The sequence below is a fragment of the Kitasatospora sp. CB02891 genome (assembly GCF_002803145.1).
GTDB classification, from domain to species: domain Bacteria; phylum Actinomycetota; class Actinomycetes; order Streptomycetales; family Streptomycetaceae; genus Kitasatospora; species Kitasatospora griseola.
On record NZ_NNBO01000004.1, the window covers coordinates 346,028 to 526,013 of the forward strand.

General features: G+C 73.8%; 162 protein-coding genes and 2 pseudogenes (1 of these 164 only partly in view). 90 read left to right on the forward strand and 74 right to left on the reverse strand.

The features are described 5' to 3' along the window. The 7 genes from CG736_RS12425 to CG736_RS12450 form a co-directional block, all read right to left on the reverse strand. Positions 1–488, reverse strand: the 5' end (the start) of a protein-coding gene (locus CG736_RS12425; RefSeq protein WP_100586245.1) for an ABC transporter permease. The gene continues 862 nt to the left of window position 1, outside the view; 488 of the gene's 1,350 nt are visible here — the first part of the coding sequence; it begins with the start codon at positions 486–488; its stop codon lies off the left edge, out of view. Then, complete coding sequence (locus CG736_RS12430; protein WP_100586246.1) at positions 485–1,405, reverse strand: ABC transporter ATP-binding protein; 921 nt, start codon at positions 1,403–1,405, stop codon at positions 485–487. Before CG736_RS12430 ends, CG736_RS12425 begins: the two co-directional genes overlap by 4 nt. Before the next feature lie 266 nt (positions 1,406–1,671). Continuing rightward, positions 1,672–1,818, reverse strand: coding sequence for a hypothetical protein (locus tag CG736_RS36135; RefSeq protein ID WP_157815545.1), 147 nt, complete (start codon positions 1,816–1,818; stop codon positions 1,672–1,674). A gap of 123 nt (positions 1,819–1,941) precedes the next feature. Next, positions 1,942–2,532 carry an RNA 2',3'-cyclic phosphodiesterase gene (gene thpR / locus CG736_RS12435; RefSeq protein WP_100586247.1) on the reverse strand — a complete coding sequence of 197 codons (591 nt, stop codon included), beginning with the start codon at positions 2,530–2,532 and terminating at the stop codon, positions 1,942–1,944. 38 nt (positions 2,533–2,570) lie between these two features. Beyond that, positions 2,571–2,798, reverse strand: a complete 228-nt coding sequence (locus CG736_RS12440; RefSeq protein ID WP_100586248.1) for a hypothetical protein — start codon at positions 2,796–2,798, stop codon at positions 2,571–2,573. Between the two features lie 23 nt (positions 2,799–2,821). Further along, positions 2,822–5,935 (reverse strand): hypothetical protein, encoded by a 3,114-nt coding sequence (locus CG736_RS38580; protein WP_100586249.1) that lies wholly within the window; start codon positions 5,933–5,935, stop codon positions 2,822–2,824. Positions 5,936–6,204: 269 nt separating this feature from the next. Continuing rightward, positions 6,205–6,930, reverse strand: coding sequence for a Crp/Fnr family transcriptional regulator (locus tag CG736_RS12450; RefSeq protein WP_100586250.1), 726 nt, complete (start codon positions 6,928–6,930; stop codon positions 6,205–6,207). 224 nt (positions 6,931–7,154) lie between these two features. Between CG736_RS12450 and CG736_RS12455 the strand changes: the two genes are divergently transcribed. The 5 genes from CG736_RS12455 to CG736_RS12475 all read left to right on the forward strand — a co-directional run bounded on the left by CG736_RS12455 (position 7,155) and on the right by CG736_RS12475 (position 14,203). Then, complete coding sequence (locus CG736_RS12455; protein ID WP_232733951.1) at positions 7,155–7,883, forward strand: hypothetical protein; 729 nt, start codon at positions 7,155–7,157, stop codon at positions 7,881–7,883. A 14-nt stretch (positions 7,884–7,897) separates the two neighbouring features. Further along, positions 7,898–8,311 carry a hypothetical protein gene (locus tag CG736_RS12460; RefSeq protein WP_100586252.1) on the forward strand — a complete coding sequence of 138 codons (414 nt, stop codon included), beginning with the start codon at positions 7,898–7,900 and terminating at the stop codon, positions 8,309–8,311. Positions 8,312–8,507: 196 nt separating this feature from the next. Further along, a complete protein-coding gene (locus CG736_RS12465) occupies positions 8,508–11,150 on the forward strand; it encodes a glycosyl hydrolase (protein WP_100586253.1) in 2,643 nt (880 codons plus the stop codon). A 157-nt stretch (positions 11,151–11,307) separates the two neighbouring features. Then, a complete protein-coding gene (locus tag CG736_RS12470) occupies positions 11,308–13,149 on the forward strand; it encodes a glycoside hydrolase family 15 protein (protein WP_100586254.1) in 1,842 nt (613 codons plus the stop codon). 28 nt (positions 13,150–13,177) lie between these two features. Further along, positions 13,178–14,203 carry an alcohol dehydrogenase catalytic domain-containing protein gene (locus tag CG736_RS12475; protein WP_100586255.1) on the forward strand — a complete coding sequence of 342 codons (1,026 nt, stop codon included), beginning with the start codon at positions 13,178–13,180 and terminating at the stop codon, positions 14,201–14,203. A 7-nt stretch (positions 14,204–14,210) separates the two neighbouring features. On the opposite strand, the gene CG736_RS12480 is transcribed toward CG736_RS12475, so the two are convergent. Together CG736_RS12480 and CG736_RS12485 are read right to left on the reverse strand one after the other, a co-directional pair. Next, positions 14,211–16,226: an HAD-IIB family hydrolase gene (locus CG736_RS12480; RefSeq protein WP_100586256.1), complete on the reverse strand. Its 2,016-nt coding sequence runs from the start codon at positions 16,224–16,226 to the stop codon at positions 14,211–14,213. A gap of 370 nt (positions 16,227–16,596) precedes the next feature. Continuing rightward, positions 16,597–17,520, reverse strand: a complete 924-nt coding sequence (locus CG736_RS12485; protein WP_232733952.1) for a carbohydrate kinase family protein — start codon at positions 17,518–17,520, stop codon at positions 16,597–16,599. 141 nt (positions 17,521–17,661) lie between these two features. Here CG736_RS12485 and CG736_RS12490 point away from each other — a divergent pair, with 141 nt between their 5' ends. From CG736_RS12490 to CG736_RS12505, 4 genes are all read left to right on the forward strand, one after another. Then, entirely contained in the window at positions 17,662–18,396 is a 735-nt protein-coding gene (locus tag CG736_RS12490; RefSeq protein ID WP_100586257.1) for an SDR family NAD(P)-dependent oxidoreductase, read from the forward strand. Positions 18,397–18,623: 227 nt separating this feature from the next. After that, positions 18,624–19,787, forward strand: coding sequence for a UDP-N-acetylglucosamine 2-epimerase (locus CG736_RS12495; RefSeq protein ID WP_100586258.1), 1,164 nt, complete (start codon positions 18,624–18,626; stop codon positions 19,785–19,787). Between the two features lie 3 nt (positions 19,788–19,790). Continuing rightward, positions 19,791–20,912 carry a DegT/DnrJ/EryC1/StrS aminotransferase family protein gene (locus CG736_RS12500; RefSeq protein ID WP_100586259.1) on the forward strand — a complete coding sequence of 374 codons (1,122 nt, stop codon included), beginning with the start codon at positions 19,791–19,793 and terminating at the stop codon, positions 20,910–20,912. A gap of 16 nt (positions 20,913–20,928) precedes the next feature. Further along, positions 20,929–22,023 (forward strand): Gfo/Idh/MocA family protein, encoded by a 1,095-nt coding sequence (locus CG736_RS12505; RefSeq protein ID WP_100586260.1) that lies wholly within the window; start codon positions 20,929–20,931, stop codon positions 22,021–22,023. 63 nt (positions 22,024–22,086) lie between these two features. On the opposite strand, the gene CG736_RS12510 is transcribed toward CG736_RS12505, so the two are convergent. Together CG736_RS12510 and CG736_RS12515 are read right to left on the reverse strand one after the other, a co-directional pair. Continuing rightward, the gene (locus tag CG736_RS12510) at positions 22,087–23,376 is read right to left on the reverse strand and encodes a cytochrome P450 (protein ID WP_100586261.1); all 1,290 of its coding nucleotides are present in this window, start codon (positions 23,374–23,376) and stop codon (positions 22,087–22,089) included. 16 nt (positions 23,377–23,392) lie between these two features. Continuing rightward, entirely contained in the window at positions 23,393–24,748 is a 1,356-nt protein-coding gene (locus CG736_RS12515) for a glutamine synthetase family protein (protein WP_100586262.1), read from the reverse strand. 332 nt (positions 24,749–25,080) lie between these two features. Between CG736_RS12515 and CG736_RS12520 the strand changes: the two genes are divergently transcribed. From CG736_RS12520 to CG736_RS12565, 10 genes are all read left to right on the forward strand, one after another. Continuing rightward, complete coding sequence (locus tag CG736_RS12520) at positions 25,081–25,269, forward strand: ferredoxin (protein WP_043910603.1); 189 nt, start codon at positions 25,081–25,083, stop codon at positions 25,267–25,269. 4 nt (positions 25,270–25,273) lie between these two features. Further along, positions 25,274–26,485, forward strand: coding sequence for an NAD(P)/FAD-dependent oxidoreductase (locus tag CG736_RS12525; RefSeq protein ID WP_304528210.1), 1,212 nt, complete (start codon positions 25,274–25,276; stop codon positions 26,483–26,485). A 9-nt stretch (positions 26,486–26,494) separates the two neighbouring features. Further along, a complete protein-coding gene (locus CG736_RS12530; protein WP_100586263.1) occupies positions 26,495–27,304 on the forward strand; it encodes an acetoacetate decarboxylase family protein in 810 nt (269 codons plus the stop codon). Positions 27,305–27,334: 30 nt separating this feature from the next. Further along, positions 27,335–28,798, forward strand: a complete 1,464-nt coding sequence (locus tag CG736_RS12535; RefSeq protein WP_100586264.1) for an aldehyde dehydrogenase — start codon at positions 27,335–27,337, stop codon at positions 28,796–28,798. After that, on the forward strand, positions 28,791–29,726 hold the full coding sequence (locus tag CG736_RS12540; protein WP_100586265.1) for a 3,4-dihydroxyphenylacetate 2,3-dioxygenase: 936 nt from the start codon (positions 28,791–28,793) through the stop codon (positions 29,724–29,726). The genes CG736_RS12535 and CG736_RS12540 overlap by 8 nt, the downstream gene beginning before the upstream one ends. Before the next feature lie 12 nt (positions 29,727–29,738). Further along, complete coding sequence (locus CG736_RS12545; RefSeq protein ID WP_100586266.1) at positions 29,739–30,584, forward strand: fumarylacetoacetate hydrolase family protein; 846 nt, start codon at positions 29,739–29,741, stop codon at positions 30,582–30,584. A gap of 28 nt (positions 30,585–30,612) precedes the next feature. Continuing rightward, positions 30,613–31,224, forward strand: coding sequence for a TetR/AcrR family transcriptional regulator (locus tag CG736_RS12550; protein ID WP_100586267.1), 612 nt, complete (start codon positions 30,613–30,615; stop codon positions 31,222–31,224). A gap of 134 nt (positions 31,225–31,358) precedes the next feature. Beyond that, positions 31,359–32,810 (forward strand): APC family permease, encoded by a 1,452-nt coding sequence (locus CG736_RS12555; protein ID WP_100586268.1) that lies wholly within the window; start codon positions 31,359–31,361, stop codon positions 32,808–32,810. A 59-nt stretch (positions 32,811–32,869) separates the two neighbouring features. Next, positions 32,870–34,351, forward strand: a complete 1,482-nt coding sequence (locus CG736_RS12560; RefSeq protein WP_232733953.1) for an aldehyde dehydrogenase — start codon at positions 32,870–32,872, stop codon at positions 34,349–34,351. Beyond that, positions 34,348–35,070 carry a gamma-glutamyl-gamma-aminobutyrate hydrolase family protein gene (locus tag CG736_RS12565; protein WP_100586269.1) on the forward strand — a complete coding sequence of 241 codons (723 nt, stop codon included), beginning with the start codon at positions 34,348–34,350 and terminating at the stop codon, positions 35,068–35,070. Before CG736_RS12560 ends, CG736_RS12565 begins: the two co-directional genes overlap by 4 nt. Here CG736_RS12565 and CG736_RS12570 read toward each other — a convergent pair. From CG736_RS12570 to CG736_RS12605, 8 genes and pseudogenes are all read right to left on the reverse strand, one after another. Continuing rightward, positions 35,067–35,639: a MarR family winged helix-turn-helix transcriptional regulator gene (locus CG736_RS12570; protein ID WP_100586270.1), complete on the reverse strand. Its 573-nt coding sequence runs from the start codon at positions 35,637–35,639 to the stop codon at positions 35,067–35,069. The genes CG736_RS12565 and CG736_RS12570 overlap by 4 nt on opposite strands. Positions 35,640–35,776: 137 nt before the next feature. Next, a complete protein-coding gene (locus tag CG736_RS12575; RefSeq protein ID WP_157815547.1) occupies positions 35,777–36,811 on the reverse strand; it encodes a UDP-N-acetylmuramate dehydrogenase in 1,035 nt (344 codons plus the stop codon). Next, positions 36,784–37,866, reverse strand: coding sequence for a serine hydrolase (locus CG736_RS12580; RefSeq protein ID WP_232733954.1), 1,083 nt, complete (start codon positions 37,864–37,866; stop codon positions 36,784–36,786). The genes CG736_RS12575 and CG736_RS12580 overlap by 28 nt, the downstream gene beginning before the upstream one ends. Further along, a pseudogene (locus CG736_RS38585) lies at positions 37,863–39,154 on the reverse strand (UDP-N-acetylglucosamine 1-carboxyvinyltransferase). Before CG736_RS38585 ends, CG736_RS12580 begins: the two are co-directional and overlap by 4 nt. A 2-nt stretch (positions 39,155–39,156) precedes the next feature. Continuing rightward, positions 39,157–39,897, reverse strand: coding sequence for a hypothetical protein (locus CG736_RS12595; protein WP_100586273.1), 741 nt, complete (start codon positions 39,895–39,897; stop codon positions 39,157–39,159). Positions 39,898–40,259: 362 nt separating this feature from the next. Then, positions 40,260–41,576, reverse strand: coding sequence for a helix-turn-helix domain-containing protein (locus CG736_RS12600; RefSeq protein WP_100586274.1), 1,317 nt, complete (start codon positions 41,574–41,576; stop codon positions 40,260–40,262). Between the two features lie 354 nt (positions 41,577–41,930). Then, a complete protein-coding gene (locus CG736_RS36140; protein ID WP_157815548.1) occupies positions 41,931–42,107 on the reverse strand; it encodes a hypothetical protein in 177 nt (58 codons plus the stop codon). 355 nt (positions 42,108–42,462) lie between these two features. After that, entirely contained in the window at positions 42,463–44,259 is a 1,797-nt protein-coding gene (locus CG736_RS12605) for a zinc-ribbon domain-containing protein (protein ID WP_198520467.1), read from the reverse strand. A 505-nt stretch (positions 44,260–44,764) separates the two neighbouring features. On the opposite strand from CG736_RS12605, the gene CG736_RS12610 reads away from it, so the two are divergent. Continuing rightward, entirely contained in the window at positions 44,765–45,220 is a 456-nt protein-coding gene (locus tag CG736_RS12610) for a VOC family protein (RefSeq protein ID WP_100586275.1), read from the forward strand. A 136-nt stretch (positions 45,221–45,356) separates the two neighbouring features. Here the strand turns inward: CG736_RS12610 and CG736_RS12615 are convergent, their stop codons facing one another. Then, on the reverse strand, positions 45,357–46,091 hold the full coding sequence (locus CG736_RS12615) for a FadR/GntR family transcriptional regulator (protein WP_100586276.1): 735 nt from the start codon (positions 46,089–46,091) through the stop codon (positions 45,357–45,359). A gap of 54 nt (positions 46,092–46,145) precedes the next feature. Here CG736_RS12615 and CG736_RS12620 point away from each other — a divergent pair, with 54 nt between their 5' ends. The 4 genes from CG736_RS12620 to CG736_RS12635 all read left to right on the forward strand — a co-directional run bounded on the left by CG736_RS12620 (position 46,146) and on the right by CG736_RS12635 (position 51,382). Further along, complete coding sequence (locus tag CG736_RS12620) at positions 46,146–46,922, forward strand: gamma-glutamyl-gamma-aminobutyrate hydrolase family protein (protein ID WP_100586277.1); 777 nt, start codon at positions 46,146–46,148, stop codon at positions 46,920–46,922. Continuing rightward, a complete protein-coding gene (locus tag CG736_RS12625) occupies positions 46,919–48,352 on the forward strand; it encodes an amino acid permease (protein WP_100586278.1) in 1,434 nt (477 codons plus the stop codon). Before CG736_RS12620 ends, CG736_RS12625 begins: the two co-directional genes overlap by 4 nt. Before the next feature lie 175 nt (positions 48,353–48,527). Next, entirely contained in the window at positions 48,528–50,060 is a 1,533-nt protein-coding gene (locus CG736_RS12630) for an NAD(P)/FAD-dependent oxidoreductase (protein ID WP_100586279.1), read from the forward strand. Further along, positions 50,060–51,382, forward strand: a complete 1,323-nt coding sequence (locus CG736_RS12635; protein WP_100586280.1) for a glutamate-cysteine ligase family protein — start codon at positions 50,060–50,062, stop codon at positions 51,380–51,382. Before CG736_RS12630 ends, CG736_RS12635 begins: the two co-directional genes overlap by 1 nt. A 2-nt stretch (positions 51,383–51,384) precedes the next feature. Here CG736_RS12635 and CG736_RS12640 read toward each other — a convergent pair whose 3' ends face one another. Continuing rightward, entirely contained in the window at positions 51,385–52,290 is a 906-nt protein-coding gene (locus tag CG736_RS12640; RefSeq protein ID WP_157815549.1) for a RimK family alpha-L-glutamate ligase, read from the reverse strand. A gap of 297 nt (positions 52,291–52,587) precedes the next feature. On the opposite strand from CG736_RS12640, the gene CG736_RS12645 reads away from it, so the two are divergent. The 3 genes from CG736_RS12645 (at position 52,588) to CG736_RS12655 (ending at position 56,533) form a co-directional block, all read left to right on the forward strand. Then, positions 52,588–53,409, forward strand: a complete 822-nt coding sequence (locus CG736_RS12645; protein WP_100586282.1) for a lipase family protein — start codon at positions 52,588–52,590, stop codon at positions 53,407–53,409. 250 nt (positions 53,410–53,659) lie between these two features. After that, complete coding sequence (locus CG736_RS12650; protein ID WP_100586283.1) at positions 53,660–54,799, forward strand: DUF3103 family protein; 1,140 nt, start codon at positions 53,660–53,662, stop codon at positions 54,797–54,799. A 204-nt stretch (positions 54,800–55,003) separates the two neighbouring features. Then, positions 55,004–56,533, forward strand: coding sequence for a helix-turn-helix domain-containing protein (locus tag CG736_RS12655; protein ID WP_100586284.1), 1,530 nt, complete (start codon positions 55,004–55,006; stop codon positions 56,531–56,533). 54 nt (positions 56,534–56,587) lie between these two features. Here CG736_RS12655 and CG736_RS12660 read toward each other — a convergent pair whose 3' ends face one another. Further along, complete coding sequence (locus CG736_RS12660) at positions 56,588–57,466, reverse strand: CPBP family intramembrane glutamic endopeptidase (RefSeq protein WP_100586285.1); 879 nt, start codon at positions 57,464–57,466, stop codon at positions 56,588–56,590. A gap of 121 nt (positions 57,467–57,587) precedes the next feature. Between CG736_RS12660 and CG736_RS12665 the strand changes: the two genes are divergently transcribed. The 10 genes from CG736_RS12665 (at position 57,588) to CG736_RS12705 (ending at position 66,962) form a co-directional block, all read left to right on the forward strand. After that, positions 57,588–58,823 carry a histidine kinase gene (locus CG736_RS12665; protein ID WP_198520468.1) on the forward strand — a complete coding sequence of 412 codons (1,236 nt, stop codon included), beginning with the start codon at positions 57,588–57,590 and terminating at the stop codon, positions 58,821–58,823. After that, positions 58,811–59,473, forward strand: a complete 663-nt coding sequence (locus CG736_RS12670) for a response regulator transcription factor (RefSeq protein ID WP_100586287.1) — start codon at positions 58,811–58,813, stop codon at positions 59,471–59,473. The genes CG736_RS12665 and CG736_RS12670 overlap by 13 nt, the downstream gene beginning before the upstream one ends. Before the next feature lie 141 nt (positions 59,474–59,614). Then, a complete protein-coding gene (locus CG736_RS38895; RefSeq protein WP_198520469.1) occupies positions 59,615–59,839 on the forward strand; it encodes a hypothetical protein in 225 nt (74 codons plus the stop codon). 40 nt (positions 59,840–59,879) lie between these two features. Further along, a complete protein-coding gene (locus CG736_RS12680; protein WP_100586288.1) occupies positions 59,880–62,090 on the forward strand; it encodes a protein kinase in 2,211 nt (736 codons plus the stop codon). A 2-nt stretch (positions 62,091–62,092) separates the two neighbouring features. Further along, a complete protein-coding gene (locus CG736_RS12685) occupies positions 62,093–64,345 on the forward strand; it encodes a protein kinase (RefSeq protein WP_100586289.1) in 2,253 nt (750 codons plus the stop codon). Between the two features lie 254 nt (positions 64,346–64,599). Further along, positions 64,600–64,746 carry a hypothetical protein gene (locus CG736_RS36145; RefSeq protein WP_157815550.1) on the forward strand — a complete coding sequence of 49 codons (147 nt, stop codon included), beginning with the start codon at positions 64,600–64,602 and terminating at the stop codon, positions 64,744–64,746. Positions 64,747–64,751: 5 nt separating this feature from the next. Continuing rightward, on the forward strand, positions 64,752–65,048 hold the full coding sequence (locus CG736_RS36150; protein WP_157815551.1) for a hypothetical protein: 297 nt from the start codon (positions 64,752–64,754) through the stop codon (positions 65,046–65,048). Between the two features lie 108 nt (positions 65,049–65,156). Further along, positions 65,157–65,606 carry a DUF523 domain-containing protein gene (locus tag CG736_RS12695; protein ID WP_100586291.1) on the forward strand — a complete coding sequence of 150 codons (450 nt, stop codon included), beginning with the start codon at positions 65,157–65,159 and terminating at the stop codon, positions 65,604–65,606. 112 nt (positions 65,607–65,718) lie between these two features. After that, positions 65,719–66,357 (forward strand): ClpP family protease, encoded by a 639-nt coding sequence (locus CG736_RS12700; RefSeq protein WP_100586292.1) that lies wholly within the window; start codon positions 65,719–65,721, stop codon positions 66,355–66,357. A gap of 2 nt (positions 66,358–66,359) precedes the next feature. Beyond that, the gene (locus CG736_RS12705) at positions 66,360–66,962 is read left to right on the forward strand and encodes a ClpP family protease (protein ID WP_043910653.1); all 603 of its coding nucleotides are present in this window, start codon (positions 66,360–66,362) and stop codon (positions 66,960–66,962) included. Positions 66,963–67,023: 61 nt separating this feature from the next. On the opposite strand, the gene CG736_RS12710 is transcribed toward CG736_RS12705, so the two are convergent. The 6 genes from CG736_RS12710 to CG736_RS12735 form a co-directional block, all read right to left on the reverse strand. Further along, a complete protein-coding gene (locus CG736_RS12710; RefSeq protein WP_100586293.1) occupies positions 67,024–67,398 on the reverse strand; it encodes a RodZ family helix-turn-helix domain-containing protein in 375 nt (124 codons plus the stop codon). A gap of 91 nt (positions 67,399–67,489) precedes the next feature. Then, positions 67,490–69,223, reverse strand: coding sequence for a hypothetical protein (locus CG736_RS12715; protein ID WP_100586294.1), 1,734 nt, complete (start codon positions 69,221–69,223; stop codon positions 67,490–67,492). A 3-nt stretch (positions 69,224–69,226) separates the two neighbouring features. Next, positions 69,227–70,093, reverse strand: coding sequence for a nucleic acid/nucleotide deaminase domain-containing protein (locus CG736_RS12720; protein ID WP_100586295.1), 867 nt, complete (start codon positions 70,091–70,093; stop codon positions 69,227–69,229). A gap of 39 nt (positions 70,094–70,132) precedes the next feature. Beyond that, entirely contained in the window at positions 70,133–70,702 is a 570-nt protein-coding gene (locus CG736_RS12725) for an SUKH-4 family immunity protein (protein ID WP_100586296.1), read from the reverse strand. Between the two features lie 82 nt (positions 70,703–70,784). Further along, positions 70,785–71,729, reverse strand: a complete 945-nt coding sequence (locus CG736_RS12730) for a nucleic acid/nucleotide deaminase domain-containing protein (RefSeq protein WP_100586297.1) — start codon at positions 71,727–71,729, stop codon at positions 70,785–70,787. Beyond that, entirely contained in the window at positions 71,726–72,454 is a 729-nt protein-coding gene (locus CG736_RS12735; RefSeq protein WP_100586298.1) for a WXG100 family type VII secretion target, read from the reverse strand. The genes CG736_RS12730 and CG736_RS12735 overlap by 4 nt, the downstream gene beginning before the upstream one ends. A 216-nt stretch (positions 72,455–72,670) precedes the next feature. Between CG736_RS12735 and pip the strand changes: the two genes are divergently transcribed. After that, the gene (pip, locus tag CG736_RS12740) at positions 72,671–73,642 is read left to right on the forward strand and encodes a prolyl aminopeptidase (RefSeq protein WP_100586299.1); all 972 of its coding nucleotides are present in this window, start codon (positions 72,671–72,673) and stop codon (positions 73,640–73,642) included. A gap of 52 nt (positions 73,643–73,694) precedes the next feature. Here the strand turns inward: pip and CG736_RS12745 are convergent, their stop codons facing one another. Continuing rightward, positions 73,695–75,386, reverse strand: coding sequence for an ABC transporter family substrate-binding protein (locus tag CG736_RS12745; protein WP_100586300.1), 1,692 nt, complete (start codon positions 75,384–75,386; stop codon positions 73,695–73,697). A gap of 365 nt (positions 75,387–75,751) precedes the next feature. Between CG736_RS12745 and CG736_RS12750 the strand changes: the two genes are divergently transcribed. The 4 genes from CG736_RS12750 (at position 75,752) to CG736_RS12765 (ending at position 81,191) form a co-directional block, all read left to right on the forward strand. Then, entirely contained in the window at positions 75,752–76,738 is a 987-nt protein-coding gene (locus CG736_RS12750) for an ABC transporter permease (protein ID WP_100586301.1), read from the forward strand. After that, positions 76,735–77,799 (forward strand): ABC transporter permease, encoded by a 1,065-nt coding sequence (locus CG736_RS12755; RefSeq protein WP_232733955.1) that lies wholly within the window; start codon positions 76,735–76,737, stop codon positions 77,797–77,799. The genes CG736_RS12750 and CG736_RS12755 overlap by 4 nt, the downstream gene beginning before the upstream one ends. After that, the gene (locus tag CG736_RS12760) at positions 77,796–79,832 is read left to right on the forward strand and encodes an ABC transporter ATP-binding protein (RefSeq protein ID WP_100586302.1); all 2,037 of its coding nucleotides are present in this window, start codon (positions 77,796–77,798) and stop codon (positions 79,830–79,832) included. The genes CG736_RS12755 and CG736_RS12760 overlap by 4 nt, the downstream gene beginning before the upstream one ends. Positions 79,833–80,021: 189 nt before the next feature. Beyond that, positions 80,022–81,191: an aminotransferase class V-fold PLP-dependent enzyme gene (locus CG736_RS12765; RefSeq protein WP_100586303.1), complete on the forward strand. Its 1,170-nt coding sequence runs from the start codon at positions 80,022–80,024 to the stop codon at positions 81,189–81,191. A gap of 81 nt (positions 81,192–81,272) precedes the next feature. Here the strand turns inward: CG736_RS12765 and CG736_RS12770 are convergent, their stop codons facing one another. After that, on the reverse strand, positions 81,273–81,599 hold the full coding sequence (locus tag CG736_RS12770; protein WP_100586304.1) for a putative quinol monooxygenase: 327 nt from the start codon (positions 81,597–81,599) through the stop codon (positions 81,273–81,275). A gap of 161 nt (positions 81,600–81,760) precedes the next feature. Here CG736_RS12770 and CG736_RS12775 point away from each other — a divergent pair, with 161 nt between their 5' ends. Continuing rightward, positions 81,761–82,951 carry a sensor histidine kinase gene (locus tag CG736_RS12775; protein WP_100586305.1) on the forward strand — a complete coding sequence of 397 codons (1,191 nt, stop codon included), beginning with the start codon at positions 81,761–81,763 and terminating at the stop codon, positions 82,949–82,951. A gap of 44 nt (positions 82,952–82,995) precedes the next feature. Continuing rightward, a complete protein-coding gene (locus tag CG736_RS12780; RefSeq protein ID WP_100586306.1) occupies positions 82,996–83,667 on the forward strand; it encodes a response regulator transcription factor in 672 nt (223 codons plus the stop codon). A 124-nt stretch (positions 83,668–83,791) separates the two neighbouring features. Here CG736_RS12780 and CG736_RS12785 read toward each other — a convergent pair whose 3' ends face one another. Then, positions 83,792–84,811: a YsnF/AvaK domain-containing protein gene (locus CG736_RS12785; protein ID WP_100586307.1), complete on the reverse strand. Its 1,020-nt coding sequence runs from the start codon at positions 84,809–84,811 to the stop codon at positions 83,792–83,794. Between the two features lie 383 nt (positions 84,812–85,194). Here CG736_RS12785 and CG736_RS12790 point away from each other — a divergent pair, with 383 nt between their 5' ends. From CG736_RS12790 to CG736_RS12800, 3 genes are read left to right on the forward strand one after another with little or no spacing between them, the layout of a single operon-like run. Next, the gene (locus CG736_RS12790; RefSeq protein WP_100586308.1) at positions 85,195–85,578 is read left to right on the forward strand and encodes a hypothetical protein; all 384 of its coding nucleotides are present in this window, start codon (positions 85,195–85,197) and stop codon (positions 85,576–85,578) included. A gap of 29 nt (positions 85,579–85,607) precedes the next feature. After that, positions 85,608–86,507: an ABC transporter ATP-binding protein gene (locus tag CG736_RS12795; protein WP_100586309.1), complete on the forward strand. Its 900-nt coding sequence runs from the start codon at positions 85,608–85,610 to the stop codon at positions 86,505–86,507. Beyond that, on the forward strand, positions 86,504–88,105 hold the full coding sequence (locus CG736_RS12800; RefSeq protein WP_100586310.1) for a hypothetical protein: 1,602 nt from the start codon (positions 86,504–86,506) through the stop codon (positions 88,103–88,105). Before CG736_RS12795 ends, CG736_RS12800 begins: the two co-directional genes overlap by 4 nt. A gap of 59 nt (positions 88,106–88,164) precedes the next feature. On the opposite strand, the gene CG736_RS12805 is transcribed toward CG736_RS12800, so the two are convergent. The 3 genes from CG736_RS12805 to CG736_RS12815 form a co-directional block, all read right to left on the reverse strand. After that, positions 88,165–88,770 (reverse strand): class F sortase, encoded by a 606-nt coding sequence (locus CG736_RS12805; RefSeq protein ID WP_232733956.1) that lies wholly within the window; start codon positions 88,768–88,770, stop codon positions 88,165–88,167. Between the two features lie 53 nt (positions 88,771–88,823). Continuing rightward, entirely contained in the window at positions 88,824–89,483 is a 660-nt protein-coding gene (locus CG736_RS12810) for a hypothetical protein (RefSeq protein WP_100586312.1), read from the reverse strand. A gap of 303 nt (positions 89,484–89,786) precedes the next feature. Beyond that, positions 89,787–91,034, reverse strand: coding sequence for an aromatic acid exporter family protein (locus CG736_RS12815; RefSeq protein ID WP_100586313.1), 1,248 nt, complete (start codon positions 91,032–91,034; stop codon positions 89,787–89,789). A gap of 209 nt (positions 91,035–91,243) precedes the next feature. Between CG736_RS12815 and CG736_RS12820 the strand changes: the two genes are divergently transcribed. After that, on the forward strand, positions 91,244–92,461 hold the full coding sequence (locus CG736_RS12820) for an MFS transporter (protein ID WP_157815552.1): 1,218 nt from the start codon (positions 91,244–91,246) through the stop codon (positions 92,459–92,461). Between the two features lie 147 nt (positions 92,462–92,608). Here CG736_RS12820 and CG736_RS12825 read toward each other — a convergent pair whose 3' ends face one another. The 7 genes from CG736_RS12825 to CG736_RS12855 all read right to left on the reverse strand — a co-directional run bounded on the left by CG736_RS12825 (position 92,609) and on the right by CG736_RS12855 (position 99,679). After that, a complete protein-coding gene (locus tag CG736_RS12825) occupies positions 92,609–93,454 on the reverse strand; it encodes a helix-turn-helix domain-containing protein (RefSeq protein ID WP_157815553.1) in 846 nt (281 codons plus the stop codon). A 47-nt stretch (positions 93,455–93,501) separates the two neighbouring features. After that, positions 93,502–94,386, reverse strand: coding sequence for a trans-aconitate 2-methyltransferase (locus CG736_RS12830; protein WP_100586316.1), 885 nt, complete (start codon positions 94,384–94,386; stop codon positions 93,502–93,504). Continuing rightward, positions 94,383–95,861, reverse strand: a complete 1,479-nt coding sequence (locus CG736_RS12835; RefSeq protein WP_100586317.1) for a 4-hydroxyphenylacetate 3-hydroxylase N-terminal domain-containing protein — start codon at positions 95,859–95,861, stop codon at positions 94,383–94,385. The genes CG736_RS12830 and CG736_RS12835 overlap by 4 nt, the downstream gene beginning before the upstream one ends. Further along, positions 95,858–96,424, reverse strand: a complete 567-nt coding sequence (locus CG736_RS12840) for a flavin reductase family protein (protein WP_157815554.1) — start codon at positions 96,422–96,424, stop codon at positions 95,858–95,860. The genes CG736_RS12835 and CG736_RS12840 overlap by 4 nt, the downstream gene beginning before the upstream one ends. 44 nt (positions 96,425–96,468) lie before the next feature. Further along, entirely contained in the window at positions 96,469–98,298 is a 1,830-nt protein-coding gene (gene asnB, locus CG736_RS12845; RefSeq protein ID WP_100586319.1) for an asparagine synthase (glutamine-hydrolyzing), read from the reverse strand. Beyond that, positions 98,298–99,053 (reverse strand): hypothetical protein, encoded by a 756-nt coding sequence (locus CG736_RS12850; protein ID WP_157815555.1) that lies wholly within the window; start codon positions 99,051–99,053, stop codon positions 98,298–98,300. The genes asnB and CG736_RS12850 overlap by 1 nt, the downstream gene beginning before the upstream one ends. A gap of 122 nt (positions 99,054–99,175) precedes the next feature. Continuing rightward, positions 99,176–99,679, reverse strand: coding sequence for a helix-turn-helix domain-containing protein (locus CG736_RS12855; RefSeq protein ID WP_232733957.1), 504 nt, complete (start codon positions 99,677–99,679; stop codon positions 99,176–99,178). Between the two features lie 77 nt (positions 99,680–99,756). Here CG736_RS12855 and def point away from each other — a divergent pair, with 77 nt between their 5' ends. Beyond that, entirely contained in the window at positions 99,757–100,404 is a 648-nt protein-coding gene (def, locus tag CG736_RS12860; protein WP_100586322.1) for a peptide deformylase, read from the forward strand. A gap of 46 nt (positions 100,405–100,450) precedes the next feature. Here the strand turns inward: def and CG736_RS12865 are convergent, their stop codons facing one another. The 3 genes from CG736_RS12865 to CG736_RS38380 form a co-directional block, all read right to left on the reverse strand. Beyond that, the gene (locus CG736_RS12865) at positions 100,451–100,882 is read right to left on the reverse strand and encodes a hypothetical protein (RefSeq protein ID WP_100586323.1); all 432 of its coding nucleotides are present in this window, start codon (positions 100,880–100,882) and stop codon (positions 100,451–100,453) included. Beyond that, positions 100,872–101,363, reverse strand: coding sequence for a copper-binding protein (locus CG736_RS12870; protein ID WP_157815556.1), 492 nt, complete (start codon positions 101,361–101,363; stop codon positions 100,872–100,874). The genes CG736_RS12865 and CG736_RS12870 overlap by 11 nt, the downstream gene beginning before the upstream one ends. Before the next feature lie 164 nt (positions 101,364–101,527). Beyond that, positions 101,528–101,662 (reverse strand): hypothetical protein, encoded by a 135-nt coding sequence (locus CG736_RS38380; RefSeq protein WP_255419000.1) that lies wholly within the window; start codon positions 101,660–101,662, stop codon positions 101,528–101,530. Between the two features lie 265 nt (positions 101,663–101,927). Between CG736_RS38380 and CG736_RS12875 the strand changes: the two genes are divergently transcribed. From CG736_RS12875 to CG736_RS37635, 3 genes are all read left to right on the forward strand, one after another. Further along, entirely contained in the window at positions 101,928–102,695 is a 768-nt protein-coding gene (locus tag CG736_RS12875) for an ABC transporter ATP-binding protein (protein ID WP_100586410.1), read from the forward strand. Further along, positions 102,692–105,091 carry an FtsX-like permease family protein gene (locus tag CG736_RS12880; protein ID WP_100586325.1) on the forward strand — a complete coding sequence of 800 codons (2,400 nt, stop codon included), beginning with the start codon at positions 102,692–102,694 and terminating at the stop codon, positions 105,089–105,091. Before CG736_RS12875 ends, CG736_RS12880 begins: the two co-directional genes overlap by 4 nt. A 121-nt stretch (positions 105,092–105,212) precedes the next feature. Then, complete coding sequence (locus CG736_RS37635) at positions 105,213–105,581, forward strand: nuclear transport factor 2 family protein (RefSeq protein WP_232733974.1); 369 nt, start codon at positions 105,213–105,215, stop codon at positions 105,579–105,581. A gap of 47 nt (positions 105,582–105,628) precedes the next feature. Here the strand turns inward: CG736_RS37635 and CG736_RS37640 are convergent. Both CG736_RS37640 and CG736_RS12890 read right to left on the reverse strand, forming a co-directional pair. Next, positions 105,629–106,315: pseudogene (locus CG736_RS37640) on the reverse strand (DUF2625 family protein); the annotation flags it as partial. Between the two features lie 151 nt (positions 106,316–106,466). Beyond that, on the reverse strand, positions 106,467–107,312 hold the full coding sequence (locus CG736_RS12890) for a response regulator transcription factor (protein WP_157815557.1): 846 nt from the start codon (positions 107,310–107,312) through the stop codon (positions 106,467–106,469). Between the two features lie 560 nt (positions 107,313–107,872). Between CG736_RS12890 and CG736_RS12895 the strand changes: the two genes are divergently transcribed. From CG736_RS12895 to CG736_RS12925, 7 genes are all read left to right on the forward strand, one after another. After that, positions 107,873–108,820 (forward strand): ABC transporter permease, encoded by a 948-nt coding sequence (locus CG736_RS12895; protein ID WP_100586328.1) that lies wholly within the window; start codon positions 107,873–107,875, stop codon positions 108,818–108,820. 1 nt (position 108,821) lies between these two features. Continuing rightward, positions 108,822–109,814 carry an ABC transporter permease gene (locus CG736_RS12900; protein WP_100586329.1) on the forward strand — a complete coding sequence of 331 codons (993 nt, stop codon included), beginning with the start codon at positions 108,822–108,824 and terminating at the stop codon, positions 109,812–109,814. Further along, positions 109,811–110,566, forward strand: coding sequence for an ABC transporter ATP-binding protein (locus tag CG736_RS12905; protein WP_100586330.1), 756 nt, complete (start codon positions 109,811–109,813; stop codon positions 110,564–110,566). The genes CG736_RS12900 and CG736_RS12905 overlap by 4 nt, the downstream gene beginning before the upstream one ends. Beyond that, positions 110,563–111,402, forward strand: a complete 840-nt coding sequence (locus tag CG736_RS12910) for an ABC transporter ATP-binding protein (RefSeq protein ID WP_100586331.1) — start codon at positions 110,563–110,565, stop codon at positions 111,400–111,402. The genes CG736_RS12905 and CG736_RS12910 overlap by 4 nt, the downstream gene beginning before the upstream one ends. Continuing rightward, positions 111,399–113,012: an ABC transporter substrate-binding protein gene (locus CG736_RS12915; protein WP_100586332.1), complete on the forward strand. Its 1,614-nt coding sequence runs from the start codon at positions 111,399–111,401 to the stop codon at positions 113,010–113,012. Before CG736_RS12910 ends, CG736_RS12915 begins: the two co-directional genes overlap by 4 nt. 42 nt (positions 113,013–113,054) lie before the next feature. Further along, positions 113,055–114,056, forward strand: coding sequence for an LLM class F420-dependent oxidoreductase (locus CG736_RS12920; RefSeq protein ID WP_043910687.1), 1,002 nt, complete (start codon positions 113,055–113,057; stop codon positions 114,054–114,056). Between the two features lie 76 nt (positions 114,057–114,132). Further along, positions 114,133–115,206 carry an LLM class flavin-dependent oxidoreductase gene (locus CG736_RS12925; protein ID WP_100586333.1) on the forward strand — a complete coding sequence of 358 codons (1,074 nt, stop codon included), beginning with the start codon at positions 114,133–114,135 and terminating at the stop codon, positions 115,204–115,206. A gap of 446 nt (positions 115,207–115,652) precedes the next feature. Here CG736_RS12925 and CG736_RS12930 read toward each other — a convergent pair whose 3' ends face one another. Then, positions 115,653–116,204, reverse strand: a complete 552-nt coding sequence (locus CG736_RS12930; RefSeq protein WP_232733958.1) for an ATP-binding protein — start codon at positions 116,202–116,204, stop codon at positions 115,653–115,655. A gap of 152 nt (positions 116,205–116,356) precedes the next feature. On the opposite strand from CG736_RS12930, the gene CG736_RS12935 reads away from it, so the two are divergent. The 3 genes from CG736_RS12935 to CG736_RS12945 all read left to right on the forward strand — a co-directional run bounded on the left by CG736_RS12935 (position 116,357) and on the right by CG736_RS12945 (position 118,205). Next, complete coding sequence (locus CG736_RS12935; RefSeq protein ID WP_100586334.1) at positions 116,357–117,229, forward strand: helix-turn-helix transcriptional regulator; 873 nt, start codon at positions 116,357–116,359, stop codon at positions 117,227–117,229. Positions 117,230–117,232: 3 nt separating this feature from the next. Then, positions 117,233–117,463, forward strand: coding sequence for a DUF397 domain-containing protein (locus tag CG736_RS12940; RefSeq protein WP_100586335.1), 231 nt, complete (start codon positions 117,233–117,235; stop codon positions 117,461–117,463). 238 nt (positions 117,464–117,701) lie between these two features. Beyond that, positions 117,702–118,205, forward strand: a complete 504-nt coding sequence (locus tag CG736_RS12945; RefSeq protein WP_100586336.1) for an ATP-binding protein — start codon at positions 117,702–117,704, stop codon at positions 118,203–118,205. Between the two features lie 61 nt (positions 118,206–118,266). Here the strand turns inward: CG736_RS12945 and CG736_RS12950 are convergent, their stop codons facing one another. Both CG736_RS12950 and sigJ read right to left on the reverse strand, forming a co-directional pair. Next, positions 118,267–120,393: an MMPL family transporter gene (locus tag CG736_RS12950; protein WP_232733959.1), complete on the reverse strand. Its 2,127-nt coding sequence runs from the start codon at positions 120,391–120,393 to the stop codon at positions 118,267–118,269. A gap of 11 nt (positions 120,394–120,404) precedes the next feature. Then, complete coding sequence (sigJ, locus tag CG736_RS12955) at positions 120,405–121,340, reverse strand: RNA polymerase sigma factor SigJ (protein WP_100586337.1); 936 nt, start codon at positions 121,338–121,340, stop codon at positions 120,405–120,407. A gap of 287 nt (positions 121,341–121,627) precedes the next feature. On the opposite strand from sigJ, the gene CG736_RS12960 reads away from it, so the two are divergent. After that, complete coding sequence (locus tag CG736_RS12960; protein WP_100586338.1) at positions 121,628–123,895, forward strand: hypothetical protein; 2,268 nt, start codon at positions 121,628–121,630, stop codon at positions 123,893–123,895. A 53-nt stretch (positions 123,896–123,948) separates the two neighbouring features. Here the strand turns inward: CG736_RS12960 and CG736_RS12965 are convergent, their stop codons facing one another. From CG736_RS12965 to CG736_RS12980, 4 genes are all read right to left on the reverse strand, one after another. Next, on the reverse strand, positions 123,949–124,701 hold the full coding sequence (locus tag CG736_RS12965) for a hypothetical protein (protein ID WP_100586339.1): 753 nt from the start codon (positions 124,699–124,701) through the stop codon (positions 123,949–123,951). A gap of 246 nt (positions 124,702–124,947) precedes the next feature. Further along, entirely contained in the window at positions 124,948–125,850 is a 903-nt protein-coding gene (locus CG736_RS12970) for an ABC transporter ATP-binding protein (RefSeq protein WP_100586340.1), read from the reverse strand. Continuing rightward, positions 125,847–126,275 carry a GntR family transcriptional regulator gene (locus tag CG736_RS12975; RefSeq protein WP_043910699.1) on the reverse strand — a complete coding sequence of 143 codons (429 nt, stop codon included), beginning with the start codon at positions 126,273–126,275 and terminating at the stop codon, positions 125,847–125,849. Before CG736_RS12975 ends, CG736_RS12970 begins: the two co-directional genes overlap by 4 nt. An 82-nt stretch (positions 126,276–126,357) precedes the next feature. After that, a complete protein-coding gene (locus CG736_RS12980; protein ID WP_100586341.1) occupies positions 126,358–127,848 on the reverse strand; it encodes a DUF2079 domain-containing protein in 1,491 nt (496 codons plus the stop codon). 163 nt (positions 127,849–128,011) lie between these two features. Between CG736_RS12980 and CG736_RS12985 the strand changes: the two genes are divergently transcribed. Continuing rightward, entirely contained in the window at positions 128,012–129,310 is a 1,299-nt protein-coding gene (locus CG736_RS12985) for an MFS transporter (RefSeq protein WP_100586342.1), read from the forward strand. 337 nt (positions 129,311–129,647) lie between these two features. Here CG736_RS12985 and CG736_RS12990 read toward each other — a convergent pair whose 3' ends face one another. Beyond that, positions 129,648–129,851: a DUF397 domain-containing protein gene (locus tag CG736_RS12990; protein WP_100586343.1), complete on the reverse strand. Its 204-nt coding sequence runs from the start codon at positions 129,849–129,851 to the stop codon at positions 129,648–129,650. After that, entirely contained in the window at positions 129,841–130,671 is an 831-nt protein-coding gene (locus tag CG736_RS12995; RefSeq protein WP_157815558.1) for a helix-turn-helix transcriptional regulator, read from the reverse strand. Before CG736_RS12995 ends, CG736_RS12990 begins: the two co-directional genes overlap by 11 nt. Positions 130,672–130,842: 171 nt before the next feature. On the opposite strand from CG736_RS12995, the gene CG736_RS36155 reads away from it, so the two are divergent. Continuing rightward, positions 130,843–130,998: a hypothetical protein gene (locus CG736_RS36155; RefSeq protein ID WP_157815559.1), complete on the forward strand. Its 156-nt coding sequence runs from the start codon at positions 130,843–130,845 to the stop codon at positions 130,996–130,998. Continuing rightward, the gene (locus tag CG736_RS13000; RefSeq protein WP_100586345.1) at positions 130,995–131,255 is read left to right on the forward strand and encodes a hypothetical protein; all 261 of its coding nucleotides are present in this window, start codon (positions 130,995–130,997) and stop codon (positions 131,253–131,255) included. Before CG736_RS36155 ends, CG736_RS13000 begins: the two co-directional genes overlap by 4 nt. 20 nt (positions 131,256–131,275) lie before the next feature. On the opposite strand, the gene CG736_RS13005 is transcribed toward CG736_RS13000, so the two are convergent. Beyond that, positions 131,276–131,782 (reverse strand): DUF2004 domain-containing protein, encoded by a 507-nt coding sequence (locus CG736_RS13005; RefSeq protein WP_100586346.1) that lies wholly within the window; start codon positions 131,780–131,782, stop codon positions 131,276–131,278. 135 nt (positions 131,783–131,917) lie between these two features. On the opposite strand from CG736_RS13005, the gene CG736_RS13010 reads away from it, so the two are divergent. The 3 genes from CG736_RS13010 (at position 131,918) to CG736_RS13020 (ending at position 133,518) form a co-directional block, all read left to right on the forward strand. Next, positions 131,918–132,454, forward strand: a complete 537-nt coding sequence (locus tag CG736_RS13010) for a GNAT family N-acetyltransferase (protein WP_100586347.1) — start codon at positions 131,918–131,920, stop codon at positions 132,452–132,454. A 311-nt stretch (positions 132,455–132,765) separates the two neighbouring features. Further along, entirely contained in the window at positions 132,766–133,023 is a 258-nt protein-coding gene (locus CG736_RS13015; RefSeq protein ID WP_043910708.1) for a hypothetical protein, read from the forward strand. A 3-nt stretch (positions 133,024–133,026) separates the two neighbouring features. After that, entirely contained in the window at positions 133,027–133,518 is a 492-nt protein-coding gene (locus CG736_RS13020; protein ID WP_052509282.1) for a thioesterase family protein, read from the forward strand. Positions 133,519–133,904: 386 nt separating this feature from the next. On the opposite strand, the gene CG736_RS13025 is transcribed toward CG736_RS13020, so the two are convergent. From CG736_RS13025 to CG736_RS38590, 3 genes are all read right to left on the reverse strand, one after another. After that, positions 133,905–135,248 (reverse strand): hypothetical protein, encoded by a 1,344-nt coding sequence (locus CG736_RS13025; protein ID WP_100586348.1) that lies wholly within the window; start codon positions 135,246–135,248, stop codon positions 133,905–133,907. Positions 135,249–135,397: 149 nt separating this feature from the next. Continuing rightward, positions 135,398–135,862 carry an SsgA family sporulation/cell division regulator gene (locus tag CG736_RS13030; protein ID WP_157815560.1) on the reverse strand — a complete coding sequence of 155 codons (465 nt, stop codon included), beginning with the start codon at positions 135,860–135,862 and terminating at the stop codon, positions 135,398–135,400. 305 nt (positions 135,863–136,167) lie between these two features. Further along, positions 136,168–137,289, reverse strand: coding sequence for a hypothetical protein (locus tag CG736_RS38590; RefSeq protein ID WP_100586350.1), 1,122 nt, complete (start codon positions 137,287–137,289; stop codon positions 136,168–136,170). A gap of 206 nt (positions 137,290–137,495) precedes the next feature. Here CG736_RS38590 and CG736_RS13040 point away from each other — a divergent pair, with 206 nt between their 5' ends. Then, on the forward strand, positions 137,496–138,164 hold the full coding sequence (locus CG736_RS13040; RefSeq protein WP_100586351.1) for a DUF4241 domain-containing protein: 669 nt from the start codon (positions 137,496–137,498) through the stop codon (positions 138,162–138,164). A gap of 34 nt (positions 138,165–138,198) precedes the next feature. On the opposite strand, the gene CG736_RS13045 is transcribed toward CG736_RS13040, so the two are convergent. The 3 genes from CG736_RS13045 to CG736_RS13055 all read right to left on the reverse strand — a co-directional run bounded on the left by CG736_RS13045 (position 138,199) and on the right by CG736_RS13055 (position 140,991). Then, complete coding sequence (locus CG736_RS13045) at positions 138,199–138,834, reverse strand: DJ-1/PfpI family protein (protein WP_100586352.1); 636 nt, start codon at positions 138,832–138,834, stop codon at positions 138,199–138,201. 47 nt (positions 138,835–138,881) lie between these two features. After that, complete coding sequence (locus tag CG736_RS13050) at positions 138,882–139,817, reverse strand: GlxA family transcriptional regulator (protein WP_100586353.1); 936 nt, start codon at positions 139,815–139,817, stop codon at positions 138,882–138,884. Positions 139,818–139,956: 139 nt separating this feature from the next. Then, positions 139,957–140,991 (reverse strand): hypothetical protein, encoded by a 1,035-nt coding sequence (locus CG736_RS13055; protein WP_100586354.1) that lies wholly within the window; start codon positions 140,989–140,991, stop codon positions 139,957–139,959. Positions 140,992–141,128: 137 nt separating this feature from the next. Here CG736_RS13055 and CG736_RS13060 point away from each other — a divergent pair, with 137 nt between their 5' ends. Further along, positions 141,129–141,713, forward strand: a complete 585-nt coding sequence (locus CG736_RS13060) for a TetR/AcrR family transcriptional regulator (RefSeq protein WP_100586355.1) — start codon at positions 141,129–141,131, stop codon at positions 141,711–141,713. A 218-nt stretch (positions 141,714–141,931) separates the two neighbouring features. After that, complete coding sequence (locus tag CG736_RS13065; RefSeq protein ID WP_100586356.1) at positions 141,932–143,170, forward strand: hypothetical protein; 1,239 nt, start codon at positions 141,932–141,934, stop codon at positions 143,168–143,170. Between the two features lie 55 nt (positions 143,171–143,225). Here the strand turns inward: CG736_RS13065 and CG736_RS13070 are convergent, their stop codons facing one another. From CG736_RS13070 to CG736_RS13085, 4 genes are all read right to left on the reverse strand, one after another. After that, positions 143,226–145,823 carry a collagenase gene (locus CG736_RS13070; protein ID WP_232733975.1) on the reverse strand — a complete coding sequence of 866 codons (2,598 nt, stop codon included), beginning with the start codon at positions 145,821–145,823 and terminating at the stop codon, positions 143,226–143,228. Between the two features lie 209 nt (positions 145,824–146,032). Beyond that, a complete protein-coding gene (locus tag CG736_RS13075; RefSeq protein WP_100586358.1) occupies positions 146,033–146,956 on the reverse strand; it encodes a LysR family transcriptional regulator in 924 nt (307 codons plus the stop codon). Between the two features lie 497 nt (positions 146,957–147,453). After that, positions 147,454–147,960, reverse strand: coding sequence for a GNAT family N-acetyltransferase (locus CG736_RS13080; RefSeq protein ID WP_100586359.1), 507 nt, complete (start codon positions 147,958–147,960; stop codon positions 147,454–147,456). Between the two features lie 21 nt (positions 147,961–147,981). Beyond that, positions 147,982–148,746, reverse strand: a complete 765-nt coding sequence (locus tag CG736_RS13085; protein WP_100586360.1) for a PIG-L deacetylase family protein — start codon at positions 148,744–148,746, stop codon at positions 147,982–147,984. A gap of 237 nt (positions 148,747–148,983) precedes the next feature. Between CG736_RS13085 and CG736_RS13090 the strand changes: the two genes are divergently transcribed. Further along, entirely contained in the window at positions 148,984–149,685 is a 702-nt protein-coding gene (locus CG736_RS13090; RefSeq protein WP_369880164.1) for an ABC transporter ATP-binding protein, read from the forward strand. A gap of 4 nt (positions 149,686–149,689) precedes the next feature. Further along, positions 149,690–152,218 carry an FtsX-like permease family protein gene (locus CG736_RS13095; RefSeq protein ID WP_100586362.1) on the forward strand — a complete coding sequence of 843 codons (2,529 nt, stop codon included), beginning with the start codon at positions 149,690–149,692 and terminating at the stop codon, positions 152,216–152,218. 248 nt (positions 152,219–152,466) lie between these two features. Here CG736_RS13095 and CG736_RS13100 read toward each other — a convergent pair whose 3' ends face one another. Beyond that, positions 152,467–153,066, reverse strand: coding sequence for a TetR/AcrR family transcriptional regulator (locus CG736_RS13100; RefSeq protein WP_100586412.1), 600 nt, complete (start codon positions 153,064–153,066; stop codon positions 152,467–152,469). A 100-nt stretch (positions 153,067–153,166) separates the two neighbouring features. On the opposite strand from CG736_RS13100, the gene CG736_RS13105 reads away from it, so the two are divergent. The 6 genes from CG736_RS13105 (at position 153,167) to CG736_RS13130 (ending at position 159,950) form a co-directional block, all read left to right on the forward strand. Continuing rightward, entirely contained in the window at positions 153,167–154,162 is a 996-nt protein-coding gene (locus tag CG736_RS13105) for a hypothetical protein (RefSeq protein WP_100586363.1), read from the forward strand. A 546-nt stretch (positions 154,163–154,708) separates the two neighbouring features. After that, entirely contained in the window at positions 154,709–157,372 is a 2,664-nt protein-coding gene (locus CG736_RS13110) for a nitrate- and nitrite sensing domain-containing protein (protein WP_232733961.1), read from the forward strand. Then, on the forward strand, positions 157,369–157,806 hold the full coding sequence (locus CG736_RS13115) for a roadblock/LC7 domain-containing protein (protein ID WP_043910731.1): 438 nt from the start codon (positions 157,369–157,371) through the stop codon (positions 157,804–157,806). Before CG736_RS13110 ends, CG736_RS13115 begins: the two co-directional genes overlap by 4 nt. 41 nt (positions 157,807–157,847) lie before the next feature. Further along, positions 157,848–158,204, forward strand: a complete 357-nt coding sequence (locus CG736_RS13120; protein ID WP_043912529.1) for a DUF742 domain-containing protein — start codon at positions 157,848–157,850, stop codon at positions 158,202–158,204. A 1-nt stretch (position 158,205) separates the two neighbouring features. Continuing rightward, positions 158,206–158,769 (forward strand): ATP/GTP-binding protein, encoded by a 564-nt coding sequence (locus tag CG736_RS13125; RefSeq protein WP_043910733.1) that lies wholly within the window; start codon positions 158,206–158,208, stop codon positions 158,767–158,769. A 47-nt stretch (positions 158,770–158,816) separates the two neighbouring features. Beyond that, on the forward strand, positions 158,817–159,950 hold the full coding sequence (locus CG736_RS13130; RefSeq protein ID WP_100586365.1) for an FAD-dependent monooxygenase: 1,134 nt from the start codon (positions 158,817–158,819) through the stop codon (positions 159,948–159,950). A 53-nt stretch (positions 159,951–160,003) separates the two neighbouring features. On the opposite strand, the gene CG736_RS13135 is transcribed toward CG736_RS13130, so the two are convergent. From CG736_RS13135 to CG736_RS13150, 4 genes are read right to left on the reverse strand one after another with little or no spacing between them, the layout of a single operon-like run. Then, positions 160,004–160,897 carry an SAM-dependent methyltransferase gene (locus tag CG736_RS13135; RefSeq protein ID WP_198520471.1) on the reverse strand — a complete coding sequence of 298 codons (894 nt, stop codon included), beginning with the start codon at positions 160,895–160,897 and terminating at the stop codon, positions 160,004–160,006. After that, positions 160,888–161,544 carry a cysteine hydrolase family protein gene (locus tag CG736_RS13140; RefSeq protein ID WP_100586366.1) on the reverse strand — a complete coding sequence of 219 codons (657 nt, stop codon included), beginning with the start codon at positions 161,542–161,544 and terminating at the stop codon, positions 160,888–160,890. Before CG736_RS13140 ends, CG736_RS13135 begins: the two co-directional genes overlap by 10 nt. Continuing rightward, positions 161,541–162,668: an isocitrate/isopropylmalate family dehydrogenase gene (locus CG736_RS13145; protein WP_100586367.1), complete on the reverse strand. Its 1,128-nt coding sequence runs from the start codon at positions 162,666–162,668 to the stop codon at positions 161,541–161,543. Before CG736_RS13145 ends, CG736_RS13140 begins: the two co-directional genes overlap by 4 nt. 29 nt (positions 162,669–162,697) lie before the next feature. Next, entirely contained in the window at positions 162,698–163,228 is a 531-nt protein-coding gene (locus CG736_RS13150; protein WP_043910738.1) for an EF-hand domain-containing protein, read from the reverse strand. A gap of 394 nt (positions 163,229–163,622) precedes the next feature. Here CG736_RS13150 and CG736_RS13155 point away from each other — a divergent pair, with 394 nt between their 5' ends. Then, complete coding sequence (locus CG736_RS13155) at positions 163,623–165,059, forward strand: glyceraldehyde-3-phosphate dehydrogenase (RefSeq protein ID WP_100586368.1); 1,437 nt, start codon at positions 163,623–163,625, stop codon at positions 165,057–165,059. An 83-nt stretch (positions 165,060–165,142) separates the two neighbouring features. Here the strand turns inward: CG736_RS13155 and CG736_RS13160 are convergent, their stop codons facing one another. Further along, positions 165,143–165,742, reverse strand: a complete 600-nt coding sequence (locus tag CG736_RS13160; RefSeq protein ID WP_100586369.1) for a CGNR zinc finger domain-containing protein — start codon at positions 165,740–165,742, stop codon at positions 165,143–165,145. A gap of 137 nt (positions 165,743–165,879) precedes the next feature. Here CG736_RS13160 and CG736_RS13165 point away from each other — a divergent pair, with 137 nt between their 5' ends. Continuing rightward, the gene (locus CG736_RS13165; RefSeq protein WP_100586370.1) at positions 165,880–166,635 is read left to right on the forward strand and encodes an MBL fold metallo-hydrolase; all 756 of its coding nucleotides are present in this window, start codon (positions 165,880–165,882) and stop codon (positions 166,633–166,635) included. Positions 166,636–166,642: 7 nt separating this feature from the next. Here CG736_RS13165 and CG736_RS13170 read toward each other — a convergent pair whose 3' ends face one another. Beyond that, positions 166,643–167,200, reverse strand: coding sequence for a hypothetical protein (locus tag CG736_RS13170; protein ID WP_100586371.1), 558 nt, complete (start codon positions 167,198–167,200; stop codon positions 166,643–166,645). A 296-nt stretch (positions 167,201–167,496) separates the two neighbouring features. Here CG736_RS13170 and CG736_RS13175 point away from each other — a divergent pair, with 296 nt between their 5' ends. Further along, positions 167,497–169,662, forward strand: coding sequence for a DEAD/DEAH box helicase (locus CG736_RS13175; RefSeq protein ID WP_100586372.1), 2,166 nt, complete (start codon positions 167,497–167,499; stop codon positions 169,660–169,662). Between the two features lie 3 nt (positions 169,663–169,665). Here CG736_RS13175 and CG736_RS13180 read toward each other — a convergent pair whose 3' ends face one another. Beyond that, complete coding sequence (locus tag CG736_RS13180) at positions 169,666–170,673, reverse strand: NADP-dependent oxidoreductase (protein ID WP_100586373.1); 1,008 nt, start codon at positions 170,671–170,673, stop codon at positions 169,666–169,668. A gap of 196 nt (positions 170,674–170,869) precedes the next feature. On the opposite strand from CG736_RS13180, the gene CG736_RS13185 reads away from it, so the two are divergent. The 7 genes from CG736_RS13185 to CG736_RS13215 form a co-directional block, all read left to right on the forward strand. Continuing rightward, positions 170,870–171,571, forward strand: a complete 702-nt coding sequence (locus tag CG736_RS13185) for a hypothetical protein (protein WP_100586374.1) — start codon at positions 170,870–170,872, stop codon at positions 171,569–171,571. A gap of 21 nt (positions 171,572–171,592) precedes the next feature. Further along, positions 171,593–172,483, forward strand: a complete 891-nt coding sequence (locus tag CG736_RS13190) for a LysR family transcriptional regulator (protein WP_100586375.1) — start codon at positions 171,593–171,595, stop codon at positions 172,481–172,483. 242 nt (positions 172,484–172,725) lie between these two features. Continuing rightward, entirely contained in the window at positions 172,726–173,349 is a 624-nt protein-coding gene (locus CG736_RS13195; RefSeq protein WP_100586376.1) for a GNAT family N-acetyltransferase, read from the forward strand. 45 nt (positions 173,350–173,394) lie between these two features. Then, positions 173,395–175,548: a PQQ-binding-like beta-propeller repeat protein gene (locus CG736_RS13200; protein ID WP_100586377.1), complete on the forward strand. Its 2,154-nt coding sequence runs from the start codon at positions 173,395–173,397 to the stop codon at positions 175,546–175,548. Positions 175,549–175,658: 110 nt separating this feature from the next. Next, positions 175,659–178,454 (forward strand): BTAD domain-containing putative transcriptional regulator, encoded by a 2,796-nt coding sequence (locus tag CG736_RS13205; protein ID WP_100586378.1) that lies wholly within the window; start codon positions 175,659–175,661, stop codon positions 178,452–178,454. 229 nt (positions 178,455–178,683) lie between these two features. Next, entirely contained in the window at positions 178,684–179,247 is a 564-nt protein-coding gene (locus tag CG736_RS37055; RefSeq protein WP_198520483.1) for a hypothetical protein, read from the forward strand. 78 nt (positions 179,248–179,325) lie between these two features. After that, positions 179,326–179,986 (forward strand): hypothetical protein (locus CG736_RS13215; RefSeq protein ID WP_198520475.1); only part of this gene is annotated, 661 nt, incomplete at its 3' end.

Below are 179,986 nucleotides of genomic sequence, written 5' to 3' on the forward strand. Positions count from 1 at the left end.
AGGTGGCCGTCCAGACCCACCAGGGGCTGGTTGCCGACCGCCAGCAGGCCGCCGACCGCACCGGACACCGCCAGGCCCGCCACCAGCGCCATCAGCACGGTGAGGGCGGCCAGCGCCTTCGCGGCGAAGATCCGGCGGGGCGAGCGGACCGCCACCAGCAGGTGCCGCCAGGTGCCGAGCCGGTCCTCGGCGGCGAACACGTCGCCGGTGACCATCGAGGTCAGCAGCGGCAGCGCCCAGCTGCCCGCGAAGCCGAGCGTCACCAGCGGACCGGCCCACCCCGTGGCGTGCATCCAGCGGCCGAACAGGGTGTCGGTGGGGAGCGTGCCCTGCCGGCTCACCCCGGCGACGAACACCGCGGGGGCCAGCCAGCAGGCGAGCAGCAGCAGGCGGATCCGCCACTGCGCGACCAGCTTGACCAGCTCGAAACGGTAGGCGCGGGTGACGGGGACGCGAGGGGCCGGGGGTGCGAGGGTCGTCGTGGTCATCGGGCCTCCGCCTGCTGCTGGTCGGTGAGGGCGAGGAACGCGGCCTCCAGCGGCGACACCACGGGCGCGAGTTCGCGCACCGCGACGCCGGCCTGCACCAGCCGCACCATCAGCGCGTCCAGCGCGGGCACGGGGGCGCGCACCACGAGCCGCTCGCCGCCGTCGTCGGTGACCCGGACCCCGGCGGTGCCGGCCGCCACCCGGCGGGCCGCCGCCGGGTCGGAGGTGAGCAGCCGGTAGTCGAGCGCGCCGTTCTCGGCGGCCAGCTCGTCCAGCGGGCCGGAGAACACCACCCGCCCGGTGGCCAGCACGGTGACCTCGGAGCAGAGCGCCTCCAGGTCGTCCATCCGGTGGCTGGAGAGCACCACGGCGGTGCCGTCCGCCGCCAACTGCCGCAGCACCCCGTGCACGTGCCGCTTGCCGGCCGGGTCCAGCCCGTTGGACGGCTCGTCGAGCACCAGCAGCCGCGGCCGGGTGAGCAACGCCGCGGCCAGCCCGAGCCGCTGGCGCATGCCGAGCGAGAACCCGCCCGCCCGGTCGTCGGCGACATCCGTGAGCCCGACCTGGTCGAGCGCCTCCTCGACCCCCGCGGCCCGCCCCCGCAACGCGGCCAACGCGGCCAGGTTCTGCCGGGCCGTCAGCGACGGGTACAGCCCCGGACCGTCCACGAACCCGGCCACCCCGTCCGGCGCCGCCAACGCCCGCCCGACCGGCGTCCGCAGGATCTCCAGACTGCCGCCGTCCGCGACCGCCAGCCCCAGCAGCAGCCCGAGCAGCGTTGTCTTGCCCGCCCCGTTCGGCCCCACCAGACCGTGGATCCGCCCCTGCGTCACCGCCAGGTCGACGCCGTCGAGCGCGACGACGTCCCCGAACCGCTTGGTGATCCCCCGGGCCCGGACCGCGAGGAGTGTGTCCATGAGTACCTACCTCCAAAACCGTTGGAGACCCTAGGCACTTGACGCAACGCGGTCAGGCCCCCATCCCTGAACGTTCGTGGAACGAAAGGCGAGGATCGGCCGTACACCTGACGGCCCCTCACCCCCACCGCCCGACAAGGCCGGACATCCACCGACTTCCCCCACCCGAAGCCCCCCTCCGCATCCACAAGGGGTGGTGCGGGCGCACATCGCGGCGCACGGCCGCATCGCGCGCCGAAGTCCGACCGGAAGAAACCCGAGAACATCTACGCCATCGGCCACTTCGCCCCTCCGGTGGCCGACCCCGGGACCGGCGCGACCACGCTGTACGTCCAGGCGGAGGAGCCCGCCGACTCCGGGACGGCGGCGGCCGACCGGCTGCCCATCCCGACCTCGGGCCACTTCTCCGTCATGCTGCGCCGGTACGCGCCGCAGACCACCGGCCGCCGGCCCTCACCCCGGTGCCGGCCCAGGACTGACCCGTCGAATCCCCGCGGCGAGCACCCGCCGGCCCGTGCGCGCCCCGGAAGGGGGGCCTACGAGTCGGCGGGGGCGTCGAGCGGCCATGAGTCGAGGTCGCGGTAGCGGATCGGGCCGGGGCCGCGGCCGGTGTTGCTGGCGACCAGGTGGAGGCGTTCGGTCCACCAGGGGCGGCCCGTGAAGTCGGCGAGGCCGGCGGCGGCCAGGGGCACACTGTCGGGGTCGTCGCGGCGGGAGCGGGCCAGGGTCAGGTGCGGGCGCAGCGGGCGGTCGGGGAAGTCGAGGCCGCAGGAGTGGAGCAACTCCCGTACGTCGGTGGCGAGTCGGTGCAGTCCTTCGAGGTCGCCGTCGATGCCGCTCCACAGCAGCCGCTCGTCGAAGTGGCCGCCGCCGCGCAGGGCCAGCCGCAGGGCGGGGTGCGCGGCCGCCGCGCCGGGCAGCGCCGAGCGCAGCACCGGGGCGGCGGTGGAGGGGAGTTCGCCGAGGAACGCCAGGGTGATGTGCCAGTCGGCGATCCGGTTCCACCGCAGCAGCGGGTACGCGGCGTAGGCGGGCTGCAGGGCGCGGGCCAGCTCGTCCTTGGCGTCGTCGGGCGGGGCCAGCGCCACGAAGAAGCGCCGGGTGGGGGGTTCGGGGTGATCGTCCACCAGGGATTTCTAGCACCCCCGCCGCCGGGCCGGGCCGGTCAGTCGGCCGGGTCGCTCGCGTCGTGGTGGATGTGGAGGTCGCCCTTCATGACGGTGTAGAGGGTGGCGTGGCCACTGGCGGTGTTGTGCTGGGTGGGCGACTCGGCCTCGGCGGCCGCAGCCGGCGCGGGGTGCGACTCGACGCGGTTGTCGCGGCCGACGACGACGGGGCCGTGCACGTCGCCGCCGATCCGGACGTCGTACCGGTCACCGGATCCGGTGGCCATGGGCGCTCCTTCGTGAGGGGTGGTCACCGGGCCGCCGAGCGTTCCTGGCGGACGGTGGCGAGGAGGCTGTCGACCTCGGCGCCGGTGAGGACCAGGGAGTTGATCTCGATGTCCTCGGCGCGGTCCCAGTACGAGCTGCTCCCGAGGGCGTTCGCCCGGTCCTGGTTCGCCGCGCTGACCTGCTGGTACACGGCGGCGCCGGCCGGGTCGTCGCAGGTGAGAGTGCCGTTGACGGTGTCGCCGGTGACCGGCAGCGGCTGCGGGCCGCTGGTGCAGCTGCCCGCGGCGCGGCCGTCGATGCTGAGCGAGCCGACCGTCAGCTGGACGTTGACGCTGGAGAGCCGGCGGACGATGGCGTCGCCCTTGAGGACCTCCGCCGTGACGACCTCCTTGACGTGGCATCCGGAGGCGTCGCAGTTCACCGAGCTGCCGTCCCCGTGGCCCGTGAAGTCCAGGCCTCCGTAGGTCGCCGTGGCGAGGTCCTTGGTGGACTTCTCCAGGGCGTCGTACATCGCCCCGCTCTCGCCCGGCGCCACCAGGGTGAGGTCCATCGCCGTGATGTCGGGGAAGTGGGTGCGGGCCTCCAGCGCCCGGGGGAGCGGGGCCTTCGGGTCGATGTGGAGGATCATCCGGTTCGGCAGCTCCCAGCGCAGGACGCGGTACGGCGCGTCCCGGGTGACGAAGAGGTAGCCGATGGTGGTGTCCGCGCGGAGCGCCGGCACGCCGCCGACGTTCGTGGTCTGCGGGTCCTGCGCGGACGGGAGCCGCGGCCGGTCGGCGAGGGCCTGCGAGAACTGCTTGGCCAGGTCGGCCGGACTCTTGTACAGGGACAGCTCCTCCGTCAGGCGGCTGCTGCCGTCGTCGTTCCGGTCGCCGAGGCCGTCGTACGTCCACAGGCGCAGGGAGCCGTCCGAGGTGTGCCAGCGCGAGTAGTCCTTGCCGCCGATGCTCAGCAGGTCCTGGGCGTTCTTGTCGCTCGCCATGGTCTGGTTGACCAGGTGGCTGGTGCCGACCTTCTCGCCGTGCGCGGTCACCGTGACGTCGTTGAGGTACTCCTCGACGTTCCAGTCGCCCTGGTAGCGGACGCCCGGTGCCGCGGCCAGCGCCTGCACCGCCTGGTCGAACGGCGCCCGCAGCTCCTTCCCGCCGCCGGCCGAGCCGCTGCCGCTCCCGCCCCCGCCCGAGATCGACCAGGTGATCGCGCCCGTCCCGGCGAGCAGCACGCCCAGCAGGACGAGCAGCCCCTTGCCGCCGAGCAGCCCGGCCGTCCCCGTCGCCCCCGCACCGGCCGCGACGGACGCACCGGCGGCGGCGTGCCCGGCGGCGGCATGGCCCGCGGCCGCGTGACCGGCCGTCTGCCGGCCCGCGTGCGCGGCCCCGTGCTGCGCCGCCGGCGCCGTGGCGTGCGGGACGGACCCGACGTGCGGGACGGCCGCCGGGGCGGCGGGCGGTGGCGGGGTGGGCGCCAGGTTCGCCATGTGCGAGGCCACCGAGTGGGCCTGCGCCCCGTGGGCGGCGGCGCCGGGCGTGGTCCCGGCGCCGCCGCCCACCGCCGCGCCGCCGTGCGCCCCGGCCCCGCCCAGGCCGGCACTCGGCGCGGGGATCAAGCCGGTGGGCAGCTGGCCGCCCAGCGCGGGGGCGACGCTCTGGGCGTTGAGCGCGGCCGTCGCGCCGTGCAGGTCGCCGATCGCCTTCCACAGCAGTGCGGCCTCGCCGAGCAGCGCGGCCGCGACGACCCGACGGCCCGTCAGCAGGCTGCGGATGCCCTCCTCGTGGATGAAGAAGGTCTGTGCGGGCCGGTCGCCGGACCGTTCGGCGGCGTTCCAGCCGCGGCCGAGCAGTCGGCCCCACGCCCCGGGGCGCAGCGCGCGGGCCATCGCCGGGGAGGCGGCCCGGGCCAGGTGCACCGCCAGTTCGGGGCGTCCGGCCGCCTCGGCGAGGACGACCGCCCGCTCCAACGCCCGGCTGTGCTCGGCCACTTCGGCGGGTGCGGTGTCGCGCCGGGTGACCCAGTCGGTGAGCCGCTCGCAGATCCGCTCGAACGGGAACGGGGCGGTCCGGCCGAGCGCCGCCGCGACGGCGTCCGGCGGGCAGCGGTAGCCGTGCTGTTCGGCGCGCAGCAGGCCGACCTCGGCCAGCCGCTCGCACACCGCGGCGGCGTCGGGCAGGTCGGCGATGGCGCCGATCCGGTCCGGGGCGAGTTCCGCGCCGTCCAGGGTGGCCAGCAGGCGCAGCACCTCGGTCGACGGGGCGTCGAGTCCGTCGAGCAGCAGCGGGATCAGCTCGGACACCTCGCCGGCCCTCGGCAGGCCGCCGTCGGCGGTCGACCGGAACCGGGCGAGCACGGCGGCCTGCAGCAGGTGCAGCGGACGCCCCTGGGCGGCCTGCCAGAGGGCCGTCGCGCCGGCCAGTTCGTCCGGGGCGAGCGGTCGGCGCAGCGCGCGGGTGAGCAGTTCGAGCCCGGCCGCCCGGTCCAGCCCGGCGAGTTCCACCAGGGCGGCGTTCTCTTCCAGCAGCGACGGCCGATGGGAGGCCAGTACGAACGTCGCGCCCGGGGCCAGGTCGGCCAGGGCGCGGGCCTGATGGCGGGTCAGGTCCGCGTTGTCGAGGTACACGGTGACCCGCACCTCGGCCATCAGGCGCTTCAGTTCGGGTTCGGACGGGGCGTAGCCGACGGCGTCGTAGCAGGCCTCGAAGATCTCCTGCGCCAGGTCGCCGATCTCGCGGTCGGCGGCGTTCAGGTACACCCGCCCGTCTGTGCCGGCGGCGGCGGCCGGTCGGTGCGCGACGTGGCGCAGCAGCATGCTGGTGCCCGTCCCGGACGGGCCGAACAGCTGGACCAGCCCGCCGGCGCGGATCGCCCGTTCCAGGTCGGCGAGTTCGGCGGCCCGGCCGATCGGGTCCTGCTGCCGGCGGGGGAGCATCGCCACCTGTTCCCGGCGTACCGGCTCCGGGTGGTGGCCGGCCACCAGGAGGGTCACCGTGGAGCCGTGCTGGGCGTCCACCACCAGGTTGTGGTCGCCGACCACCACCGGCCCGAGGGCGTCGCCGTCGATGTCGAGGCGGTAGTCGTTGCCGCCGCCGTTGCTGTCGGCGTCCGTCGCGGTGCTCGCGTCGGACGTGCCCGGTTCTTCCATCGCGACTGTCTCTCCCGGCCGTGGAACGCGACCGTTCTCGGGGCGGACCGCCGCGCGGGCAGGTCGGCCGGTACCGAAGGGGTGGGTCCGCCGGGCGTGCGCGGGAACCCGGGGCGTCCGGAACTGCCCTCGGCAGCCCGTCAGTTGGCCAGGCTAGCGGCGGGCCCCCGGCGAGACCCCGTCGAACGACGGTTTCCGCCCGGGCCGTTCACCGCACCTACAAGTGGTGTGCGGCGGGGGCCGGTCCGGCACGATCGGCCGGAGCGGTCCTACGAGTAGGCGATGGTCTCCAGCAGCGCCATGCTCTCCACCCTGATGGTGCGGTACCCGGTGGTGACGGCCCCGGACTCGCGCAGGCGACGCAGGGCCTTGTGCACCGTGGGCTCGGCGGCGCCGGAGAGCGTCGCGAGCTCGGGCTGGGTGATCGGCCAGCGGATCACCGCGCCCGCGCCGGCCGGCTCGCCGTAGGTGACGGCGATCTGGTGGATCACCCGGGCGACCCGGGTCGCCGTGTCGCAGCCGGTGAAGTCGATCCGGCGGTCGTTGGCGGCCCGCAGCTTGGTCACGATGGACGCGTTGACGGCCTGGGCGATCCGCGGCTCGCGCCGCATGAAGTCGAGGAACGCCGGGCGGCTCACCGTCCTGGCCGTGACCGGGCCGCAGCTGGTGACGGTCGCCGACCGCGGCCGGCCGTCCACGGCGGCGAACTCGCCGACCAGGTCGCCGCCCATCCGCACCGCCAGCAGCGCGTCCCGGTGGTCGTGGGTGCGGCCGGTCACCTTGACCACGCCCGCCAGCAGCACCAGCAGGAAGTCCGTCCGGTCGGACTCCCGCAGCAGGACCCGGTCGGCCGGGTAGCGCACCTCGGTGCCGAGCGTCAGCAGCGGCCCCCGCTCGGCGGGGGACAGGCTGCCGAGCAGGCTCGACAGCGGCCAGGTCCAGGCGCGGCCGGACGGGTCGTCACCGTCCCGGCGGCTGCGGTCGTCGGCTGCCATCACTCTCCCCCTGCCCGTGCGGCTCCGAGCTGTCCGGCGCCGAGTCGTTCCGCGCCGTGCTGTTCCGGTGCGACCAGTATGCGTCCGGGGCGCGGTGCGCGGTGGCGGGACGGCGCGGTGTCGTGCGCGGGGGCCGGAGAACCCGTATTCCGACGGGGTCCGCCGTCCGCCGGTCCGGCACCATGGAGTCCGGGGGCGGCCCGATACGACATCAGGAGGCTTGGGTGGACGGGGAATTGGCGTACCGGGCGGTCCTCGCCGTGGACATCGAGCGCTCCGCCGGACGCGGCGACCCGGCACTGCTGGCGATCCGCGCCGCCCTGCGGACGGTGCTGCGGGAGTCCTTCGAGCGGAGCCGGATCGACTGGGAGGCCTGCCGGGTCGACGACCTGGGCGACGGCCTGCGGGTCACCGCACCGGCCGGGGCGCGGAAGGCGGCGCTGGTCCATCCGCTGTTCGACGAGGTCGCCGCCCGGCTGCGCGCCCACAACCGGCTGGCCGGGGCGCTGACCACGATCCGGGTCCGGATGGCCCTGCACGCCGGGGACGTCCGGCTCGGCCCGGACGGCGAGGTGGCCGGGCGGCCGCTGGAGGTGCTGGCCCGACTGCTCGACGCGCCCGCCGTCCGCACCGAGCTGGCCGAGGCGCCGCCGCAGACCGTCGCCGTGCTCGTCCTCTCGGAGCACTTCCACGAGGAGACGGTGCAGCCCGGCCACCCCGGGATCGAGCCCGAGGCGTTCCGCCGAGTGGCCGTCGCCAACAAGGAGTTCACCACCACCGCATGGATCCGGACGGCCCCCGCCGAGGGCCCTTCCGAGGCCGCGGCGCCCGCTGTGCCCGCCGGGGCGCCGCCCGCCGGGCCGTCGCGGATGACCAACCGGGCGACCGGGCACGGCGTCATCTACGCCGTCCAGAACGGCGTCCAGCACATCACCACCACCCGCCGAACCTGAAGGAGAAACACGTCATGGACCACGAACTGGTCACGCTCGCGGAGTCCGGCGCTGCGGTGGTGGTCGGCGCCATGGCCACCGATCTGTGGCGCTCCGTCAAGGACGGCACGCTCGCGGTGTTCCGCCGGTTGGGCCACGACCGGCAGCGCACCGTCGCCGAGCAGCTCGACCGCAACGCCGAACTGGTCCGCGACGCGGACCGTCCCGAGGAGGCCCGGCGGGCGCTCTTCGCCTTCTGGGCCCTGGAGTTGGCGGCCGTGCTCCGCCAGGAGCCCGACCTGGCCCCGGAACTGACCCGGCTGGTGGCCGAGTTCCAGGGCGACCGGCAGCGCCTCGCGTACACCCAGCACAACACCGCCCACGACCACGGCACCGTCTACGCCGTCCAGCACGGCGACCAGCGGGTGGTCCGAAGCGCGGAGGGCTGAGCCCGCAAAAGGCCGACTGATCGTCAATTCCCTTACAGGTGACACTTTTTAAGCATCCGTTATGTACACGCTCTTCACGACGGCGGTGCGAACCGGAAGGCTGCGACTGGTTCGCCGGGCCGCGCGATCGCGCGGCCCGGAACACTCCTGGGGAGGACACCGCATCGTGCCCAACAGGCAGCGACGACGGCTGTTGATGTGCGCCGTCACCATCACCGCGCTCGGACTGGCCACCGCTCAGGCCGTCGCGGCGCCCACGCCCGAGCAGCGGCCCCGGCCCGCCCGCCACCAGGCGGAGGTCGGGAAGCAGCACGCCGCGAAGGTCGAGGCCGCCACCGGCTCGACGTTCGCCGCGCGCGAGGACGACGGCGAGGACGAGGCGGAGAACTCCGCCGAGTCCACCGAGCAGTTCACCGAGGCCCGCACCGCCCCCGGCCTGGTCGCCCCGGGCGCGTACAGCGCGGCCTGGGCGCAGCTCCAGTCGCTGCCGCACACCGTCGGCTCCTGGAGCCACGTCACCGACAAGCCGTACAACTCGGACGACCCGCGCTACCGCGACATCGACTCCAACTCCGGTGCGGGCTCCGGAAACGTGACCGGCCGGGTGACCGGCATCGCCGCCGACGACGACGGCACCGTCTACGCGGGCGGCGCCAACGGCGGCGTGTACCGCTCCCGTTCGGGCGGCGGCCACTGGCAGGCGATCTCGGACAAGCTGCCCTCGCTGTCCACCGGCGCGCTGGAGCTCGACGGCTCGGGCCGGCTCTGGTACGCCACCGGCGAGGCGAACACCGGTGGCACCGCGTACGTCGGCACCGGCGTGTACGTCCTCGCCGACCCGAAGCACGGCGAGTTCAAGCCGGGCAACCGGATCGGCGGGACCGAGCTGGAGTCCACCGTCATCCACGCCCTGCGCTTCAACGGCGACAAGGTGTGGGCCGCCACCAGCCGCGGCGTGTGGACGCACTCCACCACCGACCTGTCCGGCCCCTGGAAGCCGGAGTTCGCGCCGAACCCGACCTTCCTGCCCGGCGGCGCCGACGCCAAGGCGCCCAACGCCCCGTACAAGAACATCGCCAACGACATCGCCTTCGACCCGAAGGACCCGTCGAAGGTGGTGCTGGCCTTCGGCTGGCGCAGCGGCGACACCTACAACGGCTTCTACAGCAAGGCCGCGGACGGCACCTGGCAGCGGCTGACCTCGCTCGGCGACCTGCCCGCCGACGCCGCCGACGTCGGCAACGTCACCTTCGCACCGTCCAAGGACGGCTCGCGCTACTACGCCATCGACCAGTCCCCGACGAAGATGGCGACCGACCCGGACAGCGGCCTGCAGGGCGTGTACGTCTCCAAGTCCGGCTCGCCGCTCGGCCCGTGGACGCTGATCGCGGACAAGGACAAGCTCAAGGGCTCCGGCTCCGCGCTCCAGGAGGACGGCTACCAGCCGGGCATCCAGTCCTGGTACAACCAGTTCCTCCAGGTGGACCCGAACAACGCCGACCACGTCTACCTGGGCCTCGAAGAGGTCTACGAGACCCGGAACGGCGGCGGCGACTGGATCACCCCGGGCCCGTACTGGAACTTCTACTTCCCGTGCTGGGACATCGACCCGGCGAAGCGGACCTGCTCGCAGACCCCGCACTCCGACCAGCACGCCATCGCCCTCGGCACCAGCAAGGGCCGGACCACCGTGTACGTCGGCAACGACGGCGGCATCTACGGCCGCCCGCTGAACGGCGCGGTGGACTCCCTCGGCCACGCCACCGACTGGACGTCGTTCAACGACGGCAGCATGGACGCCCTCCAGTACTACTCGGTGGGCGTCGGCAAGGACCCGGCGGACCGCTCCGGCAAGGGCGTCGTCGTCAGCGGCGGCCTCCAGGACAACGGCCAGTCGATCCTGCGCGCCCGCGACAGGGCGATGGGCTCCAACTTCGGCGGCGACGGCGGCGACACCATCGTCGACCCGAACAACGGCTGCAACATCGTCGCCGAGTACGCCTACATGGAGATGCGGTCCACCCAGAACTGCGCCGTCAACGACGGCGCCTGGCAGGACGACCCGGCCAAGGCCACCACCTACGAGATCGCCCCGCCGGACCAGCACACGCACGCCGCCCGGTTCATCGCGCCGATCACCACGGACGCGAAGAACGCCGACACCTGGGTGGCCGGCGGCCAGCACGTCTGGGTGCAGAACAAGGGCTTCGCGATCCGCAGCGGCAGCGAGTGGGCGGCCGCCTACGACCTCGGCGCCGGCCACGTCGCCACCGCCGTCGCCGCCTCCGGCGGCACCGTGTACGCCGGCTGGTGCGGCCCCTGCAACAACCAGGGCTTCACCCGCGGCATCGCCGTCGGCAACGCCGACGGCACCGGCTGGCACCAGCTGAACCTGCCCGTGGACGGCACCCTGCCCAACCGGTACGTCTCCTCCTTCGCCGTCGACCCGGCGAACGCCAAGCACGTCCTGGTCTCGTTCAGCGGCTTCTCCCGGGCCTGGAGCGAGGGCCCCGGCGCGGGCATCGGCCACGTCTTCGACAGCCGCGACGGCGGCGCCACCTGGACGGACGTCTCGGCCAACCTGCCCGACGTCCCGACCAACACGCTGCGCCTGCTGCCGAACGGCGGCCTCGCCCTCGGCACCGACCTGGCCGCGTTCTACCGCGCGCCCGGTCAGCGGAACTGGAAGGTGATCGGCGAGGGCCTGCCCACCACCACGGTGATGCAGCTCAGGACCGGCCCCGACGGCCTGCTCTACGCCGGCACCCACGGCCGCGGCATCTGGTCCTTCGACCTCGACCGCTTCGGTCGCGGCGAGGGGGACGACAACCAGCAGTGACCGTCCGACTCCGGTGCCCGGCCCCGCTCACCCGAGCGGGAGCCGGGCGCCGGCACGCTGGCGGCCGCGGTCTTCCTCGGCGCTCCGGCGGGCCGCGATCTAGCATGAAACAGAAGGTTCGGCTCGATGCCCCGCACCGTTCGGGTGAGGAGGCCGTATGGGACGGCCAGGCAGCACTGGCGGATTCGACCGGTTGGGCGGGTACCGGTACCTGCCGATCTCCGAACACGGACTGATCGGCGACCTGCGGACCGCGGCGCTGGTCGCGACGGACGGCACCATCGACTGGTACTGCTGCCCGCGCTTCGACGCGCCGAGCATGTTCGCGTCCGTGCTGGACGCGGACCGCGGCGGCCGCTTCGAACTGGCGGCGGACGTGCCGGCCCGGACCAGGCAGTTCTACTTCCCCGACACCAACGTACTGATCACCCGGTTCTTCGCCGCGGACGGGGTGGCCGAGATCCAGGACTTCATGCCGGTCGTCGACGAGTCGCGCGAGGCGGACCGGCACCGGCTGATCCGCCGCGTGGTCAGCGTCCGCGGAACGCTGCCGTTCCGGGCGACGGTCGCCCCGCGCTTCGGCTACGGGGCGCAGCAGCACACCGTGGAACTCGTGGACGGCCACGCGGTGTTCCGCTCACCGGAGTTGGACGTCGCACTGACCGCCACCGTGCCGGTGGAGACCGACGGACAGGACGTCCTGGCGCACTTCAAGCTGCTGGAGGGCGAGTCCGCGGTGTTCGCCCTGGACCGGGTGAGCGACGCGATCGGCCCGCGGGCCTGCCCCAACCGGGAGGCGGAGCAGCAGTTCCAGGCCACCGTCCGGTTCTGGCGCCACTGGCTGTCCCAGTCGCGCTACCACGGCCGGTGGCGGGAGATGGTGCACCGCTCCGCCCTGCTGCTGAAGCTGCTCACCTACGCGCCCACCGGCGCGATCATCGCCGCCCCGACCACCAGCCTGCCCGAGCAGGTCGGCGGCGAACGCAACTGGGACTACCGCTACGTCTGGGTCCGCGACGCCGCGTTCTGCATCTACGCCATGCTCCGGCTGGGCTTCACCGCGGAGGCCGAGGCGTTCATGGGCTTCATCTCCGAGACCGGCATCATGCGCGGCACCGGCGAGAGCGGACCGTTGCAGATCATGTACGGCATCGACGGCCGCTGCGACCTCCCCGAGCGGGAACTCGCCCACCTGGAGGGCCACTTGGGCTCGGCCCCGGTGCGGGTCGGGAACGCGGCCACCGGGCAGCTCCAACTGGACATCTACGGCGCGCTGATCGACTCCGTCTACCTGTACGACAAGTGGGGCCAGCCGATCAGCAGCGGGCACTGGGACGAGGTCGGCGCCGTGGTGGACTGGCTCTGCGACCACTGGGACCAGCCCGACGAGGGGATCTGGGAGACCCGGGCGGGCCGCCGCGACTTCGTCTACTCGCGCCTGATGTGCTGGGTCGCGCTCGAACGCGCGATCCGGATGGCGAACCGCAGGGGCCTGCCCGCCGACCTGCCGCGCTGGCAGCGGGCCCGCGACGCGATCTACCGGCAGATCATGGCCCGCGGCTGGTCGACCGAGCGCGGCGCGTTCGTCCAGGGGCTGGACGACAAGGTCCTGGACGCCTCCCTGCTGATGATGCCGATGGCCAAGTTCATCTCGCCCACCGACCCCAAGTGGCTGTCCACCCTGGACGCGCTCACCTCCGACCTGGTCTCCGACTCGCTGGTCTACCGCTACGACCCGACGGCGAGCCCCGACGGGCTGCGGGGCTCCGAGGGCACCTTCTCGATCTGCTCGTTCTGGTACGTCGAGGCGCTGGCCCGGGCCGGCCGGCTGGAGGAGGCCCGGCTGGCGTTCGAGAAGATGCTCACCTACGCCAACCACGTCGGCCTGTTCGCCGAGGAGATCGGCCGCACCGGTGAGCAACTCGGCAACTTCCCCCAGGCGTTCACCCACCTCTCGCTGATCAGCGCCGCCTTCAACCTGGACCGCGCACTCGGCTGAACACCCCCCTTTCCCCAGGAGCACTGACATGGGCACCTACCGCGTCATGCAGGCCACCGCCCCCAACGGCCCGCTGGAGCCGGCCGAACGCGCGGTTCCGCCGCCCGGCCCCCGGCAGGTCCGCATCGCCGTCGAAGCCTGCGGGGTCTGCCACAGCGACGCGCTCTTCCTGAGCGGCGCGCTGCCCGGAGTCACCTTCCCCGAGGTGCCGGGCCACGAGATCGCCGGCCGGATCGAGGAGTTGGGCGAGGGCGCGACGGACTTCGGCTGGCAGGCCGGGGACCGGGTGGCGGTCGGCTGGTTCGGCGGCAGCTGCGGCCACTGCCGGCCGTGCCGGGAGGGCGACTTCATCGTCTGCTCCAACCTCAAGGTCCCCGGCTGGGCCTACGACGGCGGGTTCGCCGAGAAGGTGATCGCCCCGGTCGACGCCCTGGCCCGGATCCCCGACGCGCTGACGGCAGTCGACGCCGCGCCGCTGTCCTGCGCGGGCGTGACCGTCTTCAACGGCATGCGACGCAGCCCCGCCCGCCCCGGTGACCTGGTCGCGGTGCTCGGCCTCGGCGGCCTCGGGCACCTCGGCGTGCAGTACGCCGCCGCGATGGGCTTCGAGACGGTGGCGATCGCCCGCGGCCGCGAGAAGGCCGCCTTCGCCGAGCAACTCGGCGCCCACCACTACCTCGACAGCACCTCCGACACCCCCGTCGCCGCCGCACTCCAGGCCCTCGGCGGCGCCAAGGTCGTCCTGGCCACCGCCGCCAACGCCGACGCCATGACCGCCACCGCGGACGGCCTCGCCCCCCGCGGAGAACTCGTCGTCATCGGAGCCGACACCACCCCCCTCGCTGTCACCCCGGCCCAACTCCTGATGTCCGCCCGCACCATCCGCGGCCACCCCTCCGGCACCGCCCAGGACGTCCAGGACACCATGGCCTTCAGCGCCCTCCACAACATCCGCCCCATGACCGAAACCCTCCCCCTCACCCACGCCGAGCAGGCCTACCAGAAGATGCTCACCGGCCGGGCCCGCTTCCGGATGGTCCTCACCATGGCCTGATGGTCCGTCAAGTGTCTTGCGGGGACTGCCGGATGGCGTCGATGACGTGGGTTGCCCAGTCGGTCGGGCGGTCGTGGCCGAGGAGGGTGGAGAGGTGGGTCATGCGGGTGCGGCGTTCGGTGGGGGTGGTGGTGAGGGCCCGGGTAAGTTGGGTGGTGAGGTCGTCGGGGGAGTGGGGGTCGGTGAGGAGGGCGGCGGGGGCGAACTGGGCGGCGGCACCGGTGTGGTGGGAGAGGACCAGGATGCCAGGGTGGGGGAGGGTGGACTGGGCGGCGATGAACTCCTTGGCCGTCAGGTTCATTCCGTCCTGGAGTGACGTCACCCAGAAGACGTCGGCCGCCAGGTACTCGTCGACCACCTCGGCGAACGAGAGGCTGTGCGGACGGTAGTCGACGGGCTGCCAACCGGCTTGCTGCCAGAGGGCGTTGACTTCGGTGATTCGGTGTTCGAGCAGGTCGCGGGTGGTGTCGTAGGCGGTGATCCCAGGTTCGGGCGGCGGGCAGATCAGGCGGAAGGTCACCCGGCCGCGCAGGTCGGGGCGGGTGGTGAGGAGGCGGTCCAGGGCGTCGACCTTCTGGACGGGGGCCTTGGCGTAGTCGAGGCGTTCGACGGACAGCACCAGGTGGTCGACTGCCGGGCGGGACGCGGGAGTTCGGGTCCGGGCGAGGGCTTCGACGGCCGGGCGGTCGACGCCGAGCGGGTGGACCCCGGTGCGGGGCGGGGAAGGCAGGGCGCGGCGGAAGTGCGATGCGAACGCGGCGGTGTGGAAGCCGGCCCAGTCGAGGCAGGCGAGGGAGGCGCGCAGTTCGGCGGCGACCGGGAGGGTGGCGAACACCTCGGGGGCGGGGAACGGCGTGTGGTGGAACAGCCCGATGCGCAGGTCGGGTCGGGCGGCGCGGAGGAGGCCGGGGACCAGCCAGAGGTTGTAGTCGTGCAGCCAGACGGTCGCGCCGGGGGCGGCGCGCGCGGTGATGTGGTCGGCGAAGCGGGCGTTGACGGCACGGTAGGCGGCCCAGGAGTCGGGGTCGAGGACGGAGCGCTCCGGCTCGGACATCAGCACCGGCCAGAGGGTCTCCTTGCAGGCCCGGTGGAAGTAGCCGCTCCACTGCTCGGCACTCAGCGGGACGAGCGAGAGGCGGTCGAGGGACGGCGGCGCCGGGGCCGAGGTGGCGGCGACCCAGAGGCCCGGTAGGCCGTCGGCGAAGACGCTGGTCAGGGTGGGCAGGATGCCGTTGGGGCTGGCCGGCGGTCGGTGCTGCGGGGGCGGGCGGTGGTAGCCGACGACGAGTGCGTGCCGAGCCGGCGGAGGGGCGACCCACCCCAGGGCCTGAAGGGCCGTCAGGATGCCTGCTGCGCCCGGCCGGTCGGGTCGGTGGACCAGCGGGTCGTTGCCGACCGCCGCGTCGAACGCGGCTTCCGCGCCGCCCACGACCACGCCGTGGGTGCCGAGCCGGAACAGTGACAGGTCGTTGAGTGAGTCCCCGGCCACCAGGATCGACCCGGCCGGCCAGTTCAGCTTCTCCGCCAGTGCCCGCAGCGCCCCGCCCTTGGAGGCCTCCGGCGGCAGCACGTCGAAGTAGCGGTCGCCCGAGTACACCCAGGCCAGTCCCAACGCGGCTACCGCGGAGGCGAGTTCGTCGGTGAGCCCGGCCGGGTCCAGGTAGTACGAGCAGCGGCCGTCCTGCGGTACCTCGTCCTGGTACCGGAGCGCGCGGAAGCGCTCCAGCGCGGCCCGCACCTGCGGCGCTCCCGGCCAGCCGGCGCGCAGTTGCCCCTGCAGGGGTTCGACGGGGGAGAAGTCGACGCCGTCGAGGAGGGTGGCGCCGACGTCGGCGATGATCCACCGGGGGCGCGGGACGAGCGGGTCGCGCAGGACCTCCCGGACGGAGTCCGGCCCGCGGCCGGTGGCGAAGACCACCGTCACCTCGGGGTGGCGGGCCAGTGCCTCCCGCAGCCGCCGCCGGTCCTCGGCGTCGCCGCCGAGCAGGGTGCCGTCCAGATCCGTGACCAGAATCCTCGACATTCGACGGACGCTAACACGGCGACCGGATGCGGTGAAGGGGTCACGCGGAGGTGCTGGGGAGGCGCTCCGGCCGAACTCCGCCGCGCGCAAGGGCCGCGCCCGGGCCGGACGGCGGCGGATCCGCGGGCCGTGGGCCAGGAGGGCACGGCCGTCCAGCCGGCCGTCCGGCCGTGGACGATGGCCGGGTCGAAGCAGTCGCCGGTTGCCATGGTGTCCATGGCGGGCCGCCGCCGGGGCGAGGTCCGCCGGAGGAGCCGTGCGGCGGGACTTCAAGGGCCGTCGCGTGCAGAGCGCGGGCGAGCCCCCCGGGGCGGTCGTTGGCCGAAGTGTCGCCGAGAGGGCGGCAACCGGTGGCGACCGTCCCTGCCGGTCACCGGAGTCGCGCCAGCCAGCCTCCGAGCTCCGCCGCGCGCAGGGCCGCGCCGGAGCCCGGGCCGGTGACGGCGGCGGAGCCGCAGGCGGCGGCGACGGCCAGGCAGGCGGGCAGGTCGTGGCCGGACAGCAGGCCGTGGACGAGGCCCGCGTTGAAGCAGTCGCCGGCCGCCGTGGTGTCCACGGCCCGCACGGGCACGGCGGGGGTGTCGTACCGTTTGCCGCCGCGGACCGCGACGGCTCCCCGGGCATCGCGCTTGACCACCAGGGTCGGTACCAGCGCGGCGAGGTCGGCGATCGCGTCGTCGAGGTCGGCCGCGCCGGTCAGCCGGAGCGCCTCGGCGGCGTTCGGCGTGAAGACGTCGACCTCGGCGAGGACGCGGCGCACCGCCGGGTCCGCGAGCGAGGCCGGAACGTCGTGGCAGTCCATCACCACCAGCGCGCCGAGCTGCCCGGCAGCCCGAACGGCGCCCAATGTCGGCTCGTCCCACAGGAGTTGCGGGAACATCAGGGCGCGCGGGCGGTACTGGCGCAGCAGCGGGACGAGCGGCTGCGACGCCACCGCGTCCTGGTAGCTGACCATCGCCCGGTCGTCCGGCCCGGACAGCGCGACGGTCAGGCTCCGCACCGGGCCCGGGTGGTGCCGGAACGCCCGCTCGTCCAGACCCTCCGCCCGGGCCGCCGAGAGCACCTCAGCGCTGAACACGTCCGTGCCGAAGTCGACGCTCCACACGGCCGTCCGCCCGAGCCGGTGCACCGCCATGGCCAGGGTGTACGCGCCGCCCGGCACCAGGGCGAACCCGTCGGCGAACACCTCCCTGCCGGGCTCGACCGGCCGGGGCAGGCCGTGGAACACCAGGTCCGCGAAGTAGGGCCCCGCGATCAGGACTTCACAGTCGTGCTGGTCGGTGTCGCGCTCCATCGGAGGAGCATACGGCCGTGGCGGGGGCTCCGATCGGGCCGTCTTCGGTCGTTCACGGGCGGGTTCCGGCCGTCGCCGGCGGGGGCCGGGGCAGCATCGGCCTGTAGGCGGAGGTGGAGTCGGGATCGGAAGGGAGCAGGGATGTCGGACTGTTCGAGTGCGCTGGTGCTCGGTTCGTCGCGCGGGATCGGGGCGGCGACGGCGCGGGCGTTGGACGCACAGGGGTGTCGGGTGGTGCTGCACGGGCGGACGCCGAGTGCGGGGCTGGTCGGGTTGGGGCGGGAGCTGGGGGCGCCGACGGTGGCGTTCGACCTGGCGGACGCGGCGGCGGTGCGGCGCGGGGTGGCGGACGCGGTGACCGAGCACGGGCTGCCGCAGGTGGTGGTGTTCAGCGCGGGCGTGAACCGGGTGGTGCCGTTCGAGGAGGCGTCGCGGGAGGACGTCGCGGACGCGTTCGGGGTGAACGTGTGGGGCGCGGTGGGGGTGCTGCAGGAGCTGCTGCCGAAGATGGTCGCGCAGGGTGGCGGCGCGGTGGTGCTGGTGTCGTCGATCCGGGGCGTCGACGGCCTGGCCAGTGACCGGACGGTGTTCTACTCCATGGCGAAGGCGGCGCTGGGCAACCTGACCGTCTCGCTGGCCAAGCGCTACGCGCCGACCGTGCGGGTCAACGCCGTCGCCCCGGGCTTCACCGTCACCGACATGGTCGCGACCTGGGACGAAGGGGCGTGGCGGCAGGCCCGCGGCAACCTGCTCGGGCGGCCCGCGGAGCCGGCGGAGGTCGCCGCGGCGGTGGCGTTCCTCGCCTCGGACGCCGCCCGGCACATCACCGGCCAGACCCTGGTCGTCGACGGGGGGTACGGCCTGGCCGGCAAGTAGCGCACGGCCCGGCCGGCAAGCGGAGCGCTGCCGACCTCACTCGAAAGAGTGGCGGCGGCGTGGCCGTGCCCGCCCTGCCGCCCCGGGAACGGGCCGGGTCGGCGGGCCCGGCGGGGCCGTGCGGCCGATCGGCGCAATCGCCGGACCGGCCCGCGCGGGCCGAACCTAGGCTCCTCGGTAGCTCGACGAACAGCTGGCGACAGCTGGGAGGAAGGCAGGTGGGAGACATGGACACCGGCCCGACGATCACCGTCTATCTGGGCGCACGCCCCAACACCCCCAAGGTCTGGACGCTTCAACAGGCGGTCGGCAAGATGCGCGCACCAGGCGCCGCCTGGTCGTACGTGCACACCGGCCAGCACTTCGACCCACGCCTCGGGCAGGGCCTGTGCGACGAGCTCGACCTGCACGTGGACCGGTGGCTGCGCTGCGGCGACGCCGCCAGCGACGCGGAGCAGCTCGGCCGGCTCTGCGCCCTGGTCGAGCGCGACCTCGACCGGCACCCGGCGGAGGCCGTGGTGGTGGTCGGCGACGTGAACTCCACCGTCGCCGCCGCGCTGGTCGCCGCCCGCCGGGGCACCCCCGTGATCCACCTGGAGGCGGGCCTGCGCTCGCCCGACCGCACACCCGAGGAGGCCAACCGCCGCATCGTCACCGCCTGCACCGACCACCACTTGGCCACCACCGCCGAGGCCGTGGACGCGCTGCACGGCGAAGGCGTGCCGGCCGGGCAGGTGCACTTCGTCGGCAACCCGATGGCCGAGTGCCACCTCGCGCACCACGACCCCGACCGGGATGCCGCCGTCCTGGACGGCCTCGGCCTCACCCGCGGCGGGTACGTGCTGGCGACGCTGCACAAGCCGGCCGCGCTCAGCCACCCCAAGCCGGTGCTGGACGTGCTGCGCGACCTGTCGGCGCACGGCCTGCCGCCGGTGCTCCCGCTGCACCCGCGGGCCGCGGCGCACCTGGCCGACCACGGCCTGCTCGACGGCGGCCTGCGCGAGCGGGTGCTGCCGCCGCAGCCGTACCTGACCTTCGGGGCGCTGCTGCGGGGCTGCGCGTTCGTGGTGACCGACTCCGACGGCGTCCAGGAGGAGGCCGCCGCCGCCAAGGTCGCCTGCCTGGCCACCGTGCCCGGCAACGCCCGCGACGTCACCCGGGCCTGCGGCAGCACGCACTTCGCCGACAGCTGGCTGCACCTGCCGACCCCGCAGATCCGCGCGCTGGCCGCCGACCGGCCCACCCGTCGCCCCGAACGCTGGGACGCCCGGGTCAGCGACCGGACGGCCACCGCCCTCGACGGCATCCTGCCCACGCTGCCGCACCGCGGCGTCCACCCCCGCGCGGAGCGCCTGCGCTCCCCCTCACAAACCCCTCGGACGGAGGGCTGACTCATGAGCAGGCTCCTGCACGTGCCGTTCACCGGCGCCGACCGTGAATTCGACGACATCGGCCCGGAGATGATGACGGCGATCGAAAAGGTCTTCCGCTCGGGTCAGGTGATGAACGGGGAATCCGTGCACCGCCTGGAACAGACCCTGGCGGACCTCGCCGGCCGCGCCCACGCCCGGGTGGTGAACTCGGGCACCGACGCGGTGTACTTCGCCCTGGTGGCGGCCGGCATCGGCGAGGGCGACGAGGTGCTGGTCGGCGACATCTCGTTCGTCGCGACGCTGCACGCGATCGTCCGGACCGGCGCGACCCCGGTGTTCGTCGACGTGACCGACGAGGGCACCATCGACCTCGACCTGGCCGAGGAGGCCGTCGGGCCGCGCACCAAGGCGCTGGTGATGGTGCAGCTGTACGGGCGGATGGCCGCGCCCGACCCGGTGGAGAAGTTCGCCCGGGCGCACGGCCTGGCGCTGGTCGAGGACGCGGCGCAGTCGCTGGGCGCCGAGGTGTCCGGGCGGCGCAGCGGCACGCTGGGGCTGGCCGGCTGCCACAGCTTCGACGCGATGAAGGTGATCCCCGCGCCGGGAACGGGCGGTGTGGTGCTGACGGACGACCCGGCCGTCGCCGACAGCGTCGAACAGCTGCGCCGCTGGGGCTTCTCGCACGCCGGCACCGTGGTGCGGCTGGGGCACAACTCGCAGATGTCCTCGCTGACCGCCGCCGTCCTCGCGGTCAAACTCGCCCAGGAGGAACGGTGGTTGAAGCAGCGCCGGGCGACCGCCTCGACCTACTCGGCGGCCTTCGGCGACCTCGGGTGCGGCCTGCCGGAGCACGGCTCGTTCCGCGAGAACATCTTCCACAAGTACGTCCTGCGCACGCCGCGTCGGGACGAGCTGGCCGCCGCCCTGAAGGCCGTCGGCGTCGAGACCCTCGTGCACTACCCGTACGCGCTGCACGAACTGCCGTTCATGGCGCGGCACCCGCACCGGGTGGTCGGCGACGGCCGGGCGAAGAAGCACGCCCGCGAGGTGATCTCGCTGCCGATCCACCCCTACCTCACCGACCAGGAGATCGACCACGTCGTGACCAGCACCCGAGAAGTGCTCGCCGCGGCCGGCCGATGAACAGGCGGAGGACACCATGACCACCACCACCGGGCAGGTCCGCTACCAGTTCGAGTACGAGGACCCGATCCGCTGCGCCTTCATCGGCGCCGGCGGGCACTCGTACCGGAACATCTACCCGTCGTTCCAGTACGCCCCGGTCGACCTGCGGGCGATCTGCGACCTCGACGGCGACCGGGCCGCCAAGTACGCGCGGATCTTCGGCGCCGCCCACACCTACACCGACCACCGGGAGATGCTGGAGCGGGAGCGGCCGACCGCGGTGTTCATCGTGACGGCGTACGACCCGGACGGGCGGCTCCAGGCCGTCGACCTGGCGCTGGACTGCCTGGCGGCCGGGGCGCACGTCTGGATGGAGAAACCCACCGCGACGTCGACCGCCGAGGTCGAGCAGCTCCAGGCGGCGGCGCGCAGCGCCAGCCGCACCGTGGTGACCGGGATGAAGACGGCGTTCTCGCCGGTGATGTCCCGGGTGAAGGAGATCGTCTCCGGGGCGGAGTTCGGCGGGCCCTCGTCGATCTCCGTCCGCTACCCGCTGTCGATGCCGGCGTACGAACGGCGCGCCGACCTGGTGGCGATGAACTGGTTCCTGGACTGCATCTTCCATCCGGCCGCCGTGCTGCTCCACCTGATGGGCCCGCTCGACCGGATCAGCCACGAGTGGGAGGAGCGCACCGGGGCCAGCGTCACCGTGATGCGGTTCGAGTCGGGCGCGATCGGGACGCTGCACCTCACGGCGGGGGAGTCGCCGAGCAGCCCGTCCAGCCGGGTGGAGGTGATCGGCGACAACGCCAACGTGGTGGTGGAGAACGGGACTTCGGTCACCTACTACCGTCCGACCCCGGCCCGGGCGTACGGCCGCACCGGGTCGTTCATGGTGCCGACGGAGAGCGCGCCGCTGCACTGGGAGCCCGAGTACTCCTACGGGCAGCTCTACAACAAGAACCTCTTCTACCTGGGGTACGTCGACGAGATCGGCTACTTCTGCGACTGCGTGCGGAACGGCACCGCCCCCGAACTCGGTTCGCTCGACCAGGCGTTCCACATCCTGCAGCTCTTCGAGGCCTACCGCCGCGCGGAGCCGGGGACGTGGACGACCGTCAAGGTGTGACGGGGCGACACGGCAGCGACCCCGCCGGCGGCTGCGGTCGGCGGGGTCCTGGCGGTGCCGGTCTCAGGCGAGGGTGACCGAGACGGGCAGCTTCTTGATGCCGTTGACGAAGTTGGAGCGGACCCGGGGGACGTCGCCGGCCAGCTCGATCGAGGCCAGGCGGGGGATGAGCTCCTCGAACATGATGCGGATCTCGGTGCGGGCGAGCAGGTTGCCCAGGCACAGGTGCGGGCTGCCCTTGCCGAAGGTGATGTGGTCGTTGTCCTGCCGGGTGACGTCGAAGTCGTAGGGGTTGCCGAAGACCTCCTCGTCGCGGTTGCCGGAGGCGAACCACATGACGACCTTGTCGCCCTCCTTGATCCGCTTGCCGCCGAGCTCGACGTCGCGGGTGGCGGTGCGACGGAAGTGGTAGACGGGGGAGGACCAGCGCAGGAACTCCTCGACCGCGGCGGGGATCAGCGAGGGGTCCTGCTGGAGGCGGGCGAGCTGCTCGGGGTGCTGGAGCAGGGCCAGCATGGAGTGGCTGATGGTGTGCCGGGTGGTCTCGTTGCCGGCCACCACCAGCAGCAGGAAGTAGTTGTCGAAGTCCTGCGCGGTCAGCGGCACGCCGTCCTTCGGGGTCTCGTTGACCAGCCGGGAGATCAGGTCGGTGCCCGCTCCGCCGCGGCGCTGCGCGGCGAGTTCGCGGCCGTAGGCGAACACCTCCAGCGAGGCGGGGGAGCGGAACGGCAGGTCGCGGTACTTCTCGCTCTCCGCGCTGTGCAGCAGGACGTCGGCGTAGTCGGGGTCGGTGTTGCCGATGATCCGGTTGCCCCAGTCGATGAGCTGCTGGTTGTCCTCCGGCGGGACGTCCAGCAGCCGGGCCAGCACGTTGATCGGGAAGTCGGCGGAGACCTCCTTGACGAAGTCGAAGGTGCCCTTGGCGAGCGCGGCGTCCAGCGTGGTGGCGGTCAGGCCGCGCAGGAAGTCGGCGTAGCTGTTGATGACGCTCGCGCCGAACTGCCGCTGGAGCAGGCTGCGCAGGGCGCGGTGGCGGACGCCGTCGAGCTCCAGGATGGAGGCGCGCTTCTTGATCTGGTCGTCGTCGACCTCCTCCAGGTTGACGAACCGGGCGGAGGTGAAGGTCTCGGCGTCGCGGTCGACGCGGGCGATGTCGGCGTGCTTGGTGAGCGCCCAGAAGCCGGAGTTGGGCGCTTCCTCCTCCTGCCAGTGCACCGGGTCCTGGTGGCGCAGGGTGTGGAACATTCGCCACGGGGTGACGCCGTCGGTGAAGTTGTCGAGATCGGCCAGGTTCACCTGGTCCAGCGGCATCGGCTCGGAGGCGGCGGCGGACTGGGCGGGCGCGGTGGTCATGGGTTCGCTCCTCGGCTTACAGGTGGTAGGCGTACTCGGTGAACTCCCAGTCGGTGACGTGCCGATGGAAGCGGGCGACCTCGTCGCGCTTGTACGAGAGGTAGGCGGTGGTGAAGTCCTTGCCGAGCAGCTCGGTCAGCGCGGTGTCGGCCTCCAGCGCGTCGAGCGCGTCGGGCAGCGACTGCGGCAGCACCGGGGACTTGGCGGGGTCGTAGCCGTAGCCCTCCAGCGGGGCGGGCGGCTCGTCGCCGGCCACCACGCCGAGCAGCGCCGCCGCGACGGTGCCGGCGATCAGCAGGTAGGGATTGGCGCTGGCGTCGCCCAGGCGCAGTTCGAAGCGGGAGCCTGCGCCGCGCTCCGGCGGGATGCGGACCATGGCGCTGCGGTTGTCCAGGCCCCAGTCGATCAGCCAGGGGGCGAGGGTGTCGGGGCCGAAGCGCTTGTAGGAGTTGACCGTCGGGTTGGACAGTGCGGCGAGCGCGGGGGCGTGGGCGAGGATGCCGGCCACCGCGTGCCGGGCGGTGGTGCTCAGGCCGTACGGCGCGGACGGGTCGGCGAACAGGTTGCCGCCCCCGTCGTCGGTGCAGGACAGGTGCAGGTGGAAGCCGGAGCCGCCGGCGCCCATGAACGGCTTGGCCATGAAGGTGGCCAACCGGCCTTCCTGGCGGGCGAGTTCCTTGACGGCGGCCTTGAAGCGGAAGGCCCGGTCGGCGGCCGACATGGCGTCCGAGTGGGTCAGGTTGATCTCGAACTGCCCGCCGTCGAACTCGTGGTTGCCGCTGGTGACGCCGATGTTCAGCTCGCGCAACCGGCGCAGGGTGCGCAGCAGGTGGTTGTCGCCGTCGGCGCGCAGGCCCGCGGTGTAGACGACGCCGGCGGCGTCGCTGTAGCGGCGCCAGCCGCGGGCGGTGTCGGGGGCCGGGTCGCACAGGAAGTACTCGAGCTCCGGTCCGACGACCGGGTGCAGCCCGTACTCGCGGGCCCGGTCGACGACGGCGCGCAGCAGGTCGCGGGGCGACTCGGGGGCGGGGCGTCCGGTGGCCGGGTCGGTGACGTCGCCGAGGCAGGAGGCGACGCCGGGCTCCCAGGGCAGCGGGGTGAGGGTGTCGAGGTCGGGGCGGACGCAGATGTCGGGCAGGCCCGCGTCCAGGCCGCCGGGGACGGGGACGACGTCGCCCTGCGGGCTGGTGTGGTAGACGGCGCGGCAGAACGCGAGGCCGTGGTCGCAGGCCGAGGGCAGGTGGTCCAGCAGCACGTCCCGGGCCCGTTCGGTGCCGATCAGGTCGGGATAGGTCACCCGGACCACGTCGATGCCCTGGGCGGCCAGCCGCTCCAGGTGCTGGCGGACGGGCGGGGTGTCGGATGCGCTCACCGGTGTCTCCTGTGGGGAAGTGTGGGGCGCCGCCCGGGGCACGGGGGTGCGGCTGCTCGCGGCGCTGGGCTGTACCGATCGAGAGACACCGGAGTTCGCGGCCCTGGGGGGAGGGGGTGCGGCGGTGTCGGGACTGCGGGGGAGGCGCAGGAACCGCTCGCTGTTGGTGGCCAACCGTAGAGACGCAGGTCACCGCCCCGCAAGGGGTCCGACGCAGAAATTTATCCATCCGTATAGCTATTGACCGGGGGTCGGTCGGTTCCTATGTTGTTTGACGCCAAATGACTTTCCCGGCGCCCCCTCAGCCCCACCCACCCCCAGGAGGACCGGCCATGCAGGTCGTCGTCGACATGAACAAGTGCCAGGACCACGGCCAGTGCGTCTTCGCCGCCCCCGACGTCTTCTCCTTCGACGAAACCGGCCGGCTCGCGTACGTCGCCGACCCCGACGAGGCCCTGCGCGCCGACGTCGAGGAGGCCGCCGACGTGTGCCCGCTGCAGGCCATCCGGATCGAAGGCTGACCCGGTGAGCACCGCGCCCGTCGTGGTCGCCGGCGCCTCCATGGCCGGCCTGCGCACCGCCGAACAGCTGCGCGCCGCCGGCTGGACCGGCCCGATCACCCTCGTCGGCGACGAACCCCACGCGCCGTACAACCGGCCCCCGCTGTCCAAGGAAGTCCTGGCCGGCAAGGCCACCTTCGAGTCGCTCGCGTTCCGTCCCCGGGCCGCCGTCGCCGACGTCGAGTGGCGCCTCGGCACCTCGGTGGTCCGTGCCGACCTCGGGCAGCAGATCGTCGAACTCTCCGACGGCGAGAGCCTGCCGTACACCGCACTGGTCGCCGCCACCGGCATGCGCCCGCGCCGCCTGCGCTGCCCCGGCCCCACCGCCGGACGGCACACCGTCCGCACCCTGGACGACGCCCGGGCGCTGCGCGAAGCACTGGCCGCACCCGGCGTGCGGGTGGTGGTGGTCGGCGCCGGCTTCATCGGCTGCGAGGTCGCCGCCACCGCCGTGGCCCTCGGCGCCGCCGAGGTCACCGTCGTCGACCCGCTGCCGCTGCCGATGGCCGGACCGCTCGGCGAACTGCTCGGCGGCGCGCTGAAGCGCCGTCACGAACAGCGCGGCGTCCGCTTCGCGCTCGGCTGCGGCGTCACCGGCTTCGAGGGCGAGGGCCGCGTCACCGGCGTGGCGCTCGCCGACGGCCGGGTGCTGCCCGCCGACGTGGTGGTGGAGTCGGTCGGCTCGATCGCCAACACCGAATGGCTCGACGGCAACGGACTCGACCTCACCGACGGCGTCCTCACCGACGAGCACCTGCGGGTCGGCGGCCGGCCCGAGGTGGTCGCCGTCGGCGACGTCGCCCGCTTCCCCAACGCCCGCTACGACGGCGTGCCGCGCCGCGTCGAGCACTGGTCGATCCCCACCGACACCGCCAAGCACGCCGCCAGGGTGCTGGTCGCCCACCTCGCCGGCGCCGAGCACGGCCTCGACCCGTTCGCGCCGCTGCCGACCTTCTGGAGCGACCAGCACGACTTCCGCCTCCAGTCCTTCGGCGCCCCCGCCCTCGGCCGCGAGGACGTGCGCGTCCTGGACGGCGACCCCGACGGGGACGTCCTGGTCGGCTATCACCACCACGACCGCCTGATCGGCGTCGTCGCCCTCGGCGGCCAGCAGGCCGCGGCGGCCGCCGCCCGCTACCGCGCCGAGCTGCTCCGGCAGCCCGCCCCCACCGCGTAAGGAATCCAAGTGGCCAGTGTCCGTGGGTACTTCCACCCCAAGACCGCGACGGGCTCCTCGTCGCTGATCCCCTCGCCGCCGTGGCACTACTCCGGCGACCTGCTCACCGTCGAGTACCGCACCGACCCGGAGCGGGTGCGCGAACTGCTGCCCGAGCCGCTGGAGCTCGCCGACGAGGACCCCGGCGCGGTCGCGCTGATCTGGGCCGACTGGCAGTCCTGCTCGGCCTCCGGGCAGGAACTGCTCGACCCGGTGCTCTCCCAGTACAAGGAGGCGTTCGCCGTGGTCCGCTGCAAGTTCCAGGGGCAGACGTACTCGCGCTGCGTGTACATCTGGGTCGACAAGGACTTCGCGATCGCCCGCGGCCTGCACCAGGGCTACCCGAAGAAGCTCGGCTCGATCCACCAGACCCGCCCGCACGTCTACGGCCCCGCGCCGCGGATCGAGGCCGGCGCCCGGTTCGGCGCCACCCTCGCCGCCGCCGACCGGCGCCTCGCCCAGGCCGTCGTCACGCTGCGCGAGCCGTCCGGGACCAACGGGTTCGTCAACGGCCACCCGATGGCGCACCACCGCTGGCTGCCCTCGATCGAGAAGGGCCGGGGCCTCGCCCTGGACGAGCTGGTCTCCTCCGGCGCCGCCTCCTTCGAGGCCGGACCGGCCTGGGTCGGCGACTTCGACCTGGAGCTGTTCGAGTCGCCCACCGAGGAACTGGCCCGGCTGGAGATCCGCGAACCCATCGCCGCCTACTACCGGCAGGTCGGCGTGGTCTGGGACGGCGGCCGACTGCTCGCCTCCAACACCACCACCGTCGGTCAGTGAACTCCCGTCCCCAGTAAGGAAATTGACGCAATGAGCGGACACCTCACCACCGTCGCCGGGGTCGCCGTCGACACCCGGCACTGGATCGGCGGCGAACGCGTCGCCTCCGCCGCGACCTTCACCGACCACTCGCCGATCGACGGCGGCGTGCTCGGCGAGATCGCCCGCGGCACCGCGACGGAGGCGCACGCCGCCGTCGCCGCCGCCAAGGCCGCCTTCCCCGGTTGGGCCGCCACCCCGCGCGCCGAGCGGGCCCGGCTGCTGCACGCCGTCGCCGACGGCGTCGAGCGGCGGCTGGAGGACCTGGCCGTCGTCGAGACCGCCGACAACGGCGCCCTGCTGCGCTCGCACCGGCGCGGCGTCATGCCCCGGGTCGCGCACAACTTCCGGTTCTTCGCCGACTGGCTGCTGACCCTCGACCACGAGGACTTCGACACCCGCGGCCACACCAACCACGTCAGCTGGGACCCGGCCGGCCCGTGCGTGCTGATCACGCCGTGGAACGCGCCGCTGATGCTGGCCACCTGGAAGATCGCCCCGGCGCTGGCGGCCGGCAACACGGTCGTCCTCAAGCCCGCCGAGTGGACGCCGATGACGGCCTCGCTGCTCGCCGACATCGCCGCCGAGGCCGGGCTGCCGGCCGGCGTCCTCAACGTGGTGCAGGGCCTCGGCCCGGAGATCGGCGACGCGCTGACCTCGCACCCCGACGTGCGCCGGATCAGCTTCACCGGCTCCGTCCCCACCGCCAAGCACATCGCCGCGTCCGCTGCCGCCAACCTCACCCCGCTCAGCCTCGAACTCGGAGGCAAGTCCCCGCTGTTGGTCTTCGCCGACGCCGACCTCGACCTCGCCGTCGAGCTCGCCGTCGAGCAGTACGACAACGCCGGGCAGGTCTGCCTGGCCGCCACCCGGCTGCTGGTCGAGGAGTCCGTCGCCGAGGAGTTCACCCGTCGGTTCGTCGAGAAGGCCGGGCAGCTGAAGCAGGGCGACCCGCGCGAGCTGCCGACCGACCTCGGCCCGAACATCCACGAGCGCCAGCTGGAGAAGATCGACGGCTTCGTGCAGCGCGCGATCGGCGCCGGCGCCCGCGCCGTCATCGGCGGCGAGCGCCTGGCCGGCCGGTTCTACGCGCCGACGCTGCTCACCGACGTCGCGCAGGACTCCGAGATCGTCCAGGAGGAGGTCTTCGGCCCCGTCCTGACGCTGCAGACCTTCCGCGACGAGGCCGAGGCCGTCCGCCTCGCCAACGACACCCGGTTCGGCCTGGCCGCCACCCTCGCCACCGGTTCGCGCGAGCGCGCCGACCGCGTCACCGGGCAGCTGGTCGCGGGCACCGTCTGGGTCAACTGCTTCTTCGTCCGCGACCTGCAGGCCCCGTTCGGCGGCTCCCGGCACTCGGGCGTCGGCCGCGAGGGCGGCACCTGGAGCTTCGACTTCTACTGCGACGTCAAGAACACCGTCACCGCGCCGAAGGGATGGCAGGAGAATGGGTGAGATCGTCGGGGCGGGCCTGCTCGCCCACGTCCCCACCGTGGTGCTTCCCGAGGAGATCCGGCGGGAGCTGAACGAGGGCCGGGAGATCACCCTCGTCACCGGCCTCCGACAGCTGCGCGAGGAGGTGTTCGGGCGCGACGACTACGACACCGTGGTGGTGCTGGACTCGCACTGGGCGACCACCGTCGAGTTCGTGGTCACCGCGCAGCAGCGCCGGGCCGGGCTGTTCACCTCCGAGGAGCTGCCGCGCGGTATGTGCCGGATGCCCTACGACTTCCCCGGCGACCCCGAACTCGCCCACAACATCGCGTCGTTCGCCGACCGGCACGGCACCTGGATCACCCCGATCGACGACCCGTACCTGCCGATCTTCTACGCCACCGTCAACCTGTGGAAGTACCTCGGCGAGGGTCTGCCCGACAAGCGCTGGGTGACCATCGGCGTCTGCCAGACCGGCGACGCGGAGGACCACCTGCGGCTCGGCCGCGCGCTGGCCGACGGCATCGCCGCCACCCCGGGCCGTCGGGTGCTGCTGATCGCCTCCGGCGCGCTGTCGCACACCTTCTGGCCGCTGCGCGAGCTCCGCAAGCACGAGTCCAGCGACCCGTCGCACATCTTCACCCCCGAGGCGCGGGCCGCCGACGAGCAGCGGATCGAATGGTTCAAGGAAGGACGGCACGACCGCGTGCTCGACACCATGGACGAGTTCGCTGCGTACAAGCCCGAGGCCAGGTTCGCCCACTACCTGATGATGGCCGGCGCCCTCGGCGAGCGGGCCTGCACCGCGAAGGCCCGCCAGTACGGCGAGTACGAGAACTCCATCGGCACCGGCCAGGTCCACCTCTGGTTCGACCGCCCCGAGGACGGCTGGGCCGGCACCGGCCTGCCCGACGACACCGCCCCCCGCCACCCCCACCGCCTCGCCTAGAAAGGCCCCACCGTGCCCGAGTACCGCCGCATCCTGCTCGACGGCGCCGTCGTCGAGACCGTCCGCGACGGCGAGGAACTGGTCGCCGGTGACGGCCGCCGGGTCGCCGTCGCCGACGCCCACCACCTGCCGCCCGTGGTGCCGTCCAAGGTGATCGCCGTCCACCTCAACCACCGCAGCCGGGTGGACGAGTTCCGGATCGGCCTGCCTGACACCCCCACCTACTTCCACAAGCCCACCTCCTCGCTGAACTCGCACGGCGGCGCGATCGTCCGCCCCGAGGGCTGCAAGTGGCTCAACTACGAGGGCGAGGTGGCGATCGTCATCGGGAGGACCGCGCGCAACATCTCCCCCGAGGAGGCGGGCGACCACATCGCGGGCTACACCGTCGCCAACGACTACGGCCTGCACGACTTCCGGGACACCGACGCCGGGTCGATGCTCCGGGTCAAGGGCGCCGACACGCTGTGCCCGCTCGGCCCCGGCCTGGTCACCGACTGGGACTTCCGGGGGAAGCGGCTGCGCACCTACGTCAACGGCGAGGTGGTCCAGGACGGCTCCACCGACGAGATGACCTGGGACATGCACTACCTGGTCGCCGACATCGCCCGCACCATCACGCTTTACCCCGGCGACGTGCTGCTCTCCGGCACGCCCGCGAACTCCCGTCCGGTGCAGCCGGGCGACGTCGTCGAGGTGGAGGTCGAGGGCCTCGGCCGGCTCACCAACCACGTCGTCACCGGCCCGACGGCGATCCGCACCGATGTGGGCGCGCAGCCCACCGAGTCGGAGGAAGTGCTGTCCACCGCGCTCGGCGGGGACTGGGAGTTCCGCGGCATCCGGCCGCCGAAGCGCTGACCCGGTGCCTCCCGGTAGGGTCGCGGCCATGAACGACCCGAAGCCCCCCACCCGCAAGCGCGTGAAGAACTACGGGACGGGCCGCACCGCGCTGCTGGAGGCGGCGGTGCGGGTGGTTGCCCGGGGCGGGCTGCGCAACCTCACCTACCGGGCCGTCGCGGAGGAGGCCGGGGTCACCCACGGCCTGGTGGTGCACCACTTCGGTTCGCGGGACGCGCTGATCGAGGAGGCGGTGGCGCACGCCATCCGCTCCTCGCTGAGCAGCAGCGCGCTGGAGGCCGGGACGGGGGGCCCGGCCGAGTTCGCGGCGGGCCTGGCCGACATGGTCGAGGCCGGGCCCGAACTACAGGTGTTCCAGTACGAGTTGCTGCTGGAGGCGCGCCGCCGGCCGGAGCTGCTGGCGCACCTGCGCGGCCTGTACGAGGAGTACTTCGAGGCCAGCCGGCGCGAGCTGGACCGGATTCTGCCCGGCCCGGTGAGCCCCGGCCTGTCCCGGCTGGTGTTCGCCGCGCTGGAGGGCCTGGTGCTGCACCAGCTGGTGTTCGGCGAGCGGGCGGCCACCGAGGGTGCGCTGGCCGAACTCCGCGGCCTGCTGGAGGGTTTGGCGTCCCGTGCGGACTCGGGGCCGGACGAGCGCTGACCTGCGCGGCCCGCTTCGAACCGTTACCGCGCGAGCGGTGCGAAACCCTTGCCAAACGGACTGCCTGCCTCCACGATGAGGCAACTCGTTTGAGCTGAAACGATTCCCCCACTTCGATCTGGCAGGTGATCCGTGTGGACAGTCAGACGGCTTCCCGTGAACGGACCGTGCGGCACGCCCCCACCAGTGCCACCCTCAAGCCCAACGCCCTCGGCGTCCTGGGCATCCTCTTCTTCGTCCTGTCCGGCCAGGCCCCGCTGACCGGCATCGCCGGCGCCGCCCCCATCTCGGTCGCCATCGGCAACGGCGCCGGCACCCCCGCCGCCTACGTGGTGGCCGGCGTCGTCATCCTGCTGTTCTCCGTCGGCTTCATCGCGATGGGACGGCACGTCGTCGACGCCGGCGCCTTCTACACCTACATCGGCACCGGCCTCGGCCGGGCCGCCGGAGCGGGCGGCGCGAGCGTCGCGCTGTTCGCCTACTGCGCCATCCAGGCCGGCATGTACGGCCTGTACGGCTCCATCGTCTCCTCGCTGGTCGCCGACCACACCCCGCTCGACCTGCCCTGGTGGGTCTACACCCTGGTCACCATGGCCGTGGTGCAGGCGCTCGGCGCCGCCGGCATCGAGATGGGCGCCAAGGTGCTCGCCGCGTTCGTGCTCGCCGAGTTCAGCATCCTGCTGGTCTTCGGCCTGGTCACGCTGTTCAAGGGCGGTGGCCCCGAGGGCCTCGGCGCGGCCGAGAGCTTCTCCCCGTCCGCCGCCCTGCAGGGCGCGCCCGGCATCGCCGTGATGTTCGCCCTGGCGTCCATGTTCGGCTTCGAGGCCACCGCCATCTACGGCGAGGAGGCCCGCGAGCCGAAGAAGACCGTGCCGCGCGCCACCTACCTCTCGGTGCTGGTGGTCACCGGATTCTTCGCCCTCACCTCCTGGTCGCTGATCTCCGCGCACGGCGCGTCCAAGGCCCCCGAGGCCGCCAACGCGGCGCTGGCCGCCGGCGACTCCGCCGGATTCGTGTTCGCCCCCATCGCCGACCTGTTCGGCGGCTGGGTCAACAGCGTGCTGCCGGTACTGCTGGCCACCTCGCTGTTCGCCGGCGTCCTCACCTTCCACAACTCCGCCGCCCGCTACCTGTTCTGTCTCGGCCGGGACGGCCAACTCCCTTCCTCGCTGGCCCGGTTGAACGTCCGGCACGCCCCCGCCGCGGCAGGCAGGGTGCAGACCGTCATCGCCGCGCTGCTGATCGCGCCGTTCGCGATCGCCGGCCAGGACCCGGTGCTCACCCTGTTCTCCTGGTTCAGCGGCCTCGCCGTCCTCGCCATGATGCTGCTCTACCTGCTGACCTCGGTCTCCGTGGTGGTGTTCTTCCGCCGCAAGCAGGTCGACACCCGGCTGTGGAACACCGTGATCGCCCCCGTGCTCGGCGCGCTCGGCATCGCCGGCGCCATCTGGCTGATCCTCGCCAACTTCACCACCCTGATCGGCGGACAGCTCGGCACCGCCCTGTGGCTGGTCCTGTCGGTGCCCGTGGTGCTGGCGGCCGGAGTGGTCAACCAGCGGATCCGGCAACGGCGTTCGCACACCTGACTCACCGTGGGGCGCGCGCCCGGCCGTCGGGCGCGCGCCCACCCTTCCTGGAGGACCGCATGACCCACGAGGACTGGCTGCACCGGGCCGAGACGCTGCGCCCCGTCACCACGCACCTGATCGACGGCGCCGACGAAGCGGGCGGCGGCGCGGCGTTCGCCGTGGTGTCGCCCCGGGACGGCCGAGTGCTGGCCGAGGTCGCCGACGCCGGAGCCGCCGAGGTCGACGCGGCCGTCGCCGCCGCCCGCCGGGCCTTCGACCACGGCCCCTGGCCGCGGCTCGCCCCCGCCGAACGCGGCCGGGTGCTGCTGCGCCTCGCCGACCTGCTGGAGCAGCACCGGGCCGAACTCGCGCTCACCGTCAGCCTGGAGATGGGCAAGCCCGTCACCGACGCGCACGACATCGAACTGCGCGCCGTCATCAACACCTTCCGCTGGTACGGCGGCCTCGCCGACAAACTCACCGGCGAAGCCCCGCACACCGCGCCCGATGCGCTCGCCCTGGTCACCCGCGAGCCCGCCGGCGTGGTCGGCGCGGTCGTCCCCTGGAACTTCCCGCTCACCCTGGCCGGTTGGAAGATCGCGCCCGCGCTGGCCGCCGGCTGCACGGTGGTGCTCAAACCCTCGGAGCACTCGCCGCTGTCCGCGCTGCGGCTCGGCCGGATCGGTCTGGAGGCCGGACTGCCGCCCGGCGTGCTCAACATCGTCGCCGGCGACGGCCCGGTGGCCGGTCGGGCCCTCGGCCTGCACCCCGACGTGGACGTCCTCGCGTTCACCGGCTCCACCGCCGTCGGCCGGCAGTTCCTGCACTACGCCGCCGACTCCAACCTCAAGCGGGTCTGGCTGGAGCTCGGCGGCAAGTCGCCCAACATCATCCTCCCCGACGCCCCCGACCTGGACCGGGCCGCGGCCACCGCCGCCTGGGGCATCTTCTTCAACCAGGGCGAGATGTGCACCGCGCCCTCCCGACTGCTGGTGCACCGCTCGATCGCCGAACAGGTCACCGAGGCCGTGGTGGCCCGCGCCCGCGCCCTGCGGATCGGCGACCCGCTCGACCCAGCCACCGAGCTGGGCGCCCTGGTCGGCGAGAGCCACCTGGGCCGCGTCCTCGGCCACGTCGGCACCGCCCTCGCCGACGGCGCGCGCCTGCGCACCGGCGGCGCCCGGTTCGGGGTGGACACCGGCGGCAGCTACCTCGAACCGACCGTCTTCGACCAGGTCGCCCCCGACAGCCGCCTGGCCCGCGAGGAGGTCTTCGGCCCCGTCCTCGCCGTCCAGGCCTTCGACGACCTCGACGAAGCGGTCGCCCTCGCCAACGCCACCGAGTACGGCCTCGCCGCCGGCCTGTGGACCTCCGACCTCTCCACCGCCCACCTGGTCGCCCGCACCCTCAGAGCCGGTACGGTCTGGGTCAACTGCTACGAGGAGGGCGACCTGTCGGTGCCCTTCGGCGGCATGAAGCAGTCCGGCAACGGACGCGACAAGTCCGCGCACGCGCTGGAGAAGTACACCGAACTCAAGACCACTTGGATTCAACTGTGAGCCACCGCCCGCTGATTGCCGTCCCCGCCCGTTTCGCGGCGTCCACCTCCGCGCTGCGGTACGCCGCCGAGGTCAACGCCCGCGCCCTGATCGAGGCCGTCTGGCGGGCCGGCGGCGAGCCCGTCGCGCTGCACCCGCACGCGCCCGGGGGCGTCGCCGATCCGGGGGAGGTGCGGGAGCGGCTGGCGCGGTTCGACGGGCTGCTGCTGCCCGGCGGCGGGGACCTCGCACCGCACCGGTACGGCGCGCCCGACGTGCACGACGCCGTGTACGACGTGGACGACGAGCAGGACGCCTTCGACCTGGAGCTGGCCCGGGCGGCGATCGGCAGCGGCGTGCCGACGCTGGCGATCTGTCGCGGCCTCCAGGTGGTCAACACCGTGCTGGGCGGCACCCTGCACCAGGACATGGGCGGCCCCGGGCACGAGCACCGCCACCTGCGGCACGCCGTCTCGCTCACCCCCGGCTCCGCGCTCGCCTCAACCGCCGGCGCGGCTGTCGTGGAGGCGTCCTGCTACCACCACCAGCACATCGACCGGCCCGGCGACGGACTGACCGTCACCGCCCGGGCCGCCGACGGGACCGCCGAAGCGCTCGAACTCACCGACCACGACGGGTGGTTGGTGGCCGTGCAGTGGCACCCTGAGGACACCGCGCAGCACGACCCGGTGCAGCAGTCGATCTTCGACGCCCTGGTGCGCCGGGCGGCCGGTTCCTAACCCCGCGGACGCCGACCGCTGCGCCGCGGGGCCGGCTCCTCGCCGTTCAACAGCGACCGGCGCCGGTCCTCACCGTGCTCCTCGACCTGGAGCACCACCCGGCGCAGTCCGTCGGCCAGGCTCTCGCACTCGGCGTCGCTCAACTGCGCGGTGACGAACGACTCCTCCTCGTTGAACGCCGGGAACACCCGCTGCATGAACTCCTCCCCCTCCGGGGTGAGCGCCAGCAGCACCAGCCGTCCGTCGGTCGGATGGTCGACCCGCCGCAGCAACCCGCGCGACTCCAGCGTGCGCGACACCCCCGTCAACGTGCCCTTGGAGATCCCGGCCTCCTCGGCGACCCGCCGCGTCTCCGACTCGCCCCACACCCACACCACCCAGAGCACCACGAACGCGGTCCACGTCAGGTCCGAGCCGCGCAGCACCGAGTTCTCCAGATGCTGCCGCACCGCGGACGCCGCCCGGTAGATGTTGGCCACCGCCGCCATCCGCCCCGCCCGCACGGGCGTACCGCCGAGCTTCGCCCCGACGAGCCGCTCCGCTTCGTTGATGGACCGCTGGCTGGGCACCGGGCTCCCTCCGTCCATGTCGCCACCACAAGCCGCGGGCGGGGCCCGCGACAGTTCGGTGTCGCATTGTACGGGGGTGCGTAGGACGCCCCCTTCGGAACATTCCGCGACCGGGACGGCGAACCAGTGCCCCCTGCTTACGGCCAGGTGCCGACCAGCACCGGCTCGGGTTGGAGCACGATGCCAGTGGCGCTTTCGACCTGGGCGGAGAGCGCGGTGAGTGCCTGGGCAAGACCCGTTGCGGTGGCCCCGTCGTGGGCGGTGAGGGTGAGGGTCCGGCGGTCCGAGCAGCGGATACCGGCAGCGATCTCGCAGCCGGGGCGGTAGCCGAGGTGCTCCAGGAGCCAGCCGGCGCTCGCCCGCGGCTGTCCGTCGCTGTCGCGGTGGACCGGGCACCCGGCGGCCGTCCAGCAAGCGGCCTGGGCTGCGGTGACGGGTGGGTTGAGGAAGACCGATCCGGCCTGGCGGGCGTCGGGAGCGTGGAGGTCGAGCAGCAGCCCTCGGCGGCAGCGGTTGGCGAGGACGGCGGCGGCCACCTCGGCCACGGGCGGGCGGGCCCCGGCAGGGACGCCGAGTTCGTCGGCGAGGGGCTGGTAGACGATCGGGGCAGCCGGTGAGCGGGTGAGGTGGAACGTCGCGGTGAGGATGGTCCAGCGGCCGGGCTGGGTCTTGAAGCGGCTGTGGCGGTAACGGAGGCGGCATGCCCGGGCAGGGAGGGTCCGTTGTCGGCCCATGTCCCAATCCCAGGCGCTGAGTTGGGAGAGGGTGTCGGAGACCTGCTGGCCGAATGCGCCGGCGTTCTGGACCGGAGCGGCGCCGACTGTGCCGGGTATGCCGGCCAGGCACTCGATTCCGGCGAGGTGTTCGGCTGCGGCCCACTGGACGAGGTCCCCGAGCGGGTGGCCGGCTTGTACGGTCGCGGCCACCGTGACATCGTCCAGCCGCTTCACGGCGATGCCCCGGTTGTTCATCACGGCGACGATGCCCTCGTGGCCCGTGTCCGATGCGATGACGTTGCTTCCGCGGCCGAGGGTGAGGGGTGCGTCCTCCTGCCGGGCACCGATCCCACGGACCAGTTCGAACCAGTCGTCGGGGTCGGTGATCCGTAGGACATCGCCGGTCGGACCGCCGAGCCGAAGGGTGGTCAGAGCCGCGAGCGTGGTGCTGGGCACGGTCGGCCTCCCTGAGGTGCGTCGGTGATCGCTTTGAGGGCAAGGCTCCGCAGCGGGGCGAGTCGGGTGCGGTTGTCCTGGTGGTGGTAGACCGCGTTGGTGCAGATGGCCAGGTAGCGGCCGGTGGCCGGGGCGAGGTAGAGGCTCGTTCCGGTGAAGCCGTGGTGGTACGCGACCCGGCCCTCGTCGGCGAGGATCCAGGCCAGGCCACGGTCGAGACCGGGTTCGATCGCGGCCTGGGGTCGCATGCTGTGGGCGAGCCAGCGGCCCAGGGGTCCGTCGGTGGCGTGCGAGGTCAGTAGGTGGGCGGCGAACACCGCGAGGTCGGCCGGGGTGGTGAACACCCCTGCGTGGCCGGCGACTCCGCCGAGCAGCGCGGCGTTGTCGTCGTGCGGCATTCCCCACAGCCGGGGGCCGCCCTCCAGGCGCCGCTCGGTCGGGGCGACCTGGGCGGAGCGAGTCACCGGCCCGTAGGCAGTGTTCGTCATGCCCAGGTCCTGCCAGATCTCGGCAGCCAGCTCGTCGAGGCGTCGGCCGCGGTGATGGGCGAGGACCAGGCCGAGGAGGACGAACCCGCGGTTGATGTAGCGGTGGCCGGTGCCGGGTTCGGCGATCAGCGGCTCCGCGCAGATCAGTTCGGCCAGCGGTTCGACGCGGTTCCGGTACTGGTCGAGGCGGGTGTCGGCCCGCAGCCCGGAGGTGTGGGCGAGAATCTGGCGGACCGTCACCCGGCCGCCGGGCGCCTCGTCCGAGATGTCGGACTGCCATTCGCGGACCGGGGTGTCCAGGGTGAAGCCGTCCATGAGTGAGGTGCCGACCAGCAGCCAGGTGGCCAGCACCTTCGTCAGCGACGCCACGTCGTACACCGTGTCCTGGCCGGGTCGGGCACCGCCGCACTCGGGGGCGACGACGCCGGAGGTAAGGAAGCCGGGCTCACTGTCGAAGGTGCCGTGGGCGATGACGCCGCCGGGCACGGTGCCATCGGCCGTCATCAGGTCCAGGCACTCGCTCAGGTCGGCGAGCGCGTTCGGCTTCCACGGTACGGCGAGGGTCACGGCATCTCCTGATCGATCGTCACGTCGGCACCGAGCGCGGCCAACTTCGGCAGCAGTCCGCCGTATCCGCGCCGCAGGTGGTACATCCCCCGGATCGTAGAGGCGCCCTCGGCGGCCAGGGCGGCGATCACCAGAGCAGTCACCGCCCGGATGTCCTCGCCGACCACGTCCGTGGCTTTCAGCGCGGACCGTCCCCGAACGGTGATCACCGGCCCGCTCGCGTTGACGGTCGCGCCGAATGCGGCCAGCGCGGGCAGATGGGTGTCCCGTTGGACGTAGATCCGTTCGTCGATGCGGGAGGCGCCCTCGGCCTGGGTGAGGAAGGCGGTCAGCTGTGGCTGCACGTCGGTCGGGAAGCCCGGATGCGGGCCGGTGGCCAGCTGTACCGGTCGCGGCCCGGCCGGGCTGCTGACGACCGTTCCGCCGTCCAACGGGTCGATCCGGATTCCGGCATCGGCGAACACCGACACCAGGCCGTCCGGGAACGCGGCCGGCGGGAAGCCGTCCAGGTGGACCGTGCCTCCGGTGATGACGGCGGCCAGCGCGAGGGTGGCGGCTTCCAGTCGGTCCGGCGGGACGGAGAATCAACGCCGGTGATGTGCAGTGCTTTTCGGCCCCGCCACTCGATGCCTACGCCGGCCTGCGAGAGCAGGGCGGCAGTATGGGTGACCTCGGGCTCCACACTGGGGTTGCGGATCGTGGAGGTACCCGGGGTCCGCGCGGCCAACAGCATCGCGGTGACCGTCGCCCCCAGGCTCGGGCCCCACGAGCGGGTCTCGGCGTCGGTGTTGAACGGCAGCCGCTTGCCGGTGAGGCGGGCCCGCACCCGGCCCCGGCCGACCTCGACCTCGGCCCCGGCGGCTTCCATCGCGGCCAGGTGCCGGTCGATGCGGCGGACGCAGAAGGCGTCCCCGCCAGGGGTGGGGAAGGTGACCTCGCCGGCGCGGGCCAGCAGTGCGCCGCCCAGCACCGCGGTGGTGCGGATGCGCCGTCCGAGGTCGTCCGGGACGACGGGGAGACAGGAGCCGGCCGGTCGGGTGGCGAACTCGCGGTGGGTCACCGTGGCGCGGGTGCCGGTGCGGCGCAGGATGTCGGCGACCACGGCGGTGTCCAGGATCTCGGGGGCACCGAGGAGGGTCAGCGGTTCGTCGGCGAGGATCGCGGCGGCGTACAGGTGCAGGGCGATGTTCTTGCTGCCCTGGACAGTGGTGGTGCCGACCAGGCGGCGACCGCCGGTGATCCGCACTGCGCGTTCGTCGGCCGTCGTGGTGGTGTCGGCGGTGGGCATGGTCACCTTCCCTGGCTTCCGGCCGGGAAGAAACCCCCGACCTGGGTCTTCGGGTAGAGCAGGGTGTGCGCGCCGATGAGGGTGGCAGGCTGGAGGACGGTGCCGGCGGGAACGATCACCCCGTCACCGATCACCGCGCCGAACTTGGTCTGCCCGGTGGCTATGCGCCGACCGTCGAGGTGCGCACAGACTTCCTCGGTGGCCGGTTCGGTGACCGGCCCGGACGTGATCCGCAGGCCGGTGGTGGACACGAACGCGCCGATGTTGACGCCGAGACCGAGCACGGAGTCGCCGACGAAACCGGTGTGCTTCATGAAGATGCCGCCGGTCAGCAGGGAGCGGGTGACCTCGGCTCCGAAGCCGATGCGGCAGCCAGGGCCGATGACGGTGTTGTCGCGGACCCGGGCGCCGGCCTCGATGACTGAGCCCGGGCAGACCAGTACCGGACCGGTCACGAACGCGCCCTCGGCGATGACGGCGCCGGCCGCGGCGATGACCGGGCCGCGGACGGTGGCTCCGGGCTCGATGACCCCGGCGGGCTCGGGCAGCGTGATGTCCAGGCGGCCGGCCAGCAGGTCGGCGACGGCCTTCTTGATCCCGAACACAGTCGGGCAGCAGTTCAGGAGACGCAGCACCACGGGGTCGATGACCTGCGCGGTGTCGATGTAGTACTCGGGGGTGATTCGGAAGTCGATGCGCTCCAACTCGGCGTTGACCGTGGGCGCTTCGGGAAACCGGTGCATGACCGGCTCTCCTCTCGGGCGAGCGAGCGGAAGGAGGGGGAGAGTGTCACGACCTACGAGACGGACGCATCCGGTGCGGTCGCCAAAGTCTGGGGCGGGCTTCGATCTGGTGGCGGTCGGAGAAGCCGAGCAGGGCGGGCACCGCCAAGTGCTGTGCGGCCCAGGAAACGGTCAGGAATGCACCGCGCCGGTCCCGATCTCGGACGGCGGCATACCGGGGACCGCCGGCAGCGGGCACGGAGGTGCTGATCGTTGGCATGAAGGGCCTTCGGCAGCGGGGCGGGGGTTTGACGTTCCCCAGTGAACCGCCGGAGCGAAGGTCGGATCCGTAGCCGCGTTACGAGCCGTAGCCCGGCTACGGGTCAGACGATCCGGATGCCGGCTCGGGCGGCGAAGTCCCGGACACCGGGCAGCTTTCGGTCGTGCCGCAGCAGGCCGGAGGCCAGGCCCCGGACAGCGCCTCGGTGGATTTCCTGGGGCGCGGCTTCCTCGGCCGCCAGCAGAGCCTTGAAGCACTGCTCGGGCTTGCCCCACTGGTCGAACGCACGGGCCACGTCAATGAAGAAGCGGGCCTGACGCTCGGCGGTCGGCAGCATGGTGGGGTCGATCGTGCGGGCCAGCGCGATCGCCCGGCCGGCGTCGCCGAGTTCGTAGTGCACCGACAACTCGTGCAGGGCGACACTCTGGACGCCGTCCGCCAGGCCGGTGACCCGGCCGGCAGCGGCGGCACTGTTGGCGGCCTCCCGGATCAGGGCGTGGGCGTACGGGCGGTCGCCGGTCTTCGCCGCGGTGTAGGCGGCAGTGGCGTACAGGTCGCCACGGACGGTCAAGCGGGCGGCCTCCGACACCGAGGTGTCGGCGAGGAGGCCCTCAGCCGCGACCACCACGATGTCGGTCGCCCGGGCCAGGTTTCCCTGGCGTCGCCAGGAACTGGAGACCATCCGCTGGGCTTCGGCGATCACCAGGGGGTCTCCCCCCAGGCGGGCGGCGGTCAGCGCGCGGTCAGCGGTGACCGCCACCAGGTTGTTGTCGCCGACCTTGATGCACAGCCGGACAGCGATGTTGTAGAGCTGGGCGACATTGCGAGCACGCTCCTCGGCCGTCCCGACCGACTGGGCAGCCGTGATCCGACCAGGCAGGGCACCGGCCAGGGTGTCGTACTGTGCTGCCTTGAACTCCGAGCGCGATCGCACCAGCGAAGTGGCGACGGATTCCACGGTCGGCTCACGTCGAGGTGCCGGAACCCGGCCCGTTCCGTACAGCAGGAGGTCTTCCAGACCGGCCAACGGCACGGCCGAATCCGCGTACGCGGTCTGCTGACCGACAGCCGGGGCGAGGAGGGCGGCAGCCGCCAGGGCCATGAACGGGCGGCGTCGCACATCGTCCTCCTCGTTGGCTGAAGTGCTCGTCAGCGTAGCCGAGGCGGGCTTCCGGGAGCGTGACCTCACGCGGTCGGAAGCCGGTTGCGGCAGGGCGATCAGCTCGGAGAGGTCGACGCCCAACACTTCGGCGATGCGCCGGAGAAGGGTCAGATCCTTGACCTGCTGCAGGTCCCGCTCGACCAGGGACATCCAGTCCTCACTGCGGCCGACCTCGATGGCAAGCCGCAGCTGCGTCCACCCCAACATCGATCGCCGGAGCGAGACGAATGCCCCGAACGACTTGCTGCCGTCCTCCACCGCAGGCCCCCGCGGATCGTGCCCAACCAGCTACAGGCAGCTACCGTACCGACGATCGGGGGGGCAGTGCAGCGCTTTCGGCGCGCAGCATGGAACCGTGGAACCGTCGAGCGCGCCACCCTGGTCCGGCACGATGAGTGATTCACGCACCAAGGATTGGGAAGTCCTTGTGGCTGCCGCACTGATCCGTAAAGCAGAGCCGTTGCGGCCCGGTACCCGTGTCGTCGGGTCCATGCCGGCAGTGGAGGTGGGACTCCGCAGGCCGCTCAGCACCATCAGGGTTGGGTCCACTTACCCCGCCGCCTGAACAGACCATTGCCGCCGGACGGGTGGGCTCCAATTCTCCCCACACCATCAGGTGCTGAACGTATGCGGCTGCTCATAGAAGATGGCGGGGACGTCCGGGGGAGCGATCAGGTAGCGGGTCGCGTCCTCGAAGTCGGGGTTCGGGGCCGGCGCGGTGGCCGCGGCGGCCCGGTTCTGCTCAACGATGTACGGAGTCGGCTCGATCGGCTCGACAAAGTCGGTCATTCGCGGCTCCCGGTTGGGTGAGCGGCTACTCAATGTGAGTGTCGGATCACGCTAGGAAACCGAACGATCGGTCGCAAGGCGGCGATCGAGCCAGCGCGGCGCAAACGGAACCCTTGACTCACCTTGTTCGAGCAGGAGTTGGGCCGTGTCCGGAGGTCTTGCCGGGGCCGTCACTGCTGGTGACCGTGCACGGACTGTGCTCGGTCGGTCGCGCGGGCGGGCCTGTGTGCGTTCGACTCCGTGGCTCGCGGAAATTCCTTCGGCCGCGTCCGGTCGGTGGCGTGGGCGTCGAGTGGACCGGCCCGGCCGTGCTGATCGTCGGTGAGCGGTGCAGGCCCGCCGGGTCCGAGTGGTCTCAACTCCGTTGGGTGGTGGCCCAGTTCTTCACCCGCTCGATGACCTCGTCGGGGCGTGGGGCGGTCGAGTGGACGGTGAACTCGGTGTAGTCGGGGTGGGTGACGGGCAGGGGTGGGAGGGGGTGTTCGCGGAGGCGGGCGACCAGGTGGCCGGCGGCGAGGAGGTCGAGGGACTTCTCGGTGTCGAGGGCGGCCTTGTCGGCGTGCCAGTAGGAGCCGTCGTACTCGATGGCGAGCGTGTGGCCGTCGGGGAGCGGGACGGTGATGTCGACGGACCAGGTGTTGCGTCGGGCGAACGCGTCGTGGCGTACGGTCCGGCCGGACGCGGCGTCGCCGAAGATGCGCTGGGCGGCCGCGTGGTGGGCCAGTTCGACCTGTGACTTGCCGTGTTCCTGGCACTCGGGGCAGCCGCTGCCGTTCGCCCGGGAGGCCAGGGGTGCGTGCCAGGTGTGACCGTCGGAGCAGGTCCAGGCGGGGACGAACGCGGTCTGCGCCGTCGGGCGCACCTGCCAGGCCGAGAGCGGGTTGGCGGGGGACCACTCGGCGGCGAGGTCCGGGAAGTGGAAGGCCAGCGAGTCGAGGATGGTGCGGCAGACCGGGCAGCGCAGCCGCTGCCCCTTGTCGCGCTGTTCGGGCGTCTCCTGCCACTCGTGGCCGCAGTTCGGGTCCTGCCACCACACGGTGCGGCGCGACCTGGGCGAGATCTTGGCCAGGCTGGTGCGGCCGTTGAGGTTCGGATGCCACTGGCCGGCGATCTCCGGGCTCAGCCGGAACGGGGCCGCCTCGACGGCCTCGATCTGCTGCCGGGCCTCGGCGGTCCTCCGGCTCCGGCAGGACGGGCAGCCCGAGTGCAGGTACCGCAGCGGGGACACCCGCGGGTGGTGGCCCTGCGGGCAGCGGAAGCGGCGCAGCGTGAGGTCGCCGGCGACGAACACCGAGCGCGGGTCCGCCTCGTCGGCCCACGCGTCGAGGAGTGCGGGGACGTCGGCGACCGGCGTCACCGCCAGGCGGGCCAGCTCGGCGTCCCGCTCGGCCCGGTGCGTCGGTTCGCAGGCCGGGCACTGCCGGCTGTGCAGCATGTGGCTGACCCGGGCGGTGAAGCGCAGGTCGCAGTCGGGGCAGCGCCAGGCGACCTCGCGGAGCGCGGTGAGGGTGACGGTCTCCCACTGCGCGGTGTCGTTGGCCTCGTGATCCCACCAGGCGAGGACCGGCAGGCCCGAGTCCTTGAGCAGGTCCCGCTGCTTCTCGCCCGGGGCGTTGGACGTCTGCCGGGCCCGGCTCGGGTTGGTCTGGCACCGGCAGCCGAAGGCGATGTCGCCCAGCCGTTCGGCGCTGATCCGCCCGCAGTACCGGCAGCGGACGTGGTGCGGGTCGTCCGCGAGCGACGGTTCGGTCAGCGCCGCCAGGTGGTCGTAGCCGTGCTGCTCCGCGTGGGCGCGCGCCTGCTCCACCGGGACGGGCGTCAGGTCCGCGTACGGGCCCTGGTTCTGCCGCGACTCGCGGGCCCACCCGCGCCAGTAGCAGGCCCGGCAGGCCGTCTCGCCCGCCCTGTTCCGGTCCAGCGAGTACTCGAACCGGTAGTGCGCCTCGCAGCCGCAGGTCAGGCACCTGGTCAGCCGCCAGGCCCTCGGCTTCTCGAACGGCTCCAGCGGCTCCAGGCCGTCGGCGCGCAGGATCGTGGTGATGTGGTCGTCGCACCAGGCGCCGCGTGCCCGCGTGCGGTACGCGGTGGGCTGCGAACAGCCGGGGTCCGTGCAGATCTGGACCGGCTTGCGGGGCGACGATATGGCACTCACCTGCGGATCTTCCCACAGGCACGGTGCGCGACGCCGATCCGGTGTTGACGGAGTGTTCACTCGCGCTCGCCGTTCTTCGGGGCACCGCAAACGACGACAAGGGGGGCCGAGTTGTCCGGACGTTCCGCATTCCCGGCCGCCGGCCGGCCGGCGGCGCTGCTGCTGGTCGGCGTCGCCGCCATCGCACCCGTGCTCGTCGCGCCCGGCCGCGCGAGACGGCGCGCAACTGCGACCGGCCCGATCCGCCGCCAATCTGCTTCGAGCCGCCGGACCTGGAGGAAGCGGCCGACACCGCTCACGGACGCGATGCCGATGTCCCGGATGCCCTTCTCCGACCAGGACCGGATGCTGGGGGCCTTGCGGTCTCCAGCGGCAGCGCGGTGCCCGTCCTCCCGGTCGCCGCCGTCCCCACGCCGGCCGGCAGTTCGCGCAGACCAGGTCCGCGTACACGCCGCTGGGCTGCTGAGCGGCCTGTCGCGTCAGACCCGTCTGGGAGGCTCCGGGGATGGAGATGACAGTGCAGTTGACGATCGACTGCTCCGATCCGCAGCGGATGGTGGCCTTCTGGGCCCGGGCCCTGGGCTATGTGCCCGAGCCCGCGCCCGACGGGTACGCCACGTGGCGCGCCTACTGGGAGGCGGTGGGGGTGCCCGCGGAGGAGTTGCCGGCCGGTGCCGGCGATGTTCCGGAGTCGATCGTCGATCCGACGGGTCGTGGACCGCGCGTGTGGTTCCAGCAGGTTCCGGAGCCGAAGACCGCCAAGAACCGGTGGCACTTCGACCTCAAGGTCGGTGGCGGACGTGACGTCCCGCTGGACGTCCGCGCGCGGCGGGTCAGGGATGCAGCGGACCGACTCGTCGAGGCCGGCGCCACCCTGGTGAAGATCAGGGACGACCCGGGCACGGGGCTGTACGCCGCGGCCATGCAGGACCCCGAGGGCAACGAGTTCGACATCGTCTGACGCGCGTGGCGACGGTGCCTGTCAGAGCCGCTCGTTCACGGCTGCGACAGGCACCGTCGCCACGCGGCGATCAGCGAACGGCGAACAGCGAACAGCGGGCGTCGGCCGGCCGGATTCCCTTGATCTCGGGGGGAGTTCAGGACTCGGTCGGCTCCTGGACGAAGGGGAGGCAGAGGTCCGCGGTGGCCGCCGCGTGGACGGCGAACTGCTTGCGGGCGCGGGCCGGGTCGCGGGCCTCGATCGCCCCGGCGAGGGCGCGGTGGCGCTGGGAGGGAGTGCTGCGCGACTCGGTGCCGCCGGGGTGGCCGGCGAGCAGCCGGGTCAGTTCGTGCTGGATGCCCTGCTCGGCCTCCAACAGCCGCCTGGAGCCGGAGAGTTCGGCGATGTACAGGTGCAGGCCGGCGTCCGCGGTGCGGTAGGCCTCGGCGTCGGCGACGACCGCGTCGGCGGCGTCCTCGAGTTCGCGCATCCGGGCCAGGCCCGCTTCGGAGGCGCGCAGCGCGGCCCGGGCCGAGGCCTCGCCGGAGACCGCGATCCGCCAGGCCGTCAGCTCCTCGATGTCGGCCCGGGTGTACGGGTGCAGGGCGGTGAGTTCGCCGATCCGGGTGAGGATGTCGGGGACCACGAAGGTGCCCGCGCCGCGGCCGCGCCGGGTCTCGATCAGGCCGTCCTCGCGGAGCACCGCCATGGAGTGGCGGACCGTCATCACGGCGACGCCGAACAGCTCGGCCAGGGTCTTCTCCGGCGGCAGGCGGTCACCCCCGACCAGGATCCGCGCGCCGATCAGCTCGCCGAGCCGACGAGCGATCGCTTCGGCCGCCCCCGCGGCACGCACCGGCTCGATGTGTTGGGTCCACCCCTTGCCATCCATGAAATCTATCTTCTAGATTTCGCATCTCATCCGCAAGCCGGCCATGGAGAGCTTATGAGCGTCACCGATCACCCGGAACCCCTCATCGGGATACCCGTCCGTCTCAGCGACGGCGACGCTCCTGGCGCCGACGTGCGCATCGGCGAGGCCAACGCGATCTTCGAGCAGGTCGTCGACCTGGTCCGGGCCGCCGGCGCCCGCCCCGTGCTGCTGCAGCCGGACGCCGAGGGCAACCCGTCGGACGCCGAGCTGGCCGAGTGCGTCGGCTTCGTGGTGCCCGGCGGCGGGGACGTCGACCCGGCCAAGTACGGTGAGGATGCGAACCACCCGTCGCTGTACGACGTCAACCCCGTGCAGGACCGGCTCGACGAGGCCGTGGTCCGGTACGCGCTGGACAACGGCCGCCCGATGCTCGGCATCTGCCGCGGCATGCAGCTGCTGAACATCGTCCGCGGCGGCACCCTGCACGTGGACATGGCGCCGACCGACGTCGCCCACAACCCGGAGCCCGGGATCGAGTGGGCCACCCACGAGGTCGTGCTGTCGGCCGACAGCGCGGTCGCCGAGGCGTTCGGCCGCGACCGGATCGCGGTGGCGTCCGGGCACCACCAGGCGGTGGACCGGGTCGGCGAGGGCCTCGTGGTGTCGGCCCGCGCCGACGACGGCTGCGTGGAGGCCGTCGAGCTGACCGGCGACGCGGACGCGGCCTGGACGGTCGGCGTCCAGTGGCACCCCGAGGCGCTGGAGCCCGTGGCGGCGCTGCGGCTGCCGCTGTTCCGCGCGCTGCTGAACCAGGTGGAGGCCCGGCACGGAGTGGAGCGGCGATCGTGAGCGACGTCAGAGAGAACACCGGGGCCCGGCTGGTCGAGGACGCCCACGACACGGCCGTCGCGGCCGGCGGGGCGCAGCTGTCGCGGAGCCTGCTCAGCCGCCACATGACCATGATCAGCATCGGCGGCGCGGTCGGCGCCGGGCTGTTCGTCGGCTCCGGCGTGAGCATCCAGCAGGCCGGTCCGGGCGTGCTGATCGCCTACGCGCTGACCGCCGTCATCGTCATCGTGGTGATGCGGATGCTCGCCGAGATGTCGGTGACCCGCCCCGACACCGGCGCCTTCGCGGTGTACGGCCGCCTGGCGTTCGGCCGCTGGGCCGGCTTCGCCAGCGGCTGGATCTACTGGGTCGGCTGGCCGCTCGGCATGTGCATCGAGTCGATCGCCGCCGGCCGGATCGTGCACGGCTGGATCCCCGCCGTGCCGGTCTGGCTGATCGCCGTGCTGATGCTCGCCGTGGTGACCGCCGTCAACCTCGGCTCCGTCCGCGCCTACGGCGAGATGGAGTTCTGGGTGGTCTGGGTGAAGGTCGCCGTGATCGCCCTGTTCATCGGCGTCGGCCTGGTCGCGGTGGCCGGACTGCTGCCCGGCACGCCCGCGCCCGGCACCGACAACCTGCTCGGTCAGGGCGGCTTCCTCCCGATGGGCGTCAGCGGGATCGTCATCGCCACCTCCGGCGCGATGTTCTCCTTCTCCGGCACCGAGATCGTCACCATCGCCGCCGGTGAGGCCGAGGACGCGGCCGCCGCGATCCGCAAGAGCACCCGCACCATCATGTGGCGGGTCACCGTGTTCTACCTCGGCTCGCTGTCCGTCGTGGTGCTGCTGCTCCCGTGGAACAGCGCGGCCGTCGGCGACAGCCCGTTCGCCGCCACCCTGGACCACCTCGGCATGCCCGGCGCGTCCACCGTGCTGAACGTGGTGCTGTTCGCGGCGATGCTCTCCACCATGAACTCCCAGGTCTACGCCAGCTCCCGGATGCTGTTCGCGCTGGCCCGCGACCGCGACGCGCCGTCGCTGTTCGCCCGGATCTCCCGCCGCGGCGCCCCGCACACGGCGATCCTGTTCACCTCCGCCCTGGCCGCGGTCTGCCTGGTGCTCGAAGTGGTCCACCCGACGGACGCCTTCGGCCGGCTCGTCGACATCACCGGCGACACCGTCTACGTCACCTGGATCGGCATCGCCGCCGCCCACCTGGTGCTCGGCCGCCAGGACCGCGCCGACGGCCGCCGCCCCGCCGAGGGCACCGCCGTCTGGCTGTTCCCCGGCCTCACCTGGGCCGTGCTGATCGCCCTGCTCGGCCTGTACGCCGTGATGATCGTCCTCGCCGACTCCCGCGTCGACGCCCTGCTGGCCCTGGCCCTCACCGTGGCCGTGTCCCTGGTCGGCCGGTGGCTCCAGCACAGGCAGGCGCCGTCCGCGAACCGATGACCCGACCGGCGGCCGAGGGGGGACGGCCGGTGGGGGGCCGGCCGCCGGGAGCCCCGGATGCGAACCGGGCGAGCCGGTGGGACGGTGTCGGGGAGGCGCGGCGAGATCCGGTCGACCCACGGGGGCGGGCGAGAGACCGGGGCGTCGCGCGGTTCGCGCACCGATAGGGGTCCCGATGTTCGACACCAGTTTTGCGTTCCCCCGCGCCCTGCTGACGCCGACCGCCGGCCCGGGCGGGCGGGTGGTCGTGATCGGGGCCGGCATCGCCGGCCTGGTGTGCGCGTACGAGCTGCAGCGGCGCGGCTTCGACGTGGCGGTGTACGAACGCGGCAACCGGCCCGGCGGGCGGATCCGCACCCACCGGTTCTGGGACGGCACGCACGCCGACCTCGGCGCGATGCGGATCCCCGCGAACCACCACTGCGTGCTGCACTACGTGAACAGGTTCCGGCTGGCCACCCGGCCCTTCGTCAACGCCAACCCGCAGGCCTACTACCACCTGCGCGGCAGCAAGGTCCGGGTGCACGAGGTCGCCGCGCTGTTCCCCGCTTTCGCGCTGCGCCCCGACGAGCGCCACGCCCCGTCCGCGCTGCTGGACCGGATCCTCGCCCCCGTCTGGCGGGCCCTCACCGTCGAACAGCAGCGCCGCGCCCTCGACGGCCGGTGGGACGACCCGGCGCTGGAGCGCGCCGCCTCGGTGTCGCTGTGGCAGTACGTCCACGAGCACCTCTCCCAGGACGCCTGGGACCTGTTCGGCCACGCCAGCGGCCTCGCCCACTACGAGCAGTCCTCGCTGCTGGAAGTCCTGGTCGACTACTTCGGCCTGTTCCACCGCGGCCAGGTCGAACTCGCCGACGGCATGGACGCCCTGGTGCACTCCTTCGTCCGGGCGCTGCGCCCCGGCACCCTGCGGCTGTCCACCCGGATCGACGAACTCGCGCTGCGCGCCGACGGCGTCCGGGTGCGCGGCAGGCGGATCGGCGGGCGGCTCGACGAGGACGCGGACTTCGTGGTCTGCTGCATCCCCGCCCCCGCGCTCGACCAGATCGCCGTCACCCCCGGCCTGCCGCACGCGCAGCGCCACGCCGTGCGCGGCATCAGCTACGCGTCCAGCGCCAAGACGGTGCTGCACGTGACCCACCGCCGCTGGGAGATCGAGGACGGCATCCACGGCGGCGGCAGCTTCACCGACCTGCCGATCCAGCAGTGCTGGTACCCGTCCGACAACGCGGTGCGCTCCGACGGCGGCGTCAACGGCTCCGGCACCCCCCGCTGGGACGCCCGCGACCGGCTGCGCTCCGCCGAACCCGCCGCGCTGCTCGGCGCCTACCTGTGGGGCGCCAACGCGCGCCGGTTCGCCGCGCTGGAACAGGCCGACCGGGAGGCGCTGGTGCTGGAGTGCCTGGAGAAGCTGCACCCCGGCATCACCGGCGACGTCGACGACATCGTGCACTGCAACTGGGACGTGCAGACCGGCATGGGCGGCGGCGCGTTCGCCCACCTCACCCCCGGCGAGCACACCCGCTACCTGTCGGTGCTCGGCGCGCCGCACCCGGCGCACCGGCCGCGGATCTTCTTCGCCGGCGAGCACCTGTCCGGCGCGCACGCCTGGTGCCAGGGCGCCGCGCAGTCCGCGCTCGGCGCCGTCGGCGCGCTGCTGGACCACGCCCGGCAGGCCCGCACCGCCGCCCCGGTGAGCGCCCCGTGATGGACCGGGCGCAGCTGCTCGCCCCGCTGACGCCCGCCCCGGGCGGCGCCGAACAGGTCGGCGTCGAGGTCGAGTGCGGCCTGCTCGACCCGGTCACCGGAATCGGTGCCCGCTACTCGGGCCCGCGCGGCGTACGCGCCGTGCTGGAGGCGGTACTTCGGCACTGGGGCGGCGAACCCGAGCAGGACGGCGACTGCCTGACGGGCGTCCGGCTGCCCGACGGCAGCACCGTCACGCTGGAGCACGGCGGGCAGATCGAGTACTCCTCCACCCCCGGGCCCGGCGTCGGCAAGACCATGGACGACGTCCGGGCCGCGCTGGCCCGGCTCGCCGACCTGGCGGCCGGCTTCGACCTGGCCCTCGTCCCCGGCGGCAACCTGCCGTTCGGCCGGCTCGCCGACGTCGAATGGGTGCCGATGTCACGGGGCGCGCTGATGCGCCAGTACTTCGCCGACCTCGGCCCGGCCGGGGCCCGCGCCCCGCACGTGATGGCGCTGTCGCTCTCCACCCAGGCCACCCTCGACTTCCTCGACCCCGCCGACTTCACCCGGAAGCTGCGGATGCAGACCGCCGTCGCCCCCGTGGTCTCCGCCCTGCTCGTCAACTCCCCCCTGCACGAGGGCCGTCCGTGCGGGCTGCTGTCCCACCGCAGCTGGGCCTGGCTGCGGATGGACCCGCGCCGGGCCGGCCTGCTGCCCCCCGGACTGCGGCCCGACGTCGGCGCCGAGGACGTCGTCGACTGGGCGCTCGGCATCCCGCTGATCCACTACCGCACCCGCGACGGCCGCCACCACCGCGCCCCCGAGGGCAGCTTCGCCGAACTGCTCGGCCACGGCCTCGACGACGCCCCGCGGCGCTGGGCCGCCCACCTCGACCAGCTGTGGACCGACACCCGGGTGCGCCGCACCCTGGAACTGCGCGGCGCCGACGGCCCGCCCCACCCCCACCTCTCCGCGCTGCCCGCACTCTGGACCGGGCTCGCCTACCACCGCGAATCCTGCGACGCCGCCTGGGAGTTGACCGGCCGTCACAGCGCCGCCGAGCACCGCGCCGCGCGCGCCGGACTCCCCGTCCGCGGCCTCGACACCCGCCTCGGCGACACCCCGGTCCGCCCGCTGGCCGCCGAACTGCTGCGCCTCGCCCGGGCCGGCCTGGACGCCCGGGTCGCCGCCGGACTCGAACCCCCGCACGTGCCCGGCCTGCTCGACCCGCTGGACGAGATCGTCGCCACCGGCCGCACCTTCGCCGAACAGACCCTGGCGCGCTGGGACGGCGAACTGCGCCGCGATCCGGCCCGCTACGTGGCGCTGTACCGGATCTGACGCTACGTCAACCTGCTTGCGCAGGCGGCGATCAGGGCGTCGGTCACCTGCGTGACCCGCGCGCCCCAGCGGACGTTGGCGTTCACCTCGCACAGGGTGAAGGCGCCGTCCTCCTCGAAGAGCAGGTCGACGCCCGCGAGCACCAGGCCGACCTGCTCGGCGGCCCGCACCGCCAGCTGCTCCGCCACCGGGAAGCGGCCCGGGCACGGCTCGACGGTGCCGCCGAGCGAAACGTTCGACTGCATCAGGCCGTTGGCGGAACTGCGCAGCCCGACGGCCACCGCGCGGCCCTCGACCACGATCACCCGCAGGTCGCGGCCGTGCGAGTGCCGCACGTAGCGCTGGAACAGGAACGGCACGTCGGGACGCAGACAGCCCTGGACATCGGCCACCATCGCCGCGTCCCGCGCCAGGAACACCTGGTGGCCGCCGCTGCCGCGCACCGCCTTCACCACGCACGGCTCGGGGATCCCGGCCGCCACCGCTAGGTCCGGCCGGGTGTCGGTGTAGGTGCGGGTGTCGGGGACGGGCAGGCCTGCCCCGGCGAGCGCCTGAAGCTGCCAGAACTTGTTGACGCAGGTCAGGATCGCCTCCGGCGGGTTGATCAACTGCGTTCCCATCGCCTGGAGTTGCCGCAGCAGGGTGATCTCCCGGTCGGTGCTCAACGGGGTCATCGCCAGGCGCACCACGGCCGCCCGGGGCGGCGTGATCGGACGCCCCGCCAGATCGTGCAGGGTCAGCTTCCCGCCCGTCACGCCCAGCAGCACCCGATCGGTCGACACCACCGCGAACCGCGACCCGAACGCCGCGGCGAAATCCCGGGCCAGCCGTTTCGCCACCGGGGACTCCCGGACGGCGGGGCCGAGCAACAGCCACAACTCGGCCTCGGGCAGGGGCTCTTCGGCCACGGAACGGTCTCCTCGGATCGACGGGTGCACGGGCGGCACCATCATCTGCGCCCGGAGCGCCCCCGGTACAGCCACCGCGCCGACCGTGCGCACCGGGGCCGGTCCGGCCGATCGCGCCGATCCGACAGGACCGACCGGACCGGCCCCAGGGGGCGCGACCGCCGACGGAGTGCGCCCACTGCGCCCCCCAGCGCCCGCGTGTCCGGCCCCGGGTTGTCGGGCGGCGACCGCCGGTGCGACGCACGATGGCGGCCACCCTTTTCGTTCGTCTGCTCACCGAGGAAGGACCCACCGCCCGTGGCCGTTCCCACCACGCTCGACCACACCGTCACCGACTACAGCCTCCCGCACGCCTACTGGCTGGCGCGCGCCTCCGACCTGGCCTACCAGGACGACGCCACCGTCGAGCAGCAGACCCGCGACTGGGGCTTCCCGACGGTCCGGCACCACGTCACCGCGTTCACCCCGCCGTTCCCGCTCCAGGACACCCAGGCGTACACGGCGGCCAGCGACCGGATGATCATCACGGCGTTCCGCGGCACCGAGCCCAAGGAGATCCGCGACTGGCTCTCCGACGGCACCACCCCGCCCTGGCCCGGGCCGGCCGCCACCGGCTACGTGCACTACGGCTTCGCCGAGGCACTGGAGTCGATCTTCCCGACCGTCAAGGACGCCGTCGCCGAACTCCGCACCAACGGGCAGACCGTCTGGTTCACCGGGCACAGCCTCGGCGGCGCGCTCGCCATGCTGGCCGCGGCCCGGCTGCTCCTGGAGGCCCCCGAACTCCGGGCCGACGGCGTGATCACCTTCGGCCAGCCCCGGACCTGCGACCGACTGCTGGCCGCCGCCTACAACAAGGGCCTCAAGGACCGGAGCCACCGCTTCGTCAACAACAACGACATCGTGCCCCAACTGCCGCCGGAACCGGCCTTCACCCACGTCGACGTCCTGCGCTGGATCGACTCCTCGGGCCGGATCCACGAGAAGGGCGCCGGCCCGGTGGGCGACCTCGCCAACCGGGCGAAAGGCCTGGCGGCCGACGCGTTCTCGCCCACCGGCGACGGGATCCGGGACCACTTCATGCGGAACTACCTGGCGGCGATCGAGAAGAACCTGTGACCCCCGGTCGCGCTCTCCCTGCTTTCGCGCTCGCTCGGGAGATTTTGAGCAGACACGGTCACGATTTGGCACAGACATTACGGACACTTCATGACCGGTCGTACTGGACGGTCACACGAGGTCTATTCGCGTAGACGCCCGATACCCCACCATGGTGCCGCTCCAGGAACCATCACGTCGGACCCGATCCGGGTCCGGCGTCCATGGCCTGCCCGGGATCCGGGCGGCCACCACAGGTGGAGGCTCCCCCATGTTCTCCCTGCACTCTGCACAGCGGTTCCGTGCGGTGCTGACCGGTGTCGCGCTGACCGGTCTCGCCGTCACCGCCGCCCCGGGCCTCGCGTCCGCGGCCCCCGCGTCCGCCCCCTCGCGGCACGCGACCCGGGTCTCGGCGGTGGACGCCATCGAGGACGGCGCGGCGCGCTCCCTCGCCCTCTCGCTCGGTGACCCGGCCTGGCGGCACCAGGTCGCCGGCGCCCTGTCCCAGGGCAAGGCCGTCGATCTGCGCGGTCTGACCGCCGGTTCGGCCACCAAGGGCGCGGCCGGTCTCGGCGCGCACCTCGCGAAGGCGGACCGTCAGGTCGCCGACGCCAAGGGCCTCGGCGCGGACACCGGTTCGCTGCTCCAGGCCCGCCTGGTCGGCGCCGCGGTCGACGGCGTGGAGCCGCTGGTGGCGTCCTCGCCGTCGGACGACAACGCCACCGCGGTGGTCGCGTACGACAGCACCGGCAAGGCGTACGACCTGGCCGCGGACCACGCCCCCGACCGTCCGGTCATCCTGGTGGACGTGGACACCGACAAGGCCACCGAGGCCGGGATGAAGGTGCTGCGGCAGGAGCTGGCCGCCGCGGGCCTGCAGGCCCCGGTGAGCGCGCCGGTGAACACCGCCGCGGCCGCCGCCGGCTTCTGGACCACCCGGGTCACCGCCGTGACGGTCAAGGACGTCAAGGAGCCCTGGTTCAAGGGCGCCGCGGAGATCTTCGACCTGGTCACCGGCTTCGGCCTGGACGGCAAGGTGCGGGTCGACACCGTGACCATGCCGTACCTGGACGACGCCAACAAGACGTACTACCCGAACCAGATCCTGGTGAACTGGTCGCTGTACAAGTACAACCTGGCCGACGTCGTGATGATGGAGGACGACGGCGACACCAACTACTCCTCGCTGGCCAAGGCGCTGGCGGCGGTGCTGCTGACCATCACCGACCAGGGCGCGTACATCCCGCTGGTCAACGCGGTCATCGACGCGATGCCGTCGTCCTGGTGGACCGACGACCCGGACTACGTCGAGTCCTGGTACACCCTGGCCACCACCACGACCGGCACCCGCACCGGCGCCTCGGGCAACGGGACGATGACCTTCGACCGGTACTGGGTGTCCGCACTCTGACGGACCGACGGGAATGAGCCGGGCGCCGGCAGGAGTTGTCGCTCCCGCCGGCGCTCCGGAGTTTTTGGGCCCCGGGGCCCGGAGATGGTGTGATTCCGACGCCGACTCCGGACGGGCCGGCCCGAGGGAGGAAGTCCGCTGTCCGCCGAGCTCCCCGCCGAGCCGCTGACCGCCGCCGACCGTGCGGAGTGCTGGCACCAGGCGGTGGCCAGTGCGTTCGTGCCGATGGCGGTGGAGTTCCTGGAGGACGAGCCGCCGCCGGGGACGATCGTCGGCCACCGGCTCGGCCAGGTGCGGATCCTGCAGGTCAAGGCCGGGCCGCAGATGGTGACCCGGACCAGGCAGCTGATCGCCCGGGAGGACGCCGGGTCGCTGATCCTGACGCTCCAGCAGCGCGGCACCTCGCTCAAGGAGCAGGACGGGCGGGAGACGTCGATCCGGCCCGGGGAGTTCTCGATCACCGACGCGTCCCGGGTGTTCCGCAAGCGCGTCGACGAGGACTTCACGTTCACGTCCTTCCACTTCCCGCGCGCCGAACTGGACGTCCACGAGCGGGACCTGCGAGCGCTGACCGCCACCACCTTCGGCCCCGGCGAGGGCAGCGCGGCGCTGGTGGCGACCTACCTGGCCGGGATGGCCCGGGAGGCGCCGGCGCTGGACGAGGCGGTCGGGCGGCGGGCCGCGGCGACCGCGCTCGACCTGCTGGCGCTGCTGATCGACGACCGCTGCGGGCGGGAGCGGCCGAAGGGCCTGCACGGCGCCGCCTCGCTGGAGCGGGTCAAGGACCACATCCGGCGCAACCTCGGCGACCCGGACCTGTCGCCGGAGACCATCGCCCGGGCGCACCACATCTCGCTGCGCCACCTGCACCGGCTGTTCGAGGACGAGGAGACGACGGTGAGCCGGCTGATCCTGCGGTCCCGGCTGGACGCGTCCGCCCAGGACCTGTCCCGGCCCGGCCCGTCGGTCGCGGCGGTCGCCCAGCACTGGGGATTCGGCAGCCCGGCGCACTTCAGCCGGGCCTTCCGCGCCGCGTACGGCGTCTCGCCGAGCCAGTGGCGGGCGCAGCACACCGCGGGCCGAGCGGGCCCCCGGGCCGGGCGGCGCCAAACCGGTTCGGCATCGAACTCGGTTGCGGGTAACGTGAATTGTGTCCGGTTTCGATCCCGGACCACACCGCCTCGGAGAGGATGCGTTCCCCGCATGACACCCGATCACCTCGCCGTCCAGCTCGCCGACCCGATCCAGCGCCGGGTGTTCTCGGCGGTCGCCCTGGGTGCGACGACCTCCGCCGAGGTCCTCGCCGTCTCGGGGCTCGCCGCACCGGACGCCGCCCCCGCCATCGGGCGGCTGGTCCGGGCCGGCCTGCTCGTCCAGGGCCGCGGCACGGTGGCCCTGAACGAGGACGCCCTCGCCGCCGCCGCGGACGCCGCCGCCCGTCGCGTCGCGGACGAGGCGGCGAAGGAGCAGCCCGACCCGCGGCTGCGCGGCCGGATCCGCGGCGGCGTCCTTGTGGACCTGCCCGAGGAGGACCAGGAGGCCCGCCGCGCGGTGCTCGGGCACCTCGCCGGGGCCACCTTCGCGCCGGGCGAGGTGTACGACGAGCGGACGGTCACCGACCGCCTGCGGCCGTGGTGCGAGGGCGGTCCGGTGGACGCGGTCGCACTGCGCCGCGCCCTGGTCGACGACGGGCTGCTGGCCCGCGGGTCCGGCCGCTACCGGCTGAACCCCTGAGGGCCGACCGCGGTGTGGTCCGGGCCGCCGACGTCGGTCGGCGGCCCGGATCCGTCAGGAAGCGCGGTCGTGGGATCCGCTCGGCTCCGGGGCGGCGCCGGCCGTGCCCCGCCGGCGGTGGACCAGCCAGGCGCCCAGGACGGCGAGGGCGGTGATCGGCCAGGTGGAGATGCTGAGCGGCCCGGCGAACAGCGGGTCGACGAGGCGGTCGGAGACCTCGCGGGTCAGCGGCAGCGCGAACTCGTTGAGCGAGACGTGCGCCGCGACGGCCGCCCAGACCGAGCCGGTGGACAGCCGGACGGTGGCGATGACGGTGCCGAGCAGCATTGCGGTGACCACGGCGACGGGTATGCCCAGCAGGACCGAGTGGCCGGGGTAGCTTCCGCCGAGCGCGGTCATCGGGACGTGCCAGGCTCCCCAGATCGCGCCGCCGATCAGCAGGCCGCGAGTCCTGCCGTGGTGCAGCAGCCGCGGCAACAGGTAGCCCTGCCAGCCGAGTTCCTCGCCGAAGTACAGCGGAAGCGACACCAGCGCGCTCAGCACGAGCGGAGCGATCGTGCCCGGACCGGGCAGGTGCGCGGGGCTGTACCGGCCGGCCAGTGCGGCCACCGCCAGGCCGGCGGCGGTGAGGCCGAGCGGGATCGTCAACGCGACTGCCACGGAACGGAGTTCGTGCCGCCACGGGGTGGCCCTGGCGAGCCCGAGGATTCGGGCGGCCCCGCGCAGGCCGTGGCGGCGCGCGGTGAGGCCGAAGGCGGTCAGCGCCGGCACCAGCATCATCAGGATCGTGCACGCCGCCGCGAGCGGCGGCGTGCCCTGCGCGGCGCTGGTCCGGCGGAGGCCGTCGAGCCAGAGCGGCACCATGGCGAGCCACGCCCCGACGAAGCTGATCGAGAGGAACGGGAGGAGGCCGGAGGGCGGGTTCGGTTTCATGACCGGGACGCTACGAACCGGGCGCCGGTCGGGACGATCGTGCAGGCTCGTCGATCGATGGTGTAGCTGGCTCCACTGCGCCGGGGGACCCGGACGGGAAAGACTGGCCACCGTGAACAGGTTGTCGAAAACGCGTGCGGTGGCCGCCCGTTCGGCGCGTGCCACCGGCTACTGCGCGGCCCTCCTCGGCCGCGGACTGGCACTGATCGTGCTGGTGCCCGCGCTCGTCTACTCGTCCGTGCTCTGCCTGGTCGGCCCGGGCCTGCTCGTCCTGCCGTACGAGCTCCGGCTGTTGCGCCGCCTGGCCGACGTCGATCGGGTGCGGCTCGGCCGGTGGGCGGCGGCGCCGGTGGCGGCGGCCGGGCCGCACGGGAAAAGGCGCCTGATGACGATGCTGGCGGACCCGGCGACCGGTCGGGACCTGCGCTGGGCGCCCGGCGCGATGGTGGCCGGCACCGTGCTCGGGATCGTCGGCGTGGCGCTGTTCCTGTTCCCCGTGGCCGTGCTCGTGCTCGCGGGCCTGTGGTGGCTGTTCCCCGCGGACGAGCCGATCCGGCTGATCCTGAACGTCCCGATCCGCAGTTGGTGGTCCGTGCTCGGCGTCGGGGTGCCCCAGTTCCTGCTGAGCGTGCTGCTCGCCCTGTTCGGGCCGCCCCTGGTGGCCGGGCTCGCCGCGTCGGTGAGCCGGTGGCTGCTCGCCCCCTCGGCCGCCGCGGTCCTCGCCGAACGCGTGGCGACGCTGGACCGCACGCGCACCGGGGCGATCGACGCGCACGGCAGCGAACTGCGCCGTATCGAGCGGGACCTGCACGACGGCACCCAGGCCCGGCTGGTCTCCCTCGCCATGCAACTCGGCCTCGCCGAGCGGACGTTCGGCTCCGACCCGGCGGCCGTGGGTCCGCTGCTCACCCGGGCGCGACAGGGCGCGGAGGAGGCGATGGCCGAGCTCCGCGACGTGCTGCGCTCCGTCTACCCGCCGATCCTCGCCGACCGCGGCCTGGCCGGCGCGGTCGCGGCGGTCGTCGCCCGCTGCCCCGTCCCCGCCACCCTCGACGTCGGCGAACTCGGCGAGGTGCCGGCGCGGATCGAGGTCGCCGTGTACTTCGCCGTCACCGAGGCGCTCACCAACGCGACCAAGCACAGCCGCGCCGCATCCGTGTCGGTCACCCTGACCAGGACCGGCGCCGCCGTCCGCGCGGAGATCGCCGACGACGGCCGGGGCGGGGCCGCCGAGGGCGGCGGCACCGGGCTGCGCGGCATGCGGCAGCGCGTCGAGGCGGTGGACGGCGTCCTGCTGGTGCAGAGCCCGCCCGGCGGGCCCACCGTGATCACCGTGGAGTGCCCGTGCGCATCCTGATCGCCGAGGACAACGCGCTGCTCGCGCAAGGCCTGTCCGCGCTGCTGGACGCGCTGGGCCACCAGGTGCTCGGCACGGTCGGGGACGCCGAGTCCTTCGTCACGGCCGCCGTCGCCCACCGGCCGGACGTGTCCGTGGTCGACGTCCGCCTCCCGCCGTCCTTCACCGACGAGGGCGTCAGGGCCGCGCTGCGCGCCAGGGAGCACGTCCCCGGTCTGCCGATCCTGGTGCTCTCCCAGTACGTCGAGGACACCTACGCCAGGGAGCTGCTCGCCGACGGCGCCGGCGTCGGCTACCTGCTCAAGGACCGGGTCGCCCGCATCGACGACTTCCTGGAGGCGCTGCACCGGGTCGCCGCCGGCGGCACCGCGCTGGACCCGGACGTCGTCCGGCAGCTGTTCGCGACGCACGGCAACCCGCTGTCCCGGCTCACCGAACGCGAACGCGAGGTGCTCGCGATGATGGCCCAGGGGTACGGGAACTCCGAGATCGCCGCTCGGCTCGTGGTCACCGAACGGGCCGTGCACAAGCACGTCGGGAACATCTTCGGGAAGCTCGACCTCCCCCCGGAGGATAGCGGTGACCGGCGGGTCCTCGCGGTGCTCACCTATCTCGGCGCGCCCCAGCGGCCGTCCGGGCGGGCGAGGTGACGCACCGTCGAGCCCTCGGCGGGCAACGGTGCGCGGATCGGCCGAGGGGAGTGCGCCCGGGGGAGAACGGGACGGGCGCGGACTTCCTGGCCTGAGGTCGTCCCGCTGTCCGAACTCCCCCTTGATCCGAAGGACTTGACCATGACCGAGAACAACACGCCCACCGTCGTGCTGGTGCACGGCGCCTTCGCGGACGCCTCCGGCTTCGGCCGGCTGATCCCCGAACTGCTCGCCGACGGACCGGAGAACCGGGTCGAGGCCGTGCTCCTCGCCCACCGGGCCGACCCGGCACGATGCGGCGTCAGGGGATTCGGGCAGGTGAGGATTCGGTGTGATCGGCTGCCGTGCCCCCGTCGCAGACCGTAGGGTTCGGAACCGCGCACCCGACGGGGGAAGGGACGGGCAGGTGCAACCACTCGACGGGATGGATCCGCGGCAGGTCGGGCCGTACACGCTGGTGGGCCGGCTCGGGGCCGGCGGCATGGGCGCGGTCTACCTGGGGCGCTCGGCCGGCGGCCGGGCCGTCGCGGTCAAGGTGGTTCGGCCGGAGCTCGCCGAGGACACCGGGTTCCGGCAGCGGTTCCGGCAGGAGGTGGCGGCCGCCCGGCGGGTCTCCGGCGCGTTCACCGCGCCCGTGGTGGACGCCGACCCGGAGGCCGCGCTGCCGTGGATGGCCACCGCGTTCGTTCCCGGCCTGTCGCTGCGGCAGGCCGTCGAGCGGTACGGCCCGCTGCCCGTCGCCACCGTCCGCACGCTGGCCGCCGGACTCGCCGAGGCGCTCGCCGAGGTGCACCGCGCGGGGCTGATCCACCGCGACCTGAAGCCCGGCAACGTGCTGCTCGCGCTGGACGGGCCGCACGTCATCGACTTCGGCATCTCCCGGGCCGCCGACGCCGAAGGGCTGACCACCACCGGCGCGGTGATCGGCTCCGCGCCGTACATGTCCCCCGAACAGGCCCTCGGCGAGCCGCTCACCCCCGCCGGCGACGTGTTCTCGCTCGCCTCCACCGTGGCGTACGCGGCCCTCGGTCGGAACCTGTTCGGCGAAGGGGCCGGGGCGGCCGTGCTGTTCCGGATCGTCAACACCGAACCCGACCTCGGCGAGCTGCCCGCCGACCTGCGCACCCTGGTCGCCGCCTGCCTCGCCAAGAACCCCGCCCACCGGCCGACGCCCCGTCAACTCGTCGCCCACGTCGCCCTGGCCGGGCACCCCGCCGACCCCGACGGCTGGCTGCCGCCCGCCGTCGCCACCGAGGTGCGGGCCGTCCGCGCCGTGCTCACCGCGCCGCCCGCACCACCCCCGATGCCCGCGCACGCGCCCGAGCCCGCACCCGCGCCGGTCGACCGGCCGCCGCCGTCGCACGGGCCGCGCCGCCGGACGCTGCTCGCCCTCGGCGGGGGCGTCCTCGCCGCCGGTGCGGCCGGCTCCGCCTACGCGCTGATCGACCGGGGCCGCGGCACACCGTCCGGCAGGCAGGCCGCCCCGCCGGTGCGGCCGAGCGCGGACGTCCCCGAGGCCGTCCCGCTCTGGCAGAACCGGCAGGTCACCCTGCCGTGCGTCCAACTGCTGTCGCTGGACGCCGCGGTGGTCGGCATCACGACCCGGCAGACCTGGGCGGTCGTCGACGACGGCAAGCCGAAGTGGACGCTGGACGACACCGCGGCGGGCGTCACCTTCGCCCTCGACCCGCTCCAGCCGCACCCCGTCGCCGCCTTCGACGGCCACCGCATCCAGCTGGCCGGAATGGGCGGCGCCGCCGCCCCGGGCGGCCTGGCGACCGTCCTGCTCGCCATCGACCCGGGCGACGGCAAGGTCGACGGCAGGGTCACGCTCGACCAGCCGCAGGCGACCGGCGTGACGCGCTTCGCGGGGATCCGCGGCGGCATCGCGTACGTGGTCGGCGTGGGCCAGGGCAGGCACCAGGGCGGCAGCAACGTGTGGGCGGTCGACCTGGCCGGGCGGCGCACCGCCTGGTTCCACGGCGAGGACCTGCTGCTGCTGGAAGCCGCCCTGCTGCCCGGCGGCGACCGGATCCTGGTCTCCAGCGCCGACCGCCTCAAGGCCGTCGACGCCACCGGCGCCGTCGCCTGGACGGCCGGCCTGCAGTCCTTCGGCATCGCCGCCGGCGGGGGCTGGTTCCTCACCCCCGACAAGGACGGCGCCCTCACCGCCCTGGACCCCGTCACCGGCAAACCCGCCTGGTCCGCCCCCGGCATCGCCGGCCCCCGCGTCACCGGCAGCGCCTTCGCGCACGGCCCCGACGACAGCCTGCTGCACTGCCTGTGGACCGACAGCGACGGCGGCTACTCCGTCGGCGCCCTCGACCTGGGGAGCGGCGCCCCGCGCTGGCGGACCCCGCTGCCGCCCGACGGCCCCGGCACCGGCGCCGGCGCGTACGGCGCCGACCTGCTGTACGCCGACGACACCCTCTACCGGATCGGCCGCGACGCGGTGGTCTGGGCCCTCGACCCCGCCACCGGCCGGGCCCGCTGGAAGTACTCCGGCCTCAAGGGCGCCGACCCGGCGACGCTGACCTGGACGGCCGGCGCGGGACGGCTGTGCATCGCCGCCCAACGCCCGACGATCCTCACCGCCCTGCCCGCGAAGGGACACTGACGATGCATCCGCTCGGCCCCACCGACCCCGCCCAGGTCGGCCCCTACCTGCTGCTCGGCCGACTCGGCGCGGGCGGCATGGGCGCCGTCTACCTCGGCCGGTCGGCCGGCGGCCGCACCGTCGCGGTCAAGCTGATCCGGCCCGAACTCGCCGACGACCAGCGGTTCCGGGCCCGCTTCCGGCGCGAGGTCTCGGCCGCCCGCACCGCGTCCTCCGCGTTCACCGCCCCCGTCGTGGACGCCGACCCGGACGCGCCGCTGCCCTGGCTCGCCACCGCGTACATCCCCGGCATCCCGCTCGACGAGGCCGTCCGCCTGGTCGGCCCGTTCCCCGAACCGGTGCTGCGGATCCTCGCCGCCGGCATCGCCGAGGAACTCGCCGCCATCCACGCCGCCGGGCTGGTCCACCGGGACATCAAGCCCAGCAACGTGCTGCTCGCCCTGGACGGCCCGCACGTCATCGACTTCGGCATCGCCCGCGCCGCCGACGACAGCGTCCTCACCGCCGAGGGCGCCGTCCTCGGCACCCCCTCGTTCCTGTCGCCCGAGCAGGCCCTGGCCCGGCCGATCGTCCCTGCCTCCGACGTCTTCTCGCTCGGCGCGACCCTGGTGCACGCCGCGACCGGCGCGGGCCCGTTCGGCGGCGGCCACCCCGTCGAGGTGGTCCGCCGGGTCGCCGCGGAGGAACCCGACCTCGCCGCCGTCCCCGCCGGGCTGCGCCTGCTGATCGCGGCCTGCCTCGCCAAGGACCCCGCCGACCGGCCGACGCCCCGTCAACTCGTGGACTCCCAGCGGCTCGCACCGCAGCCGCCCGGGGCGTGGCTGCACCCCGCGCTGCTCGCCGCCGTCGAACGCTCCGCGGCCGTGCTGGCGCCCACACTGCCCCCGCCGCCGGTCGCACCCACGGTGGAGCTGCCGCCCGACCTCCCGCAGCCGGAGCCGAAGCGCCCCGCGCGGCGGACCCTGCTCTACGGGCTGGCCGGCGGCGCGGCGGCGCTGGCCGGCGGCGGGACGGCGGCGTACCTGACGTTCGGCCGGACGCCCGACAAGTCCGCCGGCGCGCAACGGAGTTCGGCATCGGCGCCCGATCCCACCGACCCGGACCGCCCGCTCGGCACCACCAACATCGCCGCCGCGCTGTGGACGGTGCCCGTGCCCGACCCGCTCAACCAGATCGTCGCGGACGGCGAGAGCATCCTGACCGTCGACGCCAAGAGCCTCCGCGGCTTCGACCGCGACGGCAAACCCCGCTGGGAACCGAAGACCTCCCAGGGCGCCGTGCCGGCCCCGACGCTCGGCCTGGTCGCCGCCGCCGGCGGCAAGGGCTACTACGTCAGCTGGGAACGGGTCGGCGCGACCGTCGTCGGCATCCGCACCTCGCTCAAGGCGATCGACCTGGCCACCGGCGAAGTCGCCTGGTCGTTCGCCCGGCCCGGACTGAGCGCCACCACCGGCGCGGTCGCCGGCGTGCTGGACGGCGCCGTCTACGTCCAGGGCCTCGGCTCCTCCGCCTCGGCCGGGGGCCAGTTGATGTTCCTGTGGGCGGTGGACACGGCCACCCACGACCTCCGCTGGGAACAGCGGTTCCCGTTCTCCGGAGTGGGCAGCGGACGCCTCGCCGTCCCCACCGCCGGAACCCGCCTGCTCTGGCAGCGGACCGACATGTCCAACGGCAAGTCCACCCTGCAGGGCCTCGACACCACGAACGCCGGCCTCTCCGCCTGGCAGCAGAACCCGCCCGGCGCCACCCTCGGCGCCGGAGCCCTCCTCCAGCCCTTCACCGACGGTCCGCACACCTCCGCCGGCGGCCGCCTGCTCTACCTCGCCGACCGGGTCTACGCCCTCGACCCGGCGGACGGGACGGTGGCGTGGAAGTCCGATGCCGCCATGACCTACCAGGCGGTGGTGGCGAACGCCGACGCCACGACCGTCTTCGCCGTGGCCGTGGACTACAAGACCCTCACCGTCAGGGTCCAGGCCCTGGACGCGAGCAACGGCGCCGTCCGCTGGGCCGGCACCCTGCCCGTCGGCGCCCTGGCCACCAACCTGGCCGCCCAGTTCGCCGACGACACCCTCTACCTCTGGATCCACGGCAAGGTCTGGGCCCTCGACCCCGGCACCGGCGTCGCCCGCTGGACCTACGACTTCCTGGCCCCCAGCCTCACCCTCACCGTCCCCTTCTGGGCCGGCGGCGGCCGCGTCTACGGCCCCACCGAGCAGGGCCTGACAGCGGTCGCGGCCACCGGCAAGGCGTAGCCCGGCCCGCTGCGGGCGGGGGTCGGAGCCGGCTCTGCCGCACGCCCTTTAATGGCATGCCCATGACTTGCTGTCCGGTCTCGGACAGTCCGAATGGCGACACCCCGACGACCTTCCGGGCCGCTCCGGAACCCGCGAAGCTATTGATCGCCGCCAGGGAAACCGACCGGGCGGCGAACCGGAGCGAGCGTCAACCGCGGGACGCCGAACCGGAGTCCGTCCACCTGTCACTGCCGTTGAGGGGAACCACCGACATGCTCACTCGTCTCGCCAAGGCCGCCGCGGTCGCCGCCCTCGCGCTCACCGCCCTGATCGCCGCCCCGGCCGCGGTCACCGCCCTCACCTCCGACGCCCCGGCCGGCACCGTGACCGTCGCCGACGGCAGCCTCGGCTGGGGCTGACCCCCTTGGACCTCGTCCACGCCAGCCTGCGGCGCAGAGAACCCGGCCCCGCCTCGCCGGACGAGGCGCACGAGACGGTCGGCATCCTCTGGGCCCACGCCCTCCCCGGCGACGCGCTCCAGCACATCACGGCCCGCAGCGAGACCGACCGGCTCGACCTCCTGCTCTACCTGCGGACCCGCGACCCCGCCGACGCCCGGCCGGCGGCCGTCCACGCCGCGCACACCCTGATCCGCCGCGGCCACCAGGCATCGCCCGTGCTGGCCCGTCGCTACTTCGCGCCGGAGCCGGTCACCGACTGACCTCCCGCCGTCGGCACGCCGGACCCCCGGGGTTCGCGTCCTCCGCGCACCGGCCGCCGGGGGTTCGCGCAGGTCAGGGTCGATGTGCGGCCCCGGTAGCCTGGGCGGGTGGAAGCGATTCTGGTCAGTGCGTGTCTGCGCGGGGTGCCGTGCCGGTTCGACGGGCGGGACAAGGCGTCGCCCGCCCTCGCGGAGCTGCTCGACGGGCGGCGGGCGGTGTCGTTCTGCCCGGAGGTGGCGGGCGGGCTGGCCACCCCGCGACGGCCGGCGGAGCTGATCGGCGGCGACGGGCACGACGTGCTGGACGGCGCCGCGCGGGTGGTGGACGACGCCGGGCACGACGTCACGGCGGAGTTCGTCACGGGTGCCGAACGCGCGCTGCTCGCCGCGCAGCGGGCGGGTTGCACGGAGGCGGTGCTGATGCCCCGCAGCCCCTCGTGCGGCCGGGGCGCCGTGTACGACGGCTCGTTCGCGGGCGCGCTGGTGCCGGGCGACGGCGTGACGGCGGCCCTGCTGGAACGCAACGGGATCACCGTCCGTCCGGCACCGGGTGTCTGACCGGGCGCTCTGCCGGTGGCGAATCTGCGGCGGGCAGAGAACCGGCTGACGGGGGTCGTTCGGGGTGAACAGTGGAGTGGAAGACGCACTCCCGCTCCGACGAGGAGACCCGATGACACCGTTCAGCACCCGCCAACCCCGTGCGGAGGACGGCGACACGCCGCCCAGCCGCTTCGACGACCACCTCGCGGCGCAGTTGCTCGCGCAGCGGATCGTCCTGCTCGGCACCCAGGTCGACGAGGTGTCGGCGAACCGGGTGTGCGCGCAGCTGCTGCTGCTCTCCGCGGAGGACCCGCGCACCGACATCAGCCTGTACGTCAACAGCCCGGGCGGGTCGGTGACGGCGGGCCTGGCGATCTACGACACCATGCGGCTGATCCCGAACGACGTCTCCACGCTGGCGATGGGATTCGCCGCCAGCATGGGGCAGTTCCTGCTGACCGTGGGCACGGCGGGCAAGCGGTTCGCGCTGCCGAACGCGCGGATCATGATGCACCAGCCGTCGGCGGGCATCGGCGGCACCGCCTCGGACATCGCGATCCAGGCGGAGAACCTGGAGTACACCAAGCGGGCGATCGAGCGGATCACCGCCGCGCACACCGGGCAGAGCGAGGAGACCATCGCCCGCGACGGCGACCGGGACCGCTGGTTCACGGCCGAACAGGCCAAGGAGTACGGGATGGTGGACCAGGTGGTGGAGTCGCTGGCCGACATCCGCCCGGCCGCCAACCGCCGACGGATGGGGCTGTAGACATGGGCTCGTACACGGTTCCCTACGTGGTCGAGAGGACGGCTCAGGGCGAGCGGTCCTACGACGTGTTCAGCCGGCTGCTGAACGAACGGATCATCTTCCTCGGCACCGACATCGACGACGGCGTCGCCAACGTGGTGATCGCCCAGCTGCTGCACCTGGAGTCGGCGAGCCCGGGGGAGGAGATCGCGATCTACCTGAACTCGCCCGGCGGATCGTTCACTTCGCTGATGGCGATCTACGACACGATGACCTTCGTGCAGTCGCCGATCTCGACGTTCTGCGTCGGCCAGGCGGCGTCCACGGCGGCCGTCCTGCTGGCCGGCGGCGACCCCGGGCGGCGGTTCGTGCTCCAGCACTCCCGGGTGCTGCTCGGCCAGCCCGCCAGCGGCGGTCGGCAGGGGACGGTCTCCGACCTGAGCCTGGCCGCGAAGGAGATGCTGCGGATCCGCTCGCAGGTCGAGGAGGTGCTGTCCCGGCACACCGGCCACGACGTGGCGACGCTGCGCGCCGACACGGACCGGGACAAGGTGTTCACCGCCGCGGAGGCGGTCGCCTACGGCCTGGCCGACCAGGTGCTGGACCGGCGGCAGCTGCCGGGCTGAGCGGGGGCGCCCCCGGTGCGACGGCGGCCTGCGGGCCGTCGCACCGGGGCGTGACCGTCCGTCAGGCGGCCAGGCAGAGACCGTTGCCGGGGCCGGCGCTGCGGCTGTGGGAGCGGCGGATCTGCGCGTGGCGGACCAGGTCGTCCTGGGCGAGCGACAGCAGATCGCCGAGGCCGAGCCCGAGCGCGTGGGCAGCCGCCGCGAGCACCTCCGAGGAGGCCTCCTTGCGGCCGCGTTCCAGCTCCGACAGGTACGGCATGGAGATCCGGGCCGCCTCCGACACGTCCTTCAACGTCCGCTCCTGGGCGAGCCGTTCGCGACGCAGCACACCGCCGACCACATCCCGCCAGAGCGGTTCCTTCGGCGCAGGAGGCTGCGGCGCGCTCTGCGGGCGCAGCGGAATGACGCGGGCTTCGTTCCGGCCTTGAGTGCTCACCCCTCCAGCGTAGGCATCCTCCGCAGGAGGGGAAGGGAGCGGCGTTCTGCTGTGGGTGAAGTACCGCTTCCCGCACCGGGATGACGGACCGTCAGGCCGTCGCCCACAGTGCGGCGAGGTCGAGCCGGCAGGCATGGATGCCGTCGCGGCCGGCCTGTAGGAGGTGGCCGTCACCGGTGAGGGCCAGGGCCTGGCCGAGGTGGGGGGTCGGCAGTGCGGCCATGCGTCCGCTGAGCAGGTGCCAGAGGTGGATCCGCCGGTCGGACCAGGCGACGGCGAGGACCGGTCCGGCCTCGGTGTCGGCCAGGCCGAGGGCGGTCGGCAGGGCCTTGCGGCTCTCCACGGGGCCGGGCAGGGCCTCCGCCGTGGCGGAGTCCCAGAGTCTGACCGTGCCGTCGAGGCCGCCCGTGACGAGGAGGGCGGCGCCGGCCTGCGGGAGGTCCAGGCAGCTCACGGCAGTCACCGCGGAGCGGTGGAGTTCGATCGTGCGAGGACCCGTTTCGGGGCTGTGGAGCGACCACAGGTGGACGCGGCCGCGGCCGTCGGCGACTGCGGCGTGGCGGGGACCGGCCGCGACGGCGGTGGGCAGGTCGGCGGGGGACGCGAGCGTCGCGGCGTTGTGGTGCAGCGTGAGGTGGGCCGCGGAGCTCGGGACCGTCGCCGTGGTGAGGGGGATGGGGTGCAGGATGCCCGAGCGGTCGAGTCCGAGCAGGCACGTGGGGGTCAGGACGGCGAGTGCCTCGGGCGTCCAGAGCGTGCCGGAATCGGGACTGGCCAGCGTCCGTCCGTCGGTGAGGGAGTGGCAGGTCAGCCGGCCGAGGGTGTCGGCCGCCACGGCCGTGCCGGGCCCGGTGGGGTCGGGCGGCAGGACGGCGAGGGCGGCGGTCTTCCGTCGGGGCAGTGACCAGAGGGCGGTCCAGGAGGAGGTTTCGGCGAGGGGGCGGAGGTACTCGGCGAGCTTCGGGTCCCGACCCGTCGCCGCGGCGTGAAGGAGCGCGGCCCGCTCGGAGTCCGCCAGACCGGGGAAGGACAGCGCGGGCGCGGCGGCGGCCCAGACCTCGCGCAGGTGCTTGGGCAGGGAGAGGGAGGGGTCGGCGAGCGTGGCGGTGATGGCCGCGACCGAGCCGTGCACCAGATATCCGGGGTCCGTGAGGAGTTCGCGTGCCGTGCCCGTGGCGAGGGCCCGGTCGAGTGCGTGCTCGCGTTCCTCGGCTGTCGCCGTGCGCCAGTCCGGGCCGGCGAGCGCGGTGGGGCCCGCCGGAGCCCGGACCGGGTCCGGGGAGGACGGCCCGGTGGGGCCCGCCGCCGGGTCGAGGCCGAGGACCAGTGGTTCTTCGGCGCCCAGCAGGTCGGCGGTGTCGGACTCGACGATCATGCGGACGTTCGGCAGCGCCAGCAGGGGCCCGAGCAGCTCGCTCACGACCGCGGCGGGGGAGGCGGACGGAAGGTGGTCGGGCCCCCGTCCGGCGCGGTGCAGGTCGGTCACGACGAGCAGGACGGGCCGGGGATCGGACTGCAGCCGTCGGGTCAGCCGATCCGGGTCGAGGGGCCCGTAGCCGAGGTGGCGTCCGAGCTGCCAGGCCAGGGTCCGGGCGATCTGCCCCTCGGCGAAGCCCGTGGCGTGGACGGTGATCCGGGGGTTCCTGCCGGACGCGGCCAGGAACTGGGCCAGGAACCGGGTCTTTCCGGCCCCGGACGGGCCGGTGATCACGACCGCCCGCGGTCGGTCGTGCCGAGGTTCCGCCGCCCAGTCGAGCAGGGCCGATGCGGCGTGGGCTGCCGCTGTGCCCGGAGCGGGCGGAGCGCCGACGGTCGGCTCGGCCATGGGTCAGCGCTCCCCGGACGTCCGGTCGGCGTGTTCCCGCAGCCGCCGGATCCCCTCGGCCCGGTCGGCGGCGGTGTCGCCGTAGGGCGCGTTGTGGGTCAGCACGGAGTCCGGGAACATCAACTCCAGCCAGAGCGCGCAGTAGTGGCCCGGCATGAAACACGCCTGCAGCTCGGTGTGGATCCGGGTGACCTGCTCGGGTTCGATGCCGGCCGCGTACATGGCCGACCAGGTTCGTTCCTCGGGATGCACGCAGATGGCACCGGACCTGGTGACCAACTGCTTCTCGCCCGCAGGGGTGAGGAACTCGAACGTCGCGAACGCCTCGACGCCCGCGGTGGTGCGGATGTCCTCCAGGACCAGGGGCCACCAGTTCTCCGAGTCGGCGAAGGACTGGGGGTCCGCGGCCCGGAGCGCCTGTTCCGTCTCCTCGAACGCGGCGAAGGCCTCGTCGGGGTCGTCGGTGCCGGCGATGTTCTCCAGGAGGAGATCGAGCCGCAGGAGCCCTTCGGCGAAGGCTTCGGCGGAGGAGTTGACGAACCGTTCGGGCTCGTCGTAGCCGATCAGGACGCCCCGGACGTCGCCGTCAGGGGTGACGCACAGGTCGAACGCGCGGTCCGAGCCGAGCCTGGCCCAGGACAGCTGGACCGCATCGTCCAACTCCGTGCCGGTGGACGCCGCGTACTCCCGAAGGGCGGCCGGTTCGTCCAGCAGGGTGTGGAAGTACGGCTTCACCCCGAGCGGAAGGACGAGGCCGTCGACTCGTGCCAGGGCGGCGGCTTCCGGCAGGACCGGGGAGGTCGCGGCTTCGAAGTGCCGCACTCCTGCCCGCCCGAACCGGGCGGCGATGCGGTCGCTGGGGCTCGTCACGTCATTCTCCTCAACGGATAAGGGGCCGGTCGGCGCGGGCTAGTCCTGCAGGAGGTTTCGCACGTGCCGCAGGACGGAGAACCAGCACGACTCGGGATTCTCCAGCGCGGCGGGATCGGTTCGGCGCATCAGCTGCAGCAGCCGTGCCTCGGCGCCCTTGGGGTCGACGCCGTCCGTGTCGGATTCGGGGTCGTACTCCGGTCGTTCCACCTCCAGGGCGTGCAGGAAGAAGGCGAAGGCATCGATGCTGCTGTTGAGCAGGTGAGGAGAGCCGTCCTCGGGGATGCAGTACACGACGCCGGTGGCCGTGTCGACGATCACGTCGTCCATCCCGATGCCGCCGAGCGTCAGCCAGGTCGACATGTCGAACGGGCAGTCCGGATACTTCAGGGCGACGCGCTGCCACGCTTCGCCGCCGATCCGCAGGTCGCCGTCGAGGAGGCGCTGGTCCGCCTCGAACCAGCCCTCCCGGTCCGGCAGGCCGACCTCGCGCAGGAACGCCCGAGTCGGTTCGTGGGTGATGCCGGCGAGTGCGTGGTCGTCCGGGGTGACCAGCTCCTCGGCGCCGAAGACCGACTCCATCGCGTTCCGGTCGATCAAGGGGCTCATGGAATTTCGTACTTCCGCTGGGGGATCTCATTGAATGTCCCGCATCATAGCATTGCGGTAATCGGGTGCATGCGGCGAGTGATTATTTGAGGCCCTTGAAATTCTTCCACGGGCTGCGGCTCTCCGGTCGCACGCCGGGATACATTCTGTTGAGCCGGTCCTCCATCTCCCGATTCCCGCGCGCCACCGAGGCCGGGTCCGGGCCGTATTCGACGCTGTGCGTGACGTTGACGTGCGGAAGCCATTTCTCCACCCATGCGGCGCAGTCGCTGTTCTCGCTGCACGGCGCCCGCTCGGTGTAGAGGTCCTTGACGTGCCGGCCGCCCCCGTTCTCCAGGAACGGTATCCCCAGGACTTTCTCGGAGTGGACCGGATTGTTGCTCCGGCCGACCAGGATGAATTCCCGTTTGTTGCCGTCGCCGTGCTCGTACTCGACGCGCATGGCGGCGTAGTTGTTGCTGCTGAACGTCGGAACGCCGGTCTCCTTGTCCGGGGTGTAGTTCCCGTAGCTCCCCTGTTCGTGCCGGGCCAGGGCGGTCGCCCGGGACAGCTCGTCCTCGTCGAACGGCACCTCGGAGGAGGGCTTCCGGGGCCGGGCGGCGCGCTCTTCCGGGGTGCTCGGGCCCCAGGAGTACGGATTGTCCGGGTTCTTCGGCCTCCGGGGAACGGTGTCCTTTTTCGCTCCGGTCAGCTTGAGCGGTACGCCCAGGAGATCCCGGTCCGCATCCGTGATGTCCGCCGGGCCGTTCTTCGTGAGCCGCTGGATCTTTCCCCGGTCGCCCAGAAGGTACACCGGCTTCTCTCCGAGACCGGCCCGGAGTTCGTCACGGCCGGGCTGGCGCCGGTGAATCCGGTAGAGCTCGGCGGCGTGCTTGGCGTCGGCCTCGACGGTATTCTTGGCGACCTTCTCCAGGCCGTTCCCGGCCGAGTGGTAGAAGTCCTTCACCGCCTTTCCGGCTTCTTTCCCCAGCACCTTGCCGAGTTTCTCGGCGCCGTGCTCCAGGGCCTTGACGATGGAGTTGGTCACTGGAAGCTCACCCCCGCGATGTTGTCGCTGAACGCCGCCGCGTGGCCGGCCACGGTCTCGGCGTGGTCGTGCATGGTCTGCGCGTACCGGGCGAGCGCCTCCGGGTCGACCCGGAAGCCGGCGGCGGCGGGCCCCCCGCCGCCCGACACCCCCAGCGCGGACTCGGCGGCCCGGAACAGCAGCCCGCTGACGGCATTGCTCACGACTTCCACGAGCGGGTTGATCGCGGCCTCGACGACCTGGCCCATGATGTACTGCTCCAGTTGCTGCTCCAGGTAGTTGACGAGCCTCTTCGCCGCTTCCTCGATCAGCAGCACGGCGGCCTCGGCCGCGCCGAAGGTGGCGACCGCCGCGGCCTGGTCCGCGACGAACGCGACTGCCATGGCGACGAGTTCGCCGATCGTCTCGATCTTCATGGCGACGATCACGTCCGCCGCCACGTCCAGGGCGGTGGCGACCACGTGACAGGCCTGGACGAGATCGTTCATGTGACTGTTCGACAGCTGGCCCCACTTGGCGAGCAGGGCCTCGTACGACGCGCCCTGGTAGGCCTCGCCCAGCTGCCGGATCGTCTCGGTCGAGCTCTGGTGGGTGTTCTGCACGTTCTCGGCGAATTCGCGGACGTGCGAGGCGAATTCGCGAACCTTGTCCTCGTTCACCTGAGGCCAGTTCACTCCGATGAACTGCAGGAACGACACCACCTCGTCGGGTAGCTCGATCGCCACGGCGCCCCCCTCGCTGTCGTGGACAACTGTTCGCCTGACGGCAACTTAGCTGAAGATCTGCCCGGCCGTCCCGGATTCCCGCCCGGCCCGGTGCGGGCGGACGGCGGGCGGACGGCGGGGGGACGGCGTGGCGGGGCGGCCCGTACTGTCGGGGGCCTGACGGCAGGTCGGAAATGGGTGGGCGGTGCGGTGGGCGGCGGCCTAGGATCGACGGTCATGGTTGATCTCTATGAGCCGATGCACCCCTACGACAGTGGTTTCCTGGACACCGGAGACGGCAACCGCATCTACTACGAACAGCTCGGCAACCCCGAGGGCAAGCCTGCGCTGTACGTGCACGGCGGCCCCGGGGCGGGCTTCCCGAAGCGGCCGACCCGGGCGTGGGACCCGGCGGCGTACCGGGTGATCCGGTACGACCAGCGCAACTGCGGGCTCAGTACGCCGCACGCCAGTGACCCGGCGGCGGACATGGCGCTGAACACCACCCAGCACCTGATCGACGACATGGAGCGGCTGCGCGAACACCTCGGCATCGAACGGTGGTTGCTGGACGGCGCGTCCTGGGGGTCGACGCTGATCCTGGCCTACGCGCAGCAGCACCCGGAGCGGGTGAGCGAGATCGTCATCCAGGCGGTGACCACCACGCGCCGGGCCGAGACCGACTGGCTGTACCGGGGCGTCGGCGGGTTCCGGCCCGAGGCGTGGGACCGGTTCCGCGACTTCGTCCCGGAGAGCGAACGGGACGGTGACGTCCACCGGTTGCTGGCGGCGTACGCCCGGCTGATGGAGCACCCGGACCGGGCGGTCCGCGAGCAGGCCGCGAACGAGTGGCTGGCCTGGGAGGACGCCGTCATCGAGGGCGAGCCGAACGGCATCCCCGGCATGTACAGCGACCGCGAGATGGACGACCGGATCGCCTTCGTCCGGATCTGCTCGCACTTCTTCAGCAACGGCGCCTGGCTGGAGGAGGACCAACTGCTGCGGGGCGCACACAAGTTGGCCGGCATCCCGGGCGTGCTCGTGCACGGCCGGTACGACATGGGCTGCCCGGTGCAGACCGCGTGGGAGCTGGCCAAGGCCTGGCCGGACGCGAAGCTGCACATCTTCGACGACTCCGGGCACGTGGGCAGCCAGGACATGGCGGCGACGGTCCGGCAGGCCCTGGAGGACTTCAAGAGCCGCCGGTAGAGCCGAAAATGACGGCCCGTCACGAGCAGGATCGTGACGGGCCGTTCGCGGTCTACTTCTGCCAGCCCACCGAGGTGATCACGGTGTCGCCGAGGCTGCCGGCGCCGAAGTTGGCCAGGCCCTTGCGGACGGCGACGATGCTGGGGCGCTGGTAGAGCTCGACGGTGTGGCCGAGCTCCCAGATCTTCACGTCGGCCTGGTTGTAGAGCTCGGCGGCCTTCGCCGGGTCGAGGGTGGCGGCGGCCTTGCGCAGCAGGCCGTCGATCTCGGGGGTGCTCAGCTTCGAGTAGTTGCCGAACACGTTGTCGCCCTGCGGGGCGCGGAAGATCGGCACCGTCTTGGAGAGCGGGAAGGAGCCGGTGTTGCGCCAGCTGGCGAGGTCGAACTTGCCCTGGTCGATGTACTTGGAGAAGTACTCCTTGCTGGGCACCTTGTCGATGGTCAGCTTCACGCCGACCTGCTGGAGCATGTTCTGGGTGGCGGTGGCCAGGTCGGACTGGGCCTGGGTGGAGCCGTCGCTCATCACGTAGTGCAGCTCCAGCGGCTGCCCGTCCTTGCTGCGGGTGCCGCCGGCGTCCTTCCAACCCGCCTCGTCCAGCCACTTCTTGGCGGTGGTCGGGTCGTACGCCACCCAGTCGCCCGCGTTGGCCTTGTAGCCGCTCTGGTTGGTCATGAACAGGTGGTTGTCGAGCGGCTTGAACTCCACCGGGACGCCCTTGTTGGCGATCTTGATCAGCGAGGCGCGGTCCAGCGCCTTGCCGAGCGCCTGACGGACCTTCTGGTCGGCGAGCGCGCCGTTGCCGCCGAAGGAGATGTGCACCTCGTCCCAGGGGGTGCCGGTCCGGATCACCGAGTCCTTGGCGTCCTTGAGCTGGCCGTAGGCGGTGGCGGTGCCCGCGGAGGCGAAGTCGATCTCGTTGTTCAGGAACGACTGGGTGATCGCGGCGGCGTCCAGCACCCGGTAGGTGATCCGGTCCAGCTTCGGCTTCGGGCCCCACCAGCGGGGGTTGGGCACCAGCGTGATGGTCTGCGCGGTCTTGTCGGCGTTCTGCAGCACGAACGGGCCGCCGTAGACCGGGACCTTCTCGATCCAGCCCTCGTTGAAGGCCTGCGGGGTGGAGATCCCGGAGGCCGGCAGCAGCGGGCTGAACAGGCTCTGCCAGTCGGCGTACGGCTCCGAGAAGGTCACCTTGACCTCGCTCGGGTCGGCGCCCTGCTCGACGCCGGAGATCTGCTCGTAGCCGGAGGAGTCGGCCAGGTTGAACGCCTGGTCCTTGCCGTTGGAGGCCTTCCAGACCGCCTCGAAGTCCCGGTAGCCGATCGCCGTCCCGTCGGACCAGACCGCCTTCGGGTTGAGCTTGTACGTCACGACCTGCGGCGAGGTGGAGGTGACCTGCGCGGAGACCAGGTACTCCGGGACCGGGTGGTAGACGCCCTGCGCGTCGCTGCGGAAGAGCTTGGCCTCCAGGTAGCCCATGATCTCCACCGCGTCGCCGTACGTGCCGTCGACCTGGTACGGGTTCCACTGGGTGATCCACTGCTGGAGCGGTTCGCGCAGCTCGCCGCCGTCCTTGATGTTGTCCAGCGGCTGCGGGTTGTTGTCCTCGGCGTCCACGGTCGGCACCACGGTCTTGGCGACGTCCGCCGAGCCGCCCTGACTGCTGCAGGCGGTCGCGGCCAGGAGTGCGGCGAGCGCCGCGGCGGCGGCGCGGCCGATTCGGCGGGTGGCGGGCGATGTGTGCATCGGGGGAGTCCTCGGGTCTCGAAGAGTCGGCGGTCGCCGCCAGGTGTGACGACGCTTGATCGTGGGCAGCCAAGTCGGTGCCGGCGGGCCGAACGTAACAGCCCATCAGCCGCCCCCACCAGGGTGATGCGCGGAACTGATCGAAACGAAATGGAGTGAAACACCGCCGCAATACCCCGTTCGTGCCCGTCTGATCAGCTGTGACCAGCGGGTTCACCTGAACGGTCGAACCGTTGGCATCTCCGACCCTGGACGAGTCGGTGGAGCGTGGCGTACAACTGCTGCGCGAAAGTGCGTCAAAGTCCGTACTAGCGAAGGCAAATGACCATGTTCTGCGGGTGTGCGAACCGCGCCGGAGGTGCGCCGTGACGGGCTACCTGGCCAGGCGGCTCGGCTACTACGTGGTGCTGCTGACCGCCGCGGTGTTCCTGGCCTACGCCCTCACCGGCACCGCGCTCGGCCCGCGCGCCTACTTCGAGGCCAAGCAGCCGCGGCCCTCCGCCGCAGCCGTCGACCGGCAGCTGACCGCGCTCAACCTCAACGACCGCACCCCCGTGGTCGAGCGCTTCGCCACCTGGGCGGACGGCGTCCTGCTGCACGCCGACCTCGGCCGCACCATCCACGACACCTCCGTCAACGACGAGTTCGGCCGCCGGATCTGGGTGTCGCTTCGCCTGCTGCTGGTCGGCAGCGTGCTCGGCATGCTGCTCGGCGTCGCCGCCGGCGCCTGGAGCGCGGTACGCCAGTACCGGCTCTCCGACCGGGCGCTCACCGTGCTCTCCTTCGTGCTGCTCTCCACCCCGGTCTTCCTGCTCGCCCTGCTGCTGAAGAACGGCGCCATCGCCGCGAAGAACGCCGCCGGCCACGACGTCATCCCGTTCACCGGCTACGAGACCCCCAACCTCTCCGGCGGCCTCGGCGCCCACCTCGCCGACTGGGGGCTGCACCTGCTGCTCCCCACCCTCTCGCTGGCCCTCGGCGGCCTCGCCACCTACAGCCGCTACCAGCGCTCCACCATGCTCGACGTCCTCGGCGCCGACTACCTGCGCACCGCCCAGGCCAAGGGCCTCACCCGCGGCCGCGCCCTGATCAAGCACGGCCTGCGCACCGCGATCATCCCGATGACCACGATGTTCGCCTACGCCTTCCTCGGCCTGTTCACCGGCGCCGCCTTCACCGAGACCATCTTCGGCTGGCACGGCATGGGCGAGTGGTTCATCCAGGCCGTCAACGAACAGGACGTCAACTCCGTCGTCGCCGTCAACCTGTTCGCCGCCGTGGTCGTCCTCGCGGCCGGCTTCCTCGCCGACGCACTCCACGCCGCACTCGACCCCCGAGTGAGGACGGCATGAAGGTGAGAGACCAGGGCGAGCACAACCAGGGGCGCCGGGAGCACCCCCGGCGGAGCGAGGGGGCGCACCTGCGCGAACCGGACGGAACCCGTCGGCAGGATCGCGGAACCGGACAGCGGCCCGCAGGCGACGGCGACCCGGCGCAGCCGGTCGACCAGCGTGCCCCCGCAGGGCGGCTGCGACTGGCCGCAGCCCGACTGGCGGCCTCCCGCGGCGCACTGCTCGGGCTGATCGTCCTGGTGCTGCTGTTCCTCCTCGCCTTCCTCGGCCCGTACCTGACCCCCTGGCACTACGCCACCCCCGACTACACCGCGCTGCGCCAACCCCCGTCCGCGCAGCACTGGTTCGGCACCAACGGCCTCGGCCAGGACGTCTTCGCGCAGACCGTCCGCGGCCTGCAGAAGTCCCTGGTGATCGGCCTGCTGGTGGCCGTGCTCTCCACCGGCCTGGCCTCCCTGGTCGGGGCCTGCGCCGGGTACTTCGGCGGCTGGACGGACCGGCTGCTGACCTTCCTGGTCGACCTGATGCTGATCTTCCCGGCGTTCCTGGTGATCGCCGTGATCTCGCCGCGGCTCCGCGGCAGCGGCTGGATCGCCTTCGTGCTGCTGCTCGCCGTGTTCAACTGGATGATCACCGCCCGGGTGATCCGCTCGATGACCATTTCGCTCCGCGAGCGCGAATTCGTGGTCGCCGCCCGGTTCATGGGCGTCGGGCCGTTCCGGATCATCTGGCGGCACATCCTGCCGAACGTCTCCTCGTTCCTGATCATCGACGCCACCATCACCGTCGGCGGCGCCGTGATGAGCGAGGCCGCGCTCTCCTACTTCGGTTTCGGGGTGCGCCCGCCCGACGTCTCGCTCGGCACCCTGCTGGCGGCCGGCGCCGGCGACGCCCCCGTCTTCCCCTGGTTGTTCTACTTCGCCGCCGGCCTGCTGGTGCTGTTCGTGCTGGCCGTCAACCTGGTCGGCGACGGCCTGCGCGACGCCCTCGACCCCACCGCCACGGCCGGACGCAGGCGTTCCCGAAAGACCGTCACCACTTCGCGCCGGAGCACCCGTTGACCACCCCGCTGCTCGCCGTCCGCAACCTCACCGTCGACTTCGGGGACCACCCGGCGGTCCGCGGCGTCGACCTCGACCTGCGTCGCGGTGAGACCCTCGGCCTGGTCGGCGAGTCCGGCTCCGGCAAGTCCGTCACCGCGCTCGCCGTGCTCGGCCTGCTGCCCGCCGCCGCCCGGATCGGCGGCTCGGTCCGGCTCGACGGCGAGGAACTGGTCGGCCTGCCCGCCCGGCAGCTCGCCGAGATCCGCGGCCGGCGGATCGCCATGGTCTTCCAGGACCCGCTGTCCGCGTTCACGCCCGTCTACCGGATCGGCGACCAGATCGCCGAAGCCGTCCGCGTCCACCAGAAGGTCGGCAAGGCCGCCGCCCGGAGCCGCGCCGCCGACCTGCTCGACCTGGTCGGCATCCCCGACCCGGCCCGCGCGCTGGACGCGTTCCCGCACGAGTTCTCCGGCGGCATGCGGCAGCGCGCGATGATCGCGATGGCGGTGGCCAACGACCCCGACATCCTGCTCGCCGACGAACCCACCACCGCCCTCGACGTCACCATCCAGGCCCAGGTCCTGGACGTGCTGCGCACCGCTCAGCGGGAGACCGGCGCCGCCCTCGTGCTGGTCAGCCACGACCTCGGGGTGATCGCCGGCAGCGCCGACCGGGTCGCCGTCATGTACGCCGGACGGATCGTCGAGACCGCCCCCGTGGACGAGCTGTTCACCGCGCCCCGGCACGCCTACACGCTCGGTCTGATCGGCGCCGTCCCCCGGCTCGACGGCCGCGGCGGCCCGCTGGTGCCGATCCCCGGCCGCCCGCCCGCCGCCGGCGAACTGCACGGCCCCGGCTGCCCGTTCGCCGAACGCTGCCCGCTGGTCGAGGACCGCTGCCGCACCGCCGAGCCGCACCTCGCGGGCGACGGCGACCACCTGGCCGCGTGCGTGCGCGCCGACCACCTCGCCGCCGCCCGGCCCGCCCCCGCCGAGGTCTACCCCGTCCCCGTCGTGCCCGCCGCCGAGCCCCGGCCGCGCGAGGAACGCGAGGGCGTGCTCACCGTCACCGGCCTCACCCGCAGCTTCCCGCGCTACCGCGGCACCCTGCTGCGCCGCCGGATCGGCGAGACCTTCGCCGTGGACGGCGTCGACCTGGACATCCGGCGCGGCGAGACCCTCGGCCTGGTCGGCGAGTCCGGCTCCGGCAAGTCCACCACGCTGTACGAGATCCTCAAGCTGGCCGCCCCGCAGGGCGGGCGGATCGAACTGCTCGGCCAGGACACCGCCGCCCTCGACCGGGCCGCCGCGCACCGGCTGCGGGCCCGCGTCCAGATCGTCTTCCAGGACCCGGCGGCCTCCCTCGACCCGCGGATGCCGGTCGGCGACGTGATCGCCGAACCGCTGCTCGCCCAGCGCACCCCCGCCGCCGAGGCCCGCCGCCGGATCCCCGAGCTGCTGCGCCAGGTCGGCCTGGACCCGGCGCACGCCGACCGCTACCCGCACGAGTTCTCCGGCGGCCAGCGCCAGCGGATCTCCATCGCCCGCGCCCTCGCCGTCCGCCCCGACCTGCTGGTCCTCGACGAGCCGGTCTCCGCGCTGGACGTCTCGGTGCAGGCCGGCGTGCTCAACCTGCTCCAGCAGCTGAAGGCCGAACTCGGCCTCGCCTACCTGTTCGTCTCCCACGACCTGTCCGTGGTGCGGCACCTGGCCGACCGGATCAGCGTGATGTACCTGGGCCGCACCGTGGAGACCGGCACGGTGGAACGGGTCTTCGCCGCACCCCGGCACCCCTACACCCGGGCCCTGCTCGCCGCCGTCCCGCTGCCCGACCCGGCCGCCGAACGCGCCCGCCCCCGCCTGCTGCTGGCCGGCGACCCGCCGTCGCCCGCCGAACGCCACCTCGGCTGCCCGTTCCGCAGCCGCTGCCCCGTGCACACCGCCCTCGCCCCCGAGCAGCGCACCCGCTGCGCCACCGAACTGCCGCCCGCCGCCCCCGCCGCTCCCGGCGTCGACCACACCGCCGCCTGCCACTTCCCGGACGGCGTCTGACGGACCGTCGGCCCCTTGATCGTCCCCGGGTGGGGCAACCCGGCATGCCCGCCGCCGTGCGAGGGGTAGAGGAAGCACGGAGGCCGATCGTCCGAACGGTGCGGCGGCCGCCACCGGGTCGGCGGACCTCGTCGCCGACCACCAGGACGACGGGGCCCGACGGTCCGGGCCCGGCAGGGAGTTGGCACGATGGACATCACGCAGCTGCGGGCGGTGACGCCCGGCTGTACCGAGACGGCGTTCTTCGACAACGCGGGCTCGGCGCTGCACACCGAGAACGTCACCCGCACCGTCGTTGACCACCTCCTGCTGGAGGCCCGCCTCGGCGGCTACGCCGCGGCCGACCGGGAGGACGACCGGGTGGAGGCGGTGTACGCCTCGGTGGCCCGGCTGCTGAACGCGCTGCCCGAGGAGATCGCCCTGGTGGACAGCGCCACCCGGGCCTGGGACATGGCGTTCCACGCCATCGCGTTCCGCCCCGGCGACCGCATCCTCACCTCGCGCAGCGAGTACCCGTCCAACGGCCTGGCCTTCCTGCAGGCCAAGGAGCGCTTCGGGGTGTCGGTCGAACCGATCCCCGACGACGAGCACGGGCAGGTCGACCTCGACGCGCTCGCCGAGCTGCTCGGGCAGGGCGGCGTCCGGCTGGTCGCCGTCAACCACGTGCCGACCTACGACGGCCTGGTCCAGCCCGCCGCCGGGATCGGCGCCCTGGCCCGGCGGGCCGGCGCGCTCTACCTGCTGGACGCCTGCCAGTCGGCCGGTCAACTCCCGCTGGACGTCCGGGAGATCGGCTGCCACCTGCTGTCCGCGGCCGGCCGCAAGTACCTGCGCGGCCCGCGCGGCACCGGCTTCCTGTACGTCGACCGGGAGCTGGTGACCGGCCTGCGGCCGCCGATGCTCGACCTGCGCTCCGCGACCTGGACCGGCCCCGACACCTTCGAGATCCGCCCCGACGCCCGCCGGTTCGAGACCTGGGAGCGCAGCGTCGCCGGCCTGCTCGGGCTCGGCGCGGCCGTCGACGAGGCCCTCGCCCTCGGCCTCGACCCGATCCGCCGCCGCATCGACACCGTCGCCGACCGGCTGCGGGCCGGCCTGTCCGGGCTCGACGGCGTCCGCGTCCACGACCGGGGCCGGGTGCGCAGCGGCATCGTCACCTTCGCCAAGGAGGGCCGCGACGCCCAGCAGCTGGTGGACGGGCTGCGGGCCGCCGGGGTGACCGCCATGGTCTCCCGGCCGTCCTCGGCCCGGTTCGACCTCCGTGCGCAGAAGCCGGTCGAGGTCGTCCGCGCCTCCGTGCACTACTACAACACCGACGACGAGCTCGACCGGCTGCTCGACGGCGTCGCCAAGCTCTGACCCCCGGGGGCGCCGGCCGACGCCGCCCGGCCCGTCCCGGTCGCCGCTCCTGCGGCCGGGGCGGGGGCCGGCTGCGGACGGTCAGCTGCGCGGGGTGACCTCGGCCATCTCGGACCAGCCGTTGCCGGGGACCTTCATGTTGACGATCTCCGGGACGGTGGCGACCGCGTAGGCCATCGTGTCCATGGCGTCCTTGAAGTGCGCCGAGTTGACGTGCTGCGAGCCGGCCTCGTCGTCGGCGAAGGCCTCCAGCAGGACGAACTGGTGGGGGTTGTCGACGCTGCGCGACCACTCGAAGAACAGGTTGCCGGGCTCGTTGCGGGTGGCGGCCGTGAAGTCGGCGACCAGGTCCAGCCACTGGTCGGCGCGCTCGGGGCGGACGGTGAACTTCACCGCGATGAAGATCATGAGGGTCTCCTTCGTTCGTCTTCGTTCGTCCGGGAACGGCCCCGGAAAATCGGTCGTGTGAACTCCAACGATCCCCCACCTGCGGTGTCACGCGTGCACCGGGGTCAACCCCAGGGTTGACGTGCCACGGTCGACGGGGTGTCTACGCTGCCGGTGTGCAGATGGGTGGCAGACGGCTGCGGGTCCCTCCGGCGGTGGTCGACGCGGTGCTCGCGGTGGTGCTGGCGGCGGTGACGGTCGGCTGTTCGTGGGAGGCGTACCAGGCGCAGTACCGCCACGAGGACTGGCGGCCGTTCGACGGCTGGGCGGTCGCGCTGTGCCTGCTGGTCACGCTGCCGCTGGCGGTGCGGCGGCGGTGGCCGTGGACGGTGCTGCTGGTGTCGGCGGCCGGACTGCTGGTGTTCCTGGCGGCCGGGTACCAGCCGTCGGTGAACCCGTGGGCGCCGCTGCTGGCCGGCTACAGCGTGATCGTGCGCCGCCCGACCCGGAGCGCGGCCGGTGCGGCGGCCGTGGTGGCGGGCCTGTGGCTGGCGGCCGGGTTCCAGGCCCGGGTGAGCGTCGAGGTGTCGCTGGCGCAGTCCCTGATCGGGACCGGAGCGATCCGGCTGTTCGCCACCGGCACCCGAAACGCCGAACGCAACGCCCAACTCGCCGAGCTGACCGAGCGGTTGAGGAGGGAGCAGGAGCTGCGGGCACGGCACGCGGTGGTCGAGGAACGGCTTCGGATCGCCCGGGAGCTGCACGACGTGGTCGCCCACCACCTGTCCGCGCTGGCCGTGCAGGCGGGCCTGGCCGGCTACGTGTTCGACTCCGATCCGCCCGCCGCACGGGCCGCCCTGGACTCGATCGGGGCGACCGGCCGGGAGGCGCTGGAGGAGATGCGCAGCCTGCTCCAGGTGCTCCGGGTCGCCCCCGACGCGGGCGCCGAGGAGGAGGGGCCCTATCTCCCCACCCCCGGCCTGGACCGCCTCGACGACCTGGTGGACCGCGCCCGCGCCGCCGGCCTGGACGTCCGGGTCGCCGTCACCGGGCGGCCCCGCCCGCTCGCCCCCGGCGTGGACCTGTGCGCGTTCCGGGTCGTCCAGGAGGCACTGACCAATGTGATCAAGCACGCCGGCCCGGCCGCCGGGGTCACCGTCGCCCTCCGGTACGCCGCCGACCGGCTGGACGCCGAGGTGGCCGACGACGGCGCGGGAGGTCGCCCCGCCGCTCAACTCCCAGGTGGCGGGCTGGGTTTGATCGGGATGCGTGAACGCGTCAAACTTTACGGTGGGTCGGTGGAGGCCGGCCCCCGGCCGCACGGGGGGTTCGCGGTGGTGTTCTCGCTCCCGGTTCCGGCGGCCGACGCATAGGGGCGGCATCCGGCCGCCCTGCCGGCAAGGGGGAGACGGCGCGGATGACGACAACCGTATTGATCGTGGACGACCAGGTGCTGGTCCGGGCCGGGCTGGCCGCCCTGGTGCGGGCCGCACCCGGACTGGACGTGGCCGGCGAGGCCGCCACCGGCGAGGAGGCGGTCGAACTCGCCGCCCGCCACCGCCCCGACGTGGTGCTGATGGACATCCGACTGCCCGGCATCAGCGGCATCGCCGCACTGGAACGGATCCTCGCCGACGCCGTCGAACCCAAGCCCAAGGTCGTCATGCTGACCGTCTTCGACCTCGACCAGTACGTCTACGCGGCGCTGAAGGCCGGCGCCAGCGGCTTCCTGCTCAAGGACACCCCGCCCGAACGGCTGCTCACCGCCGTCGAGTTGATCGCCGACGGCGAGCTGCTCTTCGCGCCCAGCGTCACCCGCCGCCTGGTCGAGACCTTCGCCCACCGCGCCGACCCGGCCCGCCGCCGCACCACCGGCCTCGACGCCCTCACCGACCGGGAGACCCACGTCCTGCACCTGGTCGGCCAGGGCCTCACCAACGAGGACGTCGCGACCCGCCTGGTGGTGACGGTCGCCACCGTCAAGACCCACCTCAACCGGGTGATGTCCAAACTCGGCCTGACCAGCCGGGCGCAGGCCGTCGTGGTGGCCTACGAGAGCGGGCTGGTGACACCCGGCGAGAGCCCCTGAGCGGGCGGCGCGGCGTCGGCGGGCTCGATTCCGGCTCGCTCCGGACCTGACGCACCTGACGCACCTGACGCCCCGGGGCCGCGGCCGGTGCGGCCGGTCGCGGCCCGGCCGGGGCGGCGGGTCGTCAGGTCATCGCGGGTCCGCCCTTGTCCCGACCGGTCGTCGGACGGGTCGGGCGGGCGGCGTCCGCGTCGGGCAGGTCGGCCTCGATGCGTTCCTTGCGGAGCTCGCCGGTGACGGTCTGCTGCTCGACGTGCTCCTCGGTCACCAGGCGCACCCGTTCGACCGGCACGGCCTCGGTGCGCACGATCGGGCGCTCCGCGTGCAGGACGACGTCGTACTCGGCCTCGGCGATCGGCTCGTCGGACATCGCGGCGGCCCGGTTCGCCTCGGTGATCGGCTCGCGTTCGACGCGGACCTCCTCGTGCCGGATCGGCACGGTCTGCTGCTCCTCCTCGGTGACGACGTACTTCCGCAACCGGGCGTGTCCGGTCTCGTACCGTTCGACACCGACGCGCATCCGCTCCTCGGAGCGGGTCATCACGTCGTCCGGCGTCGCCCGGCCGCCCGTGCGGTCGCGCTTCAGGTCGCCGGTCGCCGCGACGCCGGTGGCCGCCGCGCCGGTGGTGCCCGTCCCGCTGGCGGCGGTGATCCGGGTGTCGGACGGGCGCGCGGCGCCGGTGGCCGCCGCGCCGGCGGTGGGCGCGGTGGCGGCGGTGTCCGTCGCCTCGGCGGCCCCGGCGGTGCGGGTGCTCTTCGCGTCACCGCCGTCACGGTGCGCCCAACCGCCCTCGCCCGGCTCGTTGGCGGTCTTCCAGGCCTCGTCCCAGTCGATGCCGTAGTGGTGGTACAGGCGGCGTTCCTCCTGCTCGGAGAGGTGTCCGCCGCGGTCCACCGCCACGGTCGGGGCGTCCTTGACCTTGTCCTTGGCGAAGGGGACCTGGAGGTGGTTGCCGACCACGTGGGCGTCGCGGACCGGCACGAAGGACTGGCCGTTCCCGAGCCGTCCGGTCTTGATGGTGACCCACTCCGGTCGGCCGGTCGCGTCGTTCAGGAAGAGGTGGTCCGCGGTGCCGATCCGGTGGCCCTCGGCGTCGTGCACGGGGTGGTGCATCAGGGAACGCATCTGTTGTTCGGTGATCATGGATTCACGCCTCCTTCACATTCCAGCGTCAGGGCGAAGGCCCGACCCGCGCGAGTTCGAGCGTTCCGGCGAGGCGAGGCGAGGCGAGGCGAGGCGGGGCGAGGCGAGGCGTGGAGCGGTGCCGGAGCCCCGGGGGCTGCAACGGCGCGGGACGCCCGGGCGGCCGGGCCGAGGGCGCCGGCCGGCCGGTCCCCGTCGGCGGCGACGCCGGGCGGGCCCCCGGCAGGCCGGGCCGGGCCACCGCGGCGTCCTCGGCGCGGGCGTCCGGCCGGGTCGGTGAGGGCTGACGACGAGTCACCGGATATCTGCCGAACGGCAGATGGCGGACGAGCCCGGATCGGCGAGGCTCGGGACGTACCCGACCGAGCCGCCCGGAGGAACCGGTGGAACGACGCCCAAACCCGAAGACCTTCCTGCTCGCCCTCGCGGTGGCCGCCGTGCTGCCGCTGACCGGCTGCGCCGACTCCGCCAAGGCCGAACCGGAGGAGCAGACCTTCGCGTTCACCGGCACCGCCCTGGACGTCAAGGCGCACGGCAACCCCACCGACCTGATCCCCGCCGACCGGACCGACGTCAAGGTCACCCGCTGGTTCGACACCGGTGCCCAGGTCGGCAGCAAGAAGCTCAGCTGGACGCTGGAGAACGGCACCCTCGACCTGCACGCCGGCTGCACCGGACTGGCCGACTGCGAGGCCAGGTTCCGCGTCGAGGTGCCCCGCAACGTCGCCGTCACCCGCGACGGCCGCCCCACCGACCTCAAGGGCTGACCACCCCCGCGAACCACGGAGACCCACCCATGACCGACCCGACCATCGAACTCGACGGCATCGGCAAGGAGTACCGCGGCGGCAAACGCGCCCTGGACGATCTCACACTGCAGCTGCGCCCCGGACTGACCGGCCTGCTCGGCCCCAACGGCGCCGGCAAGTCCTCCCTGATGCGGATCCTGGCCACCGTCACCCGCCCCACCCGCGGCAGCTACCGCTACCGGGGCTTCGACGCACTCGCCCAGCCCGACCGGGTGCGCCGCGAACTCGGCTACCTGCCGCAGGACTTCGGCGTGTACCCGAACCTGACGGCACGCGAGTTCCTGGCCTATCTGGCCGCCGCCAAGGGCCTCTCCGCCCGCTCCGCCCGGGCCCGGATCGACCAGCTGATCGAACTGGTCAACCTGACCGAGGCCGTCCGCCGCCCGCTGCGCGGCTACTCCGGCGGCATGCTGCGCCGGGTCGGCATCGCCCAGGCGCTGCTCGCCGACCCCCGGGTGCTGGTGGTGGACGAGCCGACCGCCGGACTCGACCCCGAGGAGCGGATGCGGCTGCGCAACCTGCTCGGCGAACTCGCCGCCGACCGGATCGTGCTGCTGTCCACCCACATCGTCTCCGACGTCGAAGCGGCCGCCGCCGACCTCGCCGTCCTCGCCCACGGCCGGCTGCTCCGCCGCGGCACCCCCGACCAGCTGCTGCGGGAACTCGACGGGCAGGTCTGGGAGGCCGTGGTCGCACCGGCCGAGGCGCCGGGCGTGCAGGCCCGGTACCAGGTCGGCCGCGCGGTGCGCACCGCCGACGGCGTCCGGCTGCGGGTGCTGGCCGGGCACCCGCCGACCGCGGACGCCGTGCCCGTGCCGCCCGACCTGGAGGACGCCTACCTGGCCGCCGTGCACGGCGCGCCCGCCCGGCCGGAGGCGCTGCGATGACCGGCACCGCGCTCGTCCGGCTCGCCGCCGGGGACTTCCGCGACCGGGTGCGGCGGCCCGTGTACGCGGTGACGCTGCTGGCCGCCGTCGCGCTCGGCCGGCTGGCGGTGCCCGCCGCGGACAGCCGCTGGGCGATCATCGACGTCGGCGGGAACCGCGGCGTCTACAACAGCGCCTGGGTCGGCACCGCGACCGCCCTGGCCGGCGCGCTGTGGCTCACCGTCGGCGGCTTCTGGGTGGTCCGCGGCGGCATCGTCCGGGACGCCGCGGGCCGGGTCGGCGAGATCCTCGCCGCCACCCCGCTGCGCACGGCCGGCTACCTGGCCGCGAAGTTCCTCGCCAACCTGCTGGTGCTCGCCTCGATGCTCGGCGTGCTGGCCGGCACCGCGCTGGTGCTGCAACTCGTCCGCGGCGAGGACCGGGCCGTGCACCCGCTCGCCCTGTTCGGACCGTTCGTCCTCATCGCGCTGCCGCTGATCGCGGTGACCGCCGCGGCCGCCGTGCTGTTCGACACCGTGCCGCCGCTGCGGGCCGGGTTCGGCAACGTGGTCTGGTTCGTGCTGTCGCTGGCGCTCGCCATCGGCGGGCAGTCGGCCGACGCCCCGCTCGGCGGGATCGGCGTGCAGCAGGCGACGCAGTCCATGGTCGACGCCCTGCGGCGTCAGCAACTTCCGTTCGGGGACGGCGAGTTCAGCCTGGGTCTGACGCAGGTCCCGGAGCCGCTGCACACCTTCGGCTGGGACGGTGCACAGTTCTCCGGCGGCTTCCTGGCGACCCGGCTGGCGATCGTCGCCTGCGCGGCCGCGCTGGCCGTGCTGCCCGCGCTCTGGTTCGGCCGCTTCGACCCGGCCCGCAACCCCGGCCGGACCGCCACCGCCACCGCCACCGCTCGGTCGGTCGCGGAGCCCGCCGAGCCGGTCGCGCCCGCTGCGCCAGGGCCGTTCGAGCCGTTCGGGGCGCTGCCGCCCACCGCGCCGGTGCGGGCCGGGACGGCGTTCGGGCGGCTGCTGGTCGGGCAGACCCGGATCCTGGTGCAGGGCGTGCCGTGGACCTGGTGGGCCGTCACCGCGGCACTCGGCGCGGCCGCGCTCGCCGTGCCGCTGCCGCTGGTCACCGGGCTCCTGCTGCCCGCGCTGTGGCTGTGGCCGGTGCTGATCTGGTCCCGGCTGGGCTCCCAGCAGGTGGAGAACGGCCTGGAGGAACTGCTGGCCGCGCACCCCGCGCCGCGGCTGCGGCTGCTGGCCGACTGGGCGTCGGGCGTGCTGCTGGCGGCGGTGGCCGGCCTCGGTCCGCTGCTGCGGATGCTGGTCGCGGGCGACGCCGCCGGGGCCGCGCACTGGCTCGCCGGGGCGCTGTTCGTCCCGGCGCTGGCCCTCGGGCTCGGCACCGCCGTCCGCAGCCACCGCCCGTTCCAGGCGCTGTACCTGCCGCTCTGGTACCTGCTGGTCAACCAGGTCCGCGCGGTCGACTTCATGGGCGCCGTCCGCACCGCCGGCCGCCCGGACGGGCCGAGCCCGCTGCTGGTCGCGGCGCTCGCGGCGGCGCTGCTCGGCGCGGCGGTCCTGGCGGGCGCGGCCCGGCGCGACGTCAAACGCTAGTCCCGCCGCGACGTCAAACGCTGGGCCCGGCACGGGCGTTCGGGCGCCGGGCGCACGGCTCAGGTGGCGGCGCTGCTGGAGGTCAGGTGGGCGTACACCACGGTGTTGGAGTCGTAGCCGTTCTTCCGGTCGTAGTGGCCGCCGCAGGTGATCACCCGCAGTTCGGCGCGGCCGGTCGTCCCGTACACCTCCTCGGACGGGAAGGCGCTCTTCGGGTAGGAGCGCACCTCGTCGACGGTGAAGGTGGCGGTCCGCCGGTCCGCCCGGGTGACGGCGATGGCCAGGCCGGGGCGCAGCAGCCCGAGCCGGTACAGCACGCCCGGTCCGTGCCGGTCGTCCGCGTGCCCGACCACCACGGCGGTGCCGTCCGCGCCGGGCGCGGCGCCGTCGCGGTACCAGCCGACCAGGTTCGCCCGCTCGCTCGGCGGGGTCTCCAGCTCGCCCCGGACGTCCAGGCCGAGCTCGGTGAACGTGGCGTCCACGGAGATCGACGGGATCCGCAGCCGGCGCGGCGCGGACGGGTCGAGCGCCGGGGAGTCCGGGGCGAGCGTGACGCGGTGCGACGGGGCGGGGGCCGCGTCGGGCGGGGGCGGTTGGGCGCCGACCAGGCCGTCGCGCACCAGCATGCCGCCGAACAGCACGGCCACGGCCGTGGCGCCGACCACGACGGGGTCGGCGCCACGGGTCCGTCGGCGGCGGGGGGCCCGCCGAGGTGGCGTCAACGGCGCGAGCGACGCAGCCGGCGTGCCACCAGCCATCCGCCCCCGGCGAGCAGCGCACCGCCGACGGCGATCTCCGCCGGGTTCAGCCCGTGCGAGCCGCCGCCCTCGCCGGCCGCGACCCCGCCCTTCGGCACGTGGCCCTGGTGCACCTGCGGCGGCGCCGAGTGCAGCTGCGGCGCCGCCGCCGACTGCTGGGCATGCGCGGGCGGCGCGGTCGGCGGCGGGCTGTTCTGGGCGCCGGAGCCGCAGTCGACGGCGAACACCTTCTGCTTGGCCTGCCCGGTCTCGCCGACGAAGTTCCAGATCAGCTTGTACGTGCCGTTCGGCAGCGACAGGTTGGTGGTGTGCCCGGTGCCGCCGGAGAGCACGATGCTCCCCGACAGCGCCCTGGTGCCGGGCGGCTGCTGCTGGTCGATCTCCCAGGACACCAGCTGCACGGTGTCGAAGTTGAAGGCGTCCAGGTAGAACTTGCAGACCTTCGGCTCGTCCCGAGGGTCGTTGAACGGCACGCCGGTACTGTGGATCTTCACGTCGCCGTTGTCGCCGGGCGCGGCGAAGGCCGGCGCCGCGGGCGCGGCCAGCGGCAGCGCGGCGGCGCCGAGGAGGACACCGGCACGCAGGGCACGCAGGCGTCGCCCGGCCAGGGTTGAGGCCATGGAGAACTCCGGAGGGGTGGACGGGAGCTGCCGGCACCGCGCCGACACCCCACGAGGTTCACCGCGCCCCCGCCGCCCGCCACCACAACACTCCGGCCCGGTACGACGTTTCGTCCCAACGGTGGAGCGGGCCCACTCCGACGGCCCGTCGGGCGCCGAGGCGCCGCAGGCCGGGCCGGCGCACCCTCCGCCGTCGAGGAAGCCGTCGAGGAGCCGTCGAGGACGACGCCCCGTCAGGCCGCCTGCCGGTCGGGCCTCCGCCGTCGAGGAAGCCGTCGAGGAGCCGTCGAGGACGACGCCCCGTCAGGCCGCCTGCCGGTCGGGCCTGCGGCGGCGCGGGCGCAGGCGCTCGCCGCGGGCCAGGCGGCGGATGCCGGCGAAGCGGGAGAAGCGGTCGCGGCCGGCGACGGAGGCCCGGTCGAGTTCCTCCATCAGACGGCGGGAGCGGTGCTCCAGGTCCAGTTCGTCCAGGATCCGGTCCACCTCGGCGAGCAGGGAGCCGTGCAGCTGCCAGGCCTGCGGGTCCTGCTGGATGCGGCGCAGCAGCAGCTGCGCGACGTTCTCCCGGCAGGTCCAGGCCGCGGCCAGCTCGGACGTCAGGCGCTGCTCGGCCTCCTCCGCGTTGCGGCTGACCTGCGTGGTGACCAGCACCGCGAAGCTCACCAGCGCCCCGCCGATGTGCGCGAACAGCTCCTCCAGCGCCACCGCGACCTCCGACGGGAACAGCTGCTCGTCGACGGTGCGCCGCTTGGCCAGGTCGGTCAGCGAACGGGCGATCACCCGGATCACCACCACGCAGATCTCCAGGGTGTCCAGGCCGGTGCGCAGCACCAGCCGCGACAGCAGGCCCTCGCTGATCCGCGGGTTCAGCCGCAGACTGTCCTCGGCCTGCCGCAGCGCGCCGTCCACCTCCGCGATCGCCTGGTCCAGCCGGCGCGCCTCGTGCAGCCTCTCGGCGGCCCGCTCCACCGGCACCGGGCGGCCCAGCTCCTCCGCGAGGTCCAGCAGCAGGTGACGGGCGCGCCGGGCCAGGTCCTCGATCTTCTCCCCGGCGGTGTCCACCCACACCGGCGGCGCGAACACCAGGTTGAACAGCAGGCCGACGACCGCGCCGATCACCGTCTCCAGCACCCGGTCCCAGGCCTGCGTGGTGACCTGCGAGACGCCCAGGATCAGCATCGCGCTGATCGCCACCTCCTGGACGAACTCGTCGACCCGGACGAACCGGCCCACCGTCAGCGACGCCAGGATGATCAGCCCCAGGCTCCACCAGGACAGCCCCACCACGGTGGAGAACCCGATCGCGATCAGCACCCCGACCACCACCGAATTGACCCGCCGCACGCTGGTCTTCAGCGTCGAGTACACCGTCACCTGCACCACCAGCAGCGCCGTCAGCGGCGCCGTCAGCGGCACCGGCTCCCGGCTCAGCCAGGTCGCCACCACGTACGCCAGCGTCGCCGCGACCGTGGCCCGCACCGTCTGCACCACGAACGGGTCCCTGGCACCGCGACGCACCAGCGCCGCCACCGACTCCGGAACAACACGCATGCCGCCCTTCTATCCCCCCGGGCGGACTCCACACCCGCTGACACTCCAGCAACGTGTGAGCGGCGGTCACAGGACCAACGCCTGTCTGGTTGCCGCCCCCGCCCGCCGCCCAGGATGGCCGCATCGGGCCCCCGTACCCCCTGCGCGCGGCCGACGGCGTTCCCCGGTCCGAGGACGCGCTGCGCGCTGCTGACGAGGTGGTGGTCGCCGTGAGCGACGTGTCCGACCTTTCCCGGGCCGAGGCGGAGACGCCGGCCGAACCGGTGTTCCGGCGGTGGCGGTACGCCGGAGTGCTCGCCCTGCTCTTCCTGTTCGGGACGGAGACCTTCCTGGTCTCCCCGCTGCTGCCGACCATCGCCGGCTCGATCCACGTCAGCGAGGCCGCCGCGGCCTCCACCGTCACCGCGTACGTCCTGGTGTACGCGGTCTGCGCGCCGTTCCTCGGCCTGCTCAGCGACCGGTTCGGACGACGGCGCACCCTGCTGGCCGGCACCGCGCTGTTCGTGCTCTCCAACGCGGCCGCCGCGCTCTCCACCGACCTCACCCTGCTGGTGCTCTCCCGCGGCCTGGCCGGACTCGCCGCCGCGGCCGCCGGCCCCGCGATCTGGGCGCACATCGCCGAAACCGCCCCCGACGCGGTCCGCGGCCGCGCCCTCGGACTCGGCATGGCGCTGTTCTCCACCGGCCAGGTCATCGGCGTCCCGCTCGGCGGACTCCTGGCCGGCGCGGCCGGCTGGCGCGCCGCGTTCTGGGCCCTCACCGCGGGCACGGCCGCCGCCGTCCCGCTGCTGCTCCGCCAGGTCGCCCCGCGGCCCACGTCTCCCGCCGGCGGCACGATCCTCGCCGTCCTGGCCGCCTGGCGGGACCCCGCCCTGCGCCGCGCCCTCCTGGTCAACACCGCCTTCAACGCCGCCAACCTCGGCGCCTACACCTTCCTCGGCGCCGTCCTCGGCGACCGCTTCGACCTCTCCGTCCAGGCCCTCGGCCTGGTCGGCATCCTGGTCGGCGCCGGCAGCGTGGCGGGCTCCCTGCTCGGCGGCCGCCTCGGCGACAAGGCCCGCGCGGCGGGCCGTCAGCCGGCCCTGCTCCCCGGCTGGGCGCTGCTCCTCGCCGCGGGCATCGCCCTCGCCGTGGCGGGACCGGGCCTGATCCTCTCGCTCCTGGGCGTCCTCCTCTGGTTCGTCGCCTCCGGCGGTTTCGTGACGGACCAGCAGACCCTGGCCGGCACCGTCGCCCCCGCCCACCGGGCCACCTCCAGCGCCTGGCTGACCTCCACGATGTACGCGGGCACGGGCGTCGGCGCCTGGGCGATCGGCGCTTTCGGCAACGTCGCGCACGGGTCGCTGATCACGGGCGTCGTGCTGGCCCTGGTCACGGCGATCGGAGCGTCCACCTGGGGGCGCGGGGTGCTGCGCGCCCGGCCGTGAACCGATCCGCAAGATCGCGGTCGACGGCACGTCCTGGCCCACGTCGCGATCTCGCGGCCGGCGCGTTCCCCTTCGCGCGGTTCTCCTCCCGGCCCCGGCGGGCCGGGAGGTTCCCCCGCGCGCCCGGGTCCGCGCCGGTCCGCTTCCCTACGCCGTCGCCCGAAGCGGGCGCTCGATCAGGTCGTTCATCCGCGCCAGGTCCGCCGGGCTGTTCGGGGTGAACAGCAGCACCAGCGCCGACGGATCGTCCACCGGGTGGAACGAGCTCAGCGTCAGGTGCACCGCGGTGCTCGCGGGTGGGGAGACCACCACCTCGCGGGCGGTGAGTTCGGCGACGGTGTGGCAGCCCCACCAGTGGCGGAGGTCGGGGGCGTCCGCTTCGAGGTGGCGGTAGAGCTCGTCGGTGCGGGGGTCGGCGATCGCGGGGCCGGCCTGGGCGCGGAAGTGCTGGAAGACGTTCATGGCGAGCGGCTCCCAGTCGTGCAGGACGCTGCGCAGGTGGCGGTCGACGGCCATCAGCCACATCAGGTTGCGGCGGTCGGCGTCGACCTTCTCGGGGGAGCCCCACAGCGCCGTCCAGGCGGCGTTCCAGGCCAGCAGGTCGAAGTGCCGGTCGAGCAGGACGGCGGGGCTGGCGGGCCAGGAGTCGAGGACGGGGCGGACCGCGTCGGCGAGCCGCTCGGCGGCGGTGCGGTCCGCGGGGACGGGCTCGTGGTAGCCGGCCAGCCGCATGGCGTGCCGCAGGCCCGCCGCGTCCAGGCGGAGGGCTCGCGCCACCGCCTCCAGGACCTGCCGGGAGGCGGTGACGCGGCCCTGTTCGAGCCAGGTGTACCAGGCGAGGCCGACGCCGGAGAGCGAGGCGACCTCTTCGCGGCGCAGCCCGGGGGTGCGTCGCCGGGCGGTGGCGGTGAGTCCGACGTCGGCGGGTTGGAGGCGTTCGCGGTGGGCGCGCAGGAAGGCGCCGAGCTCCTGACTGACGGCGGGGGTGGACACGGGTGGCTCCTCGTTGCGGGCGGTTCCGGGGGCGTCGCGCACCCACCCTAGGCGCGGGGCGGGCGGTTTCCGGTTCCTGAAACAAACTCCTCATGTGCCGTCAACTCCCAGAGTCGAACCGGCATTCGGCTGACCCGTCCGAGCGTGTTCTGCCGCCGCCAGGCGCTCGCCCCGATCGCCCGGTAGAAGTCGGCGCGGCGCTCTCCGGGCAGCACCCGGGCGTAGTAGTCGCCGAAGGTCGCGGCGTGGAAGTGCTCGTACTGCTCGGCCGAGTCGACGGTGACGACCGCGTCGCGTTCCGTGTGGCCGGCGACGCGCAGGTGCGGGGCGAGGACGGTGAGCAGGTCGTCGACGGTGCGGGTGCGGGTGGCGATCGGCAGGACGCCGTGCGCGGCGAGCAGCGCGGGGACGTCGGCGGCGGGCGTGCCGAGCGCGGTGAGCGCCTCGCGGACCAACTCGTCCTCGCCGCCCAGCCCGTGGGCGTCCCGGGCCGGGTGGTAGGTGGTGAGCAGGAAGCGCCCGCCGGGGGCGAGGTGTTCGGCGGCCCAGGCGAAGATCCGGTCCTCGTCCGGGTACAGCCAGTGCAGGACCGAGGTCTGGGTGATCACCTCGGCGCGGTACGGGAGCTGCTCGGGCGCGGTGAGGTCGGCGGCGTGCAGCGCGACGCGCTCGCCGTACGGGGCGAGGCGGTCGGCGGCCTCGGCGATCCGGTGCTCGGAGCGTTCCAGGCCGACGGCGAGGCGGAGCGAGGGGAAGCGGTCCAGGGCGGTGGCGAGCAGCTGGCCGATGCCGCTGCCCAGGTCGATCAGCGTCTCGGGGGATCCGGTGACGCGGTCCAACACCCAGTCGCGGTCCTGGACTTGGCGCAGTCGGCTGGCGTCGGCGTACCCGGCGAGGGTGCGGGCCTGGATCTCGACGGCGGACGGGCTCACGTGCGGGCCTCCTGAACGTTCGCGGCGGGGTCGTCGAGCAGGGCGAGCAGTCGGGCCCTGGTCGCGGACTGGTCGTAGCGGTGGAAGACGGTGATGCGGTTGCGGGCGAGGTCGCCGCGGTGGACGTACTCGTACAGGTCCTGGCGCTGCCCGAAGCCGTCCCCGGTGAGTTCCCAGGCCAGCCGGAACAGCCGGGACTTGGCCTCGACGTCGATGTCCCGCCCGCGCATGTAGCGGTCGAGGTGCGGCCGCAGCCGCGGGTTGGCGAGGTCGCCGGGGGAGGGCTGCATCAGCAGGCCGGACGCGCCGATCCGGCGGACGATCTCGACGGCGTCGCCGGCGACTTCGGCCGACCAGACCCGGGAGGCGAAGGTGTCGCCGGGGGCGAACAGGCCGGCGTCGGTGAGCGCGCCGCGGTTCTCCGCCGCGTCCAGGAAGTACTCGGTGAGTTCGGCGTACCCGGCGAGGCGGCCCAGGTCCTCCTGGATGTTGCGGAACTGGCTGACGCCGATCGACTCGGCGAGCAGCGTGGCGGTGGCCAGCAGGGTGCGCAGGCGCTCCCGGTAGCGGATGTGGCCGACGTAGGCGCTCCAGGCGTTGATCCGGGCCAGGCCGCGGCGGGCCAGGTCGGCGTCGCGCAGCAGGAACACCCGGTCCCAAGGCACCAGGACGTCGTCGAAGAACAGCATCGCGTCCTGCTCGTCGTAGCGGGCGCCGAGCGGGTGGCCGTGTCCCCACGGGGCGGTGCCGAGCGGTTCGCGGGCCAGCGTGATCAGGCCGGGCGTGTTCAGCGGCAGCGCGAACCACACCACGAACTGCTCGGCCCGGCCCTGGGTGAAGGACGCCGACAGGTACACCAGCACCTCGTGCGCCAGCGGTGCGAGGGTGGTGAGCTGCTTCGCCCCGCGCACCACGATGCCGTTCTCGTTCTCCGACAGCACGCGCAGCGCCAGGTCGGGGTCGTCCAGCGGGCTCGCCGAGCGGTCGATCTGCGGGTCGCCCAGCGCGTGCGAGAGCACCAGGTCGTTCTGTGCGCAGTGCCGGTACCAGGCTTCGGCGTTGGCCCCGAACCGGGGATCGGCGGCACCGAGCCGGTGGCGGAAGTCGTGCACGCCGACGGCGATCGAGGCCATGAACGCGGGGGAGCGGCCCTGTTGCCCGAGCGCCTCGGCGTGCCAGAACTCGGCGCTGCGCCGCTGGACGCGCAACTCCTCCAGTGTGGTGGGCGGTTGGTAGGCGCGGGCCAGGCGCAGCCCGGTGTCCGGGTCCTTGAAGGTCAGCAACTCGCGGTGCTCGGGCTGGTGCTGGAGGTCGAGCAGGCGGCCGAGTTCCTCGGCGGCGGGCCGGAACGCCGGGTGCTCGGCCGGGTTGCCGACGCGCTGCCCGTCCAGGTACAGCTCGCGGCCGTCGTCGAGTTCGGCCAGGTAGCGGGCGCCGGTGAGCAGGCCGCGCGGCTCCGGGGACAGCAGGGTCATGCGCCAACTCCTTGCGCTGGAGGATCGGTTGGTGGGAGCTCGGTCGGGCGGAGCTCGGTCGGTGGGAGCACGGTCGGCGGGAGCTCGGGGCCGAGCTGCCGGTAGCGGGCGGCGTGGTGCAGCAGCGGACGGCCCGTTCCCTCGCCGACCGCGAGGGCTTCGCCGACCAGCAACAGGTGGTCGCCGACCGGGAGTTCGGCGTGCAGCCGGGCGTCGAACCAGGCCGTCGCGCCGGCCGGCACCGGCCCGCCGGTCGGGGCGTCGAGCACCGGCAGGTCGGTGAAGCCGCCCGGGGCCCGGCCCGCGCCCGGGGTGGCGAAGCGGCGGGCCAGCGCCGCCTGGTGCTCGCCCAGCACCGCGACGGTGAAGCGTCCGGCCGCGCGCACCGCGGCCGTCAGCGGGCTGCGGCGGGAGACCGCGACGCCGATCAGCGGCGGGTCGAGCGAGAGGGTGGCGAACGAGGAGACGGTCTTCGCGTGTTCGAGGCCCGCCCAGCGGACGGTGAGCACGGCGACGCCGGTCGGCCAGTGCCGGGCGGCCGAACGGAAAGCGGTTTCCGGCACTGCCTGGAAAGCGGTTTCCCGTTGGGTCTCGCGGGTCGGCGCGCTCACCGCAGACCCACCCGGTAGGCCCGCAGCCACTCGTCGACCTGCACCAGGTGGTCCAGGCCGCCGACCGGGTTCGGCGCGGTGCGCGGGCTTGGCAGCGGACGGCCCTCGGCGAGGTGGCGGCGCACCAGGTCCCGGTCCACCAGGTCGAACACCGGCGCGGCCGGGTCGGCCAGCAGGTCGTGGGCGCGGGCGGTCAGCACCTCGGTGTAGCGCACCGCCGGGGTGGACGGGTAGCCGGACTTCGGACGGTCCGTCACCTGCGGCGGCAGCAGGTCGCGCACCGCGTCCCGGAGCAGCCCCTTGGCCCGGCCGCCGGGGGACTTCAGCTCCCACGGCACGTTCCACAGGTACTCCACCAGCCGGTGGTCGCAGAACGGCACCCGGACCTCCAGGCCGACCGACATCGACACCCGGTCCACCCGGTCCAGCAGCGGGGGCAGCCAGCGGGTCAGCGCCAGGTGGAAGGTCTCCCGCACCTTCGCCGCCGCCGGGTCCTCCCCGTCCAGCCGCGGCACCGAGGCGAGACTGCTGCGGTACGCGGCCTCGGTGTACTCCGCCGGCCGGACCTCGGCGCGCACCTCCGGGCGCAGCAGCGCGGCCGGGGTGGTGCGGCCGTGCAGCCACGGGAAGGTGCCGGAGGCGAGTGCCGTCGCGTCGTGGAAGTACGGGTAGCCGCCGAACACTTCGTCCGCGGCCTCGCCGGACAGCGCGACCGTGGATCGGCGGCGCACCTCGCGGAACAGCAGGTGCAGCGAGGCGTCCATCTCGCCCCAGCCGGGGCGGTCGCGGGCCCGCAGCACGGCGTCGCGGGCGTCCAGCAGGTCGTCGTCGGGGATCAGCACGCTGGTGTGCACGGTGCCGATGTGGGCGGCGGCGGCCTGCACGAACGGGGCGTCCTGGCCGGTGCGCCAGGCGTCGGGGGCGCGGTCGGCGCTGCCGGGGAAGTCCACCGAGAAGCTGGTGATCTTGCCTTGGCCGCCCCGCTCCCGGGCGGCCGCGGCCAGCGCGGTGATCGCGGAGGAGTCCACGCCGCCGGACAGCAGCGTGCACAGCGGGACGTCGCTGACCAGTTGCCGCTCCACCGCGTCCGCGAGCAGCGCCCGCACGGTGGCCCGGGTGGTCGGTTCGTCGTCCGAGTGCGGGGCCGACTCCAGTCGCCAGTACGGGATTTCACGCACCGCATGGCGGCTCGCCAGCACCAGGTGCCCGGGCCGGACTTCGTGCAGCCCGCGGAACAGGCCGTGCCCGGTGCTCGGCGCGGCCGGCAGTGCGAACAGCTCCGCGATGCCGGCCGCGTCCAACTCGGCGCGCAGCAACGGGTTCGCGAGCACCGCCTTCGGCTCGGAGCCGAACAGCACGCCGTTCGCGTGCCGGTGCCAGTAGAGCGGCTTGATTCCCAAGTGGTCGCGCACCAGCAGGAGTTCCTCGTTGAGGGCGTCCCACAGCGCGTACCCGAAGATGCCGTTGAACCGGGCCGGCGCCCGATGCCCCCACTGCAGGTGCGCGCGAAGGATCACCTCGGTGTCGGAACGGGTCCGGAACACGTGCCCGTGCGTCTCCAACTCGGCCCGCAGCTCACGGTGGTTGTAGAGCTCGCCGTTGTACGCGAGCACCGCCCGGGCGGGCTCGCCGTCCGCGAACGGCTGGAGCCCGCCGTCCAGGTCGATCACCGCCAGCCGGGTGTGGCCCAGTGCGGCGTGCCGCGACAGCCACACCCCGTCGGCGTCCGGACCCCGGCACAGCAGGGTCTCCGTCATCCGGCGGACCGTCTCGGCGCGCAGCCGCAGATCCTCCGCCCAGTCCAGCCAGCCGGTCACTCCGCACATCAGGGCGCCCCCGTCGTCTCGTCGGCCTCTTCTTCGGCGCTCGCCTCCCAGTGGCAACCGTGGCCGGTCGGACCGGAGAGCAGGCGGTGCGCCGGGCGGAAGCCCTTGGCGCGGATGTTCGCGGACAGCGCGTGCGTGCAGTACGTGCACGGCGAGGCGAGGGTGATCGTCACCCCGCTGCGGCGGGCCTGCTCGCGGTAGTCCCAGATCGCGCAGTGCGTGATGGTCAGCGCGGCGTGCCGCGGGCCGGGCGGTTGCGCATCGTCGAACTCGTAGTCGGAGCCGTACAGTTCGGCCTGCCGGGCGATCCGGTGGATCGGGTCCGCCGCGCCCCGCCCGTGGTCCGGCTCGACGGTGCGGTGCACCTCGGCGTTGGACGCCGCCCACGCCGCGAGCACCTGCTCGCCGTAGTGCCGCACCAGGAAGCGCTCCATCAGCGCCTGCCCGCGGAAGAACAGCCGCTGCCACTGCGCGGACGGCGCGGCCCCGTCCGGCAGGTCGGCGAAGATCTCGCCCTGCAACGCGAACCACTCCGCGAGTTGCGGCTGGTCGCCCAGACTCACCAGGTACCTGGTCAGCCCGGCCTCCGCCTCGTGCAGCCGTCGCCGCCAGAGCGCGGAGCGCTCGGCATCCGGCATCGACCGGTACGGCGAACGCCAACTCTCCTGCTCTGCCGCCGACTTGAGCGGCAGTAGCGCGACCTGGCACCCCGCCGGCCCGTCCGGCCCGGTTCTGCCCTCGGGTGCGACGCCCATCGGTGCTCTCCCTCCGACCCGCACGGCTACGTCCTGCCAGCCACGCTAGGCAGCACCCACCGGGCCCCAGAAGCCCCGAACGGATCCCCCCGGGGCGACCTTCGTCGCCTGCGGGGCGCCGCTCAGCCGGGCAGCAGCGGGACGATCCGGGCGGCCGCGGCGTACGGCTGCGCGCCGCTCGGACGGTCCTCGCGGTCGACGTACCGCGCCATCAACGCCCGTACCTTCTGCCGGAGTTCGTCGGCCTCGGCGGGCGTCAGGTGGAGCACGGCGGTGAACGGCTCGGCGACCGCTTCGGGCGCTTCGGCGGCGTCGGCGGCGTCGGTCGCTCCGGTCGGGTGGACGGGGTGCGGCGCGGGGGTGTCCTCGGTCTCCCAGCGCAGCCGCCACGGGCGGGCGCGGCCACCCTGCGGGACCTCCTCGACCAGCCCGTAGCGGGCCAACTGCCGCAGGTGGAACGAGCACAGGCCCGAGCTGAGCCCGAGCCGTGCGGCGGCCCCGGTCGACGTCACGGTGCCGGCCTCGGCCAGCAGGTCCAGCAGGGCGATCCGGACGGGGTGGTCGGGCAGCGGGCGGCGGACACCGGGCGGCAGCGCCCGTTCGGTCTCGCGAATCTCATCGGTCACTTTGCAAAGCGTGCTACTTTGCAAAGCAGATGACAAGCCGTCACACACCACCGAGCAGAGGCAGGCAAGAACCCCTCATGGCCGACACCCCGCAGGACCGCCGGGTCCGCGTCCAGGGCGAACCCGTCGACACCTACCCGGCGCTCGCCCCCGAGACCGAACGCGGCGCGGTCCGCCGGATCACCGTCGTCGGCGAGCCGGTCCTGCACCGCCGCTGCCGCCCCGTCACCGAGTTCGGCACCCCCGAACTCGCCCGCCTGATCGACGACATGTTCGCCACCAACCACATCGCCGACGGCGCCGGCCTGGCCGCCAACCAGGTCGACGTCGACCTCCAGCTCTTCATCTGGGACATCACCGACGACTGGGGCGTCCGCCACGTCGGCCACCTGGCCAACCCCGTCCTCGAAGACCTCCCCGCCACCCACCGCCGCCTGCTCGAAGAACCCGAGGGCTGCCTCTCCGTCCCGGGCCCCCACCGCGAGCTCGCCCGCCCCGACCACGCCGTCGCCCACGGCTTCGACCTCCACGGCCGCCCCCTCACCATCGAGGGCCACGGCTACTTCGCCCGCTGCCTCCAGCACGAGACCGACCACCTCCACGGCCGCCTCTACCTCGACCGGCTCCCGTCCCGCGCCCGCAAGTCCGCCCTCCGCGAGATGACCGACCGCCAGGCCGAGGTCTTCGCCCGCCGCGCCGCGAACGCGTCCCGCCTCGGGAAGTAGGCGCCCCGCCGGGGCGCCGGGGCCACGGCGTCGTGCCCGTCGGCGCTCAGTGGGGACGCCGGGTGGTGAGGAACCCCGCGATCGCGGTGACGGTGGCGACGGCCTCGGCGATCGCGGTCGTGGTCTTCTCGGGGAACCAGGCGGGTTCGTACATGTTCGGCAGCGGGCCGATGGCGCCCACGTCCACGTAGCGGTACAGGAGCAGGACGCCGAGGGCGGAGGCGGACACCAGCGCGGCGAACATCCACACGGCCCGCCGGTGGCCGGCCACCAGCACGAGGAGCGCGGCGAGGGCGGCGACGGCCGCTTCGAGCCGGAACAGCGTGCCCTGGGTGAGGTGCGCGCCGATCGCGTCGTAGCCGGGGGCGAGGTCGGCGTGGATCGCGGCACTCACCGCCAGCGCCGCCGCCGTGACCAACTGGAGCGCCCGGCGCAGCAGCGGCCGCTCGGTGTCGGAGTGCCGGATGTCAGTAGCCATTGCCGGGCGGCGTGGCGCCGGTGGCCCCGCCGGTCGGCGCGGGCGACCCCGTCCCGCCCGCACCGACCTGGACGTGGGCGTCCATGCCGAGCGCCTTGTGGTCGTCGATCGGACACCACAGCTCGTAACTGCCCTGCTGGAGCGTGACGGTGAACTGTGCGTCGCCGCCCGGCGGGATGGGCGAGGTCTGCATGGTGGTGACGCCGGGGCCCGAGATGGCCAGCGCGTGGTCCGTCGTCCCGGCGTTGTGGGCGACGAACGTGTGACTGCCGGGAGTCAGCTGCATCTCGGAGAAGGCGAGGGAGTACTCCTTCTCGGTCACCGTGACGGTCCCCGCCGGCCCGCCGGTCGCGCCACCCGTCGGGCTGTTCGTCGCAGCGGGGGACTTGCCGCTGCTGCTGCACGCCGTGGCGGCGGCCATCAGGACGGCTGCCGCCAGCGCGGTGCGGGCGAGGACGCTGGATCGGCGTACGGGGATCACGGTCATCGCCTCCTTGTTTGGGGACGAGCCTGGGGTACCTGGCCGGCCAACCGGTCGCGACACTCCCGCCACCTGCGGCCGTCCACCCGATCAGCCGTTCATGTGACGTGCGTGCGCGGCCCTCCCGTGACGGACGCCGGACGCACCGGGGCGAGGCGGGGGGTTCAGCGCATGCCGAGCACGCCGTCGCGGACCTCGCGCCGGCGCAGCGAGTCCCGGACCTCGTCGGCGAGGCTGAACCGGGCCGTCCGGCCGATGAGTTCACGGCCCGACCACTGCACGGGCAGATTCCCGGCCACGTCACCGGGCCGGGGTGCGGCCTCGACGACGGGCAGACCTCCCAGCCGTCCTTGCAGGTGGGCCTCACCAGCAGGAGTCGGCCCTCGGGGTCGAAGAACAGGACTCCGGCGGCGGTGCGCGGCCGGGCGACGACCTCGTGGGGGTGGGAGGCGGTCATGGTGCTGACCGTAGTCGTCGGGCGGCGGGTCAGGGACAGTTCAGGGTCCGGATCAGGGGCCGTCCGGAGGTGCGGGGGGCGGGCGGGGGCCTAGCGTCTGGGCGGTGATGAGCGAGGGTGTGGCGGGGGAGCACGTGGTGCGGCTGGCCGGGGTGCGGCGGGCGTATCGGCGGGGGCAGGGCGTGGTGCGGGCGCTGGACGGGGTGGACGCGGCGTTCGCGGCGGGGAGCTTCACGGCGGTGATGGGGCCGTCCGGGTCGGGGAAGTCGACGTTGCTGCTGTGCGCGGCGGGGCTGGAGCCGGTGGACGAGGGCGAGGTGCTGCTCGACGGGCAGCGCGTCCATCGGATGTCGGAGCGGGAGCTGACCGAACTGCGCCGGGAGCAGCTGGGATTCGTGTTCCAGTCGTTCAATCTGGTGCCGGTGCTGACGGCCCGCCAGAACGTCGAGCTGCCGCTGCGGCTGGCCGGGCGGCGGATCGATCCGGCGGAGATCGACCGGCGGTTGGCCGAGGTCGGGCTCGCCGAGCGCGGCGGGCATCGGCCCGCCGAGCTGTCGGGCGGGCAGCAGCAGCGGGTGGCGATCGCCCGGGCGTTGGCCGCCGGGCCGAAGGTGATCCTCGCGGACGAGCCGACGGGCGCCCTGGATTCGCGTTCGGCGCGGGCGGTGCTGGCGTTGCTGCGGGAGGTGGTGGAGCGCCACGGCCGGACGGTGGTCATGGTGACGCACGACCCGGTGGCGGCCTCGTACGCGCAGCGGGTGCTGTTCCTCGCGGACGGCAGGGTGGTCGGCGAGCTGCCCGATCCGACGGCGGAGGCGGTCGCGCTGCGGATGGCCGCGCTGGAGCCCAACGAGTCCGGGGAGTACGCGTGTTGAGCCTCGCGGCAGCCACCTTGCGGCAGCGCTGGACGAGCTTCCTCGGCGCGTTCGTCGCGCTCGCGCTCGGCGTCACGATGATCGGCGCCATGGCGCTGGTCCTGACCGCCACCTTCGGCACCCCCCACCCCGGCCCGCAGCGCTTCCGGGACGCGGGGACGGTCGTCGCCCTGGCCGGCTTCGCGGACCACCCGATGAAGGCCCCGGCGGTCCTCCCGCCGGACCTGGTCGCGCAGTTGGTCGAGGCCGGCGCCGCGCCCGACCGCAGTTTCCCGCTCCGCCTCGACGGCGACGCCACCGGCCACGGGTGGTCGTCGGCCGCGTTCGCCGGCTACCGGCTGCGCGCCGGGCGTCCGCCGCAGGCCTCCGACGAGACCGTGCTGACGGGCGCGGACGCGCAGCTGATCGGGCGTCAGGTCGAGACCGGCGCCGGACGCTACCGGGTGGTCGGCGTCACCGAGGGCCGCTGGTTCGAGCGGGCCGCGTTCTTCACCGACGCCGAGGCGCAGCGCTTGTCCCCGGGCGTCAACGCGCTGGTGAGCAACCTGACTTCCGATCGACTGCGGGCCGTGGTCGGCGAGCGCGCCGTCGTGCTGGCCGGGTCGGACCGGACCCGGATCGACCCCGACGACACCGGCGGCGCGCAGGCGCTGGCCAACGCGCAGGCGATGGCGGGCAGTACCACCGGACTCGCCGTCTGCGTGGCCGTGTTCGTGGTCGTCGCGACGTTCGCGTTCGCCGCCGAGCAGCGCCGCCGCGAACTCGCCCTGCTGCGACTGGTCGGGGCCGCGCCCCGGCAGGTGCGGCGGCTGGTGCTCGGCGAGGCCGCGCTGATCGGGACGGCCGCCGCGCTGCTCGGCTGCGCGCTCGCGCCGCTCGCGGTCGCTCCGCTGCGCGGCTGGATGCTGCACCACGGCGTCGCGCCGTCCTGGTTCACCGTGCCGTTCCGCCCGTTGCCGCTGCTGGTCGCGTTCCTGCTCGGAGTGGTGGCGGCGTTGGCGGGCTCGGCGGCGACGCTGGTCCGGGTGTCGGTGATCCGCCCCGCCGAGGCGCTGCGGGAGAGCGCGGTGGAGCGGCGCGGCCGGGTGCCGGCGCGGCTGCTGCTGGGCGGCGCGCTGCTGATCGGTGCGGTCGTCGCCGGCGTCGTGGTCGCCCGGACCGAGCCGTACCTGGCGGCCAACGTCCGTAAGTACCAGGCCGTTCCGGTGCTGTACGTCGGCGCGTTCGCGCTGCTCGCGCCAGTGCTGCTGCCGCCGTTGGCGCGGGCGCTGACCTGGCCGCTGCGGCGCTCCGCGAAGGCCGGTCCGATGCTGGTGCGCGAGAGCGTGCTGACCGAACGGCGGCGCACCGCCGCGACGGTGGCCCCGGTGGTGCTCGCGGTCGGGCTGGTCGGCACCCTGCTGACGGCGCAGCACTCCGCGGACGCCGCCGTGGCGGCCCGTCAGCGCCAGGAGGTGCGGGCGACGGACGTGGTGCTGCCGGCGCCCGGCGCGACCGGGCCGGCCGAACGGCTGGCCGCCGTGCCCGGCGTCCGGGTCACGCCCGTGACCTCGCTGAACGTCAAGATCGGTACGGCGGACGGCGAACAGCTCGACTCGCTGCGCGTGCAGGCGGTGCCCGCCGCGGCGTTCGGGCGCACGTTCACGCCGCCGGTGCGGGCCGGATCGGCGGCCGAACTGCCCGCGGACTTCCTGGTGATCGACGAGCACGCGGCCGAGTCCGACGGCATCGCCGTGGGCGACCACCTGGTCGCCCTGCTGCCGACCGGCACGCGCGTTCCGGTGGTGGTCGCGGCAGTGGTGGCGCGGGGGCTCGGCGGCGACGACGCCTACCTGTCCGCGTCGCTGATCGGCGCGGCGCCGCCGACCTCGCTGTACCTGGACGGGCTGGACGATTCCCGACGCCCGTCGGTCGAGCGGGCGTTGGCGGGAACGGGTGCGCAATTGACCACCCGGCAGGCCGTGTTGGCGGCCGAACACGCGAAGGCCGCCGAACAGGCCGACAACGCGGCCGTGGTGGTCCTCGGCATCGCGCTGGCGTACGCGCTGATCTCGGTCGCCGGCACCCTGGCGATGGCCGTGGCCGGACGCCACCGCGAGTTCGCCCTGCTGGGTCTCGCGGGCGCGGTCCGCCGCCAGATCGTCGCGGTCGTGGCCGCCGAGGCGGCGATCGCCGTCCTGGCCGGGACCCTGCTCGCCGCGGCCGCCACCGCCCTCACCGCCGTGACCCAACACGCCGCCCTGACCCACCTGTTGACCACCCCGCCCACCGCGGTCGCCTGGCCCGAGCTGCTCGGCGCCGCCGCCCTCTGCACGGCCGTCGCCCTCACCACCGCAGCCGCGTGCACGGCCCGCGCCACCCGCCCGCGGGCCGCGACCGGCGCCCGGGCGCAGTAGCCGGGAAACCCGTTGGCGTCCGCGTGCTCCGGGCGGCCGGTGCTGCGACCGGGGCGGCTCACCGTGACCGGAAGGCGGCTCGCGGGACGAGCGCACGCGGAACGGCTGGTATTACTAGGACATGCAGGAAGAGATTGCACGCTCCGCGATCGACACGTTCGTCTCCGCGTTCAACGCCTCGGACGACAGCTATGTGACGGCCCTGCTCTCCCAGGCCCTGACCTCGGACGTGGTCTTCTGGGGGCCGTTGGGCCGCAGCGAAGGAATCGCGGCGGTCGAGCGGTTCGTGCTGGACATCCGGCACCACCCGGCGGGGACCGGCACGATGGCGCGCTGCTCGGCGGTGGACATGCCCGACGAGTGGGCCCGGTACCAGTGGGCCTTCACCACGCCCGACGGAGGTCCCCGCCTGGCGGGAACGGATGTCGTCCATCTGCGGCGGAGCCTCATCGACCAGATCATCGTCTTCGCGGGGGAGATCGAACCGTAGGTCGCCGGCAGCCCGTTTCGCTCGCGCTGCTGCACGTCCCCGAGGAAGCCGGGGTCCGGCAGGCCTGCCTGCTGTGCGAAGTCTCCGGCGATGCCGAGGAGTTCACGCATCGGGACGGCCCGCCGGCTGGTGGCCGCGAGATCCTGGCGGGCCTGCTCCGACCAGCGGAAGGGATGCACCGCGATCCCCTGGTCGGCTGCCGGCGCGGCGGTCTCCTCGCGCCGACCAGGCCACCGCAGGCCGTCGTAGAACGACGCCCACTGCCCGGACAGCAGCCAGGAGGTCCACGCCGAATGGCCCACGTCCAGGGCCTCCCACTCCAGCGAGTCCGGGGCGAAGTACGTCACCTGGCCGGGGGCGCCGGGGCGGCCGGCGGCGGCCGGGTCGTGGCCGTTCAGGGCGAAGACGCCGCCGAGGACGTCGTGGGCGAGGACCAGGCCGGTCCCCGGGTGCCAGGCGGGATCGAACGTGGTCGGGAACCGGTTGACCCGGTCCAGGCCCGCCGGTCCACCGCCGAACACCCGGAGCCAGCCGTCGTCCAGCAGCAGGCCGCCGGTGTGCAGGGTCAGCGCGCCGAGGGTGGAGCGCGCGGTGACCTGGAGCTGGAGCAGACAGCGGTGGGCCTCCGGCTCGTCGGCGGGCAGCACCCGGATCGACGGCGCGGCCGCGAGGGCCTCCCGCAGCTCGGGCCAGGCCGGGTCGTCCACGTTGATCAGTTCGTCGAGTCGGCGCACCCGAGGATGGTCGCAGCCGTCGGCCGGGCCACCGACGACGGGTTGCCGCCCGCCGTGGCGGCTCCGGCGGACCGTGCCCGGCAGGGCCTGCCCGGGCCGGCGCCCCGGTCGGTCAACTCGACCGTGCAGCCGCTGCGTTCGCCGCCCGGGCTCAGCCCGTGAGGCCGTGGCGGACGGCGTAGAGCGCGGCGCGGAGGCGGTCGGACTGGCCGGTTTTTCGCATGGCGTGGGTGAGGTGCTTCTTGACGGTGGCTTCGGCGAGGGTCAGGCGGCGGGCGATCTCGGCGTTGCTGAGGCCGAGGGCGAGGTGGGTGAGGACCTGGCGTTCGCGGTCGGTCAGGCCGACCTGGTCGAGGGGACGTTCGGCGGGCGCGGGGTGCGGGCGCAGCGGCGTGGGGGCGGGGAGGAAGAGGGTCGCGCCGGCGGCGGCGAGGTGGACGGCGTCGAGGATGCGGTCGGGCGGCAGGTCGAGCGGGAAGCAGCCGCTGCCGCCGGCCAGCAGGATGCGGCTCGCCTCGGTGGTGGTCTCGGCGCGGCGCAGCAGCAGGACGCGGGCGCCGGGCGCGCCCTCGGGCCGGCGCAGTGCGGCGACGGCGGCGAGGTCGGCGTCCAGACCGGATCCGCGTCCGAGCAGGACGAGATCGGGGCGGGCCCGGTGGACGGCGGCCAGCGCGTGCGCGGGGTCGGTCGCGGAGCCGACCACCGCGAGGTCCGGGTCGGGCGCGAGGACGCTGCGCAGCCCGGCGCTGACCACCGGGTGGCGTTCGATCAGGAAGATCCGGGTCGCGGCCGTCCGGTGGGCGCCGGCCGGGCACAGCGGGTGGCCGCAGGTGCAGGCGGGCTCGGGGGCGGGGCGGGCGGCGTCGGAGAGCAGTTGATGGCCCGCCAGCAGGTCGAGCGGGTTGTCGATCTCGGTGTGCAGGGCGTCCAGCGACCGGGTGCCGCGCCGGGTGGGCGGGCGCAGGGTGCGGGCGGCGCCGCGGGTCAGCGCGGGCACGGGACCTCCCGGCGGCGGGAGGGCGTGACGGGGTACGGGTGCATGGCGGAGGTCCCCTCGAAGGCGGCGGGCCGGGGCACGGGGCCCGGCACGGGAGGTGGGGATCGGCGGCGGCCGGACGACGGCGCGCGCAGGGATCCCGGCGGAGGACGGGCGGACGCCGGGGCCGGTCAGGCCCGGGGGCGGCGCACCGCGCCGGGACGACAGGTCTCGTCGAAGCACCTGCGGTGCCACGAGCCGCCGATTCCCCAGAGGGTGAAGTCGGTCCGCCGATATGCCATACCGGAAATCGTATGGACGCTGGTGACGGCCGGTCAAGGAAAGTTCGCCGCCAGGCCGTCGGCCGCAGCGCGGTACCCCGGGCCGCCGTTCCTATGACCAGCGGTATCAGCATGAACGCCTGGCTGGCTGCCCCCACGCACCGTCCACGACGCTCGGCCTGGACACACCCGACGGGTCGCGCCGTGAGCACCGCGCACACCTGGTGCCCCCGCCCGTCATCGAACCGAAGGACCTGCCCCGCCGATGCCCGCCACCGTCCCCGCCGACCCGAGCACCTCGTGACCGGCTTCCTGCTGCGCCGCCTGCTGCTCGCCGTGCCCACCCTGCTGGGAGTGAGCGCCGTCGTGTTCGCCACCGTCGCGCTCGTCCCCGGCGACCCCGTCACCGCGTTCCTCGGCCCCGGCGCTCCCGCCGAGGCCCGGCAGGCCCTGGCGGAACGGATCGGCCTCGACCGGCCCCTGCCCGTCCGCTACCTCGACTGGCTCGGCCACGCCCTCACCGGCGACCTCGGCACCTCGACCTCCGCCCAACGCCCCGTCACCGCCCTGCTGCTGCCCGCCCTCGGCGAGACCCTCACCCTCACCGCCGCCGCGTTCGCCCTCGTCCTGGCCGGCGGCGTCCTGCTCGGCACGCTCGGCGCGCTTCGCCCGCGCGGTTGGTGGGGACGCCTGTGCAGCGCGGCCTCCACGCTCGCCGTCTCCGCCCCGCAGTACTCGGTGGCGCTGCTGCTGATCGCGGTGTTCGCCGTCCACTGGCAACTGCTCCCGGCCGGCGGCACCCACGACGCGTTCGGTTCCGGCGGCGGCCCCGGCGACCTGCTGCGCCACCTGCTGCTGCCCGCGACCGCCGCCGCCCTCGTCCCGCTCGGCCTCACCGCACGCGTCCACCGCGCCGCGCTCTCCGCCGTCCTGGACGGCGACCTCGCCGACGGCCTGCGCGCCCGCGGCCTCGGCCGGGCCGCCGTGCTGCGGCACTGCGCGCACAACGCCTCGCCCGCGCTGCTGACCATCGGCGGCCTGCAACTGGCCTACCTGCTGGAGGGAGTGGTCTTCGTGGAGACCCTGTTCGCCTGGCCCGGCCTGGGCCGCCTGCTCTACGACGCGCTCACCGCCCGCGACCTGCCGCTCATCCAGGGCGGCGTGCTGATCGTCGGCGCGGCCTTCGTCGGCATCAACCTGCTGGTGGACGCCGCACACGCCCTGATCGACCCCCGAGTGCGGGGCTGACATGACGACAAATCGACTTCCGATCGGCGCGCTGGCCGGCGCCGCCGCACTGTTGCCCGTCCTGCTGGCCGTCGCCGCACCGCTGCTCGCACCCGCCGACCCCACCGCCGGACAGCTCGCCGACCGGCTGCTCGACCCCGGCAGCGCGGGCCACCTGCTCGGCACCGACAGCCAGGGCCGCGACATCCTCAGCCGCCTGCTGTGGGCCGCCCGCCCGTCCCTCACCGCCGGCCTGCTGCCCGTCGCCGTGGCCGGCCTGGCCGGCGCCCTCCTCGGCATCGCGGCCGGCCTCGGCGGACGCCTCACCGAACAGGCCCTGCTGCGCACCCTCGACGTGCTGTACGCCTTCCCCGGCGTCCTGCTCGCCATCGCCGTCGCGTCCCTGCTCACGCCGGGCCTCGGTGCGACCGTGCTGGCGCTGTCCGTGGTCCTGACCCCCGCCGTCGCCAGGGTCGCGTTCACCGAGACCCGACGCATCCGCTCCGCCGAGTACCTGGAGGCCGCGAGAGTCAGCGGCGCGACCTGGCCCGCGCTCGTCCTGCGCCAAGTCCTGCCGGTGGTCGCCCCGGTCGTCCTGGTCTACGCGACCTCCCTGGTCGGCCTCGCCATCGTCTACGCCGCCGGCCTCTCCTTCCTCGGCCTCGGGGTCGCCCCGCCCACCCCCGAGTGGGGCGCGATGCTCGACGAGCTCCGCCCCGCGATCTTCACCCACCCCTGGCTCGCCGCGACTCCGGCGCTGGTGATCCTCGGGGTGTCGGTGCTCTTCAACACCCTCGGCGAGACGCTGCGCGCGCAGGCGGGGAACCGGGGGGTGCCGGGGGTGGCCCCGGGCGAAGCCGAGGCGGCGGAACCGCGCGAGACGGAAGGCAACCCGCCGCAGGAACGCGACGCGGGCCATGACTCGACCACGGCCCGCGACCCGGCCGCCGGTCCGGGGCCGGTCGCGCCGCTCCCCGCGCCCCTGGCCGTGCGCCTGCCGAGCAGGGAGACATGAGCGTGCTGACGATCGAGAACCTGACGGTCGAGTACCCCGGCGGGGTGCGGGCCGTGGACGGGGTGAGCCTCGCTCTCGGGGCCGGGCAGGCGCTGGTGCTGCTCGGGGAGTCCGGGAGCGGGAAGACCACGGTGGCGCGGACGGTGCTCGGGCTGCCCGGGCGCGGTGCGCGGGTCGGCGGGTCGGTGCGGCTCGGAAGCACCGAGCTGCTGGGGCTGCCCGAAGGGGAGCTGTCGCGGATCAGGGGCCGCCGCATCGGCTACGTCCCGCAGGACCCGTCCGCGACGCTCGACCCGTTGCGGCGGATCGGCGCCCAACTGGCCGAGGTGCTGCGCCGGCACGGCCTCGCCGAGAGCCGGAAGGCCGCCCGGGCGGCCGCGCTGCCGGTGCTCGCCGCGGTCGGGCTGCCGGAGCCGTCGCGGGTGGCTGCCGCGTACCCGCACGAACTGTCCGGGGGGCTGCGGCAGCGTGCCGCGATCGCTCTCGCGGTGGCGTGCGGGCCCGAGTTGCTGATCGCCGACGAGCCGACCACCGCCCTGGACGCCCTGGTCCGGACCCACATCCTCGACCTGTTCAGCACGCTGCGCACCGAGCAGGGCCTCGCGCTGCTGCTGGTCACGCACGACCTCTCCGCCGCCGCCCGGATCGGCGGCACCCTCGCCGTCCTCCGGCACGGCCGACTCACCGTCACCGGCCCGGTCGAGACCCTCCTGGTCCCGACCGGCGCCAGCCCGACAGGAGCCCACCGGTGACCGACACGCCCACCGAGCCGTCCCCGGACGACCTCCCGCTCCTCCGGCTCGACGAGGTCTCCAAGAGCTGGGCCGGGCGGCCCGCCGTCAGCGGGGTGAGTCTGGAGGTGCGCGCCGGGGAGGCCGTCGCGTTGGTGGGGGAGTCGGGGTCGGGGAAGTCGACGCTGGCGCGGCTCGCCCTGGGGCTGGTGCGGCCGGACGGCGGGGCGGTCGCGTTCGAGGGGCGGGACCCGGCGCGGCTGCGGGCGCGGGCCGACCGGGAGGTGCGGGGGCGGCTGCAGTTCGTGCCGCAGCATCCGCGCGGCTCGTTGAACCCGGCGCTGCGGGCCGGCGAGGCAGTCGGGTTCGCGCTGCGGGCGCACGGCGTGCCCCGGCGTCAACGGACCGACCGGATCGGAGAGCTGTTCCGGCAGGTGGGTCTCGCGCCGGAGCTGGCCCGCCGGTTCCCCCGGGAGCTCTCCGGCGGACAGCTGCAACGCGTCGCGGTGGCGCGGGCGTTGGCGACCGGACCGGCCCTGGTGGTGTGCGACGAGCCGACGTCCGCGCTCGACCCCGCCACCCAGCGGCGGCTGTTGGACCTGCTGACCGAACTGCGCGAACGCACCGGCACCGCCTACCTGTTCGTCTCGCACGACCTGGCCGCCGTCGCCCGGTTCGCGCACCGCACGTTGGTGCTGCGGGCCGGCCGAGTGGTCGAGCAGGGCCCCACCGACACCCTCTGGAGCGCACCACAACACCCCTACACCCAAGCCCTGTTGGCCGCCTCCGGCCCCGAAGTCGCGCTGCGCGACCCGAACGTCCGCACCACCGTCGAACCGAACGAAGGACCGTCATGAGCACCTACGCCCGTACCCGTTCCAGAGCCGCCGCACTTGCCGCGTCCGCCGTCCTGCTGGCGAGCGCCGGCTGCGCCACCGCGGACGGCGGGGCGGGGGACGGGGCCGGCGGAGCCGGTGGCGGCACGCTGGTGATCGGGGCCACCGGGAAGCTGCCCAACCTGGACACCGTGATCGGCGGCGCCGGGTTCGAGGGCAAGCGCCTGCTGAGCTTCCAGATCTACGAAGGACTCACCCGGTACGAGCTGTTGAAGGACACCGACCGGCCGCCGCAGGTGACGGGCGCGCTCGCCGAGTCCTGGCAGGTCGCGCCGGACCGGCTGACCTGGACGTTCGCCCTCCGCCAGGGCGTCACCTTCCAGGACGGCACGCCGTTCGACGCCGACGCGGTGCTGTTCAACCTGCACCGCTACCTGGACAGGTCCAGCCCCGAGTACACCGACGCGCTCGGCGCGGCCGCCAAGGAGTACGCGGGCGACATCGCCTCGTACCGCAAGACCGACGACACCCACATCGAACTGGTCACCACCGCACCCAACGGGCACTTCCCGGAGGACCTCGCGCACGTTCTGATCGCCAGCCCCACCGCCGTGCGCAAGAGCGGCACCGCCGACTTCGCCCAACACCCGGTCGGCACCGGCCCGTTCGGGTTCGTCTCGCAGACCGAGGGCCAGCAGGTCGAACTCGCCGCCAACCGGACGTACTGGCGCGGCGCGCCCAAGCTCGACCGGCTGATCGTCAAGGCGCTGCCCGACGCGGCGGCCCGCACCGCCGCGCTGCGCTCCGGCGGCGTGAACTGGATCGAGTACCCGAACCCCGACGACCTGGACAGCCTGAAGGCCTCCGGCGCGCAGATCCTCACCAACAGCTACGACCACCTGTGGTACTGGATCCTCGACACCGCCAAGGGGCCGTGGGCGGACGTGCGGGTCCGGCAGGCGGCGAACTTCGCGATCGACCGGCAGGCCGTCGCGGACAAGCTGCTGCACGGCACCGCCGACCCCGCGTACCAGGCCGCGCCGCGGGCCACCGCCGCCTACGACCCGGCGGGCAACCGGTACTCCCACGACCCGGACAAGGCACGGAAGTTGCTCGCCGAGGCCGGCTACCCGAACGGGTTCAGCACCTCGGTCACGGTGCCCACCGGCGGTTCCGGCAACCTGCTGCCGGTCCCGATCACCGAGGCGCTGCAGCGCGACCTCGCCGCCGTCGGCATCAAGGTGGAGATCCGCACCACCGACTGGACCACCCTGATCGGCGCCGAGGCCAAGGGGCAGGTCGCGCTCGGCTCCGACGCCATCGCCCAGTCCACCACGCTGTTCCAGTCCGAGGCGCTGCTGCCGCTGTTCGTCGGCTCCAACAGCCCGTTCTGGACCGGGCATTACGCCAGCCCGGCGGTCGACGGCCTGATCGCCGCCGCCGCTGCCGAGCCGGACCAGGCGGCCCGGCAGACCGACTACCGCAGCGCGCTGCGGAAGGTCACCGAGGACGCCCCGTGGCTGTTCGTGGTCAACGACCGCAACCCGCGCGCCCTCGCGCCGACCGTCCACGGACTCGTCCAGCCGCAGTCCTGGTTCCTCGACCTCACCACCGTCCGGGTCGGGAAGTGACTGGCAGTCAGGCCAGGTAGACAGAAGGGTAGTTGATCGACCATGCAGAACCACCGGTCCGCGCCGGCCTGGGGCATCACCCTGCCGCTGCCCGGACTCACCATCGACCGGCACCGCTTCCTGGTGGAACGGCTGCCGGAGCTCGGCTACAGCGACGTGTGGAGCGCGGAGGGCGGCGGCACCGACGCGTTCACCCCGCTCGCCGCCACCGCCGCCTGGTCCCCGCACCTGCGGATCGCCACCGGCATCGTCCCCGTGCACACCCGCGGGCCCGCCGTGCTCGCCCAGACCGCCGCCACGCTCGCCCAACTCGCGCCCGGGCGCGTCCTGCTGGGCATCGGGGCGTCGGTGCCCGCGCACGTCACCGACATCAACGGCATCCCGTTCGACGAGCCGTTCAAGCGCACCCGCGACGTCCTGCGCTTCCTCACCGCCGCGCTGCGCGGAGAGCACGTCGCCGGGGAGTTCGACACCTTCTCCATCACCGGCTACCGCCTGCCGCACCCGCCCACCGAGCCGGTCAAGGTCATCCTCGGCGCGCTGCGACCCGGCATGCTCCGGCTCGGCTTCACCGAGGGCGACGGGGCGATCACCAACCTGCTCGGCGCCCAGGACCTGCCGAAGGTGCTCGACGCGGTCGGCCCGCAGCCGCCCGGCAAGGAGCTCGTCGTCAAGGTGTTCGTCTGCCCCACCGAGGACACCGCGTACGCGCACCGCGCCAGCCGGCCGTTCCTCGCCTGGATCCTCAACCGGGAGCCCTACCGCAAGTTCCACCAGTGGCTCGGCAACGGCGAGTTGCTCGCCGAGACGCACAAGCGGTGGGCCGACGGCGACCACGAGGGCGCGCAGCGGGCGCTGCCCGACGAGGTCGTCGACACGCTGTTCCTCAGCGGCTCGCCCGAGGAGTGCCGCGAACAGATCCTGCGCTACCAGCAGCCCGGCGTCACCGCCATCCAGCTGTACGTCTCGCTGCCGCCCGAGGTGTTCACCAGCCGCACCCGCCTGCTCGACACCCTCGCCCGGCTCGGGCCCACCGCGAGGTGACCGCCGACTGTTCTGCGGCGGGCCGCGCTTCGGCGGCCCGCCCACCACCTCGATCCGTCCGACCTGGAGACCCTCGATGGAACTCGAACTGCGCGGCGGCGTCCGCGCCGCCCCCGTGCTCGGCGACACCCCCGCCGAACGGCAGGCCCTGCGCTGGGCGCCCGACCCGCGCGAGCGCACCGCCGACCCCGCGCACATCAGCCGCACCGCAAGGGAGTTGGAGGAGGACGGCCTGGACAGCGCGCTCGTCGTCCAGTCCTCCTCCTGGCCCGACCCGTGGCTGGTGGCCGGCTGGGCGCTCGCGGCCACGAGCCGCCTGCGGATCGCCGCCGCCCACCGCATCGGCACCACCTCGCCCACCACCGCCGCCCGCGCGCTCGCGACCCTGGACCGGCTCTCCGGCGGCCGGATCAGCGCCCACCTGATCATCGGCTCCAGCGACACGGACGTCGCCCGGGACGGCGACACCCTGCCCAAGGAGGGGCGCTACCGACGCGCCGAGGAGTACCTCTCGGTCCTCACCCGGTACCTCGCCACCGAGACCGACCTCGACCACCACGGCGAGTACTACACCCTGCGCGCCGCCAGACCCGGCCTGCGGCCCGCGCCCCGCGGCGAACTGCTCTCCTTCGGCGGCTCGTCGCCGCAGGGCGTCGAACTCGCCGCGAGATACGCGCAGGTGTACGCCGTGCCACCGCTGCCGCTGCCCGACACCCGGCGGCGGATCGCCGAAGCCCGCGCCGTCGCCGCCCGCCACGGGCGCACCCTGCGCATCTGGCGGCACGTCACCGTCGTCCTCGCCGACACCGACACCGCTGCGCAGCAGCACCTGCGGCGCCTCCGTCGCGACGCGATCCGCCTGGCGGCGGGGCCCGAAGCGGCCCGTCACCTGGACGCGGTCGCGCTCGACCGCGACCGCGAGCGGGGCCTCGCCGGCCCCGATCAGATCGCCTCCTACATCCGCCGCAACCTCGCCAACGCCTACACGGGCTCCCCCGCGACCGTCGCGTCCCGCATCAACCTCCTGCGCGCGGCCGGCGTCGACATCGTGCAACTCGACCTGCCCACCGAGACCGCGCAGGACCGGGTGCTCCGCCGGGAGTTGGTCAACCACCTGCGCAACCCGCTGGCAGCGCGCAGGAGTTGGTGAGAGCGGCCTGCGGCCGGCTGAGGGCGGCCGGTGAGAGGGATGGGTTCAGGACTGGAGCAGCGCGCCGGAGTTGGTGGGAGCGGATTGTGGTCGGCTGAGGGGTGGGTGTGGGGGTTGTGGCCTGCGGCCGGCGAGAGGGACGGGTTCAGGGGTGAGGCAGCGCGCCGTAGTTGGTGGGAGCGGGTTGTGGTCGGCTGAGGGGTGGGTGTGGGGGTTGTGGCCTGCGGCCGGCGAGGGGGACGGGTTCAGGGGTGGGGCGGCGCGGCCGTAGTTGGTGGGAGCGGGCTGCGGCCTGCCGGGGTGTGGGGGTTGTGGCCTGCGGCCGGGGGACGGGTTCAGGGGTGGGGCGGCGCGCGGGAGTTGGTGGGAGCGGGCAGGGGGCGGATACGGAGGCGAGGCGGCGCAGTGGGGTCGGTGAGGGCGGGTTGCGGTCGGGTGGGCGGGGGTCAGTGGCGGGGGAGGGTGCAGGTGATCTGTTTGCCGAGGGGGGTGGGGGTGACGGTCCAGCCCGGGGCGAGGGCGTCGAGGATCCAGAGGCCGCGGCCGGTGTTGGCGCGGGGGTTGTCCGGGGGCTCGGTGGAGCGGCAGGGGAGGGCCGCCGGTTCGGGGTCGTGGACCTGGACGACGACGTCCTGCTCGGTGTGGGCGAGGAGGACGACGACGGGTGCGTGCGGGCCGCACAGGCGTACCGCGTTGCCGACGAGTTCGCTCGCCACCAGTCGGGCGGCGTCGGCGAGTTCCTCGGTGCCGCCGGCCGAGGTGACGGTCTTGAGGACGTGGGCGCGCATGTCGACCAGGTGTGCGGCACTGGCGTTCATGTGCAGGACGAAACCGTCGGGGCGCGGCGAGAGGTAGAAGCCCTGGGTGGAGCCGGACTTGTGCGGTGAGGGGGCGAGGTCTTCGCGGATGGCGGGCTCCCGGGCGGTGGAGCGAGTCGTCGGCCACCGAAGGGTGATGGCTCGCTCAAGGGTTCGGCGGTCGTGTCGGCGTCGGGGCACGCGGCGTTCGGTGCCACGAGGAGCGACAATGAGGTCACTGCGCGCTACCGGGAGTCAGCATGCCTCCATGATTACCGACTGGGCAATATGCCCAGCCCGATTTCCCTCGATCTAGTTGCTGTGCGGTCTCGGCTCGGTGGAGACTGCGGCCCATGGCGAAGAGAAACCCCACGCCCAAGTCGGTCTACCGTCGTCAGCTCGCGTCCAGGCTCAAGGAGTTGAGGGACGAACGGGAATTGACGCTGACTCATGTCGCCGAGGTGGTGGAGGTCAACCAGAGCTCGCTGAGCCGGATCGAGAACGGTGACCGGGGCACCACCCCGCTGCTGGTGAAGGCCCTGCTGGACTGCTACCAGGTCACCGACCCGGCCGAGCGGGAGGACATCCTCGACCTGGTCCGCGCCGACCAGGCGCAGCGTCAGCAGTGGTGGAAGAAGTACTCGGCGGTCATCAACACCACGCAGTACGGCGGCTATCTGGCACTGGAGTCCAGCGCGACCAGCCTGCGGTCGTACGAACCGCAGCTGATGCCGGGCCTGTTGCAGACCGCGGACTACGCGCGCCGGGTGATCGCCGAGATGCGGGTGGATCTGACGGACCGCCAGATCGACGCGTTGGTCGCGGTGCGGATGGAGCGGCAGGAGAAGCTGCTGGACCGTGAAGGCGCTCCGAAGCTCTGGGCGGTGATCGACGAAGCCGCGATAGCGCGGATCGGGAGCAACCGAACTGTTTTCAAAGGGCAGTTGGAGCACTTGCTGGAGCTCTCGCCGCGTCCGGGCATCACGCTTCAGCTGCTGCCGTTCGCGGCCGGTTTCCATCCCGGACTGTACGGATCGTTCATGCTGATGGGTTTCCCGGATTCGAATCCGGAGGTGGTTTGGGTGGAGAATCTCACCAACTCGGTGTACTTCGAGGGATCTGAGGATGTGGAGCGCTACACCGAGGTCTTCGACCATCTGCGGGCCCGTGCCCTCGGCCCACCCGAGACCCGCAGCCGGATCAGCAAGATTCTCAAGGAGCTGTAAGAGTTGAGCACCACCAAGCCCGTCCCCGCCGAACTGGACTACTCAGCGGTCGTCTGGGAGAAGTCCCCGTTCAGCGGGGGCAACGACAACTGCGTGGAGTTCGGCGTGGTCGGCGCGTTCATCGCCGTCCGTGACTCCAAGCGGCCGGAGCAGACGCCGCTCGTCTACACGCGCGACGAGATCCGGGCCATGGTTCAGGGCGCGAAGGCCGGGGCCTTCGACCACCTGGTCTGACGGCAATAGGCCCACCGGCCGACGGACGTCCACGGCCCCGTTCGACCGCACCACACCACGGGCGCGGCCGGGCGGGGCCGTTCCAGACCCATCGTCAGTTCGCCCGTACCGGTGAACTTTTGGGCAACTGCCGCCGCGTGCGGGAACGAACGGTGCGAGCGGGGTTTCGGATCGTCATAGCCCAGGTAAACAACCCGGATCGACGCTGCCATGAGACTCCGGGTTCCAACCTGACCGGATGGCAGGTCGATCGAGCACAGTGGTGCTGATGTGCGGGCTTCCCGGAGCGGGGAAGACCACCTACGCGCAGGATTTGGTGCGACGCGGTTTCGTCCGGCTGTCGATCGACGAAGTGGTCTGGCAGCGGCTCGGGCAGCGCGATGCCGGCCTGGTGCTGGAGGCCGATGCGTACGACCGGCTCAAGGAAGAGGTCCGCCGCCTTCAGCGGGACGAACTGGTCGCACTGGTGCGGGCCGGGCGCGACGTGGTGGTGGACTACAGCTTCTGGAGCCGCGCCGCCCGTGACGACTACAAGGCCTTGGTCGAAAGCCACGGCGGCTGCTGGGAGTTGATCCATCTCAAGGCCGACCGGACGACGCTGGAGCGCCGGCTCGCCGTGCGGAACGGCGAGGAGGGCGCCAACTCCGTGACGGTCCATCAGAAACTGCTCGACCGGTACGTGGCCGACTTCGAGGAACCGGACGGAGAGGGCGAACAGGTCTTCGTGCAGTCCGCGACCTGAGGCCCCGGAGGCCGGCCGGCGTGGGCGGTGAGGAGCCGCGACGCCGGCCGGGCTGGGTGGGTCAGGGGTGGCGGGCCGGCCACCAGAGGCGGGGGCCGGTGTGGAGGGTGAGGGCGGTGACGAGGACGGAGCGGACGATCAGGGTGTCGAGGAGGACGCCGAACGCGACGGTGAAGCCGAGTTCGGCGGCGAAGACCAGGGGGAGCGAGGCCATCGCGGCGAAGGTGCCGGCGAGGACCAGGCCGGCGGAGGTGATGACGCCGCCGGTGGCGGTGAGCGCGGTGCGGGCGGCGCGGCGGGTGCCGAGGGTGCGGGCGTCCTCGCGGATGCGGGTGACCAGGAAGATGTTGTAGTCGACGCCGAGGGCGACCAGGAAGACGAAGGCGAGGAGCGGGAACGAGGCGTCCGTCCCGGCGAAGTGGAACAGGTGGCGGAAGACCAGGGCGGAGACCCCGAGCGCCGCGCCGAAGGAGAGCACCACGGTGCCGATCAGCAGCAGCGGGGCGACGGCCGACCTGAGCAGGACGGCGAGGATCAGCAGGACCGCCAGCAGCACCACCGGGATGATCAGGGCGTCGTCGTGGGCGGCCGCGTCCCGGGTGTCCAGGGCGATCGCGGTCGTCCCGCCGACCAGCGCGTCCGCGCCGGGCACGGCGTGCACCGCGGTGCGGGCGAGGGCGACGGTGTGCATCGCGTCCCGGCTGCTCGGGTCCGCGGACAGTTCGGCCGACAGGAGGATCTGCGAGCCGGCCGGGAGCGGCGGGGAGACGGCCCGCACGCCGGGTACGCCGGCCAGTGCCGCGCGGACCGGCTCGGCGGCGCCGGCCCCGGCCACCACGTACAGCGGGTCGCCAGCGCCGGCCGGGAAGTGCGCGGACTGGATCTGCTTGCCGACGGCGGTCTGCGGGTGTCCGGTGAACTGCTCGGTGTCGGCGAGGCCGTCCGCGCGCAGCGAGAAGGAGCCGAGGGCGAGCGCGCCGAGGGCGAGCGCGGTGCCGATCCAGACGGTGCGCGGGCGGCGGGCGATCGCGTCGCCCAGGCGGGTCCAGATCCGGCCGCCGTCCGGTGCGGCCGCGCCGAACCCGGGGCGGCGCGGCCAGAACGCGCGGCGTCCGCAGGCGACCAGCAGGGCGGGCATCAGGGTGAGCATCGCCAGCCAGCCGACCAGGACGCCGATCGCACAGGCCGGCCCCATGCCGCGGGTGGAGTTGAGCTCGGCCAGGACCAGCAGCAGGAGTCCCGCCGCGACGGTCGCCGTCGAGGCGGTGATCGCCGGGGCGCAGCGGCGCAGCGCCCGGGCCATCGCCTCGTGCGGATCCTGATGAACCGCCAGTTCCTCGCGGTAGCGGGCGATCAGCAGCAGCGCGTAGTCGGTGGCCGCGCCGAACACCAGCACCACCAGGATGAACCCGGTCTGCTTGTTGACGACCAGTCCGGCGTACCGGGCCAGCAGGAACACCGCCGCCTCGGCGACCGCCAGCGCCCCGCCGACGGTGACCAGCGACAGCAGCGGCAGCCACGGACTGCGGTAGGTGAGCAGCAGGATCACCACCACCACGATCGCGGTGATCGTGGTCAGGCTGCCGCCCGCGCCGAACGCCTTGATCGAGTCGGAGGCGTACCCGGCGGGCCCCGTGACGTGGAACCCGAGGCCGTCCGCGTGCGCGGCGCCGATCGCGGTCAGCGCGTCCACGCTGTGGCCCAGCCCCTCCCAGCCGTCCTTGCCCTTGCGAAGCTGGACGACCGTCTGCAGGGCCTTCCCGTCCGGCGAGGCGACCGGGCCCTGCACGGCGCCGACCACGGCCCCGACCGAGCCGAACGCCGCCGCGTCGGCCTGTGCTTTCGTCAGATCGGAGGCGGTGATGCCGGTCGGACGGTCGTACAGGACGATCGCCGGAACGGTGTCCGCCGCCCCGAACGCGGCGGCCCGCTGTACCACGGCGGTGGACTCCGCTCCACTGGGCAGCCATGCCGCGTTGTCGTTCTGCTCCGCCTCGCCGAGCCGCCCCGCCAGCAGCAGGGCCGGTATCAGCAGCAGCGCCCACAGCGCCAGCACCACCCACTTGCCGCGCCGGCCGGCGGGCACCGTCAACCACGCGGCGGCCCGGCTCGGGCCGGACCCCTTCGCGCCGGAGCCGTTCACGTCGGAGCCCTTCAGGCCGGAGCCGCGCACGTCGGACCCCTTCACGCCGGTGCCCTTCACGCCACGCCTCCGAGCTTGTCCGGGTTCGACACCGCGTAGATGCCGGAGATCCGGTCGCCGTCCGGCACCAGGTCCAGCACCAGTACCGCGAACGTCCGGCCGAAGGCCGAAAGCACTACCGCCGGCGCGCCGTTGACGGTCCGCCAGTCGAACTCCAGGCCCCGGCCGGTCCTCGGCGCCAGACCCGCCAGCAGCCGCGCCACCTTGGACCGGCCGGTGAGCGGACGCAGCCCCCCGGGGGCCTTCCCGCCGCCGTCGCCCCACAGCGTCACCTCCGGCGACAGCAGCTCCAGCAGCGCCGCCAGGTCGCCGCCGAGGGCCGCCGCCAGGAAACGCTCCGTCACCTGCCGCCGCACCGCCGGCTCCGGCTCGTACCGGGGCCGCCTGGCCTGCACGTGATCCCGCGCCCGTTTCGTCAACTGCCGCACCGCCGCCGGGCTTCGACCCAGGATGCCGGCGATCTCCGCGCCGCTGTACCCGAACACCTCGTGCAGCACGAACGCGCTGCGCTCCAGCGGCGACAGCGTCTCCAGCACCACCAGCAGCGCCATCGACACCGACTCGGCCCGCTCCACCTCCGCCTGCCCGTCCCCGACCGCGCCCGGCTCCGCCGACGGGCCCACCAGCGGCTCCGGCAGCCACGGCCCCACGTACGTCTCGCGCCGCCGGCTCACCGCCGCCTGCTGCGCCAGCGCCCGGTTCACCGCCACCCGCACCAGGTACGCCTTCGGATGTTCCACCGGCGCCGCCGCCGCGTCCGCGCGCCGCGCCGCCCAGGCCAGCCAGGTGTCCTGCAGCACGTCCTCGGTGTCGGCGACGCTGCCGAGCAGGTTGTAGACCAGGGAGAACAACAACTCCCGGTGCTCCGCGTACTCCCGCGTGGCGTCGTCGGAGGCCGTCCGTGCCGCCTGTGTCGCCTGCTCCTCGGTCATCCCGGGTGTCCTCTCCGCTGGTCGTGTCGGAGGTGAGAGCACCACCGGACCGCGAAAAGTGACACGGCGGCGTGCGATGTGGCTCAGCTCACAGCGCGGCGGGTTCGGAGCGCCGTGCGGGGGAGCGGTTTCCGGCCGAACGGACGTATCCGCACCTCCAGTAGGCTGACGGCCGCCGGAGCTGTCCGGGGGGACGGGCCGCGCGGGGCGAGAGCCGCCGGGCCGTGCCGCCCCGCGGGTGGGGGCCGGCACACGGGGACGGACAGGACGCGAAGGACAGCGCAACAGTGAACGGCGCCGAACAGCACACCGGAACGCAGGGCCAGGACCACGGGCAGGACGGGGGCGGCGCCGCCTGGCGGTACCTCCTCGACGAGGGAACGGACCCGGCCGGACGGGTCCCCGTCCATGCGGTGCAGGGCAGTTGGCCGCCCGGTGCGGACGCCGCGTACCGGCCGCACCCGCGCCACGGCCGCCCGCTCGCCGACCCCGTCCCTGCCGACGCCCCGCCGCCCGGCCTGCCTCCGCTCGGGGCCGGCCGCCGGCCCGCCGGCCGCGCCCTGCTCGCCTGGCTGGAGGACGCCCGCGGCCCCCGCCTGTGCCGGGTGGCCGGCTCCTCCGGCAGCGGCCGCACCCACCTGCTGACCTGGCTGGCCGCCGCCTGCCCGCCCGACCACCCGCGGCCGGGACGCCGGGTCCACGCGCTGCTGGACGTCGAGGGACTGACGGTCCGTTCGGCCGCAACCCGGCTCGCCGACCTGCTCGGCCTCACCGCCGGCACCCCCGCCGACCTGCTCGAAGCGCTCCAGGACGGCACCCCGCGCACCGTCGTCGTCACCGACCTCGACCGGGCCGGCGGACCGGGCCTGCCCGGCACCCCCGAGCGGGTGGCCGCCGAACTGCTCGCCCCGCTGCTGTCCGTGCCGTGGCTGCTGCTGGTCGTCGAAGCCGCCCACGGGCCCGCCGCCGACCTGCTCACCGCCGCCGCCCCCGGCGGCGCCGTCCTCGACCTCGACCAGCCGCAGTGGACCGACCCCGCGCAGTACGCCGCCTGGTGCGCCCGACTGACCGGCCATCAGGTCGACCCGGCCGCCACCCACCCCAGCCCCGGGCTCGCCCAGCTCGCCGCCCGCACCCCCGGCGCCGTCCTCGACCCGGCCCGGACGCCCGCCGAACGCGCCACCGCCCTCGCCGACACCTGGTGGACCGCGCTGCCCGAGGCCGAACGCGGCGCGCTGACCGCCCTGTCCACCGCCGACGGCCCGCTCAGCACCGAACTGTGGGCCACCCTCCCCGGCGCGGGCGGCGAACAGGTCGTCAAGTCCGCCGCCGACCTGCTGCCCCCGCCGCCGATGGCCGACCGCTGGCGGCTGCGCCCCGACGAGGTCGCCCACCGGGTCGCCGCCGACCGGCCGCCCGTCGACCACGGCGCGATGATGTGGGAGGTGGCCGGCGGCATCCCCGTCCGCGCCGACGGCGGACCCGACCTGGCGGGCAGCGACCCCGAACGCCTCGCACTGCTGCTGCGGCACGCCTCCGCCGCGGACCCGGCCACGCCGATGCTGGACGAACTCGACCTGCTGCTGCACGCCGAACCCGCCACCGTCACCGCCGCGTTCCAGCGCGCCGAGGACGCCGGCGCACCCGTCACCGCCCTCGCCGAGGCCTGGCGGCTCGCCGCCCCCGACCGCGACGCGCTGGCCCGCCCCGCCGACCGCGCCGCCGTCCTGCACGCCTGGCTCACCGGCCGCGACGACCAGTCCGCCGCGCACTGCGCCCACCTCGCCGCCGCCCGCTGGCACACCGTCTGGAACCGCCCCGCCACCGGCCCCTGCACGACCGCGCTCGGCGTCGGCCCGACGGCCGGCTCACTGCTGCTCGCCGACGGGACCGCGATCGGTCTCGCCGATCCCACCACCGGAGAAATCGTCGGTGCGACAAGTGAACTGACGGAGCGCCACCCGCGCTCGCTCGCCGCCTCCCCCTTCGGCGGGGCGCTGCTGCTCGACGCGTCCGGCGTCCTGCGCCCGCTCACCGTGGACGGCGCGGTCGGCGCACCGCCCGGCGCCCTGGACGCGCTCGGCCCTTGCACGGCCGTCGCCGGCCACCACGACGCCCTGGTGCTCGGCCACCCCGACGGATCCACCAGCCACCGCACGCTCTCCACGGGCGTCACCCACCGCCCGGGGACCCCGCTGCACGACGGCCCCGTCACCGCGCTCGGCGTCACCGACGCGGACGGCGGCACCCTGGTGGTCAGCGGCGGCGAGGACGGCCGGGTCTGGACCTGGATGCCCGGCCGCCCCCCGCTGCCCGCCCCCGTCGACCGGCGTCCCCACCCCGTCACCGCCACCGCCCTCGGCGCCACCCCCGCGGGCCTGCTGCTCGCCGCCGCCTGGTCCGACGGCCTGCTCCGCCTGCGCCGCTGGGGCGAACGCCACCGCGGCGCCGACATCCGCCTCGGCGCGCCCGTCCGCTCCCTCGCCGTCACCCCCGACGGCCTGGTGGTCGTCGCCCTGCCGGAAGCCGTCCTCGCGCTCACCCTGGTCGGGTAGCGCGTCGGCCCCGGGCGGTCGAGGACCGTCCGGGGCCGGGGGAGCGGGTGCGCTCAGAGCGCGGCGCGGGTCACCCGGCGGTACACCAGCACGACCAGTGCGGCCGTCAGCACCAGCAGCACGCCCGACTCCACCAGCTGCATCGGCACGAAGTGCGACACCGGGTGGTACTCGCCCCACACCGTCGGCGCGTCCTGGCAGACCTGGAAGTTGCGGGAGCAGTCGGCCTCGGACAGCCGGGTGCCGTCCGCGAGCACCGCGCCGCTGTTCACCAGCCACGACTGCGACGGCTGGATGAAGAAGCCGAGGTAGTTGCGGCTGTTCGGCGCCGAGCCGTGCACCAGCGGGAGGAAGTACGGCCGGGCGAAGCGCATCAGCAGCTCCGCGAGCAGCAGCAGCACACCGCTGACCAGGATGGCCGCGATCGTGCGCCGCAGCAGCACGCCGACCGCCGTGCCCAGCGCCAGCCCGAACAGCGACCAGGCCAGTGGGGCCAGGTCGAGCGCGTGGTAGGTGAAGCCCGGGTACGGCGAGTCGAAGAAGAACCGGTGGCCGGCGATGCCGGTGCGCCACACCCAGGTGGTGAGCGCCGACAGGATGCCCGCCGACAGCGCCACCACCACCGCCGGAACGACCAGCCGGGCCGTCAGCCAGCGCGCCGGCGAGACCGACTGCGCCCGGATCAGCTGCACCGTGCCCCGCTCGTACTCCTGGGCCAGCAGCGGCGCGCCCACGAACATGCCCACCAGCACCGGGACGGCGACCATCGCCGGCTGCACCACGTTGGTGAACACCGTGTTCAGCATGAAGATCCGGGAGCTCAGATCCGCGCAGCGGTTCGGGGGGGGCGCACAGGCTGCCGACGAGGCCGTGGTCGGCGTCCAGCAGCAGCAGATTCATCGTCACCAGGCCGACCACGGCGACCAGCAGCACCCCGGCCGCCACCCGGCGCAGCGGACGGCTCTGCCGCCAGGCCGGCCAGAACGGGCCGCGCGGACGCAGCACGGACAGCCGCGACGGGGCGGCGCTCCCGCGGGACAGCTCGACGGTGGTCATGCGGCGGCCTCGCAGGTGCTGGGGGCGGACGGAACGGGTGCGTCGGGGTTGCGCAGGTAGCCGAGCAGCAGCTGCTCCAGCTGCGGGCGGCTCGGCTCCCACCCGTCCGGCACCGGGGAGTCGGTGCGCAGCAGGCCGGTGACCTGACGGCCCGTCACCCGCCACTCCACCGGGTCGCCGGGCGGGCGCGGCGCGTCGGCGAGGCCCGTCACCAGCCGGTGGCCGTCGAGGATCTCGTCCAGGTCGCCGGCCAGCCGGACCCGGCCGGACTGCACCAGCAGCACGTGGTCGATCGCGCCGTCGAGCTCGGCCAGCAGGTGCGAGGAGATCATCACGGTGGTGCCGCGCTCGGCGGCGTCCGACAGCAGCAGGCCCATCAGGTCGTGCCGGGCCAGTGGGTCCAGATCGGCCATCGGCTCGTCCAGCAGCAGGAGTTCGGGTCGCTTGGCCATGGCCAGCGCCAGCGCCACCCGGCTGCGCTGTCCGCCGGACAGTGACCCCACCCGGGCGCGGGGCGACAGCCCGCCCAGCTCGATCACCCGCTGTGCGCAGGCCTCGTCCCAGCCCGGGTTGAGCTCCCGGCCCAGCCGCAGCGTCTCCTCGACGGTGAACGACGGGTACAGCGGCCTGCTCTGCGTCACGCTGCCGATCCGGGCGCGCAGCGCAGGCGTGCCCGCGGGCTCGCCGAACACCCGCAACTCGCCCTCCGACGGCGCGAACAGATGCGCCATCAGCCCGAACAGCGTGCTCTTGCCCGCACCGTTCGGACCCACCACGCCGCACACCCGGCCCGCCGGAACGGCGAACCCGCAGTGCCGCAGCGCCCACTGGCCGCGACGGTAGCTCTTGCCCAGCCCCACGGCATGCACCGCGGGCGCGGGGCCCGTGACCTCGGTCATCGCTCCCCTTCACTCCTCGTCTCCCGCGCCACCGGGGGAACCCCCGACTCGAAGCGCTGATCCAGTACGGAGGCCACCAGCGCACTGATGTCCTCCCGGTCCAGCCCGGCCTGCCGCGCCCCGTCCACCCAGGCCGTCAACTCGGCCCGCAGCGGCCCGTCCTCGGCCGTGCCCGGCCGGGACAGCGAACGGAGCACGAAGGTGCCCAGCCCCGGACGCGGCTCGACCAGGCCCTCCCGCTCCAACTCCCGGTACGCCTTGAGCACCGTGTTGGGATTGACCGCGGTCCGCTCCACCACCTCCCGGGCCGTCGGGAGCTTGTCCCCGGGCTGCAGCGCACCGAGCCGCAGCGCCTGCTTGGTCTGCTGCACGATCTGCTGGTACGTGGGGACGCCGCTGCGCCGATCGAGGCGGTACTCGATCACGCCGCACCACCCTTTCACTAGTTGATTAGTGGAATGGTGGCGGACGGGGGCGCGGCGGTCAAGCCGACACCTTCGGGAGGTGTCAGGGGTGGCGCAGCAGCACCAGGTCGCCGTCGTCGACCACCACCCGGTACCCGAAGCGCTGTTCGTAGCCGACCAGCATCCGCCAGGTGTCGGCGACCGGACACGGCACGTGCACGCTCGGGTCGGCCAGGTCGACCGCCACCCACTGCGGGCCGCCCTCCCGGACGCCGTCCGGCGGCAGCGCGCCGAACGGCGGCTCGGGCTCGCGGCACACCAGGGCGACGTCGGTCCGTCCGGCGAGCTGGGCCGCGAGGTGATTGGTCGCCACCACGCTCGCGCCGTCCGGTATCCGCGCCAGCGCGGCGCGGATCTTCACCACCCGATCGGACGTCCCCCAGGCCGAGGGCAGCACTGCCTCGCGCAGCGGGTACAGCGGCAGCGTCAGGACGGCGGTGAGCGCGGCGAGGGCCAGCGTGCGACGCGCCCGGCGGCGCTCCATCCGGGTGACGGTCTCCACCAGGCCGGCCAGCAGCGGCGGCATCAGCACCGCGCTGTAGTGGTAACTGACGCCCCAGTAGTGCTGGTTGTCGGCCAGTAGCCGCCACGCCAGGGTCGGCGCGCAGATCAGCGCCAGCGGCGAACGCAGGCCCGCGAACCCGGCCGTCGCCGCCAGCAGCCCCAGCAGCAGCCACTTCAACGGCGGCCAGAACGGCCGCAGCACCACCGTCCACGGCGCGGACGCGGCCTGCCCGGCGGAGAGCTGGCCGCCGTAGTCGAAGCCGCCGTGCGGGTTGAACGCGGGCACCACCAGCCAGACCGTCACCACCGTCGCCGCCACGCCGAACAGCGCCGCCCCCACCGCCAGTGCGCGGGCCCGGCTGCCGGCCGGCGCGCGTCGGAACGCGAGCAGGGCGACGGCCGTGAGCGTCAGCCCCAGGTCCTCCTTCACCAGCACCAGCGGCAGTGCCCAGCACACCGCCGCGACCGGCCGGCGGCGTCCCAGCGCCACCGCCGCGAACGCCAACATCGGTACCGCGAAGGCGATTTCGTGGAAGTCGTCGCCGACCGCGGAGGCCACTCCCCAGGACAGCCCGGCCAGGCAGCCGACCACCGCCCCGAGCCGGCGCCCGCCCACCTCGCCCGCCCAGCGGGCCACCGGCACCACCGCCAGCGCCATCAGCACCGCCTGCGCCACCAGCAGCGTCCGGGCGTCCGGGAACAGCCGGTACACGGGCGCGAGCGTGGCCAGGACCGGATGGAAGTGGTCACCGAGCAGGTGGTAGCCCGGCCCCTTCAACGCCACGACCGGCGCCCGCCCGTGCGCGTACGCCCGCACCGCCTGCTCGAAGATCCCCAGGTCGTACGCCTGACTCTCCAGCCTGCGGTGCCGATTCAGCGAGACGCAGCAGTACACCGCCGCGAACAGGACGCCAAGTCCCCACGCCAGCACGGCGGGTGAGACCCGCGCGAGCACCAGGCGCAGGACGCCGGCGGGCGGGGGAGCGGCGGCGGCCGGTGGAGGCAGGGGGGTGGAGACGGCTGAAGGCATCGCGAAAGTACCCTTCCACTAATGAATTAGTGGAAGGGTGGTGGAACTCGCAGCAGCCGTCAACCCCGGCCGGCAACCGCCGTCGGGGCCTCTGACCTGCCCTGATGCCCCGGAATCGGACGGGGTCGACCGGTGCGCCGATCGGCGGCGCTACGGTCGGGGCATGTCAAACAAGATCGCGAGCGCGGGCAGGGCCGACACGTGGCCTCCTGCCCGCCGGAAGCGGCTCGCGCCGGGGCCGTTCCGCGCGGTCCTCGGTGCATCCGTCCTGGCCAATACGGCGGACGGCGTCTTTCGGATGGCGCTGCTTCTCGTGGCGGCCCGGCTCACGCACTCCAGCGGCGCGTCCTCCCTGGTGATGGTGGTGACGACGCTGCCGTGGCTGATCTTCGGAGTTCCCGCGGGCGTGCTCGCCGACCGGACCAGTCGCAAGGTGTCGATGGTCGCCGCCGACGGGGCCCGCGCCGCGCTCATCGCGACGGTCGGCATCGCCGCGGTCGCCCATGTCCTGACGCTGCCCGTGCTGCTGGTACTGGCGTTCCTCGTCGGCATCGCCGAGACGGTGTTCAACACCAGCAGCGAGACCGTGCTCCCCACCATCGTCGCGCCCGGTGACCTCACCAAGGCCAACGGCCGACTCAACACCTCCATGCGAGTGACCAGCCAGTTCGTCGCCCCCACCCTCGCCGGCTGGCTGACCGCCGTCGCCATGCCCCTCACCTTCCTGGGCGCCGGAGCGGGCTACCTCGGCTCGATGCTCCAACTCGCCCTGCTGCCGAAGGACGTCGGACGCGTACCGTCGCGCGAGAAGGAGCCCACGAGGATCTGGACCGGGGTCGCCTTCGTGCTCCGCCACCGGACCATCCGGATGATCACCCTCACGGGCGCGCTGACCACGCTCGCGAACACCTCCTTCCTCGCCCTGCTCGTGGTGTACGCGACTTCGGGTCCACTGCAGCTCGGCGACGCCGGCTACGGATTCCTCCTCAGCTCCGTCGGAGTCGGCACCGCCCTCGGCTCCCTGACCGCGCACCGCGCCGAACGGCGGCTGGGCAGCGCGCCGGTGCTGTGCGCCTCCCGGATCGGCTGGGGCCTGATGTTCGTCGCGCCCGTGCTGTTCCGCGGCCCGTGGCTCTGGGTCGCCATGACCGCGGGCAGCGGCCTCGGCGGCATGTGGGGAGTCGTCACCGTCTCGCTGCGCCAACGACTCACACCGCCCGGGATCCGGGGCGCCGTCGGCGGGGCGTACCGCACGATCATCATGGGATCCATGCCCGTCGGAGCGGCGATCGGAGCCCTCGTCCAGAGCCGGCTCGGAACCCCCGGCACCTTCCTGCTCTACGGGGCCGGGATGGCGGTGCTCGCCGTCCCGGTGTACCTGTCCATGCCCGGGAAGTCGCCCGCGCGCAGCCCACAGCCGGCGGAGCACCTCATCGATGACCAGGACGCCGGGGCTCGATGAGACGTGGCAGGCGGTGGCGACGAGCACGCGGACCGGCCGGAACGCGTGCGCTGCGGGCGCAGGCGGGGCGGGAACGGGTGGTGGGCAGGGGGTAGGAGCCGCTGTCGAGGGTCTAGCCCGGGCGCTGTCGGGGAACTCGGCAGCCGGTCAGGACTACAACATCCGGCCGAAGGCCGAGCAGTGGATGGCCGACCGCGCCCACGCCACGACCGTCACCATCGACAACGCCTCCCACACCGTCGCCGTCTCCCACCCGGCCGCGGTCGCCGACCTCGTCCTCCGCGCGGCCCGCGACACCCGCTGAACCACCACGGGCCGCGTCAGCGACCAGCCCCTGTCAGACCTCGCCGAACTCGCCGGTAGCGACGGCGCCGACGAACGCGCCCCACGCCTCGGGGGCGAACGTCAGGACGGGTCCGGCAGGATCCTTCGAGTCGCGGACGTGGCCCGGGTTGGCGTCGTCCACCTCGATGCAGCCGCCGCCGTCGGTGTTGCTGTAACTGCTCTTGCGCCAACGGCGGTTCTCGTGGTCATGAGACATCGGTGGTCAGTCCTTCCAGTACGGATCCGATCAGTTGCACAGACTCCCGACGGGACAACGCCTGAGCCCTCAGCAGATCGTAGAGCGCCCGGCGTTCCGCGACGGCCTGGGTTTCTTCGAAGATCGTTCCGGCGCGGCTGCTCTCCTCGTACGCCAGCTGGTGACCGTCGGCCAGCGTCAGCAGCCAGAGCGATGAGGTCTCCGAGTGCCCTCCGGCGGTGAACGGCAGCACCTGCACGACGACGTTGGGCAGGGTCGCCGCGTCGAGGATCACCTGCAGCTGCTCGGCCATCACTTCGGGGCCGCCGTACGCCCGGCGGAGTGCGCCCTCGTCCAGGATGAACCAGTACCAGCACTCCGCACTGCGCATGCGCAGCTGCCGGCCCAGCCGGGCGCGAACCCGTTCCTCGACCTCGCCCTCCGGCGCGTAGGGAAGTCCGATGCGCAGGGCGTGCCGGGCGTACCGGTCGGTCTGGAGCAAGCCGTGCACGATGGGGCTGTAGGACTCGTCGACGACGGCTCGGTCCGCCGTGGTCAGGATCTCCCGGTACTTGGCCGGATGGGCCTCCCGCAGGACGAGCGGGAGGAGGCGGACGAAGAACCCGCCGGTCCCGAACACTCTGTCCAGTTCCTCCGAGAGGCCGTCGGGGACCCGGATGTCGCCGTTCTCCACGCGCGACAACGTGCTCTGGGAGAAGTGGACTTCACCCGAGAGCCTGGCGAGCGACCAGCCGACCTCGGTACGTCGTCGCCTGGTCTCGGCCCCGTAGAAGTGGCGTGCACTTCTGCTCGGATCCACCTCGCGTTCCTGCCAGCCCACGGCTGCTCCTCCATGTTGCGGGACGTTCTGCGCAACGGCACCGAAGCGACCGCACGTTGCGGGATCAGTCCCCAACATGCCGGTGCTGTTCAGCGTAGCGTCGGACGGCGACGCTTGGAGCACGGACGGTGACCGCCGCTCGATCGGCAACAGCAGTGCGGAGCAGTGATCATGACGGAACATCAGCCGGACGCCGGGCCCGTGGAGTCCGACGAGGTGGATCCGCCTGCGGGCGGCGCGGCCGAGGGCAGCTTCGACCTGGCGGAGGCGTTGCACCGGTGCGACTTCAACACCCGGGCCGGCGCGGCCGGGCGGAGGGCGGGGTGATCGGCCTGCCGGAGGAGCCGGGGGCGTCCGGGCCGGTTCGTCTCCCGCTCGCCGTCCGGCTGACCTTGGGTCTGGTCGTTCTCGGCGGCGCCGCGACGGCGGCGCTCCTGTTCGTCGCGGAGTACTGCGCGGACAGTTCGCCGGACGTGCAGGTGCTCGTGTTCGGGGCGCTGTTGTTCTCCGAGGTGCTGGCGGCCATGTCGGCGATGGCGGAGGCGCGGCGGCCGGACGGCGGCGGTGAGCGGCCGTCCTGCTGACCGGGGCGGGCGAGGTCTCGTCAGCTCTCCCAGGCGACCGAGGCGACCGCCCCGTCCCGGGTGGCCCTGACGGCGAGGATCTGGTCGCCGAGATCGGGTTCGAACGTGTAGTCCAGGACGACCGGAGGTTCGCCGGAGAGGTCGCTCAGCCACAGTCCGACGGAGCTCAGGCGCATGGTCGCCACGAAGGCGTCCGCCCCGACCTCCTCGCCCGCCGCCTCGCGGACCAGGCGGTCGACCGTCTCGCTGTCGTCGAGCTCGTCGATGTGGAAGTCGATGAAGCCGCGGTCCTCGTGCAGGTGCGCCCGCAGGGCGTGGCGCGCCGCCGTGTCGAGGGCGGGCAGGCCGGTGAGGCGGGCGGCGAGTGCGTCCAGTTCCTCGGCGTCCGGCGCGCTGGAGGGGCCGGCCCACAGGCGGACCTCGACCTCGCCGTCCGGGAGCTGTGCGGTGCCCTGCCAGACGACGTCGGGGTCGCGGAGCGCGCCGGTCTCCAGCCGTCCGAAGCAGGTGTGCTCGATGGTCGTCACTCGGGGGCTCCGCTCGCGTCGGGGTGCGGTGATCAGGTCGGACTCCGGGTCAACGGATCGCGGAGCGCCCGGTGTTCCGCAACAGTCCGGGCAAAACGGTTGCCGGGCGGCGGACCGGTCGGATAGGAAGCTTGGATGCTTCGAGGCGAGAAGATCGGGCTGCGGGCCCGGCACGAGGACGACCAGCCGATCCTTCAGCGCGAGCTCTCCAACGATGTGCTGGTCTCGGCGCGGGCCGAGGGCCGGCCGTGGCGGCCCGTCGCGGTCGGGGGTCCGGAGTCGCGGATCAAGGACGACGATCCGAGCGCGGTGGTCTTCGCGGCGGTGGAGCTGGAGACCGGCGCGCTGATCGGGACGGCCAGTGTCTGGGGGATCGACAACCACAACCGGTCGGCGCACCTGGGGCTCGGGCTGTTGCCGTCCTGCCGCGGCAAGGGGTACGGGACGGACGTGGTCGCCGCGCTGTGCGAGTACGGGTTCACGGTGCGCGGGCTGCAGCGGCTCCAGGTCGACACACTGGCGGACAACCACGCGATGATCCGGGCCGCCGAGCGCAACGGGTTCGTCCGGGAGGGCACCCTGCGGTCCTCGGCCTGGGTGATGGGGGAGTTCCTGGACCAGGTCCTGCTGGGGCTGCTCGCCCGCGACTGGACGGCCGCCCGGCGGGGCTGACGCCCGGTCATGTGATCACCCTATGGTCGTTCGTTCCGGGTCGGCCCCGGGTGTCGGCCGCATCCTCTGGGTTGGTGTACGTACGGTTCAAGAGGTTCGCCGCCGCTGAAACAGGGTCAGGTGGAGGGCTGTGTTGAAAGAGTCCGACAACGCAGCGATCTTCAACCAAACACAGGGAGCCCCACCATGTCCGGTTGCGGGGGGACCGAGTTTGATCACCGGAAGGACCTTGGCGTCAACGGATCCGCCTGTCCTTCCCCTCGGCGGATGAGGCCCTACACACATCAAGTCCGACAGGAAATGAGGAACCGATGACTGAGTACCGTGGCGGGGTCGATCAGGTGGAGAAGGAGTGCGCAGCCCTCGCGGGCCTGCCCGCATCCCAGCGACTCACCGAACTCGAACACCTCTGCCGGCGGACGGAGAAGATCCTCGGCCTCGCCGTCCTGGACACCGCGAGCGAGGTCTACGAGCAGGGCGACGACGCCGCGCTGCACCGCTCCCCGTACGCCTACGGCTACCTGCGCCGCACTCTCGGCTTCGGCACCGAACACCGAACGGACGGCTGACCGTTGTACACCTACCTGTGCCGGACCCGCTGGGGCGACATGGACGCCTTCGGGCACATCAACAACCTGAAGGTGCTGCAGTACGTGCAGGAGGCCGTCTACTGCCTGCTGTACGACGAGAGCGAGGGCCAGGGGTTGTTCGAGGACGGCTTCATGATCGCCCGTCACGAGATCGACTACCGCACGCCGCTCTACCACTGTCCCGCCCCGCTCCCCGTCCAGATCTGGGTGGAACGTCTCGGCAGGGCGTCCATCGGCACCACCTGCGAGGCGCGCCGCGACGGCGAGCTGGTCTTCGAGGCCCGCACGGTCACCGTGCCGACCGACGCCGGGACCGGCCGTAGCCGACCGCTGCGCGACGCGGAACGACGGCACCTGAACCGCTACCGGGTCCGCCCCATCGGACCGCTCTCCACTGTCGCCCCGGTCGGCCGCGTCCCCGTCCCGGCCACCGCCCGGCTCCGGGTCCCCGCCATGGGCGGCCGCGCTTCCTGACCGTCCCCGAGGAAAAAATTGGGAAAACCCTTTCTGCTCCCTCGGGGAATGGCGCAACGGCCCGGACCCGGCCCCGGGCAGGACGTCCGACCCGGGGCCGGGTCCGGTTTCAGCAGGAGGTCGGCGGCCCACCGGCGGGGCCCGCGGCATCGGGCCTGACCAGGTTCGGAGGCCGCCCCCACCGGCGCGCCGCAGCCGGCTGCGGCGCGGCGCCGGGAGGGAGTGGCGCGGGGGGTGGCGGCGCGGCCCGGGAACGGGGTGGCGGGGTCACCATCGGGTAGTACGAAGGATCGTTCATGCCACCATTGACCCCGCGGCAGCCCCGGCCCGCCGGGCAACCCGCTCGGCCGCTCACCCCGCCGGCCCCGCCCGCCACCGCCCCGCGGCTACCCGCCCAGGCGGGTGAACCGGCCCTCCAGGCGGGAGAGTTGCGCGGAGGTGGCCGGCGAGCGCAGCGCGTCGTGCCGCTCCCGGAAGCTCGTGTACGCCCGCCGGGCCTGGTGGATGTTGCCGGCGTCCAGTTCCAGGTGGGCCAACTGGAGCAGCGACACCCCGATGGTCCGGTGCTCCTCCGTCGGCCGGGCCCGCAGCGAGGCCCGCAGGTAGGACAGCGAAAGCTCGGTGGCTCGCAGCGAGTGGTGGACCTGCGCGGCCTGGTACAGCAGCGCGGGCTCCGGGTACCGGTGCGGGCCGCCCTCCGACGCGGACCGGGTCGCCCACTGCTGGGCCGCCTCCAGCAGCCGCAGCGCCTCGTCCGACTGCCGCAGCCGGGCCGCCGCCACTGCCTGCTGCGCCAGCACGAACGCCCGCACCCCCGGCGCCGCGTCCGACGGCAGGTGCTCGGCGGCCGCGTCCGCCAGCCGGGACGCGTAGGCCTGATGGCCCAGCGCCCCCGCCTGGGTGCTCTGGTCGCGCAGCGCCATCGCCTGCGCCTGCCCGTCCTGCGCCTCCGCCGCCAGCCGGTACGCGAACCGGTAGTGCCGCTGCGCCTCCCCGTGCCGGTTGTCGTCGGTGTACGTCCGCCCCACCAGGCGCACCAACTGGGAGGCAGCGACCAGGAGTTCGCGGTGCCGCAGATCGCCGGCCGAGGAGGTCAGCCAGGGGAGCACGTGGTCGCGCAGGTACCCCAGCAGCGGGCTGCGGGCGATCGCGCCGCCGTACCCGTCGTAGTGCCGCGCCCCGAACGCCGTCATCTCCCGCACCGCCTCCACCTGCCGCGCCCCCACCCGCTCCGGGCCGGAGCGGCGCAGCACCGGCGCGAACCGGGACGGCGGCACGGCGGGGCCGGCCGGGACGCCGGAGGGCGTCGACGGGGGAGCGCTGCGGGGGGCGGGCAGCAGGCGGATTCGGAACAGCGGAGGCTGAAACGTTTCGTCCGAACAGTCGCCGGAATACGGCCGGGAGTGCAGTCGGCGCAGCCCCGCCAGCACGTCCGCCGGCTCCGGCTCGCCGTCCTCGCCGCCGGTCGGGTCGGCCGGCCGGAGGCCGAGCTCCGCCCGCGCCACCGGACGGCCCAGCCGCCGGGCGAACGCCTCCTCCAGCAGCTGCGGACCCGGGTGCCGGGGCTGGGTGCCCGACAGCCAGTGCGCGACGGTGGTCCGGTCGTAGCCGACGCTGAACCCGCTCTCCCGGGCCACCTTCTGCAGGGCCGCCGCCAGGGCGGGCCCGTTCCATCCGGCCTCCGCCATGCGGCTGCGCAGCGCGAGATTGGGTCCACGGACGTGCGGCATCGACAACTCCTCGGGCGGACCGCAGCGAGGCCGGCCCCCGGATCTCGGGAAGTCGTACGGTCGGCGTCGGCGGCGAGTACCAGGTTTCGGAAAGCGCCCTGTTCAACGCGCGGGAGCGGAAATCGGTGCGGCGACGGCGGTACCGGGGCTCACTCGGGGCGGGGCCGGTCCTCCAGCAGGTGACGCAGCAGCGCCCCGGTGTCCAGGTGCTCGTGCTCCGTCCCCGGCGGCACCAGCAGCTGCGACAGCAGCAGGAAGTCCCGGACGGGCGCGGCCGGGGTGCGCAGGACGACGGTGTGGCCGGGCGTGTTGAGCGCGATCGCCAGCAGCTCCGGGTCGGACTCGGACCGACGGACCGTCACATCGCCGATGCCCGCCCGCCCCCTCAGCCCCTCGGCGAGCAGCTCGCGGCCGAACAGCCAGGTGATCGGCTCGTCCAGGTCGGCGTGGCAGTCCAGGTGCACCGCGTACGGGTCGGCCCGGTGGTAGCGCAGCCGGGCCGGGACGGAGACCCGCAGCCCTGGGCACGGGGAGACGACGACGTCCAGCCGCAGGACGCAGTCCGGGCCGTCGGCGGGGCGGAGCCACGTGCTCGACGTGTAGTGGCGGGTCACCGGGTCTCCCTCGGGTGGACGGACGCGGACGGGGTGGCGGGTGCGGCGGCGTGTTCCGGGGGCGCGGTGCGACTGGACCGGTGCCGGAGGGGCACCGGCCCGGCATGGAGGGGGGTCTGCTGAATCGTTTCGCCACGAACGCCCGTCGGGGCCAGAGGGTCGGCACTCATGTCCGGGGATAACGACCGAACCCGGGGGCGGTCACGGCGCTCGTCGGTCCGGCCCGGTTCGGCGTCCGCGCGCGGCGTGCGGACGCGGCGGAGGGGGCGCGAACCGCTCGGCGCGCGCCCGGGGTCCGGTGGGTGTCAGCCGATGGCGGCGTGGGTCGCGGCGACGGCGCGGGCGTGGTCGAAGGCGCGCACCGGGTGCGGGGTGGAGGTCCAGGGGTGGGCGCCGCACCAGGGGCCGAGCTCGCGGAACTGCTCCAGCGCCAGCGCGGGCTGCCGGGAGACCAGCGCGAAGTGCGCCAGCAGGTGCCGCAGCAGCGGGAGTTGGTCGTGCCGCGGCGGGACGGCCGCCAGCGCCGAGGCCACGGCGGGCAGCAGCTCGTGCAGCCGGCCCGCAGCGGGCAGGCCGAGCGGGCCGTGCCGCAGCTCCAGCTCGGTCAGCGCCTGGAGGTACAGCCCGGGCAGCACGGAGCCGGGCGGGGCGGTGCGGACCGCGTGCTCGGCGAAGCGCAGCATCTGCGCGTCGCTGCCGTGCCACTTGCCGCACCAGTACTGCATGGCCTGCCAGTGCCCGGCCACGTGGTGCGGGGCGCGGGCCGTCAACTCCTGCCACAGCGCGCGGAATCGGCGGTGGCTCAGCGGGACGCCGCGGGCCGTGGTGATCAGCACCACCCACGGGCCGGGGTCGCGCGGGTCCAGCTCGGCGGCCTCCCGGGCGGCCGCGTTCGCCTCGGCCAGCCCGGCCTTGAACCCGGCCGGCCCCTCGGCGTCGCTCGACCGCCCGGTCTGGCCGTGGTGCGCGAGGGCGCTGTCCCGGGCCTCCCAGGCCCGCTGCACCCGCAGCCGGGCGTACACGGTGGCGGCGGCGCACGCCTCGATGCCGGACGCCCGCCACTCGGTCAGCCAGGCGTCGCGTTCGGCCGCCACCCGGGTCAGGAAGTCCAGCCGGGACCACCGCTCGTCCCAGTCCTCGCCGGCCGCCGCCACGTACGCCGCGGCCGCCCGCCAGCCGCCGGCCAGGCAGGAGTCGGCCAGCGCCTCCAGTTCCTTCCGCCGCAGCAGCGGCAGGGGCGGTCCCGCGCGCCCGGGGTCCAGCTCCGCGCTCGGCACCAGCCCGTGCCGCCCCGGATCGAACCCGTCGGGGGTGGGGGCCGTCGGCGGTTGCGCCGGCGCCGGCGCCGGGATCCCGCCGTTGTTCCACCGCCGACGGGTCAGCAGCGAGAGCAGCAGGGCGATGCCGAACACCAGAACGGGGGTCATGTCGAGAATGATCTCCCACCGCCGCCGGCCGCCGGGTACGGGGCCGTGTCCGAGCGGGGTCCGGCCGGGGGCTACCGTGGGGGCCGCGCACGGGTGGTGTTCGACCGACGATCTGTCCGGAACGCCCGTCCGTTTCCCCGGTCCCGTGAGTCACGACAGCGACGACAAGCGACGGCAGCGACGCCGGCGACGAGAGCGAGCCCCTGATGCCCCTTGCGGCCCCCGATGTGGCGCGACTGTTCACCCCGGGCAGCCAGTACGAGCTGGGAGGCGACCGCACGGCCACCGTGTTCGCCCTGCCCGAGGTGCAACTGGCGCTGCCCACCGGCCGGTTGGTGGCGTGCGACCCGGTCGCGGGCCTGGTGGACGAGAACGAGCCGTTCCTCGCCGTGGTGCCCCCGGGCAGCTACCCCGTCACGCTCGCCGTGGTCGAGGTCCGCAACGCGTACGGCCCCGGCTCGTCGGACACCCGGATCGCCGCCGCCCGGCTGCGGATCGGCGAGCAAGCGGCCGTGCGGTGGCAACTGGCGCTGAGCGAAGGCCAGGACGAGGAGCGACTGGGCCCCGACGACTTCTTCGGGTACGGCGTCGACGCAGGCACCGGCTGCTTCCTGGACGCCTCCGCCGTCGGCCCGATCGGCGAACTGGTCGAGCAGGACGCCGACCCCGTCGTCGACGCCATACACGACGCCCGCCACCGCCCCGCCGTCGTCACCGACCCCGGGACCGGCCACACCATGGCGGCCTTCACCACCGGCTGGGGCGACGGCCACTACCCGACCTGGGTGGGCCGCGCCGCGGACGGCCGGGTGGTGGGCTTCGTCAGCGAGTTCTTCGTCGTCCCGCAGCCCGGACGGGGCCCCGTGGCGGGGTGACCGGTCTGCGGGACGGCGTCGAACCCCGGGCGGCTCAGCTCGGGACGGCTCCGAACCGGGCGCGGACGGCGTCGACCACCGCGGGCGGGGCGGTCTTCGTGGAACCGGCGGCGTAGGGCGGCTGCGGGTCGTACTCGGTGAGCAGCTGGATGCCCTGGGCGGTCTCGGCGCCGTGGATCCGCCCGACCAGGTGCAGGGCGAGGTCGATGCCGGACGAGACGCCCGCGGCCGTCGCGTACTTGCCGTCGAACACCACCCGCTCGTCCACCGGTTCGGCGCCGAACGCGGCCAGCGCCTGTGGCACGAACCAGTGGGTGGTGGCGCGGCGGCCGGTGAGCAGACCCGCGGCGGCCAGCACGATCGAGCCGGTGCAGACCGAGGTGGTCCAGGTGGTGGTGGCGTCGACGGCGCGCAGCCAGTCGAGCACCTCGGGCTGCTCCTGCTGCACCCGCGAGCCCGGGCCGCCCGGGACGAGCACCAGGTCGGCGGAGGTGACTTCGTCGAGGGCGGCGTCGGCGGTGAGCGCGAGGCTGCCGAGGTCGGCGCGGACCGGTCCGCGCTTCGCGGCGGTGAACACCACCTCGGTGTCGGGCATCCGGGCCAGGATCTCGTACGGGCCGACGGCGTCCAGGGCGGTGAACCGGTCGTAGAGCAGGATGGCGATCTTCATCGGGTGCCTCTCCGTGATGGGTTGACGTTCCAGGGACCGACGCTCCGTCACGACGCGGTGCGGAAGCGGCGGCGGTAGTCGACGGGGCTGACGGCCAGCGTGCGGGCGAACGCGCGACGCATGGCCTCCGGGTTGCGGTAGCCGCTGCGGCGGGCGACCTGTTCGATGCCGTCGTCGCTGTCCTCCAGCCGACGGCGGGCCACCTCCAGCCGCACGCCGTCCACGTAGCGGCCGGGGGTGGTGCCGGTCTCGGCGGTGAAGACCCGGGCGAACTGGCGCGGCGACAGCGAGGCGCGCCGGGCCAGGGCTTCGACGGACAGGTCGGCGTCCGGGTGGTCGGTGATCCAGCGCTGGACGTCGCGCAGCGGCCGACGGACGGCGAGTTGGGCGGCCAGCTGGGTGGAGAACTGGGCCTGGCCGCCCGGCCGGCGCAGGAACATCACCAGGTGCTGGGCGATGCTCAGCGCGAGTTCCCGGCCGAGCTCCTCCTCGACCAGTGCGAGCGCCAGGTCGATGCCGGCCGTGACCCCGGCGGACGTGGTCACCCGCCCGTCCCGGACGTGGATCGGATCCGGGTCGACCGTGACGTCCGGGAACCGGCGGGCCAGCGCCTCGCAGTGCGCCCAGTGCGTGGTGGCCCGCCGCCCGGCCAGCAGGCCCGCCTCGGCGAGCAGGAACGCCCCGGTGCAGACGGACGCCACCTTCTCCGCGCCCGCGGCCAACTCCGCGATCCGGCCGACGAGTTCGGCCGCAGGCTCCCGGGTGCCCGGCCCGCCCGGAACGAGCAGCGTGTGCGGCGGCGCGGCGTCCGCCAGATCCTCGTCCGGCATCAGCCGCAGCCCGCTGCTCGTCCGCACCGCGAGCCCGCCCGGCGACGCGGTCCGGATCCGGTACCCGGCCGCCGCGAGCACCTCCAACGGGCCGGTGACATCGAGGCTCTGCACCCCGTCGAAGAGCACGAACAGCACACTGCGGTCGGTCATGCGTCCAGCCTCGCAGCGGCCCGCGATGGCAGCAATGACACGTGCCCCACCTTTTCTGCCACGGCCGGGCCTCCGGGACGGGAACCGGCAGGTCCGGCCGTCGGACGTGGCGGGGCGTCGGGCGTGGCGTGGCGGGGCGTCAGGCGGGCCGGCGGTTGCGGCCGTGGGCGGCGAGGGCGTGGAAGGCGGCCTTCGGCTCCCACGGCAGGCCGGGGTGGGTGGTGGAGGGGCGGCCCGGCGGGAGGGGGCGGACGATCCCGAAGGAGGCGCGGTCGAAGTCCCGGGCGGGGTCGTCGGAGCCGGGCAGGTGGTAGTGGGCGAAGGTCTGCACGAAGGCGGCGTCCAGGCCGGACTGCTCGAAGACGGCGAGCAGGTCGAGCAGGTAGGCGGCCTGCTCCTGCTCGTCGCGGACGAGCGGCTCGGCGAGCCGGACGGCGTGGCCGTCCTCGTCGAAGACCACGGCGCGGTCGCCGCGGGCGCCGAGCGCGGCGGCGCCGGTGAAGCTGCCGCAGCCGAACTCGGTGACGGCGGCGGGCCGGCCCTGGCCGGTGAGGGCGCGCAGGCCGGGGGCGAGCCGGTCGGCGTTGGTGGCGTCGCGGTAGCCGGCGTCGGTGGCGACCACGTCGAACGCCGTCCAGTCGACGCCCTCGAAGGGCAGTGAGGCGTAGCCGATCCGACCGCCGAAGCGGGGCCGGACCGCGGCCAGGACGCGGGCCAGGAAAGCGTTCACCGAGTGGTGCAGCGAAGGCAGCAGGGCGCGGAAGCTGTCCTGGTCGGCGAGCACGCCGGCCCGGGCGAGGTGGTCGTCGCCGGGCAGGAAGCCGGCCGTGAAGAGCGAGATCTCGGAGCCGGTGAGCAGCACCACCTCGGCGCCGCCCGCCCGCAGCTTCTCGGCGCGCTCGGCGCAGTCGACCAGCAGGTCGAACAGCTGGGGCTGGGTGAGTCCGTTGGTGAACGGCGAGAACCAGACCTCCAGCCCGGCGTCGGCAGCGAACCAGGCGGCGGTCTCCAGCCGGTCCGGCTCGGCGCCGGTGATCCGCACCGCGTCGCAGTGCAGTTCCTGACGGATCACCAGCATCTCGCGGCGGACCGTCCCGGGGTCGAAGGGTTCCCGGGTGGTGGTGTCGGCGGTGCTGCGGAAACCGGTGTCGTAGGTGATGCCGAAAACGCGCACGGCGAAGCCGTCCTCTCCTCGCGAAGTAGGGTACGGCACGTACCTTACGGCGAATTGGGTACGGGCGGTACCCTGTTCCGGCAGGGGCGTAGCATGCGCTCCGAGGCCAGCAGCGGGCAGCGGACGGGAGGTGGCGGGTGGCGGCGACCAGGCGGCGCGGCGCCGAACTGGAGGACGCGATCCTCACCGCCGCCGGCGAACTCCTGCTCGAACAGGGCGTGGCCGGACTCACCATGGACGAGGTCGCCCGCCGGGCCGGCACCAACAAGAACGCCCTGTACCGGCGTTGGCCCCACCGCACCGCGCTCGGCATCGCCGCGTACCGCCGCCTCGCCGCCGCCGAGACCCGACCCCCCGACACCGGCAGCCTCCGCGACGACGCCCTCGACCTGCTGCGCCGCGCCAACCGCACCTGGTCCTCCCCGTACGGCGAGATCCTGCGCGGCCTGCTCGCCGCCGCCGGCGGCGCACCCGAACTCCTCGCCGAACTCCGCGACCCCGACCGCCCCGACCCGCTCGACGAAGCCTGGCTCGCCGTCCTCACCCACGCCGCCACCCGCGGCGAAGCCCCCGCCGCCGCCGTCCACCCCCGGGTCGCCGCCACCCCCATGGCCCTGCTGCGCACCGAATACCTGCTGCGCGGCGTCCCGGCCGTCCCGGACGAGATCCTGCGGGAGATCGTCGACGAGGTGTTCCTGCCCCTGGTCCGCGGCCGCGCCTGAGCGCCCCGGCGGATTCGGATGAAAAGGCGCTCGCAGCAGCCGAGTTGAGCGCCTCTCTTCGGTGTTGGCGGCAGCAGGGCGTGGCAGCGGCTCGGCGGGGCATTCCGTTTCGTCGCCGGTGGCAGAGGGCGACGGCGGCCGCGACCGAGCCCGGAAAGTCCCGCGGCGGGTGAAAACCGTTCGCGGCCAGGCGAGTCGGGCAGGCATCCTCGTCGGTCGTGACGGACGAGAGCGGCGAACCCGTGGAGTACGCACCGGTCGACACCCTGCTCGGGCTGCTCGAACGCGGGCGCGGGGCGGGATGGTTGTGGGTGAGGGAGGACCGGGAGGCCGGGGCCGAGGCCGTGCTGGACTGTCTGCGGCGGGAGACCCGGTACGACCGGCAGTGCGATGCCCGCCATGACTACCATGCGCTGCTCGTCAGGGAGTTGGCGCTGCCGATCGACCTGCTGCGGCAGCAGCTCGACGGCGCGGACGAGGACGACCACGACCGTGCCCGGGAGATTCTCGCCGCCCTTGCGCTGACGGGATCGGTCGAGGCGCGGGAGGTGCTGCGCCGGTACGTGCGGAGCGGTCGGTGGTGGCAGGGCGTGCTGGACACTCTCGGCGAGCGGTGGCCGGCGCCCTGGTGGGGCGATCTCGCCGAGGTCGCGGTGGGCCGGCTCGACGGGGCCGAACCCGACTACCCGAGTAGTGAACCCTGGCCGAGCTGGCGGGAGTCGGTGCCCGAACCGCGGCGGTCGGCGCGGCACGTGCAGGCGCTCGCCCCGGGGAACGTCCGGCTGCTTGCGGTGCTGGCCGACGGCGGAAGCTCGGCGTCCGAGCGTTCGGCGGCCTTGAGTGCGCTGGCCTGGCGGCCACCCGTTCCCGAAATCCTGCCACTGGTACCGGAGTTGTTCACCGCGGTGCCCGCCGAACTCGGTGCGCGGCCGCTGCCGCGGCTGGGTCGCGTGGTGGAGCGCCTCGGAGTGCTCGCGGTGGGGGACGCCCGGGTGTGGGCCGCATCCGATCGCCCCTGGCTGGCCCGGCTCGGCCTTGCGGTGCTGGCCCGACACGGCGGGGTGCGTGATCTCCCGCCGCTGCTGGCCGAGTTGGAGCGGCAGTGGGCGGCGGGGCAGTGGTGCGGGTCGGACGACCTCGCGGACGGCCTGGCCCGGTTCGGCCCGGCGGCCGTCGGCGCTGCGCCGGTGCTGCGGCGGTTCTGGGAGCAGACTCCGCACAGCTATGAACGGCCGTCGTACCTGCGGGCGTTGGCGGCGATCCGGCCCGGCGCGACGGGGGCCGAGCTGACCGAGTCGCTGTGGGACTGCGAGGAGGAGTCCCGGCTGTTCGCCGTCGAGCATGCGCCCGACGGGCCGGAACTGCGGTGCCGGCTCGCCGAGTTGCAGGGGAGCCCGGTGGAGTCGGAGGAGCTGCGGGCGGCGGCGGCCCGGAGGCTCGCGGGCGGAAACCGTTGACGGGCAGCCGCGGATGGGAGACCGCGACTGCCCGTCAACAGGTGGGGGGTGGGGGCTAGAACTGCGTGGCCACGGTGACGTTGGTGAAGTCGGTGGCCGCGTACAGGCTCAGGTACCGGTAGCCGGCCTGCGGGTTGGTGACGGTGATCGTCTGGGTGGTGCTGTTCGGGGTGGTGGAGGACGCGGTGAAGGCGCTGGGGGAGGCCCAGGTGGCGTCGTTGTAGTACAGGTAGGCGGTGCCGGTGCCGCCGGTGGTGGTGATCTTCAGGGTGCTGGTGCCGGCGGGCAGGTAGACGTACAGGTAGTCGACGTTGCCGGCGGTGCGGGTGCGGCCGGTGCGCTGGCAGTTCTGGGCCATCGCGTCGGCCCGCGGGTCGGTGCAGGTCGGCAGGGTGGTGCCGCCGCCGTTGCTGCCGGTCTTGACGGTGACGCTCGCCGGGGTCGCGGTGGAGCGGCCGGTGGAGTCGGTGACGGTCAGGGCGACGGTGTAGGTGCCGGCCGTGGCGTAGGTGTGCGACGGGTTGCGCTCGTCGGAGGAGCTGCCGTCACCGAAGGTCCAGTGCCAGGAGGTCAGCTGCGCCGGGGAGTTGGTGATCACGGAGCGGTCGGTGAGGGTCACCGTCGCGCCGTCCACCGACTGGTCGAACAGCGCGGTCGGGCCGGTGGCGAAGCACGCGCCGGCCGCGCACTGGGTCAGCCAGGCGTCGAAGTCGGCGTCGTAGGAGGTGCCGAGGTTGTTGTAGACCGCGTACCCGCCCTGGTAGTCACCGGTGCGGAAGTGACCGAGCATGTTGGTGACGTCCGCCGGGTGCTTCTCCATCATGTAGCGGACGGCGAGGTAGCCCCACGGGTAGACCCGGGTGGAGTCGGAGTTGTAGTAGGTGTTCTGGAAGATCGTGCTGAGCTTGTAGGTGTGCTTGCCGGCCTCGGTCATGGCCTGGGTGTCCGTCACACCGCGGTACCCGTACGACTCGTACTCGGCGACGCCTTCGATCCACCAGATGTCCGGGACGGACGTCTCGGTGGTGAAGTTGCCCTTCATGTCGTAGATGTTGTCGAGGTAGTGCGTGTACTCGTGGTTGAGGTTCCACACGTTGCCCGCGAAGTCGTCGTTCCACGACTTCTGGTACATGATCGACACCGGCTTGTTGGTCGGGTCGGTCGGGTCCATGAGGGTGACGCCGCCGTTGTCGGTGGCGTTGTTCCAGATGGCCCACGAGTAGTTCTGGTAGTCGGCCGCGCTGGCGAACACCGGCAGGTCCAGGGTGGAGCCGAACTGGCCCGGGATCGGGCCGTTGTCCTTGACCAGGTTGTGGAAGTACGCGTCCTCGCCGCGCAGGCTCTCGCACACCGGCCCCAGCTGGGCCACCGTCAGCGCCTGGGCGCGCAGCGTCTTGTTGTCGCAGACGAGGACGTTCGGCAGGACGGCGTTGATCAGCTTGTTCGGCAGGTCGCAGATGCCGAAGCCCGAACACTGGGCGCGGTTGAACTCGTTGGACTGGAACGCCGTGTGCACGTACAGCGGCCCGGTCGCGCCGACGATCGGCGTCGAGTCGAGGATCTGCTTGATCAGCGGCCGGGTCACCGCCTCGACGGTGGTGCTGACGCCGGACATCCGGGCCAGGTCGTTGCCCGCGTTGACCTCCAGGAAGGAGTTGCCGGTGCCCAGCAGGTCCTTGTGGTTCAGCGTGAAGTTGCCGAGCGTGGTGACCAGGCTGGTGTCGGCGTTCAGCGCGTTGACGAAGTCGGGGTTCCAGTTGGCGCGCCACAGCGGGGCGAACAGCACCGCGTTGACCGCGTTCACCATCTTCGGGTACGCGTTGTAGCTGTTGCTGTAGCCGTTCAGCACCTGCTTGTACGTGTTCAGGTAGCTCGCCTGCACGTTGGCGCTGTCGGTGAGCACCAGCACGTCGTACAGCACGATGCCGTTGGCGTCCGAGACGTCCTTCCAGCGCTGCCCGGCGAAGAACGCGTCCAGGCCGGCCTTGGTGGCGGCGGTCAGCGACGAGTCGTAGCTGCCGACCGCGCCCGAGTTGTAGGACTGGACGTAGTAGCCGGCCCGCAGGAACTGCACCAGCTGAAGGATGCTGGCGTTGTTCGTGCCGTCGTACGAAGCCGCCAGGTCCTTGAAGGCGTTCGCGACGGTCAGCATGTTCGCCTGCTTGAAGATCGCCCCGGCGTCACTGCCCGTCACGTTGTAGAGCGTGCCGATGCAGGCCGTGGTCGACCCCTTGACGAAGCCGACCAGGTCCGCGCCGGAGCGGCTGCCGAAGTCGGCGGGGGTGCAGCTCTGCGCGGCCGCCAGGCTGCTGAGCGCCTTCGGGCCGGTCTGCTTGGCGGCCGGACGGGGCGTGGTCTGGACGGTGGTGCCGGCCGGCTGGCCCATCACCACCTGGCCGAGCAGGGCCGGCGGCAGCTTGGCCGAGACCGGGGCGGGGGCGTCCTGGGAGGCGGCCGCGACGATCGGGCCGAGCGGCTTCGGGACGGCGCCGCCGGGGGCGTTCGCATCGATCGCGGAGGCGACGGCGGAGGTGGCCGGGGTGGCGGCGGCCTTCGACTGGCCGCCGGTGGCCGCGAAGGCCGGGGCGGGCAGCAGGGTGGCCGCCGTGGCGCAACCGGCCAGCAGACCGGCTGCCAACGCGGGGAGGGACATGCGCACGCGCACTGCTTCTCCTGGGGGAGTGGGGGTGGTGGGGGTTGCTGGGGGAGTTCACCGAGCAGGGGCTGGGGGAGGTGCGGTCGAACGCATGCATCGTGGCACCGGAGGGAGGGTCAGAACAATGTCACAGGTCATATGACATTGCACTGCGGCGGCATAACATCCAGGAGAACTTCTTGGGTGTCCGGCCGGCCGCCGGGATGTCAACGGGCCCGGGGCGGACGGAACGTCCGGCTGGCCCAGGCGTGCAAGTGCGGTGCTTCGGCGGCGAGTTCGCGATAGGCGGCGGTGGCCGCGCCGAACACGGTGTCGGCGAGCGCCGGACCGAGAGCGGCCCGGCGCCACAGCAGCACGTACCGCAGCCACAGCGGAGAGCCCAGCAGCGGCTTGATCAACGTGCCCGGAGCGGGCGGTGTGCTGGCCGGGACCAGGGTCGCCCCCAGCCCCGCCGCCACCAGGTCGAGCACCTCCCGCCGCCCGTACGGGAGCTGACGCACGGCGGTGGCCGGAGCGAACGCCGCCGAGTCGCGGGCCGCCCGGAGGACCGCCCCGTCGGCGACCGGCAGCAGCCAGCTCTCGGCGGCCAGATCGGCGAGAGCGGGCTCCGCGTGGTGGCGCAGCGGGTGGGTGGCGGGCAACGCGACGAACACCGGCTCGGTGGTGAGGACGCGCGCGGCGAGAGCGGGCGTGGGGCGCAGGCCGGAGTCCGGGCGGTCCAGGACCAGCGCGAGATCGAACGGCTCGTCGGGGGCGGCGGGAAGCGAGAACCGGAGCTCCGGGCGGAGCTGTCTGGCGCGGGCCAGGGTGCCGGGCAGCAGTGCCGGGCAGTCGGTGGCCAGTCGCAGTTCGCGGTGCGGACTCGCGCCGTTGGCGGCGACGGCGTCACCGAGACGGTCCACCCGGGAGAGCACCTCGCGGGCGGCGGCGAGGACCTCCGCCCCGAAAGTCGTCGGCACGACACCGGTCGCCGTCCGCTCGAACACGACGGCGCCCAAGTGGCGCTCGATCCTGCGCAGTTGGGTACTGGTCGCGGGCTGCGACGCGCCGATGGCCGCCGCCGCCCGCCCGACACTGCCGGTGTCGGCGATCGCGCACAGCACTCGCAGGTGCCGCAACTCCAACTCCACGGGCCCGGCCCTCCCCTCGCGTTCAGGCCGCCACGAGTACGCCGCGGAGTGACGTGGGGCTGCCGGTGTTATTTCACACGCAACATGTCAGATGGTGCGGCTCACCTTCGCTTCTCGTCGCTGCCACGTCAAGGCCCGGGGGTCCGAGGGGACGTGGTGGGTCCGCTGCGTGGGGGCTGAGGGAGGGGGATCGGGGGTTGCGTCAAGGCCCGGGGGTCTGAGGGAGGGGCATTGGGGGTTGCGTCAAGGCCCGGGGGTTTGAGGGAGGGGGATCGGGGGTTGCGTCTGGGCCCGGGGGTCTGAGGGAGGGGCATTGGGGGTTGCGTCAAGGCCCGGGGGTTTGAGGGAGGGGGATTGGGGGTTGCGTCTGGGCCCGGGGTTTGAGCGGGTGGTGGGTCCGCTGCGCGGGGCTGGGGGGGGAGGGGATGGGTGTCAGGTCGGGGCCCCGGCGTCTGAGCGGGTGGTGGGTCCGTTGCGTGGGGTTGTGGGGGAGGGGGTCAGGGCTGGGGCGGGGTGGTGAAGGAGAGCCAGACGTCGGGGGGCAGGTCGGGGCGGCCCGGGACGGGCTTGTGGGTCTCGGTCCAGGTGGGGCCGGCGAGGTGGGTGGCGGCGGTGCGCCAGAAGTGGGCTGCGGGGGTGTTGGCGTCCTGGAAGGCGACCTGCCAGGGGCCCCGGTGCCTGGCGGTGAGCCGGCGGACGGCGTGCAGCCCGAGGCCGGAACGCCTTGCGCCGCGGGCGATGAAGAAGCTGTTCAGGATGCGGGTCGGACCGGTCAGGTCGCGGACGAAGGCGAATCCGACGGGGCGGTCGGTGTCGGTCGTCAGGAGGTAGGGCGCCCAGTCGGGGTCGTCGAAGGCCTGGTGGAGGCGTTCGTCGCGGAAGGTGCCGTCGGGGTTGGGGAGGTGGCCGTGGAACTCCGACATGTCGTGGCTGAACATCAGCCAGAGTCGTTCCACGGTGGGGCGGTCGGCGGTGTCGGCGAGGCGGAGGGAGAGGTCGGGCACGAGGCTCCTTCACGGCGGCGGTCAGCGGGCGGCTGCCGCATGTCGACTGTCTAGCAGATGAGTTGGGATCGGATGGGACTGGTACCACTCGGTCCGCATCAGCCGCTCGCGGACGCCCGGCGGGGCCGCGGCGAGGCGGCCGGGGAGGGCGCCGCGGACGACCTCGGAGTGGTGGGCGAGGACGGCGGCGAGTTTGCGGGGGAGCCAGGGGGTGACGTCGAGGGCCTCGACAGTGGCGTCCGGGACGCTGTACCCGGTGCGGCCGGGCCTCAGCAGCAGGGGCCCCAACTCCTGTGCGGCGCTGCGCGGGTGGGTGGCCAGCAGGAGGCGGCGGACTGCCCAGGGGTCGCCGAGTCCGGGGTGGAGGCCGGGCAGGGCCGCAGCGTGAACGGCGAGCACCGTCAGACGGTGGGTGTGCCGGTGGTCGGGGTGGCCCGTCAGGCCGCCGTACGCGTCGTGGGTGACCACCCAGTCCGGTCGGAACTCCCGTAGGTGCCCGACCAGTTGGCCGACCACCGCGTCCAGCGGGGCGTCGAGCAGCCGGGCCCGCCCGGGCGCGGAGCCCGGGACCTTGGCGTCCGCGTGGCCCAGCAGCCGTGGCCGCCCCGCGCCCAACTCGTCCAGCGCCCGCGCCAGTTCGGGTACCCGGTGGGTGCCCTCCGCCCACGTCGCCGTCACCACGGCCGTCCGGGCGCCGGCTTCGGCGTGCCGGGCGAGCAGGCCGCCGGCGAAGAGGGGTTCGTCGTCCGGGTGCGCGAACACGCCGAGCACGCTGGGGAGTTCCACGTCGTACCGCCTTCGTCGTGCGGGATGTCCGTTCTTCCGCAGGGTGTCCGGTTCGTCCCCGAGTGAAACCGCACCGGGGAGGGAGTCGGGCGGCGCGCTGGTTAGGCTGGCCGCCATCAGGGGGCGGGCGGGGCGTCGATGGAGGGGATTCAGGTTTTCTCGCGTACTGCGGATTCCGGCGGTCCGGGGCAGAGCCGGGTGGTGCCCGGCCCGGACGCGGCGGTCCGGCTCGATGCGGTGAGCAAGGTGTACGGGCGCGGGACGGGGGCCGTGCCCGCCCTGCGTGAGGTGTCGATGGAGTTCCCGCGCGGCGGGTTCACGGCGGTCATGGGGCCGTCCGGCTCCGGGAAGAGCACCTTCCTGCACTGCGCCGCCGGACTCGACCGGCCGACCTCCGGGCAGGTCCGGCTGGCCGGGCAGGACCTGGCGGGGCTGACCGCGAAGCAGTTGACGGTGCTGCGCCGGGAGCGGGTCGGCTTCGTCTTCCAGGCCTTCAACCTGCTGCCGTCGCTGACGGCGGAACAGAACATCACCCTGCCGCTGCGACTGGCCCGCCGCCGCCCGGACCGGGCGTGGCTGGCGGAGATCGTCGAACGGACCGGCCTGGCCGAGCGGCTGCGGCACCTGCCCGCCCAGCTGTCCGGCGGTCAGCAGCAGCGGGTGGCGATCGCCCGGGCCCTGGTGACCCGTCCCGACGTGGTCTTCGCGGACGAGCCCACCGGCGCCCTGGACAGCGGCACCGGCGCCGAGGTGCTGGGGCTGCTGCGCCAGGTGGTCGACGACCTGGGCGAGACCGTGATCATGGTGACGCACGACCCGGTCGCCGCCTCCCGCGCGGACCGGGTGCACTTCCTCGCCGACGGCTCCTTCGTCGAGACCCTGGAGCGGCCGACGCCCGAACGGGTCGCCGAACGGATGACCCTGCTCGGGAAGCGGTGACGGGATGCCGATCATCGCCTGGCAGACCGTGCGCGCCCGGAAGGCGGGCTTCGCCGGGGCGTTCGCCGCCCTCGCCTGCGCCCTGACCCTGACGGTCGGCAGTGGAGTCCTGCTGGAGTCCGCGCTACGCGTCGGCCCGCTCACCGAACGCTACGCGGCGGCCCCGCTGGTGATCAGCGGGACCACCCGGATCCCCGATGTCGTGCGGCTGACGGAGCCGCTCGCCGCACTGCCGGGCGTCCGGGCCGTCCGGACGGAGGTGTCCTTCCCGGCGGCCGTGATCACCGCCTCGGACGACGTCCTGACGGGCCCTCGGGGCGGCCCCTCGCTCGGCCACTCCTGGACCAGTGCCGCCCTGGGGCCGTACCGGCTGTCCGCCGGCCGCGAGCCGGCCGGGCCCGACGAGGTGGTGCTGGACACCGCCACCGCCGCCCGCGCCGGGGTCACCACCGGCGGCAGCGTCCGGCTGGCCACCACCGGGGCCCCGCACCGCTACACCGTGGTCGGACTGGCCGAACCGCCCCGCACACCGGCCCGCCAGAGCACCCTGTTCTTCAGCCCCGAGCAGGCGCAGCGGCTGGCCGGCACCACCGCCGGCGCGGACGTGATCGGCGTCCTGGTCGAGGACGGCGCGGACGTTCCGGCGCTGGTCGACCGGGCCGAGCGACTGTTGGCCGGGTCGCGGGCCGACGACAGCGAACCCTCGGGGGCCGTGGTCCACACCGGCGACGCCCGGGCCGAGGTGGAGTTCTTCGGCTTCCACGGACCGGCCGACGGCCTCTCCTCGCTCGCCGGGACGATGGGCGTGCTGTCGCTGCTGATCGCGGCCTTCGCGGTGGCGGGGACGCTCGCGCTCTCCGTCCAGCAGCGGCTGCGCGAGACGGCCCTGCTCCGGGCGGTCGGTGCGACCCCCGGGCAGGTGCGGCGGATGATCGCCGCCGAGACGTTGGTGCTGACCCTCGCGGCGGCGGTGGTCGGCGTCCCGCTCGGGATCGGCCTCGCCGCCGTGCTGCGCACGGAACTGGTCGACCGGGGCGTGGTCGGCCCGGGCGTCCCGCTGCACGTCGGCCCGACCGCGCCGCTGATCGTCCTCGGCGTCGTCGCCCTGACCGCCCAACTGGCCGTCCGGGCCGCCGCGCGCCGGGCCGCCGGCGTCGACCCCACCCGGGCGCTGCGCGATGCCGCGGTGCCCCCGCCCCGGTTGGGCCTGCTCCGGATCGCCCTCGGTCTGGCGACGCTCGGCACGTGCGGCGCGGTGCTGGCCGGCTCGGCCGGAGACCGGGGCGGCGCGGGCACGGCGGAGAGCATGGTGCCGGCGCTGCTGCTCGGCGTCGCGCTGCTCGGGCCGCTGATCGGCCGGGTCGCCGGCGTGGCGATCGGCGGACCGGTGGGCCGGCTCTTCCCGGTCGCGGGTTTCCTCGCCGCCGCCGCGCTGCGGTCCCAGTACCGGCGCTTCGCCGCCGCCGTGACCCCGCTGGTGCTGGCGGTGGCGTTCACCGGCACGGTGCTGTTCGTCCCGGTGGTCAAGGCGCAGGCCCAGCTGGCCGAGGACGGCCGGCGGCTGCTGGCCGACCACGTGGTCCAGGCGGACGGTATCGGCCTGCCGCCGGAATTCGCCGGTGCAGTGCGGCAGTTGCCGGGCGTCGCGGCGGTCGGTGCGATGGTGCCCGGCGAGGTGGTGGTGTCCGGCCGCGCCGGGAGTCCCAGCACCTGGGCGGACGCCCGGATCGTCGACCCGCAGGACCTGGAGCAGTTGGTCGACCCGGGGGTGACGGCGGGCTCGTTGCGCGAGCTGCGCGGCGAGTCCATCGCCCTGGGCCGGCGCGCGTTCGCCGAACTCGACGCGCGCCTCGGCGGCACCGTCCGGGTCGAGTGGCAGGACGGCACCAGCAGCAGGGCCACGGTCGCCGCCGTCTACGACCGGGACGCCCGGTTCGCGGACGCCCTGCTGCCCGCGGAGTTCGCCGCCGCCCACACCCGGGACCGGCTCGCGCCGACCGTGCTGGTCCGCTCCAGGCCCGGCGCCGACCTCGGGCAGTTGGGCGAGGGGCTCCGGCGGCTGCGCGCCGACTATCCGATGGCGCGGCCCGCCGACCGGGCTGCCTACGACGCGGAGCGCCGGCGGCAGCAGGAGTCGGCGACCGCGGTCGGCCGGCTGCTGCTCGGGGTGATCGGCCTGTTCGCCGCCATCGCGGCGGTCAACACGCTGGTGATGAGCACCGCCGAGCGGCTGCGCGAGTTCGCGCTGCTGCGGCTGGTGGGGGCGACGGACCGTCAGGTGCTCCGGATGGCGGCGTGGGAGGGCGGGATCACGGTCGCCGTGGCGCTCGCCCTCGGTGCGGCGGTCACCGCCGCTGTCCTGGTCCCGGTCAGCCTCTCGCTCACCGGTTCCGCCGCGCTGTCGCTGCCCGCGGGCCCGGTGGCCGCGGTGCTCGGCGGGGCCGCCGTGCTGGGCGTCGGCACCGTGCTGCTCACCAGTCGGTTGGCGCTGCGCAGGGATCCGGTCGAGGCGCTGGGCGCGCGCGACCAGTAGCCGGACCCACGCCCGGAGCGAACGGGAGCCGACCGGCCGGCAGGTGAAGCGGCGTCAAGAGCTAGGCAAGGACAGCGGAACGGATCGTTCCGGGCGGTTCCCGGACTGCTCGGGGCGATTCCGACCGCTCGACGGCGGAGATCCTCGGTGCGCCTCCCGGCCGGGTCCGGGTGCACTGCCGGCCGCTGCCCGGCCCGCGCCGCGCGGGCCGGGCCCATGGAGGTCGCCGCCGTGCAGCGACGTCCCCGTCAGGGGTGTTGCGGGCAGCGGCAGAGCAGGTCGTGAGCGGTGGCGCTGGTCGTCGCCAGGTCGTCGGCGACGGCGTGCGGCGACTCGCCGGCCAGGACGCGGCGGCGCAGTTCGCGCAGTGCGGCGCGGTGGGTGGCGGCGAGCGCGGCGGCCAGGAACGGCGTGGCGGGGGACGGCGGCAGCGCGGCGGCGAGAGCGGCCTCGGCGTGCTCGGCCATCTCGCGTTCGCGGGCGCGCAGCGCGGGGCTGGCTTCGACGGCGCGGAAGAACGCGGCGGTGCCGGGGTGCAGGCGGAGCGCGGGACCGGCGGAGCCCGCCAGCGTGGCGCGCAGGTCGTCGCGGAGGGCCGCCACGGGGCAGGCGCCGGGCGGGCGTTCGCGGACCACGGTGGCCAGGTGCGCCTCGACCTCGGCCTGCCGGTCGAAGAACAGGTCCTCCTTGGTGGCGAAGTAGTTGAAGACCGTATTGGTGGAGACGTTCGCGTGCCGGGCGACCTCCGCGACCGTGACCCGGTCGAAGCCGCGGTCGAGGAACAGCGGCAGCGCGGCGTCCGCGATGGCGGTCCGGGTCTGCTGCTTCTTGGTCTCACGAAGGCCCATGCCGCCCATGCTAGGCCGGGCAGGTCCTGGCCCGGCCGCCCCAATGGTAGAGTCACTGAAAAATTGGTGTCACACCAAAAATATCGGTCGAGGGGGCCTCATGAGCGACGTGCGGCGGCAGTTCAGGTTCGGCATCTACCCGGGGGCGCTGCTCGGCGACGAACAGGGGATCGTCCACCCCGTCAGCCCCGACGACCCGCAGCGGGTGGCGGAGGCGCTGGACGACCTGCAGGGCGCGGAGCCGGAGTTCCTGGTCCGCGTCTACCGGTCCTTCGCGTCCACCGTCACCGTGCCGGGGCAGACCCCGGAGGGCTGGGAGGCGTACCTCGGGCGGCCGGGGCGGAAGGTCGACCTGGTGCTGCAGTTCCGCGAGCCGACCGGCAGTCGCGACGGCTGGGAGCGGTACGTGCGCGGGCAGGTGCGCGCTCTCGGGGCGCGGCTCGGCTCGGTGCAGATCTGCGAGGAGCCCAACGCGGACCTGCCGGTGCTGGACGGCAGCATCCCGGGCGTGCGGGAGGCCCTGGTGGCGGGCGTGGTCGCCGCCAAGGAGGAGGTGCGCGCGCTCGGCCTGTCCGCCGAGGTCGGCTTCAACGCGGTGCCGTCCTTCGGCCCGGCCGCACCGTTCTGGGACGCGCTCGGCGCACTCGCCGACGCCCGCTTCCTGGACGCCCTCGACTACGTCGGCCTCGACTTCTTCCCGGACGTGTTCACCCCCGTCCCGGCGGAGCGGCTGGCGGACGGCGTGGCCTGGGTGCTGCACGGCTTCCGGCACACCGACCTGCCCAAGGCCGGCATCCCGGCGACGGTGCCGATCCGGATCTGCGAGAACGGCTGGCCGACCGGGCCCGGGCGGTCGGAGCAGGCCCAGGCCCGGACGCTGGAGACGGTGATCCGGGCGGTCGCCGGGCAGGCGGCGGCGCTGAACCTCGACGGCTACACCCTGTTCGCGCTGCGCGACGCCGACAGCCGCGGCGACTCCCTGTTCCACGGCTTCGGCCTGCTGCGCGACGACCACACCCGCAAGGCCGCGTTCGAGACCTACCGCCGGCTGATCGCCGAACTCGGGCCGGCGACCCGGGGCGGGAGCGGATCCTGACCGGTCGGTAGATGAACGGGCGTCAACACCTGGGCCGCCGACCGATACCGGCGATTCCCGGACGGTTCGGGACTATTCCGGCCGTTCATGTTCAGTTTCCGTGAAGTTGTGACGGGGTCACTGCACAGTGTGCTGAGGGGAACGCTAGACTCCGAAACGGCTCGGCCGGCGGCCCCTGACGGATGGTCCGCGAGCCGCTCCGGCGCTGGTCGGGTCCTCAGGACCGGTGCGGGAGCAGGCAGTTCGCGCGGTCCGGTACGGGTCGGCGGTGAACAGCCGCCGAGCAGCGTTGAGTTGATCCTCGGGCGGCTCATCGCGCCTGGCCGGTAAGGGTGTTGGGGAACTGCCGCGGTGCCGTGCGGGCACCGAGCCGCCATGGCGGCTTTTGGGCTGTTATGGGGGTGATACTAAGATCCCTCCGTCAGAGTCCTCATCAGATTCGACCAGTTCTGAACGACTGGCGTCGCCCCCAAGGAGAATGTCCTGCGCACGCGCGCGCCTCGGCGGATCACCAAGGGCCGGCTGTCGCTCCGGGCGACCCTGCTCGTGCTGGCCATCGTTCCTGCGGTGGCGCTGGCCGCCCTGTGGGCGGTCACCAGCGGACAGCTCCTGTACTCCTTCCAGCGACTTGCCGCCCAGGGCATGCTCGCGGAGCAGGCCGGCCAGCCGTCCAACATCGTGTACTACAACCTGCAGGAGGAACGGCGCCTGAGCGCCGAAGCCCTGGCCGGCCGCGCCGGGGTCACCGACGCGCTGCGCAGCCAGCGCGCCAAGACCGACCAGGCCGTCGCCACGTTCCAGAAGCTCTCCGGCGCCGAGGCCGGCAGCGCGCCGCAGGAGGTCCGCGACGCCGTCCGGGACGCGCGGGCCGCGATCAACCAGCTGCCCGCGCAGCGCGCCCTGGTGGACAGCGGCAGCGACCAGCAGCAGGCCGTGGTGTACGGCTACTACACCGACCTGATCGCGGTGGACCTGCGGCTGTTCGGCGCCCTCAGCCACGTCGACGACGGCCGGATCACCACCGTCTCCGCGCCGCTCGTCGACCTGTTCTGGGCCAAGGAGATGATCTCCCGCGCCGACGCGCTGCTCGCCCGCGGCTGGTCGACCGGCTCGCTCAGCGTCGAGGACTACCAGCAGGTCCGGCAGGCCATCTCCGAGCAGGGCTTCCAGTTCGGCACCAAGGTCACGCCCAACCTGGAGGCCGACCAGGCCGCCATGTGGCAGAAGATCGTCGACAGCCCCGCCTGGCAGGCCAAGACCCGCGCCGAGCAGGACCTGCTGAAGCCCGCCGCGCCCGACCGCAGCGGCCGGATCGTCCTCGCCACCGACAAGGACGCCTGGCGCCAGTCGATGGACGCCGTCAACCCGCAGCTCGTCGACCTGATGGAGCACCGCACCGAGTTCATCGTGGCGAAGGCCAAGCGCATCACGATCGACCTCGCCGTCCGCCTGGGCCTCACCACCCTGGCCGGCCTGATCGCCCTCGTCTCGGTCGGCATCACCAGCTGGCGCCTCACCCGCACGCTGCGCCGCCGCATCGGCGGCCTCCAGACGCAGGCCGAGGAACTGGAGAACTCGCTGCCCGAGGTGGTCGAGCGGCTCGGCAACGGCGAGCAGATCGACGTCGAGGCGCAGGCCCGGGCCATCGAGCCCGACCCGTGGGCCCACACCGAGGACGAACTCGCCAAGCTCGGCGAGGCGTTCAACCTGGCCCGCACCAGCGCCCTGCAGGCCGCCGTCGCCCAGGCCGAGCAGCACCGCGCCTACGAGCGGCTGCTGCAGCGCATCGCCCGCCGCACCCAGCTGCTGATCGGTCAGCAGCTGAAGAAGCTCGACGAGCTGGAGCGCAAGCACGAGGACCCGGAGATCCTCGACGGCCTGTTCGACCTCGACCACCTCACCGCGCGCCTGCGCCGCTACGAGGAGAACCTGGTCATCCTGGCCGGCGGCACCCCGCACCGGCGCTGGCGCAAGCCCGTCCCGCTGCTGGACGTGATGCGCGCCGCCCAGGGCGAGGTGCAGGACTACCGACGGGTCGTCATCGACCTGGACGGCAGCCCCTGGGTGTCCGAACGCGTCGTCGGGCCGGTCGCCCACGTGCTCGCCGAGCTGATCGAGAACGCGCTCAGCTTCTCCCGCCCGCCGAACCCCGTCGAGGTCCGGGCCGGCCGGGTCAGCCGCGGCGTCGCCATCGAGATCGAGGACCGCGGCCTCGGCATGGACGAGGAACAGATCGACCACGCCAACCTGCTGATGACCCGTCCGCCCAAGGCCGACGTACTGGCCCGCGGCGACGACATCCGCCTCGGCTTCTACGTCGTCGCCCGGCTCGCCGACCAGAACGGCCTGCGGATCGAGTTCCGCCAGTCCGCGTTCGGCGGCACCCGCGTCGTGGTGCTCATCCCCGACGAGCTGATCGTCCCCGCGCCGAACACCCGCCCGACGCTGGTCGCCGCCCCGCAGACCGGCGGCCTGCCCACCCGGGCCCGCGGCCAGGCGCTGGCCGCCGCCACCGCGCTCGCCGGGACGCCCGACCAGGAGAACGCGCTGCTGGAACTGCACGCGGCTCCCGAGGAGACGCCGTTCCCGCCGCTCGGCGACCCGTACCCGCCGATCGAGACCCCGTACCCGCCGGTCGGCGGGCCGGCCATGCCGATCGAGGCGCCGTACATCACCGGCGACCCGTTCCCGCAGCACGAGCTGTTCGGCGGGCCGGGCGAGGACCACACCGCGGCCGGCCAGGAACACCCGTTCCCGACCGAGCTGTCGCCCGCGCCGATCGCGCCCGCCCCGTACGGGCTGCCCGAGCCGTACCGGCCCGAGCCGGCCACGCCGTTCCCCGCCCCCGGCCAGACCTACCCCGCCCCGGCGGCCCCCGCCCCGTACGTGCCGCTCACCCCGGCACTGCCCGGCGCCGAGCCGCCACTGCCGCGCCGCGTCCGCCAGGCCAGCCTGGCCGACGAGCTGCGGATCGACCCGGCCACCGCGCCGGCCGCCCCCGCTCCGCCGCGCTGGGACGAGAACCCGCTGTTCCGACCGGCCCCCCGACGGGCCGGGGCAGCGGTCGGAGCGTTCCAGCGGCGGTCCAGAGAGGCGCGGGCCGAAGCCGCCAAGTCGCCTGCGGACACCACCCCGCAGCCCGGCGAGCGGCCCGAGCCCGGCGACACCTGGAACACCCACATCATCCCGACGAGAGAAGACCGGTCATGACGCGCACAACCGCCACCCACCAGGACCTCGACTGGCTGCTGGACGGCCTGGTGGACTCGGTGGCCGGGACGAGGCTCGCCGTCCTGCTCTCCGACGACGGTCTCGTGGTCAGCCACTCCCGCACCATCGAACGCCCCGACGCGGAGCGCCTCGCCGCCATCGCCACCGGCCAGCAGAGCCTGGCCCGCGGCGTCGGCCAGCTGTTCACCGGCGGCACCGTCCACCAGGTGATCGTCGAACTCGCCGACCTGTGGCTGTTCGTGATCGCCGCCGGCCAGGGCACCCACCTCGCCGTCGTCGCCTCCCAGGACGTCGACGCCGAGGTCATGTCGCTGGCCATGCACAACCTGGTCCAGCAGGTCGGCCAGAAGCTCAGCACCCCGCAGCGCGGCGACTTCGACGCGTTCGCCGCCCGGAGCGGGCAGCGCGGGTGAACCGCTACTGGGACGAGGAGGAGGACGACGGCGCGGACAGCATGGTCCGCCCGTACACCATCACCGCCGGCCGCACCGCGCCCGAGCGGGACGACTTCACCCTCATCACCCTGCTCACCGCCGTGCCCGAGCCGGTCGACGCCTACGGGACGCCGATCCGGCCGGGCCGGCTGCAGCCCGAGCACCGGCTGATCCTGGCCCGGTGCCGGACCCCCGCAGCCGTCGCCGAGGTCGCCGCCGACCTCGACCTGCCGGTGTCCGTGACCAAGATCCTGCTCGGCGACCTCGTCGAGCAGGGCCTCCTGACGGCCCGCGCCCCGATCTCGGTGGCCCGGGCCGCGGGCGGCGCCGACCGGGGCCTGCTGGCCGCCGTACGTGAGGGACTGAGGAGGCTTTGAGATGACGATCACTCAGGCGGGCGCCGCCGCGGTCAAGATCCTGGTCGCCGGCGGCTTCGGCGTCGGCAAGACCACCATGGTCGGCGCCGTCAGCGAGGTCGCCCCGCTGCGCACCGAGGAGTACCTCACCACCGCCAGCGTCGGCGTGGACGACCTGGCCGGCGTCGACCAGAAGACCACCACCACCGTCGCCCTGGACTTCGGCCGGATCACCGTCAGCCCCGAGCTGGTGGTGTACCTGTTCGGCACGCCCGGCCAGGAGCGGTTCTGGTTCATGTGGAACGACCTGGTCAACGGCGCACTCGGCGGCGTCGTCATCGCCGACACCCGTCGGCTGGAGACCAGCTTCGCGTCCATCGACTTCTTCGAGAGCCGCGGCATCCCGTTCGTGGTCGCGATCAACTGCTTCCACGGCGTCAACACCCGCACCGACGAGGAGATCCGCGCCGCGCTCGACCTCGACCCGCACGTGCCGATGATGGTCGGCGACGTCCGCGAGCGGACCTTCGGCCGGGACGCGCTGCTCGCCCTGGTCGACCACCTGATGGCGCTGCCCGTCGGCTGACAAACCCCTGGGCCCCGTGCCCCAACCCCGAACCATCGGAGAAGACCATGGCAACACCCCTGCGTGTCCTCGTCCACGGCGGCGGCATCGGCGGACTCACCCTCGCCGTCGCGCTCGCCCGCCGCGGCCACAGCGTCGAGGTCGCCGAACTCCGCGAGCAGTTCGACGCGCTCGGCGTCGGCATCATCCAGCCCTCCAACGCGCTGCACGTGATGCGCGAGATCGGCCTCCTGGAGGACTGCCTCGCGGTCGGCTTCGAATGGCAGGTGCTGACCATCTGCGACCCGGCGGGCAACCCCGTCGCGAAGATCCCGCAGCCGCAGATGGACGGGGCCCCCGCCAACAACGGCATACCCCGTCCCGCGCTCGCCCAGGTGCTCGGCCGGGCCGTCGCCGACGCCGGCGCGACCGTCCGGTTCGGCACCACCATCGCCGACCTCACCGACGACGGCGAGGGCGTCGACGTCACGCTCTCCGACGGCAGCACCGGCCGCTATGACCTGGTGGTCGGCTTCGACGGCATCGGCTCCCCGCTGCGCACCCGCCTGTACGGCGACCGGTTCCGCCCCGAGTACACCGGCTTCGCCAACTGGCGGGTCACCCTGCCCCGGCGGGCCGACCTGCAGGGCGTGCTGATGAGCACCGGCAACCTCGCCGCGAAGGCGCTGCTCACCCCGATCACCGACGAGCTGATGTACCTGGGCTCGGTGTTCGCCGAGGCCGAGGACTTCCGCCCCGACCCGGAGCGCGCCCACGAGCAGCTCGCCGAGCGGCTGGCCGACTTCACCGGCCCGATCGCCGAGGCGCTCGCGCAGATCACCGACCCGTCCACCGTGGTCTACTCGCGGATCTCCCAGGTCACCGTGGACGCGCCCTGGCACGTCGGCCGGGTGGCGCTGGCCGGCGACGCCGCGCACGCCTCCACCCCGCACCTGGCGCAGGGCGCCGCGATGGCCGTCGAGGACGCCCTGGTGCTCGCCCAGGAGCTGGACGCCGCCGACTCGGTGCCCGCCGCGCTGCAGGCCTGGGAGGACCGCCGCCGCCCGCGCGCGATGTTCGTCCAGTCGCTGTCCCGGGCCATCCTGAAGCAGGAGACCGGCACGCCCACCACGCCGGAGGAGGACGAGCTCCTCACCATCGGCATCCCCGGCGCCGCGCACGTGCTGGTCAAGCCGTACTGACCGGCGGCACGGGAGCGGGGCCGGGCAGCGACTGCCCGGCCCCGCTCCCGACGTCAGCGGCCCTTGACGCAGGTGACCCAGCGGTTCGCGGCGAGCGCGTCGTCCCGCTCCGGGCGCGGCGCCCGCGGCAGGCCCGCCGCGTGGTCGAACGGCGTGCGGACGGTGGTCGCCCAGCCGAGCGCGCCCAGGTGCGCCGCGGTGTCCGGCCGGGGCCCCGGGGCGAACAGCGACAGCAGGTCGACGCCGATCCTGGTCCGGGCGGCCGTGTACACCGGATTGGCGCGCACCTTCGCGACCTCCATGCCGACCTTGACCTCGTACGCCAGCGTGGAGCCCGGCGCGCTGAGCTCGTCCAGCTCGCCCGCCACCCGCAGCTCGGCGTCGGCGGGCAGGTACAGGAACAGCCCCTCGGCGAGCCAGGCCACCGGCTGGCGCGGGTCCAGCCCGGCGTCGGTGAGCGCCTGCGGCCACGGGCCGCGCAGATCCACCGGCACCGTCCGGCGGCAGGCCGTCGGGACGGCCTCCAGCTCGTCCAGCACCCGCTGCTTGAAGGCCAGCACCTCCGGCCGGTCCAGCTCCCACACGGTGGTGCCGGGCGGCCACGGCAGGCGGTGCGCCCGGGAGTCCAGCCCGGCGCCGAGCAGCACCACCTGGCGCACCCCGGCCCGGACGGCCGTCAGCAGGTGCGCGTCCAGCACCCGGGTGCGCAGCGCGAAGTAGGCGGCCAGCCGGCCCCACAGCGGGTCGCCCGGGGCGATCTCGTCCGGGTTCAGCGGCCAGTCGGCGCAGCCGGGGTCGGCGCGGAGGAAGTGCTCGGCGAACGCGTCGACGGCCAGCGCGTCGGGCCGGCGGGCCTCCAGCGCGCGGGCGTGCGCGACCAGCAGAGCGGTGCGGCCGACGCCGGCGGTGACACCGGGGTCGTCCAGGACGGGGGCGGTCAGAGGCACGACTGACCCACCCGGTCGGTCGCGGCGGTCGGCGCGGGCAGCTCCGGCAGGGTGAAGGGCTGCCCGTCGGTGAGGTCGGTGATCCGGGCGCCGTACACCTTGGCCATGAAACGCAGGACGTCCTGGTCGGCGAGGTGGAGTGCGGCGGTGCAGTCGCTCAGCACGGTGAGGTGGAAGCCCAACTGGAAGGCGGTGCGGGCGGTGGAGTCCACGCACACGTCGGCGAACAGGCCGGTCAGCACCAGGTGCTGGATGCCGCGGGAGCGCAGGTGCGGCTCGAACGCCGGGTCGAGGAAGGCGTCGAAGCAGGCCTGCTTGGTGAACACCGCCTCGTCCGGGCGGGGCACGGCGGCGTGGAACTCGGCGCCCCAGCTGCCCTCCAGGCACTTGGGCCGCTTGCCGAGCGCCGCGTCGCGCCGCTGCCAGGCCGGCCCCTGAAGGGCGACGTCGCCGAGGAAGCGGACGAACAGCACCTCGACGCCGAGCGCGCGGGCCCGGTCGACGGCGGTGGCGGTGCGGGCGGCGACGCGGGCCAGCCGGTCGGGATCGCCGGGGAAGCGGGCGGCGGCGACCGGCCCGGCACAGAAGTCGTTCTGCAGGTCGACGACCACCAGGGCCGTCGCCGTCGCGGTGGTGCCGGTGCTCATCGGGCGCCCGCCCGATCGGTGCCCGAAGCGGCGGCGACCCGGGCCGAGGCCGACCTGGCGGCGGGCACGAACGGCTTTAACGCGACGCTCAGTTCGGCCAGCACCGCGTCCACCACCTCGGTGGTCCCGGCGGCGCCGCCGAGGTCGGGGGTGAGGACGCCGCGGGCCTGCGCGGTGGCCAGCGCCGCCTCGACGGCGGCCTCGGCGCCCGGACAGCCGGCATGGCGTTCGGCGATCCGGGCGGCGGCCCGGACGGTGGCGACCGGGTTGACCAGATCGCGCCCCGCGAGGTCGTCGGCGGAGCCGTGCACGGTCTGGTACTCCGTCAGCCCGTGCAGCTCCGGATGGAGGTTCACGTTCTCGGTGCAACGATTCTCCTGCCGCTCCGAGCCGTACCGGTCGAGCAGCACCACGTGCATGATGTCGGCCCATTCGTTGCCCGCGACCAGCACGGTGCGGTCCTCGGGGCCGTGGGTGATCAGATTGCGGTTGACCGTGTCGGGCTGGAACAGCGAGATCCCGATGCCGAGCTCGGCGGACAGCGCGGCGGCCCAGTCGTCCAGCGCGCCGTCCAGCAGGTGGAACTTGTAGGCCATCTGCACCCGCGCGGGGCCCTCCGGCCACAGCTCCCGGGCGCGGCGGACCGCGTAGCGCACCACCTGCTCGGTGACGGCGCGGCTGAACTCCATGGTGCGCACCACCCGGCCGGGGGTGTGCCGGTTCTCGCCGGTGTAGAACCCCTGGGCCTGGTCGCGGACCAGCAGCAGCCGGGCGCCGGCCGCGGCGAGCGGCTCGACCTTGACGGCGGCCAGGCGCTGGCGCACCAAGTACAGCGACTGGGCGTTGATCGCGGTGCGGAACACGGCCCGGACGCCGGCCGCCGCCTGCTCGCGGCAGAACTGCTCGTAGTGCGCGGCGTCCTGTGCCGTCAGGCGGGTGATCTCGGCGGTGTCGGCGCACTCGGCGCGCAGCGAGACGTACGAGTGGTAGAGCCGCGGTGACCGCACCAACTCGGCCTCCACACCGTGCAGTCGGGTGATCCGGTGGAGCACCCGCTCGAAGACGGGGGCGAGGTCCGGTCCGGTGCCGCGGCCTACGGCCAGGGCAATGAGCGGTGCGGTCAAAACGGGCTCCTTCACAGCGGGTGGAGAGGTCAGACCGGATTCGGGACCAGGCGGTCGCCGGCGATGCCGACCTTCTCGGGCGAGTAGTAGTCGCGAATGCCCTGGGCCCATACCGCCACCGTGATCCGATCGGTGGCGTCCGGGCCGAAGGCGTCGAACAGGGCCTCGATGTTGGGTACGTCGAAGCCGATCGCGGTCATCAGGGCGAGGAAGCGGGGCCGTTCGATCAGGCCGTCGCCGTCCGGGTCGCCGAGCGCGGCCAGCGCGTCGGCGAACACGGCGGCGCTGGCGCCGAACAGATCCGGGTTGAGGACGAAGCCGCGGAACTCCGTGGGGGTGACCAGGCCGTCACCGTTGACGTCCAGCGTCTTGGCCATCACCTCCCAGTAGTTGCTGATGCTGTCGGCCAGCGCCTGCCGGTCGGCCTCCGATGAGTCCGTCGCGACCTCCAGGACGCGTTCGGTCATCAGGTCGAAGTCCTCGGCGTCGAGCACCCCGTTGTCGTTGGCGTCGAACAGGGTGAACACCAGCGCGGCCCGCTGGTAGGCCAGGTGTGGCATGGACGGCCGTCCCTTCCTCGCGGCGGCCCGGCCTCGGACGGCCGGACCTGCACCCCGGTGACGGGCGGCCGCCCGGCCGGGGCTCCCACTCTCCTCCATCCACAGGTGCCAAGTGGCCGAAAATGACGAGACATCACCCCGGGGGGTGATGAATTCGACGTGGGTGACCTTGGTCACGCCCGGTCGGGGCCGGAATTGAGCTGACGATCCGTCAGATTCGGTACCGAGCTGCACCGGAGTGGGCGGAGAGTGCCAAGGGTGTGGCCGTGATCACGTCCGAACGGCCTCGTCCGGCGTACCACCGCTGGTCAGCGAGGGGACCACCCCGTCGTCGACCGGTCGGCCGAAGCTAGCATGGGGGCGCCTAGCTCGGCCTACCCTCGAAAGTTGAATTGTGACTGTCAACGACGACGTGTTCACGGACTGGAAGAACCGCGAGGAGCTCGCGGAGTCGATGATCCCGATCATCGGGAGGCTGCACCGCGAGCGGGACGTCACCGTCCTGCTGCACAGCCGCTCCCTGGTGAACAAGTCGGTGGTCAGCATCCTGAAGACCCACCGCTTCGCCCGGCAGATAGCCGGCGAGGAGCTCTCGATCACCGAGACCTTCCCGTTCCTCCAGGCGCTCACCGCCCTCGACCTCGGCCCGTCCCAGATCGACCTGGGCCTGCTCGCCGCCGCCTACCGTGCGGACGACCGCGGCCTGAGCGTCGAGGAGTTCACCGCCGAGGCCGTGGCCGGCGCCACCGGCGAGAGCAAGCTGGAGCGCCAGGCGCCCCGCGACGTGGTCCTGTACGGCTTCGGCCGGATCGGCCGCCTGCTGGCCCGCCTGCTGGTCGAGAAGGCCGGCGGCCTGCGGCTGCGCGCCATCGTGGTCCGCAGCGGCGGCGCCGACGACCTGGTCAAGCGCGCCTCGCTGCTGCGGCGCGACTCGATCCACGGCCAGTTCCAGGGCACCATCACCGTGGACGAGGCGACCAACACCATCGTCGCCAACGGCAACGCGATCCAGGTGATCTACTCGAACGACCCCAGCGAGGTGGACTACACCGCGTACGGGATCAACGACGCGATCCTGATCGACAACACCGGCCGCTGGCGCGACCGCGAGGGCCTGTCCAAGCACCTGCGCCCCGGCATCGCCAAGGTCGTGCTGACCGCCCCGGGCAAGGGCGACGTCCCGAACATCGTGCACGGCGTCAACCACGACACGATCAAGCCCGACGAGCAGATCATCTCCTGCGCGTCCTGCACCACCAACGCGATCGTCCCGCCGCTGAAGGCGATGGAGGACGAGTACGGCGTGCTCCGCGGCCACGTGGAGACCGTCCACTCGTTCACCAACGACCAGAACCTGCTGGACAACTACCACAAGGCCGACCGTCGCGGCCGGTCCGCGCCGCTCAACATGGTCATCACCGAGACCGGCGCCGCCTCCGCCGTCGCGAAGGCCCTGCCGGACCTCAAGGCGAAGATCACCGGCAGCTCGATCCGCGTCCCCGTGCCGGACGTCTCGATCGCCATCCTGAACCTGCAGCTGGCCCGCGAGACCACCCGCGAGGACGTCCTCGACCACCTGCGCGACGTCTCGCTGACCTCCCCGCTGAAGCGGCAGATCGACTTCATCGACTCGCCCGACGCGGTCTCCAGCGACTTCATCGGCTCCCGCCACGCCTCCATCGTGGACGCGGGCGCGACCAAGGTCGAGGGCGACAACGCGATCCTCTACCTGTGGTACGACAACGAGTTCGGCTACTCGTGCCAGGTCGTCCGGGTCGTCCAGCACGTCTCCGGCGTCGAGTACCCGACCTTCCCCCGCCCGGCCGCGTAACGCTGCCCCCTGCGGTTCCCTGCGGACCCCGTTCGGCCTTTCCGGCCGGGCGGGGTCCGTGCTTTTCGGCTTCCGACTGCGCGTCAACCCTTGGCGGTGGCGCGCTTCTTGGCGTAGGCGCGGGCCGCACGGACCCGGTCGCCGCAGCGGGTGGAGCACCAGTGGCGGGCGGCGTGGGTGCGGACGAAGAACCGGGTGCACGGGGTGCCGCCGCAGGCCGCGAGCCGGTCGGCGTCCGGGCCGGTGAGCAACTCGGCTGCGTCGGCGGCGAGTTGGGCCATCGCATGGTCGGCGATCCGGTCCGCCGGGTGGGGGAGGGTGCGGTGCAGGCCGCGTTCGGCGTCCCAGTGCAGCAGCGGCGCGGACGGGGTGGCGGTGAGCGCGGCGTTGACGGCGGCCAGGGCGTCGGCGGGGGCCGGTCGGTCTGCTGCCCTGGCTTCGATCAACGCCCTTATCGCGGTGCGGAGTTGATGGATGCGGTCGGTGCACGGCCGGTACACCCGGCCGCCGACCGGGGCGAGGTCGTGGTCGATCAGCCAGGTGGTGGCCGTCTCCGGTGAGTCGATCAGGTCGAGCGGGCCGGTGGGCAGGCTGAGCAGCGAGTTGGCGAAGTCCAGCGCCGGGTGCTGCTCGGCGCCCGGGGCGGGGGAGTGGGCGGGGGTGGCGGTGCTGCGCTGGCTCATGGGCCTCATGGTAGAGGCCTCCGTCGCAGGTGAGGAGTGCTGCGTCCGCCGCTTCTCACGGAATCTCTTGCAGTTACTCGTGATGACCCGTTAGATTCCTCTCACGGTAAACCACTCTCTCTCCCGTGAGGTGCGTCATGACTGCTGTTGGCCCCGCCGTCCAGGTCTTCGGAGGCCCCACCGCACTGATCGAGTACGGCGGGCTGCGCCTGCTCACCGACCCCACCTTCGACGGCCCCGGCGAGTACCCGCTCCCCCGCGGCGGCGCCCTGGTCAAGACCCGCCCCGGCACCGTCGACCCCGCCGGCCTCGGCCCGATCGACGCCGTCCTGCTCTCCCACGACGAGCACCCGGACAACCTCGACCACAGCGGCCGGAAGTTCCTCGCCGACGTCCCGCTCACCCTCACCACCCGCGGCGGCGCGGAGCGCCTCGGCGGCACCGCGAAGGGCCTCGCCCCTTGGCAGAGCGCCGAGTTGACCGGCCCCGCCGGTGAGCCGATCACCGTCACCGCCGTCCCCGCCCAGCACGGCCCCGACGGGTGCGAGCCCGTCATCGGCGAAGTCATCGGCTTCGTGCTGACCGGCCCCGGCCTGCCCGTCGTCTACGTCTCCGGCGACAACGCCTCCCTCGACGTCGTCGAACGGATCGCCCGACGCCACGCCCCCGTCGACACCGCCGTCCTGTTCGCCGGCGCGGCCCGCAGCGGCATCTTCGACAACGCCCTCCTCACCCTCGACAGCGCCCGCGCCGTCGAAGCCGCCCGCCTCCTCCGGGCCCGCCGCGTCGTCCCCGTCCACTTCGACAGCTGGGCGCACTTCACGGAGGGCCGCGAGCCGCTCGTCGCGGCCTTCGCCGCCGCCGGCCTCGCGGACGTCCTCGACCTGACCTGACGCAGAGTCAGGGCTGCCCGCCGAGCCCCAGCTTCTTCACGCCGAACGGGGAGAAGATCATGTGGGCGGCCCAGCCGTGGTGGACGACCGCGATCTGGGACGGCAGGGGCGTCACCGGGTAGCGGACGATGCCCCGCGACCAGTTCATGAGCAGGCCCTCGGTGGTGTCGACCGCGGTGACCACCATCGTCACGTGGAGATCCCCGTCGCCCCACGTGTTCCACAGGGCCCACCCCTCCGGCCGGGCCTCCACGCCGAGCCGCGCGCACGCCTCCTCGTAGGTCTCCGTCATGCCCTGCGGCATCGCCCCGGGACGCAGGATCACCACGCCCGCGAGCTTCAGGTCGGGCCGGTCCTCCTCCTCTTCGAGGCAGCCGTCCCCGCGGAAGTGGTAGCGGCGAAGCCCTCGGGAGAGCGCGTGCAACGCCCGCTGCAGGGGCGTCCCGTTCTCCGCGTCCCGGTCGTCCGCGAGCAGGTCCTCGCCCCGGGCGGCGTTCGTCACCGCCCTGGCCAGCCGCTCCAGCTCTTTCAGGTGGTCGAGTTCGGAGAGTTCAGGTCGTGTCACGGCGGCCAGTCTCGCAGCGCCACCCGGCCGCGGGCACCCGCATTTCCGGGCCGGGTGCGGCGGGCACCCGCTCCACCGGCTCGCTCACGAAAGGGCCCTGGCCTTCGACGGCCTGCCCGCCGCTCTCCGGGCCGGCCGCACCCCACGCTGCCGACCAGCACGTACTTCGAACTGGCCGCCTTGGAAGGCCACTTGACGGGCCTCGTCGAGAGCCGGTGACGCGTTCGGCCAGGTGACGGGGCCGACTGCCAGAATGGCCCGCGATCGGTGGGTTCGGGCGAGGAGGCGTGGGATTCATGGGAAGTGGGCGGCGGGCCAGGGAGGTCGTGGGGCGGGCGGGGCGGTTGCGGGAGGCTGCGCGAGGGGTGGTGGCGGAGCGGGCGGCGGCGGTGGGGGCGGTGGTGGACGCCCATGCGCGGATCTTCCGTGGGCTGGTGCGGGCCGAGCTGGAGGGGATACCGGTCGAGCGGCTGAAGGAGGTCACGGAGGGGCGGCTGCAGACCGGGGTGCTGGCGGGGGCGGGGTACCGGACGGTCGCGCAGGTGTGCGGGGTGAACGCGCAGGAGCTGGTGCGGATCCCGGGGATCGGGGGGCCGACGGCGAGTCAGCTGGTGGGGGCCGCGCGGCAGATCGAGGAGGCGGTGGAGCGGAGTACCGCGGTGCGGATCGATCCCGCCCGGCCGGACGAGGGGAGCGCGGAGCTGCTGGTCGCGCTGCACCGGCTGGTGGTGGCCGGGCCGGGCGCGCGCCGGGCGGCGGCGGAGGCCGCGAAGCTGGACGAGTTGCTCGCTGCGCCGATGGAGGCGGCGCGGCCGGCCCGCGGGTGGGTGCGGGGCGTGCTGGCCGGGGCCGGGCGGCGGGAGGAGGCGCGGCGCGCGGTCGAGTTGCTGGAGAAGCAGGTCGCGTTCGCGGAGGCCGACGGAGTTCCGCTGCGGCTCGCCCAGGCCGGGGCCGACCTGTTGCGGCCGGGGGCGGGGGAGGTGGAGGTCTGGGTCGAGTTCGAGCACCGGGCCGCCGAGTTCTACGCCGAGTTGGCGCTGCTGGAGGAGGAGGGGCGGCTCAGCGGCGTCGAGCGGGGCGGCCGGGGCGCCGCCGAGGGGCATCTGCCGGACGGGCTGGCCGAGCAGGTGCGGGCCGAGTCGTTGGACGACCGGGGCTGCACCGTTTCGCTGCGCGGCTACCAGGCGTTCGGGGCGCGGTTCGCGCTGGCCCGCAGGCGGGTGATGATCGGCGACGAGATGGGGCTGGGGAAGACCGTGCAGGCGCTGGCGGTGCTGGCGCACCTGGCGGCGGCGGGGGAGCGGCACTTCCTGGTGGTGTGCCCGGCGTCCGTGCTGGTCAACTGGCAGCGGGAGACGGCGGATCGGACCACGCTGGCCGCGCACCGGTACCACGGGCAGGAACGGGAGACGGCCCGTGCGCGGTGGCTGGAGCGGGGCGGCGTGCTGGTCGCCACGTACGAGTCGCTGCGGACGCTGCCCGCGGACCCGGTCGCCGCGCTGGTGGTGGACGAGGCGCACTTCGTGAAGAACCCGGCCGCGCTGCGCACCCGGCTGGTGGCCGAGTGGGCGGGGCGGACCGAGCGGGTGCTGTTCCTGACGGGCACGCCGATGGAGAACCGGGTCGAGGAGTTCCGCACGCTGATCGGCCACCTCCAGCCCGAGCTGCTGACCGAGCTGCCCGCGAGCCTCGGCGTGGCCGGGTCGGTCGCCTTCCGGCGGGCCGTCGCGCCCGCGTACCTGCGGCGCAACCAGCAGGACGTGCTGACCGAACTGCCGGACGTGGTGCGGGTGGACGAGTGGGACGAGCTGTCCGGTCCGGACCGGGAGGCGTACGCCGCGGCGGTCGCGGAGGGCAACTTCATGGCGATGCGGCGCGCCGCCTACGCGCGACCCGAGCATTCGGCGAAGCTGCGGCGGCTGCGCGAGCTGGTCGCGGAGGCGGCCGAGAGCGGGCACAAGGTGGTGGTGTTCTCGTACTTCCGGGAGGTGCTGGCCACCGTCCGGGACGCGCTGGGCGAGGTGGTCGCCGGCACGGTCGCCGGGTCGGTGGCGGCCGAGGCGCGGCAGGAGCTGGTGGACGCGTTCACCGCGGCGGACGGCCATGCGGTGCTGCTGTGCCAGATCCAGGCGGGCGGGCTCGGCCTCAACCTGCAGGCCGCGAACGTGGTGGTGCTGTGCGAGCCGCAGCTCAAGCCGACCCTGGAGGACCAGGCGGTGGCCCGGGCCCAGCGGATGGGACAGATCCGCCGGGTCCGGGTGCACCGGCTGCTAGCCACGGACAGCCTGGACCGCGGGCTGGTGGAGATGCTGCGCGGCAAGGCCGAGCTGTTCGACAGCTACGCGCGCCGCAGCGAACTGGCCGAGTCGGCCCCCGAGGCGGTGGACGTCTCGGACCGCGCGCTCGCCGTGCGGATCGTGGAGGACGAGCAACTGAGGCTGGCAGCGAAGGAGTCGGCCTAGACATCAGAGGCGGACCAGCATCTTGCCGGTGTTCGCGCCGGTGAGCACGCCGAGGAAGGCGTCCACGGTGCGGTCGAAGCCGTCCAGGACGGTCTCGGGGGAGATCACCCGGCCGGAGCGCAGGTGCGGGGCGAGCAGGTCGTACAGCTCCTCCTGGGCGTCCATGTGGTTTCGGACCAGGAAGCCCTCCAGCCGGATGCTGCGGCCGACCAGCTCGAACAGGTTGTGCGGGGCGGCGGGCGGCTCGGTGGTGTACTGGGCGATCGCGCCGCACCAGGCGATCCGGCCGAAGTCGCGCATCGCGCCGATCGCCGCGGCCAGGTGGTCGCCGCCGACGTTGTCGAGGTAGACGTCGATGCCGTCGGGGGCGGCGGCGGTCAGCAGGTCGGCGACCGGGCCGTCGTGGTAGTCGAACGCGGCGTCGAAGCCGAGCCGGTCGGTGAGGAAGGCGGTCTTCGCGGGCGAGCCGGCCGACCCGATCACCCGGCGGGCGCCGAGCAGGCGGGCCAGCTGGCCGGCCGCGGTGCCGACGCCGCCGGCGGCCGCCGAGACGAACAGGTCCTCGCCGGGTGCGAGCCTGGCGATCCGGGTCAGGCCGACGTACGCGGACAGGCCGGTGCCGCCGAGGACGCCCAGGAACGCGCTGAGCGGGACGCCGGGCAGGTCCGGCAGCACCCGGACGTCCGCGCGGGTCACCACGGCGTGGGTGCGCCAGCCCTGGCGGTGGATCACCGTGGCGCCGACCGGCAGCGCGGCGCTGCGGGACTCCACCACCCGTCCCACCGACCGGCCCTCCAACGGGGCGTTCAGCTCCCAGCCGCCCTCGCCGCCCTCCATCGAGCCGAGCATGTACGGGTCCACGGACAGGTAGGCGTTCTCCACCAGCGCGCTGCCCTCGGTGAGCGGCGGCAGCTCGTCGTCGACGAAGGCGAACTGCTCGGCGGTGGGCATGCCGTCCGGGCGGGCGACCTGGTGGATGGCGCGGGCGGTGCGGGTGGCGGTGCGGGACATGGCGAACACTCCGATGGAAGAAGGGGGTTGACGGGAGGAAACGCTAGGCCCGGCGGCCCGGCCGTGGCAGGGGGCGGCGTCGATGGCTGGGGCGGATCCATGAACGGCGCTCATGGCCGGCGGCGCCCGGGAACCCGCACCCGGGTGCGTGCGTCCAAGGCCTGTCGGGTAGGGGACGGGGAAGGGACTGGCGGGGATGGCGGCGGCACGGCGGTACTGGTTCGCGTTGATGGTGTGCGGGGTGCTGCTCGCACTGTCCCTGCCGCTCTACCTGACGGACGGGCAGGTCTGCCGCCCGGAGCCGTCCGTGGAAGGGATGTCCATGTGCACCGCACCGGTCTCGTCGCCGGTGGGGATCCTGGGCAGTCACGACCTGGCGCACCCCGGGGCGGTCGAGCTGTACTGGCTGCTCGCCCTGGTGGGCGGCAGCTGTGCGCTCGGCTGGTGGTACCGGCGGGCGGGGAGCGGGCGGCGGGCCGCGGCGGGTGTGCTGGTCGCGGTGCTGCTGACGGGCGCCACGACGGTCCTGACCTGGGCGGACTGGCACGGCTTCCGCACGGCGTCGGCCTGGGTGGAGTCGGCGGAGCTGCTCCGCTTCAACGGGGCCACGCCGCTGCTGGTCATCGGCGCCGTGCTGCTCGCGCTGGCGGTCGCCGAGCGCAGCGCGGGGCTGTCGGCCCTCGCGGTCGGGTTCTGCGGGGCGGCCTACGTGTTCGCCACCCGCGACTCGTTCGGGGTGCTGCACGACCTCGGCGCTCCGGTCGATGTGCTGAACGACCCGGCGGGAATCCGGCAGCTGCTGAACCTGGCGATACCGGCCGCGGCGCTGCTGGTCGCGGCAGGGGCCGCGTACGCCGCCGGCGCCCCGGGACGCCGACGCTCCCGGCCGGCGGCGTAGCCGAGGCCGTACGCTGCGACGGTGGCAGAGGATCTGGTCCCGCAGGAGCTGCGGGTGTTGGTGGCGGTGGCCGACCGCGGCAGCTTCACCGCCGCGGCGGAGGCGCTCGGGCTGACGCAGTCGGCGGTGTCGCACGCGGTGCGCGGGTGCGAGCGCAAGCTGGGCGCGGTGCTGTTCGAACGGGGGCGGCGCGGGGCGGCGCCGACGGCGGCGGGGGAGCGGGTGGTGGGGCACGCCCGCCGGATCCTGCGACTGCTGGCGGCGCTGCCCGGGGAGGCCCGGCAGGGCGAGCCGGGCGGGCCGCGCGGGAAGGTGCGGATCGTGGCGTTCCGCAGCGCGGCCGGGCAGGTGCTGCCGACGGTGCTGGCCCGACTGGCGGTCAGCTGCCCGGAGTTGGAGCCCGAGGTGCGGGTGGTGCGGGACCTGGGGCGGGGCACCGCGGGGGAGGTCGCCGACGGCCGGGCCGACCTGGCGCTGGCCACGCTGGGCGCGGCGATCCCGTCGGGGCTGGTCTCGGCGCCGCTGTATCGGGAGGGCTACGCGCTCGCCCACCAGCAGGGCCACCCGGACCCGCGCAGCCTCCCGCTGGTCGACTGGGACGAGAACTGCGGCTCCTACACGGCCGATTGGTGGCGCCGACAGGACTGGATCCCGCCCGCGACCATCAACGTCTCCGACGACACCGTGGTGCTCTCGCTCGCCGCACAGGGACTCGGCATGGCCATCATGCCGATGCTCACCCTGGACCGGCTGCCGGACGGGCTCGCCGTCACCGACCTGGGCCCGGAGCGTCCGTCCCGGCAGGTCGGCTACGTCACCACCCCGGAACTGGCCCGGACCGCGGCCGTGCGGGCCGTGGTGCGGGAGCTGCGCGCGGTCGCCCTTCCGGCGGGCGCGAGCGCGGAGCGGTGAAGGGGGTGTCCCGCCGCCCGTAGCGGGGGCGCCCGGCCCGGGAGAGAGAGTGGGCCGGGTGGGCGGCGGGACTGGAGTGACGAACCCCGCCACTGAGTCTGCGAGCCCGGGCTCACGTTCCGCTAACGTCCCGCTGACGTGCGGGAACAGCCGTGGGATGTGGTTGACTTGACGAGTGGTCGAAGGGCCGGGGAGGGTGTGCCGGGGTGGCACGCGGGCCCCGGAGGCGACGGGGGAAGTCGATGAGAGCGCTCGCCGAGGTGCGGGACGATCCGCTGACGGACGACGGGCTGCTGCTGCGCAGGCCGCGGCCCTCGGACGCCGCCCTGGTGCACCGCGGCACCCACGACCCGCTGGTGCGCGAGTTCCTGCAGGCGGTGATCCCGCACCGGGACGAAGCGGCCGCCGAGCGGTGGCTGACCGAGATCCCGCCGATGCTCTGGCAGACCGGCCGGGCCGCCTACTTCGCCCTCGAAGCGACGGGGGAGGAGACCGCGGAAGCGGTCGGCGAAGAACCCGGCGAGGAACCCGGCGAGGAAGTCGGACGGGCCATCGGCTGGGGCGAGTTGGTGAACCTCGACCTGGAGCAGGACAGCGCGGAGATCGCGGTCTGGCTGCTGCCCGAACACCGCCGGCTGCGCACCGCGAAGAGCGCGATGCGGCTGGTGTGCCGGTTCGGGTTCGAACGGATCGGCCTGCGCCGGATCGACGCCTTCGCCGCCGCCGACAACATGCCCAGCCAGCTGACGGGCGCCGCGATCGGCTTCCGTCGGGCCGGATACCTCCCCGCGCTGTTCCGCAGCTCCCGCACCCAGCGGCTGCACGACGCCGTGTACGCGACGCTCGTACCGGAAGACCTCTGCTGATCCACGGGGTCCCCGACACCCCGCACCTGAACCAGGAGTGACGACATGTCAGAAAGCAGCCTCCGGCTGGAGGACGGCGCGCTCGGCGAACTGCTGATCACCCCCGAGGGGTTCCGCGCCGTCCGCGACGGGCAGGAGCGCACCGGCCGGGTCGACGCCGCGCTGATCGTCCGCGTCCTGACCGCCCTCGGCGAGGCCCCCGCGCCGGCGCCCGGCGCCCCCGCCCCCGCGGCCGGCCGCCGGTTCACCGTCAGCGGCCTGAACGGCCGGGCGGACCGGCAGTGGACGGACGGCACGGCCGCGCCCGTGCCCGCCGCCGTCGCCCCGTTCGCGACCCTGCTGGCCCAGATGTTCGGCGAGCCCGGCGAGCCCGCCGCGCTGCCCGGCGCGGTCGCCCTCGGCCACCCGGCCGCGCAGACCGCCCGCAGCGCCGCCGCCGTCGGCACCGTCGGCGGCCGCGCCGCGTACGCGCTGGTCGAGGAAGACGGCTCGTTCGGCCTGACCGCGCTCGACGACGCCGCCCCGCTCGGCGGCTCCGACGCCGACGCCGGCCTCGCCCCGTCCGCCGTCGCCCTCGGCGAGGCCGGCGGCCGCTCGCTGTTCGCCGTCGGCGGCACCGACGGCTCGGTGCAGGTCTGGGACGCCACCACCGGCCAGGTGGTGCACGGCTCCACCGGCGGCGAAGGCGCCCAGGCGGTCGCCGCGCTGATTTGCCGGGACATCCCGGTGGCGTTCTCGGCCGGCCAGGGCGGCGACCTGCGGGCCGTCCGCGCCGACGACGGCCGGGTGCTCGGCAACCTGCCCACCGGCGGCCACGGCGCCACCGTGCTGCGCGCCGCGCACTGCGCGGGCATCGACCTGCTGGCCGCGGCCGCCGCCGACGGCACCGTGCGGGTCTGGGACGCCGGCACCGGCGACCAGCTGCACCTGCTGGTCGGCCACCGCGGCGAGGTCCGCTCGATGGCCGTCCTCACCGTCGACGACCAGGCCGTGCTGGCCACCGGCGGCCACGACCGCACCGTACGGGTCTGGGACCTCGCCACCGGCCAGCCGGTCGCCGAACTCGCCGGCCACACCGGCACCGTCACCGGCCTCGCCTTCACCACCCTCGACGAGCGCCCCGTGCTGGCCTCCTGCGCCCTCGACGGCACCGTCCGCACCTGGGACGTCTACGACGCCCGCCCGCTGCACGGCTGGCCCGCCGGCGGCTGGCTCACCGCGCTGGCCGCCGCCGACGGCGTCCTGTACACCGGCGACGAGACCGGCCGGATCACCGCCTGGGACGCCGCCACCGGGCAGGCCCGCACCGACGCCGCCCCGGCCGGCCGGCCGGGCAGCCCGCTCGCCGCCCTCGTCGCCGGCGCCCTGCACGGCCGCCCCGTGGTCGTCGCCGGCTTCGGCGACGGCACGCTCGCTGCCTGGGACGCCCCGACGGGCCGTCAACTGCTCGAAGTGGCGGCCGACGGCGGCCCCGTGCACAGCCTCGACCTGACCGCCGACGGCCCCGACGGCCCGCTGCTGGTCTGCGGCACCACCGCCGGCGCCGTCCGCAGCCACCGCCTCGCCGACGGCGTCGCGCACCCGCTGCCCGTCCCGCACGCCGGCCCCGTCACCGGACTCGCCTTCACCACCGGCGACCAGCCGCTGCTGGCCTCGGCCGGCCGCGACGGCGTGATCGCCGTCCGCGCCGCCGCCACCGGCGACGACAGCCGGCGGTTCGTCACCGGCCACGGCCCGATCACCGCGCTGGCCGCCGTCCTGGCCGGCGGACAGCCGATCCTCGCCACCGCCGGCGAGGACCTCAAGGTCCGGATGTGGCACGCCGGCAGCGGCGCCGCCGGACCGGTCTGCGAAGGCCTCACCCGGCCCGCCGAGGTGCTGTCCTTCACCGAGATCGGCGACCGCCCCACGCTGATCGCCGGCACCTCCGACGGCAACGTGCTGGTCTGGGACGTCCAGAGCGGCCAGCGCACCGCCCTGCTGACCGGCGGCGGCGCGGCCGTCCGCGCCGTGGTCGGCCGCGAGCTCGACGGCGAGGCGCTGCTCGCCGCCGGCGACGCCGCCGGCACCCTGCGGCTGTGGCACCTGACCAGCTCCACCCTGCTCAACGAGGCGGCGCTGGACGGCACTCCGCTGGCCATCGAGCTCGACGAGGCCGGACTGCGGATCGTCACCCCGGGCGGTGCCGTCACCCTCTGACGACCCGTCCGGAGCGCCGTCGGAACGGCCCTGATTTTATGTACCGGATAACGACCCGGTAGCCTCCGTCACCGGACACGACTCTGGGGGGAGTTGAGGGGGTTACTGCGGTGAAGTTCCGGCTGCTCGGGGCCGTTTCGGCGGAGGACGCCGACGGCGGCGAACTGCGACTCGGACCGGAGAAGCGGCGCAGCGTGCTCGCCCTGCTGCTGCTGCGCCGCAACCGGGCGGTCTCGGTCGCCCAGCTCACCGAGGCGCTGTGGGTCGCCGAACCGCCCGCCAACGCCCGCACCGTGGTGCAGAGCCACATATCCCGGCTGCGTGCCCTGCTCACCGAGCAGGGCGCCACCGGGCACGGCGTGCAACTCGCCACCGCCGGTGACGCCTACACCCTGCAACTGCCCCAAGGGCGGCTGGACGTCGAGCAGTTCGACACCCTGGTGGCCGCCGCCCGGGTCGAGCCGCACTCGGTGGACGTCGCCGACGCGCTGGAGCACGCGCTCGCGCTGTGGCGCGGCCCCGCGCTCACCGGAACCGTCGCCAGCCCCCCGCTGGAGGCCTGGCGGCACACCCTGGAGGAGAACCGGCTCGCCGCCGTCGAAGCCCTCGCCGAGCACTACCAGCGGCTCGGCGACCCCGCCCGGGCCGCCGAACTGCTGCGCGCCGAGACGGTCGCCCACCCGCTGCGCGAATCGCTGGTCTCCGCGCTGATGCTCGCGCTGTTCCGGGCCGGACGGCAGTGCGACGCCCTCGACTGGTACCACCGCACCCGCGAATCGCTCGCCGACCGGCTCGGCGTCGACCCCGGCCGGGCGCTGAACGCCGCGTACGAGCGGATCCTGCGCGGCGAACCGGTGCCCGAGACCCCCGCACCGGTGGCCGCACCCGCACCCGCACCCGTTGCCGCACCCGCGGCCGCTCCGCCCGTCGGGTACGTGATCCCGAAGCCCGCCGGCCCGCCCGCGATCGAGAACCTCCCCGCCATCGACCTGCTGCCGCGCGCCCCGCGCGGCTTCCACGGCCGCGACGCCGAACTCGCCACCCTGGCCGACGCGGTGCGCGGCGGCCCCGACGGCGCGATCGCGCTGATCACCGGACCCGCCGGGGTCGGCAAGACCGCCCTCGCCCTGCACTGGGCGCACCGCAACGCCGGACGCTTCCCCGACGGCCTGCTCTTCGCCGATCTCGGCGGCTTCAGCGACCGGCCCGACCGCGACCTCGACGAGGTGGTCGCCGAATTCCTCGCCGCGCTCGGCGTCGCCCGCGAGGACCTGCCGGCCGGCACCACCGCCCGCAGCGCGCTGTACCGGCGGATCACCACCGGCCGCCGCCTGCTGGTGGTGGTCGACAACGCCCGGGACACCGCCCAGGTCCGGCCGCTGCTGCCGGCCGGCGCCGACTCCGTCGCCGTGGTCACCAGCCGCAACCGGATGCTGGGCCTGGTCGCCGCCGAACTCGCCCGCCCGCTGCCGCTCGCCGTGCTCGGCCCCGAGGAGTCCACCGCGCTGCTCGCCCGGGTCCTCGGCCCCGCCCGGATCGCCGCCGAACCCGACGCCGCCCGGGAACTCGCCCGGCTCTGCGACGGTCTGCCGCTGGCCCTGCGGATCGCCGCCGCCAAGGTCGCCGCCGACCCGCGCCGCGGCCTCGGCGCGATCACCGCACAGCTCCGCCACGAACAGCGCCGGCTCGGCCACCTGGCCGCCGAGGAGATCAGCGTGGCCAGCGCGCTGCGCATCTCCTACGAGCAACTCCCGCCCGCCACCGCCCGGTTGTTCCGCGCGCTGGGCTTCCACCCCGGCCCGGTGATCGACGCCTACACCGCCGCCGCGCTCGGCGACCTGGAACCGACGGCCGCCGCCGAGGCACTGGAGCAGCTGGCCGCCACCCACCTGGTCACCGAGACCGACGGCGGCCGCTACACCCTGCACGACCTGGTGTGGCTGTACGCCCGCGACCTGAGCAGCCGCACCCACCCCGCCGAGCAGCGCCTCGCCCGGGAGCGCCTCGCCGACCAGTACCTGTACACCGGCCTGGCCGCCGTGCAGATCGCCGAACCCGGCAGCAAGCCCTGCTGCGCGCCCCCGGCGGGCAGCCACCGGCCGCGCGCCGTCGCCGAGTTCGAGAGCGCCGACGAGGCGATCCACTGGCTCGGCGCGCACCGCGAGACCCTCGCCCACGTGATCGCCGGGGCCTCGCCGGAACGGGTCTGGCGACTCGTCCTCACCCAGTGGCCGCTGATCCTGCGACGGCTGCGCGACGGCTGGGTGTCCCAGCTGGAACACGCCCTGGACGCCACCCTGGAGTGCGGTGACCTGGACGGCGAGAGCCAGGTGCGCGCCATGCTCGGCTGGGTGCTGGTCTCCAACCGCCGCCTGCCCGAGGCCGTCACCTGCCTGGCTCCGGCCGCCGAACTCGCCGCCCGGGCGGGCAACCAGGTCGGCCGGTCCGTCGCCCTGGTCAACCTGGCCGCCGTCCAGGCCGAGCTCGGCGACAACGCCGCGGCCGGCGCCAACCTCACCCAGGCCCTGGAGATCGCCCTCGCCATCGGCCACACCCACACCGTCACCCTCGCCCTCCAGCACCTGTCCCGCCACCTGCTGGTCACCGGCCGCCCCGCGCAGGCCATCGAACGGGCGCTGTACGGGCTGGAGCTGATGAAGGACCAGGTCCCGTCCTCGCGCCGGGTCCTGCTGCACACCAGCTGCGGCGAGGCGCTCTCCGCCCTCGGCCGCCACGCCGAGGCCCACAGCCGCCTCCAGGAGGGGCTCGCCGAGGCCGAGCGGATCGGCCACGACGAGGCCACCGCCGAGGTGCTCAGCGCCCTCGCCGCCGCCGAGGACGCCGCCGGACAGGCCCAGGCGGCCTCCGCCCACCGGCGACGGGCGGCGGAACTCGGCTCGCCCTGAGCCGAGTTCCGCCCCCTCCGGGGCCTCCCGCCGGCGGGCGACACCGGCGCGTTAGTGAGGCGCAAGCGGAAGGCAAACCGCTGCCGTCAGGATGAGCACGTGCGGCAGCCGCAGGTGCGCGGGATTGCCCGTGGCACCGCGTTCGGCCCCTCGCTCACCCGGTCGCCCGGGTCCCCCCTGCAACGGTTCGCACCGTCGGGGAGCAGGAATCGGGAGAGGGCGGGACGGGATGGCCGGCGACGGCGTGAACATCGACCTGGACGAGGTCCAGGCGGCAGCCAAGACGATCGCAGCGCTGCTGGAGGAAATGCAGGGCCCTTATGCCCAGTTGGAAGCCCACATCAACATGGTCGCGGACTCCGTGTACGGGACCGACCTGCTGGGCAAGGCGCTGACCGGCGGCAGTTCCTCGGTCGGCGGGTTCAACAAGCACCAGAAGGACGTGCTGGCGGGCATCAAGCTGCTGCTCTCCAACGCCACCACGATGGGCGCCAACCTGCAGACGATGGCCGCCCGCCACCAGGCCAACGACGAGAACCACGCCAGCGAGCTCAGCCGGATCACCACCGGCGACGGCACCCCGCTGGCTCCGACCACGCCGGCCGTGTCCCCGTCGCCCACGCCCGCGCCGGCCCCCGCGCCCGCCCCTGCTCCCGCCCCGGCGCCGACGCCGCAGCCGGACCCCGCGGGCTACCACACCCAGGACGGGCCGTCCCTGGACTACAACAAGCCCAAGCCCCCGCCGGAGCCGCACGGCCCGGTCGGCGGCGGCCCCGGCCGCAACCTGATCTGACGCACGCCGCCCGACCGCACCACGGCGGCTGATCCGGTGTCAGCCGCCGCTCCCATCATTCGAGAGAGCTTCCCCGCCATGATCGAGCTGCCGGCCGACCTCGCCGATGTACTCAAGACCGTGCGGAAGAACGAGAACGGTTCGGACATCTCGTTCCCCGACGGCAACGAGGACCTGATCGCCGACCTCGCCGTCGCCTGGGACAAGTGGAACCAGATCGCGGACACCCACATCCGCGGCATCGCCCAGGCCGCCCAGCGCGCCATGTCCTGCATGTCCGGTTCGGCCGCCGACAGCTTCCAGCAGTACCTGCAGAAGTTCGCCGGCGGAGACGCCTCGCACGTCGCCACCACCGTCAAGGCCGGCACCGACATCGCGAACGGCCTGCACGGCGCGCACCAGGCGATGATCGACACCAAGAACGAGATCATCCGGGAACTCGACTACGCCAAGACCTACATGGCGCAGAACCCGGCGGGCAAGAAAGACGACATCGCCAACTCCGAGGGCATCAAGCAGGCCGCCAGCCTGTACCACCAGTACGTGGGCGGAGTCAGCTCCCAGGTCGACGGCATCCTGCGCAACAACGCCAACCAGATCGCCGACATGAACGGCATCGGCAAAACCTGCACCCTCAACGGCGGCGGTGGCGGCGGTGGCGGTGCGGGCGCCGGCGGCGGATCGGGCCTCGGAATCGACGGCGCGGGTGGCGGGCCCGGCGGCGCGGACGGGGCCGGCG

Coding starts and splice junctions, on each gene's coding strand:
- CG736_RS13045 (WP_100586352.1), bottom strand. CDS start 138,834: ATGAAGATCGCCATCCTGCTCTACGACCGGTTCACCGCCCTGGACGCC.
- CG736_RS12915 (WP_100586332.1), top strand. CDS start 111,399: ATGAGCACCTACGCCCGTACCCGTTCCAGAGCCGCCGCACTTGCCGCG.
- CG736_RS13070 (WP_232733975.1), bottom strand. CDS start 145,823: ATGTCCCTCCCCGCGTTGGCAGCCGGTCTGCTGGCCGGTTGCGCCACG.
- CG736_RS12980 (WP_100586341.1), bottom strand. CDS start 127,848: ATGCCTTCAGCCGTCTCCACCCCCCTGCCTCCACCGGCCGCCGCCGCT.
- CG736_RS38895 (WP_198520469.1), top strand. CDS start 59,615: ATGACCGAGAACAACACGCCCACCGTCGTGCTGGTGCACGGCGCCTTC.
- CG736_RS37055 (WP_198520483.1), top strand. CDS start 178,684: ATGGCCGGCGACGGCGTGAACATCGACCTGGACGAGGTCCAGGCGGCA.
- CG736_RS36140 (WP_157815548.1), bottom strand. CDS start 42,107: ATGACCGACTTTGTCGAGCCGATCGAGCCGACTCCGTACATCGTTGAG.
- CG736_RS12905 (WP_100586330.1), top strand. CDS start 109,811: ATGAGCGTGCTGACGATCGAGAACCTGACGGTCGAGTACCCCGGCGGG.
- CG736_RS12430 (WP_100586246.1), bottom strand. CDS start 1,405: ATGGACACACTCCTCGCGGTCCGGGCCCGGGGGATCACCAAGCGGTTC.
- CG736_RS12755 (WP_232733955.1), top strand. CDS start 76,735: ATGAAGGTGAGAGACCAGGGCGAGCACAACCAGGGGCGCCGGGAGCAC.
- CG736_RS13100 (WP_100586412.1), bottom strand. CDS start 153,066: ATGGGCCTTCGTGAGACCAAGAAGCAGCAGACCCGGACCGCCATCGCG.
- CG736_RS12920 (WP_043910687.1), top strand. CDS start 113,055: ATGCAGAACCACCGGTCCGCGCCGGCCTGGGGCATCACCCTGCCGCTG.
- CG736_RS12795 (WP_100586309.1), top strand. CDS start 85,608: ATGACCGACCCGACCATCGAACTCGACGGCATCGGCAAGGAGTACCGC.
- CG736_RS12865 (WP_100586323.1), bottom strand. CDS start 100,882: ATGGCTACTGACATCCGGCACTCCGACACCGAGCGGCCGCTGCTGCGC.
- CG736_RS13040 (WP_100586351.1), top strand. CDS start 137,496: ATGCCCCTTGCGGCCCCCGATGTGGCGCGACTGTTCACCCCGGGCAGC.
- CG736_RS12470 (WP_100586254.1), top strand. CDS start 11,308: ATGGGACGGCCAGGCAGCACTGGCGGATTCGACCGGTTGGGCGGGTAC.
- CG736_RS12460 (WP_100586252.1), top strand. CDS start 7,898: ATGGACCACGAACTGGTCACGCTCGCGGAGTCCGGCGCTGCGGTGGTG.
- CG736_RS13095 (WP_100586362.1), top strand. CDS start 149,690: ATGCCGATCATCGCCTGGCAGACCGTGCGCGCCCGGAAGGCGGGCTTC.
- CG736_RS12620 (WP_100586277.1), top strand. CDS start 46,146: ATGAGCGTCACCGATCACCCGGAACCCCTCATCGGGATACCCGTCCGT.
- CG736_RS12475 (WP_100586255.1), top strand. CDS start 13,178: ATGGGCACCTACCGCGTCATGCAGGCCACCGCCCCCAACGGCCCGCTG.
- CG736_RS12835 (WP_100586317.1), bottom strand. CDS start 95,861: ATGACCCTGCTGTCCCCGGAGCCGCGCGGCCTGCTCACCGGCGCCCGC.
- CG736_RS13010 (WP_100586347.1), top strand. CDS start 131,918: ATGCTTCGAGGCGAGAAGATCGGGCTGCGGGCCCGGCACGAGGACGAC.
- CG736_RS12610 (WP_100586275.1), top strand. CDS start 44,765: ATGGAGATGACAGTGCAGTTGACGATCGACTGCTCCGATCCGCAGCGG.
- CG736_RS13115 (WP_043910731.1), top strand. CDS start 157,369: ATGACGCGCACAACCGCCACCCACCAGGACCTCGACTGGCTGCTGGAC.
- CG736_RS12775 (WP_100586305.1), top strand. CDS start 81,761: ATGGGTGGCAGACGGCTGCGGGTCCCTCCGGCGGTGGTCGACGCGGTG.
- CG736_RS12660 (WP_100586285.1), bottom strand. CDS start 57,466: ATGAAACCGAACCCGCCCTCCGGCCTCCTCCCGTTCCTCTCGATCAGC.
- def (WP_100586322.1), top strand. CDS start 99,757: ATGGCCGACACCCCGCAGGACCGCCGGGTCCGCGTCCAGGGCGAACCC.
- CG736_RS12800 (WP_100586310.1), top strand. CDS start 86,504: ATGACCGGCACCGCGCTCGTCCGGCTCGCCGCCGGGGACTTCCGCGAC.
- CG736_RS38590 (WP_100586350.1), bottom strand. CDS start 137,289: ATGACCCCCGTTCTGGTGTTCGGCATCGCCCTGCTGCTCTCGCTGCTG.
- CG736_RS12745 (WP_100586300.1), bottom strand. CDS start 75,386: ATGCACACATCGCCCGCCACCCGCCGAATCGGCCGCGCCGCCGCCGCG.
- CG736_RS12705 (WP_043910653.1), top strand. CDS start 66,360: ATGGGCTCGTACACGGTTCCCTACGTGGTCGAGAGGACGGCTCAGGGC.
- CG736_RS12630 (WP_100586279.1), top strand. CDS start 48,528: ATGTTCGACACCAGTTTTGCGTTCCCCCGCGCCCTGCTGACGCCGACC.
- CG736_RS36145 (WP_157815550.1), top strand. CDS start 64,600: ATGCTCACTCGTCTCGCCAAGGCCGCCGCGGTCGCCGCCCTCGCGCTC.
- CG736_RS12945 (WP_100586336.1), top strand. CDS start 117,702: ATGGCAGGTCGATCGAGCACAGTGGTGCTGATGTGCGGGCTTCCCGGA.
- CG736_RS13195 (WP_100586376.1), top strand. CDS start 172,726: ATGAGAGCGCTCGCCGAGGTGCGGGACGATCCGCTGACGGACGACGGG.
- CG736_RS12725 (WP_100586296.1), bottom strand. CDS start 70,702: ATGAGCCCCTTGATCGACCGGAACGCGATGGAGTCGGTCTTCGGCGCC.
- CG736_RS13015 (WP_043910708.1), top strand. CDS start 132,766: ATGACTGAGTACCGTGGCGGGGTCGATCAGGTGGAGAAGGAGTGCGCA.
- CG736_RS12495 (WP_100586258.1), top strand. CDS start 18,624: ATGGACACCGGCCCGACGATCACCGTCTATCTGGGCGCACGCCCCAAC.
- CG736_RS12540 (WP_100586265.1), top strand. CDS start 28,791: ATGGGTGAGATCGTCGGGGCGGGCCTGCTCGCCCACGTCCCCACCGTG.
- CG736_RS12535 (WP_100586264.1), top strand. CDS start 27,335: ATGAGCGGACACCTCACCACCGTCGCCGGGGTCGCCGTCGACACCCGG.
- CG736_RS12465 (WP_100586253.1), top strand. CDS start 8,508: ATGTGCGCCGTCACCATCACCGCGCTCGGACTGGCCACCGCTCAGGCC.
- CG736_RS12490 (WP_100586257.1), top strand. CDS start 17,662: ATGTCGGACTGTTCGAGTGCGCTGGTGCTCGGTTCGTCGCGCGGGATC.
- CG736_RS12970 (WP_100586340.1), bottom strand. CDS start 125,850: ATGACCGAGGTCACGGGCCCCGCGCCCGCGGTGCATGCCGTGGGGCTG.
- CG736_RS12850 (WP_157815555.1), bottom strand. CDS start 99,053: ATGGGCGTCGCACCCGAGGGCAGAACCGGGCCGGACGGGCCGGCGGGG.
- CG736_RS13105 (WP_100586363.1), top strand. CDS start 153,167: ATGAGCGACGTGCGGCGGCAGTTCAGGTTCGGCATCTACCCGGGGGCG.
- CG736_RS12935 (WP_100586334.1), top strand. CDS start 116,357: ATGGCGAAGAGAAACCCCACGCCCAAGTCGGTCTACCGTCGTCAGCTC.
- CG736_RS12500 (WP_100586259.1), top strand. CDS start 19,791: ATGAGCAGGCTCCTGCACGTGCCGTTCACCGGCGCCGACCGTGAATTC.
- CG736_RS12550 (WP_100586267.1), top strand. CDS start 30,613: ATGAACGACCCGAAGCCCCCCACCCGCAAGCGCGTGAAGAACTACGGG.
- CG736_RS12635 (WP_100586280.1), top strand. CDS start 50,060: ATGGACCGGGCGCAGCTGCTCGCCCCGCTGACGCCCGCCCCGGGCGGC.
- CG736_RS12785 (WP_100586307.1), bottom strand. CDS start 84,811: ATGATCACCGAACAACAGATGCGTTCCCTGATGCACCACCCCGTGCAC.
- CG736_RS12985 (WP_100586342.1), top strand. CDS start 128,012: ATGTCAAACAAGATCGCGAGCGCGGGCAGGGCCGACACGTGGCCTCCT.
- CG736_RS12650 (WP_100586283.1), top strand. CDS start 53,660: ATGTTCTCCCTGCACTCTGCACAGCGGTTCCGTGCGGTGCTGACCGGT.
- CG736_RS12715 (WP_100586294.1), bottom strand. CDS start 69,223: ATGGCCGAGCCGACCGTCGGCGCTCCGCCCGCTCCGGGCACAGCGGCA.
- CG736_RS12560 (WP_232733953.1), top strand. CDS start 32,870: ATGACCCACGAGGACTGGCTGCACCGGGCCGAGACGCTGCGCCCCGTC.
- CG736_RS13025 (WP_100586348.1), bottom strand. CDS start 135,248: ATGCCGCACGTCCGTGGACCCAATCTCGCGCTGCGCAGCCGCATGGCG.
- sigJ (WP_100586337.1), bottom strand. CDS start 121,340: ATGACCGAGGAGCAGGCGACACAGGCGGCACGGACGGCCTCCGACGAC.
- CG736_RS12990 (WP_100586343.1), bottom strand. CDS start 129,851: ATGTCTCATGACCACGAGAACCGCCGTTGGCGCAAGAGCAGTTACAGC.
- CG736_RS37635 (WP_232733974.1), top strand. CDS start 105,213: ATGCAGGAAGAGATTGCACGCTCCGCGATCGACACGTTCGTCTCCGCG.
- CG736_RS38580 (WP_100586249.1), bottom strand. CDS start 5,935: ATGGAAGAACCGGGCACGTCCGACGCGAGCACCGCGACGGACGCCGAC.
- CG736_RS12595 (WP_100586273.1), bottom strand. CDS start 39,897: ATGCACCGGTTTCCCGAAGCGCCCACGGTCAACGCCGAGTTGGAGCGC.
- CG736_RS36135 (WP_157815545.1), bottom strand. CDS start 1,818: ATGACGGAGAAGTGGCCCGAGGTCGGGATGGGCAGCCGGTCGGCCGCC.
- CG736_RS12440 (WP_100586248.1), bottom strand. CDS start 2,798: ATGGCCACCGGATCCGGTGACCGGTACGACGTCCGGATCGGCGGCGAC.
- CG736_RS13185 (WP_100586374.1), top strand. CDS start 170,870: ATGGCGGCGGCACGGCGGTACTGGTTCGCGTTGATGGTGTGCGGGGTG.
- CG736_RS12900 (WP_100586329.1), top strand. CDS start 108,822: ATGACGACAAATCGACTTCCGATCGGCGCGCTGGCCGGCGCCGCCGCA.
- CG736_RS13150 (WP_043910738.1), bottom strand. CDS start 163,228: ATGCCACACCTGGCCTACCAGCGGGCCGCGCTGGTGTTCACCCTGTTC.
- CG736_RS13160 (WP_100586369.1), bottom strand. CDS start 165,742: ATGAGCCAGCGCAGCACCGCCACCCCCGCCCACTCCCCCGCCCCGGGC.
- CG736_RS13125 (WP_043910733.1), top strand. CDS start 158,206: ATGACGATCACTCAGGCGGGCGCCGCCGCGGTCAAGATCCTGGTCGCC.
- CG736_RS12510 (WP_100586261.1), bottom strand. CDS start 23,376: ATGACCACCGCGCCCGCCCAGTCCGCCGCCGCCTCCGAGCCGATGCCG.
- CG736_RS12780 (WP_100586306.1), top strand. CDS start 82,996: ATGACGACAACCGTATTGATCGTGGACGACCAGGTGCTGGTCCGGGCC.
- CG736_RS12815 (WP_100586313.1), bottom strand. CDS start 91,034: ATGCGTGTTGTTCCGGAGTCGGTGGCGGCGCTGGTGCGTCGCGGTGCC.
- CG736_RS13165 (WP_100586370.1), top strand. CDS start 165,880: ATGACTGCTGTTGGCCCCGCCGTCCAGGTCTTCGGAGGCCCCACCGCA.
- CG736_RS12810 (WP_100586312.1), bottom strand. CDS start 89,483: ATGGCCTCAACCCTGGCCGGGCGACGCCTGCGTGCCCTGCGTGCCGGT.
- CG736_RS12450 (WP_100586250.1), bottom strand. CDS start 6,930: ATGGCAGCCGACGACCGCAGCCGCCGGGACGGTGACGACCCGTCCGGC.
- CG736_RS12925 (WP_100586333.1), top strand. CDS start 114,133: ATGGAACTCGAACTGCGCGGCGGCGTCCGCGCCGCCCCCGTGCTCGGC.
- CG736_RS12875 (WP_100586410.1), top strand. CDS start 101,928: ATGAGCGAGGGTGTGGCGGGGGAGCACGTGGTGCGGCTGGCCGGGGTG.
- CG736_RS12770 (WP_100586304.1), bottom strand. CDS start 81,599: ATGATCTTCATCGCGGTGAAGTTCACCGTCCGCCCCGAGCGCGCCGAC.
- CG736_RS12700 (WP_100586292.1), top strand. CDS start 65,719: ATGACACCGTTCAGCACCCGCCAACCCCGTGCGGAGGACGGCGACACG.
- CG736_RS36155 (WP_157815559.1), top strand. CDS start 130,843: ATGACGGAACATCAGCCGGACGCCGGGCCCGTGGAGTCCGACGAGGTG.
- asnB (WP_100586319.1), bottom strand. CDS start 98,298: ATGTGCGGAGTGACCGGCTGGCTGGACTGGGCGGAGGATCTGCGGCTG.
- CG736_RS13050 (WP_100586353.1), bottom strand. CDS start 139,817: ATGACCGACCGCAGTGTGCTGTTCGTGCTCTTCGACGGGGTGCAGAGC.
- CG736_RS12765 (WP_100586303.1), top strand. CDS start 80,022: ATGGACATCACGCAGCTGCGGGCGGTGACGCCCGGCTGTACCGAGACG.
- CG736_RS13200 (WP_100586377.1), top strand. CDS start 173,395: ATGTCAGAAAGCAGCCTCCGGCTGGAGGACGGCGCGCTCGGCGAACTG.
- CG736_RS12505 (WP_100586260.1), top strand. CDS start 20,929: ATGACCACCACCACCGGGCAGGTCCGCTACCAGTTCGAGTACGAGGAC.
- CG736_RS13180 (WP_100586373.1), bottom strand. CDS start 170,673: ATGTCCCGCACCGCCACCCGCACCGCCCGCGCCATCCACCAGGTCGCC.
- CG736_RS13120 (WP_043912529.1), top strand. CDS start 157,848: ATGGTCCGCCCGTACACCATCACCGCCGGCCGCACCGCGCCCGAGCGG.
- CG736_RS13140 (WP_100586366.1), bottom strand. CDS start 161,544: ATGAGCACCGGCACCACCGCGACGGCGACGGCCCTGGTGGTCGTCGAC.
- CG736_RS12685 (WP_100586289.1), top strand. CDS start 62,093: ATGCATCCGCTCGGCCCCACCGACCCCGCCCAGGTCGGCCCCTACCTG.
- CG736_RS12615 (WP_100586276.1), bottom strand. CDS start 46,091: ATGGATGGCAAGGGGTGGACCCAACACATCGAGCCGGTGCGTGCCGCG.
- CG736_RS13130 (WP_100586365.1), top strand. CDS start 158,817: ATGGCAACACCCCTGCGTGTCCTCGTCCACGGCGGCGGCATCGGCGGA.
- CG736_RS12965 (WP_100586339.1), bottom strand. CDS start 124,701: ATGCTGAACACGGTGTTCACCAACGTGGTGCAGCCGGCGATGGTCGCC.
- CG736_RS12480 (WP_100586256.1), bottom strand. CDS start 16,226: ATGTCGAGGATTCTGGTCACGGATCTGGACGGCACCCTGCTCGGCGGC.
- CG736_RS13175 (WP_100586372.1), top strand. CDS start 167,497: ATGGGAAGTGGGCGGCGGGCCAGGGAGGTCGTGGGGCGGGCGGGGCGG.
- CG736_RS12485 (WP_232733952.1), bottom strand. CDS start 17,520: ATGGAGCGCGACACCGACCAGCACGACTGTGAAGTCCTGATCGCGGGG.
- CG736_RS12520 (WP_043910603.1), top strand. CDS start 25,081: ATGCAGGTCGTCGTCGACATGAACAAGTGCCAGGACCACGGCCAGTGC.
- pip (WP_100586299.1), top strand. CDS start 72,671: ATGGTTGATCTCTATGAGCCGATGCACCCCTACGACAGTGGTTTCCTG.